This is a genomic window from Youhaiella tibetensis (assembly GCF_008000755.1).
In the GTDB taxonomy this organism is placed as follows: domain Bacteria; phylum Pseudomonadota; class Alphaproteobacteria; order Rhizobiales; family Devosiaceae; genus Paradevosia; species Paradevosia tibetensis.
Map to the genome: position 1 here is coordinate 1,805,093 of NZ_CP041690.1, position 219,306 is coordinate 2,024,398.

General features: G+C 63.4%; 242 protein-coding genes, 2 tRNA genes and 5 pseudogenes (2 of these 249 only partly in view). 151 read left to right on the forward strand and 98 right to left on the reverse strand.

Annotated elements, in window-relative coordinates:
- Positions 1–812, forward strand: partial view of a YeiH family protein gene (locus tag FNA67_RS08625; protein ID WP_147655760.1) — the 3' portion only. 184 nt of this gene lie to the left of the window's left edge; only the last 812 of its 996 coding nucleotides appear in the window; the start codon falls outside the window, past its left edge; its stop codon occupies positions 810–812.
- On the opposite strand, the gene FNA67_RS08630 is transcribed toward FNA67_RS08625, so the two are convergent.
- Genes FNA67_RS08630 through FNA67_RS08640 form a run of 3 tightly spaced genes read right to left on the reverse strand, consistent with a single transcriptional unit; the run spans position 813 to position 2,829 of the window.
- Positions 813–1,571, reverse strand: coding sequence for an ABC transporter permease (locus tag FNA67_RS08630; RefSeq protein ID WP_147655761.1), 759 nt, complete (start codon positions 1,569–1,571; stop codon positions 813–815). It lies immediately after the preceding gene.
- Complete coding sequence (locus tag FNA67_RS08635; protein WP_049704809.1) at positions 1,568–1,816, reverse strand: hypothetical protein; 249 nt, start codon at positions 1,814–1,816, stop codon at positions 1,568–1,570. Before FNA67_RS08635 ends, FNA67_RS08630 begins: the two co-directional genes overlap by 4 nt.
- A 38-nt stretch (positions 1,817–1,854) precedes the next feature.
- Entirely contained in the window at positions 1,855–2,829 is a 975-nt protein-coding gene (locus FNA67_RS08640) for an ATP-binding cassette domain-containing protein (RefSeq protein WP_210246447.1), read from the reverse strand.
- A gap of 72 nt (positions 2,830–2,901) precedes the next feature.
- Here FNA67_RS08640 and FNA67_RS08645 point away from each other — a divergent pair, with 72 nt between their 5' ends.
- Positions 2,902–3,474, forward strand: coding sequence for a MarR family winged helix-turn-helix transcriptional regulator (locus tag FNA67_RS08645; RefSeq protein WP_049704810.1), 573 nt, complete (start codon positions 2,902–2,904; stop codon positions 3,472–3,474).
- Here the strand turns inward: FNA67_RS08645 and FNA67_RS08650 are convergent, their stop codons facing one another.
- Positions 3,475–4,365 (reverse strand): LysR family transcriptional regulator, encoded by an 891-nt coding sequence (locus FNA67_RS08650; protein ID WP_049704811.1) that lies wholly within the window; start codon positions 4,363–4,365, stop codon positions 3,475–3,477.
- Between the two features lie 160 nt (positions 4,366–4,525).
- On the opposite strand from FNA67_RS08650, the gene FNA67_RS08655 reads away from it, so the two are divergent.
- The 4 genes from FNA67_RS08655 to arsC all read left to right on the forward strand — a co-directional run bounded on the left by FNA67_RS08655 (position 4,526) and on the right by arsC (position 6,772).
- Positions 4,526–4,798: a DUF1127 domain-containing protein gene (locus FNA67_RS08655; protein WP_147655762.1), complete on the forward strand. Its 273-nt coding sequence runs from the start codon at positions 4,526–4,528 to the stop codon at positions 4,796–4,798.
- Positions 4,799–4,945: 147 nt separating this feature from the next.
- Positions 4,946–5,299, forward strand: coding sequence for an ArsR/SmtB family transcription factor (locus tag FNA67_RS08660; protein WP_147655763.1), 354 nt, complete (start codon positions 4,946–4,948; stop codon positions 5,297–5,299).
- A 16-nt stretch (positions 5,300–5,315) separates the two neighbouring features.
- Positions 5,316–6,371 carry an ACR3 family arsenite efflux transporter gene (arsB, locus tag FNA67_RS08665; RefSeq protein ID WP_147655764.1) on the forward strand — a complete coding sequence of 352 codons (1,056 nt, stop codon included), beginning with the start codon at positions 5,316–5,318 and terminating at the stop codon, positions 6,369–6,371.
- Positions 6,368–6,772 (forward strand): arsenate reductase (glutaredoxin), encoded by a 405-nt coding sequence (gene arsC, locus FNA67_RS08670; RefSeq protein WP_147655765.1) that lies wholly within the window; start codon positions 6,368–6,370, stop codon positions 6,770–6,772. The genes arsB and arsC overlap by 4 nt, the downstream gene beginning before the upstream one ends.
- A 58-nt stretch (positions 6,773–6,830) precedes the next feature.
- Here the strand turns inward: arsC and rplI are convergent, their stop codons facing one another.
- From rplI to rpsF, 3 genes are all read right to left on the reverse strand, one after another.
- The gene (gene rplI / locus FNA67_RS08675) at positions 6,831–7,424 is read right to left on the reverse strand and encodes a 50S ribosomal protein L9 (protein WP_147655766.1); all 594 of its coding nucleotides are present in this window, start codon (positions 7,422–7,424) and stop codon (positions 6,831–6,833) included.
- Positions 7,425–7,512: 88 nt separating this feature from the next.
- Positions 7,513–7,767, reverse strand: coding sequence for a 30S ribosomal protein S18 (gene rpsR / locus FNA67_RS08680; protein WP_035034390.1), 255 nt, complete (start codon positions 7,765–7,767; stop codon positions 7,513–7,515).
- Positions 7,768–7,786: 19 nt separating this feature from the next.
- Positions 7,787–8,188, reverse strand: a complete 402-nt coding sequence (rpsF, locus tag FNA67_RS08685) for a 30S ribosomal protein S6 (protein ID WP_049704817.1) — start codon at positions 8,186–8,188, stop codon at positions 7,787–7,789.
- Between the two features lie 368 nt (positions 8,189–8,556).
- Here rpsF and FNA67_RS22075 point away from each other — a divergent pair, with 368 nt between their 5' ends.
- The 5 genes from FNA67_RS22075 (at position 8,557) to fabF (ending at position 12,563) form a co-directional block, all read left to right on the forward strand.
- Positions 8,557–8,946 carry a hypothetical protein gene (locus tag FNA67_RS22075; protein ID WP_188569609.1) on the forward strand — a complete coding sequence of 130 codons (390 nt, stop codon included), beginning with the start codon at positions 8,557–8,559 and terminating at the stop codon, positions 8,944–8,946.
- Positions 8,947–9,130: 184 nt separating this feature from the next.
- Complete coding sequence (fabD, locus tag FNA67_RS08695; RefSeq protein WP_280176983.1) at positions 9,131–10,081, forward strand: ACP S-malonyltransferase; 951 nt, start codon at positions 9,131–9,133, stop codon at positions 10,079–10,081.
- 17 nt (positions 10,082–10,098) lie between these two features.
- Positions 10,099–10,836 (forward strand): 3-oxoacyl-[acyl-carrier-protein] reductase, encoded by a 738-nt coding sequence (gene fabG, locus FNA67_RS08700; protein ID WP_049704818.1) that lies wholly within the window; start codon positions 10,099–10,101, stop codon positions 10,834–10,836.
- A gap of 198 nt (positions 10,837–11,034) precedes the next feature.
- Positions 11,035–11,271 (forward strand): acyl carrier protein, encoded by a 237-nt coding sequence (locus FNA67_RS08705; RefSeq protein ID WP_035034379.1) that lies wholly within the window; start codon positions 11,035–11,037, stop codon positions 11,269–11,271.
- 29 nt (positions 11,272–11,300) lie between these two features.
- On the forward strand, positions 11,301–12,563 hold the full coding sequence (gene fabF / locus FNA67_RS08710; protein WP_049707931.1) for a beta-ketoacyl-ACP synthase II: 1,263 nt from the start codon (positions 11,301–11,303) through the stop codon (positions 12,561–12,563).
- 2 nt (positions 12,564–12,565) lie between these two features.
- Here fabF and FNA67_RS08715 read toward each other — a convergent pair whose 3' ends face one another.
- Positions 12,566–13,456, reverse strand: a complete 891-nt coding sequence (locus FNA67_RS08715) for an AraC family transcriptional regulator (RefSeq protein ID WP_147655768.1) — start codon at positions 13,454–13,456, stop codon at positions 12,566–12,568.
- A 159-nt stretch (positions 13,457–13,615) separates the two neighbouring features.
- Here FNA67_RS08715 and FNA67_RS08720 point away from each other — a divergent pair, with 159 nt between their 5' ends.
- From FNA67_RS08720 to gmk, 4 genes are all read left to right on the forward strand, one after another.
- A complete protein-coding gene (locus FNA67_RS08720; RefSeq protein ID WP_174851673.1) occupies positions 13,616–14,389 on the forward strand; it encodes an SDR family NAD(P)-dependent oxidoreductase in 774 nt (257 codons plus the stop codon).
- A 194-nt stretch (positions 14,390–14,583) separates the two neighbouring features.
- A complete protein-coding gene (mltG, locus tag FNA67_RS08725; RefSeq protein WP_053167796.1) occupies positions 14,584–15,708 on the forward strand; it encodes an endolytic transglycosylase MltG in 1,125 nt (374 codons plus the stop codon).
- 17 nt (positions 15,709–15,725) lie between these two features.
- A complete protein-coding gene (locus FNA67_RS08730) occupies positions 15,726–16,619 on the forward strand; it encodes a YicC/YloC family endoribonuclease (RefSeq protein WP_147655770.1) in 894 nt (297 codons plus the stop codon).
- A 12-nt stretch (positions 16,620–16,631) separates the two neighbouring features.
- Entirely contained in the window at positions 16,632–17,270 is a 639-nt protein-coding gene (gmk, locus tag FNA67_RS08735; RefSeq protein ID WP_049704822.1) for a guanylate kinase, read from the forward strand.
- A 34-nt stretch (positions 17,271–17,304) separates the two neighbouring features.
- Here the strand turns inward: gmk and FNA67_RS08740 are convergent, their stop codons facing one another.
- Positions 17,305–17,688 carry a DUF6766 family protein gene (locus FNA67_RS08740; protein ID WP_049704823.1) on the reverse strand — a complete coding sequence of 128 codons (384 nt, stop codon included), beginning with the start codon at positions 17,686–17,688 and terminating at the stop codon, positions 17,305–17,307.
- Positions 17,689–17,788: 100 nt separating this feature from the next.
- On the opposite strand from FNA67_RS08740, the gene FNA67_RS08745 reads away from it, so the two are divergent.
- Entirely contained in the window at positions 17,789–18,076 is a 288-nt protein-coding gene (locus tag FNA67_RS08745) for a hypothetical protein (protein WP_147655771.1), read from the forward strand.
- 19 nt (positions 18,077–18,095) lie between these two features.
- On the opposite strand, the gene rsmA is transcribed toward FNA67_RS08745, so the two are convergent.
- The 6 genes from rsmA to FNA67_RS08775 all read right to left on the reverse strand — a co-directional run bounded on the left by rsmA (position 18,096) and on the right by FNA67_RS08775 (position 25,395).
- Positions 18,096–18,935 (reverse strand): 16S rRNA (adenine(1518)-N(6)/adenine(1519)-N(6))-dimethyltransferase RsmA, encoded by an 840-nt coding sequence (gene rsmA / locus FNA67_RS08750; protein ID WP_049704825.1) that lies wholly within the window; start codon positions 18,933–18,935, stop codon positions 18,096–18,098.
- A complete protein-coding gene (gene pdxA, locus FNA67_RS08755) occupies positions 18,932–19,927 on the reverse strand; it encodes a 4-hydroxythreonine-4-phosphate dehydrogenase PdxA (RefSeq protein WP_308499091.1) in 996 nt (331 codons plus the stop codon). Before pdxA ends, rsmA begins: the two co-directional genes overlap by 4 nt.
- A gap of 11 nt (positions 19,928–19,938) precedes the next feature.
- On the reverse strand, positions 19,939–20,811 hold the full coding sequence (locus FNA67_RS08760; RefSeq protein WP_170267258.1) for a peptidylprolyl isomerase: 873 nt from the start codon (positions 20,809–20,811) through the stop codon (positions 19,939–19,941).
- A 131-nt stretch (positions 20,812–20,942) separates the two neighbouring features.
- Positions 20,943–23,234, reverse strand: a complete 2,292-nt coding sequence (locus FNA67_RS08765) for an LPS-assembly protein LptD (RefSeq protein ID WP_147655772.1) — start codon at positions 23,232–23,234, stop codon at positions 20,943–20,945.
- A complete protein-coding gene (locus FNA67_RS08770) occupies positions 23,234–24,304 on the reverse strand; it encodes an LptF/LptG family permease (protein WP_147655773.1) in 1,071 nt (356 codons plus the stop codon). Before FNA67_RS08770 ends, FNA67_RS08765 begins: the two co-directional genes overlap by 1 nt.
- Complete coding sequence (locus FNA67_RS08775) at positions 24,301–25,395, reverse strand: LptF/LptG family permease (RefSeq protein ID WP_082201994.1); 1,095 nt, start codon at positions 25,393–25,395, stop codon at positions 24,301–24,303. The genes FNA67_RS08770 and FNA67_RS08775 overlap by 4 nt, the downstream gene beginning before the upstream one ends.
- A gap of 200 nt (positions 25,396–25,595) precedes the next feature.
- Between FNA67_RS08775 and FNA67_RS08780 the strand changes: the two genes are divergently transcribed.
- From FNA67_RS08780 to FNA67_RS08790, 3 genes are all read left to right on the forward strand, one after another.
- Positions 25,596–27,098 (forward strand): leucyl aminopeptidase, encoded by a 1,503-nt coding sequence (locus FNA67_RS08780; RefSeq protein ID WP_147655774.1) that lies wholly within the window; start codon positions 25,596–25,598, stop codon positions 27,096–27,098.
- Positions 27,099–27,172: 74 nt separating this feature from the next.
- Positions 27,173–27,625, forward strand: a complete 453-nt coding sequence (locus FNA67_RS08785) for a DNA polymerase III subunit chi (protein ID WP_147655775.1) — start codon at positions 27,173–27,175, stop codon at positions 27,623–27,625.
- Positions 27,583–28,248, forward strand: a complete 666-nt coding sequence (locus tag FNA67_RS08790) for a YitT family protein (RefSeq protein WP_244616556.1) — start codon at positions 27,583–27,585, stop codon at positions 28,246–28,248. Before FNA67_RS08785 ends, FNA67_RS08790 begins: the two co-directional genes overlap by 43 nt.
- Here the strand turns inward: FNA67_RS08790 and FNA67_RS08795 are convergent, their stop codons facing one another.
- The 4 genes from FNA67_RS08795 to FNA67_RS08810 form a co-directional block, all read right to left on the reverse strand.
- Positions 28,249–29,046 (reverse strand): DUF4344 domain-containing metallopeptidase, encoded by a 798-nt coding sequence (locus FNA67_RS08795; protein ID WP_170267259.1) that lies wholly within the window; start codon positions 29,044–29,046, stop codon positions 28,249–28,251. It abuts the gene before it with no gap.
- 76 nt (positions 29,047–29,122) lie between these two features.
- Positions 29,123–29,959, reverse strand: a complete 837-nt coding sequence (locus FNA67_RS08800) for a DUF4344 domain-containing metallopeptidase (RefSeq protein ID WP_170267260.1) — start codon at positions 29,957–29,959, stop codon at positions 29,123–29,125.
- Between the two features lie 95 nt (positions 29,960–30,054).
- Positions 30,055–30,507, reverse strand: coding sequence for a cupin domain-containing protein (locus FNA67_RS08805; protein WP_147655778.1), 453 nt, complete (start codon positions 30,505–30,507; stop codon positions 30,055–30,057).
- Positions 30,508–30,588: 81 nt separating this feature from the next.
- Positions 30,589–32,478: an ABC-F family ATP-binding cassette domain-containing protein gene (locus FNA67_RS08810; RefSeq protein ID WP_147655779.1), complete on the reverse strand. Its 1,890-nt coding sequence runs from the start codon at positions 32,476–32,478 to the stop codon at positions 30,589–30,591.
- 126 nt (positions 32,479–32,604) lie between these two features.
- Here FNA67_RS08810 and FNA67_RS08815 point away from each other — a divergent pair, with 126 nt between their 5' ends.
- The 3 genes and pseudogenes from FNA67_RS08815 (at position 32,605) to FNA67_RS08825 (ending at position 35,941) form a co-directional block, all read left to right on the forward strand.
- Positions 32,605–33,399: a class I SAM-dependent methyltransferase gene (locus tag FNA67_RS08815; protein ID WP_147655780.1), complete on the forward strand. Its 795-nt coding sequence runs from the start codon at positions 32,605–32,607 to the stop codon at positions 33,397–33,399.
- A gap of 126 nt (positions 33,400–33,525) precedes the next feature.
- Positions 33,526–33,947, forward strand: a pseudogene (gene ndk, locus FNA67_RS08820) (nucleoside-diphosphate kinase).
- A gap of 107 nt (positions 33,948–34,054) precedes the next feature.
- Complete coding sequence (locus tag FNA67_RS08825; protein WP_147655781.1) at positions 34,055–35,941, forward strand: DEAD/DEAH box helicase; 1,887 nt, start codon at positions 34,055–34,057, stop codon at positions 35,939–35,941.
- Here the strand turns inward: FNA67_RS08825 and FNA67_RS08830 are convergent.
- Positions 35,938–36,750, reverse strand: coding sequence for an ion channel (locus FNA67_RS08830; protein ID WP_147655782.1), 813 nt, complete (start codon positions 36,748–36,750; stop codon positions 35,938–35,940). The genes FNA67_RS08825 and FNA67_RS08830 overlap by 4 nt on opposite strands.
- A gap of 84 nt (positions 36,751–36,834) precedes the next feature.
- On the opposite strand from FNA67_RS08830, the pseudogene FNA67_RS08835 reads away from it, so the two are divergent.
- The 5 genes and pseudogenes from FNA67_RS08835 to FNA67_RS08855 form a co-directional block, all read left to right on the forward strand.
- Positions 36,835–37,290 (forward strand): annotated as a pseudogene (locus FNA67_RS08835) (cell wall hydrolase); the annotation flags it as partial.
- A 146-nt stretch (positions 37,291–37,436) separates the two neighbouring features.
- On the forward strand, positions 37,437–38,354 hold the full coding sequence (locus tag FNA67_RS08840) for an SMP-30/gluconolactonase/LRE family protein (RefSeq protein WP_049704841.1): 918 nt from the start codon (positions 37,437–37,439) through the stop codon (positions 38,352–38,354).
- A 191-nt stretch (positions 38,355–38,545) separates the two neighbouring features.
- Positions 38,546–38,860: a quaternary ammonium compound efflux SMR transporter SugE gene (gene sugE / locus FNA67_RS08845; protein ID WP_147655783.1), complete on the forward strand. Its 315-nt coding sequence runs from the start codon at positions 38,546–38,548 to the stop codon at positions 38,858–38,860.
- 254 nt (positions 38,861–39,114) lie between these two features.
- On the forward strand, positions 39,115–39,735 hold the full coding sequence (locus FNA67_RS08850) for a hypothetical protein (RefSeq protein WP_147655784.1): 621 nt from the start codon (positions 39,115–39,117) through the stop codon (positions 39,733–39,735).
- A 62-nt stretch (positions 39,736–39,797) separates the two neighbouring features.
- A complete protein-coding gene (locus tag FNA67_RS08855; RefSeq protein WP_147655785.1) occupies positions 39,798–41,900 on the forward strand; it encodes a molybdopterin-containing oxidoreductase family protein in 2,103 nt (700 codons plus the stop codon).
- Here FNA67_RS08855 and FNA67_RS08860 read toward each other — a convergent pair.
- Positions 41,888–42,655 carry a sulfite exporter TauE/SafE family protein gene (locus tag FNA67_RS08860; protein ID WP_147655786.1) on the reverse strand — a complete coding sequence of 256 codons (768 nt, stop codon included), beginning with the start codon at positions 42,653–42,655 and terminating at the stop codon, positions 41,888–41,890. The two genes, FNA67_RS08855 and FNA67_RS08860, sit on opposite strands and share 13 nt — an antisense overlap.
- A gap of 281 nt (positions 42,656–42,936) precedes the next feature.
- Here FNA67_RS08860 and FNA67_RS08865 point away from each other — a divergent pair, with 281 nt between their 5' ends.
- Positions 42,937–43,377 carry a glyoxalase superfamily protein gene (locus FNA67_RS08865; protein WP_147655787.1) on the forward strand — a complete coding sequence of 147 codons (441 nt, stop codon included), beginning with the start codon at positions 42,937–42,939 and terminating at the stop codon, positions 43,375–43,377.
- A 108-nt stretch (positions 43,378–43,485) separates the two neighbouring features.
- Entirely contained in the window at positions 43,486–44,187 is a 702-nt protein-coding gene (locus FNA67_RS08870; protein WP_147655788.1) for a glutathione S-transferase N-terminal domain-containing protein, read from the forward strand.
- A gap of 401 nt (positions 44,188–44,588) precedes the next feature.
- Here FNA67_RS08870 and FNA67_RS08875 read toward each other — a convergent pair.
- Positions 44,589–44,681, reverse strand: a tRNA-Ser gene (locus tag FNA67_RS08875).
- Positions 44,682–44,859: 178 nt separating this feature from the next.
- Between FNA67_RS08875 and FNA67_RS08880 the strand changes: the two genes are divergently transcribed.
- On the forward strand, positions 44,860–46,251 hold the full coding sequence (locus FNA67_RS08880; RefSeq protein ID WP_147655789.1) for an amidohydrolase: 1,392 nt from the start codon (positions 44,860–44,862) through the stop codon (positions 46,249–46,251).
- Between the two features lie 62 nt (positions 46,252–46,313).
- On the opposite strand, the gene FNA67_RS08885 is transcribed toward FNA67_RS08880, so the two are convergent.
- The 8 genes from FNA67_RS08885 to FNA67_RS08920 all read right to left on the reverse strand — a co-directional run bounded on the left by FNA67_RS08885 (position 46,314) and on the right by FNA67_RS08920 (position 55,055).
- Entirely contained in the window at positions 46,314–47,309 is a 996-nt protein-coding gene (locus tag FNA67_RS08885; protein WP_049704849.1) for a methyltransferase family protein, read from the reverse strand.
- A 47-nt stretch (positions 47,310–47,356) separates the two neighbouring features.
- On the reverse strand, positions 47,357–48,079 hold the full coding sequence (locus tag FNA67_RS08890; RefSeq protein WP_147655790.1) for an alpha/beta fold hydrolase: 723 nt from the start codon (positions 48,077–48,079) through the stop codon (positions 47,357–47,359).
- A gap of 65 nt (positions 48,080–48,144) precedes the next feature.
- Positions 48,145–48,756 carry a TetR/AcrR family transcriptional regulator gene (locus FNA67_RS08895; RefSeq protein WP_147655791.1) on the reverse strand — a complete coding sequence of 204 codons (612 nt, stop codon included), beginning with the start codon at positions 48,754–48,756 and terminating at the stop codon, positions 48,145–48,147.
- 78 nt (positions 48,757–48,834) lie between these two features.
- Positions 48,835–49,680: an ATP-binding cassette domain-containing protein gene (locus FNA67_RS08900; RefSeq protein ID WP_210246448.1), complete on the reverse strand. Its 846-nt coding sequence runs from the start codon at positions 49,678–49,680 to the stop codon at positions 48,835–48,837.
- 2 nt (positions 49,681–49,682) lie between these two features.
- Positions 49,683–51,452, reverse strand: a complete 1,770-nt coding sequence (locus FNA67_RS08905) for a dipeptide/oligopeptide/nickel ABC transporter permease/ATP-binding protein (RefSeq protein WP_147655793.1) — start codon at positions 51,450–51,452, stop codon at positions 49,683–49,685.
- Positions 51,449–52,390: an ABC transporter permease gene (locus FNA67_RS08910; RefSeq protein WP_147655794.1), complete on the reverse strand. Its 942-nt coding sequence runs from the start codon at positions 52,388–52,390 to the stop codon at positions 51,449–51,451. The genes FNA67_RS08905 and FNA67_RS08910 overlap by 4 nt, the downstream gene beginning before the upstream one ends.
- A gap of 63 nt (positions 52,391–52,453) precedes the next feature.
- Positions 52,454–53,950 (reverse strand): ABC transporter substrate-binding protein, encoded by a 1,497-nt coding sequence (locus FNA67_RS08915; RefSeq protein ID WP_147655795.1) that lies wholly within the window; start codon positions 53,948–53,950, stop codon positions 52,454–52,456.
- A 124-nt stretch (positions 53,951–54,074) separates the two neighbouring features.
- Positions 54,075–55,055, reverse strand: a complete 981-nt coding sequence (locus FNA67_RS08920) for an aldo/keto reductase (protein ID WP_147655796.1) — start codon at positions 55,053–55,055, stop codon at positions 54,075–54,077.
- Between the two features lie 124 nt (positions 55,056–55,179).
- Between FNA67_RS08920 and FNA67_RS08925 the strand changes: the two genes are divergently transcribed.
- Genes FNA67_RS08925 through FNA67_RS08940 form a run of 4 tightly spaced genes read left to right on the forward strand, consistent with a single transcriptional unit; the run spans position 55,180 to position 59,031 of the window.
- A complete protein-coding gene (locus tag FNA67_RS08925; RefSeq protein ID WP_147655797.1) occupies positions 55,180–55,914 on the forward strand; it encodes an SDR family NAD(P)-dependent oxidoreductase in 735 nt (244 codons plus the stop codon).
- A 14-nt stretch (positions 55,915–55,928) separates the two neighbouring features.
- Complete coding sequence (locus FNA67_RS08930) at positions 55,929–57,035, forward strand: zinc-binding dehydrogenase (protein ID WP_147655798.1); 1,107 nt, start codon at positions 55,929–55,931, stop codon at positions 57,033–57,035.
- A 17-nt stretch (positions 57,036–57,052) separates the two neighbouring features.
- The gene (locus FNA67_RS08935; RefSeq protein ID WP_147655799.1) at positions 57,053–58,021 is read left to right on the forward strand and encodes an aldo/keto reductase; all 969 of its coding nucleotides are present in this window, start codon (positions 57,053–57,055) and stop codon (positions 58,019–58,021) included.
- On the forward strand, positions 58,018–59,031 hold the full coding sequence (locus FNA67_RS08940) for an alpha/beta hydrolase (RefSeq protein ID WP_210246449.1): 1,014 nt from the start codon (positions 58,018–58,020) through the stop codon (positions 59,029–59,031). The genes FNA67_RS08935 and FNA67_RS08940 overlap by 4 nt, the downstream gene beginning before the upstream one ends.
- Here FNA67_RS08940 and FNA67_RS08945 read toward each other — a convergent pair.
- From FNA67_RS08945 to FNA67_RS08955, 3 genes are all read right to left on the reverse strand, one after another.
- The gene (locus FNA67_RS08945; protein WP_147655800.1) at positions 58,993–59,847 is read right to left on the reverse strand and encodes a DeoR/GlpR family DNA-binding transcription regulator; all 855 of its coding nucleotides are present in this window, start codon (positions 59,845–59,847) and stop codon (positions 58,993–58,995) included. The two genes, FNA67_RS08940 and FNA67_RS08945, sit on opposite strands and share 39 nt — an antisense overlap.
- Positions 59,844–60,863, reverse strand: a complete 1,020-nt coding sequence (locus tag FNA67_RS08950; protein ID WP_147655801.1) for a protein phosphatase 2C domain-containing protein — start codon at positions 60,861–60,863, stop codon at positions 59,844–59,846. Before FNA67_RS08950 ends, FNA67_RS08945 begins: the two co-directional genes overlap by 4 nt.
- Positions 60,864–60,944: 81 nt before the next feature.
- Positions 60,945–61,934 (reverse strand): extracellular solute-binding protein, encoded by a 990-nt coding sequence (locus FNA67_RS08955; protein ID WP_049704861.1) that lies wholly within the window; start codon positions 61,932–61,934, stop codon positions 60,945–60,947.
- A gap of 142 nt (positions 61,935–62,076) precedes the next feature.
- Between FNA67_RS08955 and FNA67_RS08960 the strand changes: the two genes are divergently transcribed.
- The 4 genes from FNA67_RS08960 (at position 62,077) to FNA67_RS08975 (ending at position 67,459) form a co-directional block, all read left to right on the forward strand.
- Positions 62,077–63,144 (forward strand): ABC transporter ATP-binding protein, encoded by a 1,068-nt coding sequence (locus tag FNA67_RS08960; protein ID WP_147655802.1) that lies wholly within the window; start codon positions 62,077–62,079, stop codon positions 63,142–63,144.
- A gap of 1 nt (position 63,145) precedes the next feature.
- A complete protein-coding gene (locus FNA67_RS08965) occupies positions 63,146–64,786 on the forward strand; it encodes an ABC transporter permease (RefSeq protein ID WP_049704862.1) in 1,641 nt (546 codons plus the stop codon).
- Positions 64,787–64,889: 103 nt separating this feature from the next.
- On the forward strand, positions 64,890–66,380 hold the full coding sequence (locus tag FNA67_RS08970; protein WP_147655803.1) for a M81 family metallopeptidase: 1,491 nt from the start codon (positions 64,890–64,892) through the stop codon (positions 66,378–66,380).
- Complete coding sequence (locus tag FNA67_RS08975; protein ID WP_147655804.1) at positions 66,380–67,459, forward strand: sialidase family protein; 1,080 nt, start codon at positions 66,380–66,382, stop codon at positions 67,457–67,459. Before FNA67_RS08970 ends, FNA67_RS08975 begins: the two co-directional genes overlap by 1 nt.
- Here the strand turns inward: FNA67_RS08975 and FNA67_RS08980 are convergent.
- The 3 genes from FNA67_RS08980 to FNA67_RS08990 are packed head-to-tail and all read right to left on the reverse strand — an operon-like array spanning position 67,456 to position 69,568.
- On the reverse strand, positions 67,456–67,941 hold the full coding sequence (locus FNA67_RS08980) for a hypothetical protein (protein WP_049704865.1): 486 nt from the start codon (positions 67,939–67,941) through the stop codon (positions 67,456–67,458). The two genes, FNA67_RS08975 and FNA67_RS08980, sit on opposite strands and share 4 nt — an antisense overlap.
- Positions 67,938–68,393, reverse strand: coding sequence for a hypothetical protein (locus FNA67_RS08985; RefSeq protein ID WP_049704866.1), 456 nt, complete (start codon positions 68,391–68,393; stop codon positions 67,938–67,940). The genes FNA67_RS08980 and FNA67_RS08985 overlap by 4 nt, the downstream gene beginning before the upstream one ends.
- Entirely contained in the window at positions 68,390–69,568 is a 1,179-nt protein-coding gene (locus FNA67_RS08990; RefSeq protein WP_147655805.1) for an N-acetylglucosamine-6-phosphate deacetylase, read from the reverse strand. Before FNA67_RS08990 ends, FNA67_RS08985 begins: the two co-directional genes overlap by 4 nt.
- Positions 69,569–69,652: 84 nt before the next feature.
- Here FNA67_RS08990 and FNA67_RS08995 point away from each other — a divergent pair, with 84 nt between their 5' ends.
- From FNA67_RS08995 to FNA67_RS09005, 3 genes are read left to right on the forward strand one after another with little or no spacing between them, the layout of a single operon-like run.
- Positions 69,653–70,393 carry an SDR family NAD(P)-dependent oxidoreductase gene (locus FNA67_RS08995; protein ID WP_244616561.1) on the forward strand — a complete coding sequence of 247 codons (741 nt, stop codon included), beginning with the start codon at positions 69,653–69,655 and terminating at the stop codon, positions 70,391–70,393.
- A gap of 2 nt (positions 70,394–70,395) precedes the next feature.
- A complete protein-coding gene (locus FNA67_RS09000; RefSeq protein WP_244616564.1) occupies positions 70,396–71,385 on the forward strand; it encodes a GntR family transcriptional regulator in 990 nt (329 codons plus the stop codon).
- 14 nt (positions 71,386–71,399) lie between these two features.
- Positions 71,400–71,795: a RidA family protein gene (locus tag FNA67_RS09005; RefSeq protein WP_147655807.1), complete on the forward strand. Its 396-nt coding sequence runs from the start codon at positions 71,400–71,402 to the stop codon at positions 71,793–71,795.
- Between the two features lie 615 nt (positions 71,796–72,410).
- Here the strand turns inward: FNA67_RS09005 and FNA67_RS09010 are convergent.
- The 6 genes from FNA67_RS09010 to FNA67_RS09035 are packed head-to-tail and all read right to left on the reverse strand — an operon-like array spanning position 72,411 to position 78,065.
- Positions 72,411–73,691, reverse strand: a complete 1,281-nt coding sequence (locus FNA67_RS09010; RefSeq protein ID WP_147655808.1) for an amino acid deaminase — start codon at positions 73,689–73,691, stop codon at positions 72,411–72,413.
- Positions 73,688–74,503, reverse strand: coding sequence for an HpcH/HpaI aldolase family protein (locus FNA67_RS09015; protein ID WP_210246450.1), 816 nt, complete (start codon positions 74,501–74,503; stop codon positions 73,688–73,690). The genes FNA67_RS09010 and FNA67_RS09015 overlap by 4 nt, the downstream gene beginning before the upstream one ends.
- A 22-nt stretch (positions 74,504–74,525) precedes the next feature.
- Positions 74,526–75,311 carry an SDR family oxidoreductase gene (locus tag FNA67_RS09020; RefSeq protein WP_049704873.1) on the reverse strand — a complete coding sequence of 262 codons (786 nt, stop codon included), beginning with the start codon at positions 75,309–75,311 and terminating at the stop codon, positions 74,526–74,528.
- Entirely contained in the window at positions 75,308–76,276 is a 969-nt protein-coding gene (locus tag FNA67_RS09025; protein ID WP_147655809.1) for a Gfo/Idh/MocA family oxidoreductase, read from the reverse strand. Before FNA67_RS09025 ends, FNA67_RS09020 begins: the two co-directional genes overlap by 4 nt.
- A gap of 5 nt (positions 76,277–76,281) precedes the next feature.
- Positions 76,282–77,052, reverse strand: a complete 771-nt coding sequence (locus tag FNA67_RS09030) for an SDR family NAD(P)-dependent oxidoreductase (RefSeq protein ID WP_147655810.1) — start codon at positions 77,050–77,052, stop codon at positions 76,282–76,284.
- Positions 77,053–77,057: 5 nt separating this feature from the next.
- Positions 77,058–78,065 (reverse strand): Gfo/Idh/MocA family protein, encoded by a 1,008-nt coding sequence (locus tag FNA67_RS09035; RefSeq protein WP_147655811.1) that lies wholly within the window; start codon positions 78,063–78,065, stop codon positions 77,058–77,060.
- Between the two features lie 345 nt (positions 78,066–78,410).
- Between FNA67_RS09035 and FNA67_RS09040 the strand changes: the two genes are divergently transcribed.
- From FNA67_RS09040 to FNA67_RS09085, 10 genes are all read left to right on the forward strand, one after another.
- The gene (locus FNA67_RS09040; protein ID WP_082202009.1) at positions 78,411–79,127 is read left to right on the forward strand and encodes an FCD domain-containing protein; all 717 of its coding nucleotides are present in this window, start codon (positions 78,411–78,413) and stop codon (positions 79,125–79,127) included.
- Between the two features lie 143 nt (positions 79,128–79,270).
- Entirely contained in the window at positions 79,271–80,893 is a 1,623-nt protein-coding gene (locus FNA67_RS09045) for an ABC transporter substrate-binding protein (protein ID WP_147655812.1), read from the forward strand.
- Between the two features lie 74 nt (positions 80,894–80,967).
- Positions 80,968–81,930, forward strand: coding sequence for an ABC transporter permease (locus FNA67_RS09050; protein ID WP_147655813.1), 963 nt, complete (start codon positions 80,968–80,970; stop codon positions 81,928–81,930).
- A gap of 9 nt (positions 81,931–81,939) precedes the next feature.
- Complete coding sequence (locus FNA67_RS09055; protein ID WP_147655814.1) at positions 81,940–82,878, forward strand: ABC transporter permease; 939 nt, start codon at positions 81,940–81,942, stop codon at positions 82,876–82,878.
- 5 nt (positions 82,879–82,883) lie between these two features.
- Positions 82,884–83,900 (forward strand): ABC transporter ATP-binding protein, encoded by a 1,017-nt coding sequence (locus FNA67_RS09060; RefSeq protein WP_147655815.1) that lies wholly within the window; start codon positions 82,884–82,886, stop codon positions 83,898–83,900.
- Positions 83,884–84,918 carry an ABC transporter ATP-binding protein gene (locus FNA67_RS09065; RefSeq protein ID WP_147655816.1) on the forward strand — a complete coding sequence of 345 codons (1,035 nt, stop codon included), beginning with the start codon at positions 83,884–83,886 and terminating at the stop codon, positions 84,916–84,918. The genes FNA67_RS09060 and FNA67_RS09065 overlap by 17 nt, the downstream gene beginning before the upstream one ends.
- Before the next feature lie 22 nt (positions 84,919–84,940).
- Positions 84,941–85,867 (forward strand): dihydrodipicolinate synthase family protein, encoded by a 927-nt coding sequence (locus tag FNA67_RS09070; RefSeq protein WP_049704882.1) that lies wholly within the window; start codon positions 84,941–84,943, stop codon positions 85,865–85,867.
- A 7-nt stretch (positions 85,868–85,874) separates the two neighbouring features.
- On the forward strand, positions 85,875–86,339 hold the full coding sequence (locus tag FNA67_RS09075) for an ureidoglycolate lyase (protein ID WP_049704883.1): 465 nt from the start codon (positions 85,875–85,877) through the stop codon (positions 86,337–86,339).
- 114 nt (positions 86,340–86,453) lie between these two features.
- Positions 86,454–86,666, forward strand: a complete 213-nt coding sequence (locus FNA67_RS09080) for a hypothetical protein (RefSeq protein WP_147655817.1) — start codon at positions 86,454–86,456, stop codon at positions 86,664–86,666.
- 108 nt (positions 86,667–86,774) lie between these two features.
- The gene (locus FNA67_RS09085) at positions 86,775–88,085 is read left to right on the forward strand and encodes an aspartate aminotransferase family protein (protein WP_244616566.1); all 1,311 of its coding nucleotides are present in this window, start codon (positions 86,775–86,777) and stop codon (positions 88,083–88,085) included.
- A gap of 9 nt (positions 88,086–88,094) precedes the next feature.
- On the opposite strand, the gene FNA67_RS09090 is transcribed toward FNA67_RS09085, so the two are convergent.
- The 3 genes from FNA67_RS09090 to cydD all read right to left on the reverse strand — a co-directional run bounded on the left by FNA67_RS09090 (position 88,095) and on the right by cydD (position 92,420).
- Positions 88,095–88,931 carry an IclR family transcriptional regulator gene (locus tag FNA67_RS09090; protein ID WP_147655818.1) on the reverse strand — a complete coding sequence of 279 codons (837 nt, stop codon included), beginning with the start codon at positions 88,929–88,931 and terminating at the stop codon, positions 88,095–88,097.
- A gap of 85 nt (positions 88,932–89,016) precedes the next feature.
- A complete protein-coding gene (gene cydC, locus FNA67_RS09095; protein ID WP_147655819.1) occupies positions 89,017–90,681 on the reverse strand; it encodes a thiol reductant ABC exporter subunit CydC in 1,665 nt (554 codons plus the stop codon).
- Positions 90,678–92,420, reverse strand: a complete 1,743-nt coding sequence (gene cydD, locus FNA67_RS09100) for a thiol reductant ABC exporter subunit CydD (protein ID WP_147655820.1) — start codon at positions 92,418–92,420, stop codon at positions 90,678–90,680. Before cydD ends, cydC begins: the two co-directional genes overlap by 4 nt.
- 142 nt (positions 92,421–92,562) lie before the next feature.
- Between cydD and FNA67_RS09105 the strand changes: the two genes are divergently transcribed.
- From FNA67_RS09105 to cydX, 3 genes are read left to right on the forward strand one after another with little or no spacing between them, the layout of a single operon-like run.
- The gene (locus FNA67_RS09105) at positions 92,563–94,146 is read left to right on the forward strand and encodes a cytochrome ubiquinol oxidase subunit I (protein WP_147655821.1); all 1,584 of its coding nucleotides are present in this window, start codon (positions 92,563–92,565) and stop codon (positions 94,144–94,146) included.
- A gap of 12 nt (positions 94,147–94,158) precedes the next feature.
- Positions 94,159–95,310 (forward strand): cytochrome d ubiquinol oxidase subunit II, encoded by a 1,152-nt coding sequence (gene cydB / locus FNA67_RS09110; protein ID WP_147655822.1) that lies wholly within the window; start codon positions 94,159–94,161, stop codon positions 95,308–95,310.
- A gap of 9 nt (positions 95,311–95,319) precedes the next feature.
- Positions 95,320–95,424, forward strand: a complete 105-nt coding sequence (cydX, locus tag FNA67_RS09115) for a cytochrome bd-I oxidase subunit CydX (RefSeq protein ID WP_049704890.1) — start codon at positions 95,320–95,322, stop codon at positions 95,422–95,424.
- 51 nt (positions 95,425–95,475) lie between these two features.
- Here cydX and FNA67_RS09120 read toward each other — a convergent pair whose 3' ends face one another.
- The 4 genes from FNA67_RS09120 to FNA67_RS09135 all read right to left on the reverse strand — a co-directional run bounded on the left by FNA67_RS09120 (position 95,476) and on the right by FNA67_RS09135 (position 100,164).
- Positions 95,476–96,768 carry a PQQ-dependent sugar dehydrogenase gene (locus FNA67_RS09120; RefSeq protein ID WP_371874378.1) on the reverse strand — a complete coding sequence of 431 codons (1,293 nt, stop codon included), beginning with the start codon at positions 96,766–96,768 and terminating at the stop codon, positions 95,476–95,478.
- Positions 96,769–96,913: 145 nt separating this feature from the next.
- A complete protein-coding gene (locus FNA67_RS09125) occupies positions 96,914–97,966 on the reverse strand; it encodes an HlyD family secretion protein (RefSeq protein WP_147655823.1) in 1,053 nt (350 codons plus the stop codon).
- A 21-nt stretch (positions 97,967–97,987) separates the two neighbouring features.
- The gene (locus tag FNA67_RS09130; RefSeq protein WP_244616568.1) at positions 97,988–99,682 is read right to left on the reverse strand and encodes an MFS transporter; all 1,695 of its coding nucleotides are present in this window, start codon (positions 99,680–99,682) and stop codon (positions 97,988–97,990) included.
- Positions 99,679–100,164, reverse strand: a complete 486-nt coding sequence (locus FNA67_RS09135) for a MarR family winged helix-turn-helix transcriptional regulator (protein WP_170267262.1) — start codon at positions 100,162–100,164, stop codon at positions 99,679–99,681. Before FNA67_RS09135 ends, FNA67_RS09130 begins: the two co-directional genes overlap by 4 nt.
- A 180-nt stretch (positions 100,165–100,344) precedes the next feature.
- Between FNA67_RS09135 and FNA67_RS09140 the strand changes: the two genes are divergently transcribed.
- Positions 100,345–101,016 carry a sugar transferase gene (locus FNA67_RS09140; protein ID WP_170267263.1) on the forward strand — a complete coding sequence of 224 codons (672 nt, stop codon included), beginning with the start codon at positions 100,345–100,347 and terminating at the stop codon, positions 101,014–101,016.
- 70 nt (positions 101,017–101,086) lie between these two features.
- On the opposite strand, the gene FNA67_RS09145 is transcribed toward FNA67_RS09140, so the two are convergent.
- On the reverse strand, positions 101,087–102,514 hold the full coding sequence (locus FNA67_RS09145) for a mannose-1-phosphate guanylyltransferase/mannose-6-phosphate isomerase (RefSeq protein WP_049704893.1): 1,428 nt from the start codon (positions 102,512–102,514) through the stop codon (positions 101,087–101,089).
- Between the two features lie 227 nt (positions 102,515–102,741).
- On the opposite strand from FNA67_RS09145, the gene FNA67_RS09150 reads away from it, so the two are divergent.
- The 3 genes from FNA67_RS09150 to FNA67_RS09160 all read left to right on the forward strand — a co-directional run bounded on the left by FNA67_RS09150 (position 102,742) and on the right by FNA67_RS09160 (position 104,999).
- A complete protein-coding gene (locus FNA67_RS09150) occupies positions 102,742–103,770 on the forward strand; it encodes a LacI family DNA-binding transcriptional regulator (RefSeq protein ID WP_147655826.1) in 1,029 nt (342 codons plus the stop codon).
- Positions 103,771–103,826: 56 nt separating this feature from the next.
- Positions 103,827–104,474, forward strand: a complete 648-nt coding sequence (gene msuE / locus FNA67_RS09155) for an FMN reductase (RefSeq protein WP_147655827.1) — start codon at positions 103,827–103,829, stop codon at positions 104,472–104,474.
- A gap of 93 nt (positions 104,475–104,567) precedes the next feature.
- Positions 104,568–104,999: a hypothetical protein gene (locus tag FNA67_RS09160; protein WP_147655828.1), complete on the forward strand. Its 432-nt coding sequence runs from the start codon at positions 104,568–104,570 to the stop codon at positions 104,997–104,999.
- A gap of 24 nt (positions 105,000–105,023) precedes the next feature.
- Here the strand turns inward: FNA67_RS09160 and FNA67_RS09165 are convergent, their stop codons facing one another.
- Positions 105,024–105,950: an N-acetylmuramic acid 6-phosphate etherase gene (locus tag FNA67_RS09165; protein ID WP_147655829.1), complete on the reverse strand. Its 927-nt coding sequence runs from the start codon at positions 105,948–105,950 to the stop codon at positions 105,024–105,026.
- Positions 105,951–106,272: 322 nt separating this feature from the next.
- On the opposite strand from FNA67_RS09165, the gene FNA67_RS09170 reads away from it, so the two are divergent.
- Genes FNA67_RS09170 through nagA form a run of 3 tightly spaced genes read left to right on the forward strand, consistent with a single transcriptional unit; the run spans position 106,273 to position 109,239 of the window.
- Positions 106,273–107,064, forward strand: coding sequence for a GntR family transcriptional regulator (locus tag FNA67_RS09170; protein ID WP_244616570.1), 792 nt, complete (start codon positions 106,273–106,275; stop codon positions 107,062–107,064).
- Positions 107,057–108,085, forward strand: a complete 1,029-nt coding sequence (locus FNA67_RS09175) for an SIS domain-containing protein (protein ID WP_147655831.1) — start codon at positions 107,057–107,059, stop codon at positions 108,083–108,085. Before FNA67_RS09170 ends, FNA67_RS09175 begins: the two co-directional genes overlap by 8 nt.
- The gene (nagA, locus tag FNA67_RS09180; protein WP_147655832.1) at positions 108,082–109,239 is read left to right on the forward strand and encodes an N-acetylglucosamine-6-phosphate deacetylase; all 1,158 of its coding nucleotides are present in this window, start codon (positions 108,082–108,084) and stop codon (positions 109,237–109,239) included. The genes FNA67_RS09175 and nagA overlap by 4 nt, the downstream gene beginning before the upstream one ends.
- 30 nt (positions 109,240–109,269) lie before the next feature.
- Here nagA and FNA67_RS09185 read toward each other — a convergent pair whose 3' ends face one another.
- On the reverse strand, positions 109,270–110,016 hold the full coding sequence (locus FNA67_RS09185) for an SDR family oxidoreductase (protein WP_147655833.1): 747 nt from the start codon (positions 110,014–110,016) through the stop codon (positions 109,270–109,272).
- 434 nt (positions 110,017–110,450) lie between these two features.
- Between FNA67_RS09185 and FNA67_RS09190 the strand changes: the two genes are divergently transcribed.
- The 3 genes from FNA67_RS09190 (at position 110,451) to FNA67_RS09200 (ending at position 114,178) form a co-directional block, all read left to right on the forward strand.
- Complete coding sequence (locus tag FNA67_RS09190; protein WP_049704900.1) at positions 110,451–111,803, forward strand: porin family protein; 1,353 nt, start codon at positions 110,451–110,453, stop codon at positions 111,801–111,803.
- A gap of 211 nt (positions 111,804–112,014) precedes the next feature.
- Positions 112,015–113,565 carry an OmpA family protein gene (locus tag FNA67_RS09195; RefSeq protein WP_170267264.1) on the forward strand — a complete coding sequence of 517 codons (1,551 nt, stop codon included), beginning with the start codon at positions 112,015–112,017 and terminating at the stop codon, positions 113,563–113,565.
- 124 nt (positions 113,566–113,689) lie between these two features.
- Complete coding sequence (locus FNA67_RS09200) at positions 113,690–114,178, forward strand: hypothetical protein (protein ID WP_147655835.1); 489 nt, start codon at positions 113,690–113,692, stop codon at positions 114,176–114,178.
- Here FNA67_RS09200 and FNA67_RS09205 read toward each other — a convergent pair.
- Together FNA67_RS09205 and FNA67_RS09210 are read right to left on the reverse strand one after the other, a co-directional pair.
- Complete coding sequence (locus FNA67_RS09205) at positions 114,175–115,020, reverse strand: alpha/beta fold hydrolase (RefSeq protein WP_170267265.1); 846 nt, start codon at positions 115,018–115,020, stop codon at positions 114,175–114,177. The two genes, FNA67_RS09200 and FNA67_RS09205, sit on opposite strands and share 4 nt — an antisense overlap.
- A gap of 139 nt (positions 115,021–115,159) precedes the next feature.
- Entirely contained in the window at positions 115,160–117,205 is a 2,046-nt protein-coding gene (locus tag FNA67_RS09210) for a lytic transglycosylase domain-containing protein (protein ID WP_147655837.1), read from the reverse strand.
- 258 nt (positions 117,206–117,463) lie between these two features.
- Here FNA67_RS09210 and dapA point away from each other — a divergent pair, with 258 nt between their 5' ends.
- Together dapA and smpB are read left to right on the forward strand one after the other, a co-directional pair.
- A complete protein-coding gene (dapA, locus tag FNA67_RS09215; RefSeq protein WP_049704905.1) occupies positions 117,464–118,339 on the forward strand; it encodes a 4-hydroxy-tetrahydrodipicolinate synthase in 876 nt (291 codons plus the stop codon).
- A gap of 9 nt (positions 118,340–118,348) precedes the next feature.
- The gene (smpB, locus tag FNA67_RS09220) at positions 118,349–118,840 is read left to right on the forward strand and encodes an SsrA-binding protein SmpB (protein ID WP_049704906.1); all 492 of its coding nucleotides are present in this window, start codon (positions 118,349–118,351) and stop codon (positions 118,838–118,840) included.
- Here smpB and FNA67_RS09225 read toward each other — a convergent pair whose 3' ends face one another.
- Positions 118,841–119,479, reverse strand: coding sequence for a uracil-DNA glycosylase (locus FNA67_RS09225; RefSeq protein ID WP_147655838.1), 639 nt, complete (start codon positions 119,477–119,479; stop codon positions 118,841–118,843).
- A gap of 15 nt (positions 119,480–119,494) precedes the next feature.
- A complete protein-coding gene (locus tag FNA67_RS09230) occupies positions 119,495–120,064 on the reverse strand; it encodes a LabA-like NYN domain-containing protein (protein ID WP_147655839.1) in 570 nt (189 codons plus the stop codon).
- A gap of 370 nt (positions 120,065–120,434) precedes the next feature.
- Between FNA67_RS09230 and rpoZ the strand changes: the two genes are divergently transcribed.
- From rpoZ to era, 7 genes are all read left to right on the forward strand, one after another.
- A complete protein-coding gene (gene rpoZ / locus FNA67_RS09235) occupies positions 120,435–120,803 on the forward strand; it encodes a DNA-directed RNA polymerase subunit omega (protein ID WP_049704909.1) in 369 nt (122 codons plus the stop codon).
- Positions 120,804–120,911: 108 nt separating this feature from the next.
- The gene (locus FNA67_RS09240; RefSeq protein ID WP_147655840.1) at positions 120,912–123,191 is read left to right on the forward strand and encodes a RelA/SpoT family protein; all 2,280 of its coding nucleotides are present in this window, start codon (positions 120,912–120,914) and stop codon (positions 123,189–123,191) included.
- On the forward strand, positions 123,188–123,772 hold the full coding sequence (pyrE, locus tag FNA67_RS09245; protein ID WP_049704911.1) for an orotate phosphoribosyltransferase: 585 nt from the start codon (positions 123,188–123,190) through the stop codon (positions 123,770–123,772). The genes FNA67_RS09240 and pyrE overlap by 4 nt, the downstream gene beginning before the upstream one ends.
- On the forward strand, positions 123,769–124,188 hold the full coding sequence (acpS, locus tag FNA67_RS09250; RefSeq protein WP_049704912.1) for a holo-ACP synthase: 420 nt from the start codon (positions 123,769–123,771) through the stop codon (positions 124,186–124,188). Before pyrE ends, acpS begins: the two co-directional genes overlap by 4 nt.
- 25 nt (positions 124,189–124,213) lie before the next feature.
- Positions 124,214–124,972, forward strand: coding sequence for a signal peptidase I (gene lepB / locus FNA67_RS09255; RefSeq protein ID WP_244616572.1), 759 nt, complete (start codon positions 124,214–124,216; stop codon positions 124,970–124,972).
- A complete protein-coding gene (gene rnc, locus FNA67_RS09260; RefSeq protein ID WP_049704914.1) occupies positions 124,969–125,676 on the forward strand; it encodes a ribonuclease III in 708 nt (235 codons plus the stop codon). Before lepB ends, rnc begins: the two co-directional genes overlap by 4 nt.
- Positions 125,673–126,587 carry a GTPase Era gene (gene era / locus FNA67_RS09265; protein ID WP_147655841.1) on the forward strand — a complete coding sequence of 305 codons (915 nt, stop codon included), beginning with the start codon at positions 125,673–125,675 and terminating at the stop codon, positions 126,585–126,587. The genes rnc and era overlap by 4 nt, the downstream gene beginning before the upstream one ends.
- A 38-nt stretch (positions 126,588–126,625) precedes the next feature.
- Here the strand turns inward: era and FNA67_RS09270 are convergent, their stop codons facing one another.
- Positions 126,626–127,333: an alpha/beta hydrolase gene (locus FNA67_RS09270; protein WP_147655842.1), complete on the reverse strand. Its 708-nt coding sequence runs from the start codon at positions 127,331–127,333 to the stop codon at positions 126,626–126,628.
- A 138-nt stretch (positions 127,334–127,471) separates the two neighbouring features.
- Between FNA67_RS09270 and recO the strand changes: the two genes are divergently transcribed.
- The 3 genes from recO to FNA67_RS09285 all read left to right on the forward strand — a co-directional run bounded on the left by recO (position 127,472) and on the right by FNA67_RS09285 (position 130,828).
- Positions 127,472–128,173, forward strand: coding sequence for a DNA repair protein RecO (gene recO / locus FNA67_RS09275; protein ID WP_049704917.1), 702 nt, complete (start codon positions 127,472–127,474; stop codon positions 128,171–128,173).
- A 91-nt stretch (positions 128,174–128,264) separates the two neighbouring features.
- Entirely contained in the window at positions 128,265–130,520 is a 2,256-nt protein-coding gene (gene parC / locus FNA67_RS09280) for a DNA topoisomerase IV subunit A (RefSeq protein WP_049704918.1), read from the forward strand.
- Positions 130,520–130,828: a Dabb family protein gene (locus FNA67_RS09285; protein WP_147655843.1), complete on the forward strand. Its 309-nt coding sequence runs from the start codon at positions 130,520–130,522 to the stop codon at positions 130,826–130,828. Before parC ends, FNA67_RS09285 begins: the two co-directional genes overlap by 1 nt.
- Here the strand turns inward: FNA67_RS09285 and FNA67_RS09290 are convergent.
- From FNA67_RS09290 to FNA67_RS09300, 3 genes are all read right to left on the reverse strand, one after another.
- Complete coding sequence (locus tag FNA67_RS09290; protein WP_147655844.1) at positions 130,825–131,838, reverse strand: endonuclease/exonuclease/phosphatase family protein; 1,014 nt, start codon at positions 131,836–131,838, stop codon at positions 130,825–130,827. The two genes, FNA67_RS09285 and FNA67_RS09290, sit on opposite strands and share 4 nt — an antisense overlap.
- Before the next feature lie 24 nt (positions 131,839–131,862).
- A complete protein-coding gene (locus FNA67_RS09295) occupies positions 131,863–132,591 on the reverse strand; it encodes an arginyltransferase (RefSeq protein WP_049704921.1) in 729 nt (242 codons plus the stop codon).
- Positions 132,592–132,666: 75 nt separating this feature from the next.
- Positions 132,667–133,167 carry an RDD family protein gene (locus FNA67_RS09300; protein WP_147655845.1) on the reverse strand — a complete coding sequence of 167 codons (501 nt, stop codon included), beginning with the start codon at positions 133,165–133,167 and terminating at the stop codon, positions 132,667–132,669.
- A gap of 190 nt (positions 133,168–133,357) precedes the next feature.
- On the opposite strand from FNA67_RS09300, the gene FNA67_RS09305 reads away from it, so the two are divergent.
- A complete protein-coding gene (locus FNA67_RS09305) occupies positions 133,358–134,425 on the forward strand; it encodes a sensor histidine kinase (protein ID WP_053167810.1) in 1,068 nt (355 codons plus the stop codon).
- Here the strand turns inward: FNA67_RS09305 and FNA67_RS09310 are convergent.
- Positions 134,422–134,643, reverse strand: coding sequence for a DUF1127 domain-containing protein (locus tag FNA67_RS09310; protein WP_147655846.1), 222 nt, complete (start codon positions 134,641–134,643; stop codon positions 134,422–134,424). The two genes, FNA67_RS09305 and FNA67_RS09310, sit on opposite strands and share 4 nt — an antisense overlap.
- A 135-nt stretch (positions 134,644–134,778) precedes the next feature.
- Between FNA67_RS09310 and FNA67_RS09315 the strand changes: the two genes are divergently transcribed.
- A complete protein-coding gene (locus FNA67_RS09315) occupies positions 134,779–135,834 on the forward strand; it encodes a LacI family DNA-binding transcriptional regulator (protein WP_147655847.1) in 1,056 nt (351 codons plus the stop codon).
- 185 nt (positions 135,835–136,019) lie between these two features.
- Here the strand turns inward: FNA67_RS09315 and hemB are convergent, their stop codons facing one another.
- Positions 136,020–137,033: a porphobilinogen synthase gene (gene hemB, locus FNA67_RS09320; RefSeq protein WP_082202028.1), complete on the reverse strand. Its 1,014-nt coding sequence runs from the start codon at positions 137,031–137,033 to the stop codon at positions 136,020–136,022.
- A gap of 106 nt (positions 137,034–137,139) precedes the next feature.
- On the opposite strand from hemB, the gene FNA67_RS09325 reads away from it, so the two are divergent.
- The 4 genes from FNA67_RS09325 to FNA67_RS09340 all read left to right on the forward strand — a co-directional run bounded on the left by FNA67_RS09325 (position 137,140) and on the right by FNA67_RS09340 (position 139,970).
- Positions 137,140–137,529, forward strand: a complete 390-nt coding sequence (locus FNA67_RS09325; RefSeq protein ID WP_049704925.1) for a hypothetical protein — start codon at positions 137,140–137,142, stop codon at positions 137,527–137,529.
- A gap of 191 nt (positions 137,530–137,720) precedes the next feature.
- On the forward strand, positions 137,721–138,230 hold the full coding sequence (gene ldtR, locus FNA67_RS09330; RefSeq protein WP_049704926.1) for a transcriptional regulator LdtR: 510 nt from the start codon (positions 137,721–137,723) through the stop codon (positions 138,228–138,230).
- A 259-nt stretch (positions 138,231–138,489) separates the two neighbouring features.
- Complete coding sequence (locus tag FNA67_RS09335) at positions 138,490–139,749, forward strand: L,D-transpeptidase family protein (protein WP_082202436.1); 1,260 nt, start codon at positions 138,490–138,492, stop codon at positions 139,747–139,749.
- A 5-nt stretch (positions 139,750–139,754) separates the two neighbouring features.
- Entirely contained in the window at positions 139,755–139,970 is a 216-nt protein-coding gene (locus tag FNA67_RS09340) for a DUF6898 family protein (RefSeq protein WP_049704927.1), read from the forward strand.
- 6 nt (positions 139,971–139,976) lie between these two features.
- Here the strand turns inward: FNA67_RS09340 and FNA67_RS09345 are convergent, their stop codons facing one another.
- On the reverse strand, positions 139,977–140,375 hold the full coding sequence (locus FNA67_RS09345) for a VOC family protein (RefSeq protein ID WP_147655848.1): 399 nt from the start codon (positions 140,373–140,375) through the stop codon (positions 139,977–139,979).
- A gap of 99 nt (positions 140,376–140,474) precedes the next feature.
- Here FNA67_RS09345 and FNA67_RS09350 point away from each other — a divergent pair, with 99 nt between their 5' ends.
- Positions 140,475–141,176 carry a helix-turn-helix transcriptional regulator gene (locus FNA67_RS09350; protein ID WP_049704929.1) on the forward strand — a complete coding sequence of 234 codons (702 nt, stop codon included), beginning with the start codon at positions 140,475–140,477 and terminating at the stop codon, positions 141,174–141,176.
- Between the two features lie 69 nt (positions 141,177–141,245).
- Here FNA67_RS09350 and FNA67_RS21885 read toward each other — a convergent pair whose 3' ends face one another.
- Positions 141,246–141,659, reverse strand: a complete 414-nt coding sequence (locus tag FNA67_RS21885) for a BA14K family protein (RefSeq protein ID WP_244616574.1) — start codon at positions 141,657–141,659, stop codon at positions 141,246–141,248.
- A gap of 175 nt (positions 141,660–141,834) precedes the next feature.
- Between FNA67_RS21885 and glyA the strand changes: the two genes are divergently transcribed.
- From glyA to nusB, 3 genes are all read left to right on the forward strand, one after another.
- Positions 141,835–143,136, forward strand: a complete 1,302-nt coding sequence (gene glyA, locus FNA67_RS09360; RefSeq protein WP_049704930.1) for a serine hydroxymethyltransferase — start codon at positions 141,835–141,837, stop codon at positions 143,134–143,136.
- Between the two features lie 3 nt (positions 143,137–143,139).
- Positions 143,140–143,625 (forward strand): transcriptional regulator NrdR, encoded by a 486-nt coding sequence (gene nrdR, locus FNA67_RS09365; protein WP_049704931.1) that lies wholly within the window; start codon positions 143,140–143,142, stop codon positions 143,623–143,625.
- Between the two features lie 117 nt (positions 143,626–143,742).
- Positions 143,743–144,231 (forward strand): transcription antitermination factor NusB, encoded by a 489-nt coding sequence (nusB, locus tag FNA67_RS09370; protein WP_049704932.1) that lies wholly within the window; start codon positions 143,743–143,745, stop codon positions 144,229–144,231.
- Between the two features lie 233 nt (positions 144,232–144,464).
- Here the strand turns inward: nusB and FNA67_RS09375 are convergent, their stop codons facing one another.
- The gene (locus FNA67_RS09375; protein ID WP_049704933.1) at positions 144,465–144,902 is read right to left on the reverse strand and encodes an outer membrane protein assembly factor BamE; all 438 of its coding nucleotides are present in this window, start codon (positions 144,900–144,902) and stop codon (positions 144,465–144,467) included.
- 210 nt (positions 144,903–145,112) lie between these two features.
- Here FNA67_RS09375 and FNA67_RS09380 point away from each other — a divergent pair, with 210 nt between their 5' ends.
- The 6 genes from FNA67_RS09380 to FNA67_RS09405 all read left to right on the forward strand — a co-directional run bounded on the left by FNA67_RS09380 (position 145,113) and on the right by FNA67_RS09405 (position 149,159).
- The gene (locus FNA67_RS09380; protein ID WP_170267266.1) at positions 145,113–145,577 is read left to right on the forward strand and encodes a ubiquinol-cytochrome C chaperone family protein; all 465 of its coding nucleotides are present in this window, start codon (positions 145,113–145,115) and stop codon (positions 145,575–145,577) included.
- Positions 145,574–146,119: a YceD family protein gene (locus FNA67_RS09385; RefSeq protein ID WP_147655850.1), complete on the forward strand. Its 546-nt coding sequence runs from the start codon at positions 145,574–145,576 to the stop codon at positions 146,117–146,119. The genes FNA67_RS09380 and FNA67_RS09385 overlap by 4 nt, the downstream gene beginning before the upstream one ends.
- Positions 146,120–146,204: 85 nt before the next feature.
- Positions 146,205–147,272 (forward strand): phosphate acyltransferase PlsX, encoded by a 1,068-nt coding sequence (plsX, locus tag FNA67_RS09390; protein WP_049704936.1) that lies wholly within the window; start codon positions 146,205–146,207, stop codon positions 147,270–147,272.
- Positions 147,269–148,240: a beta-ketoacyl-ACP synthase III gene (locus tag FNA67_RS09395; protein ID WP_147655851.1), complete on the forward strand. Its 972-nt coding sequence runs from the start codon at positions 147,269–147,271 to the stop codon at positions 148,238–148,240. The genes plsX and FNA67_RS09395 overlap by 4 nt, the downstream gene beginning before the upstream one ends.
- Positions 148,241–148,335: 95 nt before the next feature.
- Positions 148,336–148,647 (forward strand): integration host factor subunit alpha, encoded by a 312-nt coding sequence (locus FNA67_RS09400; protein WP_049704938.1) that lies wholly within the window; start codon positions 148,336–148,338, stop codon positions 148,645–148,647.
- A gap of 26 nt (positions 148,648–148,673) precedes the next feature.
- Positions 148,674–149,159, forward strand: a complete 486-nt coding sequence (locus tag FNA67_RS09405; protein WP_049704939.1) for a MerR family transcriptional regulator — start codon at positions 148,674–148,676, stop codon at positions 149,157–149,159.
- Positions 149,160–149,244: 85 nt separating this feature from the next.
- On the opposite strand, the gene FNA67_RS09410 is transcribed toward FNA67_RS09405, so the two are convergent.
- Positions 149,245–150,798: an MDR family MFS transporter gene (locus FNA67_RS09410; protein ID WP_147655852.1), complete on the reverse strand. Its 1,554-nt coding sequence runs from the start codon at positions 150,796–150,798 to the stop codon at positions 149,245–149,247.
- 120 nt (positions 150,799–150,918) lie between these two features.
- On the opposite strand from FNA67_RS09410, the gene FNA67_RS09415 reads away from it, so the two are divergent.
- Positions 150,919–151,533, forward strand: coding sequence for a MarR family winged helix-turn-helix transcriptional regulator (locus tag FNA67_RS09415; protein WP_147655853.1), 615 nt, complete (start codon positions 150,919–150,921; stop codon positions 151,531–151,533).
- Positions 151,534–151,707: 174 nt separating this feature from the next.
- Positions 151,708–153,054 (forward strand): MFS transporter, encoded by a 1,347-nt coding sequence (locus FNA67_RS09420; protein WP_147655854.1) that lies wholly within the window; start codon positions 151,708–151,710, stop codon positions 153,052–153,054.
- A 55-nt stretch (positions 153,055–153,109) separates the two neighbouring features.
- Here the strand turns inward: FNA67_RS09420 and FNA67_RS09425 are convergent, their stop codons facing one another.
- The 4 genes and pseudogenes from FNA67_RS09425 to FNA67_RS22480 all read right to left on the reverse strand — a co-directional run.
- Entirely contained in the window at positions 153,110–153,583 is a 474-nt protein-coding gene (locus tag FNA67_RS09425; RefSeq protein WP_049704942.1) for a hypothetical protein, read from the reverse strand.
- Between the two features lie 108 nt (positions 153,584–153,691).
- Positions 153,692–154,087 (reverse strand): GFA family protein, encoded by a 396-nt coding sequence (locus tag FNA67_RS09430; RefSeq protein WP_147655855.1) that lies wholly within the window; start codon positions 154,085–154,087, stop codon positions 153,692–153,694.
- A 201-nt stretch (positions 154,088–154,288) separates the two neighbouring features.
- Positions 154,289–155,422 carry a tyrosine-type recombinase/integrase gene (locus tag FNA67_RS09435; RefSeq protein ID WP_147655856.1) on the reverse strand — a complete coding sequence of 378 codons (1,134 nt, stop codon included), beginning with the start codon at positions 155,420–155,422 and terminating at the stop codon, positions 154,289–154,291.
- Positions 155,423–155,442: 20 nt separating this feature from the next.
- Positions 155,443–155,607, reverse strand: a pseudogene (locus FNA67_RS22480) (helix-turn-helix domain-containing protein); the annotation flags it as partial.
- Positions 155,608–155,711: 104 nt separating this feature from the next.
- Between FNA67_RS22480 and FNA67_RS21890 the strand changes: the two are divergent.
- Together FNA67_RS21890 and FNA67_RS21895 are read left to right on the forward strand one after the other, a co-directional pair.
- The gene (locus FNA67_RS21890; RefSeq protein WP_170267267.1) at positions 155,712–155,942 is read left to right on the forward strand and encodes a hypothetical protein; all 231 of its coding nucleotides are present in this window, start codon (positions 155,712–155,714) and stop codon (positions 155,940–155,942) included.
- Positions 155,943–155,993: 51 nt separating this feature from the next.
- Positions 155,994–156,161 (forward strand): hypothetical protein, encoded by a 168-nt coding sequence (locus FNA67_RS21895; RefSeq protein ID WP_170267268.1) that lies wholly within the window; start codon positions 155,994–155,996, stop codon positions 156,159–156,161.
- An 8-nt stretch (positions 156,162–156,169) separates the two neighbouring features.
- Here the strand turns inward: FNA67_RS21895 and FNA67_RS09445 are convergent, their stop codons facing one another.
- The 8 genes from FNA67_RS09445 to FNA67_RS09480 form a co-directional block, all read right to left on the reverse strand.
- Positions 156,170–156,409, reverse strand: coding sequence for a hypothetical protein (locus FNA67_RS09445; RefSeq protein ID WP_147655858.1), 240 nt, complete (start codon positions 156,407–156,409; stop codon positions 156,170–156,172).
- Positions 156,406–156,888, reverse strand: a complete 483-nt coding sequence (locus FNA67_RS09450; RefSeq protein ID WP_147655859.1) for a nuclease domain-containing protein — start codon at positions 156,886–156,888, stop codon at positions 156,406–156,408. The genes FNA67_RS09445 and FNA67_RS09450 overlap by 4 nt, the downstream gene beginning before the upstream one ends.
- Positions 156,885–157,319 (reverse strand): hypothetical protein, encoded by a 435-nt coding sequence (locus FNA67_RS09455; protein ID WP_147655860.1) that lies wholly within the window; start codon positions 157,317–157,319, stop codon positions 156,885–156,887. Before FNA67_RS09455 ends, FNA67_RS09450 begins: the two co-directional genes overlap by 4 nt.
- A 6-nt stretch (positions 157,320–157,325) precedes the next feature.
- Complete coding sequence (locus FNA67_RS09460) at positions 157,326–157,535, reverse strand: hypothetical protein (RefSeq protein WP_147655861.1); 210 nt, start codon at positions 157,533–157,535, stop codon at positions 157,326–157,328.
- Between the two features lie 66 nt (positions 157,536–157,601).
- Complete coding sequence (locus FNA67_RS09465; protein ID WP_244616577.1) at positions 157,602–158,615, reverse strand: recombinase family protein; 1,014 nt, start codon at positions 158,613–158,615, stop codon at positions 157,602–157,604.
- The gene (locus FNA67_RS09470) at positions 158,615–159,592 is read right to left on the reverse strand and encodes a hypothetical protein (RefSeq protein WP_147655862.1); all 978 of its coding nucleotides are present in this window, start codon (positions 159,590–159,592) and stop codon (positions 158,615–158,617) included. The genes FNA67_RS09465 and FNA67_RS09470 overlap by 1 nt, the downstream gene beginning before the upstream one ends.
- Complete coding sequence (locus tag FNA67_RS09475) at positions 159,589–159,774, reverse strand: hypothetical protein (protein ID WP_147655863.1); 186 nt, start codon at positions 159,772–159,774, stop codon at positions 159,589–159,591. Before FNA67_RS09475 ends, FNA67_RS09470 begins: the two co-directional genes overlap by 4 nt.
- Complete coding sequence (locus tag FNA67_RS09480; protein ID WP_147655864.1) at positions 159,771–160,103, reverse strand: hypothetical protein; 333 nt, start codon at positions 160,101–160,103, stop codon at positions 159,771–159,773. The genes FNA67_RS09475 and FNA67_RS09480 overlap by 4 nt, the downstream gene beginning before the upstream one ends.
- Before the next feature lie 241 nt (positions 160,104–160,344).
- Here FNA67_RS09480 and FNA67_RS09485 point away from each other — a divergent pair, with 241 nt between their 5' ends.
- A complete protein-coding gene (locus FNA67_RS09485) occupies positions 160,345–161,313 on the forward strand; it encodes a hypothetical protein (RefSeq protein ID WP_147655865.1) in 969 nt (322 codons plus the stop codon).
- 23 nt (positions 161,314–161,336) lie between these two features.
- Here the strand turns inward: FNA67_RS09485 and FNA67_RS09490 are convergent, their stop codons facing one another.
- A complete protein-coding gene (locus FNA67_RS09490) occupies positions 161,337–162,032 on the reverse strand; it encodes a LexA family transcriptional regulator (RefSeq protein WP_147655866.1) in 696 nt (231 codons plus the stop codon).
- A gap of 49 nt (positions 162,033–162,081) precedes the next feature.
- On the opposite strand from FNA67_RS09490, the gene FNA67_RS09495 reads away from it, so the two are divergent.
- The 10 genes and pseudogenes from FNA67_RS09495 (at position 162,082) to FNA67_RS09535 (ending at position 171,858) form a co-directional block, all read left to right on the forward strand.
- Positions 162,082–162,267: a helix-turn-helix domain-containing protein gene (locus FNA67_RS09495; protein ID WP_170267269.1), complete on the forward strand. Its 186-nt coding sequence runs from the start codon at positions 162,082–162,084 to the stop codon at positions 162,265–162,267.
- Positions 162,264–162,602, forward strand: coding sequence for a hypothetical protein (locus FNA67_RS09500; RefSeq protein ID WP_147655868.1), 339 nt, complete (start codon positions 162,264–162,266; stop codon positions 162,600–162,602). Before FNA67_RS09495 ends, FNA67_RS09500 begins: the two co-directional genes overlap by 4 nt.
- Positions 162,599–162,856, forward strand: a pseudogene (locus FNA67_RS22270) (DUF2312 domain-containing protein); the annotation flags it as partial. The gene FNA67_RS09500 and the pseudogene FNA67_RS22270, both read left to right, overlap by 4 nt.
- Positions 162,857–164,113: 1,257 nt before the next feature.
- Positions 164,114–164,506 carry a hypothetical protein gene (locus FNA67_RS09510; RefSeq protein ID WP_147655870.1) on the forward strand — a complete coding sequence of 131 codons (393 nt, stop codon included), beginning with the start codon at positions 164,114–164,116 and terminating at the stop codon, positions 164,504–164,506.
- 100 nt (positions 164,507–164,606) lie between these two features.
- A complete protein-coding gene (gene dnaN, locus FNA67_RS09515) occupies positions 164,607–165,797 on the forward strand; it encodes a DNA polymerase III subunit beta (protein ID WP_147655871.1) in 1,191 nt (396 codons plus the stop codon).
- A 2-nt stretch (positions 165,798–165,799) separates the two neighbouring features.
- Entirely contained in the window at positions 165,800–165,940 is a 141-nt protein-coding gene (locus tag FNA67_RS21900) for a hypothetical protein (protein ID WP_170267270.1), read from the forward strand.
- On the forward strand, positions 165,937–167,934 hold the full coding sequence (locus tag FNA67_RS09520; protein WP_147655872.1) for a DNA cytosine methyltransferase: 1,998 nt from the start codon (positions 165,937–165,939) through the stop codon (positions 167,932–167,934). Before FNA67_RS21900 ends, FNA67_RS09520 begins: the two co-directional genes overlap by 4 nt.
- Positions 167,931–170,576 (forward strand): DEAD/DEAH box helicase family protein, encoded by a 2,646-nt coding sequence (locus tag FNA67_RS09525; RefSeq protein ID WP_147655873.1) that lies wholly within the window; start codon positions 167,931–167,933, stop codon positions 170,574–170,576. Before FNA67_RS09520 ends, FNA67_RS09525 begins: the two co-directional genes overlap by 4 nt.
- A gap of 98 nt (positions 170,577–170,674) precedes the next feature.
- The gene (locus FNA67_RS09530; protein WP_147655874.1) at positions 170,675–171,115 is read left to right on the forward strand and encodes a hypothetical protein; all 441 of its coding nucleotides are present in this window, start codon (positions 170,675–170,677) and stop codon (positions 171,113–171,115) included.
- Positions 171,112–171,858 carry a YdaU family protein gene (locus tag FNA67_RS09535; RefSeq protein WP_147655875.1) on the forward strand — a complete coding sequence of 249 codons (747 nt, stop codon included), beginning with the start codon at positions 171,112–171,114 and terminating at the stop codon, positions 171,856–171,858. The genes FNA67_RS09530 and FNA67_RS09535 overlap by 4 nt, the downstream gene beginning before the upstream one ends.
- 169 nt (positions 171,859–172,027) lie before the next feature.
- Here the strand turns inward: FNA67_RS09535 and FNA67_RS09540 are convergent, their stop codons facing one another.
- Positions 172,028–172,603, reverse strand: a complete 576-nt coding sequence (locus FNA67_RS09540; protein WP_147655876.1) for a GNAT family N-acetyltransferase — start codon at positions 172,601–172,603, stop codon at positions 172,028–172,030.
- A 498-nt stretch (positions 172,604–173,101) separates the two neighbouring features.
- Between FNA67_RS09540 and nusG the strand changes: the two genes are divergently transcribed.
- Together nusG and FNA67_RS09550 are read left to right on the forward strand one after the other, a co-directional pair.
- The gene (gene nusG, locus FNA67_RS09545) at positions 173,102–173,650 is read left to right on the forward strand and encodes a transcription termination/antitermination protein NusG (protein WP_147655877.1); all 549 of its coding nucleotides are present in this window, start codon (positions 173,102–173,104) and stop codon (positions 173,648–173,650) included.
- A 100-nt stretch (positions 173,651–173,750) separates the two neighbouring features.
- The gene (locus tag FNA67_RS09550; RefSeq protein ID WP_147655878.1) at positions 173,751–174,053 is read left to right on the forward strand and encodes a hypothetical protein; all 303 of its coding nucleotides are present in this window, start codon (positions 173,751–173,753) and stop codon (positions 174,051–174,053) included.
- 200 nt (positions 174,054–174,253) lie between these two features.
- Here FNA67_RS09550 and FNA67_RS21905 read toward each other — a convergent pair whose 3' ends face one another.
- Entirely contained in the window at positions 174,254–174,670 is a 417-nt protein-coding gene (locus FNA67_RS21905; RefSeq protein ID WP_170267271.1) for a DUF2442 domain-containing protein, read from the reverse strand.
- A gap of 187 nt (positions 174,671–174,857) precedes the next feature.
- Positions 174,858–175,154 (reverse strand): hypothetical protein, encoded by a 297-nt coding sequence (locus FNA67_RS21910; protein ID WP_170267272.1) that lies wholly within the window; start codon positions 175,152–175,154, stop codon positions 174,858–174,860.
- A 51-nt stretch (positions 175,155–175,205) separates the two neighbouring features.
- On the opposite strand from FNA67_RS21910, the gene FNA67_RS09560 reads away from it, so the two are divergent.
- From FNA67_RS09560 to FNA67_RS09580, 5 genes are all read left to right on the forward strand, one after another.
- Positions 175,206–175,940, forward strand: a complete 735-nt coding sequence (locus tag FNA67_RS09560; RefSeq protein WP_244616579.1) for a putative metallopeptidase — start codon at positions 175,206–175,208, stop codon at positions 175,938–175,940.
- A gap of 246 nt (positions 175,941–176,186) precedes the next feature.
- On the forward strand, positions 176,187–176,651 hold the full coding sequence (locus FNA67_RS09565) for a DUF2280 domain-containing protein (RefSeq protein WP_147655880.1): 465 nt from the start codon (positions 176,187–176,189) through the stop codon (positions 176,649–176,651).
- Positions 176,638–178,035 (forward strand): phage terminase large subunit, encoded by a 1,398-nt coding sequence (terL, locus tag FNA67_RS09570; RefSeq protein WP_147655881.1) that lies wholly within the window; start codon positions 176,638–176,640, stop codon positions 178,033–178,035. The genes FNA67_RS09565 and terL overlap by 14 nt, the downstream gene beginning before the upstream one ends.
- A 6-nt stretch (positions 178,036–178,041) precedes the next feature.
- Positions 178,042–179,892, forward strand: a complete 1,851-nt coding sequence (locus tag FNA67_RS09575) for an anti-CBASS protein Acb1 family protein (protein WP_147655882.1) — start codon at positions 178,042–178,044, stop codon at positions 179,890–179,892.
- A complete protein-coding gene (locus tag FNA67_RS09580; RefSeq protein ID WP_147655883.1) occupies positions 179,889–180,116 on the forward strand; it encodes an Acb2/Tad1 domain-containing protein in 228 nt (75 codons plus the stop codon). The genes FNA67_RS09575 and FNA67_RS09580 overlap by 4 nt, the downstream gene beginning before the upstream one ends.
- A 5-nt stretch (positions 180,117–180,121) precedes the next feature.
- Here FNA67_RS09580 and FNA67_RS09585 read toward each other — a convergent pair whose 3' ends face one another.
- Positions 180,122–180,574, reverse strand: coding sequence for an NYN domain-containing protein (locus tag FNA67_RS09585; protein ID WP_210246451.1), 453 nt, complete (start codon positions 180,572–180,574; stop codon positions 180,122–180,124).
- Between the two features lie 167 nt (positions 180,575–180,741).
- Between FNA67_RS09585 and FNA67_RS09590 the strand changes: the two genes are divergently transcribed.
- Genes FNA67_RS09590 through FNA67_RS09615 form a run of 6 tightly spaced genes read left to right on the forward strand, consistent with a single transcriptional unit; the run spans position 180,742 to position 184,637 of the window.
- Positions 180,742–181,866 carry a DUF2213 domain-containing protein gene (locus tag FNA67_RS09590; RefSeq protein ID WP_147655884.1) on the forward strand — a complete coding sequence of 375 codons (1,125 nt, stop codon included), beginning with the start codon at positions 180,742–180,744 and terminating at the stop codon, positions 181,864–181,866.
- A gap of 3 nt (positions 181,867–181,869) precedes the next feature.
- Complete coding sequence (locus FNA67_RS09595) at positions 181,870–182,235, forward strand: head decoration protein (RefSeq protein ID WP_147655885.1); 366 nt, start codon at positions 181,870–181,872, stop codon at positions 182,233–182,235.
- Between the two features lie 13 nt (positions 182,236–182,248).
- Complete coding sequence (locus FNA67_RS09600) at positions 182,249–183,274, forward strand: major capsid protein (protein ID WP_147655886.1); 1,026 nt, start codon at positions 182,249–182,251, stop codon at positions 183,272–183,274.
- 2 nt (positions 183,275–183,276) lie between these two features.
- On the forward strand, positions 183,277–183,717 hold the full coding sequence (locus FNA67_RS09605) for a hypothetical protein (protein WP_147655887.1): 441 nt from the start codon (positions 183,277–183,279) through the stop codon (positions 183,715–183,717).
- 46 nt (positions 183,718–183,763) lie between these two features.
- Complete coding sequence (locus tag FNA67_RS22275; protein ID WP_147655888.1) at positions 183,764–184,252, forward strand: DnaT-like ssDNA-binding protein; 489 nt, start codon at positions 183,764–183,766, stop codon at positions 184,250–184,252.
- Between the two features lies 1 nt (position 184,253).
- A complete protein-coding gene (locus FNA67_RS09615) occupies positions 184,254–184,637 on the forward strand; it encodes a hypothetical protein (RefSeq protein WP_147655889.1) in 384 nt (127 codons plus the stop codon).
- Here FNA67_RS09615 and FNA67_RS22485 read toward each other — a convergent pair.
- On the reverse strand, positions 184,634–185,128 hold the full coding sequence (locus tag FNA67_RS22485; RefSeq protein ID WP_371874377.1) for an SH3 domain-containing protein: 495 nt from the start codon (positions 185,126–185,128) through the stop codon (positions 184,634–184,636). The two genes, FNA67_RS09615 and FNA67_RS22485, sit on opposite strands and share 4 nt — an antisense overlap.
- Positions 185,129–185,371: 243 nt before the next feature.
- Here FNA67_RS22485 and FNA67_RS09625 point away from each other — a divergent pair, with 243 nt between their 5' ends.
- Both FNA67_RS09625 and FNA67_RS09630 read left to right on the forward strand, forming a co-directional pair.
- Positions 185,372–186,379 carry a phage minor head protein gene (locus FNA67_RS09625; protein WP_244616581.1) on the forward strand — a complete coding sequence of 336 codons (1,008 nt, stop codon included), beginning with the start codon at positions 185,372–185,374 and terminating at the stop codon, positions 186,377–186,379.
- Entirely contained in the window at positions 186,379–186,816 is a 438-nt protein-coding gene (locus tag FNA67_RS09630; RefSeq protein ID WP_147655890.1) for an HK97 gp10 family phage protein, read from the forward strand. Before FNA67_RS09625 ends, FNA67_RS09630 begins: the two co-directional genes overlap by 1 nt.
- On the opposite strand, the gene FNA67_RS09635 is transcribed toward FNA67_RS09630, so the two are convergent.
- Entirely contained in the window at positions 186,785–186,994 is a 210-nt protein-coding gene (locus FNA67_RS09635; RefSeq protein WP_147655891.1) for a hypothetical protein, read from the reverse strand. The genes FNA67_RS09630 and FNA67_RS09635 overlap by 32 nt on opposite strands.
- A 16-nt stretch (positions 186,995–187,010) precedes the next feature.
- Between FNA67_RS09635 and FNA67_RS09640 the strand changes: the two genes are divergently transcribed.
- The 4 genes from FNA67_RS09640 to FNA67_RS22510 all read left to right on the forward strand — a co-directional run bounded on the left by FNA67_RS09640 (position 187,011) and on the right by FNA67_RS22510 (position 188,969).
- The gene (locus FNA67_RS09640; protein ID WP_147655892.1) at positions 187,011–187,436 is read left to right on the forward strand and encodes a DUF4128 domain-containing protein; all 426 of its coding nucleotides are present in this window, start codon (positions 187,011–187,013) and stop codon (positions 187,434–187,436) included.
- 73 nt (positions 187,437–187,509) lie between these two features.
- Positions 187,510–188,253, forward strand: a complete 744-nt coding sequence (locus tag FNA67_RS22280; protein ID WP_244616583.1) for a hypothetical protein — start codon at positions 187,510–187,512, stop codon at positions 188,251–188,253.
- 9 nt (positions 188,254–188,262) lie between these two features.
- Entirely contained in the window at positions 188,263–188,637 is a 375-nt protein-coding gene (locus FNA67_RS09650) for a hypothetical protein (protein ID WP_147655893.1), read from the forward strand.
- A gap of 116 nt (positions 188,638–188,753) precedes the next feature.
- Positions 188,754–188,969: a phage tail assembly chaperone gene (locus FNA67_RS22510; protein WP_459558683.1), complete on the forward strand. Its 216-nt coding sequence runs from the start codon at positions 188,754–188,756 to the stop codon at positions 188,967–188,969.
- On the opposite strand, the gene FNA67_RS21920 is transcribed toward FNA67_RS22510, so the two are convergent.
- Positions 188,953–189,270, reverse strand: a complete 318-nt coding sequence (locus FNA67_RS21920) for a hypothetical protein (protein WP_170267274.1) — start codon at positions 189,268–189,270, stop codon at positions 188,953–188,955. The genes FNA67_RS22510 and FNA67_RS21920 overlap by 17 nt on opposite strands.
- 51 nt (positions 189,271–189,321) lie before the next feature.
- On the opposite strand from FNA67_RS21920, the gene FNA67_RS09655 reads away from it, so the two are divergent.
- The 8 genes from FNA67_RS09655 to FNA67_RS09690 are packed head-to-tail and all read left to right on the forward strand — an operon-like array spanning position 189,322 to position 199,407.
- Positions 189,322–191,607, forward strand: coding sequence for a tape measure protein (locus FNA67_RS09655; RefSeq protein ID WP_170267275.1), 2,286 nt, complete (start codon positions 189,322–189,324; stop codon positions 191,605–191,607).
- Positions 191,607–192,257, forward strand: a complete 651-nt coding sequence (locus FNA67_RS09660) for a hypothetical protein (RefSeq protein ID WP_147655895.1) — start codon at positions 191,607–191,609, stop codon at positions 192,255–192,257. The genes FNA67_RS09655 and FNA67_RS09660 overlap by 1 nt, the downstream gene beginning before the upstream one ends.
- Before the next feature lie 2 nt (positions 192,258–192,259).
- A complete protein-coding gene (locus FNA67_RS09665) occupies positions 192,260–192,880 on the forward strand; it encodes a hypothetical protein (protein ID WP_147655896.1) in 621 nt (206 codons plus the stop codon).
- Positions 192,877–195,348 (forward strand): phage tail protein, encoded by a 2,472-nt coding sequence (locus FNA67_RS09670; RefSeq protein WP_147655897.1) that lies wholly within the window; start codon positions 192,877–192,879, stop codon positions 195,346–195,348. The genes FNA67_RS09665 and FNA67_RS09670 overlap by 4 nt, the downstream gene beginning before the upstream one ends.
- Positions 195,345–196,145, forward strand: a complete 801-nt coding sequence (locus tag FNA67_RS09675) for a hypothetical protein (RefSeq protein ID WP_147655898.1) — start codon at positions 195,345–195,347, stop codon at positions 196,143–196,145. Before FNA67_RS09670 ends, FNA67_RS09675 begins: the two co-directional genes overlap by 4 nt.
- Position 196,146: 1 nt before the next feature.
- Positions 196,147–196,953: a hypothetical protein gene (locus FNA67_RS09680; protein ID WP_147655899.1), complete on the forward strand. Its 807-nt coding sequence runs from the start codon at positions 196,147–196,149 to the stop codon at positions 196,951–196,953.
- Positions 196,954–196,964: 11 nt separating this feature from the next.
- Entirely contained in the window at positions 196,965–199,091 is a 2,127-nt protein-coding gene (locus FNA67_RS09685) for a hypothetical protein (protein WP_147655900.1), read from the forward strand.
- A gap of 4 nt (positions 199,092–199,095) precedes the next feature.
- Complete coding sequence (locus FNA67_RS09690) at positions 199,096–199,407, forward strand: hypothetical protein (RefSeq protein ID WP_147655901.1); 312 nt, start codon at positions 199,096–199,098, stop codon at positions 199,405–199,407.
- Between the two features lie 614 nt (positions 199,408–200,021).
- On the opposite strand, the gene FNA67_RS09695 is transcribed toward FNA67_RS09690, so the two are convergent.
- A complete protein-coding gene (locus FNA67_RS09695; RefSeq protein ID WP_244616586.1) occupies positions 200,022–200,258 on the reverse strand; it encodes a sunset domain-containing protein in 237 nt (78 codons plus the stop codon).
- A 100-nt stretch (positions 200,259–200,358) separates the two neighbouring features.
- Here FNA67_RS09695 and FNA67_RS09700 point away from each other — a divergent pair, with 100 nt between their 5' ends.
- From FNA67_RS09700 to FNA67_RS09720, 5 genes are all read left to right on the forward strand, one after another.
- Positions 200,359–201,105: a glycoside hydrolase family 108 protein gene (locus FNA67_RS09700; RefSeq protein ID WP_147655902.1), complete on the forward strand. Its 747-nt coding sequence runs from the start codon at positions 200,359–200,361 to the stop codon at positions 201,103–201,105.
- A gap of 3 nt (positions 201,106–201,108) precedes the next feature.
- A complete protein-coding gene (locus FNA67_RS09705; RefSeq protein WP_049706598.1) occupies positions 201,109–201,381 on the forward strand; it encodes a hypothetical protein in 273 nt (90 codons plus the stop codon).
- 2 nt (positions 201,382–201,383) lie between these two features.
- Entirely contained in the window at positions 201,384–201,785 is a 402-nt protein-coding gene (locus FNA67_RS09710) for a hypothetical protein (protein ID WP_244616588.1), read from the forward strand.
- Entirely contained in the window at positions 201,782–202,177 is a 396-nt protein-coding gene (locus tag FNA67_RS09715; protein WP_147655903.1) for a DUF1515 domain-containing protein, read from the forward strand. Before FNA67_RS09710 ends, FNA67_RS09715 begins: the two co-directional genes overlap by 4 nt.
- Positions 202,178–202,497: 320 nt before the next feature.
- Positions 202,498–203,013 carry a hypothetical protein gene (locus FNA67_RS09720; protein WP_147655904.1) on the forward strand — a complete coding sequence of 172 codons (516 nt, stop codon included), beginning with the start codon at positions 202,498–202,500 and terminating at the stop codon, positions 203,011–203,013.
- An 18-nt stretch (positions 203,014–203,031) separates the two neighbouring features.
- On the opposite strand, the gene FNA67_RS22035 is transcribed toward FNA67_RS09720, so the two are convergent.
- Entirely contained in the window at positions 203,032–203,670 is a 639-nt protein-coding gene (locus FNA67_RS22035) for a GIY-YIG nuclease family protein (protein WP_174851674.1), read from the reverse strand.
- A gap of 256 nt (positions 203,671–203,926) precedes the next feature.
- Here FNA67_RS22035 and FNA67_RS09730 point away from each other — a divergent pair, with 256 nt between their 5' ends.
- The 5 genes and pseudogenes from FNA67_RS09730 (at position 203,927) to FNA67_RS09750 (ending at position 205,905) form a co-directional block, all read left to right on the forward strand.
- Positions 203,927–204,529, forward strand: a complete 603-nt coding sequence (locus tag FNA67_RS09730; RefSeq protein ID WP_147655905.1) for a hypothetical protein — start codon at positions 203,927–203,929, stop codon at positions 204,527–204,529.
- Between the two features lie 107 nt (positions 204,530–204,636).
- Positions 204,637–204,972 carry a hypothetical protein gene (locus tag FNA67_RS09735; RefSeq protein ID WP_147655906.1) on the forward strand — a complete coding sequence of 112 codons (336 nt, stop codon included), beginning with the start codon at positions 204,637–204,639 and terminating at the stop codon, positions 204,970–204,972.
- A gap of 101 nt (positions 204,973–205,073) precedes the next feature.
- Entirely contained in the window at positions 205,074–205,280 is a 207-nt protein-coding gene (locus FNA67_RS09740) for a hypothetical protein (RefSeq protein WP_170267276.1), read from the forward strand.
- A 105-nt stretch (positions 205,281–205,385) separates the two neighbouring features.
- Positions 205,386–205,493 (forward strand): annotated as a pseudogene (locus FNA67_RS22285) (transcriptional regulator GcvA); the annotation flags it as partial.
- Positions 205,494–205,647: 154 nt separating this feature from the next.
- Positions 205,648–205,905 (forward strand): hypothetical protein, encoded by a 258-nt coding sequence (locus FNA67_RS09750; protein ID WP_147655908.1) that lies wholly within the window; start codon positions 205,648–205,650, stop codon positions 205,903–205,905.
- Between the two features lie 2 nt (positions 205,906–205,907).
- Here FNA67_RS09750 and FNA67_RS09755 read toward each other — a convergent pair whose 3' ends face one another.
- The 3 genes from FNA67_RS09755 to FNA67_RS09765 form a co-directional block, all read right to left on the reverse strand.
- Positions 205,908–206,135: a hypothetical protein gene (locus FNA67_RS09755; RefSeq protein ID WP_147655909.1), complete on the reverse strand. Its 228-nt coding sequence runs from the start codon at positions 206,133–206,135 to the stop codon at positions 205,908–205,910.
- Positions 206,136–206,286: 151 nt separating this feature from the next.
- Positions 206,287–206,919, reverse strand: coding sequence for a response regulator transcription factor (locus tag FNA67_RS09760; protein WP_147655910.1), 633 nt, complete (start codon positions 206,917–206,919; stop codon positions 206,287–206,289).
- Positions 206,920–207,136: 217 nt separating this feature from the next.
- A complete protein-coding gene (locus FNA67_RS09765; RefSeq protein WP_147655911.1) occupies positions 207,137–207,325 on the reverse strand; it encodes a hypothetical protein in 189 nt (62 codons plus the stop codon).
- 184 nt (positions 207,326–207,509) lie between these two features.
- Between FNA67_RS09765 and FNA67_RS09770 the strand changes: the two genes are divergently transcribed.
- The gene (locus FNA67_RS09770; RefSeq protein WP_147655912.1) at positions 207,510–208,010 is read left to right on the forward strand and encodes a hypothetical protein; all 501 of its coding nucleotides are present in this window, start codon (positions 207,510–207,512) and stop codon (positions 208,008–208,010) included.
- A gap of 154 nt (positions 208,011–208,164) precedes the next feature.
- Here the strand turns inward: FNA67_RS09770 and FNA67_RS09775 are convergent.
- The 3 genes from FNA67_RS09775 to rhaM all read right to left on the reverse strand — a co-directional run bounded on the left by FNA67_RS09775 (position 208,165) and on the right by rhaM (position 209,424).
- Positions 208,165–208,241, reverse strand: a tRNA-Pro gene (locus tag FNA67_RS09775).
- A gap of 72 nt (positions 208,242–208,313) precedes the next feature.
- Positions 208,314–209,060 carry an SDR family NAD(P)-dependent oxidoreductase gene (locus FNA67_RS09780; RefSeq protein ID WP_147655913.1) on the reverse strand — a complete coding sequence of 249 codons (747 nt, stop codon included), beginning with the start codon at positions 209,058–209,060 and terminating at the stop codon, positions 208,314–208,316.
- Between the two features lie 46 nt (positions 209,061–209,106).
- Positions 209,107–209,424 (reverse strand): L-rhamnose mutarotase, encoded by a 318-nt coding sequence (gene rhaM / locus FNA67_RS09785; RefSeq protein WP_280176984.1) that lies wholly within the window; start codon positions 209,422–209,424, stop codon positions 209,107–209,109.
- A gap of 78 nt (positions 209,425–209,502) precedes the next feature.
- Here rhaM and FNA67_RS09790 point away from each other — a divergent pair, with 78 nt between their 5' ends.
- Both FNA67_RS09790 and FNA67_RS09795 read left to right on the forward strand, forming a co-directional pair.
- Entirely contained in the window at positions 209,503–209,832 is a 330-nt protein-coding gene (locus FNA67_RS09790) for a cupin domain-containing protein (RefSeq protein WP_049704946.1), read from the forward strand.
- A gap of 89 nt (positions 209,833–209,921) precedes the next feature.
- A complete protein-coding gene (locus tag FNA67_RS09795) occupies positions 209,922–210,866 on the forward strand; it encodes a phosphotransferase enzyme family protein (protein WP_170267277.1) in 945 nt (314 codons plus the stop codon).
- Here FNA67_RS09795 and FNA67_RS09800 read toward each other — a convergent pair.
- The 3 genes from FNA67_RS09800 to FNA67_RS09810 all read right to left on the reverse strand — a co-directional run bounded on the left by FNA67_RS09800 (position 210,860) and on the right by FNA67_RS09810 (position 214,178).
- Positions 210,860–212,377, reverse strand: a complete 1,518-nt coding sequence (locus FNA67_RS09800; protein WP_147655915.1) for an undecaprenyl-phosphate glucose phosphotransferase — start codon at positions 212,375–212,377, stop codon at positions 210,860–210,862. The genes FNA67_RS09795 and FNA67_RS09800 overlap by 7 nt on opposite strands.
- Positions 212,378–212,455: 78 nt before the next feature.
- Entirely contained in the window at positions 212,456–213,583 is a 1,128-nt protein-coding gene (locus FNA67_RS09805) for a glycosyltransferase family 4 protein (protein ID WP_147655916.1), read from the reverse strand.
- 19 nt (positions 213,584–213,602) lie between these two features.
- A complete protein-coding gene (locus FNA67_RS09810; RefSeq protein ID WP_210246452.1) occupies positions 213,603–214,178 on the reverse strand; it encodes a polysaccharide biosynthesis/export family protein in 576 nt (191 codons plus the stop codon).
- 137 nt (positions 214,179–214,315) lie between these two features.
- On the opposite strand from FNA67_RS09810, the gene FNA67_RS09815 reads away from it, so the two are divergent.
- Together FNA67_RS09815 and FNA67_RS09820 are read left to right on the forward strand one after the other, a co-directional pair.
- A complete protein-coding gene (locus FNA67_RS09815; RefSeq protein WP_147655917.1) occupies positions 214,316–216,499 on the forward strand; it encodes a GumC family protein in 2,184 nt (727 codons plus the stop codon).
- On the forward strand, positions 216,499–217,539 hold the full coding sequence (locus tag FNA67_RS09820) for a polysaccharide deacetylase family protein (protein ID WP_147655918.1): 1,041 nt from the start codon (positions 216,499–216,501) through the stop codon (positions 217,537–217,539). Before FNA67_RS09815 ends, FNA67_RS09820 begins: the two co-directional genes overlap by 1 nt.
- A 3-nt stretch (positions 217,540–217,542) precedes the next feature.
- Here the strand turns inward: FNA67_RS09820 and FNA67_RS09825 are convergent, their stop codons facing one another.
- Positions 217,543–217,752 carry a DUF2842 domain-containing protein gene (locus tag FNA67_RS09825; RefSeq protein WP_147655919.1) on the reverse strand — a complete coding sequence of 70 codons (210 nt, stop codon included), beginning with the start codon at positions 217,750–217,752 and terminating at the stop codon, positions 217,543–217,545.
- 78 nt (positions 217,753–217,830) lie between these two features.
- Here FNA67_RS09825 and FNA67_RS09830 point away from each other — a divergent pair, with 78 nt between their 5' ends.
- Entirely contained in the window at positions 217,831–218,898 is a 1,068-nt protein-coding gene (locus FNA67_RS09830) for a COX15/CtaA family protein (RefSeq protein WP_147655920.1), read from the forward strand.
- A 148-nt stretch (positions 218,899–219,046) separates the two neighbouring features.
- Positions 219,047–219,306: the 5' portion of a 50S ribosomal protein L13 gene (rplM, locus tag FNA67_RS09835; RefSeq protein ID WP_049704954.1), read on the forward strand. Its footprint extends 205 nt past the window's final position; only the first 260 of its 465 coding nucleotides appear in the window; it begins with the start codon at positions 219,047–219,049; its stop codon lies off the right edge, out of view.

Below are 219,306 nucleotides of genomic sequence, written 5' to 3' on the forward strand. Positions count from 1 at the left end.
CAGGGCTGACATTTTCGGCCAAGACACTGCTCGAAATCGGGGTGGTGCTGCTGGGCGCCACGACGAGCGCGACGGCGATCTACGCGGCTGGCCTGCCTATGTTGCTGGCCATCGTTACGGTCGTGGCCATCAGCATTCCCGCGAGCTATGCCCTTGGCCGGCTCCTGGGCCTTGAGCCGAAGCTGGCCACGCTCATTGCCTGCGGCAATTCGATCTGCGGGAATTCCGCAATCGCCGCGGTGGCGCCGGTAATCGGTGCCAAGGGCGAGGACGTGGCGGCTTCGGTAGGGTTCACCGCGGTGCTGGGAATACTGACGGTGCTGCTGCTGCCGGTGCTGGCGGCGGCGATGGGCTTTTCCGACGCGCGCTTCGGCATCCTTGCGGGTTTGACCGTCTACGCCGTGCCGCAGGTCGTGGCCGCCACGTCGGCCGCGAGCCTGGTGGCGCTTCACACGGGCACCATCGTCAAGCTCACGCGCGTGCTCATGCTCGGGCCGGTCTGCGTGCTCGCGGCGCTGGTCAATCGGGGCGGTGCAGGCAAGGGGCCGAGGCTGGGCGAGATGGTGCCCTGGTTCATCGTCGGCTTCGTCGGCCTGATGGCGGCCCGCACTGCGGGTATCGTGCCCGACGGAGCCTCCGAGGCGAGCGCCGTGGGCGCGCATGCCCTCACGGCGGTCTCGATGGCGGCGCTGGGGCTCGGGGTGGACCTGCGGGCCCTGCGAAAGGCCGGCGGTCCGGCTAGCCTGGCAGCGGGAGGCTCGCTGCTGCTCCTCGCAGGCCTCGCGATCGTGGCCATACTCCTGGTCGGCTGACTACTTGGTTTGCGCCGCCAGGACGCGATTGCCGAACCAGGCGCCGATGATGACGAGCACCACGGCAAGGCCCAGGCCGATAAAGACGATGGGGCTGGTAAAATCACCCCGGAACACCGCACGCAACGCGTCCACGATGTGCTTGAACGGATTGAAATCCGAGAGCACCTGGAGCCAGCGCGGCGCCAGCGTCATCGGCAGGAGAATGCCCGAGAGCAGCAGGATGGGCAGCGCCAGCGCGTTGACCAGCGGCGCCAGCGCATCCTCGCTCTTGGTCGCCATGCCGATGGCATTGGAGATGAAACTGAAGGCTGCTCCGAGGAGGGCGATGAGCACGAGGCCGATCACCAGTGCCGCGGGCGGCACGCGCAGGCCGAAGAAATAGGCAGCGGCCACGAGGACGATGGCCTGCACGACGATCACCACGACATCGCGCAACGTGCGCCCGGCGATGAGGGCGGTGCGCGGAGCAGGCGTCACCATCTGCCGGTCGATCACGCCCGACCGCCACTCGGCGATGATCCCGAAGCCGACGAAGAGGCCGCCGAAGATCCCGAGCTGCACGAGCAGGCCGGGGACGAAGACCTGCCAGGCGTCGCCTTCAAAACCCGAATTCGCGGCGACGGTCTGCAGGAGCGGACCGAACAGGGTCAGGTAGAGGATGGGCTGCATCAGCCCGATCAGCACCCAGAGCGGCTGGCGTACGGACAGCAGCATGGCGCGCGAGAAGATGATCCAGGTGTCGCGAAGGAAAGTCATTGGTCCTGCCCCAGGTTCGCCAGTTCCTCGTCCGCAAGCGGCTCGAGTTCGGGATGTTCCTGGAAGATCGGCACGAGCACTTCGCAGGAGAGATTTTCGAGCGCCGCCGAAACCTTGCGCCCATACTCGGCGAAATCGGCGTCCGAGCACTTGCCCTTGAGTTCAAGCCAGGAGCGGTCGAGGTCGTTCATGACCTGGGCCATGGTGCGCACGATCGTCTGGCTTTGTTGTCGCGTGAGCGTCATTTCATCTTGTCCCGGTCGCGTGGCGACCTTCATTTCATCTAGTCGCGGAGCGACCTTCCGGTGAGGGTTAGGAACACATCGTCGAGCGTGGGCCGGTTAACCTCGACCCCGATGGCTTCGATGCCGGCCTTGACCAGGTCCGAGAGGACATGGGGCAGGGCGGAAGCGCCGTCCGGTACGTGAAAGCGCACCACATTGGCTTCGACCGAAGGCGTATCGGCGCCGTTCGCCCTGGCGGCAATGGCGGCGGACTGCGCCGCGTCTTCCTCTGTACGCAGCGTCAGGGTGATGGTGTCGCCCGAAACCCGCTTCTTGAGTTCGGCCGGCGTGCCTTCGGCAACGATCTGGCCCTGGTCGATGATCAGGATGCGGTCGGAAAGGGAATCAGCCTCGTCCATGTAGTGGGTGGTGAGGAAAACCGTGGTGCCCAGATCGTCGCGCAGTTTGCGGATGTGGGTCCACAGGTTCGCCCGGCTCTGCGGATCGAGACCGGTCGAGGGTTCGTCCAGGAACACCAGCACGGGCTGGTGGATCAGCCCCATCACGATGTCGAGCCGCCGCCGCTGCCCGCCGGAGAGGGATCCGCAATTGCGCTCCCAGATGTCGGCGAGGTCAAGAGCGGCGAGAAGTTCCTGGGCGCGCTGGCGCGAGACACTGGGCTCGATCCCGTAGAGGCGGGCGTGGGACACGATCTCCTCGCCGACGCGGGCCTCCGGCGAGGTCGAGCCGGCCTGGCTCACATAGCCGATCTTGCGGCGCACGCCGACAGGATCGGTGCGCAGGTCGCTGCCGGCAACCACGGCACTGCCGCCAGTCGGCTCGAGCAGGGTGGTCAGCATCTTGAGAGTCGTGGTCTTGCCGGCGCCGTTCGGGCCGAGGAACCCGACGATCTCGCCCTTGCGCACCGTCAGGTCCACGCCGCGCACCGCTTCGACCAGGGTCTTGCGTGCCTTGTAGGTGCGCTTGAGGCCCTTGGCTTCGATTATGGTCTCACCCGCAGCCGCGACAGTCATCTGGACCTCGTGAAAATCTTATTGTATAATTATCTTATGAATAAAGATATCAAAGAGTCAAGAGATATCCCGTTGTCCGCCTATGACCGGCTGGCCGGTGCAATGCGGGCCAACCAGGCGGCGGCGGACATTTTCGACGAGGCCCTGAGCCAGTTTTTGGGAATCAACAGAACCGACGGACGTTGCGTGGACATTATCGACCGGTTCGGCCGCATCACCGCCGGCCAGCTCGCCACCGAGAGCGGGCTGACCACCGGGGCGGTGACGGTGGTCATCGATCGCCTGGAAAATGCCGGCTACGTCCAGCGCTCACGCGACGGGGACGACCGGCGCAAGGTCTGGATCGAAACCACCGACGCCACCAAGGCCATAGTCGAGCGCATTTTCGGGCACTACGAGACGCTGGGCCCGCAGATGCTGGCCAATTTCGAGCCCGACCAGGTCGCTGCGATCGTGCGGTTCCTCGAGGCGGGGGCGCTGGTGCAGCGGCACATGGCCGATATCCTCAAGCAGCACATCGATCCGCGCGGCAACGACCTCAAGCACCGCCTCATCCAGGCGCGCGCCTTCGAGCGCGCCGCGCTGAGCAGCGCGGACGAGCTCGTCGAGGCAGTGGAGGGATTGCCGGGCTTGAGTGGCGAGTGACTACTCGGCCGCTTCGGCCTGCTGCTCGTGGCCTTCAAGGTTCCCCATCGCAGCCACGATATGCGTCGCCAGGGCGTCGTAGATGCCGCCATAGGCGTGGCTGGCGCGCATGATGGCGATCTGCGCATCCTGAAGACGGGGCAGGCCCTTCTCCTCGGAGATGACACGCATGCCCGGCTGCAGGGCGCTCTCGGGGAGGAAGCCCACCGCGAGGTCGGCCAGCACGGCGCTGGCGATGGCCGTGGCATTGGAGGACGTATAGGCGACCCGGTAGTCGCGATTGGCCCGGTTGAGCACATCGGTGGCATTGCCGCGCCAGCAGCACGAGGGGCCGCCGCACGCCAGGGGCAGGGGATCGGTCGCCAGGGCGCGCCCGCCATGGGAGGCGACCCAGAACATCCGCTCGGTGCGGAAGAGTTCGCCGAATTCCTGGTGCGTGCCCTGGGTGAAGACGATCAGGTCGTAGCGCCCGCGCGTCATGCCATCGAGAAGCTCCTCGGACGGCTGGCAGCTCACTTCCACCATGATGCGCGGATGGGTGCGCTGGAACCCTGACAGGATCACCGGCAGCAGCCGAACCGCATAGTCGTCCGGGACGCCGAAGCGGATAGACCCCGCCAGGTCCTCGTCCGAGAACAGATCGACGATCTCGGCATTGAGCCGCAGCATGCGGCGGGCCCGCGAATAGAGCGCTTCGCCCTCGTTGGTGAGGACCACCGTGCGCCCATCGCGCAGGAAGAGCTCCTGCCCAAGACGCTCCTCGAGCCGCTTTATCTGCATGGAAACGGCCGATTGCGTCTTGTGCACGCGCCGGGCCGCCTCGGTGAACGAGCCGCAGTCGGCAATGGCGCAAAACGTCTGGAGCTGGTCGAGATCGAGTGGTGAAGACATCTTCGGGTCCATCACTGGAATTGATGCGTGGGATGAAATGTATTTGTTGGACGAATGGAAGTCCAGAGCGTAATCCGGTCAGCATCGGTGGCGCAGAGCCGCCGCCGCCCCCCTCCCGCTCCTCCCCCTGCGGGACCTTTGAAAGATCTGGAGAAGTCCAATGGCCTACTTGCTGTCAGGCGAGCGGTCGTCCGCGACCGCAGTTATCAAGAGCCCGCTCGTGGGCCTCGTGCGCTGGTTTGAAAAAAGCCGCAAAGCGCGCGCACAAAAACTGGCGCTCGCGAGTCTTCTCGAGCTTGAAGATTTCCGTCTGGATGACCTGGGCATCTCCCGCCAGGACATTCTGGACGCAGTTGAAAATCCCGATCGCAATGTCGGCGCGCACCTCGCCGCGCGGCGTTCCCGTCGGGCACGCTCTTGGTTTCGGTACTAACGCGCCGGAACCAATCTCCCGGGTCGATTTTGCCGTCGGCCCAGTTTCCTGACCCTGCCGGGCTCTTTTCTCCTCCCGAGACAAAGACGCCCGGCTTTTTTTCGTCCCGCGTTGACGCCTGGCCTATATATCGATAGTTCTCGATATATGGAAACGCAGAACGCCGTAGAATCGCTCTCCGCCCTGGCCCAGCCCACACGCCTGGAGGTCTTTCGCCTTCTCGCGAGCAAAGGAGAGGAGGGGATAGCCGCCGGACAATTGGCCGATGCCCTCGGCGTGCCGCAGAACACCATGTCGTCCCACCTGGCTACGCTGGCGCGGGCAGGGCTGGTGAACGGCGAACGGCAGAGCCGCTCGATCATCTACCGCGCCGACCTCGCGGCCTTCCGTGAGCTGATGCTGTTCATGCTCAGCGACTGCTGCAACGGCCACCCGGAAGTCTGCGCGCCTGTGCTCGACCAGCTCAATGCCACCTGTCGCCCCGGCAGCGACTGCTGCTGACCAAGAGGAAGGGATAATGAACCGCTTCGAACGCTACCTGACCCTGTGGGTTGCCCTTTGCATCGTGGCCGGCGTCGCGCTGGGGCACGTCTTTCCGCAAGCTTTTGCGGCGTTAGCCGGCCTGGAGGTCGCCAACGTCAACATACCGGTGGCGGTCCTGATCTGGCTCATGATCGTTCCGATGCTGATGCGCATCGATTTCTCCGCCATGCGCAGTGTCGGCGCCCATTGGCGCGGCATCGGGGTGACGCTCTTCGTGAACTGGGCGGTCAAGCCGTTCTCGATGGCGTTCCTGGGCTGGCTGTTCCTTGCTGTGCTTTTTCGCCCGTGGCTGCCCGCGGACCAGATCGAATCCTATATCGCGGGCCTCATCATCCTCGCGGCAGCTCCGTGTACGGCCATGGTCTTCGTCTGGTCCAACCTCACGCGCGGCGAACCACACTTCACGCTCTCCCAGGTTGCCCTCAACGACGCCATCATGATCGTGGCCTTCGCCCCGATCGTCGGCATGCTGCTGGGCCTTTCCGCGATCACCGTGCCGTGGGACACCCTAGCGCTGTCGGTAGGGCTCTATATCGTCGTGCCGGTGCTGGTCGCCCAGGTCCTTCGCCGCCTGATCCTGTCGTCCGGCGGAGAGAAAGCGCTCGCGGGGACGCTGGCGCGTCTGCAGCCGGTCGGGCTGACCGCGCTGCTCCTCACCCTGGTGATGCTCTTCGGCTTCCAGGGTGAGCAGATCCTCGGCCAACCGCTGGTGATCGCTCTCATAGCCGTGCCGATCCTGATCCAGGTCTATTTCAATGCAGGCCTTGCCTATGTGCTCAACCGCGTCTCAGGCGAACAGCACTGCGTAGCAGCTCCCTCGGCGTTGATCGGGGCCAGCAACTTCTTCGAGCTGGCCGTGGCGGCCGCGATCAGCCTTTTCGGCATCAATTCCGGCGCGGCCCTGGCGACGGTGGTCGGCGTGCTCATCGAGGTGCCGGTCATGCTCTCGGTGGTCTGGATCGTCAACCGTTCCAAGGGCTGGTACGAGGCCGGCCTGCCGGCCCCCTCCAACAACGAGGCTAACCCATGACCATCACGATCTACCACAACCCCGCCTGCGGCACCTCGCGCAACACGCTGGCCATGATCCGCCAGAGCGGGGAGGAGTCGGAGGTCATCGAGTACCTCAAGACGCCACCCACGCGCGATCGGCTGGTCGAACTGCTCGCGGCGATGGGGATCACGGCGCGCGACCTGCTGCGCAAGAAGGACACGCCCTACGAGGCCCTGGGCCTGGGCGACGACCGCTGGAGCGAGGACGAACTCGTCGATTTCATGATGGACCACCCGATCCTCATCAATCGTCCCATCGTCGTTACCGACAAGGGTACGCGGCTCTGCCGGCCCTCCGAGGCGGTGCTCGAGATCCTGCCCAATCCCCATATCGGGCGCTTCGTCAAGGAAGACGGGGAAGTGATCGAGGCCCCCTAGAAACAACAAAGGCCGGGGCGATGCCCCGGCCTTCTCAAACTTTGCGGGAAAGCGAGCCTTAAGCCTGGTTGGCTTCGGCTTCTTCTTCGGCGGCTTCGTCGCCGGCGACTTCTTCCTGCTCTTCTTCGGCGGCAACTTCGTCGTCGTTGTCATCGCCGTAGTCGTAGACGGTCATGTCTTCGCCCTTGGCCTGGCGCTGGGCTTCGTCTTCCGAACGGGCCACGTTGACCGAGATGTTGACTTCCACTTCGGCGTGCAGGTGCAACGCCACGGTGTGCAGACCAACGGTCTTGATCGGGTTGGCCAGATCGACCTGCGAACGGGCAACCGTGAAGCCGTCGTTGTTGAGGGCGTCGGCGACGTCGCGCGAGGAGACCGAACCATAGAGCTGGCCGGTTTCGCCGGCCTGGCGGATGATGGTCACGACATGGCCGTTCAGGCCCGACGCGATGCCGGCAGCGGCTTCGCGACGCTCGGCATTGCGCTTTTCGATATTGGCGCGTTCCGAGGCGAACTTGGCGCGGTTGGCTTCCGTGGCGCGCAGGGCCTTGCCCTGGGGCAGCAGGAAGTTACGGGCGAAGCCGTCCTTGACGGTGACTTCGTCGCCGATGTGGCCGGTGCGGCCAACGCGCTCGAGGAGAATGACTTTCATGGAAGAATTCCTTTTGGCTGTCCCGCCTCAGAGGCGGTTAGGAGCCGCAGACCATCCGCGACCCCAGCGAGTGCCCTTTGCGTCCAGCTTACTGGACGGCGTAGGGCATGATGCCGATGAAGCGGGCGCGCTTGATGGCACGGGCCAGTTCGCGCTGCTTCTTGGCGGAAACCGCAGTGATGCGGCTCGGGACGATCTTGCCGCGCTCGGACACGTAGCGCGAGAGCAGGCGAACGTCCTTGTAGTCGATCTTGGGAGCGTTCGGGCCCGAGAACGGGCAGGTCTTGCGCCGACGCTGGAACGGACGACGGGCCTGGGTGGTGGTCAGATCACGAATTGCCATGGCTCAGAATCCTTTCCGATTAAGCACGACGGGGCGGGCGACGATCGCCCGAGGGGCCGCCGAAACGGTCGCCGCGGTCGCCACGATCAGAGCGCTCGTCGCGCTTCTGCATCATGGCCGACGGGCCTTCTTCGAGTTCATCGACGCGCACGGTCATGTAGCGCAGGATGTCTTCGTTGATGCTCATCTGGCGTTCCATCTCGGCAACGGCCGAGCTCGGAGCGTCGATGTTGAGCAGGGTGTAATGAGCCTTGCGGTTCTTCTTGATGCGGTACGAGAGCGACTTGAGGCCCCAGTACTCGTTCTTGGTGACCTTGCCGCCGCCGGCGGTGAGAACTTCCGTAAGGTTGTTCACCAGGTCTTCGACCTGCTGGGCGGACACGTCCTGCCGAGCAAGGAAAATGTGTTCATAGAGGGCCATGAGGCGCCTTTCTAAACTAGAGTTACAACTCGCATCGCTGGCGCGGAGCCCCTTTGAAGCCAATAGAAAGGCGTCAAAGCTGTCTTCTAAAGAGCGGGAACACGGGAGGCCGGGGCACGTGCCCCTATCGGAATAACCGACCCTCCGTTCAGCCCCCGGCCGAACGAATGCGTGCGCTAGATAGAGCGGAAGGGCCCGAAAGGCAAGGGATTTGTCGCCTCGCGCGTGCGCGGCGGGTTTTCCGATATACCAACCTGGTCGCCTGTCTGTGCATAGACGCATTCTCGCCCCAGGGCGAACACAACTTCGCCGCGTTGTCTGGTTCTACGCCAAATCCCCTTCTCATTGAAATTACGAGAGATTTTGCGGTGAATACCAAACTCCTCCTACCGGTTGCCCTCGTTTCTGCCCTGGCGCTCGCCGCCTGCGACAACAAGCCTGCCGCTCCCGCCGCCGAGACGGAGACCTCGACCCCGGCCGCAGCTCCTGCCGAGCCGGCCGCTCCTGCCGCCGAGACCGCGCCCGCCGCGGCGCCTGCGCAAACCCCGGCTGCCACCCCGATGACGCCCGAATCCGCCATGCAGGCCATCCAGCAGCAGGCCGCCAGCATGACGCCCGAGCAGAAGCAGCAGGCCGTCGCCGCCGCCCGCAAGGCCGCCGAGGATTCCGCGCGCGCCCAGGGGCTGACCGAAGACCAGATCAAGCAGGCCGGCGACATGGCCGAACAGGCGATCAAGCAGACGCTCGGCGTCCAGTAAGGGAAGTAGGGGCGTGCGGCGAGGGCCGCGCGCCCGCCGGTTTCGGCGGTGGACAAGCGCGTCCCCGCCAATCTTGCCTTGACTCTCAGGCATGTGGCAGGCAAAGGCCCCGCCCAACTTTCTTTACACTATCAGCGCCCGCGTCATAGTTTCTGGCTGGGTGGACCCAAGCGGGGAGGGCAGAGTGACCAAGCGCGCATTTACGTTTCCGGGGCAGGGCAGCCAGGCTGTCGGCATGGGCAAGGAGCTCGCCGACGCGTTTCCCGAGGCCCGCGCCGTCTTCGATGAAGTGGACGAGGCGCTGGGCCAGAAGCTCTCGACCCTGATGTTCGAGGGGCCCGACGACACGCTGCGCCTCACCGAGAACGCCCAGCCCGCGCTCATGGCGGTGAGCATGGCCGTCGTCCGCGTGCTCGAAAGCAAGGGCGTGACGCTCAAGGACGTGGCGGATTACGTCGCCGGTCACTCGCTGGGCGAATACTCCGCGCTTTGCGCCGCCGGCACATTCACGCTCGCCGATGCCGCCCAATTGCTGCGCACGCGCGGCCTTGCCATGCAGCAGGCCGTGCCTGTGGGACATGGCGCCATGGCGGCGCTGCTCGGACTCGACCTGGCAACGGCCCAGGAAGTCGCTGATGCCGCCGCCCAGGGCGAGGTCTGCGACCTGGCCAATGACAATGCGCCGGGCCAGGTGGTGATTTCGGGCGCCGTCGGCGCCATCGAGCGCGCCGTCGAGATTGCCAAGACCAAGGGCGCCAAGCGCGCCATGCTGCTGCCCGTCAGCGCGCCGTTCCATTGCTCGCTCATGGCGCCGGCGGCCTCGGTGATGGCCGAAGCGCTGGCTGCCGTCGACATGAAGGCGCCCGTCGTGCCCGTGGTTTCCAACGTCATAGCCCGCCCGCTCCTCGACCCGGCCGAAATCGCCGAGCGACTGGTCGAGCAGGTTACGGGCCGCGTGCGCTGGACCGAAAGCGTTGCCTGGCTCACAGGCGAAGGTGGCGTCACCCAGCTCTATGAACTGGGCACGGGCAAGGTGCTGACCGGCCTCGCCAAGCGCATCAACGCGGATGCGTCGGCCACCGCGCTCAACACGCCCGCCGATATCGACGCCTTCGTCGCTTCACTCAACGCCTGAACAAGAGGACCACACCGATGTTCGACCTTACCGGCAAGCGCGCCCTCGTTACCGGCGCCAGCGGCGGCATCGGCCGCGAAATCGCCAAGGCCCTGGCCAAGGCCGGCGCCACCGTGGCCCTGAGCGGCACGCGCGTCGAAGCGCTTGAGGCCGTGGCCGCCGAGATCGGCGCCGGCTCGCCGATCCTGCCCTGCAACCTTTCGGACCTTGCCGCCGTCGACCAGCTCGTGCCCCAGGCCGAGGCGGCCATGGGCGGGCTCGACATCCTCATCAACAATGCCGGCGTCACCCGCGACAACCTCTTCATGCGCATGAAGGATGAAGAGTGGGACCAGGTGATTGCGGTCAACCTCACCGCCGCCTTCCATCTCAATCGCGCCGTGCTGCGCGGGATGATGAAGCAGCGTTTCGGACGCATCATCGGCATTTCTTCGGTCGTCGGCGTGGTCGGCAACCCGGGGCAGGGCAACTACGCCGCCTCCAAGGCCGGCCTGATCGGCATGAACAAGGCGCTGGCCTACGAGGTCGCGTCGCGCAACATCACCGTCAATTCGATTGCACCCGGTTTCATCGCCTCGGCGATGACCGACGAGCTCAACGACAAGCAACGCGAGAGCATCCTTGCCAAGGTTCCCGCGGGGCGTCTGGGAACCGCCGAGGAAGTGGCCGCGAGCGCAGTATTCCTCGCCAGCGACGCTGCCGGGTACATCACCGGACACACCCTGAACGTGAACGGCGGCATGGTAATGCTTTAAGCCCGGGAAAAGCGCGGTTTCCGCTATTGGCCAAAGGTCGCAAAGTGTGTTAGGTCGCCGCTTGATTGCGCACTGGAAGCCCAGTTTTGGCGCTTTCATCTGAACGCAGTCCGCTTACACTGCGCCTTGCCCCGGTACGATCGGGTATAGCGCTGGCAGAATGAACGAAACCTTTTTTGGTAACTAAGGAAGTCAAGCATGAGCGATATCGCTGATCGCGTCCGCAAAATCGTCGTCGAGCACCTCAACGTCGATCCGGAGAAGGTCGTGGAAAAGGCCAGCTTCATCGACGATCTGGGCGCCGATTCGCTCGATCAGGTCGAGCTGGTGATGGCCTTCGAGGAAGAGTTCTCGGTCGAGATCCCGGATGACGCCGCCGAATCCATCCAGACGTTCGGCGATGCCGTTTCCTTCCTGACCAAGGCCGTCGGTTAATCCAGCCGAGCGGTCACAGTCTGATGGAATTGCGCCGCGTTGTTGTCACTGGAATGGGCATCGTCTCCCCGCTCGGCGTGGGTGTCGAAACCGTCTGGTCCAACATTCTTGCCTCAAAGAGTGGCGCAAAGCGCGTCGACGACTTCGATGTGGAGGACCTGGCCTGCCAGGTCGCCGGCCGCATTCCATTGGGCAGCTATTCCGAGGGCAAGTACAACCCGGATGACTGGCTGGAGGTGAAGGAGCAACGCAAGGTTGACCCCTTCATCGTCTACGGCATCGCCGCCTCGGACCAGGCGATCAAGGATTCCGGGATCGACCTCTCCACCACCGAAAAGCAGGAACGTTCCGGCGTCCTCATCGGTTCGGGCATCGGCGGCATCGGCGGCATCTACGAAGCCTCCATCACGCTGGCCGAAAAGGGCCCGCGCCGCATTAGCCCCTTCTTCATTCCCGGACGGCTCATCAACCTGGTCTCCGGCCAGGTGTCGATCCGTCATGGCCTGAAGGGGCCGAACCACTCGGTGGTCACCGCTTGCTCCACCGGCTCGCACGCAATCGGCGACGCCGCCCGTCTCATCGCCCTGGGCGATGCCGATGTGATGGTCGCCGGTGGCGCGGAATCCCCGGTCAACCGGCTCTCGTTTGCCGGCTTCTGCGCGGTTCGCGCCCTGACGACCGGCTTCAACGACGCCCCCGAAAAGGCCTCGCGCCCCTACGACAAGGATCGCGACGGGTTCCTGATGGGTGAGGGCGCAGGGATCGTCGTGCTCGAGGAATACGAGCAGGCCAAAGCCCGCGGCGCCAAGATCTACGGCGAAGTCGTCGGCTACGGTCTTTCCGGCGACGCGCACCACATCACGGCGCCCGCAGAGGACGGCAACGGCGGCTACCGCTCCATGCAGGCCGCGATCAAGCGCGCCGGCATCACCCCTTCCGAGATCGACTACATCAACGCCCACGGCACCTCGACGCCCCTGGGCGACGAGATCGAGCTCGGTGCGGTGACACGCCTTCTGGGCAACCACGCCGCAGATGTCCTGATGTCTTCGACCAAGTCCGCCGTCGGTCACCTGCTCGGTGCCGCCGGCGCGGTGGAAGCGATCTTCTCGCTTTTGGCCATGCGCGACAACGTGGCGCCGCCCACGCTCAACCTCGACAATCCATCCGTCGAGACCGAGATCAATCTCGTGCCGCACACCCCGGTCAAGAAAGAAATCAACGTCGCGCTTTCGAACTCCTTCGGGTTCGGCGGCACCAATGCCACGCTGGTCTTCCGCAAGCTCGCCTGACCTCAGTAGGCCGCACTCGGCTCGGACTGCGCGACGTCCCGCTTCGGCGGGGCGCCGAACATGCGGGCATATTCCCGGCTGAACTGGGACGCGCTTTCATACCCCACTTCATAGGCCGCGCCCGCCACGTTCGTGGCACTGCTCTGCATGAGCCGGCGCGCCTCGAGCAGGCGTAGCTGCTTCTGATACTGGAGCGGCGTCATCGCCGTCAGGTCCTTGAAGTGCTTGTGGAACGCCGAAGGGCTCATGCCCGCTGCCTCGGCCAGTTCTTCGACACGGACGGCGCGGGCAAAGTTCTGGCGCAAGAGGCGCAAGGCGTCGGTGATGCGTCGTGCGTGGCTGTCGCGCGCCGCCACCCGGGAAAGCTCCGCAGCGTGCGGACCGGTCATCAGCCAATAGGAAATCTCGCGCATGATGGCCGGGTAGAGGACGGGAATGGCCTTGGGATTGTCACCCAGGCGCAGGATCCGATCGATGCAACTCGCCAATTGTTCGTCCACGTCCTGGATGAAGATCGCCGACTGGTCGGAGGGTGTCGGCAAAGGCGGTTCCTCGAGCGCCGACATGACTTCGCGCATGATCCCGATATCGAATTCCAGAGTGAGCCCGAGGTAGGGCTCGTCGCGGCTCGCCTTGACGATGGCGCCCAGGGCAGGGACCTCCAGGGCCACCACCAGCGCCTGCATCGCGCCATAGTTGAGCGTGGTGTCGCCAAGGGTGATCGACTTTTCGCCCTGGAGCACCAGGCAAAGCGCGGGCCTGTAGATGCGATGGTTGGGCATGACGCGCTGGCTGGCCCGCGACAGGTGAAGGCCCGGAACGGCAGTGACGAAGGCACCGTCGCCGTCAGTCTCAATTAGCCGCAGAAAGTCGCTCTTGAGGGTCTCGAGCATGGCAGCTCTCCGTGTTTCGCGACTGCGAACATAGGCCCTCCGACTGACCGGGCCAAGCTTGGGTTTGGAGGAATAGGCAAGAAATCGGACGGTTCCGGCATTCAGCTTACGGGCAGTGGCGACCATATTCCGGGCCGAAACTGACTGTGGAGTATGACCATGCTGAACGAAGAAAACACCGGAAAACTGGCACTTGTCACGGGCGGAAGCCGCGGCCTTGGGCGCAACACCGTGATCGCGCTGGCGCGTGAAGGCGTGGATTCCATTTTCACCTATCACTCAAATAAGGCAGAGGCGGACGCGACGGTCTCGGCGGTCGAAGCCCTTGGGCGCAAGGCCGTGGCGCTGCAACTGGACGCCGGGGACACCGCGACGTTCGACGCCTTCGTCGAAACGGTACGCGGCGCTCTCGCCACCACCTGGGGACGGGAGACGTTCGACTTCCTCGTCAACAATGCCGGCACCGCGCACTATGCGCCGATCGCCCAGACCACCGAGGCCGACTTCGACCGGCTCTACAACATCCACTTCAAGGGCGTGTATTTCCTCACCCAGAAGATGTTGCCGCTGATCAGCGATGGCGGGCGGATCGTCAACATCTCCTCTGGCCTCACCCGCTTCGCCCTGGCGGGCAGCAGCGCCTATGCGGCAATGAAGGGAGCGGTCGAAGTACTGACGCGCTATCTTGCCAAGGAACTGGGCGCTCGCGGCATCGCGGTCAACACGGTTGCGCCGGGAGCTATCGCCACCGACTTCGGTGGAGGCCGTCTGCGTGACGACGCCAGCATGAACGCCTTCGTGGCCTCGGTGACGACCCTCGGCCGCGCCGGACTTCCGGACGATATCGGCCCCATGATCGCTTCGCTGCTTTCGAGTGGCAATCGCTGGGTGACCGGCCAGCGGATCGAGGCCTCCGGCGGCATGTTCCTCTAGGGAAAATCGCGCGGCCTGCTTAGCCGGGGAGATTTGGGTTTTCCCAAGTCTCCCCCTCTTGCTTTTGCCTAAATCCTGCAAACAATGGCCGCCACCTGGGGCAAGGGGGCGCAGCGGTGATTTGCCGATGCGATTTTTCACGAAACTAGACCGCGCCTGAACGGTGGCGCGGCCATCAGAGGATTGTGCTGAGCATGGCCGACCGCAAGAACAAGAGGGCAAAGCCCCGACGCCGTAACGGCCTGATCGACATTCTCAACGGCTTCCTGTCGCTGCTGGTGATCGCCATCATCCTGGTCGGCGGGCTGTTCTTCTTCGGCCTCAACCGTTTCTATTCCCCGGGGAACATTCCCGAGGACACGACCTTCCTCGTCGAATCCGGCTCGAGCCTGGGCGTGACCGCCGAGCGCCTCGAAACGCGCGGCCTCATCGACAACCGCATGATCTTCCAGGCTGCGGGCATCGCGCTCAAGAAGCAGGGCAAGCTCAAGGCCGGCGAGTTCAAGATCGCGGCCCATTCGAGCATGGCCGACATCCTCTCCGAACTGACCGAGGGCACCCCCGTGCTCTATGGCGTCACGGTTCCGGAAGGCTTCACCTCCTGGCAGGTCATCGAGCGCATCAACGCCGATTCCCACCTCATCGGCGAGATCACCTCGCTCCCGCCAGAAGGGTCGATCCTGCCCAATACCTATAGCTACATCCCCGGCGACACCCGCCAGTCCGTGCTCGACAAGATGCAGGCCGCCCACAAGAAGGCGCTTGAGGAAGTCTGGGCCAACCGCGACCCGGACCTGCCCATCAAGACACCCGAGGAACTGGTGACCCTTGCCTCCGTGGTCGAGAAGGAGACCGGCGTCGCCTCGGAGCGCCCGCAGGTGGCAGCGGTGTTCGTAAACCGCCTCAAGAAGGGCATGCGCCTCCAGTCCGACCCGACCATCATCTATGGCATCACCAAGGGCCAGTCGACGCTCGGGCGTGGGCTCAAGAAGTCCGAACTCGAGGCCAAGACGCCGTATAACACCTACCAGATCGACGGGCTTCCCGCCGGCCCGATCGCTAATCCGGGCATCGAATCCCTGCGTGCCGCGGCCAATCCGGCCAAGACCAACGACCTCTATTTCGTCGCCGCCGGTCCCGTGCCTTCCGACGGACACCTTTTCTCGGAAACCTACGCCCAGCACCGCAAGAACGTCGCCAAGTGGCGCGCCATCGAAAAGCAGATGGCGCTCGACGCCCAGGCCGACACCGAAGCGGCCAAGGATGCCATCGAGGCCGAACAGGCCAAGGAAACCGGCGACAGCACCACCGCCCAGTAACCAGGGACACCCGGACCATGACTCAGCCGCTTGCCAGCATGACGGGCTACGCCCGCGCCTCGGGGACGGCAGGAGCCGTCTCGTTCACCTGCGAGATGAAATCGGTCAACGGGCGTGGCCTCGACATGCGCATGCGCCTGGCGCCCGGGCTCGATCCCATCGAGGGCGAAATCCGACGGCGCGTCGGCGCCTTGGTAGCGCGCGGCTCGCTGACGGTGACCGTCAACATCGACCGTGAGGGCGCCGGGGGCGAGGTCGTGGTCAACCAGCAGGCTCTCAAGGCGGTGCTCAAGGCCATGGATGGCCTCGAGGGCAAGGTGGATGCGCGCCGCCCAAGCCTTGATGGCATCCTGGGGCTCAAGGGCGTGCTCGACCAGCACGAAAAGCCACTCGACCCGGAAGAGGAAGAGGCGCTGCACGCCGCGCTGCTCCAGTGCGTGGAGCGGTGCGTCGCGGGCCTGGTCGAGGCGCGCCGACGCGAAGGCGCCCAGATCGGCGCGGTACTGGCGCGGCATATCGATGAGATCGAGCGGCTGACGCGGCTTGCCGAGACCCATCCCTCGCGCGACCGGGCGGCTGTACTCGAACGCCTGCGCGGGCAGGTGGCTGACCTTGTCGCCGCCGGGGCAGGTGTTTCCGAGGAGCGCATGGCGCAGGAAGCGCTGTTGCTGGCGACGCGCGCCGATATCCGCGAGGAGCTGGATCGGCTGGTCGCCCACATCGCCAATGCCCGCCAACTGCTGGCTGCTGGCGGGCCGGTCGGCCGCAAGCTCGACTTCCTCTCCCAGGAATTCAATCGCGAGGCCAATACGCTCTGCTCCAAGAGCAATGCAGTGGACCTGACGGCCATCGGGCTTGACCTCAAAGCGGCGATCGATCAACTACGCGAGCAGGTTCAGAACATCGAATAACCGGAGACCGCGATGGACTTCCCACGTCGGGGCGTGATGCTGGTTCTCGCGTCCCCATCGGGCGCCGGAAAATCGTCGATCACACGCACGCTTTTTGGCCAGGACCCCAATATCGGCCTGTCGGTCTCCGTGACCACGCGCGCCCGGCGCACCGACGAGGTCGAGGGCAAGCACTACTACTTCGTCGACCTGCCCACCTTCCACCGCATGAAGGACAATGACGAACTGCTCGAGTGGGCCCAGGTCCACGACAACTTCTACGGCACCCCGCGCGCCAAGGTGGAAGAGCAGCTCTCGGCCGGCAACGACATCCTTTTCGATATCGACTACCAGGGCACGCTCCAGCTTTACGAGAAGTGCCGCAAGGACATGGTGACGGTCTTCATCCTGCCGCCGTCGATCAATGAACTGCGCGCCCGCCTCGAGCGCCGCGCCCAGGACAGCGCCGGCACCATCGAAAAGCGCCTGCGCAACGCGCGGCTGGAGATGGATCACTATGGCGAGTACGACTACGTGATCGTCAATGAAGACCTCGAGGACTCCACCCAGAAGGTGCGATCCATTCTCGCCGCTGCCCGCCTCAAGCGCGATCGCCTGTCGGGAATGGATAGCTTCGTCAAAGACTTGCAGGCGCAGATAGACTCTCTTTGAGAGCGCGTTGAATCGATCTGTGAAGCGGCGAGAGCTAGTCGCGCTCGCGTGCATATTCGCTATCGAGCCGCGCAATGGTTGTGGGCCCGGCCTGCGGGTCGACCTGCTTGAGGATCGCGTCGATCTTGGCCTCCATCCGCTCGTTGCCCTCCTTGGATTGGGACGAGCCGACGTGAAGGAGGAAGGCGAGCCCGGCCACGTTCCAGATGAGCTGGAGGAAGTCGGACTGCCAGTTCTCGAGCGTATCGCGCATCATGGTGACGAAGTAGCCGTCAAATGTCGGTTGCTGGCCGACCGCATGCGCTTCCTGCGCAAAGGCCAGCCATCCGAAAATCCAGTGGCCGGTGGCGGAAATGACGAAGAGGCACAGGGTAACCCAGGCAAAGCTGTATCGGGTCCAGATCGAACGGCCGGGCATCGGATCCTCCTTGATCGGATGCCCTAATCTGTCACTGCGCCAAAGCTTGGGGAACTGCCATCATCAGGCGACCGTTGTACCCACGAGCGAGGACAGTGCCATGCGCTACACGGTTTTGCTACGTTACCGGCCCGAGACGGGGCAGCGCCCCTTCGATCACCCCAGCAAGTCTGACCATCAGGTCGAAGGCGATCTGAGCCTGCTGCCCAATCTGGGCGATCACATTCACCTTGAAAGCATGGGCGGAGAGGATGAGCCGAGCTTCGACGGGATCGTCGCCGAACGCCATTTCCGCTATCGCGGTGGCGATAGCTGCGAGGTCGAGATCGTCGTTGGTCCGCTCCACGCGAGAGTGGAAGAAGTTCAAAGACTTGGACTTCACGCCTGAATCAAGATGAGAGGCGGCTCTAGCGGGCCGCGTAGACCTTCGCCATGGCCAGGAACGCCTCGACCGGCAGTTCTTCCGCCCGTTCGTCACCCTTGAGCCCAGCCGCTTCCAGCAGCTTCTCTACCGGCACTCCCGTAGCCTTGAGGCTCTGGCGCACCATCTTGCGGCGCTGCCCGAAGGCGGCCTTGGTTACGGCCTCCAGGTCGCGAACCCTGACGCTCTCATCGATCGGCTTGGGCACCAGATGCACCACGGCGGAGGTCACGTTGGGCGGCGGCGTGAAGGCCTGGCGGCCGACGTTGAACGCGATGCGCGCGTTGGTGCGCCAGCCAGCAAGCACCGCGAGGCGTCCATAGGCATCATCGCCCGGCCTGGCGCAGATGCGCTCGGCCACCTCGCGCTGGAACATCAGCGTCAGGCTCTCGTAATAGGGCGGCCAGGGATCTGCCGACAGCCAACCGGTGAGGAGCGGGGTGGCGATGTTGTAGGGCAGGTTGGCGATGATCCGGGTCGGCCCATTGGCCAGGGTCCGGTAGTCGATCTCGAGCGCATCCCCGGAGATGACGATCAGACGCCCGGGATAAGCCGCCTCGATCTCCTGGAGGGCAGGGAGGGCGCGCGGGTCGCGCTCGATGGCGATCACCTGCCGCGCGCCTTCGGCAAGAAGCGCGCGGGTGAGACCACCGGGCCCAGGGCCGACCTCGATGACCGTCGTCTCCTCGAGTGACCCGGCTACGCGTGCGATGCGCGCCGTGAGGTTGAGATCGAGCAGAAAGTTCTGGCCGAGTTCCTTCTTGGCGCGCAGGCCGTGCGCGGCGATCACTTCGCGGAGCGGCGGCAGGTCGTCGATCTGGCTCATGGGTGGCTGGTCATCCTGTCGGCGAGGCGGATGGCCGCCAGGAAACTCGACTGCGAGCCCTTGCCGGTCCCCGCAAGGTCGAATGCCGTGCCGTGGTCGGGCGAGGTGCGCACGATCGGCAGGCCCAGCGTGACGTTGACGGCTTCATCGAAAGCGACGGTCTTGATCGGGATCAGCGCCTGGTCGTGATACATCGCGATCACCGCATCGTACTCGCGCCAATGGGCGGGAAAGAACAGGGTGTCGGCCGGGAAGGGGCCCTCGGCCCTGATGCCCTCGTGGACGAGCGCGGCGACGGCCGGCGCAATGATCTCGACTTCCTGTCGTCCGATCGTCCCGCCTTCCCCGGCATGCGGGTTAAGGCCGGCAATGCCGATGCGGGGCTCGGCGATGCCGAAGCGCGCGCGCAGGTCGTGCGCCACGATCCGCGTGGTCTTGAGAATGAGATCCGTCGTCACCAGCCCCGGCACTTCGTGCAGCGGAACGTGGATGGTCAGCGGAACCGTCCGCAGTTCCTCGTGGGCCAGCATCATCACCGGCAGGCGAGGGGCGTTGCCGGGCGTGGCGCAAAGCGCAGCCAGGTACTCGGTGTGCCCAGGATACTTGAACCCGGCCGAATAGAGCACACCCTTGTGGATCGGCGCGGTGACGAGCCCCCTACAGGCGCCGCGCAGCGTGTCGGCCACGGCGGCGGAAATGGCTTCCATCACCACATGCCCGGAAAGCGGCGTCGGCGTGCCCGGATTGTCCGGTACCATCCCCTCGACATCGCGAACCGGCAGCGTCGTGGCGAAGTCGGCGTCAGTTCCACCTAGGGTAACAGCGATGCCCAAACGCACGGCCCTCGCCGCCAGGAACGCGGCGTTGCCATAGACCACAAAGGGCGGAAGCTTAAGCTCCGCCCTCTGAGAGTAAAGCTTCAGGATCAGGTCCGGCCCGATCCCGGAAGGTTCGCCCATGCTGATCGCAAGAGGCGCCAGAGCTCCGGCCAATCCCGCCTCGCTTAGTTGTAGGAGATGCGAGCCTTGGCCCGGAGATCCTTGAGGTACTTGTCGGCAGCCGACTTCAGCTGATCGTTGCCCGACTCCTGGCGGATGCTGTCCTTGATGAAGGTGAGGTCACGCGCCTCGGCCTTCGAGCAGACGGCGAGCATCGAGACGCCGTTGGAGACCACCCGCGGCTTGGTGATACCGCCGACATTGAGCCCGGCCAGTTCCTTGGCCAGCGCCTCGGGGAGCTGGGTGGCGTGGCGACGGCCGACATCGGTCACCGCAACGTCGGTATACTTGGTCGAAAGCTGCACGGCGCTGTCGCAGCCCTTGAAGGCGGCGCGATAGGCATTGGCCTGGCCCGAACGCCCGCCACCGCCGATGAACAGCACTTCCTTGAGGATGTAGTCATAGCTGTTGGCAGCGGTGACCTTGCTCGCGGCCTTGGCATCCAGCTCGGTCTCGGAAACCTGGACGTTCTGGTTGACGACCTGGCCGACCACCGCCTGCCAGGCGAGCGACGCCTTGAGACGATCGCGCAGCGTCTGCATGTTCACGCCCTGCTGGGAGAGCACCTTCTTGAGGTTCTCCTCGCTCATCTTGAGGTTACGCGCCACGGTAAGGAACGCCCCGTCGACCTGGCTGTCGGAGATGTTGACGCCGATGCGCTTGGCTTCATCGATCTGGATGACTTCGTTGATGAGCTGTTCGGTCGCGCCCTTGGTGCCGCCGCCGCCTTCCAGCGCCAGGAGCTTGACGCGCTGGGCAATCTGAACGTCGGTGATCGGGGTGCCGTTGACGGTCACCTTGACCGCTGCAAGGGCAGGGGCGGCCAGTCCGGCCAACATCACGAGCCCCAGAACCAGGGCGCCAATCTTACGAACCATCGTCATCATCCGTTCTATCGCCTCGCTGCGCGGTCACGCGCGGATCGAGGCTGTTTGGTGGAAGAATACGGCCAAAATCCGTTGCCGGACTAAAGCATTTTGCCCGCCAGGGGAAGCCGCGGCGGCACGGGCTAGAGCGCGAAATCGGCTCCATCGGGCCCACGCAGGCGGAAACTGAACAGGAATCGCGTGTCATTGGCGGTAGAAGCCGTCGGACCGGTCCTGGTCACATTTGCGCCATAGGACAGATATCCGTCATCGTAGTAGAGCCCGCCCTGCATTTCGAGCCACTGGTTTGTAGCCAGATCCCAGTAGAGCCCGGCGCGCACACGCCAGTAGTCGAGCCACGGCAGCGGCACCGGAGCGCCGACGACGGCCCCGATCTCGTGCTGGTCGTCATCGACGCCCAGCGCCGGGTTAGCGCGCAGGTAGACGTATTCGAGATCGGCGGTATAGCCGTAGTTCGAGAACCCGGCCGCAGCCGCCGCGCGCGTCAGCTGGCCCGCGCCCGGATCGAACTGCACCTTGGCGCCGGCGCGATAGATGTTCCAGAGGGAGCCGCGCACCCCCGCGACCATGTAGGACGCATCCGACCCCAGACCCGAACTGGCGGCGTTGCCGACCTGGCTGGCATCGGCTGTCGCAAAGGCATTGGTGCCCGCCAGATGGAAAGACTGCCCGGCCAGCAGCTCGACCCAGCTGTCATCGCCCAGATTGGCCTGGTAGCGCACGCCGACATTGGCTCGCAGGCCCGTCTCTTGGCGGTCGTAGCCAGAGAAGCGATTGAAGCTGAAGAGGTTGGAATCGTCGAAGACGAAGCTTTGCGCGTCATCATTGGTGATGCCGGCAAGGGTGGTGTTGGAGCCGCGGAACACCAGTTGCCCGATAGGCTCGACGATGTGCGACGTCGCTCCGGCAGTCGCCATCAGCGGCCAGCGGACATCGAGCGCAGCGATCGGCGTGATGCTGAAAAGCGTCTGATCGGGCGGGGCAGTGGGGTCGGCACTGGCGCTGTCGAACATCGCTGCGTCCCCGCGCAGGCCGACATAGGGGGTGAACAACAGGCCACCCGGCCCGACGACCTGCTTCTGCCAGGAGCCCTGAACAACCCCATGCACCTTGCGGCCGGCATAGCCGTAGACATAGGGCACCCCATTGGCGGAGTCGGTGTCGTCGGCATTGCGCTGCAGGCCGATGAGGCGGCTCGAGAGCGCCACCTGGCCCAGCCCGTTATCGAGATTGAGCACGCCCTCGTAACGCGCGTTGGGCAGGAGCAATGCCTGCTGGTCCTGCGAAGTCGAGGCAAGCAGGTTGAACTGCTGCACGCGGACATCGCCATACTGATGCTCGCTCAGATGGGTCGCGTAGACTTCGTTGACGCTGTTCTTGGATTCGACCAGAGCATAGTCGGTGAGGAAATAGGGGTCGGTGAAGGTGGTGTAATTCCAGCCCCAGGTCCATTCGCTCGTCGGGGTGAACCGGCCCGAAGTCTGGATGGCGCCGCGCCACTCGCGGTTACCGGGTTCGGTGCCGAAATCGCCCGGGTTCGCCTGCCGGATGACCTCGCCCTTGATCGAGACCTCGCCGTTGTCGAACCGGTGGATCCACTCGGCACCCGCCATCAGACCCTGCCGCGAGGTGATCGTGGGCAGGAAGAAGAGGTCCGTGTCGGCGTCCAGGGCGATCGAATAGGGAACCGTCAGCGCGAAGCCGAACTCTTCACCATAGGCGAACTTGGGTGTGCGGATGGCCTGCTTGGATGGCTGGGTCGGATCGTTGAGCGCCAGCCAGGGGATCCAGGCCATCGGAATGCCGAGCAACTCGAGGCGCGACTGCTCGAGGTAGATCTTCTTGTCGGCCTTGACGTAGGTGACCTTCTTGGAAAACACCTGCCAGCCGATCCGGCGCCCCTTGGAGTCGATGCAATCCCCGCACGGGGAGTATTTGGTGTCGAGCAGGATCGTCTGGAGCGCCTGGCCGTAGTCTACGCTGTCGGCGGTGACAAGCGTGCCCGCGGGGGTGCGCAGGGTCAGGCCGTCGAGGATGGCTTTCTTGAAGCCGCCGGTCATGTCGATGCGGTCGGTGGTGTAGACCACGCCCTGCGGATCGCGCATGCGCACGTTGCCGATGAACGTCATCATGCCCGTGCCCTGGTTGAAAACCAGGCTGTCGCCGGCCCCGTCATAGCCTTCGTAGTGGACGATCACGTTGCCCGACGCCGTGATCGTTCCGGTATTCCCATCGAACGAGAGGGTATCCGCCTCAATGCTGGCCGGCCGGTTCGGGCCGGATTCGGGGACATTATCGAAGAAGCCGGCCGGGAGCAGGGCGCTCTGTGCGAAGGCGGGGGACGCCAGAATCGCGATTGCGCCGGCGGCTGCCAGGCGCAGGAAATACGCGATACTCTTCCGGCGCAGAACCATTACGCGCGCCCGTCCTCTTTGTACAACAACACCGTGAGCCCGATGGTTATGGCGATAAGTGCGGGCCCAAGGGCTGCCACGATTGGTGCCAATACGCCCGACGATCCGGCGCGATCCGCCATCTCGGTCAAAACGAAAACCACCAAGCCCAACACGATACCATAGAGGATCGTCGCCCCATACTTATTGGTCCTTCGATAACCGGCGGTAAACGCAAATGCAATCAGCAGCGACCCGACAAGCAGGGCGGGCAGTGCAAAGAGCTTGTATAGCCGCGTGGCGGCTGCCGCCCGCACGCCCGGATCGCCGATCTGGGAGGCCAGCGCCTGCGCCAGTTCGTAGAGCGTGTAATCCTCGGGGGAGGTGAGCTTGAGGCTGATTTCGGCCGCCGTGCTTGCGGTGGGAACGTCCATCTCTGCGAGGTGATCGATGGGGGCGTCGCTGCGCAACTTCTGCACGCCTGTCAGGTGCCACGCGTCCGGCCGCAACTCGCCCTGTTCGGCCACGATACGCCCCGTCTCGGCATCGTCGCGGTAGAACACCACTACGTCGGTCAGCGACGTGCCTCGGTTATTGACCCCCCGCGCGGTGATCACATAGGGACGCCCCCCGTCCGATTGCTCCAGCCAGAGGCCGTTGCCGCCGACCACGCTGGTATCGCCCACCGGAACGGTCGGGTTCCAGATGCGGTTGGTTTCGACCACCAGGCCCTCGACGACGAAGCTTATTGCCAGCCCGGCCAACACCATGCCGATGATGGGCCCGCGCAGGACGCGCCAGATCGAGACGCCGGACGCCTTGATGATCAGCAGCTCGCGCGTGCGCTGCAATTCGACGAGCCCGATGATAGCGCCCAGCAGCACCGTCACCGGCAGCGTCTTGATGGTCCAGCGCAGGGCACTCACGGCATTGACGAAAACGGCGAGCGGCAGGCCACCGGCTTCCATCAGGTGGGAAAACCGCCAGGCATCGAGGGACTCGACCAGCGCGATCAGCCCGAAAAACACGAGGACGGTAATGCCGATGCGCCCGGCCAGCCGGAAAAGCAGAAGCCTGTCGATGCGGTTCACGGCAGGGTCTCCACGCGTTTAGGGATGCCAGCGAACCACTGATTGATGCGTAGCTTGTAGGCCAGGATGGCCAGCCCTACGAGGATCATGACGACGGCGCCCGCGTAGGGCGCGTAGAGGCCCGGCACGTAGGTGGTGACCAGCCGCTCGCCGAATGCTGCCGCCAGCACTGAGGCTTCGAGCGGCAAGACCAGCCGCAGGCGCTTGCCGGTCGGGAAGCAGGCGAGGCTCGCCACCAGCAGACAGATGCCGACGATGCGCAGCCCCTCCGCCGAGCGGTTGATCAGCATCCTGATCGCTCCTTCGCTCCACTGGCCGGTGGAAAACCCGTCGCGAAGGATGTCGAAGGTCGAGCTCTCGGCAAGCGGATCGCGGTTGACCACCGGATCGGTCAGCCGGTCGAGCGAGACGTCGTAGGAACTGAAGGTGATCTGGGAGAAGGCGAGCTTGTCCGTGGTGTATTGCAGGTAGCCATCGCGCAGGTTGAGGACGTAGCCGTTCTCGTCCTGCGAGACGTTGGCCGATTTGGCGATATAGGTGCGGCGCATCTTAGGGTCGCGGGAATCGTCGACGAAGAAGTCCGTGATCTCTCCCACACCCTGTCGGCCACCGATGACGATGACGACGCCGGGCGTCACCTCGGAAAACCGGTGCGGGCGGAGGGTGCGGCCGACGAGGTCGGCGGCGATGCTGGCCTGCCACTCGCTCAGGCGCCTCTGCGCCAGCGGCTCGACGACATTCGTTAGCAGGAGCAGCAACATCGTGCCCAGGGCAATGAACACGCCAACGGCGCCGAAAAGCGCGCCAAGCCGGCGGCTCGAATGGATGGCATGCAATTCCTGCGACATCTGCAGGTCGCGCAGCGCCCGGCCCATGCCGATGCCCAGGCACACATAGAGGAAGACTATCAGCAGCGGCGGCATGGTGAGCACCGCCTGGCCGATAAGGGTGAAGATGCTCTGGCCCTTCACGGACACGACGTCGAAGACGCGCAGGCACTGGATCAGCCAGATAAGCACGGACGCGACGCCCGCGAACAAAAGCGCGTTCGACCAGAAAAGTCCGACGAGATAACGGGTTAGTCGGGACATCTCGCTTTTGCTGAAAAGTTGAATCCGGGCGGCGGAACTGTGCGTGGCATGTCGCGTATTTGCAAGGCGAAGACCGGGGATTTTTCCCCCATCCGGGCCTTGCCTGCCGATTGTTGCAGGATTGACGCGCCGGGGGACTCCTTGATTGATAGATGCCAGAACAGCCAGAATCCTGGCGACCCACCGAAAGTTCGAGTTCAATGACCCAGCAACTTGTGATCAAGACCGCCGCCTTGCCGGCCAATGCCACCGGCACGCTCGTCGTCTATGCCTTCGAAGGCGCGGCCCCGGCCGGCGCAGCAGCGTCAGTATGGTCGGGCACCGGGCTCGACTGGGATAAGACGGCGGCAGCAGGGGGCTTCAAGGGCAAGCAGGGCCAGCAGCTCGATATCGTTGCGCCAAAGGGCGTCGATGCCCAGCGTCTCCTCGTCCTCGGCGCCGGCAAGGCCGACGCTGCGACCAACCTCACTGCCTGGACCGATCGCGGCGGCTCGCTCGCCGCCAAGATCGCCGCCACCCGCGCCGCTGACGCCGCCGTCATCCTCGATGGTGAAGCGGCGACGCCCCAGGCGATCGCCGAGCTGGCTGCCGGCCTCAAGCTCCGGCACTACAAGTTCGACAAGTACAAGTCTGCCAGGAAGGACGATTCGGAGAACGGCGACGCCAAGACGCTGACCGTCACCCTGCATGTCGCCGACCCGGCCGCCGTCGAAAAGGCCATTGCCGACCGCGGCGCGGTTGCCGACGGCACGATTCTGGCGCGCGATCTCGTCAACGAACCTGCCAATGTCCTGGGTACGCTCGAATTCGCCGAGCGCGCCGGCAAGCTCGCAGAACTGGGTGTGGAAGTCGAAGTGCTCGACGAGCCCGCCATGCGCAAGCTCGGCATGAACTCACTCCTGGCGGTGTCGCAGGGCTCCGCCCGCCCGCCGCGCCTGGTGATCATGCGCTGGAACGGCGGCAACCCCGGCGATGCTCCCGTTGCCTTCATCGGCAAGGGCGTGGTTTTCGATACGGGCGGCATCTCGATCAAGCCGGCGGCCAGCATGGAAGACATGAAGGGCGACATGGGTGGCGCCGCCGCGGTGACCGGCCTCATGCATGCCCTCGCCGCGCGAAAGGCCAAGGTCAACGCGGTGGGCGTCATCGGGCTCGTCGAAAACATGCCGTCGGGCACTGCCACGCGGCCCGGCGATATCGTCAAGGCCATGTCCGGCACGACCATCGAGATTATCAACACCGATGCCGAGGGCCGGCTCGTGCTCGCCGACGCGCTCTGGTACACCCAGGAACGGTTCAAGCCGCGGTTCATGATCAACCTGGCAACCCTCACCGGCGCCATCATAATTGCGCTCGGGCAGGACCATGCGGGCCTCTTCTCCAACAACGACGAACTCGCCGCGCGCCTTTATGCCGCCGGCATCGCCTCGAACGAAAAGGTCTGGCGCATGCCGCTCGGCCCGGCCTACGACAAGCTCATCGAGAGCCGCTTCGCCGACATCAAGAACACCGGCGGGCGCCCGGCCGGCTCGATCACCGCCGCCGCGTTCCTGCAGCGCTTCGTCAACGACGTGCCCTGGGCGCACCTCGACATCGCTGGGGCGGGGATGGGCGTTTCGCCCAGCGAGATCAATACGAGCTGGGGTCCGGGATTCGGCGTCACGCTGCTCGATCGCCTGGTCCGCGACTACTACGAAGGCTGAGGCCGCAACGCCGCCGCACGGGACCCGATTGCATCGGGTCTTGTGCGGGGCTCCGACATGGGCAACAAACGCGCATGCCCGACGTGCTCTTCTACCACCTTGAAAACCAGCCGCTCGAAAAGGTTCTTCCCCAGCTCCTGGAGAAGACTGTGGAGCGCGGCTGGCGCGCGGTGGTGGAAACCGGTAGCCGCGAACGCGCCGAGGCGCTCGATGCCACGCTCTGGACCTACCGGGACGACAGCTTCCTGCCGCATGGGCTGGCTGGAGACGAGATCGATCCCGACCAGCCCATCCTCATCGCCACGGGATCGGAGAACCCCAACGGCGCCAACGTGCGCTTCTTCGTCGATCGCGCCGTACCCCAGAGCGCAACCGGCTACGAGCGGATCGTCTTCATCTTCTCGGGCTACGATCCGGACGCCGTGGTCGAAGCACGAGGCGCCTGGCGCGCGCTTTCGGCGGACAAGGGAAACGCCGTGACCTATTGGCAGCAGGATCCCGGCGGGCGCTGGGTCAAGAAAGCCTGACCATCGTGATCGACACGCCCAACGCGCCCGTCCGCCACCGGTTCTATGAAGACGTCATCGCCATTCTTTTCGGAACCATGATGGTTTCGCTGGGGCTGACGCTCTACACCAAGGCAATGCTGATCTCGGGCAGCACCGCCGGCCTGGCGCTGATCATCCAGTATGCCTTCGGGCTTGGCTTCGGGCCGCTATTCTTCGTGATCAACCTGCCGTTCTTCGTGCTCGCCTGGCTGCGCATGGGCTGGCAGTTCACGCTCAAGTCCTTCATCTCGGTGGCGCTGGTTTCCCTGTTCACCACCTTCACCGCCGATTGGCTCGACCTGGGCGCCGTCAACCCGTTCTACGCGGCCATCGCGGGAGGGGCGATGCTCGGCATGGGCGTGCTGGCGCTTTTCCGCCACCGCGCCAGCGTCGGCGGCATCAACATCCTCGCACTCTACCTGCAAGATAATTTCGGCATCCGCGCCGGTTACTTCCAGCTCGCGGTCGACCTGTGCATCCTGGCCTCGGCGCTCTTCGTGTTGCCGCTCGACCGGGTGCTCATCTCGATGCTCGGCGCGGCCTGCCTCAACCTCTTCGTGGCCATCAATCACAAACCCGGCCGCTACGTGGGCTTCAGCTGATCACTCGGCCATGTCCGACAGGTACATGTCGTACATGGATTGAGCCAACTCGTAGCAATAGGTGATCTCGGCATCCTCGGCGCTGAAATAGGCGTTCGCCTCTTCGCACTCGGTGGCCCGGAAGGTGATCGGTCGGGGCAGCACGTACTTGCTTTCGATCTGCGCCGCCGCAGCCTCCAGGATGCCTCGCTTTTCGAGCTCATCGCGGAAGGCAGCGTAATCTTCGGTGTCGTCGTAGACGACGGTCACGCGCTCGCCCTCGGTGCCATCGGCGAGGTAGGGCTCGAGCATAGAAGCCCAGGCGATGGCCGCCTGTTCATAGACGCCGGCGCAATCCTCCTGGCGCTCCGCGTCCATGTCATAGGCGTCGGCCACTTCCCCGTACCAGTCCGGATCGGCGCCCACCATCATGCAGACCATGGCGTAGGCGCGCTGGATGTCGAGGCTGTGGTCGTCGAAATAGGAGAGGTCGTCGACCCCGCTCACCGTCGTCTTGACCGCGTTGAAGTACCAGCCATCGGCGGCGTCCACCAGAACGTCGCTGGCGTCTTCGGCGGCGTCCGGCCCGAGCAGTTCGACCGCCGCGAGGGCGTCGGCTGCATCCTCTTCCTTGCCGAGGACCGGCAACTCGAACTCTGAGACGAAGAGGTGCCCGATCTCGTGGTAGGTCGTGTAGACCGCATCGTGCATGGCAAAGTTCATGGCATCTTCATCCATGTCTTCGCCCAGAGCGGGCAGGGCGGAGCCCATCCCCATTGCGAAAGGCAGCAGAAAGGCAAGTGCGAAAGTGCGCTTCATGACGGACCCGGAATTGCAGTTTGGCACGCCGAGACCGGCTGCCCCCGCCTGACCCATACCGGAAATGTCTTGAAAATCAGGAAGCGGCAGACTGGGCCCGACCAAAGCCGGTCGCGGGCGGAGGCACGAGATCTTCCTCGGTGTCTTCCTCTGGCATGTCCTCCGAAATGAGCTGAACGAAATCGTCCATCAGCTCGTAGCAGAAGATCACTTCCACTGTGTCGGGCTCGTAGAAGGCATTGGCTTCCCCGCACCGCTTGGCGCGCAGGGTCACCTTGTTGCGGAGCCCGTAGTGAGACTTGATGTCTTCGGCCACCTGCTCGAAGACGCCGCTCTTCTTGAAGGCATCGGCTGCAGCGTTGAGCTTGCCGGAAGCGGAATGGTAGGTGATCGTCACCTCCGTCGGCCGGGCATTCTTGCCCATGAACGGACGCAAAACGCCATCCATGCTCGCTTCGAGCCGGTTCCAGTCATACTCGCACTCGTCCTGGCGATCGGAATCGATGTGGTAGTCGTCCGCGATCTTGCCGAAGGCCTGGCGATTGCTGCCCACCATCAGGCAGACGATCTGGAACGCGCGCTGCCGGTCGAGGCTGTGGGAGGCATAGTAGTCGCTGTCATCGGGCCTGGGCGTGTAAGCCTTGCCCGTGAGCAGCCAACCATAGGCCGCGTCGGCAATCGCCACATCGGCGGCATGGGTATGCTTCTTGAGAAGGGTGAAGCTGGCCATGTTGTCGGCAGCGTCCTCCTCGCGCCCCAGCACGGGCAGACCCAATTGGTCGACCAGCAGGTGGCCGACCTCGTGATAGAGGACGAACAAGGAATTGTTCGCGGCCCATTCGAGCGCTGCCTTGTGCTGCTTGGGCGTGAGGTTTTCCGCGCCCTGCGCCCCGGCCGCAAAGGCAAGAACCATCGAAACTGCAATTGCCAACCGGCTGGCCCAGGCGATCATCTTGTAAAACGGAGCTGGTTAGCGGGCGGCGAGCAAACGATCAATCGCGCCGCCTGTCAACTGGCCGGAAGGGGCGCAATCGGCATGCTCGCCTGATCGGCGATCTCGAAATTGGAATAGAGGAACCCCGGTGCAACCGTGCAGCCGACTAGGGTCCAGTCGCCCAGGCTGCGCGCTGTCTGCCAGTGGTCCTTGGGCACCACCACGTGCGGGCGTTCGCCCGCGAGGAAGTTATTGCCAAGCAGGTGGGTGCCGGCGGCGAGTCCATCGGACGACGTCGTCAGACGCATGGGGGCGCCGGCATACCAGTGCCATACCTCGCACGCATCGACCCGGTGCCACTTGGAAACCTCGCCGGCCTCCAGCAGGTAATAGATCAGCGTCGAGTGGGCCCGGCTGCCCTCGTCCACGCGGTCGATGAAGGTCTGCCGGAACCAGCCGCCTTCGGAATGCGGCTCCAGATTGAGGTTGTCGATAAGCCACTGCGCCGTGAGTTCGGACACTTGCATCTCCAAAACGTTTCGGCCTTTTAGCCGCCTGCGCTGAGGGGCCAAGCTCTGCCGCGCCGTAATGGTTAGCGTATGGCTAAATCACCCCTGGGTAAGCTGAGCTTGTTCGAGTTCGGCGCTGATCTCAAGCCAGTGTTCTTCGGTAGCCTCGATTTCCGACAGGAAACGCGCCTTGTCCTTGGAAAGAGCGATGATCCGATCCTTGTCGCCGGCGGCAATCTTGGGGTCGGCGAGCAGGCGCTCAGTCTTCTCGAGCTCGGTACGAAGCCGCCCGATCTTGGTCTCTGCGTCCTGGATGGCCTTGCGCAGCGGGGCGACGGCGGCGCGCCGGGCAGCGGCCTCCTGCTTTTCCTTTTTGCGGTCGTCCTTGGAGAGCGGGGCTCCGCTCGAGCCGCCACCGTTCTTCGGGTTTCCGCCGGTCAGCATGCGCTGGTAACCGTCCAGGTCGTCGCTGAACTCGTGAATGGTGCCGCCTTCGGCGATCCAGAGCTTATCCACCGTAGCTTCGACCAGGTGGCGGTCGTGGCTGATGATCAGCACGGCGCCTTCATAGTCGTTGAGGGCCTGCACCAGCGCGTCGCGGCTGTCGATGTCCAGATGGTTGGTGGGTTCGTCCAGGATCAGCATGCCCGGGCCGCCAAAGGTGATCAGGCCCATCAGCAGGCGCGCGCGTTCACCGCCCGAGAGGTTCTTGACCAGCGTATCCATGCGGCTGGTCGAAAGCCCCATCTGCGCCACGCGGCTGCGCCGCTTGGCCTCGCTGTCATAGGGCATGAGGTCGGTGACGTGCTCGAGAGGCGTCTCGTTAGGCCGCAGCTTGTCCATCTGGTGCTGGGCGAAATAGGCGATCTCCAGCCCCTTGCTCCTGCGCATCTCCCCGCCCATCGGCTTGAGGTCACCTGCCAGAAGCTTGGCGAATGTCGACTTGCCGTTGCCGTTGACGCCGATGAGCGCGATGCGGTCTTCCGGATCGATACGGTTGGTTATGCGCTTGAGCACGACCTTGTCGCCATAACCCACGGACACGTCCTCGAACGTGATCATCGGCGAAGCCGGTATCTTCTTGGGGTTCTCGAAGCTGAAAGGCGAGGAGTGCTCGTCGAACATCGCCGCCGGCGGCCTGAGCTTAGCGATCATCTTGACGCGCGCCTGGGCCTGTTTCGCCTTGGTGGCCTTGGCCTTGAAGCGGTCGACGAAGCTCTGCAGGTGCGCAATCTGCGCCAACGTCTTTTCGCGCGACTTGTTGTTGAGCTCCATCTGCATGCGGCGCGTGGTCTCGAACGTGTCGTAGTTGCCCTTGTAGAAGGTCAGCTTGCCGTGCTCGAGATGGATGATCGAGTTGACCGCCTTGTTGAGCAGGTCGCGATCGTGGCTGATCATGAAGACGGTGTAGGGATAGGTGGCCAGGTATTTTTCCAGCCACAGCGTGCCTTCAAGGTCGAGATAGTTGGTCGGCTCGTCGAGCAGCAGCAGGTCGGGCTGGCTGAACAGCACGCCGGCCAGCGCCACGCGCATGCGCCAGCCACCCGAGAGTTCGGAAGTGGGCGCGTGCTGGCGGTCGTACTCGAAGCCTAATCCCTTGAGGATCGTGGAGGCGCGCCCTTCGGCGGTGTGGGCGTCGATATCGGCGAGGCGCGTGTGGATTTCCGCGATCCGGTGGGCGTCGTGCGCCGTCTCGGCTTCCTTGAGAAGCGCCGCGCGCTCGGTGTCGGCCGCCATCACCGTCTCGAGCACGGAGAGACTCGTGGCCGGCGCCTCCTGGGCCACGCCCCCGATCCGCGCCTTCTTCTGTACCTCGACGCTGCCGGAGTCCGGCGCGATCTGGCCCTGGATCAGGTGGAACAGGGTCGTCTTGCCCGACCCGTTCTTGCCCACGAAACCGGTCTTTGACCCAGTCGGCAGCACGACCGATGCGTTGTCGAACAGCACGCGGCCCTGGATGCGATAGGTGAGATTGGTGATCGTAAGCATGATGAGGCACTTCCTTGGAAGGCCGTCAGATAAGGGCTGGGACCCGGATTGGCAACCGCGGATGCTCGGCGCAACCTTGACATGCCGATCCCGCCGATGCCCTCATCCCACAAATGGGGGGCTCCAATGTCATCGATCACCGCGACGGGCAGACAATACGCCGACAGCGAAAAGCTGGCGGCCCGGGCACGGCTGAACGGCAAACACACCATCGCCGAAATGGCCTGGTTCCCCTGGGTGCTGCAGCAATTGCCGCTACGCCTAGGCGATCGCGTGCTCGACATCGGTTGCGGGCCCGGCTGGTTCTGGCAGGAGATGAGCGACGCCTTGCCCCGGAACCTTGATCTGGTGCTGGCCGACGCCTCGGCGGGCATGGTCTCGGAAGCCGAGGAACGGACGCGGGGCCTGCCGGTCAACAGCGTGACCACGCGCCAGGCCGACGCCATGTCCATGCCGTTCGAGGACGCGAGCTTCGATGTGGTCCTGGCCATGCATATGCTCTACCACGTCCCGGATCAGGCCAAGGCGATCGCCGAGATGTTTCGGGTGCTTCGGCCCGGCGGCGTCCTTGCCGTAACCACCAATGGCCGGGAAAACATGCGCGAGCTTTATGCGCTGACGACGGTTCTGGGCAGCCCCGAACTCGATCCCTCCGGCGTTGCCTTCGGATTCGAGACGGCAGAGCGGCTGCTGGGTGATCAGTTTGGCAATGTCGAACTCCGCCGCTATCCGTCGCGCCTGCATGTGACCGATCCGGAGGACGTCTTCATGGCGCTGACCTCCTATCCGCCGGGTGACGGCGCCGACGAGCAGACGCTCGAGGCCTTTCGCCAGCGGATCGATGCCGCCTTCGAGAAGGGGGGCGGCGTCCTGGTCTCCGAGAAGGAAACGGGCGTCTTCATCAGCACCAGGCCGCGTTGATCGTACCGACGCCACCCTGGATCGGGCGCGTGTGACATAGCTGCACTGCGCCTGCCGTCTTGCGCCCGTCACGACCTGACGCTAAAAGGCGCGACCTTTTCCAAAAAATCCGTCAAGGACCAAGCAATGGCTCTCGAGCGCACCCTTTCGATCATCAAGCCCGATGCGACCCGCCGTAACCTGACCGGCAAGATCGTCGCCAAGTTCGAGGAAGCTGGCCTGCGCGTCGTCGCTTCCAAGCGCATCCACCTGTCCCCGCCCAGGCCGGCGCCTTCTACGCCGTCCACAAGGAACGTCCGTTCTACGGCGAGCTGGTTGCCCAGATGAGCGCCGAGCCGGTGGTCGTGCAGGTCCTGGAAGGCGAAGGCGCCATCCTCAAGAACCGTGAAGTCATGGGCGCCACCAACCCGGCCAACGCTGCCGAAGGCACCATCCGCAAGGAATTCGCCCTCTCGATCGGCGAGAACTCGGTCCACGGCTCGGACGCTCCCGAGACCGCTGCCCAGGAAATCAAGTTCTTCTTCTCCGATCTCGAGATCGTCGGCTGATTTCAGCCCCCGTACGAATTGCAGAAGGCCGCCTTCGGGCGGCCTTTTAGTTTGCCTATATGGCCCCCTAGGGCGCAATCTGGCGCCTCCCAAGTGAAAGACCTCTCGTGACCCTTCCAACTTCCATCGCTCCGGCACTGGCCGGCGCCTTGACCGCCCGCGGTTATGAAACGCTGACGCCCGTTCAGCTCGCGGTGCTGGCGCCCGAAGCGGAAGGCGCGGACCTGCTCGTTTCCGCCCAGACCGGCTCCGGCAAGACCGTGGCCTTCGGCATGGCCATCGCGCCCACGCTGCTGGAAGGGGGCGACCACCTTGGCGAGGCCCGCAAGCCGCTGGCGCTGGTGATCGCGCCGACGCGCGAACTGGCCCTGCAGGTGCAGCGCGAACTGGCCTGGCTCTATGCCGATGCCGGTGCGCGCATCGTCTCGAACGTGGGCGGTATGGATATCCGCACCGAGCGCCGCGCGCTCGCCAACGGCGCCCACATCGTCGTGGGTACGCCCGGACGCCTGCGCGACCACATCACCAAGGGTGCCCTCGATATCTCCGAGCTCAAGGCCGTCGTCCTCGACGAAGCCGACGAAATGCTCGATCTCGGTTTCCGTGAAGACCTCGAATTCATCCTCGCTGCTTCTCCAGAGGAACGCCGTACCCTGATGTTCTCGGCCACCGTGCCGAAGGCCATCGCCCAGCTCGCCACGACCTACCAGCGCGATGCGCTCCGCCTCAGCGTCGCCGGCGAGAAGGAGCAGCATGGCGATATCGAGTACAAGCTCGTGACCGTTCCCGCGCACGACCGCGAGAACGCCATCATCAACACGCTCCTCTATTTCGACGCTCCAAACGCCATCATCTTCTGTCACACCCGTGAGAGCGTGAAGCACCTGACGGCGCGGCTGCTCAACCGCGGCTTCGCCGTTGTGGCGCTCTCGGGCGAGCTGACGCAGGCCGAGCGCACCAACGCGCTCCAATCCATGCGCGACGGCCGTGCCCGCGTCTGCGTCGCCACCGACGTCGCCGCGCGCGGCATCGACATTCCCAATCTCGACCTGGTCATCCACGCCGATATTCCGGGCAATCCCGACACGCTTCTCCACCGCTCGGGACGTACCGGCCGGGCAGGGCGCAAGGGCACCTGCGTGCTGATCGTGCCGCAGCATCGTCGTGGCGCCGTCCAGCGCGTCCTCAAGCTGGCCCGTCTCGAAGCCTCCAACATGCAGGCGCCGACCAGCGCCCAGATCGAGGCCCGCTACCGCCAGTCGATCCTGGATGATGCCGCGCTTTCCGCTCCCGCCGACGAGGACATCGCCGCCTTCGCCACCGAACTGCTGGGCCGTTATACACCAGAGCAGATCGCCGCGGCCTACCTGCGCGTTCAACTTGCCGCCCGGCCGGTCCCCGAAGAGGTCGACGACATCCCCGTGCCGGCGCAATCCTTCAAGAAGGATCGTCCCGAGCGCGGTGCACCGTCCGAGCGCATGACCGGAGGCGTCTGGTTCAAGCTCTCGCTGGGCCGCAAGCAGCGCGCAGACCCGCGCTGGCTGTTGCCGATGATCTGCAAGGCGGGCGGCGTCGAGAAGGCCTCGGTGGGTTCGATCAAGATCCAGGATACCGAGACCCATTTCGAGATCGCCGCCAACAAGGCCGATGCCTATCTGGCCCACCTGGCCAGCCACGGCACGGGCGAACGCAATGTCACGATCCAGCCCTTGAGTGGTGGTCCGTCGTCTTCTGCCCCGAAATGGGAGAAGCGCAAGAAGCCGCGTGGCGACAGGTTCGAGCCGATGGCGGCTTTCGCCCCCGCGCCCGAGGAACTGCCGGCTCCCGCGGCCAAGAAGCCGAAAGCCAAGTCCAAGCCCTTCAACAAGGACAAGGGCAAGCCGGACTTCAAGGCCAAGAAGGCTCGTGCCGCCGCAGCGGCCGCAGGTCAGGACGTGGGCGAGCGCCCCTTCAAGCCCAAGCGCAAGAAGCCGGGCTTCGACCCCGCGGCCTAGTTCCGTCCCTCGTCGGGAATGTTGAGGATGTGCCCGCACGCCTTGCAATGCACGGCGTCGGGCTCATGACGCTGCAAACCGCATTGCGGGCAGGGGAACTGCACCTTGAACGGCCGGAATACCTGCTGGGCCAGTCGTACGAAGAGCGATATGCCGATGATCATCACCACGATCGACGTCACGCGGCCCAGGGGGCCGGGCAGCGTGATGTCGCCGAACCCTGTGGTGGTGATGGTGGTCACGGTGAAGTAGAGCGCGTCCAGGTACCCGTCGATACCGGAGCCGGGCTTGTAGAAGAACGTGTAGATAAACCCGGCGACCACGAAGAGGAACGTCACCAAGTTCGTGACGGCCTTGCCGGTATCCTCGTAGCGCTCGAGCCCGTGTCGCTTGAGCGGCTTCCAGATGACCCGGCTCTGCGAGAGCGTCCACAGGCGCAGGACGCGCAGGAACCCGAAATTGCCCAGTGAGGGCACGAGCAGGGTCGCCAGGATCACGAAATCAACCCAGTTTGACGGTTGCCGGAACCAGCGGGGCACGTCCGTCGAGGCGAGCGCACGCGCCACGAGGTCGGCCAGCATCAGGGCCGCCACCGAATAGTCGATGTAGAGGAACCAGGGCGTGTCCTTGATCAGCGGCGTGGCGATGAAGAAGGCCAGGATCGCCACATCCACGATGAGCACCGAAAACTGGAAGCGGATCGCGACCCGCGAACTGCCGTGATAGAGCAGCCGCAGCTTGTCGCGCAGGTTTTGGAACTCGCCTTGTGCGGGTTCACGGGACTTGGCTTCCTTGCCGCCTCGGGCCATTCGGCACCTCCTCTAGAGTGAACCCGATGTTAACGGCGCCCGGTTAATTTGGCGCTTCCCTCATCTCCCAAGGGGAAGTCCGACATGTGGCCGAAACTCGTTTCGCTTACGGCAACCATGATCGCGGCATCGGCCCTTTCCGGCTGCAGCATGTTCTCCATGTTCGGCAGCTGGGGCTATACCGCCACCAATCCGCGTGAATGCCTGATGCGCGCCATGTATTTCGAATCCAACCGCTCCAGCGCCGAAGGCATGCTGGCGGTGGGAACCGTGGTGATGAACCGGCTCAATTCGCCACAATACCCCAAGACGATCTGCGGCGTGGTCGGCCAGAAGAACCAGTTCGCCGAGGGTGTACTGAACCGGCCCATGAGTGACGCCTCGGTTGCCCTGGTCGCCGAGATGGCCGACCGGGTGATGGCAGGCGAGCGCCATCCGGGCGTGGGTAACGCACAGTTCTTTCACACGGCCGGGCTGACGTTCCCCTACAACAACATGCACTACGTGCTCGTTGCCGGTGGAAACGCGTTCTACGAGAAATATTGACTTTTCAGCAGCTTGTGGCGGATTGGTCGACGCTCGTCCGCTATCGTTCCGCTAACGTGGATGGTATTCCCAATCCTCAATATGCGGAACGGCAATTCCCAACGCTGGCAACATGGGCTCGTTAACGCGAGGGGATTCCCATGTCTGCCAAAACCATTGCGCTTTATGCCTTTACCGCCGTCCTGGCTGCTCCAGGCGCCGCCTATGCGGTCGATCAGGTCCAGATAGGGGACCAGAAGGTTTTTCCGGAGAGCATTACCTCGACTGCCGACGGCACCCTTTACGCCGGCAGTATGCCGCTCGGCCAGGTTTTCAAGGCTGCGCCCGGCGCCGAAACGACCGAACTGCTGATCGATAGGCCAACCGAAGGGCCGGCCGCCGTGCTCGGCGTCTATGCCGACGAGGCCGCCAAGACGCTGTGGGTCTGCTATTCGGACCCCGCAGCCTTCAGCGGCAGCCCCGATGCCGCCCCGGCCCAAGTCAAGGCCTATGATCTCGGTACGGCCGATCTCAAGGCCAGCTACAACCTTGAGAAGGGCAGCTTCTGCAACGACATCGCTACGACCGCCGATGGAGCCGCCTATGTGGCGGACACCACGAACGGCAGCGTGATGCGGCTCAAGCCGGGCGCTGACGCACTCGACGTCTGGGTGAAAGATGCCGCGCTCGCAGGTGTCGATGGCCTCTCCTTCGGCCCGGATGGCGCGCTCTACGTCAACAGCGTGACCACCGGCAAGCTCTTCCGCATCACCATGGGCGCCGATGGCGCGGCGGGCGCCATCACCGAGCTGACGCTTTCCGAGCCCCTCAAGGGCCCCGACGGCATGCGCTTCGGCGATGATGGCAAGCTCTATGTCGCACAGAACGGGGCAGGGCGCGTCGATGCCGTGACCATCGATGGCGACACCGCTACCGTGAGCAAGCTCAAGGATGGCTTCGACATGCCCACCGCGGTCACCAAGGTTGGCGATACCCTCTGGGTGCTGGAAGCCAAGTTCAGCAAGATGCAGGAAGCCGATCCGGGGCTGTTCTACGCCTACGCCGTCAAGCTCCAGTAATTGCGCTCGGGGCGCCGCCCGCGGCGCCCCCTTGCCACCTGCACTTCGTCAGCCTAGATAGGCGGCACAGGGACGACCCTGGGCGCGTCGCGCTTTCCCCTGCTGGGACGACCCAGCTTCATGGGTCATTTTCGGGTTGCTGGCCAAGGCCTCTCCAACCGAAGTGACCTCCCGAAGCTAAGGAGTCCTTCATGGCCTGGATCTATCTCTTCGTCGCCGGCCTGCTCGAAATCGGCTGGGCGATCGGCCTCAAGTACACAGACGGCTTTACGCGCATCGTGCCCACGACACTGACCATCGCCTCGATGGTTGCCAGCGTCCTGCTGCTTGGGCTGGCGCTTCGCGAACTTCCTGTCGGTACCGGCTACGCCGTCTGGACTGGAATTGGAACGGTCGGCACCGCAATTCTGGGCATCGCGCTTTTCGGCGAACCGGCTACCGCGGCGCGCCTCGCCTGCATTGCCCTCATTGTTTCGGGGATTGCCGGCCTCAAATTCCTGGCGTGAAAGCGATTCAATTCCAGAGACTTACGCGCGCCGCCGGAATCGAATCCTCAGCGCGTTGATTCTCCTCCTGAGGTAAACCTGGGGTGTTGCACAAACTCCCGGGTTCCCTCGATTGTGGCGGAATCGCGAAAAAGTTAGGTGCGCGATCTCCTGTCTCCTGTATTCCTTGTTTGTTCGCGGCCGTTTGGGGGCGTCGAACGCACATAACTTTTCGCCGGTATGCGTCACCCGGTCTTTGGATCAGGAGATAATTCGTGCCTATCAAATGGCAGGAAGTGGCAGTTGTGCTGTCCATCGTTTTCGCGCTTGTCGTCGGCAAGTATTTGCCCTTCGTGAACCAGCTTCCGCTGGCGCGCGTGACCGGCATCGTGTGCTTTTCCTATGCGATCTTCCTTTCCCTCCGGCTGCTCCAGGCCGACGACGCGGTGCGTCTGGGCGAATGGACCGAGCTGCGTCCCTCGCTGCTCGAGAAGTCGGGGGCGCTCTTCATGGCGGTCTTTTCGGCAATGATCGTCTACGCGATGCTGTTCGTCGATCGCGGCCACACCGCCTCACAGCAGATGTTGTTCTACGTCACCCTCGCCGTCATCTTCGGGGCAGGGGCGCTGGCGGTGCTTGCCAGCTCGATCTTCACCAAAGTCCGCTGGAACCAGCACCACATCGAGCATCGCTCGAGCTTCGGCAAGCGCACAACCATCGCCTGGCATGATGTCGCCGGTGTCACCACGGAGTGGCGCGGGATCACCATCCACACCGCCCAGGGCGCCAAGGTGCGGTTTTCGCCGTTCCAGGCAGGAGCCACGCAACTGGCTCGGCGCGCAGAGCATACCGCACGCAGGAACGCGGCGGCCGCGTCGGTCGATAGGGCTTCATAAGCACTGGTCACGCCGGGTGCCGAGGCTTAGTTTGGGGGCGGATTCAACCGCTCCCGACTCTGATGAACGATATCGCTCCCATTCGCATTGCGCGGTCCGTGTGCCCGCATGACTGCCCTTCCACTTGTGCCCTCGATGTCGAAATCGTCGATGAGCGCACGATCGGGCGCGTTCGCGGCGCCAAGGACGATCCCTACACGGCCGGCGTGATCTGCGAAAAGGTCGCCCGCTACGCCGAGCGCATCCACCACCCCGACCGGCTGCTTTTCCCGCAGCGCCGGGTGGGCGCCAGGGGCGAGGGGCGTTGGCAGCGCATCACCTGGGGCGAAGCCTTCGACGAGATCGTCGAGCGGTTTGGCGCCATCGAGGCCGAGTTCGGACCGCAGGCGATCTGGCCCTATTACTATGCCGGAACCATGGGCCATGTGCATCGCGACGGCATCGACCGTCTGCGGCACGCTCGCGGGTATTCCCAGCAATACGACACCATCTGCACCGGCACCGCCTGGCCCGGCTACATCGCCGGGACCGGTTGGCTGACCGGTACTCATACCGAGCAGATTCTCGAAAGTGACTGCCTGGTGATCTGGGGCACCAACCCGGTCAACACCCAGGTCAACCTGATGACCCACGCTATGCGCGCCCGCAAGGAGCGCGGCACGAAGATCGTCGTAGTTGACATCTATCGCACCGCGACCATGGAGCAGGCGGACGTCGGCCTGATGATCCGCCCCGGCTCGGACGGGGCGCTGGCCACGGCCGTCATGCACGTGCTGCTGCGCGACAATCTCGCCGACCGGGCCTATATGGCCCGTTACACCGATTTCGGCCCCGAATTCGAGGCGCACCTGGCTACGCGCACGCCGGAATGGGCGGCGAGGACAACCGGGCTGTCCGTCGCCGAGATCGAGGCGTTTGCGCGCCTCGTCGGCACGACCCCACGCACCTTCTTCCGCCTCGGCTATGGCTTCACCCGGCAGCGCAACGGCGCCACCAACATGCACGCGGCGCTTTCCATCCCTGCCATGACCGGCGCCTGGCAGCATCGGGGAGGGGGCGCGTTCCACTCCCATGGTGGCGCCTGGGCACTCGACAAGTCCCTGATCACCGCCAGCGAACTGGCCGATCCGCAGGTGCGCTGGCTCGATATGTCGGAGATCGGTCCGATCCTCACCGGCGACACGCATGCCCTCAAGGGCGGCGGACCGGTCAAGGCGTTGCTCATCCAGAACACCAACCCGATGAACGTGGCACCAAACCAGGCCCTGGTGCGCGAAGGCTTCGCCCGAGAGGATCTGTTCATAGTCGTTCATGAGCAGTTCATGACGGACACCGCAGAGATGGCCGACATCGTGCTGCCGGCGACCATGTTCCTGGAGCACAACGATTATTACACACGCTCCGGCCACAGCCGCGTCCTCTTCGGCCCCCGCCTCATAGAGGCGCCCGGCGAGGCGAAATCCAATTTCGAGGTTATCAACACGCTGGCCCGACGGCTCGGTGTCGAGCACGAAAGCCTGGAACTTTCCGACCGGCAGATGGTAGCCGAAACGCTCAGGCGCTCCAATTACGGCGAACTCGACGAGATCGAAAAGACGGGTTTCGTGGAGCGCAAGCTACCCGACGAAACCTCCCGGTTTGCCAATGGCTTCGCCTGGCCGGACGGCCGCTATCGCTTTGCCCCCAACTGGCAGGGTACAGCCGACAAGAAGGGCTACCTCTGGGTGTGCGATCCCCAGGTCATGCCGGCCTTCGCCGACTACTGGGACGTCAACGAACCGACAGACGGGGCGCACCCGTTCCGTCTGGCGACAAGCCCCGCCCGGGCCTTCCTCAACTCGAGCTTCTCCGAGACAGCCGGATCACGCAAACGACACCCCGAGCCGGTGGTGTTTCTACGCCCCGACGATGCCGCCCGCCTCGGCATCGCCGATGGCGCCCCGGTCACGCTCGGCAATCGCCGCGGCGAAGTGGAACTGACCGCGCGATTCTTCGATGGCCTGCAGAACGGGGTACTCATCGCCGAAGGCATACACGCCAACCGCTCGCATCGCGGCGGCGCGGGCATCAACACCTTGATCGGCGCCGATCCGGCCCCGCCCTTCGGTGGCGCGGCCTTCCACGACTGCGCGGTCTGGATCCGTCCCAGCACTCAGGCGAAATAGGTCTGCCAGAAAAAATAGGCGGTAAGGCCGGCGCCGTAGATGATGATGGCGTTGCGCAGCAACACCGTCGGCACCCGATGGGAGACGCGCGCCGCGATATATGCGCCCGTCGTTACGCCCACCAGCGCGATAGTGCCGTGGTACCAGTCGATCGAGCCGGTGACTGCGAAGCGCCACACGGCGATGACGGACACGAGCGATGAAATCCAGAGCTTGAGCCCGTTCATCGCGTGAATGTCGGTGAACCCGGCCATAGCGAGGAACGCGAGCAGCAGGATGCCGAGGCCAGCATTGAAGAACCCGCCATAGACCGAGACCAGTGCCAGCACCACGAGCAGCAATGCCGCCCCGATCCGGGCCAGGTGCTGGCGCCCACGCCCCCGCGCCGCGAGCCAGCCATTGATCCGCCCACCAAGCGCGAAGAGGATCACAGCGAACAGCATGAGCCACGGAATGACGCTCGAGAACTGCTCGTCCGAAACGCGCAGCAAGAGTTCGGCACCGGCGTAGCCGCCAAGGAGAGCGACGATCGAATAAGGCAACAGCCGCTGCTTGTGGGCAGCTATGTGCCGCCACAGCCCCGCCGCGCCGCTGACATAGCCTGGCAGGGCGGCATAGGTGTTGGACGCATTGGCCAGCACGGGCGGCACTCCTGCCGCCAGCAGGGCCGGAAAGACGATGAACGAGCCACCTCCCGCCAGGGTGTTGAGGGATCCGCCCAGAAAACCGGCGAGCAGCAGCAGAATCTCGGTCACGTCGCTATCCTTTGTTGGCCGGCACACTAACCAATCCGGTCCGCTTTGCCAGCCTTGCAATGCCCGCATACCCTGCACGCAGGTGCCTCTCTGTTGACAATCGGGCGTCCTGCCGCCATATCGCCAGCAAGGTTGCTGGCACCTGCCGCTCGCCGGGATCATCCCGAAGGTGAAGCCAGCCGCGCCGCAAGGCGTCGTTTCAGGATCGCTCCCTCAATTCGAGGCGGTTCATGGCAAGGCGAGCCCCATGGGACAATCCGCTTCGCATTTGTGAGGACGACATGTCTTTTTCTCTCGATCCCATCAGCGCCATCAGCCTCAAGGCCGAGGCCAAGGTGCTGCGCGACGAGCGCGCCCGCGCCGGCGCCCCCATCACGCACAGTGCCGCGTTGGAACTGGTCGCCAGGGCCCACGGCTTTCGCGACTGGAACACGGCCCGTGCCGCCTTGCCGGAACGTGTCGCCACGCCTGTCCAGGTCGGTGAGCGCGTCAAGGGCACCTATCTTGGCCAGCCCTTCGAAGGCATCGTCATCGGCGTCAACCTGATGACGGATATGCAGCACTACCAGGTCACCGTGAAGTTCGACGATCCCGTCGACGTTGTGACCTCCGAGCTGTTCTCGGCCTTCCGCCAGCGCGTCACGTCCACGGTCGACGTCTACGGCGTCTCGCCCGCCCGCACGGGCAACGGCGAGCCCCAGATGCGCCTGTCGCGAGCATGAAGCCACGGGCGGGCAGCCCCCGCCCGTGTTGCTATCCATCGTAAGATGCCGATATAAGGAGAGTCCCGCTCCTCACGCGCACCCGCGTCCAAACTTCTGGATCCACTGATGACCAAGCAGACAGCGCCCATCGACCTGTTCTTCTTCCCTACGCCCAATGGCTACAAGATCTCGATCATGCTCGAGGAACTGGGCGTGCCCTACAAGGTCCACACCATTCACATCGGCAAGGGTGACCAGTTCCGTCCGGAATTCCTCGAGATCTCGCCCAATAACAAGATTCCCGCCATCGTGGACCCCGAGGGGCCGGGCGGCCATCCCATCTCGATCTTCGAGTCCGGCGCCATCCTCAAATACCTCGCGCAGAAGTTCGGCGAACTTTACCCCACCGACCCGCGCGAGCAGGTCAAGGTTGACGAGTGGCTGTTCTGGCAGGTCGGTGGCTTCGGGCCGATGCTCGGCCAGAACCATCACTTCGCGCTCTACGCGCCCGAGAAAATCGACTACGCCATCAAGCGCTACCGCGACGAGACGCATCGCCTCTATCGCGTCCTCGATACTCAGTTGCGCGGCAAGGACTACATTGTCGGCAGCTTCTCGATCGCTGATATCGCCACCATCGGCTGGGCGAACGGCTACGAGCGCCAGGGCATCGATCTTGCCGAATTCCCCAACGTCGCGGCCTGGCTAAAGCGCGTGAACGATCGTCCCGCCGTCCAGCGCGGACTTGCCGTCAAAGCCGCCGACGAACAAAAGGTCGATCTGACCCAGGACGACGACGCCAAGAAGGTGCTCTTCAATCAGCGCTAGAGCTGCCCGACCGAGGTCCTTGACCTGCCACTCGACGTTCGGTTGCTGGCAAATGACGCTGGCATGGCCGCCGAGTCGCTGTTCGTAGGCTGCTGCCCGATCGGTGGCGAAGGGCACCCGCGCCCGATGTGAGCAAGGTCTACCACATGTCAGGAGCTGGCGGCCTCCGCCGGCTCGTACAACCGTGGCGGCACGCATTTCCCGATTGATGGGCTTTGAAGTCCACGACGTGCGGCCATCCCGGGGCCTGCCCGCGCCAGCAGCAAAGCGGTCACGCTCCGAATCCCAAGTATCGCTTCTTGGCGCAGGCCACAGGGGCAGACAGCGACTGCACGCCGTAGCGGCACTCATGCGCACCCTGTTCCGGGCAAAATCACAGGCTTGTTGGATGGGAAGGGCAGTGGCGGAGAGGAAGGGATTCGAACCCTCGAGACAGTTCATCACCATCTGCGCCCTTAGCAGGGGCGTGCCTTCGACCACTCGGCCACCTCTCCGGCACGGGTCGGTATAAGGGATATCGCTTGGAGTGCAAGGGGGTTTGTAGCGCGCCGACTGAAATTGCCGTGGACGGCAGCGACGTGAGCCTCGTTTTGCTCATGCTGCACAAAGGGTATCGCATCACATGTTTTTCGTCTACGATGGTGGAATATTAGACCTCCATTGAGATTCTCCATGTCCGCCACCATCGTGCCCCTGCCTTCCGCCGCCTCCAGCGTCGAGGAGGGGAAATTCGCGGACCTTGCGCTTCGGGGCGGGCGCGTGCATTGCCTCGACCTAGACGCCACTGTTTTCGAGGCGATTGCGGTAAGGGCTGGTCGCATCGTGGCCACGGGGAGTGATGCAGATATCGCCGCCTTCTTGGGGCCTGCGACCGAAGTCGTTGAGCTTGCGGGCAGGGCGGTCTTGCCCGGCATAAACGATGCGCATCTCCATGCCGTCTGGATGGGCGCGCGCTGGCCGAAGACGCTGTTCGAGGAAGGCGGTGGGGAAGGGGCACACGGCAAGCTTCTCTCGAACGCCGAGGAGCGGAAGCAAGCGATTCTCAAGGCCTGGAGCGTGATGGCATCGTTGGGAATCACGAGTTACACCGAGCCCGGCATCGGGCCCGGTGAGGACGATGGCGAAACTGGCTGTTTCGGTACCCCGGTCCTCGAAACTTATCTCGAACTCGCCGGCACCGCGGCGCAGACGGCGCGGGTCACCCTGCTACGCCTTTTCGGGATCCTCGACGGCCCGAGCGACTTTGCGAGTATGCGGCGCAGCATCGACGTTGAGGTACGTGCAGCCGATCCGAACTGGCTGGCGATCCCCGGCGTCAAGATCTTCGCCGATGGCATCCCGCCGATGCGCAACGCCTGGCTTCGCGATCCTTATCCTGGAGGCGGGCACGGAGGGCTGATGACGGGAAGTGGGGACGACGCGGAGCGTCTTGCCGATTTCACCGCCATGGTCGAGTTGGCCCACGCGCGCCGGCTCCAGGTGGCGGTCCATGCCACCGGCGACCGCACGATCGAGGAGTTCATCGCCATTGTCGAACGCCTGGGAGGCGCGGATGGGCTGCGCCACTACGTCATCCACGGCGACCTGGTGACGCCGGAGCAACTCGCGCGCATGAAGCAAGCCGGCATGGGCCTGGCGTTGCAACCCCTTATCGCAGATCTCACGAGGGACTGGATGGCGCAGGCCGTCGGGCCCGCGACTGCGGCCCGAGCCTGGCCGCTGCATCTCATGCTGGCCAAGGGCATGAGGGTAGTGCTCAGTTCGGATGCGCCGGTGACGAGCCCCGATTGGCGCCGGTCCATTGCTTCGGCTGCGAGCCAACTCGAGGCGCAGGGTGTCGCGGTGGGGGGTGAAATCCTGACCGAGCTGCTGCGCATGTACACTGCAATCCCCGCGGATCAGGATGGAGCGCTCGACTGGAAGGGGACGATCGAGGTGGGAAAGGTGGCCGACCTGTGCGTTCTTGACCGGGACCCCTACATGACGGGCGCCCGCAACTTTTCCGACATCGAGGTCGACCTGACCATCGTGGATGGTCGAACTGTCTTCGATCGTCTCGCCTGAGCGGCGATCCAGCGACTGACAGCCGGTGAGACCCGCCCTTGGGCGGGTCTTTTGTTTTGCGGCTAGATCGCTTCTGCCAGCAGCACGCGCGGGCTGCCGGGCAACGCAACGGTTTCCAATGGTTTCCATCCGGCTTCGACGAGCCATGAACGAACCTCGGCCTCCGGGAAGACCACCGTGCCGTCGATCACGAGGTATTCGCCGGCATGAAGGGCATCGATCGGGCGCTGCTGGGCGTCATCGTCCAGATAGAAGTCCAGCACGGCAAGGCGAGCGCCCGCTGAGGCAGCCGCACGGGCGTGCTTGAAGATGGCGCGGTTCTCTTCGACCGAGAAACGGTGGATGACGTGGTTGACGAACACCAGGTCGAAAGGCCCTTTCGGCTCAGCGGTCGCGGTATCGACCGCCTCGACAACGGACCTGTCGGCAAGTCCCGCCTCGGCCAACTGCTGATTGACCGCCTCGGTGAAGTCCGGCGCGTAGACGAAGGTGGTCTTGAGGTCGGGATTGGCCTGCATGGCGCGAATGGCGAAGTAAGGGGCCAAGCCGCCCAGGTCGAGTGCGTTAGTGTGTCCGCTGAAGTCGAGAGCGCCAGCAAACATGTCGGCATGGAGTTGGTTGTAGGTCATCACGCCGGCTAGAAACGTCTTCCAGCGTTCATCGGTCATTCCGAGGTCACCCGGCTGGTCGGTGTCGACGGTCCGGGGGAACTGGAGCCAGTGGGGGTAGCTGATTTCAGCAAGGAAAGTCAGGAACGGCGACAGGTCGAGTTGTGCGCGGCCTCCGGTGAGATAGGCCTGTGAAGTCTCGGTCAGCGTGTAGCGGCCGTCCTCGCGGGTCAGCAGGCCCAGGCCCGCCATGGCGTCGGCAAGGATGCGGCTCATGCGCTCGCTTACGCCCGTGGTCCTTGCGATCTGCGCGACCGTGCGACCGCCTTCGGCGAGTGCCGTGAATAGGCCGATGCGGCTTGCCGCAAACAGTTGCTGGGCGCCCATATAGCCCGTCGCGATGTCGAGGATACGGCTTGGATCGGCCGTGACCGGGTTGGAAGAAGTCATTACTACCCCTCTCTTGAACTGGATTGTCTGGATGGTTGGGAGGCCGCTCAGGCCGTGAGTCCAAGAAAGCCGAAGGCTTCCCGTCGGAACTCGGGCGAGGCGAGGGCCCCCATATGGTCGCCCGGAACGCGTACTGTTCTCGATCCCGGCACGTGGGCCTCGAGCACGGCAATTCCGCCGGCCATCGGGTCGTTAGTTCCGGCCGCGAAAAGTGTCGGCGCCCGCGGGGATTCCGCAGCAGGGGCAAACGGCTCAGCAGCCAAGCCCTCGGCCAGGTTGAACATCGAGTGCGGATCGGGCGTCGCCTGAGCCACCATTTGAGCGATGAACGCAGTCATCGGATCGGCCGGGACGGCGCCCGCATCGAGGAAGCGACGGGCCGCCGCGAAATCGAGCGCCGCAAACGGGTCCATCGGGCTTAACCCGCCCAGCACCAGCTTCGAGACGAGGGGTGGATGCTGGGACGCCAGTGCCCAGGCCAGGCGCGCGCCCAGAGAATAGCCGATCACGTCGAAGGGTGCGCCGGTTTCCTCCAGCGCCCTGGCAAGATGCGTTACGAGTTTTGCCGTGCGGACATCCTCGGCCCTCTCGACACGCGCTGCCTCCCCATGCCCGGGCAGGTCGACCGTTACCACGGTACGCCCCTGATCGAGCATCGGCTCGATCCAGCGCTCGCGTGGCCAGTCGATATCGGCGCGCGACATGAACCCGTGCACCAGCAGCACCGGATTGCCACGCGGACTGCGCGGGCGCTCGTGTCGGACAGCCATGAAAGGGTGGGCTTGAGGCAAAGGAGGGTCCTCCGTCTTTTGGGGCGTCGCGCCGTGGGGTGCGCCTATGGCGCCCGCCTGGTGACGCGCTCTATGAAGCTTTCGAGATATGTGCGGTACACGTTGAGGAACCGGCCGTCGGGGTGCATGAGGTTGACGACGTTCGCGCCGATGGTGACTGACAGGAGCTCGAGCGCGAGGGTGTCGTACTCGTCCTCGCTCACCGCGTCCCTGCCACCGCTGGCATCGCGTAGGAGGCCAATCGTCACCTCGCGCCAGCGCGAGAAGAACTGGCGGTAAGTCTCTGCCAACTCAGGGTTTGAGGCCGCGTGCTCCCAGAGCACGAGCAGCACGCGCCCGGCATTGATTTCCCGTTCCGTGAACGGCACCGACATCGTGATGCGTTCGCGTAGCCGCTCGACGGGATCCTGACCGGATGGCGCGTCATCCTCGTTGAGAAAGCCTTGCGGGTCCATTTCCGAGAGCACGCTCTGAAACGTCGCGGCGATGATGCTTTCCTTGCCCGGGAAATAGTGCTTGAGGGCGCCATTGGCGAAGCCGGCTTCCGCAGCGATGCTGCGCATGGTCGCTGCCTCGAAGCCGCCTTGCAGGATAAGCCGCTTGGCGACCTCGATGATATCCCTGCGGCGCTGGTCGTGGTCGATGATCTTGGGCATCAGCTACTTTCGAAGCTACGGCGGAGGGCAGGGACGCGGCTTTTGCGGCCGCTATCCTGCCCCGCGCGATTGGCGGGGTTACCGGGCCGGGGTCGCAACGTCCGACTCCCGCAACTGCAGCCAGGCGGCGCGCCGCTGGGCCTGGGCTATGGGGTCGGCAACCGGCGAGGCGAGGAGCAGACGCGCGCTATAGGGATGAACGGGCGAGCGCGTAACCTGCTCGCCGTCACCAAACTCGACGACCTCGCCCCGCTTCATCACAGCAACCCGGTGGCAGATGCGCCGCACCACCCCGAGGTCATGCGACACGAAGAGATATGACACGCCCGTATCGCGCTGCAACTCGATGAAGAGGTCGATGACCGCCGCCTGGGTCGTCAGGTCAAGCGCGCTGACCGGTTCGTCGCACACGACCAGCCGCGGCTTGCGAACCAGTGCCCGCGCGATGGCAATGCGCTGGCGCTGCCCACCCGAGAACTCGCTCGGATAGCGATCGATGGCTGCCTGTGGCAGGCGGACGCGCTCGATCATCTCCCCAACGGCGGAGCGTGCCGCCCGGCGCCCCTTGCCCGCAGCCTCGAGCGGCTCGGCCAGTATGTCGCCCACTGTCATGGTCGGATCGAGAGAACCGTAGGGGTCCTGGAAAACCACCTGAACGCTGCTGGCCAGCCGACGTCGGGCGGCTCCCTTGAGCTGGGTGATGTCCTCTCCGTCAAAGACGATGCGTCCGCTCGTCACCGGCGCGAGCCCGAGGATGGCTTTGCCGAGGGTGGATTTGCCCGAGCCGCTTTCGCCCACGACACCAACGCACTCGCCCTTGCCGACGTCGATCGAAACCCCGCTAAGGGCCTTGAACCCAGAACCGGGCGTGCCGTACTCGACCACAAGGTTTTCAACGCTGAGCAGGGGATTGAAGCGGTCCATGCTCATGCCTCCCGGCTAGCCGCAGCGTGGATCGCGTCCAACTCGCGGCGGGTTTCGGAATTGTCGAGGGAAGCGGAGATGAGCTCGCGGGTGTAGCCTTGCTGTGGCGCCGAAAAGACGGAGCGCACGTCGTTCACCTCAACGATCGCGCCGTTGCGCATCACGACGACCCGGTCGCAGATATCGGCGACCACGCCGAAATTGTGGGTTACGAGCACCAGCGCCATGCCTAACTCGCTTTGCAGCTCGCGCAAGAGCTCGAGCACTTCGGCCTGCACCGTCACGTCCAGAGCCGTTGTCGGTTCGTCCGCGATGAGCAGGGAGGGGCGCCCGGCAATGGCGCCGGCAATCAGAACGCGTTGCGCCATGCCGCCCGAAATCTGATGCGGGTAAGCCCGCATCACGCGGTCGACATCGGCAATGCCGACCCGCGCCAGCATCGCGCGCGCGATTGACCGCGCTTCGGTGCGGGACTTGCGATGCACCGAGCGCAGCGGCTCCACGAGCTGGTGGCCGATCGTATAGGAGGGGTCCAGGTTCGACATCGGCTCCTGCGGGATGTAGCCGATCTGCGTCCCGAGCAGGCGCGCGCGCTCGCGGCGCGTCATGCCGTGGATCGGCTTGCCGCCGATCCAGAGGCCGTCGAACGTGCACGCCCCACCGGCCGGCAGCAGGTCAAGGATGGAAAACACCGTCTGCGACTTGCCGGATCCGGATTCGCCGACGATTCCCAGCACCTCGCCGGGCGCCACCTCGAGCGACACGCCGTGCACCACTTCGATATCGCCCGTCTCAGCACCGTAGCTGACCTTGAGGTTGTCGATGCGTACGGCGGAGGAATACTCAAGCGCCGCAGCGCTCGCCGTGGCAGCATTAGCCTGGGCGACCGTCCGCCTTGGCGCGACTGTGCGAACCCGAACGAGGTCGGCGAGAGTGGAGCCCATCACCGCCAGCGCCGCGATGGTCACGCCCAGCACCAGCGAGGGCCAGAGCAGCAGGAGCGGGGAGGCGAGCATGTAGCGGAAACCTTCCGCCATCATCGCGCCCCAACTCGGCACATTGGCGACGCCGATACCAAGGAATTGCAAACCGGCCTGGATACCCATGGCAATGCCGGCCGCCAGCGCCGTCTGGATGATGATCGGCGCATAGACGCCCGGCAGGACGTGCCGAACGATGATGCGCGGATGGGTAAGTCCGGATACCCAGGCCGCGTCGATAAAGGGTTCGTTCCGGATGGTCAGGGCCGTCGAACGCGCGATGCGGAAGTAACCTGGCGCAAGCAGGATGCCGACCGTAGCCATGATCAGGCCGAAGTTGGAGCGGGTTCCCGAGGCCACCACAAGCAGGATGATCATGCCCGGCACGGCTTGCAGCGCATCGCTGACCCACGAGGAGCCCCGATCGAGCCGCCCGCCGAAGTACCCGGATGCAACTCCCGCGGGGACACCGACGGCGAGGGCGGTAACGATCGTTACCAGCGCGCCCACCAGTGTCGTCCGCGCACCCCAGATCAGCCGGCTCAGGATGTCCCGTCCACTGGTGTCGCCACCAAGCAGGTGGGCGGCACTCGGCGGTGCCTTGGTGTTGGCGAGGTCGACAAAATTGGGGTCATACGGGGCCAGCCATGGCGCCAGGACTGCGACGAACACGATGGCTACGACGATGGCCAGGGAAACCAGACCGCTGGGTGTCCGGACGAACCGACGGAAGATCGAGGCCCGCCGCGTCTCCCGCGGCTCCGTTTCGACCGACAGCGCTGCCGCACTCATTTGACGCGCACCTTGGGGTTGATCCAGCCGAGGGCGATGTCGAGCAGGAAATTGACGATGACCACGAATACGACCGACACCACCGTGATGCCGAGCAGCACCGGGATGTCGCCGATCTGGGAGGAGGAGTTGGTGAGCTGGCCGATGCCGGGGAGGCTGAATATAGCCTCCACCACGATGGCGCCGCTCAGGAGGCTGACGAACATCACTGCAAGCACGGTCAGCGCGGCTGGTGAAGCATTGCGCAGGATGTGCACGTTGACCTGCCAGGACGAGAGGCCCCGGCTGCGCAGCGTCCGCACGAAATCCTGCTTGTTGACCGCGATGACTTCATTGCGCAACTGCTCGGCCACTACCACGATTGCGCCCAGCGCCAGCGAAACGGCGGGCAGGGTGATCGAGCGCAGCCAGCCACCAAGCGACTGGTTGGGCGTGACGTATCCCACGGCCGGAAACCACTTGAGCTGGATGGCAAACCAGACCACGAGCACGAGGCTCACCCAGAAACCGGGCAATGCGAACAGTACGACCGAGATTGCCTTGATGGCGCGATCGAAGGCGCTGTTGGGATGCAACCCGGCGACCATGCCGAAAATTGTCCCGACGAGCGCGGTGATGATCGTGGCGAAGGTCACGACCGAAAGCGTCACCGGCAGCTTGATGGCGATGAGCTTGCCAACCGGCTGGAAATTGCGCCACGAAACGCCGAAGTCGCCGACGATCGCATGTCGCGCCCAATCCCAGAATTGCTCTACCAGCGGTCGGTCTAGCCCGAGCTTGAGCGCCAGGGCCTCGCGCTGCGCGGGCGTGGCCGTGGTGCCCAGCAGGCTCACGGTCGGGTCACTGATGGCGGCGTGCGCCAGGAAGAAAGTCCCGACCGACACCGCCACGAGCAGTATCAGACCGGCCGCCAGTCGTTTGGCGATAAACGCAATCATGGCTCGAACGCCTTATGCCAGAGGTCGTGCCGGGGGCAGGGATGCTGCCCCCGGGGATTTCGTCTAGTTCGGCTGGATGAACCGCAGGGTCGGGAACATCATGCCCGTTACCGGGGTCACGGCAATATCGGGCGTCGAGAAGTAGGTGTTGTTGGCCTGGTACCAGACCGACCACCAAGCCATCTCGGTCAGAGCCTTGTTGGCTGCCGCGATCTTGGCGATCTGGTCGTCTCCCACCGCAGACTGAGCTGCCTCGACGAGCGACTTGAGCTCGGGCACCGTGGCGTACTGGGGCGTGGGGTTGTACCACTGCACCGTCTCGACCTGCCGCGCGAGCGTGGCTGCCGGGTCGTTGTCCATTGCGATCAGCGTGATGAACATCGGGTACTTGGGCGCATTGATCTGGTAGTCCGGCATCTGCATGTCGTCCCACGTCACCCGGATGCCGAGTTCTTTGAAGGTCTGGTCCGCGACGGGCTGCCATTGCGCGAAGATGGGCGACATCGGCATGGTGACGTCGAACCCGTCGGCATAGCCAGCCTCGGCCAGCAGGGCCTTGGCCTTGTCCATGTTGTAGGCGTAGAGCGCATTCAGCGACGGATCGTTCCCCTGCCTGCCTGCGGGAAACACCTGGTTGGTCACCACGCCGTCGCCCGCGCCGATCGAATTGAGGATGGCGGCGCCATCGAAGGCGTAATTGAGCGCCTGGCGCACGCGCACGTCGCCAAGGGGCTTGAGGTGCTCGCCAGTATGGTCGACGAACTGCAGCCCGACCCAGGCTGAAACGGCCGAGTTGATGTTCCAGCCCATCTGCTTGGCCTGCTCGATATTGAGAGGGTCGGCGAAGTTGACGTTGATCTGGCCCGAGAGCATCGCATTGTGCCGCGCCGTCGCGTCCAGGATCGGATAGACGGCGATGTTCTGGAAGGGATAGGTCGCGCTGTCCCAGTGGTCGGCCACTTTGGTGAAGTGATATTCCGAGCCGGGGATCGACATGCCGTCATCGAGCACATAGGGACCCGAACCCGCTGGTGTCGTCGTCAGCGTGCCTGCCTTGATCGCGGCCGGCGATGCCATGTAGCTGCGACCCAGGCCCATAAGGTAGAGCATGGAGTCGTCGCGCTTGGTGAGGTCGATCTCGATCGTGTCCTCGTCGACGGCCTTGAAGGCGGCAACGTTGACATAGGCCTCGCCCGAACGTGCGCCCGCCTTGAGGTGTTCGAGGTTCTCGACCGCCGCCTGGGCGTTGAACGCCTCTCCGTCGCTAAACTTGACGTCCGCCCGAAGATCCATCGTCAGCTTGAGCAGGTCGTCCGAATAGGTCCACGTCGTGGCGAGTGCCGGCAGGATCTTGCCATCGGCGTCCAGCGCCACCAGCGGATCGTAGACGGCCGACATGTAAGGGCCGTCGAACCCGATATCGGCCAGGCTCGGATCCCACGAGGTCACGTCGAGGAAGTTGCCGATATTGAGGTCGGTCGGGCTTTGCGCTCCGGCGGGACCCGCCAGGCTGAGAGCGAAGGTCACCGCCGCTACGGCTGCGACCTTCGTGATCGTCATTTGCATGCTTGTCTCCCTTTGATTCGAGCGGCGGTCCCCACCGCCTTTCGGTTCCTTTGGTTGGCTCCGAGACGCTCGCGTTGCGTTTTATTCTACATACGTTGACAACAAAGGCAAGGCGCGCTCAGCCGGCTTTCGGGCCGGGCCAGACGCCTTCCGGCGACACGTGCCGGTCGAGCCAGAGATGGGGCAGGGCCTCGCGAATGCTGCCTTTGGTGCGCTCCGCCAATACCAGCGCGCCGAGGTTTTCCTCCAGTTGCTGGAGGCGAGACGCCCCGAACAGCACGTTGGCGGTAGCCGGGTTCTCGAGGCAGAACGCCAGTGCCAATTGCACAGGCGTGGCGTCGAACTCCCTGGCGATGCGCGCGAGTTCGGGAGCAGCTGCGTAGATCTGCTCGCGAATGGTGCCCACATCCGCGCCGATCTTGCGGTTGGGCACGCCGCGTCCGGAGAGAATTCCGCCTTCTAGGCAGTCGGAGGCCTGCAATCCCAGCGCCCCAGAGGCGAAGAGGCGGCCATAACCTTCTCCCTCGGCCATCGCCCTGCGCACGACGCTGTATTTGAGCTGGGCGAAACTCGGCGGTACCAGGCCTTCGGCATAAGCGAGGGCCAGTGCCTCCTCGGTGTGCGCCAACTGCCAGTTGTTGATGCCCCATGACCCGATCAGCCCTTCGTCGATCAGCAGGTTCACCTCGCTGACGACCCGCTTCATGTCGGGCGTGGCGAAATAGTCACCCACCACGACCGTGTCGAAACGGTCCAGGCCCGACCGTTCGAGGCTGGTGTGGATCTGCTCGCGGAACTGCAGTTCTGGATAGTTCCAGAGCCAGAGCTTGCCGCAGACCATGAAGTCGTCGCGCCTGTGACCGGATGCCCGAATCGCCTCGCCGAACAGAATGTCCGTTCGCGAATGCTCCTCATGGGGCCCCATGTTGTAGTAGGCGATATCGAAGAACGCCGCGCCGGTCTCGACGGCGCGATCGATGATCGCCACGGCTTCTTCGCCGGTCATCCGGTCCCAGGTGTTCCAGGAACCCAGCGCGAAAACCGGGACCGTTGGTCCGTTCGCGCCAAGTCTGCGCCGCGGCACTTTGATTTCTTCCATGGGTCTCCCTCTCACCGACATTCCGGTTTTCCTCCGGATGTAGACTTTATTTTCTACATACGTATAATATAAGCGCAAGAGGCCGATGAAGGTCCGTGCAACTTATTGATTAGGGGGAGGGAATATGGCTGCTGGCCGAATTGTGCTGGTCACTGGGGCTGCCCAAGGGTTGGGAAGGGGAATCGCACAGGCGTTTGCCGGCAAGGGCGATTTCGCCATCGTGGCTGATCGCGATGCAGCTGGTGCCGAGCGCACAGCTGCCGAACTGTCGGGCCAGGCGCTCCCCCTCGATATCTCCGACGCCGCGGCAGTTTCCGCCGCCATCGCCGCCGTCCTCGCCGAGCACGGTCGCATAGACGTTCTGGTCAATAATGCTGGGGTCGTCGGGGGAGGCGGGTTGCTCGCCGATCTCGACGTCGCGGTGCTCGACGCAGCACTCGCGGTCAACGTGCGAGGTACATTCCTCATGACCCAGGCGGTTGCGCGGCCCATGATGGCGGCGCGCTCGGGCGTCATCGTCAATGTCAGCTCGATCGGCGCGCGCCAGCCGACACCGGGCATGGGCCACTACGAGGCCACCAAGGCCGCCGTGGACGCCATAACCCGCACCACGGCCATCGAGCTGGCGCCCTATGGCATCCGTGCCAATGCCGTGGCCCCCGGTCCCGTCATCACCCCGCTCACGGCCGGCCTCGCCGAGAACCCCGAGGCGCGCGCCGCCTGGGAGCGTCGCATTCCGCTCGGCACCATTGCCGAGGTCGCGCAGATCGCGCCGGCGGCGTTGTTCCTCGCCAGCCCCGAGGCCTCCCACATCACCGGCGTGAGCCTGGCGCTCGATGGCGGCCAACTGCTCGCATGATCAAAGGACATCCGATGCTTCCGACTTCTACCCGTGCCGCCGTGCTGACCGGCCATGGCCAGCCGCTGGAGCTGACCGATCTGCCCTTGCCCGAGACCCTGGAACCGGGTGCGGCCCTGGTGCGCATCGTCTGCGCCACGCTTTGCGGTACCGACATCGAGCTCTGGTCCGGCAAGATGACATTCCCCGGCATGCTGCCGATGGTTCTCGGACACGAAATGGTTGGTGAGATCGTGGCCCTGGGTGGCCATGTCCACGATGCTCTCGGCGCCGAACTCCAAGTCGGCGACCGCATCGGCTGGTCCGAATCGACCTGCGGCGAATGCTATGGCTGCGTGATCCTGCGCGAGCCGGTCGCCTGTGAACGGCGCGGGTACGGCTTCCTTCAGCGGTCCGACGTTCCACCGTTCTCGACGGCGGGTCTGGCCGAGTTCAGCTATGTCTCGCCGCGATCCGCCAAGTTGCGCATCCCCGGAAACGTCAAGGATACCTGGGCCTCGATGGCTGGTTGCGCCGCCAAGACCGTATTGCGGGCGATCGACCGTGCCGGCGGCATCCGGGCGGGCGCGCGTGTCGTGGTTCAAGGCTCGGGCGCACTCGGTATCTTCGCCACCGCCGCTGCACGGATATCCGGCGCGGCCCAGGTAATAACTGTCGGTGCGCCGGCTTCACGCCTGCAAATGGCCCGCAGCTTCGGCGCTGACGAGGTCATCGACATCGCACTCGGATCGGACAGCGTCATCGCCAATGTGCTCGAACTCACGAGCGGGCGTGGTGCCGACTATGTCTTCGATTTCGCAGGGGCGCCTTCGGTGGGACACGAAGCCGTCGGCATGGCTGCGCAGCGCGGCAAGGTCGTTGTCGTGGGGAGCACCTCCCGGGACGAGACCCCGATTTCTCTCGGTACCGTCATGGGCAAGGAACTAACCGTTGTCGGATCGCTCAACGGCGACATCTCCGACTACGCCCGGGCCATCGATTTCTTCAGCACCTTCGCCAATCGCATGCCCTGGGACGATCTCTTCAGCGCCCCCGTCGGGCTTTCCGAGGCGTCGGCCTGCGTCGATGCCATGTGCCACCACCACGCGATCAAGGCTGTCATCGACCCGCGACTGCCGTGACCATTCCGGAGACCACAATGAGCGCCACCACAATCGTTCCCCGCAATCCACTCGGTCAAACGGGTCTATCACCCTCGATCCTGTCACTTGGATCCTGGCATACCTACGATCGCATGGACTTCCACGCCGCCGCGGCCCTGCTTCGCAAGGCAGTCAACGCGGGCATCAACCTTTTTGACGTCGGCGTCTACGGCACTGCCGACACTCAGCCGCCCCCGATAACCGATATCCTGTTCTCGGCAATGGTGCGGGCCGCAGGCCTGCGCCGTGAGGATTACCTCCTCTCTTCCAAGCTTTGGCTCGACTTCAACGATGAGCGCGGCTTTCGTCCGCAACTCGAGCGCGCGCTCTATCGTGTGGGCGTTGATTACGCCGATCTCGTCATTCTCGGAGATCTGCGCCGCAACGATCTGAGCCTGCGCGACTTGGTGCTGGACCTCGCCGGGTTGCGCAAGGCGGGCCTCATCCGCGCATGGGGCGTCAACAACTGGTCGGCGGGCAGCATTCGTTCGCTTATCGACATCTCTGCCGCCGAAGGCGTCGAGGGCCCGCAACTCGCCCAGCTCAAATACAGTGTCGCCCGTCGGTCCATCCCCGATGGCGAACCGTTTGCCGCCCTTTTTGCCGATGGCTTCGCCATGCAGTCCTCGGACGTGATGGAGGGCGGCATCCTCGCGGGCAGGACGAGCCCCGCGCGCGAGGTGGGGCGCGACCCCGGCGGCATCCGCGAGCGCATTGTCGCCACCGCCGAGCCGCTGGCACGGCTGGCGGCGTCCTACGGCGCCAGCGCCGCCCAGATCTGCATCGCTTTCGCACTCAGCCACCCCAACAATGTCAGCACGCTTTTTGGCGCCACCCGGCTCGAACAGCTCGATCAGGCCATCGCGGCGCTCGGCCTGCTCGAGCGCATTGGGGCCGAAGAACTGCGCGCTGCCGTAGAACCCTTCTGGTGCGATCGGGGCATTGTTGACCCCGAAGGCCCATGATCGACCTCGAACAGGAAACCTCGATGACCGACACTTCTCTTCGTTCCGTCCCCGTCGATCCGGAGCTGGTGCCCATCCACCGCGCCGTTGCTGGGCCGGACGTACCGGTGCTCACCGCGCAGACCATCGCGTCTTCACGTGCCGCGATGATCGAAACCTGGCCCAGCGTCGCCGAGATGCTCGGCGATCTGCCGATTGACGTCAGCGAGCACCTTGCCCCCGGACCCGCCGGGGCCCCTGACATTGCCATTACCGTCCTGCGCCCCCGAAACCAGGCGGCATCGCCGGTTCCAGGCTTCCTCAACATCCATGGAGGCGGCATGATGGTGGGGCATCGCACGATGGATGTCCCGCGCCTCGCCGACCTGGTGATGGAACTCGGCGCCGTCGCGGCAACTGTGGAGTACCGCCTGGCGCCGGAGCATCCCCATCCCGCTCCAGTCGAGGATTGTCATGCGGCGCTCGTGTGGTTCGCTGCCAACGCCTCGGCGTTCGGCATCGATCCGGCGCGCATCGTGGTGATGGGAGGAAGCGCGGGAGGCGGGCTGAGCGCAGGCGTGGCTCTGATGGCCCGCGACCGAAAGAGCGTCGATCTCGCCGGCCAGCTGTTGCTCTGCCCGATGATCGACGATCGCAATGTCACAGTCTCGAGTCACCAGTTCGTGTCCGAAACCACCTGGACGCGCGGAACCAACGAGCTGGGCTGGTCGAGCCTGCTCGGTGCCGCCAAGGGCACCGACGCGGCCTCGCCCTACGCTGCTCCAACACGCGCCTCAGACCTGAGCGGGCTGGCCCCGGCATACATCGAGGCCGGGAGTGCCGAAGTGTTCCGTGACGAGAACGTCGATTATGCCACGCGCATCTGGGCAGTCGGCGGCGAGGCCGAACTGCACATCTGGTCCGGTGGCTTTCATGGCTTCGACATTTACGCGCCGCAGACCGAGCTGACCCGGGCCGCGCTGGCCGCACGCTTATCCTGGCTGCGACGCATCCTCGGCAAGCGCGCCTGACGGCTCGCTCAGCACCACCCGGACACCCCTCAAGATATCGGGGTTGCGCAGGCCGGGGGCCGGGTCCTTGTTGGTGACCAGTACGTCGACATCGGCGAGGCTGGTCACCACGTGCGGTGCCCGCTGACCAAACTTGCCGTCATGGGCCACCAGGACCACCTTACGCGATTGCGTGAGCACGTCTCTCACCAGCCCGACCTCGAGTGGATCGTATTCAAGCACCGTGCCTTCGTCGTCGATCGCGCTGGCGCCGATCAGCGCCACGTCGAACTTGAAGCGCTTGCGCGCCTCGTCGTTCGCCATTGTAAGGATCGCTGAATCGTTGTTTCGGACGTACCCGCCATAAATGTAGACGGTTGCGTCCGTCTGCAGCGCGCAACTGCTCGCCACCGAGAGGTTGGGCGTAGCGATGAGCAGGCCCGGATGGCTCGCCACAACTTCGTAAAGCGTGTCGAACGTCGTGCCCAGCCCGACGAAAACCGTTGCCCCCGGCGTCAGGAATTCACCGAGCGTCCGCACCAGTTGCCGTTTGACGCCAGCAAGCGTGCCGCGGCGCAGGTCGTGTCCGAACTGGGCCACACCCGGAGCGGCAAAAGCCGCGCCAAAGCCCTTCTGTAGCAGCCCGGCTTCTTCGAGTTCACGCAGGTCGCGCCGGATCGTCTGGTGCGTCACCGAAAAGCGCGACGCGAGGTCGGCGACCGATGCCGCGCCCTGTTGCCGAACTGTTTCGATGATTGCGGCCCGGCGGCCCTTGGCGTTCGTTCCGGACGCCTCGTTCTTGCCGTTTGCCGGCCGCCGCTCCACGCTACCCGTCATCTCAGGGCGATCCCCACATAGGTTCTGTCGTCGGTGAGGGCGGTATCAGTCGTACCCTTGGTGCTCAGATAAGGCCCGATCTTGTGTGGGTCAATCGCTTCCACCTCGCGGAACGCCGCCTCCCAGGCAGCCACGCCAAACCCCTCGGCAATCTTGAAATATCCGTCCGAGAAGAGCTCGAGCGTTTCGATATCGGCCATGCGGTAGGTGCGGGCGTCGATGTACTTGTCCAGCACGGGAAACCCGTCGAGGCCACCGTAGCCAAGCGCCCGTTCGCCTGCGTTCTGAAAATTTCCCTGGCCGTGCATGATGCCATGTTCGATCAGTTCGATGAACTCGGCCTCCGGCACATCGGGGAGGTGCGCATGGCATGCGGCCAACGCACGTTTCTCGATTTCGACCAGCAGCGCCGGATCTGCCGTCGGCGCGCCCGGCTCCTGGTTCTTGGTCCCACGCCAGGTAATCGCTGCCGCCTGCATGTCGCAGAAGTCCGGCGCGTATCCCGCCGCCTTGAAGAGATTCCAGGTCTCACGTCGCAGCAGGCCCGTCACGTCGTCGAGCGGCTTGAGCACCTGCAGCACGTCGTTGCCGTTGACCCGGATGCCGCTGTCGCCGACTGCCACCACCTCGAGCTTGTCGCCCACCTGGAGCGCCGCCATCACCGTGCAGCCACCGCGTACCTTCCAGTCGTCGCGGGCGGCCTCGTATGCGCCTTCATCCACATAGGCCTGCCGCAGCACATCGGTGAGATAGCGAACGAAGCTGGCCGGCCCGGCATAGCGCATTGCCTCGGGCGCCTTGGGGTCCGTCTGCGCAAGGATGTAGAGTTCGGTTGCCCGCTTGACGGTTCGCGAGGCGAATTGTCCCGAAAGCATGCCGCCATAGCGGGTGCCGTTGCGATCCGTGACCCCGTCGATCACCGCATAGCCGGCATCGGGAATGACCACGAAGCTGTCCTCGTTGAGCTCTGGATGGCCGAATTTCTTGCCCATCGAGAAGGCTTCGAGATGCTTCATTGCGCTCACCAATCGTATGCGGAGGTTACTCAAGAAGAAGGCGCGGCTGCTTGAGCCGCGCCCGATATTAAGCCCGGCAGATTACTCGCCGATGGCAGTGCGCCACTTAGCCAGAACTTCGTCCACGCCACCGAAATCGGCGAGCGGCTTGACCTTGATCAGGGGCAGGTCGGCAAGCGCCGGGGTGCCGGCCGGGCCGGCGACGTCGGTGCGAACCGAGCGGCGACCGATATCCATGGCCAGCTTTTCCTGGGTTGCCTTGGACATGGCCCAATCGATGAACTTCTTGCCGCCCTCCGGATTGGGGCCGCCCTTGACGAGGGCGACGCCATCGGGCGTGGCAGCAGTGCCGTCCGCCAGATGGATGATGGCCATCGGGGCCCCGCCCTGAACGTATTCGAGTGCATTGTCTTCGAGCGTCAGGCCCATGCTGGCCTCGCCATCCGCCACGAAGCGCGGCACGGCGCCCGAGGAATCGGAGAACACGAAATTGGCGGCAAGCTGCTTGTACTTGTCCCAGCCTTCGTCACCGAAAACCGTCAGCACGGTCTGCAGCTGCTGCATGGCCGAACCCGAACCGTCGGCGCGCGCCGAGGCGATCTGGCCCTTCCACTTCGGATCGACGAGTTCTGCCCAGGTCTTGGGCGCCTGGTCGAGCGGCAGGGCGTCGGTGTTGACGGCCAGGACGTAGACGACGGCCGTATAGGGCGTCCAGGACGGATCGACCACGAACTGCTGGTCGACCTTGTCGAAGTCAGCCGGCTGGTAGGCTTCGAGCAGGTCCTTGTTCTCGGTGAGCTGGCTACCCGTCACGCTCCAGATGACGTCGGCGGCCGGTGCGCCGGCTTCTGCGCGTGCGCGCTTAAACACGTCCGACGAACCCAGCTTGACGACTTCGGCCTTGAGGCCGGTTTCCTGCTCGAACAGCGGCAGCAGCGTATCGACGATCGAAGCCTTGTGGGCCGTGTAGATCACGACCGAACCATCCTGGGCGAAGGCGCCATGCGAAAGCGCGGTCGTTGCCATCAGGCCGATGGCCATGCCCAAAAATGAGCGTTTGCGAATATTCATCCGAATCCTCCCGTTCGTTTTGGATCAATCTCTGTCCAAAACGATACTGAATGGGCTGATCAAATGTTGCAATACGAAAATTGATGGGTAGTGTGAAACCAGTCGCGTGGCGTTGTTGAGCCACGCGGGGGGAGGGATGCATATGGCCTATTTGACTGTCGCCAACGCGACGAAGCGCTTTGGTGAGACATTCACCGCACTCAAGGACGTTTCGATCTCGGTCGAACGCGGCGAGTTCTTCACGCTGCTTGGACCGAGCGGTTGCGGCAAGACCACGCTCCTGCGTTCCATCGCCGGGTTCAATCAGCTCACCTCAGGTAGTATCCTGATCGAGGGCAGGGACCTGGGCAGCGTTCCGCCCCACAAGCGCGACATCGGCATGGTTTTCCAGGACTACGCCGTGTTCCCGCACCTGACCGTTTTCGACAACGTCGCTTTCGGCCTCAAGGCCCGCAAGGTCGCCAAGGACGAGATCGCCCGCCGCGTCCCCCAAGCGCTCGATGCGGTTCGTCTCGGTGCGCTTGCCGACCGTCTGCCCGCTGCCATGTCAGGCGGCCAGCAGCAGCGCATTGGCCTGGCGCGCGCCATGGTCATCAATCCTCAGTTGCTGCTCATGGACGAGCCGCTGTCCAATCTCGATGCCAAGCTGCGCGTCGAGCTGCGCGAGGAAATCCGCGACATCCAGAAGCAGATCGGCATCGCCGCTATCTACGTCACCCACGACCAGGAAGAGGCGCTCGCCATCTCCGACCGCATCTGCGTGATGAGTAACGGTCACGTCGAGCAACTCGGCACCCCCCAGCAGATCTACGGCAACCCGCAGACACTTTTCGTCGCCAGCTTCGTGGGCACGATCAACGCCCTGCAGCCGGGGGCGGCGCTCGATGGCCTCCTTACAACGCTGGGCCTCGCGGAACTCGCGGCGGTCCATGCCAATTCCAAGTGGGTCGTCCGCCCCGAGAACCTCGTCATCGCCAAGGTCGCCGCCGCGTCCGGCGAGCCGCAGGCGACCATTTCGGGCAGGATTGCGAAATACACCTATCTCGGCCGCGAGGCCCATCTGCAGATTCGCACGGACCTGGGCGACCTGGTGGTTCATGTCGCCAATCCGGATCGCACATCTGTTCAACTCGAAGGTGAGGTGACCGTTGCCGTCGCCAGGAGCGCTGTCCTCGGCTTCGATGCCGATGGCAAGCGTATCGGTGGCTGAAATGCCAAGGATCGGCTTTTGGACGATCGTCCTGATCTTCACCTGGCTGTTGCTATTTGCGCTGCTTTTCATTCCCGTCGGCTCAGTGCTGGTCTCAAGCCTTTACGACAATGCCGGCGACTTCACTCTGGGCAACTACATCAAGGCGATTGGGGATGAACGCATCCAGCGCGCATTCTTCAATACGCTGCTTGTTGGCTTCGGCGGGCTGGCCGGCGCCCTGATCCTGGGGTCGATCATGGCCTTCTGCGTGTCGCGCTTCGAGATTGCAGGTGGCCGGTTCGTGTCGCTCCTCGCCATCATGGCGCTGGTTTCGCCGCCCTTTATCGGCGCCTATTCGTGGATCGTACTCTTCGGTTCGGCCGGCATCGCCCGCACGGCGCTCAAATCCATCGGCATCAATATCCCGACCATCTACGGTCTGAGCGGCATCCTCATCGTCTTCTCGCTCAAGTTCTATCCCTATGTGTACTTGATGGTTTCGGGCGCGCTGTCCAACGTCAACCGGTCTCTCGAGGAGGCGGCCGAGGGCCTGGGGCTCACCCCGTTCCAACGGGCCATGAAGATCTCGTTCCCGCTTGTGCTGCCGGCCCTGTCGGCGGGCGGTCTCCTGGCACTGATCCATGCCATCGCCGATTTCGGTACGCCGCGTCTTATCGGCCGCGGCTTTAACGTCCTGGCCACCGAGGCCTTCACGCTCTATTCGGCCGAGATCGGCAGCAACATGTCGATGGCGACCACCATCAGCGTCATCCTCGTCTTGATGTCGATGGTCTTCGTGCTCATGCAGCGCTACATGTCGCGCCGCAACGTCTACCACGGCAACATGATCAACAAGCCGCACAAGATCCGCCTGCGTGGCTGGAAGAACGTGCTGGCTCATTTCGCCGTCTATGCCATCGGCCTTGCCGGCGCCATTCCGGTCATCGTTGCCGTCATCTACTCCTTCCGCAAGACCAGCGGCCCCGTGTTCCAGTCCGGCTTTGCCCTCCAGAGTTACGAGCGGATCGTCTTTGGCCTGGGTGACGTCATAACCAACTCACTGACCTTCTCCGTGGCTTCGGTGGTCCTGATCGTGCTCATCGGCACGTTGATCGGATGCCTCGTGGCGCGGCGCACCACCCTCAACACCAGTCTCCTAGATGGCGCCCTGATGGTCCCCTACGTCATGCCGGGTATCGTCATCGGCATTGCCTTCATCGCGGCCTTCAATACCGGCCCGGTGGTCCTCACTGGCACGGCGGCGATCATCATCCTTTCCATCTTCATTCGCCGGCTGCCCTACACCGTGCGCACCACCTCGTCGGCGCTCCGACAGATCGGCCCCAACATGGAAGAGGCGGCCATATCGCTCGGCTACAGTCCCTTCCGGGCCTTCCTCAAGGTTACCGTGCCGCTCATCGTGCCCGGCATCATCGCCGGTGCCATGCTCAGCTTCGTGACCGCCATCAACGAGCTGTCTTCGTCCCTGGTCCTCTATGTCGGCCGCACCATGACGATGCCGGTTCGCATCTACCTGCTGATCCTGGACGGAGACTTCGGCACGGCTGCCGCTCTGTCGACCATCCTCCTGCTCCTGAGCGGCACCGCCGTCTACATAGCCTTCCGCTTCCTGGGCCGAAACGAACAGGCCTTGCTTTGACAACTCCACCGGCCCGCAGTTTGTGGGCCGGCTCTCCCCCGACGAATTTACAGGCTAATGGAATGCTGATACGCCTATCATAATATCATGATAGGTTGCGCAGTTGAAAACCGTTCTCTTCGCCGGGCTGTATCACGAGACCCATTCCTTCCTTTCTGATCCCACAGGGCTCGCAGCCTTCAAGGCGACGGCTTTCAACGTCGGCGAAGCGGCCATTGCGAACAATCTGGGAAACGGATCGCCGTCCGACGGCTTTCTTTCGACTGCCCTTTCGAGGGGGTGGACGGTGTTGCCGACCATCCAGATGGCCGCCATGCCCAGCGGGCCGGTTGAAGACGAAGCGATCCGCGTTTTCGAGGGAACGTTCTTTGAGGCCCTCGAGCGCGAAGCCGAACGGATCGACGGTATTTTCCTGATCTTGCATGGTGCCATGGTCAGCGAAACTTCCGACGACGTCGAAGGACAAGTTCTGGCACGGATTCGCGCAGTTCTTGAGCGGAAAGGGCTTGTGGTTCCTGTCGTCGGCGTCCTCGACCTTCATGCCAACGTCTCGCAGGCGATGGTCGACAACTCGACCTTGCTTTGCGCTTACCGCGAGAACCCGCATACCGACGCTCGCGAGACGGCCGTGCGCGCTGCCATCCATCTCGATGAGCTAATGTCCGGCACGGATGTGGTCCAGGTCCATCGGCCCACTCGCTACGTTCTTCCGCCAACCGGTGTTGGCTCCATGAACGAGCCCATGCGCAGCGTTCTGGCAGCGGCGCGGCGCATCGAAGCTGCAGACCCGGACATAGCCGGCATCAACGTCATGGCAGGCTACGCCTACTCGGATATTGCCGATTGCGGGTTCAGCTTCAATTGCTCGACGCGCGGGCCCGTTGCCATTGCCTCCGCATATCTTGATGAACTTGTCGAGGTTCTCGAGGCAAATCTGGCGGCGGGGTACCCGCAGGAGAACACCCTCGATGAAGCGTTGCGACAGGCGGATGCCCTTCCAGATGGTGCGGGGCCAATACTTCTGATCGAGCCGGCAGACAATATCGGGGGCGGAACGCCCGGCGATGCCACGGACTTGCTGGGGCCGCTACTGGCCACCGGCCGCAGCGGCATTGTTGCGGCTCTCAACGATCCCGAGGCTGTGGAGGAATGCCGGGCAGCGGGCATTGGCTCGGAAATAACACTCCGTATCGGCGCCAAGGTCGACCGACATCACGGTGCGCCGATCACATTCTCCGGTCGGGTGAAGAACACCACGGACGGGCGTTTCGAACTCGAACTCAAAAACTCCCACCTCGCCTCGATGATCGGAACGTCTGCGGACATGGGGGCTTCGGCAGTGGTCGAGAACGAACAGGCCGTCATCCTTCTGACAAGCAAGAAGATGCCGCCGATGGATCTCGGACAATTGCACTCCCAGGGTGTGAGGCCGGAGGAAGCCCGCTACGTCGTGGTCAAGGCTGCCGTCTCGCACAAGGATGCCTACGACCCGATCGCGCGTGCCAGTTTTTACGTTGACACCGCAGGGTTGTGTACCAGCAATCTAGTCCGTCTTCCCTATCGCAAGCTTACGGGCAAACGGTTGTCTCTCTGATGCGTCTGGTCGATACGCTCACCATCTATGCCAATCCCAATCCGCTCCTCGTGAGCCGGCAGGCGGTCTTTCCGGGGCTCGTGCAAATGCCTGATGGCGACATCGTCGCCGTGTTTTCGATCGGGCAGGCCTTCGACTCCGCCGACCAGAGGGCCGTGGTCAGCCGAAGCTGCGACAACGGCCGGACATGGTCGGATCCGGAACGGCTCTGCTCACATGAATGTCAACCTGAGGAATCTGAAAGCTACAAACCTCTGCTGCTCGCGGACGGTCGGCTTGTCGCTACCGGCTACACGTTCATCCGGCCTGGACCGCTGGTCCCGATTGTTGATCCCGAGACGTTCGAAGTGCTCCCGATGCGAAACAAGGTTGCCTTCTCGCATGACGGCGGCCGAACCTGGACGAACCCTGCTGCCTTCTCCGTGGATGGGGCTCAGCTCGAGCTATCGGGGCCATGCATCCAGCTATCCTCCGGACGATTGCTTGGGGCGGCTGCGCCGTTCCACCTGAGCAAAACCGGACACGCGGGCTGGATTATTGCAAGTGATGATCAGGGAGCCAACTGGTTCAAGCTTAGCGAGTTCTTCCGAGCCGAAAATGGTGCCATCTCGCCATGGGAGTGCCGCCTTTGCGAAACTGTAGCCGGCGAGGTGGGCGTAATTTTCTGGGCCTATGACAATGCGGGCGGGACCAACCTTAACAACCACATCGCGTTGTCGTGCGATGGTGGTGAAACGTTTGGCCCTGCCGTCGACACTGGAATCCGCGGTCAGGCATCAAACTTGATCTCTCTGGGCCCCGATCGACTTTTGACTATTCACGCCCACCGCGAAGCGCCTGTCGGTCTCGTGGTTCGAAAGCTCGAAGTCCGCGAGGGCAGGGTAGTGATCGAACAGGAGTTCGATCTTTTCGCCGACGATCGAATGGGCAGCGACAGCGCGGACATCTCTCGGCAATTCGGTTCGCTCAAGTTCGGGCAACCCTCGCTGCTGAGGTTGCTCGATGGGCAAATCCTTGCCACTTGCTGGCGCCTGGAAAACAGCCAGCACGTCATCAAGGGTTACATCCTAGCCGACTAATCCCTGCGCCCCGGCCAGCCCATCAGCAGCTTCGCGTCCGGCTCGGCGGCCTTGGCGGCCGCGGCGTCTTTGAACACCTTCATCGTGCATTGGGGCCTGGTGCGGTCGATGACGTCGTAGACGAGGTGATAGCCCACCTTGTCCATGATCGGCCCGATCCAGCCGGCGCAATGGTCGCAATAGCGCGACATGGGCGTGGCGTCGTTGTCCATGACCTTGGAGAGGCTCGGGCACTTGTGCATGTGCAGTTCGAGCCGGTCCTCATGGAGCTCGATGTCGAGATCGCAGTTTTCCTCGATGCGGATGTGCTCCCAGTATTCGTACATGCCCTGCAGTCCCTTGGTCTGGAACAGCTCGAGCGTGTGACGCTCCTGGTTCTTGCTGATCTCCAGCCAGTATTGCTCGAGAACCTCCTGGCCCTGGGCTTCTAGGAACTTGAAGACCTCGTTGTAGAAGCGCGGGAAATGGTCGCTGGGGATCATGCAACCCTCCTGATGATCTGGCGGCACGAGCCGGGGCCGGTGATTTCGGTGGTGATGGCGAAGGGCGTGCCCTCTGCCATGGCCTCGTTGGTCTTGCTGGTCTGGTCGCAGAAATGCGCGGAGACGCTGGGCGCGATCTTCTTGACGTGGTGCCAGGCCGTGCAGCGGCGGACCGTTAGCACGATCTCCTCGCCTTCCACGTGGATGTCGTACTCGGCCTCCTCGCGATCGAAGAAGTGCCGCCAGTGGCGCACCAGCTCATCGGCGTCGCCCGCCGCCAAGTGGTCACGGAGGTCCTTGTAGACGTCGCGGCCGACACGGGCGAGGATTTCGTGGAGGGCGTCGACGCCGAACTTGCGCACGATGAAATCGATCGTGGTGTTGGTGGCGCCGTGAAAATCGAGGTGCACGTTGGCGTCCTCGTTGTAGCGCAGGGGCTTTTCGGCACTCATGCCGCTTCTCCATAAAGGCGCTGCCCGCCGACAATGGTCTGGCGGACGGTGAGCGCGTCGGGATCGAGAACGACGAAGTCGGCAAGCTTGCCGGCCTCGATACTGCCCAGCTCGCGCTCGCGCCCGATGACGCGCGCCGGCACGAGGCTGGCGGCCCGGGCGGCGCGGACCAGGCCCTTGCCGCTGAACGTGACGAAGTTGCGCATGGCCTCGTCCGAGGTCAGCGAGGAGCCGCAGAGCCCGCCATTGCGGTCGCGCACGGCGTTGCCGCGCTGGCTGCGCACCCAATAGCCCGGATAGAACTCGAACTCGTTGTCCTCGCCGCCCGCATACTTGTTGGCATCCGTCTCCAGGAAGACGCGGTCGGCGGGGAGTTGCGCCAGCAGCCGGATCAGCTGCGGATGCACGTGGATACCGTCGCAGATGACGCCCAGCGCCACGCCCGGCTCAGCCAGCAGCGCATCGGTCAGCGACATCACATGGACTCCTGAGGCATCCGCGGGAAGCGTAGGCATGACGTTATACATATGCGTAACGGCATCGATGCCCCAGGAGACGTAGCGGGGCACATCCTGCGGCAGGGCGCGGCTGTGTCCCAGATGAATCGAGACCCCGGCCTGCTTCATCGTTTTGATGAAGTCCTCGGCGCCGGGAAGCTCGGGAGCGATGGTGACGGCGGCGAGCGTGCCATCGGTGGCGGCAAGCATGCGCTCGGCGAGCGCGCGCGAGGGCTGCTGGATATTGGCGAGGTTATGGGCGCCGGGCAGTCCGAAGCAGGGGCCCTCGCTGTGAACGCCTATGGCCCGCGCGCCGCGCGCCGTGGCGCATTCGGCGGTGAGGCGCGCCAGGACGCCTTCCAGATCGCCGGGCGGCAGGCACGGAATCGAGGGGAGAAACCCGGTTACGCCACGCGCCAGCAGCAGATCGGAGTTGGCAGCGATGGCGCCCGCGTTAGTGTCGCAATAGAGATGAACGTCAAAGCCGTGCTGAAGCAGGTCGAGCATGCCGGGGAAGAGGATCGCTCCCTTGCCATCGACTGCCTGCCAGTCGGCACCGGTCGCCTCATCGCGCGAAACCAGGCCGGCAAAGCGGTCGCCCTCGATCAAAAGGTCTTTTTGTTCAATGGCCTCCGGCGTAACGACGGCAACGCTGGTCCACCTTTGCTTGACTTGCATCTCGTGACTCATGTTAACATGTTATCATATTAACGGAGTAAGTTGGCTGTGCAAGAGAGAAGTGCTCAGGGACGATGCGTCTGCGTGACCGGATCGACGCATGGCATCGGCTACGCGATGGCGGAGGCATTCGCCAGGGCCGGCGCCCGCCTCGTCATCAATTCGCACCTTCCCGATAATGGCGCCCTCGAAAAACTGAGCGCGCTCACCGAATGCCACTTCATTCAGGCTGACCTTTCCACCGTCGAGGGGGCCCGGGGCCTGGTCGCGGAGGCAGCGGGCCGCCTGGGTTGCCTCGATACCCTGGTCAACAATGCCGGCACCTTCCGCGATGTCGACTTCGAGGACCTGGAGTCCGAGAACTTCGAACGCACCTTCGACCTGAACGTTCGCGGCTATCTCTTTGCCTCCCAGGCTTTCGTCAAGGCGCTCGGGCCGGACCAGGACAATCCGAGCATCATCTGCGTCGGCTCGACCAATTCGCTGGCGGCCGAGAAGAACAGCGTCATCTACGACACCTCAAAGGGTGCGGTGCTGATGATGATCCGCTCCATGGCAGTGACGCTGGCGCGGCGCGGCGTGCGCGTCAACGGCATCGGCCCGGGGATCGTGGAGACGCCGCTGACCCGGAAAGGTCTCGACAGCGGCGATACGCGACGCATCCTCAAGGCCCAGATTCCCATGGGCCGCATCGGCGAACCCGACGATATAGGGGAGGCCGCTGTTTTCCTTGCTTCTTCCGGCGCGCGGTATATCACGGGGCAGATGCTGTATATCGACGGCGGCATCCTGGCCAACCAGATGTCTTGGGAAGAACAACAGTGAACATGGACCTCTCTCCCCGCCACTTGCAGCTTCGCGAGATGCTGTTCCGGCGGTGGAAGACAAATGGCGCCAAAGTCGGTGACAAGATCGAATCCCAGAACGAGATCATCAAGTTCTGCGATTTCTCCCTCATCACGGTCATCAAGACCCTCAAGGACCTGGAGGCGGAGGGCGTTATTCGCCGGCAGGTCGGCAAGGGCTCGTTCCTCGTCAAGACGCCGTGGACGGAAGCCCATCACCGCATCGGTTTCTTCTATAACCGCGACATCGTGGGCGGAGGCATCTTCAACAACGAGTTCTATACCAAGCTCGTCGTCACCTTCGAGAAACGCGTGGTCTCGGACGGCCACGAATTCATCATGGGCTCGTTCACCAACGAGACGATGCCGGTGGAGATGTGGGACCGGCTGGACGGCGTGGTGCTGACCGGTCTGACCACCGACACCCGGCTCGACGACCTGGAGCGCACCTCAAGCCAGATCGCCGTCATCGACATGACGCTCAAGGGCCTCAACTACAACACCTACCGGCTCGACTTCGCCCCGGCCTTCGCCGAGATGTTCGACCGTTTCGGCAACGAGCCCAGGCGCTACCTCTACCTCAACTCCACGATTGCTTCGAGCGAGCAGGTGGCGCGCCTGGAAGCCTTCAAGGCCGCCTGCGCGGCGGCGCCGGTTCCGCAGGAACTCAAGGTCATCTCGGTGAACCAGGAAACCGGCGCCGAGGATACCAGGGCGCTCCATGACGCCATCGAGCAGTTCAAGCCGGACTTCGTGTGCGGCTACATGCATTTGAGCTGGCACGCGCGCATCCAGCAATGGAGCGACAAGCCGGTCAAGGTCTATCCCTTCGGGCTGGACGTCGACCGTGCAGGCTTCGTCGTCAATTCCGGCGACTGGATGGGTGAGGCGCTGACCTCGCTCTATGCCCACCTCGACGACCGGCAATTGCCGCCGCAGGTCTACAATTTCCCGGCCACTTTCCGGCCCTAACCACTGGTAGAAACATGCTCAAGCTCGTGAACGAGGGGGCCAGGTCGAGCCTGCCCTTCAGCCCTGGATTCATCGCGGGAGACATCATGTTCGTCTCCGGCCAGGCCTCGGTCGACCCCGAGACCGGCAAGATCATCCCCGGCACTTTCGAGGAGGAAATGCGCCGCTCGATCGCCAACCTCCAGGCGATCCTCGAAGCAGGCGGGCTCAGCCTCGACCACGTGGTGAACGTGCGCTCCTACGTCGCCGACGAGAACGACCTGGCGCTCTACAACCAGATCTACCCCGAATACTTCGCCCAGCCGGCCCCCACCCGCAGCACCATCGTGGGCGTGCTGGGCACGAAGCTCAAGTTCGAACTGGATTGCTTCGCCTATGCCAGGGCCACGCGGCAGGAGGCGGTGCGGTAGGCGGGCTAGGGGTGCGCTGAGGACTCAGCGTCTGCCGCTACCCCTCATTCGGCCCTTCGGGCCACCTTCTCCCGAGGGGGCGAAGGTTCGCGGTGGCGCGATCGCGCCAGTAACTCTACCACCTCGCCCCGTCGGGGAGAGGTCGCCGCGCAGCGGCGGGTGAGGGGAGCCACGGGCTCGTTCTCGGGGGAGTGGGTTGCTATTCCCACCCCAGCCACGGAACTTCCCCGGCCGAAGAGCCGGGGCCCACTGGGCGCTCCACTCGCGTGGCGGGGTGCAATAGGCCCCGGATCAAGTCCGGGGAAGTTCAGTGGGGGAGGATCGTTCGGCGCGGCGGTTTCTGGCGGCTCGGGGCCGACTTGGCGGGCCCAGTGTCTGCGGCTACCCCTCATCCGGCCCTTCGGGCCACCTTCTCCCCGAGGGGGCGAAGGTTCGCGGTGGCACGATCGCGCCGGTATCCCCACCTCGCCCCGTCGGGGAGAGGTCGCCGCGCAGCGCGGGTGAGGGGGAGCCACGGGCTTTGTTCTTGCGGCTCGCCTTTGCTGCCCCGTGGGAGTGGCCGGTCCGTGCCGTCGCCGCCAGCTCTGATCACAGCGGATGCCCCGCCCTCCACCCTCAGAAGAACGTCAGCACGCCATCGATGACGTTGTAGGCGTCGTCCACCACCGGCAGGAACCGCCATTTGTCGAAGGCGGTGCAGGGGTGGGAGATGCCGGAGGCGATCATGTCGCCGACGCGCCAGTCGGTGGTGGGGCCGAGGCGGACATAGGCGTGCTGGTCGTTGGTGGCGAAGACCTCGGCCTCGCCCACGTCAAGGAAGCCGGTGCCGGGACGGTAGAGCTTGAAAGGCCTGGGCAGTCCGGCATCATAGGGCACGTCGCGCTTGCCGATGGTGAGGAAGGCGAGGCCCGGCTCGGGCACGGACTGCACATAGGACCAGGCTTCCAGCGCCGGCTTGAGCTCGCTCTTCCAGTGCCGCCGCGGGTCGGCGTTGGCGGCGTCCTGGGCGGCCTTGTAGGAACCGGAATCGTTGGTGACGTAGCACCCCGAGCGCAGCAGGACACGGACAGGGATGTCGAGCGCCAGTGTCGAGAACTTGTCGGCGATGATGTCGAAATAGGAAGAGCCGCCGCCGCTGAGCACGAACTCTTCGAGACCGGCATAGTGCGCCCCGGGCAAGGCGCGCACGATGTCGAGGATGGTGTCGGCAAGCTCGGCGACCGGCTCTGTGCTCCTGTCGAGACCGGGCGCCACGCCCTCGAAGGTGGCGACGCCGGCGAAGCGGAACTTGCCGGGATCGGCGGTGGCGATGGCCGCCGAAAGCGCCAGCGCCTCGGCGGGGTTGCGCACCCCGGTGCGGCCACCCTTGACGCCGATCTCGATCAGCAGGCGGATCGGATGGTCGAGCCGGATATCGGCGAGGTGCCGCGCCATGGTTTCCAGCTGCGCAACCGAATCCACAAAGCACAGGAAATCGAAGCCCGGATCGGCATTGATCTCGCGGGCGATGGCAAGGACGTTGGTGCGTCCGACCAGCTGGTTGGCGAGGATGATGCGCGGCACGCCATAGGCCCGCATCACCTGCACCTGGCTGGCGGTGGCGGCTGTGATGGCCCAGCCGCCATTGGCCAGTTGTTCGGCAAAGATCTGCGGCGCCATCGTCGTCTTGCCGTGGGGAGCGAGGGACAGATGGTTGGTCGACAGATACTGACCGAACACCGCCGCATTGTGATCGAGCGCCGAGCGCCTGATCACCATCAGCGGCAGCGGCAGGTCCTCCCGCAGGACGTTCCAGCCCTGGCGGGCGATGTCGGAAAGGGCGAAGGGCTCGGTGCCCCCCGGAATGCCCTTGGTGCGATCGTCGAGGATCGTCTGGCGGATGGATTCGATGTTCACCGGATGTCCTCGAAGGCTGCCATCAGGTCGTCTGCATATTGGGCGAGAGCGACGACGTCCGCGCCGACACTGAGGAAGTTATACCCCAGGTCGGCATAGTCCTTGATCTGCGCCTTGCCGCAGACGGTGGCGGCGATCTTGCCGTGCCTGCGGGCAACCTCGGCGACGCGCTGGCGCGCAGCCTTGACCTCGGGCGCCTGCAACTCGCCCGGCATGCCGAGCGCCACCGAGAAGTCACCGGGGCCGAAGAACAGGCAATCCACGCCGTCGAGTTCGGCGATGGCCTCCAGGTGGTCGAGGGCCTCCGGGTCCTCGATCTGGTGGCAGACGAAGCGTTCGGTGTTGGCGGTCTTGAGGTAATCGAGGAACGAGACGCGGGTGAACTGCGCGTCATTGTTGCCGCCATCGACGGCGCGGCGACCGAGGGGCGCGAACTTGGTCATGTCGCGCACGCGCCGGGCGTCATCGATGTTGAGCACATGCGGCACCATCAGGCCGGTGGCATCGGCCTCGAGCGGGCGCGCATAGTCGCTGTAACTGCCGCGCGGCACGCGGACCAGCGTGTCGACATCGTAGAGCTTGGCGGCGCGGATCTGGTTCTCGATCTGCTCGTGGGTGGCGCTGGTGTGCTCCATACACAGCCAGAGCGCATCCGGCTGCGCGGCGGCGAAGATCTCCGCGATCTTGGCGTCCGCTATGTTGAGCTTGAGCATGCGGGCGACGCGGCCCTCGCGCACGGCGCGCAGGACCCGGCTGGGGCGCATGCGGAAGGCGGAGGCGGGGACGGCGGAATATTGCTGCTTGTCGGTCACGATCTGTGCTCGCGAAAAGGGGTTACTTGGCGGTGTAGCCGCCATCGACCGGGATATTTGCCCCGGTGATGTAGGCGGAGGCATCGGAGGCCAGGAAGACGATGGCGCCCTTGAGGTCGGTATCGTTGGCCATGCGGCCGAGCTGGGTGCGGGCGCTGTAGGCCTTGACGAACGGCTCCGGCTGGCCGCTGAGGAAACCGCCCGGCGAGAGGCAGTTCACGCGCACATTGTCCGCGCCCAGTATGCTCGCGGCCCAGCGCGTGAAGTTGAGCATGCCGCCCTTTTCGTAGAAGTAGATCGGGGAGGGATCGACGTTCATGTCGGTGCCGGCGTAGTTCGCCATCTCGACCCCGACCATGCCCATCATCGAGCCGATATTGATCACCGAGCCGGTCTTGTGCTGCCGCATGGTCTGGCCGAAGAGGTATGTGATCTTGAAGAGCGCAGAGGCGTTGACCCGCAGGCTCCTGTCGTATTCGGCAAGGTCGTGGCCCCAGCCGGATGTGGCCGAACGCGTCACCGCATTGTTGACGAGCACGTCGCAGCGGCCGTTCTCCTCGATGATCTCCCGGTGCAGGGCCTCGATCGAGGCGTCCTCGGAAAGATCGAGCGACTTGGCGATCACCTGGTTGCCGCGGGCACACTCCTCCTCGGCCACCGCCTCCAGCTTGGAGCGGTCGCGGGCGGCGATATAGGTCCTGGCGCCCGCCTCGGCGAGCGCGGCCACGATCTGCCGTCCATAGAGCCCGGCGCCGCCGGTGACGAGGGCGGTTTTGCCCTTGAGCGAAAATGCATCCATGACCGTCATGCGGCCGACTCCAGTTCGGTGAGGAGGACTTTGCGGCCGCCCTGCCGGCGGCTTTCGATGCCGGCGATGACCAGCTGCATCAGCTCGCGCGTCTCGGCCCAGGGCACGGGCGCCTGGCCGGTGCGAAGATAGGAGATGAAGGATTCGAGCTGCGTCTTGAACGAGTAGTAATTGTCGAAGAACTTGATCTGCGCGCTGGCCTTGCTCCCGGCCAGCGTCATCAGCCCGAAGCCGCCATAGAGGTCCGAGATCACCGAGAGCACGACATTTGTGCCCGACTTGTGGTTGAGGTGGACGATGTTGGAGCCCGGCTCGCCGATGGTCTGCACCGAGAGGAAGCCGGGCCCGAGGATCGGGTACATGGCTTCGAGCGCATGGATGCCGTAGGCCTCCCAGCTCTTGGCCATGGTGACGGTGAGGAGGCGCAGGTCGCCGAATTCGTAGGTCGAGCCGTGATAGGGCTGGAATTCCTTGCAGAAGCGCATGGCCGACGACGAGATGATCGGTTTGCCCTCCGCGATCCAGCGATCGAAGGTGGCCAGGTCCTCGCGGCCGATGCAGAGCGGCTTGTCCACGAAGATCGGAATGCCTGCCTCCACGAACGGCCGGCAGCGCTCGACATGCTCCTCGCCCTTGTCGGTAGCCACGAAGACGGCGTCGACATGACCGATGACGTCCTCGGGACGCGCGACGACATTCTCGATGCCCGCCACCTGCGCCACCATCGGCGCTTCCTCGGGCTTGTCGGTCCACACATGGGTGACCTCGGCGCCGGGAATGCCGAGCGTCGAGACCGGCTGCTTGCCGATATAGTCGCGGATGGCCGGGTAGGGGCAGCGCGACAGGGCGTCGGCGTCGTAGCGCCCGTTGATGATGATGCTCCAGGAATAGGGATGGCCATTGCCCTCCACCATTCCCAGCATGGCAAGGCGCAGCGGCTTGTCGCCGAAGGGTTTGAGGCTCATCGCGGTCACCATGCCGTCCAGCCGCCATCGACAGGCAGGACCTGGCCGGTGACGTAGCTGGCGGCTTCAGAGAGAAGGAACATCGTGGGCCCGGCGGTCTCCGCCTGCCGGCCGATGCGGCCGAGCATCGTGGAGGCGGCGAGCGTCTCGGTGAAGGCCGGCGCGTCGGCGACGGTCTTGTCGTGCGGGAAGGGGCCGGGGGCTACAGCGTTGACGCGGATGCCGCGCGGGCCGAAATGGCTGGCCATGTAACGCACAATCTGCACGAGGCCGGCCTTGCCCGCGCCGTACTCGATGGGGTTGGGCGCCATCGGGTGCGGGTAATTGGCCGGCTTGGGCGCCACCAGGCCGTACATCGAGGCGAACATCACCATGGCACCGCCATCGGGCATGTGCCGCGCCGCTTCCCGCGCGAGGATGAAGGAGCCGGTGAGGTTGAGCCTGTTGGCGCGGTCGAAATCGGCGGCCGTCAGGTCGTCGAACCGCTTTCCGGTCGAGCCGAACGTGGCGTTGACGACACCCCAGAGCGGACCGCGCTCGGCGCAGGCCTGCACGCAGCGCAGGGTCGAGATTTCGTCTCCAATGTCGATCGGATGGCTCCAGACATCGGCGCCGGTCGCGGAGGAGATTTCCGCCACCGCCTGCTCCATGCGCTGGGCGTTGATGTCGGCTATGCAGACCCGCGCGCCCGAACGCGCCGCCAGTTCGCAGATCGGCGCGCCGAGATAGCCGGCGCCCCCGGCCACCAGGATAGTCTTGTCCTTGAGATCGAACATGGGTCTTACCTCGCGATCGCAACGATGCGCTTTTCCAGCCAGGATTCCTTGGCCGCCAGCGCGATGAGAAGGTTGAGCCGCGCGTCTTCGAGCGTGGCGAGATCGCACGGCTTGCCCTCGAGGGCGTCGAGCAGGGCATTGGCCTGCATGGCGAACCGTTCCTGGTGCGCCTCGACCGGCACCAGTCCGGCCATGAAATCGTGCTCCTCGGACCACTTTCCGCTGTCGTCGTCGGTGAACCTGAGCACCGAATGATCGATCAGGAGGTTGCCGTCGGTGCCGATGAACTCGAAGGTTGCCGCGTTGCGCTTCTGGAACTGGTTGATGGTGACGTTGGCCATCGCGCCGCTCTCGAAGCGGATGGTGACCAGGCAGGTGTCTTCCGTGTCGGTGCCTTCGAGCACCATGCGGTCGTACATGCAGGTCACGTCGGTCGGCCGCCCCATCAGCCAGATCAGGAGGTCGAAGAGGTGGCTCGCCGCATCGAGGATGGCGCCGCCGCCCATCTCCGGGCGGGCATAATAGGTGCGCTGGAAGTCCGGACGGTATTTCGGGAATTCCTGCGAGGTATTGAGATAGGCGAGCTTGAGCACGCCGATCTTGCCGCCAGCGATCTGGTCGTGAAGCGTGCGGAACTCGTTGGCGACGCGGCGGATATAGCCGACTCGGGCAAACAGGCCCTTTTCTTCGACCAGCGCGCAGACCTCGTCCACGCCTTCCATGGTCACCGATAGCGGCTTCTCCACGAGGAACGGCAGGTCGGCCTCGGCGCAAACCCGCATGATGGCCACATGCGTATGCGCGGGTGAGCAGATCACTGCCAGATCGAAGCTCGACAGGTCCGCGTCATTGAGGCGGTCGTAGGATTCGGTGATACCGAACTCGTCGCTGACGCCCTGTCGGCGGCCTGCATCCGGCTCGATGATGGCGAGCGCCGCGCGTCCCGTCTTGAGGAATCCCTTGATGTGTCGACGGCCGATCCCTCCCGAGCCGACGATCAGAACCCTGCGCATGCACTTCCCTCGCAATCCACGCCGTGCAGCCCAAGGTGGTTTACCGATTGCTGCTTGACTCGGCAAAAGAACATGTTGTTATGTTAATGATATAGCTTGCGGTGTCAACGACGGTTCAGCGTCTCAGGTCTGGGTTAGGGGGTTACGGAATAACGCTGACAAAACAATGCATTGATAAGATCTTGCGACGACCTTTCGGCGCAATTCATCCAAGGACACTCTGGCGCGATACGCTTTGTTTGTCGACCGATATACGCAGTATGGTCGACCAAAATTCGACAACTAGACACCAAAATGAATATGTGGTTGCGTGAAAGGCGTGGGGAAACATCATGAGGGCTATCGGTGACGACAGTTCTGACCGCGTCAGATATCGCGAAGGCATTGGCCGCCGACGTTCACGAGGGGGAGTTGAGGGCAGGGGACATGTTCCAGTCGGAACGTGAGCTCTGCATGCGGTTCGGCGTGGGGCGAACCGTGGTTCGCGAGGCCATGACCATCCTGCAGGGGATGAAACTAGTCGATCACTCCAAGGGCAAGCGCCCGCGGGTGGTGTCGCCGACACTGACTCAGGTCATGGATTCCGCCAGCGAGGCGGCGCAGTTCTTCTTCCTCGATAATGAAGGCAAAGCGCACCTGGAGCAGGCCCGCCTGTTCCTGGAAACCAGCATGGTTCGCTATGCGGTGGTGCACGCCACCAACGCGCAGATCGCCAAGATGGTGAGTGCCATAGAGGAGGCGGATGCGGTGCTGGCCGACGGTGAGGCCTTCCGCGACGCGGATTCGCGCTTCCATCGCGCCCTGACCGAAGTGCCCGGCAATCCGATCTTCGTGGCTCTGCACGACACGTTCGTCGAGCGCCTGATGAAGAACCGTCCGGTCAAGGATGACGTGGAGTCGCACAACCGGCGCTCCAACAACGAACACAAGGAGGTCGTGTCGGCGATCCTGAGCAAGGACAGCGACAAGGCCGTCGAAGTCATGACCCGTCACCTGACGCGCAACTACGGCGTCTATTTCCAGCAGGCGCTGGGTCGGGTCGGCGCACTCAAGGCGAACTGAGACAGAAAGGGGCAGGGCAGCAAGCACAAGGAGGGCCACATGGGCGGCGCGCAGGGAAGCGGCCGTCACTCCGCCGGTGCCGAGGGGCAGGACGCGGGGTCGCCCGATCAAGACACGTCAAACAGACTACAAAGGGATAGGGAATGAAGAAGAAGATTCTTGCGGCGGCAGCCGCAATCCTGTTGCAGACCGCATCCATCATGCCGGTTCTTGCGCAGGCAACCAACAGCAACCCGCTGTCCGACGTACGCGTGCGTCAGGCCATCGCCTACGCCATCGACATGGACACGATCGTCGACACGCTGCTCGAGGGCAAGGCCATTGCCGCCGTCGGCCTGCTGCCGAACGGCCCCTACAAGCCGAACGATCTGAACCCCTATAAATACGATCCGGAAAAGGCCAAGGAGCTTCTCAAGGAAGCCGGCTGGGATTCCAACCGTGAACTCGACCTCGTCTATTACTACAAGGACCAGGTTACCGCTGACATGATGGCCGCCTTCCAGGCGTACCTCGCCGATGTCGGCATCAAGATGAACTATCGCCTGCTCGAAGGCGACGTGCCGGCCCAGCTGAGCACCGTACCCAAGGACCCCGTGAACGGCCCGTCGGCCGTCAAGTGGGACCTGGCCTATGGCGCGCTCGCCGCCCTGGCTCTCCAGGAATACTACAACCGCTACGAGACCGGTAAGTCCGCCTACCTCCCGGGCACCCCGGAGATGGATAAGCTGATCGTCGACATCAATGCGAGCGCCGATCCGGCCGTGCAGATGCCGGCGTTCCACGCCATCGAGAAGTTCGAGAACGAACGCGTCGATCTCGTGCCGCTCTACTACCAGCAGCTCTTCATCTACCAGAGCGACCGCGTGGATCGGAATGGCGGCGCCTACGGCAACGAGCAGTACAGCTACGACTGGGGCATCACCAACTGGACGGTGAAGCCCGACGCCGAAGGCAAGAAGACGCTCTACACCAATACCGGCCCGGCCCAGTTCTTCGAGCAGCCCTGGCTGAACCTTGGCAAGTTCATCCATAACAAGATCGTCTTCGACAAGCTGATCTCCGCCGACGGCAACCTGACCCCGAAGGCCGGCCAGCTCGCCGAGACCTACAACGTGAGCGAGGACGGCAAGACCGTCTCCTTCACGCTGCGCGACGGCATCACCTGGCATGACGGCGAGCCGATCACGGTCAACGACGTGGCCTGGAGCATCGAGACTGCGGTAAAGATCCCCAACATCCACCCGGTGGTGTCGGCGACGTTCCTGGCCATCGAGGGCGCCAAGGACTTCGTCGACGGCAAGGCCCAGCACATCTCGGGCATAAAGGCCGACGGCAAGACCATCACGCTCAGCTTCGCCAAGGCCGACCCGAACGTGCTGCTGACCTTCAGCCAGTTCGCGCCGCTCCCGGCCAAGTACTTCGAAGGCGTCGACCCGCTGCAGATCCAGCAGTCGCAGTTCTGGCAGAAGCCGATCGGCTCCGGCCCGTTCAAGGTAGAGGAAGTCAAGATGAACGACTTCGTGACCTTCGTTCCCTACGACAAGTATTACGGCGGCGTCGCCCAGATCGACCAGATCGTGGCTCTCCCGAGCGACGACAACGATCCGAACCTGGTCAAGAACGCCTCCGCCCACCGCCTCGACTTCGGCTACACCAAGAATACCGGTGACGTGGCCGCCCTCGAAGGCATGGACTTCATGAAGGTAACGCCTGCGGACATCCCCTATACCCGCATGCTCTGGATCAACCAGTACCCGAAGGAATAGCCGGCTCCTGACCCCGGCCGGTGCCGCGGTAACTCCCGCCGCGGCACCTTCTTCCAAGAGGCGAGGCTTCCATATTGCTCAGCTACATCCTACGGCGCGTGCTGCTGCTCATACCGATGGCCCTGGTGATCAGTTTCCTGGTCTATCTCGGCCTCGAGATCACTCCCGGCGACCCGGTTTCCTACATGATCCCTCCGGACATGTACGGAAGCATGGACCCCGAGCGGCTCCAGGCGCTGCGTGAATCACTGGGACTAGGCCAACCCTTTATCGTGCGCTACGGCATCTGGCTGTGGGGCGTGCTGCACGGCAATTTCGGTTACTCGATGTCGGGTGGCGTTCCGATCTCCACCATCGTCGCCGACCGCCTTCCGGCAACGATCGAGCTCTCAGGCATCGCCCTCGTGCTCTCCACAATCGTCGGCTGCGTGCTCGGCACCATCAGCGCGCTCCGTCGCGGCTCCGGCACCGACAACAGCCTGACCGTGGTGGGCATGCTCGGCGTCTCTATCCCCGAATTCTTCTTCGGCCTCGTCGCCATCCTCATCTTCGCGCTCAACTTGCAATGGCTGCCGGTAGGCGGCCGCACGCTGCCTGGCTACGTCACCTTCTGGGATCGACTGCCGCATCTGGTGATGCCGGCGCTGGTCCTCTCGGTGACCATGACCGCCGGCGTCATGCGATATGCGCGCTCCTCGATGCTGGATTCGCTCAACAAGGAATTCATCCGCACCGCCCGCTCCAAGGGCCTGCCCGAATGGCGCGTCAACCTGCTGCACGGCTTTCGCGTGGCGCTGACCCCGGTGATCGTCCTCATCGGCTTCCGCCTGCCGGTACTGATCGGCGGCTCGGTGGTCATCGAGCAGGTGTTCCAGTGGCCCGGCATCGGCAACGAATTCGTCGCCGCCGTGCGCTCGCAGGACTATCCGCTGGTGATGATGATCGCGCTGCTCTCGGTGGTCGCCGTGCTGCTCGCCAGCCTCATCGTCGACGTCCTGACCGCGCTGATCGATCCGCGCGTCCGCCTGGGCCGGTGAGGAATATCCATGACTGACAACACCATCACCCAACGCCGCCGCACCCGTCTCGACCGGCAGTTCGACCAGATCCGCGCCCGCGAGGAAGCGGGGCTCAACAGCCACGCCAGGGGCTCGCGCTTCGTGCGCAAGTTCATGAACAACAAGCTGGCCGTGTTCGGGCTCGTCGTCTTCGCCATCATCGTCCTGGCCTCGATCCTGGCGCCGATCCTGACGCCCTGGGATCCCCAGAAGATCAACCTGCGCGCCATCCTCAAGCCGCCTTCCTGGGAGCACTGGTTCGGCACCGACAAGACCGGCCGCGACGTCTTCGCGCGCGTGCTCTACGGCGGCCAGATCTCGATCCTGGTCGGCCTGGGCAGCGCGGTGGCCTCGGCGATCATCGGGGTCGTCATCGGCTGCTACACGGCCTATGTGGGCGGCTGGCTCGACACCATCGCCATGCGCGTCTCCGAGATCTTCATGTCGTTCCCGCAGATCATCCTGGTGCTGCTGCTGGTGGCCATTGCCGGCCAGTCGCTGGCTAACCTGATGATCATCTTCATCCTGACCGGCTGGGGCGGCATCTATCGGCTCGCGCGCGCCCGCATGCTGTCGCTGCGCGAGGAAGAATACGTGCAGGCGCTACGCAGCTTCGGGCTATCGACCCCGCTCATCGCCTTCAAGCACATCCTGCCCAACGCGCTCGGGCCGATCATGGTCAACGTGACGCTGAGCACGGCGGCCTTCATCCTTCAGGAAGCCGGCCTGAGTTTCCTTGGCCTGGGCGTGCCGATGGGTACTCCGACCTGGGGCAACACCCTCAACGTCGCGCAGGACCTTCGCGTGCTGCAGAACAATTGGTGGATGTGGCTGCCGGTGGGCGCGGTGATCTCGCTCTTCGTGCTCTCGGTCAACTTCATCGGCGACGGCCTGCGCGACGCCACCGACCCGACCCAGCAGGGATAACGCTCATGGCTCAGAACCACGACGTCGCCCTGACGGTAAACGGGCTGAAAACCTTCATGTACACCAACAAGCGCTGCAACAAGGCGGTGAACGGTGTCTCGTTCCAGATCAAGAAGGGCAAGACCCTGTGCATCGTGGGCGAAAGCGGCTGCGGCAAGAGCGTCACTGCCTCGGCGGTAATGCAGCTCCTGCCCACGCTCTCGCGCATCGAGGAAGGCGAGATCATCTATCACGCCGATCGCGGTGACATCCGCATCGACCAGCTCCCCCGCAACGGCCGCCAGATGCGCGCCATTCGCGGGGCCGAGATGGCCATGATCTTCCAGGATCCGATGACGGCGCTGAACCCGGTCTACACGGTCGGCTTCCAGATCATCGAGAACCTCAAGTACCACACGGCGCTCAAGGGCCGGCTGCTCAGGGACAAGGCCATCGACCTGCTGCGCTCGATGGGCATTCCGCTGCCGGAGCGGCGCGTCGACGAATTCCCGCACCGCTATTCGGGCGGCATGCGCCAGCGCGCCATGATCGCCATGGCCATGGCCTGCAACCCCAAGATCCTGATCGCCGACGAGCCGACCACGGCCCTCGATGTCACCATCCAGGCGCAGATCTTCGAACTCATGGACCGTCTCAAGAAAGAGCACGGCACCGCCATCATGCTGATCACCCACGACATGGGCGCGGTGGCCGAACTGGCTGACGACGTGGCCGTGATGTACATGGGCAATATCGTGGAAGCGGGCAATGTCGACGAGGTGCTGCGCAATCCCGTCCATCCCTATACGCGCGCCCTCCTGGCCTCGATCCCCGTGCTCGGCCGCGGCAGGAACCAGGACATCCAGGCCATTCCCGGCTCGACGCCCGACCCGTTCGACCGCCCGACCGGCTGCCAGTTCGCGCCTCGCTGCGCCTTTGCCAGCGATGTCTGCGCCGCCATGCCGGACGAGACCTTCGTCACCGATACCCACCGCGTCATGTGCTGGCGCTACGAGGAGTTCGCCCATGCAGCAGCACAATGAAGACGACGTGATCCTGCGCCTGCGGGACGTTAAAGTGCATTTCCCGCTCAAGGGCGGCTTCATGCAGAAGACCACCGCGCACGTGAAGGCGATCGACGGCGTCAATCTCGACGTCTATCGCGGCGAGGTGCTGGGGCTGGTGGGAGAGAGCGGCTGCGGCAAGACCACGCTCGGCAAGACCATCCTCCAGCTCATCCACGCCACCGACGGCGAGATCACCTATCGCTCGACCGACGACCAGGAAACCGACCTCACCAAGCTCAAGGACCACGAGCTTTTCCCGTATCGCAAGCGCCTGCAGATCGTCTTCCAGGACCCCCATTCCTCGCTGAACCCGGCTTTCACCATCTTCGGTTCGCTCGAGGACCCTCTCAAGAAATACGGCATCAAGTCGCGCGAGGAGCGCCGCAAGATCATCGGCGACCTGCTCGAGGCGGTGAACATGCGGCGCGAATACATGGACCGCTTCCCGCATGAGTTCTCGGGCGGCCAGCGCCAGCGCATCGGCATTGCCCGCGCGCTTTCCATCGAGCCGGAACTGATCATCTGCGATGAGGCGGTGAGCGCGCTCGACGTCTCGATCCAGGCGCAGGTCCTGCAACTGCTGATGAAGCTCAAGCAGGAAAAGAACCTCACCTACATCTTCATCACGCACGACCTGTCGGTCACCGAATATATCTGCGACCGCATCGCGGTGATGTATCTGGGCCGGATCGTGGAACTTTGCGCGTCCGAGGATCTCTACGCCCGGCGCCTCCATCCCTACACGCAGGCGCTGCTCTCGGCCATTCCGGTGGCGGATCTCGATAAGCAGACCAAGCGCATCGTGCTCGAGGGCGACGTGCCGAGCCCCGTCAATCCGCCCAGCGGCTGCCCGTTCCACCCGCGCTGCCAGTTCCGCAAGGACGTGTGCTCGCAGGTCGAGCCGAAGCTCAAGCGCTACCGGATCGACGGCCGCGACCATTACGCCGCCTGCCACCTTATAGACCTTCCCGAGGCTACGCCCGACGCGGCGTGAGCCTCCATTCCTGGAGCCATTGATGCCTGCCTTCGCTATCAAGAACATCACCGGTGTGATCCCGGCGATGGTGACCACGTTCGATGAGAACGAGAACTTCGACGAGGCGCGCATGCGCGCCGCGGTGCGCTTCCTCATCGACAGGAAGGTGCACGGCCTCTACCTCACCGGCAGCACCGGCGAGAGCTTCATGATGTCGCCCGAGGAGCGCAAGCGCGTCGTCGAAGTCGTGGTCGACGAGACCGCCGGCCGCATCCCGCTCATGGCCCATGTCGGCGCCATCAGCACCAAGCTGACCGTAGAACTGGCCCAGCATGCAGAGGAAGCCGGCATCGACGCCATTTCCTCGGTGCCGCCCTTCTACTGGGGCTTCTCGCAGGACCAGGTCTACAATTACTACAGCGACGTTACCGGCTCCACGAGCCTGCCGATGATCGCCTACAACGTGCCGCTGGCCGGTCTCTTCGGCTTCGACATGATCAAGCGCCTCTCGACCATCAAGGGGCTGGCCGGCATCAAGTACACCGCCACCACCCATTTCGAGATCATGCGGATCAAGGAAGAAATCTCGAAGGACTTCATCGTCTATTCGGGCGCTGACGAAATGGCGATGTCGGGCTTGAGCTTCGGCGCCGACGGCATCATCGGCTCGTTCTACAACCTCATTCCGGAAGTCTTCATCGCGCTCGACGCGGCCGTGAAGGCTGGCGACATGGAAGCGGCCAGGCAGTTCCAGGAAACTGCCAATGCCATCATTTTCTTTTCGCTGCCGCGCAACCCGATCGCCGCCATCAAGCGCGGCATGGCCTGGATGGGCGCCGATGCCGGCCTCTGCCGCAGCCCCTTCGGCAATTTCGACAAAGCGGGCGAAGAGGAACTCAAGGCCGGGTTCCGCAAGCTTAAGGCCGAACGCAAGCTCGAAGGCGTCGCCTTCCTCGACGCGATCTGAGGCGGCGATGAAACTCGTTCCGCTGACGCCCGGCGCCGCCGAACCCTTCGCCTATTCTGTCCGAGCCATCGGAGGGAAGGCTACAGAGGCGCCACTGGTTGCAGAGGTTGGAGACGTGCCCGGTCGGCACGTCTTTACGGTGCTTGCACCACAACCTGTGCCGCCCGATGCGATCGAACTCACCTTTCTCGAGCGACACCCTCATTCCACCCAGACGTTCCTGCCGATCAAGGTTGGGCGCTGGTTGGTCGTCGTTGCCCCGAAATTGCCCACCGGCGCGCCCGACCTAGATGGTGTGGAGGCTTACCTCGCTGGGCCGGGCGATGCCATCTGCATAGCCCGGGACGCCTGGCACGCCGGGCTGACCGTGCTCGACGAACCGGCAGAGGTCGGAATGCTGATGTGGCGCTCTGACAAGGGCGACGACGGCGTCGTCTTCAATCTCGACAAGCCTATCCGGCTTAAGATCTGAGAGACGGGAGCGCTTTTAAGTCGCTTTATAAACGGCGTTTTTCTTCTGGCGGTACCTTGCATCCGTGATGAACTCCCGAAATATGCGCGGGTCTATTCTTGCTTGGATATCGAAGTGACCGATTCTACGACTAAGCGGGTTGCCAGCAACTCGTACGAAAAGAAAGCCCGCGCGACACTGCTCCTGGCGCTTGTTGCCTCGGCCGCCGGGGGCGGGTGCACGACCCTGGGCACAGGGACCTCTACGTCGCCGCTTCTGGAGGATAACATGCCTTCCTCGCTCATCGAGCGCAGCGACACTCCCAAGCCGGTACAGATTTACGTCTAATTCGACGAACCGACGCCGCTAGTGTTTCGTATTGCGAGACGCGCGTTCCTTTACAGGAAATGCGCGTTTTGCTTCCCTTCAGGCGACATTGCGATGGAGGGTTCGCCGATGGGCGAGAAACTGAATTTCGATAGATCGGCCAAGGTTATTGCGGAGAACTCCAGGTTCGTGGCGGGCGGGGTTAACTCCAACTTCCGTCTCGGAATGCAGCCGGGGCCGCTCGTCTTCGAACGCGGGGAGGGGCCCTACCTCTTCGACGTCGATGGCAACCGCCTGATCGACTACTATTGTGGAATGGGCGCAATGGTCCTCGGCCACAATCCCCTGGGCGTGCGCCAGGCGGTCAAAGATCAGGTCGATCGAGGCATTCTCTTTGCGGGGCAGGCGCCCATCGAGTTCGAAGCCGCCCGCATCATCTGCGAGCGCATCCCTTCGGCCGAGCGCATTCGCTTCGGCTCATCTGGCTCGGAGGTAGCGCAGGCAGCGATGCGCCTTGCACGGGCCGCCACCGGCCGTCGAACGATCGTCAAGTTCGAAGGCCATTACCACGGTTGGTTCGACAATATCCTCTGGTCCACCGCGCCCGCACTCGATGTGGCAGGGCCGGAAGGGGCACCCACGGCCGTTGGTGGGAGCAAGGGGCAGGATCCGTCCGAAGCGGCTGGCCTTTCGATCCTGGGCTGGAACGATTTGGCTGCCGTGGAGGCCCGCCTCGCCAAGGGTGACGTGGCTGCAGTTTTCATGGAAGCGGCAATGTGCAATCAGGGCGCAATCTCCCCGGCACCGGGATATCTCGAGGGCGTCCAGGCGGCTTGTCGCAAGCACGGTACGCTTCTGATCTTCGATGAGGTAATCACCGGCTTCCGCCTAGGGCAGGGCGGTGCCCAGAAGCTCTTCGGCGTGACGCCCGATATCTCCATCTTCGCCAAGGCTATTGCCAACGGTTTTCCGGTTGCCGCGATCGCCGGTCGCGCCGACCTGATCGACATGTTCGCCACCGGCGGCGTTTTGCATGGTGGAACGTTCAACGCGCAGCCCGTCGCGATGGCAGCGATGATCGGAACCCAACAGGGCCTCACGGGCGAGCACCACGAGCGCACTTCCGTTTTCGGTGATCGTCTCCAGGCTGGCATCCGCGATATCCTCAAGGAGGCAGGTATCAAGGCCCAGGTTACCGGCTTCCCTTTGATGTTCCATGTTGCCTTCGGCTTGGAGGCTCCGGCCCGTAACTATCGTGAGATGGCCCGGTCCGACAAGAAAGGCTACAGCCTCTTCGCGCTCGCGTTGCTCCAAAGAGGCGTGCGCGTGCTTGAACGCGGTGCCTGGTTCGTCTCCTCCGAACATAAAGATGACGTGGTCGACGCCACCCTTGAAGTCGTCCGCGATGCTGCCCGTGAGGTCGCCCCCAAAATCGGCTGATCGGAAGGCTCAGATCCGGCGGTTCCCTGCCGCCGGATCTTCATGCGCGGCAATTGCACCGTTGCCGCGCTTTCCGGCATTGGTCTTGAAGTTGAAGTCTACTTCAATGAGTGCCTGCTTGATTTCCTCACCCAGCGCCGGGGTATAGCGGGTAGCAGGTACGGACACACTCACGGCCGCCACGACGCGTCCGTCGATGAAGACCGGTACGCCGATGCACACCACGCCATCATCGTTTTCCTCGAGGTCAAACGCCACTCGCTCGTGCCGAACCTCTTCAATCAGCGCAGCCAAGGTTTCCCGCGTTATCCCTGATCTGGTGGTCGTGCGCGACTTGAGATTGGCGCGATGAACCAGTGCTTCGCGGTGGGGGGCGGTCAACTGCGCGACGATGGCCCGACCGAGCGCCGTCGAATGAAAGGTGTCCCGCGTACCAGCCGGCACGCGCCATGCCAGCGGCCGCTGCGCTTCCAATACCGCGACGTAGTAGACGAACTGTCCTTCGAGCACGCCAAGGTTGATCGTTTCGTTGAATTTGGAATGCAGCGCCTTCATCAACGGCAGAGTCAGCATCTTGATGTCTTCCTGGCGCGCGTTGCGGCTGAGGTAGGCCATCTGGCTGGTCAGGTAATAGTCGCTGCTATCGGTCAACTGGTTCACGTATCCAAGGCCCACCAGCGTCTGGAGAATGCGGAACAGCGTCCCCTTGGGAAGGGCCGTCTCTTTGGCGATCTGTCGCAAGGGGGCCGGCTCGGCCATGTCAGCCATGATCTCGAGCACATGGAACGCCTTCACGAGCACGCCGATCGCGCTATCCTCGCGTTCCTTGCCTTCTGACTGGCCCAAGTTTGCCTCCCGACTGGTGAATGCTGGGAAGGTTGCGCGATCTTAGGGAAGGCGTCAACGGGTTTCGCTAAGCGATCCAGCCATCTCACATGGCAGAACGATCCGCCGATACACGTCCAGCCTGAACGTTGATTACCCGGTCGTAGTTTGCCGGAACCTGGGCGTGGGTGATGACGATTGTGGTCTTGCCGGCCGTGATCCGGGGGAGGTCGGCAAGGAAAGCGGATTCCGTTTCTGCGTCGAGGCCGCTGGTAGGTTCATCGAGCACGATGACCGAGGCGTTCGAGAGCAGGGTGCGGGCAAGGCACATCCGGCGGGCCTGGCCGGACGAAAGCGTCTTGCCGGCTTCGCCCAGCATAGTGTCGAGCGCACGGGGCAGGGAGCGGACGAAGTCGCCCAGGTGCACCGCATCCAGAGCCTGCCAGAGCGCTTCGTCGCTGGCATCGTTCCGGCCGATGAGCAGGTTGGCGCGGATAGTGTCGTGGAAGACTGGGGCGTCCTGGGTCATTAGCGCCACGCGCCGACGCAGGTCGGCCAACGCCACCGTACGGATGTCCACGCCGTTAAGGCGCACCCGACCGGCCTGGGGATCCACCAGCCGCAGCAGCAATTGCGCGATCGTCGACTTGCCAGAACCGCTCGGTCCACGGATCGCCACGCAACTGCCATCGGCGATGCCGAGGTTCACCCGCGACAGCACCCGTCGCCCCGGCCCATAGCCGAAGCTAACCCCTTCGAGGCTCATTGCGCCGCCGTCAGGGATGGGGCGGGGGGCGCCGGGATCGGTCACAGCGGGTTCCATCGTGGCAAGCTCCTGCAGGCGCTCAGCTGCGGCCGCCGCGCTTGCGAGACGTGCCGCGCTGCGCACGAGCATCGCGCAGGCTTCAAAACTGGCGATCACCGCCAGCAGTAGGCCTGCCATCAACGGTCCGCCGATACTGCCGGCTTCCAGGGCGGCGAGCCCCGCCACGAGCGTACCAATGGTCGCAATCGCCATCGAGCCTTGTACTGCGCCGGCAGCGAGCGTGCCGTGAAAGCCCAGCCTGCGGCGCGCCCGCGCGAGATCCCCTGCCGCCGCCTCGATCTGGTCGCGGGCACTTTGGGTTTCGCCGAAGATCACGAGGTCCTGCTGTCCCTCGATGCTATCGAGCGCGACACCGCGCAGGCGCCCACTCGCGGCCACGACCTCGGCGCCGGTGCGCCGCGAGGCTGCCACCAGAAGCACCGGCACCCCGATTGCTGCGCCAGCAAAAGCGAGCGCGTAGACCAGCGCTGCCCCGGGCAGCAGGAAAGCCAGCAGCGTCGTCATTGCGACTCCCGCGAGCACTGCCGTGCTGATGGGGCCCAGCGCCACCAGGAACACCGTGTCGAGCGCCTCGACGTCACCCAGCAGGCGGCTCACCAGGTCGCCGCGTCCAAGCCGCCGGCCAAGAGGGGCCAAGGGGAAGAGTCTGGCGAATAGCCACTGGCGCAGGTCGGAAAGCAGCTTGAGCGTGGCGTCGTGGCCCGAGAGCTTCTCTCCGTAGCGCGAAAGGATGCGGATGAAGGACAGGCCACGCACGCCAGCCGAGGGCGCAAAAAGATTGAATGCGGCGCCTGCCGTGCTCAGCGCGGCTGCCGTCAGGAACCAGCCCGATAGGCCGAGCAGCGCCGTGCCGGCTGCAAGCGTTACGAGCGAGAGCACGAGGGTCAGCGTCAGCGGCCCTTTCAGGCGCACGAAGAGCGGCAGGAATGCGAAAATGGCCCTCATGCTGCACCCCTTCCGTCTGTTCGGACCCGCGCCGGTCGGATCGTCGGCAGCAGCTTGCCGCCCGCCAGCCGAAAGACTTTGTCCATGCGTGCCGCCACGAACCGCGAGTGCGTGGCCACGACCAGCGTGCGGCCCTGCGCGAAGTCGAGCAGACCGTCGAGGACCAGCGCCTCCGTCTCGGGGTCGAGATGGGCCGTCGGTTCATCCAGAAGCATGAGGCCGGGGTCGCGCAGGTAGAGCCGGGCGAGGGCCACGCGCTGGATTTCCCCGCCGGACAGTCCCAGACCATCCTCGCCCAGGCGCGTCTCCAGTCCCTCAGGCAGCAGTCGGGCGAAGTCGGTTACCCGCGCGCGCTGGGCCGCCAGGGTTACGGCCGTGTCGCAGGCGCCGCGCCGGCCCAGCCGGATGTTGTCCGCAAGGCTGCCGGCGAAAATGCGTGGCCGCTGGTTCAGCATGGCCATCCGCTGCCGCAATCGGCCTTCGCCGATGTCGTTGAGCGGGGCGCCATCGATGGCGATCTCGCCCGTCGCGGCGCGTAGCCGGCCGATCGCTTCAAGGAGAGTGGATTTGCCGATCCCGCTTTCGCCCAGGATCGCGATCCGCGTCCCAGGAGCGACGTCAAGCGCAAGGCCTTCGATGACCGTTCGTCCCTGTGGCGTTTTGACCGTCAGCCCCTCGATCGCAAGCTTGGCCGCGCCTTCGTGGCGCAGCGGCGGGTTGTGGTACAGGGCAACGAGTGGAGTTGCATCGGGAAATCCCTCGGCCTGATTGGCAATTTCGGCGGCCGCGGCCTTGGCGGCGGCACGGTCGTGATAGTGGGCGGCCATCAGGCGCAGCGGCTGGTAGACCTCCGGTGCCAACAGCAGGCAGAAGAGGCCGGCCTGAAGCGTCAGTTCGGTGCCCCGCAACGTCACCAGATCAAGGAACGTGAGCCCGATATAAAGAGCCACGCCCGCCACTCCGAGTGCGGCGAAGAATTCGAGCACTGCCGAGCTGAGAAAGGCGATCCGCATCACTCGCATCGTACGCACGCGCAATTCTTCCGAAGCCGCCCGCGCTCCCGCCACCTCGGCGTCCTCTCGCCCGAAGAGCTTGAGGGTAACGAGCCCGCGCAGCCGGTCGGCGAAGCGGCCACCCAACCTGTTGAGGGCCTGCGCCTGGGCTTTGCTCGCCGCCTCGGCGCCCCACCCCGCCAGCGCCATGAAAACGGGGATGAGGGGCGCCGTCACGAGCAGCAGCAACCCCACGATCCAGTCGACAGGCATGACCACCACGGCGAAAGCCAGAGGCAGCATGGCGGCCTGCACGGCAGCCGGCAGGTAACGCACGAAGTAGCCTTCGAGCGCGTCCACCTGGTCGACCACCGTCCCAGACAGGGCACCGGAACTGCGCCCGGCGAACCAAATGGGCTCGCGCATGAGCATCTGTGCTGCAAGCCCGCCGCGTATCTTGAGCTTGATGGCTTCCCCTGAGTTGACGGCCAGCATCTCGCCGGCCATCGCCAGGGCGATGCGAGCGGTGAGCAGAGCGCCGAAAATGGCGATATCCATGCCCAGCAAAGCCAGTGGTCGGTGATCGATGATGGCGCCATGAAGCACACCGGCGAGCACATAGCATTGCGCCACCAACAGGGCTCCACTGAGCAGGGGCAGAGCGATGGCCACCCGCAAGCCTGCGCCGCCATCCGCCACGCACTTGCCTAGCCAGCGCGACGCCGCCCGTTCGGTAGATTCGACCATTGTGGTGCCCTTCGGAGTACAGGCGCACCTAGACTCATTATTTCGGCCTCCGCCTTGATCTGGATCAAGGAAACGGGCCTTGCCCTCGGCTAGCCGAGTGGGGCCGGCGCATTGTCGGCACAACGCGAGGCTGAGTCCCCCCATGGTCGATCCGATCGTCGTCGATCTGTCCCGTCTGCAATTTGCGGCGACAGCGATGTACCACTTCCTGTTCGTGCCGCTGACCTTAGGGTTGGCATTCCTGCTTGCCATCATGGAAAGCGTCTACGTCATGACCGGCCGCCCTATCTGGCGATCGATGACGCTGTTCTGGGGCGTGCTGTTCGGCATCAACTTCGCCATGGGCGTGGCCACCGGCATTGTCATGGAGTTCCAGTTCGGCATGAACTGGAGCTACTACAGCCACTACGTGGGCGACGTTTTCGGTGCGCCGCTGGCAATCGAAGGCCTCATGGCGTTCTTCCTGGAAGCCACTTTCATCGGGCTCTTCTTCTTTGGCTGGGACAGGCTCAAGCCTGTTACCCACCTTGCCGTCACCTGGTTGATGGCGCTCGGCGCCAATTTCTCGGCGCTCTGGATCCTCATCGCCAACGGCTGGATGCAGAACCCGGTTGGCGCCCAGTTCAACCCTGACACCATGCGCATGGAAGTCACCAACTTCATCGAGGTGATCTTCAATCCCGTTGCGCAGGCCAAGTTCGTTCACACCGTCAGCGCTGGCTATGTGACCGGCTCAGTCTTCGTGCTCGCCATCAGCGCGCTCTTCCTGCTGCAGGAGCGGCATCGCGATTTTGCCAAGCGCTCGATGGTCGTAGCCGCTAGCTTCGGCCTTGCCTCGGCGCTCTCCGTCGTCGTCCTGGGTGACGAAAGCGGCTACGTCGCTACCGAGCACCAGAAGATGAAGATCGCCGCCATGGAGGCGATGTACGAGACCGAGCCGGCGCCCGCCGCCCTCACGCTTTTCGCCATCCCCGGCGCCGATGGCCGTCCGGCCTTCCAGGTGCAGTTCCCCTGGGTCCTCGGCCTTATCACCACCCGCTCCATTGACCGCGACCTGCCCGGTATCACCGAACTGGTCGAACATGCCGCCTTGCGCATCGCCAATGGCCTGAAAGCCTATGTAGCCCTTCAGGACATTCGCGCCGGTGGTGGGGAAGAGGCCCGCGCCGCCTTCGATGCCTCCAAGGCCGACCTCGGTTATGCTCTGCTCCTCAAGCAGTACCGGCCGGATATCGAGAACGCCACCGGTGAGGAAATTACCAAGGCGGCGCTCGATACGGTGCCCGATGTCTGGCCGCTCTTCTGGAGCTTCCGCATCATGGTGGGCGTGGGCTTCTTCTTCATCGCCTTCTTTGCTTTCTGGTTCTGGAAAGCCTCGCGCCACACCCTCGAATCCCATCGCTGGCTGCTGCGTGTCGCCGTAATTGCGCTGCCGCTCCCCTGGCTCGCCATCGAAGCAGGTTGGCTCGTCGCCGAATATGGCCGCCAGCCCTGGGTCGTGGAGGGCGTGCTGCCAACGTTCTACGCCGCCTCGGGCCTGCACTTCTGGGATCTGGTGATCTCGCTGACCTTCTTCGTCACCGTCTATACCGTCCTTGCCATCGTGATGGTCTGGCTCATGGCCCGCGTCATCAAGGCCGGCCCCTCCGAGAAGTCCACCCTGGACGTACCCGCCGAACCGCTCCCGGTCGAACCCGTTCCCGCCGAACCTGTCCCCGCCAACTAAGGACGCCAGAACATGACCGCCATTCCACTCGACTATGAAGTTCTGCGTCTCATCTGGTGGGCGCTTCTTGGGATCCTGCTGATCGGCTTCGCCATCCTGGGCGGCATGGACCTGGGCGTAGGGGCGTTGCTGCCCTTCGCCGCCCGCACGGACGAGGAGCGCCGCGTGCTCCTCAATCTCTCCGGACCCACCTGGGAAGGCAACCAGGTCTGGCTGGTCCTCGGCGGCGGAGCCATCTTCGCCGCCTGGCCGCCGCTATATGCGGTGAGTTTCTCGGGGTTCTACCTGGCCATGATCGCCGTGCTCCTGGCGCTGATCCTGCGCCCGGTCGGCTTCAAGTTCCGCTCCAAGGTGCCGAGCGAAGGCTGGCGCAATGTCTGGGATTGGGCCCTGTTCGTCGGCGGTTTCGTGCCGGCGCTGATCTTCGGGGTGGCCGTGGGCAACCTCTTCCTCGGAGCTCCCTTCCGGCTCGACGACACGCTGCGTGCCACCTACGAGGGCAACTTCTTCGGCTTGCTCACGCCGTTCGCGCTCCTTGCGGGCCTCGTCAGTGTCGCCATGCTGCTCACGCAGGGCGCCACGATCATCGCCGCGCGCACCAGCGGGTCCGTTGCCGAACGTGCCCGCCAGTATGGGCAGTGGGCGGCCCTCGCGACTATCGTGCTCTTTGTCCTGGGTGGCGTCGTCGCGCTCTGGATGCTCAACGGCTATACCGTCACCAGTGTCCAGGACCCGCTCGGTCCGTCCAACCCGCTCGGCAAGACCGTGGTCGTGGCCCCTGGCGCGTGGCGCGCCAACTACACCAACTATCCTTGGATGATGCTGGCGCCTATCCTCGCCATCGTCGGCAGCCTTGCTGCCTGGCTCGGGCTGCGGGCGCGGGCAGGGCTCTGGGCATTTGCCGGCTCGAGCCTTGCGATCGCCGGCGTCATCGCCACTGCCGGCCTGACGCTCTTTCCCTTCTTCATGCCGTCTTCGGCCGATCCAGGAGTGAGCCTGACCGTCTGGGATGCCTCATCGAGCCATCTGACGCTCTTCATCATGCTGGTGGTGACGGTGGTCTTCCTGCCGATCGTGCTGGCCTACACCGCGTGGGTCTATCGCGTCATGCGCGGCCCGGTCACGGTCGGCACCACTCTCAAGCGCAACCCGAACGCCTACTAGGAGACGGCAATGTGGTATTTTTCTTGGATCCTGGGCGTAAGCCTGGCCTGCAGCTTCAGCATTCTCAACGCCATGTGGTTTGAGCTGCGCGAAGACAAGAAGAACGGCAGGTAACGCTTGCGGCGATCGGGGCAGGGCTCCGATCGCCGTCTATTTTCAGGACACTCAGGCCGACGTCACGCGCCAGATCGTGTCGCCCGCATCGTCCGCCACCAGCAGGCTGCCATCGGCGGCCATCGCCACGCCCACAGGGCGTCCATAGGCCGAACGCTCGTCCGCCGTCAGGAACCCCGAGAGAATCTCGCGCGGCATGCCCGCCGGACGTCCTTCCGCAAATGCCACGAACACCACCTTGTAGCCGCTGAGCTTGGAGCGGTTCCACGAACCGTGCTGGCCGATCACCATGCCTGCGCCGAACCCATTGAGTGTACCGTCCGGCAACCAGGCGAGGCCGAGCGAGGCGGTGTGCCCGCCCAGGGCGTAATCCGGCGTGATGGAGCTTGCGACGAGCGCCGGATTTGCCGGCTGCACGCGGTCGTCAACAATCTGGTCCCAATAGCTGTAGGGCCAGCCATAGAAGCCGCCATCCTTGACCGAGGTCAGGTAGTCCGGCGGCGTCTCGTCGCCCAACCCGTCCCGCTCGTTGACCACCGTCCAGAGGGCGCCGGTCGTCGGCTCGAATGCCATGCCCACCGCATTGCGGAGCCCCGAGGCGAAGATGCGGCTCTTGCCGGTGGCAAGGTCGAGCTCGTGGATGGCCGCGCGGTCGACCTCGGCCTCGAACCCCTGCTCGGCAATGTTGCTGAGCGAACCAACGCCCACATAGAGCTTGGTCTGGTCGTGGCTGACGAAGAGGTTGCGCGTCCAATGTCCGCCCGGCTTCATATCCATCAGCTTGCGGCCGGCGCCGGTAATCCGCGTTGCGCCCTCGACATAGGGGTAGGCCACCACGCTGTCGGTATTGCCCACGTAGAAGGTGTCGCCAACCAGTGCCATGCCGAACGGCTGGTTGAGCCCGCTCAGGAAGACTTCGCGGATTTCGGGCACGCCGTCTCCGTCCGCATCGCGCAGCAGGATGATCCTGTTAGCGCTCTTGCGGATGGCGCCGACCCGTCGCATGACGAAATTACGCGCCAGATCCATCAACTGGGTAATGCGGCCGGGGAGGGACGCCGATTCAGCGACCAGCACGTCCCCATTTGGCAGCACGTATATCCAGCGCGGATGTTCCATGCCGCGCGCGAACGCAGTTACCTTGAGGCCAGCTGCCACGTCCGGAGTCTGGTTGTCCGCCCAGCCCTTGATATTGGGGGTCTTGAGCGTGGGCCGGTTGCCCTGCGAAATCGCCTCTGGAATGGACGGTGCCGTTCCGAATACGGGCGCCATATTGCCGCCTTTGCCGCGGCCGGCGTTTGAGCGAAGGACAAAAAACGCGATAGCAGCGAGAACGACGACAATTATCAGCGCAAGAACGGCACTTGCAGTCACGGCATATCTCCGGGCGGGGTGGGCCGGCCGAACGGCGGCCCGAAAGGGAAAGACACTTTCTGCTGGAATTAGCCAGCGCGTGCAACACCCAAGCGCCCTTTTGCCCGCCTCTCGGCTAGGACTTGGTCGTCCCCGTCTCGATCGAGACTTCCACTGACATGCCTGGCAGCAATTGCGGTGCCAGCGCCTGGTCGGGATCGATCTCGATGCGCACCGGAATGCGTTGGGCGACCTTCGTGAAGTTGCCCGTGGCATTATCCGGCTTGAGGACGCTGAACTCGGACCCCGCGGCGGGCGAAATCTCCGAGATGTGCCCGGTGAGCCTCCCTGCCGAGAGGGCATCGACGGTGAAGCTTGCCTCCTGGCCGACCTTGAGACCTGCCATCTGCGTTTCCTTGAAGTTGGCGATGACCCAGGTCCGCGGCGGCGTCACCGACGTTAGCTGCGTGCCGACCGACACGTATTGCCCCACCCGCGCTGTCACCTCGCCCAGCCGTCCGTCCACGGGGGCGACGACACGGGTGTTGCTCAGGTTGATCTGAGCAAGTTGCACGGCCGCTTCCGCGCCCTTGACGGCAGCCTCGAGACCGGGCTTCCCTGCCTCGACGAGCGCTAGGTTCTGCTCGGCGATGGCGACGGAAGCCTTCGCCTGCTCAACACCCGCCTCAGCCTGGGCCAAGGCGGCCGTCGCTTGGTCGGCGCTCGATTGCGCCGCGATGCCGGACTTGAGGAGCGAGGAATTACGCCCCGCGTCTCGTTGCGCCTTTTCGAGCGAGGCCTCGGCGGCTACCAGTTGCGCTTCGGCAAGTTCGACGCTCGACTTTTTGGAGGCGTGGTTGGCGTCATAGTTGGCCAACGCACTTTGCTGCTGCCCGAGCGTAGCCTGTGCCTGCGCCAGTTGCTGGCTATAGATGCGGTCATCGAGCTGGACCAGCAGGTCGCCCTTCTTGACCGTCAGGTAGTCGGTCACCGGTACCTGGACCACATAGCCCGCCAGTTGCGGAGCCAGGATTGTCACCTGCCCCTTCACATAGGCGTTGTTGGTCGATTGCACGCTGGAGGTGAATGGCGGGAGCTGCCAGGCGTAGAGCACCACCAGGATACCGGCGATCCCGGCGAGCAATGCCGGAACGGTGGCCTTTGAGAATACGAGTTCCTTGAAACGCATCGAAGTTACTTTCTGGTCGGATCAGGCGGGTTGCGCCTTGGGCTGGGCGGCGGTCTTCTTGACCGCCCCCAGCGCGAGATGAATGAGCAGAACGGCGATGGTGGCGAGGGTGGCCACGAAAATCACCATGAAAAGATCGTTGTAGGCCAATACGTTGGCCTGCTGCGTTGCCGACTGACCCAGCAGCGCCAGCCCTTTGGCGTCGCGAAGCGCTGGGTCGGTCAGCACCTTGGCGTAGGCGCCGCCATAGGCCTGGATGCGTTGCGCCACCATCGGATCGAGCAGGGTAATGCCCTGGGCCATGACATTGGAATGAAACTGCTCGCGCAGGGCCACGAACGTGGTCATCGTCGCCGACCCCAGCAGGCCGCCGAGAGTCTGCGTGGTCAGAAACACAGTCAGGAACGACAGGATGTATTGCGGCCCCTTTGCCATCGCCCTGGCGAAGCCATGAAGCATCGCGGGCGGCAGGAAGATGGCCGCCGCAAAGCTCATGATCGCCTGGCTGACATAGAACTGTTCCGGGCGGCTAAGCACCGAGCTGTGTGCGTCCATCCACGCCGCGACAGCCACCATCACCAGCGCCAGCAGGTGGAGGTAGGGCGTGCGCTGCGGCTTGATCACGCTCGTCAGCCAGAAGGTCGCCGCGACGGTCACCACCGTGATGATGCCGAAGAGTGGCAACAATTGGTCACTGCCCATCCCCAGCACCGTAAACAGCCCGATCGCTCCCACCGATTGCTCGGAGAGCAGGATGCGGACCGCGATGAGGGCGCCGGCAAAAGTGAGCATGTCGGGCGTAAAGAGCCAGCGGAGATCGATCATGGGCTGCTTGCGGTGCAGTTCCACGAGCGCCAGCAACACCAGTGAGCCGATCCCCGTTGCTCCTAGCACGCCCAGCCACGGCGCTTCGAACCACCAGTAGGCCCGCCCCATCGACAGCACCACGGCAAGCGAGCCGAACCCGGTTGCCAGTAGCGGAAAGCTGATGAGGTCGTCCCTGTCGAAGGACTTTTGCCGAGGCGGATGCGTGATCGGTACGAGGAAGATCACTGCCAGCGCCACCAGCGCCAGCCCCACTTCCATCAGGTAGAGCCCATGCCATTCCCCGTTCTGAAGAAGCTGCGGCGACATCACGCGCGCCAGCGGCAGCGCCAGGCTGTTGCCGATCATTCCGAAACAGATGCCGATGGTCATCTTCCTGGCAGGCGGCAGCCACTCGAGCATGTAGAAGAAGGCGAGAGTCGAAAGCGGGGCGGCCGCCACACCCATCATTGCGCGTACGATCAGAGCCGAGCGCAGATCGTTGCTGAACATGTGGGCCACAACCAGCAGCACATAGACGATAATGCCGATTTCGGCGAACCGGCGCATGCCGAACTGGTTGCGGATTTTGAACATAAGCAAGGTGCCGGTCATGTTGGTGGCGAAATACGCCGCCGGCAGCCAACTCACTTCCTGCTGCGTTGCGCCGAAATAGGCCTGCAGGTTCGTCAGGTTCGCCGTAATGAGGTTTAGCCCAAGCCCCTGGGTCAGCCCAAGCACCACCGAGGAAGCAGCGTAGATCGCCGCCTTCCACATGGGGAACGGCACGAAGGGCGGCGGCGCTGGCCGGGCAGGGGGCTGGGGTTCCGGTATGGTGGACGCGTTCTCGGTCACCGTCTCGGCCGCAGCCTGTGCGCTTTCGCGCTCAACTGTGTAGACGCGCTCGCTCAAAGCACCGACTCGCGATCGGCGTGTGCCCAGCGACGCGCTGGCCCCATGGCATTGACGTTTCTGAGTACGGTGTCGAGCACACGCTTTGTCGTGGCCAGATCCTCATCCGAGATGTCATCGAGCACGTTCCGGTAGAGCATGCGCGACTCGTGCACCACTTCCTCCGCGATAGGGCGCCCCGCTTCTGTCAGCTCGATGATCTTGGCGCGCCGATCCGTCTCGGAGGGGCGGCGGCGGATATGGCCGAGGGTCTCGAGGCCATCGAGAATGCGCACGGCTGTCGGGTTTTCCACGCGTAGGTAGTCGGTCACGTCCGATTGGGTGGCGCCTTGCGGCAGCTTCTTGGCCAAGAACCACAGCACACGGCCACGCGCTGCCGTTATCCCCATTTCGCGCAACTGCGCGTCAAAAAGGGTCTGGAGGGCTCGGGCTGTTCCGACGAGAGCGGCAATGAGGCTCTGTTTGCTGGGTAGGTCTGACATTGTTAGGAATCCATTATGTAGGGAGCTACATATATGTGTGCTTAGATATAAAGCCATGCGGCGTGTTGTCCAGTGCACTGGAAGCGTGGCTGTCATGCACGCGGCATGGCTTGGCATCGTGATTTCTTACGAGTGACGCGCATCGATTTGCGGCGGAAACTCCCTGGCGTGGGGGTTCTGATGACGTTGGTCGGGCAGGCAACCGTTACGCGAGAGGAAAGTCCTGCGAGGGCCGTTGGCCTGCGTTCACGGGCCTTCGTCAAGCGCCTGCTCGACCTCGTGCTCGCCATCCTGGGCCTGATCGCTCTGAGCCCGTTGCTGGTAGTCATCTCGGTCGCGATCCGGCTCGATACGCCCGGTCCGGCCTTCTTCCGGCAGGTCCGCGTCGGAAGGAATGGGCAGCCGTTCCTGATCATCAAGTTCCGCACGCTGCGGATCGAGGGTGCCGATCCGACGGGCCTCGCTCTTGTCGCCGAAGGCGATGGGCGTCTTACCGGCCTCGGCCACTTCCTCCGGCGCACCAGCCTTGACGAACTACCTCAGTTGCTCAACGTCGTGATGGGCGACATGGCGCTGGTGGGGCCGCGCCCCCATGTTCCCGGGATGCTGGTTTGCGGCGAGCCCTATGAGGTGGTAGTGCCAGACTACACCCGCCGCCATGCCGTCCGCCCCGGTCTCACGGGGTGGGCTCAGATCGCCGGTCTGCGCGGCCCGGTTACCGATGTCGCCCACGCCCGCGCGCGCACCGAGCATGACCTCGCCTATATCCGCAGCCAATCCCTGGCGCTCGACCTCAAGATCATCGGCCTCACCGTCTGGCGAGAGGTGATCCTGCGGATAGTCCGCCGCTAACAACGTCGTCGCTTCGACATCGATTCGGCCCTATCGTTCGTTCGCTTCGCCGAGGCGGCGGAGTAGGGCGCTAGCCGCGCCCGAAATCGTCTTCGATGCGGATGATGTCGTCCTCGCCGAGGTACGAACCCGTCTGTACTTCGATGAGCTCGAGCAGGATCTTGCCGGGGTTCGCCAGCCGGTGCGTGCATCCGAGCGGCAGGTAGATGGATTCGTTTTCGGTAAGCATGGCGATCTTGCCGTCCACGGTCACCTCGGCCGTTCCGCGGACCACCACCCAATGTTCGGAGCGATGGTGGTGACGCTGCAGCGAGAGTTTCTTGCCCGGTTTGACGAAGAGCCGCTTCACCTGGAACCGATCCCCGTTGAGGATTGAGGAGTATCCGCCCCAGGGCCTGTAGGAGGTACGGTGGGTCTCGGTGAGTTCGCGCGTCTGCACGCTGTTGCGCAGAACCTTGACCATCGGTCCGACCTTCTGGGCCTCCGAAAGCCTGCCGACATAAATGGCGTCTTCGCTGGCGATGACAGCCACGTCGTCAAGGCCTTCGATGGCAACATGAGCCTTCTCGGTAACGACCAGCGAGCGCGAGGTGTTGCTGATGGTCACCGGCCCGTTGGCGACGTTCTGCGCGGCGTCCTTCTCGCTCACCTTCCAGACCGCGTCCCAGCTCCCCAGGTCCGACCAGGCGAAGGACACCGGCAACACCGCTGCCCGATCCGTTTTTTCGAAGATCGCATAGTCCACCGAGATGTCGGGTGCCTTCGCAAAGGTCTCCGCGTCGATGCGGACGAAGTCGAGATCGCTCATGGCCCTCTCGACGCTGGCTTCCACAGCCTCGATCGTCGCCGGAGCGAGACGCCGGCACTCCTCGATGAAGGTGCCGGCACCCAGCATGAACATCCCGGAGTTCCAGTAGAACCCGCCTGCGGCCAGCATCTCTTCGGCGCGCGGACGCAAGGGTTTCTCCACGAAGCGTGCGACGGCCCGAACCTCGCCTGAAATCGGCGCGCCACCTTCGATGTACCCATACCCGGTCTCAGGCGCGGTCGGCATGATGCCGAAAGTTACCAGCCGGCCGGCGCGCGCGGCGTCGGCGGCCTCGTCGACTGCCGCCCAATAGCCCCCGTCTGCTTCCACGGCATGGTCCGACGGCAGCACATGCAGGATCACATCGGGCCCGAAGTGCTTCGCGCCGTAGACCGCCGCCGCCGCGATCGCCGCCGCCGTATTGCGGGCCACCGGTTCGAGCAGCATCGCCGTCAGCGATACGCCCACTTCCTGGGCCTGCTCGGCCACGAGGAAGCGATAGTCGGCATTGGTCAGGACCAGGGGCGGCAGGTACCGCGTGGTATCGGCCACCCGCTGCAGCGTCGCCTGGAACAGGCTCGTCGCGCCTGTGAGCGGCAGGAATTGCTTGGGCCGCGTCGATCGCGACATCGGCCAGAGCCTTGTTCCCTGGCCGCCCGCCAACACCACGGGCAAGATGAGTGCCGCCATGTAGTTTGCCTCCGTTTAGCCCTGTCGATCCGAGGTGTTTGCAGGAATTCCCCGTCGAAGGCCAGTCGATCTTAAAGAGTATCCGCACCCGGCACATCCCGAAGGCACCTGCAATTGGGATTTATAACGATACCAGAGGGAACCGGTCCGCCGTATGGCTCGCTTCTAGATAGTATTTTCTGATTTTGAGTATCCGCCTCCGGCGGGTGTTTGCCAGGAAGCATTGCATGGCCTTTGAGGGAAAGGACGAGAGGGCGCGCAACGTCCGCGTCGAGGATGTGGCACGGGAGGCTGGAGTGTCCCCGATCACCGTGTCGCGCGCGCTGAGCACCCCCGAGATCGTCAAGCCCGAAACGCGCGAACGCGTGCTGCGCGCCGTGGAAAAGACCGGCTACGTGGTCAATACGCTTGCGTCCAGCCTACGGTCCGGACGCTCCTCGTTCATCGCCATGTTCGTTTCCAACATCGAGAACCCGCACTTTGCGCGCGCCACGCGCGGCTGCGCCGATGCCCTGGAGAACAGCGGCTTCCATCTCATGATGGCCCAGACCAACTATTCGGCCCGCCTCGAGGCCGATTTCGTTGGCTCTGTGTTGCCGCTACGTCCCGCCGCCCTGATCTTCACCGGGGTCGTGCAGGCGCCGACCACCAAGACCCTCATTCGCTCGCGCGGCATGGCGGTGATGGAGATGTGGGACCATGTGGAAGATCCGCTCGACATGCTGGTTGGCTTCTCCAATCTGGATGGCGGTCGTCTCATGGGCGAACATTTCGGACGTGCCGGGTTCAGGAACATAGCCTATGTCGGTCGTACACAGGATCGGGGTGCCCAGCGTCTTGCCGGGTTCAGGGAAGGGCTTGCCGCAACCGGGGCGGAACTCGGCCACGTTGCCCCGCTCGATGGCCATCCTCCTGTGATCGCCGATGGCGCCCAGGCTCTCCGAACGGTGATGCAGCGATATCCGCAGGTCGACGCCATCTTTTTCTCGTCCGATGTCCTTGCGGTAGGCGCTTCGCTCGAAGCCGCCCGTGACGATGCCACCAGCCACGTCGCCTTTGCCGGCTACGGCGATTCCGGTCTCGCCGAGGCGCTGCCCGTGCCGCTCACGACGGTCCATGTCTCCAGTTACGAAATGGGCTTCCGTGCCGGCAAGATGCTGCTTCGTCGCCTCGCGGGAGAATCTGTGAGGGAGCGGAGCATCGTTCTCCCAAACGAGTTGCGCATTCGCCAGAGCACCGCGCGCTTCATCAATTAAACAAGGTTTCCCTTTTTCTATTCCAAATCGCGTCGGTAAGCGTTATCTAGAACGCCATGACCACCACGCCTGACGCCCCAATCGACCTTGTTGCCTTCAGTGGCAACGCCCACCGCCCGTCGCGCTCGCGCGCCCTGACCGAATTGATCTCGAATCGCATCGGACAGCAGGTCAGGGCCCGTATCCGCCAATTCGATATCGTCGACGCCAATCCGGGACTGGGCGCGGCTCTCTCGCGCGAACAATTATCTCCCGAGGCGCTGGCTATCGTCGAAGCCGTCGAGAACGCCGATGTGCTCGTCGTTTCCTCGCCGGTCTACAAGGGCTCTTACACGGGGCTGTTCAAGCATTTCTTCGATTTCGTCGATCCAACCGCCTTGATCGGTAAGCCCGTCGTCATTGCCGCCACTGGCGGCGGACCGCGGCATTCGCTGGTCGTCGAGCACCAGCTTCGCCCGCTGTTCGGGTTCTTCTCCGCACTCACTATTCCCACCTCGATCTACGCCGAGGACAAGAGCTTCGAGGACTTCCGCCAGGTCGATCCCGGCATCCTCGCACGCATCGACCTGGCCGCGAGCCAGACGGCGCTCATCGTCTCGGCCCAGCGCCAGAACCGATTGCCAAAGCCGTCGGAAACGCCCGAGGATCCAGAGTCGGGCGCCACCACCGATTGCATCGACACTGATCGCGAGTTCAACGACTGAAGCGAAATCCGCTCGGCCCCGTCCCTCCATCTGGACAGGCCGTGAAATTCGAGCGAGCGTTATCGTCCCGCATCTGTTGAGGAATCGCCACCCATGCGTTTCATCGCGCCTTTTGCGCTGGCCTTGCTGCTTGTCACGCCCGCCGTCGCCGAAGATTGCGCGCCCCTGGCCGAGCGGGTGATCCAGTTTCAGGATACGGCCACCAACCTGGTCAATCTCGTCCAGGCGCGTCCGGTGGATTGGAGGTCTGTCAATCCGCCGGCCGATAAGCGCCAGGATTATGCCAACCTGCGCAAGGCAACCGACGCAATGCTGCCAGCGCTTCAGCGGTTCGTGGCGACGGGCAAACCCGCCACCCAGGCCATCGAGGATTGCAAGCGCTATCGCGCGGGTCTGCCGGCAGGGCAGGTGGCGATACTTCGTTCCGCGCTCATTGCGTCAGATGCACTGGTTCCGCTGTTGGTGCGCTATCTCGTGGCCTACGACGCGGCCACGGGTGGGCCTGCGTCTATAGAAACTCGCTGACGATAGCCCGCAGTTGGTAGCCAGCTATCTGGACGTATCCCTCTCTGCGCTGAGCGAGGCCAATGCCAAGCGCACGTTCCCTTCGCTGCCTTGGAGCAATCGTTCCGCCGCAGCCAGGTCTGACGCTCCCGCGGCGATCAGGATGGCGGGCTTGACCTCGCCATCGGTCTTCCCGAGGGCTTCTCCGGCTACCGCGAGGTCTACCCCGGTAATCCGCCCGACGATGCGCTCGGCCCGGCGACGCAGCTTGTCGTTGTCGGCCTTGACGTTGACCATCATGCCGTCATGCACATGCCCTAGGCGCATGCACATAAGCGTAGAAAGCATGTTTAGCGCCGCCTTCTGGGCCGTGCCCGCGCCCATGCGGGTGGACCCCGATATGACTTCGCCGCCGGTCGCCAGCAACACCGGCACCTCGGCAGCCGCAAGCAACGGCGCACCTGCGTTCCCCGCAATGCCGATAGTTCCGGCGCCCTGGGCTCGAGCTGCCTTGAGTCCCGCGACGGTATACGGCGTGGTCCCGCTGGCGGAAGTCGCGATGATGCAATCCTCCGGCCCGACGCCGATTTTCGCGAGGTCGGCGAGCGCCTGGTCCTCGCTGTCTTCGTCAACGCCGGTTAGGTTCTGCGTGATCGCCGGCCCTCCGGCAAAGACCAAAACCAGCCGCTCACGCGGTATTCCATAGGTCCCCGGCAGTTCCAGGGCGTCACTTAGCGAGATCAGGGCGGGGCTTCCCGCTGCCAGGTAGATCAACCTGCCGCCCGACCGTACCCTGCCCACGGCGAGTTCTGCCGCCCGCGCCAGCGATGGTATGGCGGCGTTCACCGCCTCGATGGCTCGGCGCTGTCCGTCGAGCAGGGCCGCAAGCACCTCGGTATCCTGCCACGTGTCGATACCGACATAGCGATTGTCTATGGTCTCGGTCGCAGCGACATTTACAGCGGCGCTCATGCAAGTTTCCCTGAAGTCCAACCTGAAGGTCGTGCGGAACGCCGGCGCAGAAAGCTCGACCTTCACGCGAAGAAACGTGACGTTTCGAGGCTCCGCAAGGCAGCGAGCAACGCACCTCTCCCTGCTTGCATTAATGCCAATAAAATACCATTTGTCCAGTTGTCGCCCATTCCAACTGCCACCCACGCCGACCATTTGCGAATCGCATGTGCCGCGACAAGTTGTGAGTCAGAGTGGTCGAGACCACTTTTTCCTTGGTCAATGGTATTTTATTGGTATCATGAGGCAAAGCTCGAGTGAGCCAGGAGCATCAGGAGGAACAGTGAGCGGAGAGTCTGACAGCATTTTCGGCGCCAATCCGGTGGTACTGCCGCAGGGAGGACCGCTTTATCTGCAGCTCAAGCGCTGGATCGAAGATGCCATTCACCGCGGGGCGATCAAGGCCGGCGACGCACTACCTTCCGAGCGCGACCTGGCCCTGAAGGCTGACGTATCGCGCGTCACCGTCCGCAAGGCGGTCCAGCATCTGGTGCAGGAGGGTGTGCTCATCCAGCGCCACGGATCGGGGACCTTCGTGGCACCGCAAAGCCAGCGTGTGGAGCAGTCGCTCTCGCACCTGACGTCCTTCACCGAGGACATGGCGCGCCGAGGCATGTCCGTCCGCTCCGAATGGCTCGACAAGGGTATCTACGTGCCATCGCCGGAAGAAACCGTCGCCCTCGGCCTTTCCTCGGGCGATCTCGTTGCGCGTCTCGGCCGCTTGCGTCTTTCCAACGACGTTCCGATGGCCATCGAGCGCGCCGCGCTTTCCGCACGCATTCTGCCTGATCCGCAGTCCGTCCAGGCATCCCTTTACACCCAGCTCGACAAGAGTGGCTTTCGGCCAGTTCGCGCCATCCAACGCATTCGGGCCGCCAATCTGGGAGAAAAGGATGCAAAGCTGCTCGACGTCCCCGCCGGCTCTGCGAGCCTGAACATCGAGCGTATCTCTTACCTCGCTTCCGGCCGCGTCATAGAATTCACGCGTTCGATCTATCGGGGTGATACCTACGACTTCGTCGCCGAACTTCGGCTCGGCGAGACTTTACGCCAGACTGGAAACGCCAATGAATGAAAAGACCTACATGCGGCGCGAGATCGAGGAGATCCCGCAGGCCGTCGAACGCCTCCTTTCAGGGAGCCGCGAGAGCTTCATCGCCGCTGGCGCCGCCCTTCGGGAAAAGGATCCGTCAATGGTCGCTACCATTGCGCGTGGCTCTTCCGATCATGCCTCGGCGTTCCTGAAATACGCCATCGAACTGACGGCAGGACTTCCGGTCGCTTCGATCGGCCCCTCGGTCATGTCGATCTATGGCAAGGAGCTCAAGCTCCAGCGCGCCGCTGCCATCGCCATCTCACAGTCTGGCAAGAGCCCTGACATTGTGGCCATGGCCAAATCCGCTCACGAGAGCGGCGCCCTGACCATTGCCGTTACCAACACGGCCGGATCGCCGCTTACCGTCGCCTCCGACTTCACTATCGATCTCTTCTCCGGCACCGAAAAGAGCGTCGCGGCCACCAAGACCTTCGTGTCCTCCGTGATTGCCGGGTTGGGCGTGCTGGGGCACTGGGTGGACGACAAGGCCCTCCTTGCCTCGATCGACAGCCTGCCGGAAGTCTTCGCCAAGGCCATCGAATGCGACTGGAGCGCGTTCGCCGAGGCCCTGGGCGGGCACCAGTCGCTCTATGTGCTCGGGCGGGGTCCGTCCCTGGCAATCGCCAGCGAGGCCGCACTCAAATTCAAGGAAACCTGTGGCATTCACGCTGAAGCCTATAGCTCGGCCGAAGTGATGCACGGGCCGGTTCGCATCGTGGAAGAAGGCTACGCCATTCTTGCGCTCGCGGCTCGCGATGCGGCTGAAAAGTCGACCGCCGAGATGGCCCACAAGCTCGCCGGGCAGGGGGCGCTCTCGTACCTCACCTCGGACATCCCCGGTGCTGCAACCCGTCTGCCCTTCGCGGCCACCGGCCACCCGATCACCGATGCACTCTCGCTCATCGTTTCCTTCTACGGTTTCGTCGAGGCCCTGTCGCGCCGTCGCGGGTTCAACCCCGATGTCCCGCCCAACCTCAAGAAAGTGACGGAAACGATATGACCCGCACGGCTTTTCTCGGCGCCCGCATTTTTGACGGCGAAGAGTGGATCGACGGCGGCGCGCTGCTCGTCAACGATGGGGTCGTTGAAGGCGTGGTTGCGGCCGCCGACGTGCCGTTCGGCGTCGCCCGCCACGAACTCGATGGCGGCGTGCTGGTGCCCGGTTTCATCGACCTGCAGGTCAATGGCGGCGGCGGCGTACTGCTCAACGACGATCGTTCCCTTTCGGGCCTGCGCACGATCTGTGGCGCGCACTACCAGTTCGGCACCACTGCGCTGCTCCCCACCCTCATCACCGACACCCCCGAGATCACCGCCGAAACGGTTGAAGCGGGGAAGGCGGCACTTGCCGAACAGGTTCCAGGCTTCATCGGTCTGCACCTGGAGGGCCCCCACCTCTCTATCGCGCGCAAGGGCGCTCACGACCCGGCGCTGATCCGCCCGATGAACGAGGAGGATCTCGCCAACCTCGTCGCGGCGCGGCAGGCGCTGCCGCATCTTCTCTCCACGGTTGCGGCCGAAACGGTGACGCCCGAACAGATTGCCCGGCTTGCCGAAGCGGGCGTGGTCGTCAGCATCGGCCATTCGGATGCCTCCCTGGCCCAGGTGGCGGCTGCGGCCGAGGCCGGGGCGAGCATGGCGACGCACCTCTTCAATGCAATGAGCCAGATCGGGAATCGCGAGCCGGGAGTCGCCGGCGCAGTGCTGGCGCTGGGGAAGCTCAGCGCCGGTCTCATTGCCGATGGCATCCACGTCCATCCCGAGACCATCGGCATCGCGCTGCGCGCCAAGACCGGACCGGCAAACATCTTCCTCGTGACCGACGCCATGGCGCTGACCGGAAGTGAACTCCAGAGTTTTACGCTCAACGGTCGTGTCATCCACCGTGCCGACGGCGCACTGCGCCTCGAGGACGGTACGCTGGCAGGCGCCGATCTCACAATGATCGACGCCATCAAATACATGCGCGACGTCGTGGGCATCTCGCTCGAGGAAGCCCTGCGCATGGCTACGCTCTATCCCGCCAGGGCGATTGGCGCTGGCCATCGTCACGGTTTCCTGGGGCAGGGGGCCGTGGCGAGCTTCGTGCACCTCTCCGATGAACTTGGCGTCCGCTCGACCTGGATCGATGGGGCGAGCGTCTTCGTCGCGTGATCAAGAGCGCCGGGCCGTTTGCGGCCCGGCCTAGCCGCGCCCGATATAGGGCATGTTGGTCGCCATCACCGTCATGAACTGGACGTTCGTGTCGAGCGGCAGGTTCGCCATATAGACGATCGCATCAACGACATGCCTGACATCGAAGGTCGGCTCCGGCATGATCGTTCCATTGGCCTGTAGCACGCCCGACCCCATCGAGGCCGTCATGTCGCTGGCGGTGTTGCCGATATCGATCTGCCCGCAGGCGATGTTGAAAGCGCGACCATCCAGCGAGATCGCCTTGGTCAGTCCCGTGATCGCGTGCTTGGTGACGGTGTAGGGCGCTGCGCCCGGACGCGGTGCATAGGCCGAGATCGAGCCGTTGTTGACGATCCGCCCACCTTGCGGGTTCTGGTCCCGCATGGTCCTGAACGCTTCGCGTGCCACGAAGAACGCGCCGTTGAGATTGGTGTCGACCACATCGGTCCAGGTCGAGATGTCGGTGTCGCCGAACGACGCAGCCGGGCTGAAGCGCCCGGCATTGTTGAAGACGAAGTCGACTCGTCCGAACTGATCCCTGACGCGCGCGAAAAACCGATTCACGTCGCCGGGATCGGTCACGTCGCATGGTGCCGCTAGGGCCGCCCCCGCCTCCTGTTCGGCCGCGGCCAGCCTGTCCCGCCTTCGGCCACAAATCGCAACGCTGTAGCCCGCGCGCGAAAGCCCGATCGCACTGGCCAGGCCTATCCCTGAAGTTGCCCCCGTAACGACCGCTACCTTGCTGTCGCCGTTCATTCCTGATCCCCCTAAGGCCTGTATCGGACGCGTGAAACAACCATGGAACACGTGACCAAAATAGGGCCGCCGACATCGGCCAGCGGCTGCCCCGCCACAATCTAGCGGCCTGCAATGGGCCGTGTCAGCCCAGTCATTCGGGTGCTTCCGAGGTCTCGTTAACGCAGCGTTTAGGGCGGTTAATCAAGCGTTTCTAACGGTGTGCTGAATCTGCAACAACCACTCTCCAACCATGTTGCCGCTGCCCAAAAGTGGCTTTTCTGCGATTGCGCGGGCCCCGCCCATGCGTAGAGTGCGTATTGCGAATCCATGCATGGGATCGTTTGTCGGTCGCAACGCGACGGCAACACACTGCACCACAACAAGAGTGTGGTCGCGTTTCGACAAGCCGCCGGTTCTCCGGCACAAAAAATGACTGACTTTGGAGGTCAACAATGAAAATCAGGAGCCTTCTGCTAGGTTCTATCGCTGCGGCCGGCCTCGCATCGGGTGCTCAGGCAGCTGACCTGGGTGTTCTGACGTCGCTCGACGTTTGCGATTCCCTCGGCCTGTCGGGTCTGACGATCTCGTCCGACACCAACTGCCTGCAGATCACCGGCGAGATCAAGTACGAGTTCAACTGGGGCGACTACAAGGTCGGCACCGGTAACCGTCCTCTCGTCGTGACTCCGAATGACACTTTCGGTATTGCCGACAACGACGGCATCAACGATTGGTCGTCTAAGGTTGAAGCTTGGATCAAGTTCGTGGCCACTGCCGACAGCGACTTCGGTCCTGCGAAGGCCGTGATCAAGATCAAGGACGAGCAGTACACCAAGACCTTTGGTGGCGTTCAGTCGCTCGACGGTGACGATACCGGCGGCGCTGTCTTCGACGAAGCTTACGTCTCTGTTGGCGACTCGACCGTGATCATGGCCGGTAAGAAGGGCTCGATCATCAACAAGGGTGACGACGAGCCGTTCAACTTCCTCGGCCTCTTCAACTCGGAAAACGTTGACGTTGGCGTTGGTTACAATGACGGCCTCGCTGATGCCGATCAGATCAAGGACGGCGGTCACGTCATCCAGATCGTTTCGGACCTCGGCAACGGCGTTTCCGTTGGCGCCGGCCTTGAAGCTCTCAACCAGGCGGTTGTCGGCCAGGCCGGTACTGCGGTCGGTGTGATCAGCTATGCTGGTGACAACCTCACGGCTCACGCTACTGTTATGGCTGGCGGTATCCTCGATGGAACGGTCAATGCCTATGCGATCCACGCTGGCCTGACCGGTACCTTCGACAACTTCAAGATCCGTGGCGCCTTCGCCGCGAACCACGACGTTGCCAACGACCGTACCAACTGGGAAGGTCTTGCTTCGGCTCAGGCCACCTTCGACATGTTCACGCTTGCCGTCTCCGGCGAAGCTGCCAACGTGTGGAACGCTGCTGCGGGTGCCCAGCTTCCGAGCTACGGCATCGGCGCTTCGGCTGGATTCGCTGTCACCGACGGTATCACCATCAACATCGGTGGCCGCTACTTCGACAGCGACACCAACACCGCCGATACCGAGGGTTACCAGATCGCTGCTCAGCTCGTTGCAGCTGTCACCGAGACCCTCAAGCTGACCGGCGAAGTCGGTGTGTATGGCGAGAACCGCTATGCAAATCCGGGCACCTACGAGAACGTGTTCTACGGCGCTGCCGAAGTGGCATGGGCTCCGGGTGGCGATTTCACCACCTCCCTCAAGGGCCAGGCTTTCTCGGACGGCGGCTACAAGGCCACCTTCAAGGCTGCCAAGACCTTCCAGTAAGCGTTTCGCTTCTGCTGAAAACGGAAAGGCCCGGCTCTGCCGGGCCTTTCTGCTTTTGTGGCCGTTGCGTCACGGATAGCGGTGATCCTGTTGGTCGGGACCGGGCCTGTCGGTTTGCCGGTTCCAATCGGGCGATTCGCAGATTAGCTTCCGGCCCTGAAACAACGAGCCTTTGGAGACTAGTATGCGGCGGACCGGATCTCGCGTCTTGATGGCGCTCTTGCTTGCAAGCACCGCCGGCACAGTCCTGGGCGACCAGGCCTGGGCGCAGGATGTCACGGTGCCTTCCACTTCTGCCGGGTCGATCGTTACGCTGCCGGCCGCGAAGGTAGCTGACTTCTGGTTGACGGGCGAAGTGAAGTCCGGTGGGCAAGGACCTGAATTCCATGGTTTTGTGCCCGACGATGCAACCCTGAAGAGGCTCGCGGGCCTGGCCGGTGCCAACGCCACCAGTTTGACGGTGGCCGAAGGCTCCCCCGCCGCGTTCAGCGACGGGCTCGATTTCGCTATCGAGGCGCTTGGCCACCTCTCGCAAGGCCGTATCGCGCTTCGCAGCAACGTCCTCACCATTAAGGGTACCGCCAGGTCCAAGGCAGATCAGGCAGCGCTTGATGTGTTGACGAAGGCCGGTGCTCCCGCAGGTGTGGTGCTGGCCCTGACTGAGATCGCTCCGGCCGCAGACGAGGGGCAGGACGCAACGAGTTCCGAGACTGACGAATCTGCCCCTGCAACGGCAGGCGCCGCTGCGGCCGCGACGACTGAAACGACCACCGCTGAGCCGGCCGCTGCTGCTGCGGTTCCTGACGGTGACACCGATGCAGAAGCAGCCGAGGCGCCCCCTGCAAGCACGGAGGCTGCGCCCGCCGCCGCGGATGCAGCAGCGGCCGCTGAGCCCACGTCCGAGACCGCAGAGTCTGAAATGGACACCGCTGCGCCCGAGACGGCGACAGAGACGCCTCCAGCGAGCGAGACGGCTGCTCCGGTTGAACCTGCCGAAACGACGGCCCCCGTAGAACAAGCCCAGCAGTCCACACCCGCGGTCGATCCGGCCTACGCGTTCTCCGCCACTCGACAGGCGGGCGGGCCCGTCAGTCTGGAAGGCGCCGTGCCGGCCGATGCGGCGGCGCGCTATTTCGGGGTCGTCGCTGGAGGCGCTTCGACGTCGGGGCTAACTGTGGCGCAAGGCGCCCCGGACTCGTTCATCATGAGCGCCGTCGCGGGCCTGCGTGGTCTCACGAAGCTCGAGAATGGCTCGTTGTCCTTCAAGGACGGCAAGTGGACTCTGACTGGCAAGGCGGCGAGCGAGGAGGCCTTGGCGTCTGCTAAAGCGGAACTCTCCGCGGCTCCCGAAGCGGGTTGGACTGTGGACCTGGTTGGTCCGTCGGCAACCGAAATCTGTCGCACCAAAGTTGCCGAGTTCTCCCAGACCCATACCATCCTTTTCCAGTCCGGCAGCGCCAGGATGACTGACGAGTCTCGCAGCGCGATCAAGGACCTGGCGTCGATCCTGGGAACATGCCCGGATACCACCGTGCATGTCGAAGGTCACACCGATAGCGATGGCGACGAGCGCGCGAACCTCGCCCTCTCCGTCGCACGTGCGGAGGCGGTGACAGCCGCGCTGGTGGAAGAAGGCGTCAGCGACACCCGGCTTTATGCCATCGGCTATGGCGAGACGATGCCGATTGCCAGCAACGATACGCCGCAAGGCAAGCAGCAGAACCGACGCATCGTCTTCTCGGTGCTCGATGAGCACAAGTAGGAGTGCGCTCGATGATCGCCTGGCTTGGGGATTTCGTCGGCACGTTCTGGCCCTATCTCCTGGTGGCCCTCGCCCTCGGGCTCGTCACTGGCTGGCTGCGCGCCGGTCGCGAGGCGAGGGACCAATGATGGATCAGGTGATTGCGCTCTCGCTCGCCTTGCTCGTCGTCTTTCTTGTCGGTTGCCTCGCCGGCTACGGGTTGCGTCGCCTCATGCCGTCGAACCGGCGAGCGGAGATGCCCGTCGTCGAAGCCGCGCCCTTTATTGTCGAAACGGCGATGCCGTCGCAGCCCCGTCCTGCCAATGTTTCATTGCCGATTACTCAGCCCGACGATGCGAGCCAGGTTCGGGTGCTACCGTTCGCTCTGGCCCAGCCGCGCGGCGGGAAGGCAGACAATCTCAAGCAGATCAATGGTATCGGCGCCAAGCTTGAATCAAGACTTCACGAGGCTGGCATTTTCCACTTCGATCAGCTTGCCGGTTTGACCAAGAAGACGGCCGACGAGTTGGATGCGCATCTGAGCCTCGCCGGGCGCGTGCAACGCGAAGAGTGGATCAAGCAGGCAAAGCAGCTCGCAAAGCGGCCAGCGCGTTCGACGCGTAAGCCCGCCTAGGCGGCGATCCGACCCGCCATCGGCAGTTTCTCGACAAACTCGACGATCGCGCCCACCTCGTCGGGGTGGTTGAGCAGGGCCGGGGATCCCTCGGCGCTGATAACCAGGGCCGGCGCTTCCGGCCGCCGCCGCGTCATCGCCTCGAAGGTCTCCCGGCGCAACTGATCGGTCAACTGGCTGCGGAACAGCATAATAGGGACGTGCGCCAGGGCGTCGAATAGCGGCCACTGCGCAACGAGCACGTCATCGGCCTCAAAGTTTTCGAGCATCTTGGCTAGATGAGGATCGAACAACCCCTGCGCCCGGCCGCGTCGGTCGATGTAGTGCGTGCGCATCGCGAGCGCATCCAATTGGGTGTCGACCGTTCCGGGGTAGTCGTTGGCGAGCACCTGGCGCATGCCGGTTCGTACGGCTTCGCCGCGCCACCCGGCGATGTGCTCGAGGTTGATGCGCAGCCGCACTAGTCCGCGAGAGTCGCTGAGAGGTCCGGAGTCAACAAGAACGGCGCCTGCGACAAGGTTCGGCCTCTGGGCGGCCACCGTCATGGCGACCTGGCCGCCATACCCTTGCCCGAGCCATACGGCCCTTTCGATGCCGAGGGCATCCGCCAGTTCGGTCAGGTCTGCTGCGTCGCGCGGGGAGGCATAAAGTGACTTGTCCTGCCGGTCGCTCGAGCGGCCACGGCCGAAGAGATCGACCAGGACAATGGGCCAGGTCTCGCCGGCCAGGCGGCCGAAGTACCGCACGAAGTCAGTGAAGTCCGTCATGTTCCGGTTGTAGCCGGGGACGCAGATCACCGGTGTGCGCCGCCCACCCAGTCGACCGGCGATGTGAACGGCCATCTGGTCACCGCCCGAGCCGATCGTGATGGATCGAACGGGCAGGGCGCCGAAAGGTGGATGATCTACGGGGTACTTCCGAGACTTGACCATGCAAGCGTCTTAGCAGACGCTTGCATGCAGGCAATGGGCTTGGTGTCCGTCAGCCCGGAATCTTGCGGAGGGCGTCCATGATCGTCATGCCGTCATCGCCCAGCCGCGTACGGTAGACCAGGTAGTTGCCCAACACGCGCTGCACATATTTGCGCGTCTCCTGGAACGGGATCAGTTCTACCCAGACGACAGGGTCAACGCGATCCGAACGCGGGTCGCCATAGGCCGCAATCCACTTGTTGGCGTTGCCCGCCCCGGCATTGTAGGCAGCCGCGGCCAGCACCAGCGAACCGTTATACTTGCTGAGCTGCGCCGCCAGGTATGTGGAGCCGAGCAGGGCGTTGTAGGCGCCGTCGGTGACGAGGCGATTGGCCGAGTAGTCGACACCAACCTTGGCAGCCGTTTCCTTGGCGGTCCCGGGCATCAGTTGCATCAGCCCGCGAGCGCCGGCGCTCGAAACCGCGTCGACCTGGAAACGGCTTTCCTGGCGGGTAATCGCATAGACGGCGGCCTTGTCGATTGCCGCCAGCGCGGCGTTCTGGGGCAGTCCGTCCTTGGGAAAGCTGAAAAGATCCATCGGAGCGCCGCGCATCTCGGCGGTCTCCGCGATGCTGATCGCCACCTGGTGGGCGCCGATCGATTGGGCGAGGCGGGCGGCCAGTACCATCTCGCCGGTATCGGTCAGCCGACCGGCGAAGGTACGCATCAGGGGCAGCGCCATGGCCTGTTGGCCATTGGCGGCCAGTAGACGGATCGCCTGAACCGGCTCGCGGGAGTCGAAGATCGACTGGCTGTGCTGCCAGGCGGGCATTCCCCGGATTTCGGCACCCTTGAGCCCGAGCTCGGCGCGAGCCAGCAGGCCGTAATAGACCGTGCCGTACTTGGCCGCGGCCTCCAGAGCCGACTTGGCGCCAGCATTGTCGCCCAGTTGGCGCAAGGTGCGGGCAAGCCAGTAATTGGCCTGGCTGACCGAGTCCGGCAGGGTAGAGAGCCCGCGCATTTTCTCGAAATGCGCCTTTGCTGAACTGGGATCGTTGAGGAAGGAAGCCGCGATCCAGCCCGCATGAAAGCGCGCTTCGACCAGGCGGCCCTCCGGGCCCTCGCGATAGGTGTCCGCTGCCTTGTAGGCGAGCTTGGCGTTGCCGTTCGCCAGGAGCTCGCGGATCAGCGCCCGGCGCTCGTACCACCACTCGGCGGCGTCGGGCAGGTCGCCCTTGGCCTTGTTCAGCCAATCGAGTGCGCTCTCGTAGAGGTCCGCCTGCCGGGCCCGTTGCGCGCGCGAGTAGATAAAGACGGGATTGCTCTGGTAGGCCGGATCGACGGCATCGAGCAGCGCCTTGGCGTTCTTGGCTTTTCGCGAGACGGCGATACGGGCCACGGCCAGCGACTTCTGGCCCGAAGACAGATAGGGGAGCAGGCGTTCGACGCCCGCGGCGCGGTCGTTCATCATCAGGTGGATGGCGCGCGCCCAGTGGGCATCACGGTCGAGCAGGGCACCGAGCTTGGCCTTGACCTGCTCCTCGGTAGCCTGGTCGAGGTAGTTGTCGACCCAGATCGAGCGGGCGATACGGGCCGCGCGATCTTTCTGGCCGTCCTGCAGATAGGCGACGGCAAGCGCAATCTGCGCCGGAATTGTGTTGGGCATGGCCCCGCCGAGCAGGCGGATGACGTCCGGGCCGGCGGCATTGGCCTTGACCAGGGACTGCTCAAGCCGGGTGCGATAGAGGGCCGCGGTCGCATAGTCGGGCGCATCGGCCGTGAAGCGGGCGATCGACTCGTAGTCGATGTCAGGGCCGCCGTAGTAAATCGAAGCCCATTGGATCGTGCGGCGTTCGACCGGGTTGTCCATGCCGCGCGCCGCTGCATAGGCGTCGGCGTACTTGCCGGCCTTTACCAGATCCAGCGTGCGTCTGAACGTCGCCGACCCCTGCGGCAGAGCCGCTACCGTCTGCGCCGGATTGATCGCTGCCGTCGTCGTGTTGTCGATCCCGTCATTCGCATTGGCGGGAAGCGGGGCGGTGCCGGCCTGCAGAAACATCGTTGCTGCGAGCAGGCCAGCAACAAGGCGAACTCGCCCCTGTTGCACTTTGAGCATGGTACCGTCCTGTTGGTCCTCGATACAAAACCCAACAAGGTGCCCCCATCCTTGCGGTTAACCCAACGTTACCCAGCGATGGTGAACATTTGGTTGCCTCAAGACCTTGTGCCGGTGTGCGCCGATTGCCCTGACAGTCAACTTGTCGCGACGCACAACAAAAAGTATGGTGCCCAACTCTGAACGCCGCCATACGAGCGGCACCATCACACCAAGCCACGGCGCAACTGTGGCAGAACACCAAGGAATACTCGCAAAATGCTGAGAGGATCGATCACGGCGCTCATCACCCCCTTTGCCAATGGGGCGGTCGATGAGAAAGCCTTCTCGGCATTTGTGGATTGGCAGATTACCGAGGGCTCGCACGGCCTGGTTCCCGTAGGGACCACCGGTGAAAGCCCGACGGTCAGCCACGAAGAGCATCGCCGCATTATCGAGATCTGCGTCGAGGTCACCAACAAGCGCGTTCCGGTCGTTGCCGGCGCCGGTGCCAATTCGACCGCCGAAGCGGTGGCGCTCGCGCGTTATGCCGAAGATGTCGGCGCCGACGCGGTGCTCTCGGTCGTGCCCTATTACAATAAGCCCAACCAGGAAGGGCTCTTCCAGCACTTCTCGGCGGTCGCCCGTGCCACTGCGCTCCCGATCATCCTCTACTCGGTTCCTGGCCGCACCGTGGTCGACCTGACGGTCGACACCATCGCGCGCCTACGGGAGGCGCATGACAACATCATCGGCGTCAAGGACGCGACGGCCGACATGGGGCGCGCTACCGCCCAGCGTGCCAAGCTCGGCGCCGATTTCATCCTGCTCTCCGGCGAGGACATGACGGCTCTCGGCTTTAACGCCCATGGCGGCACCGGCTGCATCTCGGTGACGTCCAACATCGCGCCCAAGCTTTGCGCCGAGTTCCAGAATGCCTGCCAGCAGGGCAACTATGCCCGGGCGCTCGAACTGCAGGACAAGCTTGCGCCGCTGCACCGCACGCTCTTCCTCGAACCCAATCCGACCGGCGTCAAATATGCCGCCAAGCGCCTGGGCCTCGCCGAGAACGAACTGCGCCTGCCGCTCGTGCCGGTCACCCCCGCCACCCAGGAAGCCATCGATGGCGCCCTGGCCCATGCGGGGCTGATCTAAGGCGCGCCCATGGCCCCCAAGAAGGAAGGCAAGGGCCTCATCAGCCACGGGCAGGTCGCCGAGAACCGCCGCGCGCGTTTCGACTACGAAATCGTCGATACGCTCGAGGCGGGCATCGTCCTGACCGGGACCGAGGTCAAATCGCTGCGTTCGGGGCATGCCCAGATCACGGAGAGCTACGCCTCTCCGGAGCGCGGTGAGCTGTGGCTGATCAATGCCCATATTCCCGAGTATCTGCAGGCCAACCGCTTCAACCACGAGGAGCGGCGCCCGCGCAAACTGCTCGTGTCCAAAAAGCAGCTCGCTCATCTTTCCCAGGAGGTTGAGCGCGCCGGCAACACCATCGTGCCGCTAAAGCTCTATTTCAACGACCACGGCAAGGCCAAGGTGCTGATTGGGCTGGGCAAGGGCAAGAAGTCCTACGACAAGCGCGAGACCGAGAAGAATCGGGACTGGAACCGGGAAAAATCGCGGATCATGAAAGAGGGCGGGCGGGGCTAGTCAGCCTCTGACGAAGGCCGCCGCCCGGCCGATTACATCCTCGAACATCTCCGGCGTCAGGACGCCGGTATTCGTGTTGTAACGCGAGCAATGGTAGCTGTCGAAGAGCCGCCGGCCGCTGGACAACTCGTGCTCGGTGCCATGCGCGAACGGAAAGGCCGCGCGTCGTTCATGCAGCGTCGTCAGCAGCGTGTCATGCGCGATCCGGCCCAAGGCAACATAGGCGACGCTGGTTTCGTAGTGATCGAGCGTTGCCGAGAGGAACCGCCGGCAATTGGCGATCTCGGGGCCGGTCGGCTTGTTCTGCGGCGGAACGCAACGCACTCCGTTGACGATCAGCACCTGTTCGAGCCTGAGGCTGTCATCGGCACGCGCTTCGAATTCCCCGCTCGCAAGGCCGACCTTCTTCAAGGTGGCGTAGAGCAGGTCACCGGCATAGTCGCCCGTGAAAGGCCGTCCGGTCTTGTTGGCGCCCTTGAGGCCCGGGGCCAGCCCGACGATGATCAGCCGCGGGCGCTCGTCGCCCCAGTTCGGCACCGGCGCGTTGAAGAAATCAGGGTAAAGCGCCCGGTTCGCATGCCGGAATTCGGCGAGGCGCGGGCAGAGCTGGCAATCGTGCGGGGGATTGGTTTCAGGCAATCGATGGTCTCGGAATCACTCCGAGTCATCCTCGACAACAGGAGGAGTCCGGTCAACCGGCGTGCGCCCGACCGTCTTGGCGAGTTCGGCGACATCGAGGAAGAAGTCCGCCTGGCGGCGCAGGTCGTCCGAAATCATCGGGGTCGAGGTGGTTAGAGTAGAGGCCACGGTGACGCGCTTGCCCTTGCGCTGGAGCGCGGCAACCAGCGCGGTGAAGTCGCCATCGCCCGAGAACAACACCATGTGATCGTAGTGGGCGGACATTTCGAGCGCGTCGACCGTCAGCTCGATATCCATGTTTCCCTTGATCTTGCGGCGCCCGGTGGCGTCGGTGAATTCCTTGGCCGGCTTGGTGACGACTGTGAAGCCATTATAGTCCAACCAGTCGATCAGGGGGCGGATGGAGGAGTATTCTTGGTCCTCGATAAGTGCGGTATAGTAGTAGGCGCGCAGGAGATAGGCTTTACTCTGGAACTCCTTGAGCAGTCGGCGATAGTCAATATCCACGCCAATTGCCTTGGAAGTGGCGTAGAGGTTTGCGCCGTCTATGAAGAGAACTATCTTTTCGCGCGGATCGAGGGACATGGGCATTCTCCTGACCGGGTCGGCCGGCCTCTCAGGCTGCCCAGCATATAACTTGCGCCTGCGCGCCTATGAGTGAATAGCGTGGATTTATCATCGACGCTTTGATTACGATAGCGCTCATCGCATCACCAATATGGCTTTCCAAAGGCAATTATTGTTGGCTTGAAACGTCAACAATTCCCCGTCCCATACTGTTCCCATACTAAGACGCGGAATTCCATCAACAAAAAGGGACTAGTCCTTGGGCGCGCCAATTTGTGGACAGCGGAGAGGGTTCGAACCGCTGGGCGCCGATGCGCCCATGCCGCTTGTCATAGCCGGCGCGCTCGTGTAAGAGCGGCGTTCATCCCACAACTCCCTGGAGACGTCAGTGGCCCGCGTCACAGTTGAAGACTGCATCGAAAAGATCGAGAACCGCTTCGATCTGGTGCTCATGGCGGCTCATCGCGCTCGCATGATTTCGTCCGGTTCCCAGATCACGGTGGACCGCGACAACGACAAGAACCCGGTCGTCGCCCTGCGCGAGATCGGCGATGGCGCGATTTCGCCCGAGGATCTGCGCGAAGACCTGATCCATTCCATGCAGAAGTACGTCGAAGTCGACGAACCCGAAATGCATGCTGCCCCTCTGATCGAGAGCGGCAACGACGACGACAACATGACCTTCGACACCATGAGCGAAGACGAATTGCTGCGCGGCATCGAGAGCCTGGCGCCGCCGGAGCGTCGCGACGATTGATCGCTTCGCGACTCTGACTATATGGAAGGCGTCGAACGTTCGTTCGGCGCCTTTTTCATTTAACGAATTGATCGCTAAGATCATGCCGCAAGGAGTGCGGCACCAGCCATGATGCGTCAATACGAGCTTGTCGAACGGGTTCAGGCCTACAACCCCAATACCGACGAGTCGCTGCTCAACAAGGCTTACGTTTACGCCATGCAGAAGCATGGTTCGCAAAAACGCGCATCCGGCGATCCGTATTTCGCTCATCCTCTCGAGGTCGCGGCCATCCTGACCGACCTCAAGCTGGATGATGCCACCATTGCCGTGGGCCTCCTCCACGACACCATCGAGGATACCGACGCCACCCGGTCCGAGATCGACCAGCTTTTCGGCTCGGAGATCGGCGCGATCGTTGATGGCCTCACCAAGATCGAACGGCTCAACCTGGTCTCGCGCGAGGAGGCGCAGGCCGAGAACCTGCGCAAGCTCCTGCTGGCGATCTCCGAGGACGTGCGCGTGCTCCTCGTCAAGCTCGCCGATCGCCTGCACAACATGCGCACGCTCGAATACATGCCCGCCGAAAAGCGGACGCGCATTGCCCAGGAGACGCTCGACATCTATGCGCCGCTGGCCGGGCGCATGGGTATGCAGGGCATTCGCTCCGAACTCGAGGATCTTTCCTTCAAGGTTCTTCAGCCCGAGCAGTACGAGGCCATCACCAGCCGCCTGCGCGAGATGCAGGCCGACCATCACGACACCATCGAGCGGATCACGAGCGAACTGAGCGACGAGCTCAAGGCCGAGGGCATCGATGCCAAGGTCAGCGCCCGGGTTAAGTCGCCATTCTCGATCTTCAACAAGATCGAACGCAAGTCGATCGCGCTCGAGCAGCTCTCGGACATGATCGGCTTCCGGGTGATCGTCGAGAGCGTTGAGGATTGCTACCGTACGCTCGGCATCGTCCACACCAACTGGAAAGTCGTGCCGGGTCGATTCAAGGACTACATTTCGGTCCCCAAGCACAACGACTACCGCTCCATCCACACCACCATCGTCGGACCGGGCCGCCAGCGCGTCGAGCTGCAGATTCGTACGATGGCCATGCACCAGGTCGCCGAACTCGGCATCGCCGCTCACGCGCTTTACAAGGATGGCGCCTCTGCAGACCTGTCGCGGCTCGAAAAGGAGAGCAGGGCCTTCGTCTGGCTGCGCCAGACCATCCAGCACCTGACGGCCGGCAATACCGGCGAGGATTTCCTCGAATACACCAAGCTCGAGCTCTTCCAGGACCAGGTGTTCTGCTTCACCCCGCGCGGGCGCCTCATCGCCCTGCCGCGGGGCGCCACGCCCATCGACTTCGCCTACGCCCTCCACACCGAGATCGGTGACACCTGCGTGGGGGCCAAGATCAACGGCGCCATCATGCCACTGGTGACCCAGCTGCGCTCGGGCGACGAAGTGGAGATCATCCGCGACCAGAACCACCTGCCGCCTTCCAATTGGGAGGGCATCGCCGCCACCGGCAAGGCCCGCGCCGCCATCCGCCGCGCCGTGCGCCTGGCAGCCCAGCAGCGCGCCTTTGCGCTGGGCGAGCACGTGCTCAAGATGCTGCTAGAACGCGAAAGCGTTGCGGCTGACGACGCCGAGATGAAGGCAGTCGCTGAGGCGATCGGCCATCCTTCCAAGCGCGAACTGCTCATCGCCGTCGGTGAGGGGAAGGTCTCGACCGAAGTCATTGCCGACGAAATCGCCAAGGTCAAAGGCTTCCGTCGCCACCGCAGCCGGCGCATAGACCTGCCGGTCGCCGACAAGGCCGATGGCTGGTTCGCGCTCCGGCACACCAACCTCCTGCGCTTCCGCGTTCCGGGCTCTACCTCGCGCGGACCCAGGGCCGCCGAAGCGCTCGAGGAGCTCAACTTCAATACCCCCGTCGAACTCTCCGCCGAAGGCGTGGTTCCCGGCGACCGCCTGGTCGGCATCCTCGAGCCTAGACAGCCGATCAAGGTCTATCCCATCCATTCGGATGCCCTTGCCGACCTCTACGATTCCGATGTCGCCTGGATCGACGTGCGCTGGGACGTCGTCGGCAGCCAGGAGCGGGAGTACAAGGTCGTCATCTCGATGGAATCGATCAACAAGCCCGGCTCGCTCGCCCAGGTCTCCTCGGCCATCGCGACCTGCGACGCCAATATCAACAACCTGGTCATGCGCATGATCTCGCCCGATTTCCACCAATTGGTGTTCGAAATCGAAGTGCGTAACCTGGCGCAATTGACGGATGTGCTGGCAACGCTCAAACGTAGCCCGGGACTGCACAACGTTCAGCGCGCGACGGTCGCCGAAGCCGGCACCATCGCCACGCTCGAATGGAACGGAAAAATCGAACAGGCGGAGCAAGCGTGACCACCGAAGAAGTACTGGCCATTTTCAAGGAATGCGGCGCGATCCTGGAGGGACACTTCATCCTCTCGTCGGGGCTGCGTTCGCCGGTCTTCCTCCAGAAGGCGCGCGTGTTCATGTACCCGGAAAAGTCCGCGATCCTGTGCAGCGCGCTTGCCGACAAGATTCGCGCCGAAGGGTTCGGTGACGTCTCCAAGGTCGTTTCGCCTGCCATCGGCGGGATCATCCCGGGCTACGAGACCGCCCGTCACCTCAAGCTGCCCGCGCTCTATACCGAGCGCGTCAACGGCGTGTTCGAGCTGCGCCGCGGCTTCGAGATCGAAAAGAACGAGAAAGTGATCGTGGTCGAGGACATCGTCTCGACCGGCCTCTCGATCCGCGAATGCATCGAGACGCTGCGCAATATCGGCGCCGATGTCGTGGCGGCCGCCTGCCTCATCGACCGGTCGGGCGGAGAAGCCGACGTCGGGGTGCCGCTGGTATCGCTGACCCGCTACAAGGTGCCGGCCTATCCGGCCGATGCGCTGCCGCCCGAACTGGCCGCCATTCCGGCGGTCAAGCCGGGGAGCAGGGGCCTGCAGTGATCATCGGGATCGGCAACGACCTGTGCGATATCCGTCGCGTCGAGAAGACTCTCGAGCGCTACGGCGAACGCTTCACGCAGCGTTGCTTCACCGAGATCGAGCGGCGCAAGTCGGACCGCCGCGCCCAGCGCGCGGCCTCCTACGCCAAGCGTTTCGCGGCCAAGGAGGCCTGCTCCAAGGCGCTGGGAACCGGTCTTAATTTCGGCGTTTATTGGCGCGACATGGGCGTCGTCAACCTGCCGTCCGGCAAGCCGACCATGAAACTGACCAACGGGGCCGCAAAAATACTGGCTTCCCTTGTGCCCAAGGGGCACGAGCCGCATATCCACCTGACCATCACCGACGACGGCGGAATGGCGCAGGCCTTCGTCATCATCGAAGCGCTGCCGGTTGACCAGACGGCGACGCTCCCGTAATCCCTGCCTTACCGAGGGGCAACAGATGAGCCAATCCATGTCGAATGCCGAAAAGAAGGCAGGCCGCAATGAGGTCCGCGATACCATCGTTGTGGTCATCGAGGCGCTGCTCATCGCGATCCTGTTCAGGACGTTCCTCTTCCAGCCCTTCTCGATCCCCACGGCATCGATGCAGAACACGCTCATGATTGGTGACTACTTCGTCGCCAACAAGTTCGTCTGGGGCTACGGGCCGTATTCGTTCCCGTTCCCGGTGCCGTTTAATGGCAGGATCATGGGGCGTGAGCCCAATCGCGGCGATATCGCGGTCTTCCACAACATCACCAACGAAGACTACATCAAGCGTGTGATCGGCCTGCCGGGCGACCGCATCCAGATGAAGGAAGGGCGCCTCTACATCAACGGCACGATGGTTGAGCGCGAGGAAATCGGCAAGGCGCAGGATACCGACAGCAACATGCAGACGGTGCCCGTCACGCTCTATCGCGAGACCCTGCCGAACGGGGTGACCCACGTCATCCAGGAAATCTCGGACGACCAGCCGCTCGACAACACCGCCGAGTACGTCGTTCCGGCCGGGCACTATTTCATGATGGGCGACAACCGCGACCGCTCCGCAGACAGCCGCGTCCTGAGCCAGGTCGGTTACGTCCCCTCCAGCGCCCTGATCGGCAAGGCCGAGGCCCGGTTCTTCTCGATCAAGGACAATATTCCGCCCTGGCAGATCTGGCAGTGGCCGGCCAACGTGCGGTGGGACCGCATGTTCCAGTCCGTCAACCAATGAGCATGAAGGTTCGGGGTCATCAAAAGCTGGAGGCCCGTCTGGGTTACCGCTTCGCTGACCCGGACCTGCTCGATCGTGCGCTGACCCATTCGAGTGCCGTCTCGCCGGGCAAGCGTATCGAGCGGTCCTACCAGCGCCTTGAATTCCTGGGCGACCGCGTGCTCGGGCTCGTTGTCGCGGACATGCTCTATCGCCGCCTCCCCAAGGCGAACGAGGGAGAGCTGTCGAGGACGCTCAATACGCTGGTTCGCAAGGAAACCTGCGCCGCCATCGCCCGCGAACTCGATCTCGGCCCCGAGCTCAACCTGGGCGAGAGCGAAGCGCGGACCGGTGGCGCCGAGAAGGAAGCGATCCTTGCCGACGTCGCCGAGGCCGTGATCGGCGCCATCTATTGCGACGGCGGGCTGGGCAAGGCCTTCGAATTCATCGAACGCATGTTCGGAGACCGGATTGGCGTGCTTCATGCCGACCGTGCAGACGCCAAGACGACGTTGCAGGAATGGGCCCAGGGCCGGGGATTGGAGCCGCCGACTTATGTCCTGGCGGCCCGGACCGGCCCCGACCACGCCCCCGAGTTCACCATTTCGGTGCAGGTGGGTAAGTTCGAACCGCTGACCGCCACTGGCGCCAGCAAGAAGATTGCCGAGCACAAGGCGGCCGAGAAATTCCTCGTGCGCGAGAAAGTCTGGAAGGAAACTCTTTGAACGACGACATCAATCAGCACTGCGGTTTCGTTGCCCTGGTGGGAGCCCCCAATGCCGGCAAGTCAACGCTGCTGAATTCTCTCGTCGGAACAAAGGTTTCGATCGTCACGCACAAGGCGCAGACCACGCGCGCCCAGATTCGGGGCGTGGTGACCGAAGGCGACACCCAGATCGTCTTCATGGACACTCCCGGCATTTTCGCGCCCAAGCGTCGGCTCGACAAGGCCATGGTCCAGGCGGCCTGGTCCGGTGCCGGCGACGCCGACGTGGTGGCGTTTATCGTCGATGCCATCAAGGGGATAACGCCCGAACTTGAATCTCTGATGGAAGGCCTCACCAACGTGCGGCACCCCAAGGTGCTCGTGTTGAATAAGGTCGACGCGGTCAGACCCGAAAGCCTGCTCGAGCTCTCCGCCAAGCTCAACGAATCGATAAAATTTGAATCAACTTTCATGATCTCCGCGCTCAAGGGGAGCGGCGTGGCCGATTTCCTGGACTGGTGTATCAAGCATATGCCGCTCGGCCCCTGGCACTTCCCCGAGGACCAGCTGACCGACCTGACGCTGGCGATAACCGCGGCCGAAGTGACGCGCGAAAAGCTCTTCCTGCGCATCCACGACGAGATCCCCTACAACGCCACCGTCGAGACCGAACGCTTCCAGATCGAGAAGGACGGTTCCTATCGCATCGACCAGGTCGTCTACGTCACGCGCGACACCCACAAGAAGATCGTGCTGGGCGCCGGCGGGCAGACCATCAAGGCGATCGGCGCCGAGGCGCGCAAGGAACTGATGGAGATCTTCGAGGTGCCGGTGCACCTCTTCCTCTTCGTCAAGGTGCGCGAGAAATGGGGCGACGACCCCGAACGCTACCGGGAGATGGGCCTGGAATTCCCCCACGGGAAGCCCTGAGGCCAGCCGCTACCTTGCAGTAGACCTCCCGGCGCCCTCTATTCCTCCTGGAGCAGGAAGTTCGTGGTCTCCTCGCGCAGCGTTCGTTGGAATGCAGCGCGCGCCGGGTGGGGCTCCGGAATGTTCGGGGGCGGCTCGTCCATGAAGGTGAAGTGGCCCGCATTCTCGACGATGCGGACGTCGACGCAGGTGCGCTGGCCCACTGCTGCGACGAGCAAGTCGGCCTGCGCCGGAGGCGCGATGGTGTCGGCTTCGCCAACCCAGGCCTGGAGGGGCGCGGCGACGCCGTCCAGCGCGCCAGGCCCACGAAAGAAGTCAGTCGGCGGGGCCAGGAGGACCAGGCGGTCGAACTGACGCTCGGCGCGGAACGCAACCGGCTCCCCCGCCATGGTCTGCGCCGTGGCTCCCGCCAGCACGAGCAGGCAGACCGTACCGAGCGAATGCCCCATGCCGGCAACTCCGAGCTCCGGGGGACAGTAGCGAGCGGCTACAGAAGCGAGCCGATGGGTGCGCTCCAGAAGTTCGGCGCCGCTTGGCACGGGCGAGGCGACAGGCCCCAGATGCGGCGCTGCCACATGGATCCCCTGATCGGCCAGATGCCGCAGCAGCTCCATGTGGCGCGCCGGATTGCCCCCGCGTCCAGCGGCAAAGACGAGGGCGCCCCTGGGGGATGGAGGCTTCAGAAGCGTGACTTCGAAAGGTCCGCCCGGGCTGGGGGCCGGGCAGGTGACGGTTTCAATCTGCACGTCTTCGTCCTCCAACGTCGCCGTGAGGGAAATAGCGCGCCAAAATGCTTCGTGCCCCGGCTATTCTGATGGGATCACGGAGTGGCGTTGCGGGCCTCGCGGACATATGTTGCAGCCCGAAGCGGGAGTAGACGCATCTTGGAATGGACTGGCGAAGGGCTGTTGATCGGCGTGCGGCGGCACGGGGAGACCAGCGTCATCGCCGAGGCCATGGTACTGGGGAAGGGGCGCTACCTGGGGCTGGTGAGGGGCGGGCGCTCGCGCAAGCAGGCGGCGACCCTCCAGCCGGGCAACAGCGTGCAACTGGTCTGGCGCGCGCGCATCGAGGACCATCTCGGGACCTTCGCGGTCGAACTGCTGCAGGCGCGCGCCGCCGGATTGATCGTTGACCGCACGCGACTCTATGCCAGCCAGCTCCTGACAGAACATTTGCGGCTCCTGCCGGAGCGCGATCCCCATGACCGGCTGCTGATGGAGACGGTGAGGCTGCTGGATTCGCCGGCCGACGGCATGGCACTGGCGCGGTTCGAACTCCTGCTGCTCGAGGAACTCGGGTTCGGCCTCGACCTGTCGAGCTGCGCGGTGACGGGTTCGAGCGAGGACCTGACCCACGTTTCGCCCCGCTCCGGCCGGGCGGTGAGCCGGGAGGCCGCCGAGCCCTACAAGGACAGGCTGCTGCGCCTGCCGGCGTTTCTGCTGGGGCAGGGACCGGCAACCCCGCAGGAGGTTGCCGACGCCTTCGCGCTGACCGGATACTTCCTGGACATGCACGTCTGGCACGCCCGCCAGATCGACCCGCCGCCCATGCGCGAGACGCTGATCGAAATTCTCACGCGCTGAACCGCTTTTTACCCGGGAAAACGCGCGCAAGCCTCCGTTTTCCGCCGCTTTGGCTATACTCGCAAAATGATTCGCATGATCGAGAACATCAATGGACGACGCTGACCTCCCCAAGCCGGAGGATGGCGGCGAAACCCGTATCGTGGACCTGCGCGAGGCGCTCGAGGAGCGCTATCTCTCCTATGCGCTTTCCACCATCACCCAGCGCGCGCTGCCCGACGCGCGGGACGGCCTCAAGCCGGTGCACCGCCGCATCCTGCACGCCATGCGCCTGCTGCGCCTGGACCCCGACCAAGGCTACAAGAAGTCTGCCCGCATCGTCGGTGATGTGATCGGTAAGTTCCACCCGCACGGAGACCAGTCGATCTACGACGCCCTCGTGCGCATGGCGCAGGACTTCGCCCAGCGCTATCCCCTGGTCGATGGCCAGGGCAATTTCGGCAATATCGACGGCGATAGCCCGGCGGCCATGCGCTATACCGAAAGCCGCATGACCGACGTCGCGAGCCGGCTGCTCGAGGGCATCACCGAGGATGCCATCGACTTCAAGGCGACCTATGACGGCGAGGACGAGGAGCCGATCGTCCTGCCCTCCAACTTCCCGAACCTGCTGGCCAATGGTTCGACGGGTATCGCGGTGGGCATGGCGACCTCCATCCCACCCCACAATGTGGGCGAGCTGTGCGATGCCGCGCTCCACCTCATCCAGGTGAACCCCAACGCCGATGCGCGCGAGCTGGTGCAGTTCGTCAAGGGACCGGACTTCCCGACCGGCGGCGTGCTGGTCGAGCCGGTGGATTCGATCGTCAACGCCTACGAGACCGGCCGCGGCTCGTTCCGCCTGCGCGCCAAGTGGGAGCGCGAGGAAAAGGGCCGCGGCGTCTACCAGATCGTAGTCACCGAGATCCCCTATGGCGTGCAGAAGTCACGGCTGATCGAAAAGGTCGCCGAGCTGCTGATGGCCAAGAAGCTGCCGCTGCTCAAGGACATCCGGGACGAAAGCGCCGACGATGTGCGCGTGGTGCTCGAGCCGCGCGCCGGCACGGTGGACGCGACAATCCTCATGGAACAGCTCTTCAAGGTATCCGACCTCGAAGTGCGCTTCCCGCTCAACATGAACGTGCTCGACAAGGGCACGGTGCCCAAGGTCATGGGCCTGCCCGAAGCGCTGCGCGCCTGGCTCGACCATCGCAAAGTCGTGCTCATCCGCCGCAGCCAGCACCGGCTGGACCAGATCGCCAAGCGCGTCGAAGTGCTCGAAGGCTATATCGTCGCCTTCCTCAACCTGGATGAAGTGATCCGCATCATCCGCGAGGAAGACGACCCCAAGGCCCAGTTGATGGCCACGTTCAACCTGACCGAGAACCAGGCAGAAGCCATTCTCAACATGCGCCTGCGCTCGCTGCGCAAGCTCGAGGAAATGGAGCTACGCACCGAACACGGGGCGTTGCTCACCGAACGCGGCCACCTGGAGACGCTGCTCGGCTCGGAGCGCCGCCAATGGGGCGAAATCGCGCGGCAGGTCAGCGACCTCAAGGCCGCCTACGGCGAAGACAACCCGCTCGGCCCGCGCCGCACGGCGCTGAGCGAAGCGCCCGACGCCGATCATGCCGAGATCGAGACTGCCTTCATCGAGCGCGAGCCGATCACGGTCATCCTTTCCGAAAAGGGCTGGATCAGGGCGCTCAAGGGTCACACGGACGATGTGGACGAAAAGGGTTTCAAGGCGGGTGACCGCCTCAAGCTTTCCGTCAAGGCCGAGACCACCGACAAGCTGCTGATGCTCACCACGGGGGGCAAGGTCTATACGCTGGGCGGCGACAAGCTTCCCGGCGGACGCGGGCAGGGCGAGCCGGTGCGCATCATGGTCGATATCGAGGAGGGACACGACATCGTCGATCTCTTCGTCTACCGCCCCGGCACCAAGCGCATCGTCGCCTCGAGCGGCGGCAACGGCTTCGTGGTGGGCGAAGACGACCTCATCGCCAACACCCGCAAGGGCAAGCAGGTGCTCAACGTCTCGGGCGCCGAGGAAGCGCGCCTGCTGGTGCCCGTGGCTGGCGACATGGTCGCGGTCATCGGCCAGAACCGCAAGCTCCTGGTCTTCCCGATCCAGCAATTGCCGGAAATGACCCGCGGCAAGGGCGTGCGCCTGCAGAAGTACAAGGACGGCGGCATCTCCGACCTCAAGACCTTCAAGTCCGAGGACGGCCTTGTGTGGACGGACAGTTCCGGCCGCACCTTCACCCGTCCGCTGGGCGAGTTGACCGAATGGCTCGGCGATCGCGCCCAGGCCGGCCGCCAGCCGCCCAACGGCTTCCCGCGCAACAACAGGTTCACCGGCTGATGATCCGTCACTGCGTCTGGATAAAATTCAGGGCGGATGTCGACGCCGCCGAACGCGCGGCCATCTATGCCGAGCTGGAGGCACTGGTCGACCGGATCGATGGCCTCGAACGGGCCTCGTTCGGCGCCAATGTCAGCCCAGAGGGGCTGGGGCAGGGTTTTGCCGACGGCTTCATGATGGACTTCGCCGACGCCACGGCACGCGACGCCTATCTCGTCGATCCGGACCACAAGGCGGCGGGCGCACGGCTCGTCGCGGCAGCCGAGGGCGGCGTGGCCGGCATCCTCGTCTTCGACATGGACGTCTAGTCCGGGCTCCCTTGGTCCACGGTGAAGGTGAAGACCACCGGTAGGTGGTCGCTGCCTGTCATGCCTGCCGTATGCAGGTCATGAACGGCGACGCCGCGCGTAAACACGTGATCGAGCGGCAGGAACGGCAGCGTTTCGCGCCAGCCGCCCAGGTAATAGAAGAGCGCCGGGTAGGTGAGCAGCCCATGGTCCTGCCGCGTCAGGCCCGTGCTGCGCCCGAAGCCGCGCAGCGCGTAGGACCAGGAGGTCGAGTTAAAGTCGCCAACCACCACCAGCGGCCCCTCGACCTCGGCGACGGCGGCCTGAAGCTCGGCGAATTCCTCGCGCTGGCGCGCCATCTTGGGCGCAGGCCAGTCCAGGTGCGTGGTCATCAGCGAGAAGTGCGAACCGTCGGGCAGCTCGAAAAGTCCCAGAATGTGCCCGGTGCGTTGCGCGCCATAGGCATCGTCCGGGCAGGCCGCGCCTTGCTCCTGCGTGAACGGAAGCTTGGAGAAGAGCCCCAGATTGGCGCGCTTGCCGCCGCGGCAGAAGACCGAATAGGGGTAGGTTTCCTTGAGCAGCGGCCCCAGTTCGGACCGTTGTTCGCCAAAGAATTCCTGCAGCGCGATGATGTCGGGCTGCTCGCGCTTGATGACGTCGAGCACGCGCAGCATGTCGTAGTTCATGCCGAAGAGGTTGTGCGTCATCACCTTGACCACCGTCTGCCCGCTGGCGGGCACCGGCGGGCGCGGCTGGAGCGAGGCGGTGAACTCGGGCACGACCGTGATGGCCGATGCGAAGAACCCCGTGGCCGTGGCCGCCAGCACGAAGCGCCGCCACACGCCGCGCCCCAGCAGGGCCGGCGCGAATAACAGAGACAGCAGCGTGCCGATGAACAGCAGCGCCTGCAGGTGGTTGAGCAGGTCGAAATAGGGAACGGCAAAGCCGAGCACGGCCAGCACCGCAAGCGCAGATACGCCGAGGGCTCCGATGCTCAGGAGAATGCGCAGGGCGCGGATGAGAAGGCGCATGAAGCGTCCGGGTTCAAGGTGGCGTCAATCGAGCGGGCGCCAGCCAAGAGGACCTTTTTGAACCTCCAGCGGACGGAAAGCCGCCTTGTAGGCCATTTTGGGCGAATCTTTGACCCAATAGCCAAGATAGACGTATTGGAGCCCCGCCTGCTTCACCTGGTCTATGTGATCGAGGATGAGAAGGTTGCCGAACCCGCGCTTGGCCATGTCCGGATCATAGAAGCTGTAGACCATCGAAAGCCCGTCCGGCATCACGTCGGTGAGGGCCACGGCGACCAGCGGGTTTCCGGGTACGGACGTAAGGCGATACTCGACCAGCACCGACTGCACCGGCGTATCCTCGACCATGTACTCGTAGTCGATGAAATTCATCTGCGTCATGCCCCCGCCCGCATGGCGGGCGTTGAGGTAGCGCTTGAAGAGCGCGAACTGCTCGGTGGTGGCGCGCGGCTCGCACACCGTCACGCTGATATCGGCGTTCTTCCTGAGGATGCGGCGGAAACGGTCGGAAGGCGCGAACTGCCGCGCCACGATCCGCACCGACTGGCAGGCGGAGCAGCCTTCGCAGGCCGGGCGGTAGATCAGGTTCTGGCTGCGGCGGAAACCGTTGTCGCTGAGCAACTGGTGGAGCGCCGCCGCACGCCTCCCGGTCAGGTGCGTGAACAACTTTCGCTCCTGCCGGCCCGGCAGGTAGGGGCACGGCATCGCTGCCGTGAGGAACAGTTGGGTGTTATCGGGAGTATGATCCGTCATCTATCGTCCAGGTCGCGACCCAGACGATAGAATATTGCGGACTGCGCCCCCGTGCAACGGGGAGAAATCCCAAGCTCAGGCGGGGCGTCCGGCGGTGCGCTGGTAGTCGGCCCAGTGCCGGGTCATGGGCGAACGACGCACCATGAGCGTGCCCACGATAAGGTCGTGCACCATCTGCCGGCGGGGCGTGAAAAGGGCAATGGCCAGCGAAATCGGCCAGGAAATCCAGACGCTTATCCAGAATACCAGTGCATGGGCCACGGCCATCACGCCATCGAGCGGAGCGCCGCGCGTGGGCGTGAGCACGATATCCATCATCTGCATGCCCACCGTCGCGCGCCGGATCGAGCCGAGCGTGGCGGCGTAATAAAGCACGATGGAGAGCGGCAGCAGCACCACCAGCGCCAGCCAGGCGAGTCCAAATGTCAGGAAGCCGGCAATGCCGCCGACGATGGCCAGCGCCGTCACCATCACCGAGATGATCACCATGTCGATGAAGAAGGCCACGATACGCCGCGTCAGCACGCCTTCGAAGAGCTCTGGGGCGGTTTCGGGGTCGGGCAGGGCTGCGGTCATCGGGGTGCCTTTCTGGCAAGCATCTTACGGCATGCCTATTTGGGGGCTTTGACGGAGCGTGCAAGAGACTCGGTTACAAAATTGATCCCGGAGCCTTTCGCTTGCGGTGGCGGGCCTAGTCGCCGTTCGTGCCATTTGCTACCCAGAACTATTCACGGCTGCAATCTCGCGGCCAGAGGCCAGACGATTCGTGGCAGACCCACTGTACTTCCTGCGCGGCGAGAGCCTGGCAGCCGCTCAGATACTGGCCTTCGACTGGTCGCAAACCGACCTCGGCCCCCCGGAAAAATGGCCCAGCGCGCTCAAGACCGCGGTCAGCATAATGCTGGCGTCCCACTTCCCCAAGGCAATCGTCTGGGGACCGGGGATGCTCACCATCCATAATGATGCGTTCCGGCCCATCCTCGGGCGCAAGCCGCTCGCGATCGGGCGCTCCTTCCGCGACGTGTGGGCGGAAACCTGGGATGGCATCAGCGACATCGTTGCGCGCGCCTTCAATGGCGAGGCGACCTTCATCGAGAATTTCCCGCTCGTCATCAACCGGCATGGTTATGACGAAGAGGCCCACTTCACCTTCTGCTACAGCCCGATCCGGGATGAGAACGGCGACGTTGCCGGGATGATGGACACTGTCATCGAGGTCTCCCAGACGGTGGCGACCCAGCGCCGCATGGCCGTCGTCAATGGCGAGCTGGCCCATCGCATGAAGAACATGGTCACCGTCATCGGGGCCATCGCCAGCCAGACCCTGCGCAACGCCAACGACCTTTCCGAGGCGCAACTGGCGCTCCAGCAACGGCTGACGGCCCTCGGCCACGCCCAGCAGCTGCTCACCAACTCCAATGTCGGCACCGTCAAGGTGCGCGATATCTCGAGCTTCGCCCTCGAGGCAGTGAGCGTGGACCCGGACCAGATCGACATCGACGGGCCCGACATGTGGCTGGCCGAGAAGCAGGCGCTGTCTCTCGCCCTGGTCATAAACGAGCTGGCCACCAACTCCTTCAAATACGGGGCGCTGTCGCTGCGCTCGGGCAAGGTCTCCATTGCCTGGGAAGTTTCAGGCGTCGATGAGGAATTCAGCTTCCTCTGGAAGGAAAGCGGCGGACCGCCCGCCGAGCCCCCGGCGCGAAAGGGATTTGGCACGACGCTCCTCGAACGCGTCGCTCCGCTCGATTTCCACGGAACCGCGGACCTGTTCTATGGGGCCGAGGGGTTCCGCTACGACCTGCGCACCAGCAGGAAGGCGCTGGCAGGCTAGCGCCGTTCGTTCTCGGGCACGACCCGGCGGATTTCGCCAAGCAGACTGTCGTTTTCAAAGCCAGCATCGGCCAGCAGGTGCGGGTCCATGCGCGCCAGGGCCTGCCTGGCGATCCGTTCGGCATGGCGCCGCCGGATGGACGAGGCGAGTGCGGCCAGCCATTGGCGGCGCGGACGGCGGTCGAGAACGACAACGGTATCGTATTCCAGGATAGCCATTTCCCGGTTCCTTTCGACAATACGTGGGTGACGGTTCAATCGCTTAATCGTTGAACCGATTCAAATTTGAACCGGTTCAATTCCGTTGTCAACGGATATTTTGAAACGGTTCAAGAAATATGGTAGAGCGCATCCATGAGCGAAAAGACCGCCAAGCTTGCCGATGTCGCCAAGGCCGCCGGAGTGTCCCAGGGCACCGCGTCCAACGTCTTCAACCGCCCCGAAGTGGTGCGCGAGGAGGTGCGCGAGAGGGTGTTGGCGGCCGCCAGGAAGATCGGCTACGGTGGTCCCGACCCCAAGGGGCGGCTGCTGCGGGCGGGCAAGGTCAATGCCATCGGCATCGGCGCGGCCGAGCCGCTTTCCTACTTCTTCGACGATCCGTTTGCCCGCACCGTGATGGCGTCCATCGCGCAGGAGTGCGATTCCCGTGGAGCCGGCATCGCGCTGATCTCGGCGCTGAACAACGAGTCGGTGGCCTGGAATATCCAGAGCGCCCTGGTCGACGGGCTGATCCTGTTCTGCGCCGAGGGCGCCGACAAGCTCATCGAGCTTGCCCGCGATCGCCAGATCCCGTTCGTGGCCATCGAGTCGCCCGAAAAACTCGGCGACCTGGCCACGATCACCATCGACAACTTCGCCGGCGGCAGGCTGGCCGCAGAGCACCTGGTCGCCCTCGGGCACCGGCGCTTTGGCATCCTGGCGCTGCCGTTCAACGAAACGGGCAGCGGCCCACGCACCACCGATGAGGTGCGCGCCGCGCTCTACGACAATATCCGCGACCGGGCCCTGGGCTATTTCAGCGTTCTGGCCGATCAGGGCATTGCCGAGGCCGATGTGCCGCTCTTCGAGACGCGCGACCGCGAGACGGTGTTTGCGGCGCTCGATACCTTCTACGCCGCCGCCGAGCCGCCGACGGCGCTGCTATGCATGTCCGACGTCATCGCGCTCGATGCCCTGGCCTGGCTGCGGAGCAGGGGACACAAGGTACCCGAGGACGTCTCCGTGGTCGGTTTTGATGGCGTGCCCGAAGCCGCGCTATCCGATCCACCGCTGACCACCATCGAGCAGCCGCTCGCCGAGATGGGCCGCATGGCGGTCCAGATCGTAATGGCTCCCACCCGCCAGACCGGCAACACCACCGCCGATCTGCAGTTGGTCGAGAGGGGATCGACAGGTCCTGCGAAGGGATAGCGGGAGCGTGGGGGCTGGGCGTTGTCTTGCGCTGGGCACGCCGATCGCCTTTTCGATCGCTGAACGCCTCTCAACCCACGAACTCTTCCCCGGGTCTTCGCCCGGGGAGGAGCGTGGTGGGATGGAGAACTACGAAGGGGTGAGAACTCCCGTGGAGCTTCTGCCAGCGCGCTCCCCCAAATCCCTTACGCGTTGAGCTTGCGCGCCATTTCGAGGGCGTAATACGTCAGGATCCCGCTCGCGCCGGCGCGCTTGAAGGCATAGAGGCTCTCGAGGATGGAAGCCTCGCGGTTGATGGCGCCAGCGGCGGCTGCGAATTCGATCATCGCGTACTCGCCCGACACCTGGTAGACGAACACCGGCACGTTGAACTCGGTGCGGACGCGCCGCACGATGTCGAGATAGGGCATGCCCGGCTTGACCATCACCGTATCGGCGCCTTCCTCGAGGTCCTGCGCCACCTCGCGAAGAGCCTCGTCGGAATTGGCGTAATCCATCTGGTAGGTGCGCTTGTCGCCCTTGAGGCGCGTGCCCGAACCCACCGCCTCGCGGAACGGACCGTAATAAGCCGACGCGTACTTGGCGGCATAGGACATGATCTGCCTGTCCTCGAAGCCTTCGGCGTCGAGCACGGCGCGAATGGCGCCGACGCGGCCGTCCATCATGTCGGAGGGCGCGATGATGTCGGCGCCCGCCGCCGCCTGGACGAGCGCGGAGCGGATCATGACATGGACGGTCTCGTCGTTGAGAATCTGCCCGTCACGCACCAGCCCGTCCTGGCCGTCGCTGGAATACTCGTCGAGCGCCACGTCGGCGATGAGGCCGATCTCGGGCACGGCTTCCTTGATGGCCGAGAGCGCGCGGCACATCAGGTTGTCGGGGTTGTAGGCCTCCTCGGCATTCTCGCTGCGGCGCTCGTCCTGGGTATTGGGAAAGAGCGCCAGGGCAGGGATGCCCTCGGCTGCGGCCTGCCGCGCCGCTTCCACCGCCAGGTCCACGCTCAGGCGCTCGACGCCCGGCATGGTCTTGATCTGGGTGCGCTCGTTCTGCCCGTCGATGATGAAGAGCGGCCAGATGAGATCGGCGGGGGTCAACACGGTCTCACGCACGAGGCTGCGACTCCAGGCCGATGCGCGCGTGCGGCGCAGCCTGCGTCCGGCGAGGAACTCCATGTCGTGTTTGGGCCAGTAGTCGGACATGCGAGGTCTCCAATTTGCCGTGATGCGGTTCTCTATCAGCCCCTCCGCCTTGCCCGCAACCGGTGCGCGCGCTAGACCCATTGCCAACCCGAGGAGCTTTTCGCCCATGCAAGTGCCGTCCGAGTGGATCGCGATCACCCTGCGCGCCATCGCGCTCGTGACCCTGTTCCTGGGCCTGACCGATGCGGCGCGCCTGCTCGGGGTCTCCATGGGCTCGGTCAACCCGATCGAGCAGATGGGGATGACCGCCTTCGTCTATCTCGGGATCTTCACCATCGCCCACCTTTTTGCGGCGGTAGGCATCTGGATCCGCGCCAACTGGGGCAACGTGCTGCTGGTAGCGGTCACGTTCGTGGAGCTGGCGCTCTACCTTTCGGGCAATCCGAACGTGCAGATGAGCGTCGTCGGCTTCATCATCCGGCTGCTGATCCTGTGCGCTATGGTGCTGTTTTTCCTGATCGCTTTCCGCACGCGCCGGGCTGCGATCCACGACTGACAGAAGCCGTTCAGACTTCGTTCAGGTTACAATTTTCTTGCACGATGTAACCTTTGATTCAGCCAAATTCTCGAACATTTCCAGTAAGATGCCATTAAGTGTGCGGCTTAAGGCGATCTTATTCGGGCCCCTGTAATTTGGCCCTACTGAGACGCGAACAAATCGCGCAAAATTTTGCAGAGAGGCCAACAATGGTAACCAAGTCGAACGCCGCTGAGGCACTAGAATCCGGCAAGGCAGAAAGCCTGAAGCCCCTCTACCTCGAAGCCGTGTCGCGGGTCGAACGCCTGCACCGCCGCTTGCTCGACCTGATCAAGGACGAGTTCGATCGTATGGGCTGGGACGACATCAACCCCGTCCAGGCGCTGCTGATGTTCAACATCGGCGATGCCGAGATGACCGCCGGCGAGTTGCGCTCCCGCGGCTACTACCTGGGCTCGAACGTTTCTTACAATCTCAAGAAGCTCGTCGAGACCGGCTACATCTTCCAGGAGCGCTCCCGCGCCGACCGCCGCTCGGTCCGCATCCGCCTCACCCCCAAGGGCGAGGAAGTGGCCGAAGTGATCGACGAGCTCTACGACCGGCACCTGAAGTCGATCGAAAAGGTCGGCGGCTTGGGCGACGGCGAGTTCGACGGTCTCAACAAGGCTCTTGCACGCCTCGAGCGCTTCTGGGTCGACCAGATCCTCTACAAGCTCTAAGGGGCTGTGGCATTCATGCCACACAAGTGAACAAACGCCGGTGCCACGCTCCGGCGTTTCTTATTTGCGCCTCAAATTCCCGTATCAAGCTGCGTTACACGCAAAGTTCGCAAAGCATCTGCCGCCCGCCTGCGTATCGGCTCGGACGTGGTTCACAGCTCTTTGAGCGCTGTTGTTTGCCCCGGGGCCCGAATGGTAAGGCGATGGTAAATGCTTCGTGCTTTGCTCCAGTAACCCTCGACTAGATGCAGGTGAATTGATGCGGCTTTCTCGGCGTACACTTCTTCGCTCCATGGCGGCAGCGGGCGCAGTCGCCGCTCTTCCGGCAGTAGCGCGGGCCCAGGAAGGCGACTCCATCTGGGACATGTTCAGCCGTAACCGCGTCCTGCGCAGCACGGATCGCAACAGCAACACTGCCGCAGCGAACGCCACGATCGAGACCATCGAGCCGATCCTGTCGGTGGATACCGCCTACAACCTCCAGCTTGCCATCGGCCAGTACGAACCCTTCGTGGCCGCTGGCGGCTGGGAGCAGGTGCCCAAGGAAGTCTTCGGCCTCACGCTCGGCAACGGGCGCCGTTCGGTCGTCGCCCTCAAGCGCCGCCTGATGTCGTCCGGCGACCTGCCGCCCGCCGAGCGCGTTGACGAGATGTTCGACGCCGCCACCGACCTTGCCGTGCGCAACTTCCAGGCTCGCCATGGCCTGATCGTGAACGGGCAGGTGGACGAGCCGACCTTCTACGCCATGGCCGTGCCAGCCGAGGTGCGCCTCAACCAGCTCCGCCTGAACCTGATCCGCGTCCAGAACATCAGCCAGACGCTGAGCGATCGCTACCTGGTGGTGAACGTGCCGGCCGCGTCGGCCGAAGCCATCGAGAACAGCGCCGTCGTCCAGCGCCACGTCGCCGTGGTCGGCCGCATCGACCGGCAGACCCCGATCCTGCATTCGAAGGTCCACCAGATCAACTTCAACCCGTACTGGCACGTGCCCAAGTCCATCATCCAGAAGGACTTGATCAAGTACATGAACGAAGATCCGGAATACCTGACCAAGTTCCGCATCCACATCTACGACGGCAAGGGCAACGAGCTGGCGCCGACCGATATCGACTGGTCGACCAACGAGGCGGTCAACTACATGTTCCGCCAGGAGCCGGGCGCCGAGAACTCGATGGGCCACGTGAAGATCAACTTCCCGAACCCCTACGACGTCTACATGCACGACACGCCCACCAAGTCGCTGTTCGGCGAGAATGCGCGCTTCCACTCCTCGGGCTGCATGCGCATCAACGAAGTGGATTCGCTGGTGAACTGGCTGCTGGCCAGCAATGGCGACTGGGACCTGGGCCGCGTCCAGCAGACCTTCGCCTCCAACGAACGCCTGGACGTGAAGGTCAAGAACCCGACCCCGGTCCACACCACCTACATCACCGCCTGGGCCAACCGCCAGGGCACGGTCAGCTTCCGCGACGACGTGTACAACTTCGACGCCGAAGGCCGGACCACGTTCGACGCCTAGCCGCCATGGGGGAAAGCGAAGTCCTCTTCGAGTTCACCCAGGTCGGCCAGCAAATGCGGGTATCCGCGATCGACGCGGGTACCCTGACCGAAGTCATTGTGATCGCGCCCGCCAGCGCCACGCGCTACCAGATGCAATCGCTCGCCATGGCCAAGCTCAAGCGCAAGCTGGCCGAAGGCGATGCGCAGGGCAGGGCGGCTCCTCCGCAACGCCTGTTCTAGACGCGCTCAGCGCCCCGAGAAGCGCTGCCTGGCGGCCTCGGTGAAGGGCGTATAAAGGCTCACCAAAGTCCCTTCCGGGTCGCGGAACTGGGCGGCGCGATTGCCCCAGGGCATGACCTTGGGCGCCATGACCGCCTCGAGCTCGTTCTTAAGCCGTTCGTATTCAGCGTCGACATCCTCGACCTGGAATTCGATGATGGCGCTGCGATTGGCGGCGGGCTCGGCACTGCCCTCCTTGAAGAGAGCGACGGTGTCGGCGGTGCCGAAAGCCAGAGCGGCGCTGGGCGTGACGATTTCGGCAAAAACTGGAGCGAGCCATTCGGCCTCCTTGCCGGTGAGCGTTTCGTAAAAGGCGACCAGCGCCTTGATGTCGGCGGCGACGAGCCGGACGGAAGCCAGTTTCATGAAGATATCCTTGTTGTCGGGGCGCCGGATCGGCGGCCCGCTGACGCCCCTTGTGAGCCATCCCTGCTGCCACCATAATGTCAGCAGGAGTCAGTAGCGATGCGTCGAGCCGACAGACTGTTTCAGATCATCCAGGTGCTGCGCCGCTCGACACGGCCGGTGACGGCTGCCGCGCTGGCCGAGGAGCTGGAGGTTTCAAAGCGCACCGTCTATCGCGATGTGGCCGACCTCATCGGGCAAAGGGTGCCGATAGCGGGAGAAGCTGGCTTCGGCTACGTGCTCGATGCGGGCTACGACATGCCGCCGCTGATGCTCAACGCCGACGAGGTCGAAGCGATCGTGCTGGGCGTACAATGGGTTGCGGACCGATCCGACAAGGCGCTCTCAACTGCGGCGCGTGATGTCCTGGCCAAGATCGCGGCCGTCATCCCCGAACATCTCCGGCCCGTCATCGAGGTGCCGAGCGTTGGCGTGAAGCCCACGGAAAGCCGGGGGGAGCGCTTCGATACCACGCCCATCCGGATGGCGATCCGCAATGGGAACAAGCTGCGCTTGCGGTACCTCGATGCGACCGAGAAGGTAAGCGAACGCACAGTGTGGCCGGTCGTGCTGGGCTATGCCGAGGCGAGCAGCCTCCTGGTTGCGTGGTGTGAACTGCGTCAGGATTTTCGGCACTTTCGCACCGATCGGGTGCTGGTGATGGAAGTGCTGGACGAGCAGCACGGATGGAGCCATGCGCGCCTGCGGCGTCGCTGGGAGACCTGGCGCGCGAAGGTCGACAGGGCGCTTCCGGGCGCCTGATCTCGCTCCGGCAAAAGCGAAGGGAGCCGCCTGGTCGGGCAGCTCCCCCATCGTCACCTGCAGCCCGTCCTAAAGGTTACAGGTATGGCGGTGTCCGTCGTAGCCGAGATAGGTATCGCTGCGAGGGTCGTAGGATTTGAAGCGCGCCTCGCACCGCTGTACGTGCCCGCTGGCCGGATAGCGCGGCGAGGAGTTAAGGGCGCCGTTGATCATGGCGCCCGCGACAAGGCCGAAGATCCCGGCGATTGCGGCATCGGCGCCATTATAATGCGAATAGTACCACTGGTTGTAGCGCCGATCGTCCCAGCGCGAGCCGTGCCGTCCGAAATCGTAGCAGTCCCGATCGTTGGGGTGCCGCTGGCAATAGGTCTCCACATAGCGATAGCGCTGCGAATAACCCTGCGCGGCGGCGGGCGATACGGTCATGAGTGACATGGAGGCCGTAGCGGCCAGCGTGACGAGGCTTGCGATGACTCTTTTCATCGGTCTCTCCTGGGCAAGCGATTGGTGTGGAAGCGAAACGAGCCAGTGTGCCCAGGGTTGCGTCACAATTGCCGATCCCAGATTTAGGCGCACGCTTGGAATCGTGACCCCCTATGTGGTAAACGACGCGCGTCAGCGACAAACCGACACCTTTCAACCTTCCCGGGGAACGCCAATGAGCGCTGCCACGTCACTTCCGCTCTTTCCGCATTTCTTCTCTGACACGCTGGCCCAGACCGATCCCGAGATCGCACAGGCCATCAATCAGGAGCTCGGTCGTCAGCAGAACGAGATCGAGCTGATCGCGTCCGAGAACATCGTTTCTAAGGCCGTGCTCGAAGCCCAGGGCTCGATCATGACCAACAAATACGCGGAAGGTTATCCGGGTAAGCGCTACTACGGCGGTTGTGAGTTCGTCGACATCGCCGAGAACCTGGCGATCTCGCGCGCCAAGGACCTGTTCGGGGTCGAATTCGTCAACGTGCAGCCCAATTCCGGCTCGCAGGCCAACCAGGGCGTCTACCAGGCGCTGCTGCAGCCGGGCGATACCATCCTGGGCATGTCGCTCGATGGCGGCGGTCACCTGACCCACGGCGCCAAGCCGAACCAGTCCGGCAAGTGGTTCAATGCCATCCAGTACGGCGTGCGCAAGCAGGACGGCCGCGTCGACATGGACGAGATGCGCGCCCTGGCGCTCCAGCACCGTCCCAAGCTGATCGTGGCCGGTTTCTCCGCCTATTCGCGCGTCATGGACTGGGCGGCGTTCCGCGCCGTTGCCGACGAGATCGGCGCCTACCTCATGGTCGACATGGCGCACGTGGCGGGCCTCGTTGCCGGCGGCGTCTATCCGAGCCCGTTCCCTCACGCCCATATCGCCACCACCACCACGCACAAGACGCTGCGCGGTCCCCGTGGCGGCATGATCATGACCAATGACGAGGACATCGCCAAGAAGATCAACTCGGCGATCTTCCCGGGCATCCAGGGCGGCCCGCTGATGCACGTCATCGCAGCCAAGGCCGTGGCCTTCAAGGAAGCGCAGTCGGGCGAGTTCAAGCTCTATGCGCGCCAGGTCGTGGCCAATGCCAAGGTGCTGGCCGAGACGCTGGTTCGCGGCGGCCTCGACATCGTCACCGGCGGCACCGACAACCACCTGATGCTGGTGGACCTGCGCCCCAAGAAGCTCACCGGCAAGGCAGCCGAAAAGGCCCTCGAGCGCGCCCACATCACCTGCAACAAGAACGCGGTGCCGTTCGATCCGGAAAAGCCGGCGATCACCTCGGGTATCCGCGTGGGTACGCCGGCAGCGACCTCGCGCGGTTTCCGCGAGCCGGAATTCCAGCTCGTCGGCGAACTGATGGTCGAAGTGCTCGATGGCCTGGCTACCAATGGCGAGGACAACAACGGCAGCGTCGAGGCCACCGTCCGCGACAAGGTCAAGAAGCTCACCGACGCCTTCCCGATCTACGGGCAGTAAGCCATGCGCTGTCCTTACTGCGGAAACGAAGACACACAGGTCAAGGACAGCCGGCCGACCGAGGATTCGAGCGCAATCCGCCGCCGGCGTATCTGCAGCGCCTGCGGCGGGCGTTTCACCACCTTCGAGCGCGTGCAGCTACGCGACCTCGTTGTGGTCAAGAAATCGGGGCGCAAGGTGCCGTTCGACCGCGAGAAGCTCTCGCGGTCGGTCTATACGGCCCTGCGCAAGCGCGCCGTCGAGCCTGAGCGCATCGAACGCATGATCTCAGGGATCGTACGACAGCTCGAAAGCCTGGGCGAGGGCGAGGTGACGTCCGACCAGATCGGCGAATATGTGATGGACGGGCTCAAGGGCCTGGACGATGTCGCGTTCGTCCGCTTCGCCTCGGTCTACAAGAACTTCTCCGCCGCCGACGACTTCCGCTCGTTCCTGACGGAACTGGGTAACGGCAAGAGCGCCAGGCACGAGGCCGGCGACGACGACTGATTTGCATAGCTGCTGCCGGTCCTACGAATGTTGACCGGCGGGCAGGGGATGGATGATAACCTCCCCAAACGATGGCGGCCCGCGGGCCGCGCTTCCCCTCTCTAAGGACTACGACTCGTGGCGCAACCTTCCAAACGCGGCGAAAACGGCGAACGCCCTGCCAACCAGCGCGGGGCTGCGCGCCTTGCCGCCGTGCAGGCTCTCTATCAGATGGATGTCGGCCGCCAGACCCTGGAAGATACGCTCGATCAGTTCAACGCCCAGCACCTGGGTGGCCGCGAGATCGAGGGCGAGCAATACCTGCCGGCCGACGCGGACTTCTTCCGCCAGATCCTGCGCGGCGTGATCAAGTTCCAGCGCGAGCTCGATCCAGCGATCGACAACGCACTGACCGACGAATGGCCGGTGACGCGCGTCGATGCCACGCTGCGCGCCATCCTGCGTGCCGCCGCCTGGGAATTGCTGCGTCGCCAGGATATCCCGGCCCGAGTGGTGATCAGCGAATACGTCGATATCGCCAAGGCCTTCTACGAGGACGATGCGACGGGGCTGGTGAACGGCGTGCTCGACAAGATCATCCGGGAAAGCGGGCATCCGAACGCTTGAGGTCGGGGGGCTAGACGCCCATCCCAGCGGGGCGTTCAGTTCGCCCAATCCTCGATTATTTCTTCGCCGGGGAAGAGAGATTGAGTTTGAGGCGCTTGGCCGACTAACCAAACATCAGACCTCCGCGATTCTCTTCGTAGAGATCGCGCCCGGAAGCCCCCATGTAGACAAAGAAAAGACGCTCTCCCATGAGGGAGAGCGTCCCGAAATCTCGTAGTGCGCGCTGTTGGGATTTACAGCGACGACAGGATCGACTCGATGAAGGTCTTGTCTTCGCCGAACGACGGGGTGCGGCGCGACTCGATGGTGACGGACTTGCCGTCCTTGGCGCCGTAGAGCGCCTTGTCCTTCACCTTCTTGTTCTTGTCGAAATAGATGGCCAGCACGCGCCGTTCCTTGATGGAGTTGATCCCCATCGCGGTCGTCGCAAGCTTGGTCTCGACGTAGTAGTAAGCCGTTTCGCCACCGAACGTGCTGGTGGTCTGGGGCGAGCCGAGAACGGTGGTCACCAGTTCCATGCTCTGGCCCGGACGGATCTGCACAAGCGCGTCGTCCGAAATCTCGTAGCCTTCGGTCTTGTTGACGATCAGGCCGCCCGCAGTCGAGCAGGCGGCAAGGCTGACACCCAAGACCAGGGCAGCGGCGAGCGGAGCTAGGCGTTTCAACGGCATGAATTTGACTTTCCCGATGGCACTCGACTATAGGCTCGCGACGGGGCTTGATAAGCCCAGACAAGGCCGCCGGAATGTTTAGCCGCCAATGCCCCGCACTGCAAGCTGGCTCTCCGCCGACCGATCAAGACGCCGAGCGTAGCCATGATCCTGTCCCTTTTCAAAAAATCTTCTGATTCTGCGCCAGTTTACGCGGTCTATAACGCCATTGTGGCGCAATCCCGACAGCCGGTTTTCTACGCCGAGTGGGGCGTGCCGGACACCGTGACGGGCCGTTTCGACATGATCAGCCTGCATATGGCGCTCGTCTTCCGCCGTCTGCGATCGGACGATCAGGCCATCAAGGACTTCTCCCAGGCCGTGTTCGATCTCTTCTTCAAGGACATGGATCGCTCCCTGCGCGAGATGGGCGTAGGCGATCTCTCCATCTCCAAGCGCATCCAGAAGATGGGCAACCTCTTCTTCGGCCTCCTGGCCGCCGTGAACGCCGCAATGGACAGCCGGAACATGCAGGCGCTCGATGACGTTCTCTCCCGCAATGTCTATGCGGAGATCGAGAATCCGCCGGTGCGCAAGCTCTCCCAGTACATGGTCGAGCAGTCCGAGTTCCTGGGCGGTCAAACGATCGACGCCATCATGGCCGGCAACCTGAGCATGGAAATCCAGACCTCATGACCAAGCGTCAAGACGAATCCGCACTCGATGCCTCCATCCGCATCGACCACCTGCCGCCCGAAGGGCGCGACCTCAAGCTTTCGGCCAATGCCGAACAGCGCGCCGCGCTCGCCGAGCGGCTGACGATCACGTCCGTCGAAAAGCTCGACGTGACCCTCAACGCCGCTCCTTTCCGTGGCGGTATCCGTGTCCTCGGCCGGCTGATCGCAACCATCGTGCAGCCTTGCGTGGTGACCTTCGCTCCGGTGACCCAGGACATCGATGAACCCATCGACCGGGTATTCCTCCCCGGGCGCGAAAAGCAGCATACGCCAGGCGCCGAAGTCTTCATCGACATAGAAGAGGAAGATGCCCCCGACTATTTCGAGGGTCCTGAGGTCGATCTCACCGAATTGATCGTGGAAACGCTTTCGCTGGCCATCGATCCCTATCCGCGGGCGCCCGGCGCCAGTCTGGCTGATATCCCCCGGGAACCTGCCGACGAGCCGGAATCGCCATTCTCCAGCCTCAAATCTCTTCGAGACAAAGGCGATAAGAGCTAAAGTGCTCCTCATCTGCGGGACTTGCGCCGACTCCCTGATTGGATATCTTGGCGCCACGCCGCCGTAGGCCGCACAAAAGGGCGATATGAACGACAGAATCAGAATCTCCGTGGACGCCATGGGCGGCGACATTGGTCCGCGCGTGGCCATACATGGAGCTGCTCTTGCCCTGAAGGAGCGCAAGAACACCAGCTTCATCTTCCACGGCCGCAAGGAAGAGATCGAGCCGCTGCTCGACGAATTCCCAGCGCTCAAGCCGGTTTCCGAAGTCCGTCACTGCGACAATGTCATTGCGATGGACGAGAAGCCCAGCCAGGCCCTGCGCAAGGGCCGCAACAATTCCTCGATGTGGGCCGCGCTCCAATCGGTCAAGGACGGGGAGGCGGACGTTGCCATCTCCGGCGGCAATACCGGCGCACTGATGGCCATGGCCACCTTCTGCCTGCGTCCGATGGAAGGCATCTCGCGCCCGGCGATCGCCGCCATCTGGCCGACGCTGCGCTCAGACATCGTCGTGCTCGACGTTGGCGCCACCGTAGGCGGTGACGCCAAGCAACTTGTGGATTTCTCGGTCCTAGGCGCCGCGCTGGCGCGCGCCCTGTTCGACCAGGACCTGCCCACCGTCGGGCTGCTCAATGTGGGCAGTGAAGAGGTCAAGGGACTCGAAACCGTCAAGGAAGCCGGGCGCATGCTCGGCCATGCCAGCGGGGCCGGGTTCCTCTACCACGGCTTCGTCGAGGGCGACGACATCGGCAAAGGCACGGTCGACGTGGTCGTGACCGAAGGCTTTACCGGCAATATCGTGCTCAAGACCGCCGAAGGCACGGCGCGCCAGGTGGCGGGGTACCTGCGCAGTGCGCTGACCGCCAATTTCATGTCCAAGGTCGGTGCGTTCTTCGCCCGGCAGGCCCTGACGGCGCTGCGCCGCAAGATGGATCCGCGCACCGTCAACGGCGGCGTGTTCCTGGGTCTTAACGGTATCGTCATTAAGAGCCATGGCGGTACCGATGAAATCGGCTACAAGAGCGCTCTTGGCCTCGCCTACGAAATGGCGCGTAGCCATTTGATCGACAAGATTTCCGAGGGTCTGTCGCGGTTCCCACCCATCGTGGAGAGCCAGCCGGAACTCGAAGCTGAGGGAAAACCTGCGTGAGTGAGTTGCGATCGATAGTCCGTGGCGTTGGCGGTTACCTGCCCGAGCGGGTGATGACCAACGACGAAATGTCCAAGATCGTGGACACCTCGGACGAGTGGATTCAGCAGCGTACCGGTATCAAGCAGCGCCATATCGCGGCGGAAGGCGAACTGACGTCCGACCTGGCAGTTGCAGCGGCCCGCAAGGCGCTCGACGCGGCGGGCCTGGGCATTGAAGGCATCGACCTGGTGATCGTTGCCACTACCACCCCGGACATGACGTTCCCAGCCACCGCCGCCATCGTGCAGCAGAAGCTGGGCATGCACCACGGGGCCGCATTCGACCTCCAGGCGGTGTGCTCGGGCTTCGTCTACGCAGTGGCAACCGCCGATAGCCAGCTCAAGAACGGCCTTGGCAAGCGTGCCCTCGTGATTGGCGCCGAGACGTCCTCGCGCATCCTCGACTGGACGGATCGCACCACCTGCGTGCTCTTTGGCGACGGCGCCGGCGCCATGGTGCTCGAACTGGCCGAAAAGGACGCGGAAGATCGCGGCATCCTGGCCTCGAGCCTGCGCTCTGACGGCCATCACTGGAACAAGCTCTATACCGACGGCGGCCCATCCTCGACGATGAGCATCGGCCACATCCGCATGGAAGGCAAAGAGGTCTTCAAGCACGCGGTGGGCAACATCACCGATGTCGTGCGCGACGTGTTCGAGAAGACGGGCACCACTGTCGATGACCTCGACTGGTTCGTGCCGCACCAGGCCAACAAGCGCATCATCGACGGCGCCGGGGTCAAACTCGGAATACCGCCTGAAAAGGTCGTGCTGACCGTTGATCGTCATGCCAACACGTCTGCGGCGTCCGTGCCGCTGGCGTTGAGTGTGGCCGTCGAAGACGGACGGATCAAGAAGGGCGACCTGGTGATGCTCGAAGCCATGGGTGGCGGGTTCACCTGGGGCGCATCGTTGATCCGCTGGTAAAAGGCGCGTTGACCGCCCATGCCGCTGAGCGCTAGTCTAAAAGTGCCGGGGGCGGAGGGGCTTAACCGGAACCATAGAGGCGGAGCGGGGTGCGAATGGCACAAAAAACTGTGACGCGAGCGGATTTGGCAGAGGCAGTCTACGAAGCTGTCGGCCTTTCCAGGACCGAGTCGGCAGAACTCGTGGAAAGAGTTCTAGGCCTTATCGGTGACGCCCTTGTGAAGGGCGAGCATGTCAAACTTTCGTCGTTCGGCTCGTTTCAGGTTCGTTCCAAGAACGAACGGATCGGGCGGAACCCGAAGACAGGCGAGGAAGTACCCATTCTCCCCCGTCAGGTTCTGGTGTTCAAACCGAGCAACGTGTTGAAATCCAAGATCAACAAATCTATGGTTCGTGCTGGAAAATAAAGCGTTCTTCGTAAGGAGGCCGTGAGGTGGAAAAATCACCGGACGCCTTCCGCACCATTTCGGAAGCCGCAGAGGAGCTCGATCTCCCCCAGCACGTGCTGCGCTTCTGGGAGACGCGCTTCTCGACCATCAAGCCGCTCAAGCGCGGCGGTGGCCGACGGTACTATCGTCCCGAAGATGTGTTGTTGCTCAAGGGCATACGGCATCTGCTGTATGATCAGGGCTTCACCATCAAGGGTGTGCAGCGCATCCTCAAGGATCAGGGCAGCCGCTATGTCATCGCGATCGCCGATGGCACTCCGCTGGAAAATCTGGTTCCGCTTCCCGCCGACTCGGATGACGACTCGGAGGAGTACGAGGCGCTGCCGAGCCCCGGCCAGGAACACATTCCGGCCGTAATCCCCGAGCCGAGAGCGCGTGCGCTGGACAGCGCCGATCGCGAAAAGCTCGAGGGGGTGCTCAGGGAACTGCTCGACTGCAAGCGACTCCTAGAGCGCGCGCGAGAGACCTGAAGCGGTCAGGGTGCAATGAACAAAAAAAGGTCCTCCGGCATATCCTGCCGGAGGACCTTGTTCTTTGGGGCGGAAGAGGTGGTGGCTATTCAGCCACCACGGGCACGGCATCGGGCTCGGCTTCGGCCTTCTTGCCCTGGATCGGCAGACGAACGTCCTTGAGCAGCAGGGCGAGAACGAAGCCGGCGGCGAAGAGCCCCGAGCCGAAATAGAGCACGTGCGAGAACGCCCACGCGAACGCCTCGACCATCCGGGCGCCGAGCTCGGGCGGCAATTCCTGTACTGCCTTGGGCGTCAGGTCCGGCAGGGGCACGGGAAGCTGGGCCGCGATGTCGGCGGGCAGGGCCTCCTGGGCACGCTGCAGGGCGCCATGGAGGAGCCCGCCATTGGCGGCCAGCCCGAGGGAAGCGCCGATCATGCGCGACAGCGTCAGCGCGCCGGTCGCGGCGCCGACATCGGCCCTGGGCGCGGACGACTGCACCGCCACCATCAGCGTCTGCATCTGCAGGCCCATGCAGATCGAGAAAAAGAACATCAGGATGCCGATGGCCCAGAATGGCGTGGTCGCGCTGATGTGGGTAAAGCCGTAGAGCACGAAGGCCCCCAGGGCCATGCCGATGACCGGGAAGATCTTGTAACGCCCGGTCCGTGCCGTGATGTTACCCGAGACGATTGCGGCCAGCAGGGAGCCGATGGAGGCAGGAAGAAACAGGAGGCCGGCCATCGCGGGCGGTAGCCCGGTGATCATCTGCATGGCCAGCGCGAAGTAGTTGAGCATCCCCAGCGTCGCGACGCCCATCAGGATCGACATGGCGAGCGTGAGCGAAATCTGCCGGTTGCGCAGCAGCCCCAGGGGCAGGATGGGTTCGACCGCGCGCCGCTCGACCAGCACGAACGCGGTAAGGGCCACCACGACAACGGCAGGCAGGACGTAGATCAGCGGGCCCGAATAGCTTCCGCCAAGCGCCTCCTCGGCCCAGAACACCAGCCCCGTGACCGACGCCGCCAGCAGCAGGCCGCCAAGATAGTCGATCGAATGGCTGCGCTTCGGGCTGAACGAGGGCATGGCGAAGGCGATCACGCCGATGACGATGACGCCGAGCGGCAGGTTGATGAGGAAGATGTATTCCCATCCGAAGGTCTGGGCGATAAACCCGCCGGCGACCGGGCCGATGAGGCCGGAGAGGGTGAAGACCGCCGAGCTATAGCCCTGGTACTTGGCGCGCTCGCGCGGTTCGAAAAGGTCGGCGATGATGGCGAAGGCAGAGGTCATGAGGCCACCTCCGCCCAAGCCCTGCAAGACGCGCGCCGCAATGAGGCTCTGCATCGACCACGCCATGCCGCAGGCGAGCGAACCGATGGTGAAAAGCCCAATGGCAACCATGAAGACGCGCTTGCGCCCGAAAAGGTCGCCGAGCTTGCCGTAGAATGGAGTGACGGCAGCCGTTGCCAGGAGATACCCGGCACCGACCCAGCCGAAGAGCTCGAGATCGCCGAGCGATTCCGCAATGGTCGGCAAAGCCGTTGCGATGATCTGCATGTCCAGCGAGGCCATGAACATGCCCGCCAGAACCGCGATGTAGATGACGATCTTGCGTTGCTGCGATAGCGGCGGCGCGGAGGCGGCTTGATATGTCATGGGCGAAAATCCTTCAAAAGCCGGCGACTTATCTGCCTTAGTCAATTATATGTCAAGGGCACATAAATGATAGATGCATGCGATTGCTGCGCGCATGCGTTTGTGCTATAGGCGGGCTCCATGAGCGACAAGACCACCAGCCCCTCCGACCAGATCGGTTGCCATTTCCAGGCCGAAGATGCCCAACTCGAAGTCTTCGAACGCGAGGGCCTGAGCCGCCAGGCCGCCCAGGCCATTGCCGAGATCGACGTTACGATGCAGCGCATCCGTCGCGGCATCAGCAAGCGCGAATTCGCCACCGCTCTCGTCGCCTCGCTGGGAGCCGGCGCCGAACTGCAGCACCTGGATGCCATGGGCGCCATTGCCAACTGGGGGCACCAGTCCGCCGAAACCGAGGTCACCGTAGGCCTTGTAGCCGAACGCCTCAATATCGATCCGTCGCGGGCCAGCCGGCTGGTTGCCGAGATCGTCGACAAGGGTTTCGCGCGTCGCGTCGCGTCCCAGGGTGATGCGCGGCGCATTTGCCTCGAGTTGACCGAGGCCGGTCATGAGTTCACCCGCACGTTCCGTGAGCGCAAGTGGCGCATGCTGGCACGCTCCATGAGCACCTGGAATGAGGACGAAATCGTCACGTTCGCACGCCTGCTGGAGCGCTTCAGCCATTGGGGCAGGGACGGGCTCTCGGTCGTCGCCGAGTTCGAGGACGCCGACCAGGAAATGGCCGAAGTCAAATAGCCGAACCGCGTGCGACGATTTGTGCGGGCGGTGCTCGCTTAATGGATCGTTTACATTTGCGGAACGGAGCGTAAATAGACGCGACCCGTGACAAGCGGGATTTCTTGCAGTACCGCGCCTCACGGTCCTCGTAACGGTTCGAGGCGCCTTTTCCGTTTCCGGAGCACTTCCTCAATGTCTTCCATAGCCGCTTCGCCGGCTGCCGTTCCGGCCAATTCGCGCACTCGCGTGCTGCTGGCCAGCCTCATCGGCACCACTATCGAGTTTTACGACTTCTACGTCTATGCGACTGCGGCCGTCCTCGTATTTCCCCATCTCTTCTTCCCCGCCGGCAACGAAACCACCGCGCTGCTGTCCTCGTTCGCCGTCTTCGGCGCGGCCATGGTGGCCCGTCCGCTCGGCGCCATCTTCTTCGGACACCTGGGCGATCGGCGCGGCCGCAAGGTGACATTGGTGGGCGCGTTGCTCACCATGGGTATCGCGACCTTCCTCATCGGCGCACTGCCCACCTATGCCATGGTCGGCTGGTTCGCTCCGGCCCTGCTGGTGATCCTGCGCCTCGCGCAAGGCTTCGCGCTGGGCGGGGAGTGGAGCGGCGCCGCGCTGGTGGCAACCGAGAACGCTCCCAAGGGCAAGCGCGCCGTTTTCGGCACCTTCCCGCAACTGGGGGCGCCGATCGGCTTCATCATCGCCAACGGCCTGTTCCTCATCATCGCGGCAGTGCTGCCGTCCGACGATCCGTCGCGCCCGTCGCTGGCGTTCCTCGATTGGGGCTGGCGCATCCCCTTCCTGTTCTCGATCGTGATGGTGGCCGTGGGCCTCTGGGTGCGGCTGAGCCTGGTCGAGAGCGCCGCGTTCGAAAAAACTGTCAGGACAGGCCAGGTGCAGCGCCTGCCGCTCGCCGCCGTGTTCAAGGCGCACTGGAAGGAGCTCATCCTGGGCACCTTCTACATGCTGGCCACCTACGTGCTCTTCTACCTGATGACGACTTTCTCGCTCAGCTACGGGCGCGCCGCGACCGATGCCGCCGTGCCGGGCCTGGGCTTTGGCTACAACACCTTCGTGCTCATGATGATCGTGGGCGTGGTGTTCTTCGGGGTGTTCACGCTGGTTTCCGGCCCCTGGGCCGACCGCTGGGGCCGCCGGCGCACGCTGATCTGGGTCACCATCGCCATCGCGCTCTTCGGCCTGGTGTGGGTGCCCATGCTTGCCGGCGGCACGTTCGGCGTGATGGCCTGGCTGATCCTCGGATTTTCGCTGATGGGCATGACCTTCGGGCCGATGGGCGCGCTGCTCCCCGAACTCTTTCCAGCCAACGTCCGCTATACCGGCTCGGGCATTTCCTACAACGTCTCCTCGATCCTTGGCGCGGCCGTGGCCCCGTTCATCGCCGTCGCGCTCTGGAGCTACGGCGCGGGGAGCCCGTTCTGGGTAGGCATCTACCTCACCTCCATGTCGGTGCTGACGCTGATCGCGTTGCTGCTCGGCAAGGAGACCAAGGACGTCGATATCGACGCCTGATGGACGATAAAGCGCCCGTTCCGGATGGAGCGGGCGCTTTGAATTTGTCGGCAGCCTACTCCGCCGGCGCGTGGGCGCCGAACCCGGGGGCAGGGGTGGCGGCAACCGCCGCGCGATGCTCCACCTGCCAGACGCGGTGCAGATAATAGGCCTGCACGAGCAGCAGCCCGAGTTCGCAAACCCAGAGCACCCCGACCAGCCCCGGCACGCCGTTCATGATGGCGTTGAGCATGGCGATCGAGAACAGCGTGCGCACCGCAACGTCGGTAAGCCCGTTCGCCCAGCTCGGATTGATGAGCCGCAACACCGCCCAGATGGAAATCAACGACCCGAGGAAGTTGATGAACATCATCGCGAGCGGTGACAGCTCACCTACCGCGCCGCCAAGGCCGATAGCCCCATTCACCGTATCGAGAACGCTCAGATAGACACCCGCGACGCCCGGAAGCGCCAAGGGCAGGCAGGTAACCAGATCATAGATCGCGCTGGTCCTGACGGCCCGCGCGAGTTTGACGTTGAGTGTCGCCATGACATCCCCCAGTACTGACCCGGTGGGAATGCTTACATATTTACGAAATGTTTACCATAAGCCGCCGGCAAGATGCTTAACCGCGACGGGAGCGCGGGGCGGCATGGGCTATTTCGCCAGCCAATGATGGCAATGGTGCTCGTAGACCATCTGCTCGGGCGCGGGGAAGGCAGGATCGGCGAAACTCCCCACCGCCACCGCCACAAACCCCGCCTTGCGCGCGGGATACCAATAGACGGTGCTGCCGCAATGCGGGCAGAAGTGGTGAGTGACCGCAAAGCCGCTATCCCCGATCCGCTCATAGATGCTCGACGCGCCGGCGGGTGAGGTGTTCTCGATCCGGTAGAAGGCGGCGATCCCGAAGACAGACCCCGTGCGCCGCTGGCACTCCAGGCAATGACAGGCCGAGACCTTCTCGGGATCGCCCTTGCAGGCGACCACGAGCTGGCCGCAGGCGCATTGCGCCGTTCGAGTAGCTTTCGCACCCAATGGGTCATCGTTCATCGACGGGGATCCAGACTGCACGAGGGCTGCCAGCCTTCCACATCTGAGCGGAAAGACAAAGTCGGTGACGAATGGCGGGAGATGTTTCTCTGCCGGGGCTCGGCGGCTAATGCCTGCCAAAGCCCCGGGAGAAGAGATGGTCGGAGTGGCCGGATTTGAACCGACGACCCTTTGTCCCCCAGACAGAAACACCAATATTGGCTATCCCTTTCGCTTTGCGGCTTTCCGCGGATCGGCCGCCCCCTTCGTGGGATTTTTCGTGGGACTTGCTGCGTTGAGCGCTGCACGCACGTCTTCCGCCAGGGCATGAGCATACTTCTCCGTGGTGGTGATGCGCTCGTGGCCGAGCAAGTTCTGCACCACCTTCATGTTCGACTTTCTCAGTACCCGCGTGGCAGCGGTATGCCTCGTGTCGTGGAACCGAAGGTTTTCGACGCCAGCCTTTCTGATCGCGCGCCTGCTCGCCTCTCTCAGCCCCGCTTCGGTAATGGGGTAGCGCTTTCCCCGGACCAACTTCTTCCGGCTGTCCGTGCGGCGCGCCACGTAGGTGAAGACAGCCGTTTCGTGCCGTCCTCGCTCTTCCCACAAGAGTTGGAAGGTCTCATCGCTCATCGGGATGACCCGGGACTTCCTGCCCTTGCCGATCACGGTGAACTGGCGGCCAAAAAAGTCGACCCGTGGCCACTCCAGGCCAACTACCTCCATGCGCCGGCAGCCGTTGAGGAACGCGAAGCGCATGGCGACATCGTAGCCGGCAGAGAGTTGTCCCAGAACGGCAGCCTCCTCGCCTATGCTGGCTTCGCGAATGCGCTCTTTGGGCTCCGTGAGAAAGTGTTCGTTCCAAAGGATCGGAACCACCGGCACCTTCCATACCCTCGCCGCGCGCGTCATGACCTTGCGCAATGGTTCGGTCATGGTGCGGTTGACGGTTGCGGGGCCAACTAGCTTTTTGGGCGTGTTCTTGTTGCCGACGCGGCGGTGCTCTGCGCGGCGCTTGGCAACCAGCCTGGCAACGAGATCGTCCGTTACAGCGGATATGGGTGTCGCCTTGCCTATGGCGGCCTCCAGCCACTCCATTGACGCCAGCGTGGTCAGGGCATTCTTGTGGTGCTGGCCCACTTCCACCATGTACCTCGCCGCAGCTTCACCGAAGCCGATGTCCCTGCCGGCGAAGGGGCGCGACTTTGCTGAGGCCTTGGCCTCAGATCGAACTACCTCTTGGTGTTCGAGCGCCTTGCGTTTTGAAGTTGCGCCCGTATCGCCGCTAAATCGGTGACCATTGAGCTGGAAGTCGTACGAATACGTTTTGGAGCCGGGGCGCTTATAGACCGACATTCAACCTGTCTCCGAGAAGCTTTAAAGGCCTCGATGTCGTCTGGCTCATAGCGGCGGCTCATTCGAGACGCACCACGACCCACGTTGATGAACGGGATCGTGCCGTCTGCCGTCAAGTCCCTAAGTTGCCGGTTGGATATTCCGAGCGCGTCGGCGGCCTCGGCCGGTGTAAGGAGGCCGCTCACACTCCGTCCCTCGCTGGTTTGAGGGCGGCGCAGTTGGCGTCCGTTCCCGATGATCGTGAAATCTCCCAATTGACGGAATCGGGCGCGGCCGAGACCTTCCGGCGATGACCCGTGACGAAGCCAACGACCGAATGATCCTCTCGCGCCGCGTGCTCGCCGGCTGGGAGCGGGCGCTCCCGGTCGGAAGCCCCGAGGATCTGCTGCGACTGATTGGTGAAGAGATCGCCGCGCTCGAGCGCATCCTGGTCGCTCATCCGCAGAAGGCCGCCGCGGTGTCCGGCGTAATCGAGCGCTACCGAACCTTGGGCGATCGTGTGAAGGCAAAGGCCAACTAATCCCGGAACCCTGCCGAGGCGAGCCCATTGCCCTTCTGGAAGGAGAAAGTGATGGGAAGCGACAAACTCGCGACGGGTATCGCAATCGGCATCGCTATCGGTGCCGGCATTGGCTCTGCCATGGACAATATTGCCATGGGCATCGGGATCGGCGTTGCCATTGGCGCCGCGCTGGGCGGCGCTTGGCAGCACTGGGAAGGTCGGGGGAAGGGTGATTGACACTTGGACTAGCCGTTCGACTTGGGCAGATAGATACGCGCCGGTGCCGGCCCAGACACATCGATCGTATAGCCACCCCCGCGCCCGGTGCCGCGGCCAACCTTAACCCGGATGCCCGGGAACGGCTTACCGTCGGGCCCAATGCCGCCAATCTGATCCAGCACCTCGTGCGCCATACGCTCACGGATTTCGTCTTCCGTCACTGTGGCGCGGAAGCTGATGGTTTCGGGCGTAATGAGCTTCGTCATGGGGTCGGCTCCTTGTGCCGCATGGGCCGGGTAGGAATCTTGCGTCCTTGCGGCCACGTGTTTTGCGATGTCGGGATGCGCTGTCGCTCCTCGCGGGGCTTGCGCGGCTTAACGGGGCGGGCGCTGGCGGGCGTGTCGATAGTGATCGGCATCACCAGCACGCCACGGCGGATGCGGTTCTCTAGCGTGCGCTCCAGGCCGCGCAGCATCGTCTCGAGGACGATGGTGTAGCTGACCTTGCCGCTCCAGCCCTCGTCGAGGAAGCGATGGCAATTGGCGCAGGCGTCGGCGCCGTCGAAGTCGTGGGCCTTCTGGGCCATGCCCTTGCCGTGCCGGAAATGGGCGAACACCGTGGTTTCGTGGCCCAGGCCGGAGGGGTCGAGGCAGATGCCGACAAAACGAAGCTGGCAGGGTTGGCCCTTGGCGGCCGAGAGGTACTTGTTGGAGCGGATGGGCTCGAGGCGCTGGCGTAAGGTCATGCTGCGCGCTCCTCAAGGAAGGCGAGCACGTCATATCCAACGGCGTCGCAGAGTTTCTCGGTCGCTCGGTCGAAGAAGCGACGAAATTCGACCTGGTCCATAGCTTCAAAGCCGATGCTATCGACCACTATGGCGACCTCGCCGGTTTCCATGTCGACCACCTGCCGGCGAAAGCCGCAGATGAGCTTCAACTCATCGTGCAGGTGCTCGGCCGAGGGCCACCGGCCGGTAGCGTCTACGACCCGGTGCAGCACCATCCAGTAGGTGCGCAGCAGGGGGAGGGTGCGCTTGTTGCGCCGCACCAGGTCGTACTCTGTGCCGGGCGGATCGCCGTCCAGCAGTTCGAGGTCGAAGGGCGTCAGAGCCGAAACGCGGCCGCGCGCATCCTTCACCGCAATGGGGGCCGGAGCCTTATCTCGTTTCGCGGTCATGATCGATCACCCTGCCAGCAACGGGAAGGTGTGGCTCATTGCCCGCTCGCGGCCTTCTTGGGCGAGGCGCTCGATACGAGCGGCATAAGGGTCCGGCAGCACGAGATACTGTTCGCCATGGGCGTATGTGTCGTGCCAGCGGTCGTAGTCATCGGCCGAGCGGATAGCGCTCAGCGCCTGCTCTGCGGCCTTCACGTGGTCCTCAAACGGGTTCATCGAATTACTCGGCGGTTGGCTCTTAACCACCTCGGCCTTTCAGCCTCGGCCCGCCGCCCTTGCGGGTTAGGGATTGGGTTTGTCGCCAGGAAACATGTTCGCCTGGTTCTCGGCCGAGGGAGGCGTGAGCGGCAGCGCCGTCGAGACGCGTGCCAAGTGCCGAGCCTTCACCTTGTCCGCGATCTCACGGTTTTCGTCGTCGTCGGCCAGAACGCTTTCGACATCGAACTCCACCCAGACAGCCTCAAGGTCATCGACGGAGTGCGCGCCGGCCATCGCGGTGTCGAGGTCCTCGAAGAACCGGGCAGCATCGAAGTCCTGCTCGCCGGTAGCGGCCTCACGGCTTTCATCGACAATGGGGGCGTCCGGTTCGAAAGTCGGCGGGGATGGCGGAGACGGTGGCGACACGACGACGGACGGCGTGACGTCGCGCATGCCATCGGCTTCCGCGATCTCGCGCGCCTCGAACTCATCCCGAATGCCGCCCAGCACATCGCCGAACAACTCACGCAAGCAGTATCCGGCGGCTCGCCATGCCAACATGCGCTGGGGGAAGCGATACCAGGGGCTATCGTTGTCAACCTCGTAGCTGCCGCCATCCTTGCGAAACCGCTTCACGCGCGGCTGGTCCGACCAGAGCTTGGCTCGGATTGCGTCGTCCTGGCTGAACTCCACTCGCTTGTCTTCGCCGGTGTCGTTGCGCTTTGCCTCGCAGAAGCCAACCATGCGGCCATCGCGCTCTTCGCAACCAGTCCGGAGATACGCGACCCGGCCAGACTGACGAACGACATTGATTAGGCCATCGCCATAGAGCGCAGGCTTGCCGTTGATGACAGTGAAGCTGCGAAGCGCAACCATGGGCTTAAGGCCAAGCTCGGCGCCGGACATGATCGCGACAGCAACCGCACTCACAGCGTCATCGCCCTCTTTGCCGCTAACGAGAGCCGCAGGGGCCAGGCCGCCAACAAGGACGGCGCGGGCAATACGCCAGGTCTCTTCGAAGGTCTGAGGCACGATAGCCATGACCTGACCGCCACCCACAAGCGCGGCTTGACGCTGAATAGTCTGGACTTCGCCCATTATGCTGCCCTCTGTTCGCTGGCGATCGTCATGCCCGGAAGCTCGACGCCGGACTTGGCTGCGCGATTGGCGAGGCTTTCGACGCACTCGCGGATTTCAGGACGATCCTTCAGCGCCAAGAGCAGCGCATCGAAATCAGTGATGTTGGCCGAGACGAACGTGCGGAGCGCGACGCGGGCGCCGGTTCTGCCAGCGGAGGCATTGCGCGCCTCGGCTTCCTTCGTCTTGGCGGCGGCTTCGTGTTCCAGCCGTTCGGCCTCGGCGCGCGCGGCATCATCGTTCGCGGCGGCGGCCTGCCGGGCGGCTTCCTCGGCTTTGCGGCGGACACGATCGGCTTCCTCCTGCGCCTTGCGGCGACGCTCGTTCTCCAGGCGCTGCTGTTCCTGCAGATAGGCGTCGAGGTGGCGCTTGAGCTTCTTGCTCAACGTGTCGGGCTCTTCCTTGAGGTCGCGCCACTTGTCGTCGACCTTCCGGCCGCCGTCGAGGAACGGCTGTTTCTCGACCTTATGCAGGTCGGTGGCGCGGCTCTTGAGGCCAGATAAGCGCTTGGTCAGCACTGCGATCTGATTGGCCTGATCCTGCGTCGTTACCGGCGCCTTGAGGTATTCGGCGGCGATCTCATGCTCGGCTGCAAGCTCGATCTTGAGCGCTTCGAACGGATCGGTCGGCATGTTGCTCAGTGCAGGTGCCGGCGGCTCGTCGTGCCAGCGCTCGCCGGCGACAACGGCCCGGTATTGCGCCTCTGTGATCGGCTTGTCGCAAACCCAGGTCCAGATATCTGCTGCGTCGGCCGCCCTCTGGTCTACCAGAGCGACGAGCTTCCCGTCCTCGCCGCGCCAGATCGCGACGGGCACGAAGGGACCATCTTTGTAGAGGCGACGGCGATAGAAGCCGCATTGGGCATCGCCGTCATGGACCGGACCGAAGGTACCTTCGAGGGCAGCGGCCCAATAGGCGTAGTCGGGGTGAACCGTCATTTGGCGAGTTCCTCCAGTTGCCGCGCGAGGCGGTTGATTTCGTCTTGGTTGGTGGGCAGTGGGGCAGGATGATCGTGGAAGCCGCTGTCGTCTCTGGTGAGGATGAAGGGCCGGTATTCCCATGCGCCCGTGGCCGGGTTGATCGTCGGCTTGATCGTGGTGAGGGTGATGGAGAGGGTCATGCCAGAGCCGGCATAGCGGCAATGGCGCCGTCGAGCGTGACGAGCCCAGCCTCAGCATCCAGCCGAGCGCGATTGAACGCTGCGAAGTTCAGCGCGTCGGGATCGGTAAGGCGGAAATCTCCCGGCGCCACAAAGGTCTCGATAGCGCCGACGATCACTTCGGTGGCGTCGATGCCGCAATCGCCTTTGATGAAGTTCACCGCCCAGACGCAGTCGCCGACATCACAGATCAGCTCGCTTCCGTCAGGCAGTTCGACGAAGAGCATGAGGTCGCGGGTCTTGCCGCTACGGTCGTGTCCAACTCGTGCAGTGATCTCGGCGGCGCTCATGTCGGTCTCCATCGGTGATCTGATGGAGGAAGTATGAAAAACTCATAATTCGATGTCAACGGAAATTATGAGAAAATCATAAATTGGGATGCGCGCAGGTAGCGCCGAAGGAATCAGCCTGCTACAACTGACCGTCAGCTCGTAGGGCCGGAGGCAGACAAATTAAGCAAGAGACTGGGGGAGCGCGTGACATTCCATCTGGGACGTTTATTGTCTCGTCCGATATTGCTGGGGGGTGCTTGTGGCAGATGCAACCACGTTGGAGAGGTTATTCTTCGATCTACTTGAGGGTAGAAGGGCAAGCCTTAGCCAAGAAGATTTCGCCGCTGCTGTTGCAGGCGCCACGCAACTGCGAATTTATATCCCAAACCCGCCCATCAATTCGTCCATTTCCACTTCATTTATGCGGGCCTTTATTGAGTTGCAGGCCCAACTCAACACGCTTGCAGCTAAGGCACGCGGAAAGCCTAACGCCACAGGCCTCACGCGGGCTCTCAAAGAGGACCTTGAGCTCAATGTTGTCGTTGAGGACGGCAGCGCTCAGTACCTGCTTGATTTCGTCAACTCGATGCAAAAGGCGATTGGCAAGATGAACGGCAAGCAGGCTCAGCAGACCATTATAGCCGTTGCGCTTCTTCTTGGCGTAGGGTGGGGTGCCACCACCTGGATGGAGGTGCAGAGGCAGGTCCAGCTTGAACAACTGCGGACCCAAGAGCATATCCATGCGCTCGATGCTCTCAAGTTCGCTACGAGTGCTGAGGTTGATAGCCGAAATCGTCTGGTAGAGGCTCTGGTTGATCAAGTCGAACTTGGGAAAGACGTGGTGGAGCTAGCAGACAGCACCATGCGCGCGGTTATGAAGGCAACAGCGACCGGCGGCGCGGCGGAGATCAATGGTCAGCCAGTTTCATCCGAGGTTGCGGATCTGCTTACCATCAGCCCGCGAAGCGAGCTCGTAAAAGTTCAGGAAAACGTGCTTGCTCGCGTCATCGACATCAATACTGAGGACGTGTTGCGGCCTGTTATTGAGATGCAGGAGGCTGACGCCGGTAAGCGATTCCGCTTTCGTGTGGAGGATGACCTATTCGCCGCGGACCAGCGGGCGGCGCTGTTCGACGCCCTGGAAACTGGAGCGCTAATTCAGGTCCGCGTTGAACTGACAAAGTTTGGTGACGATGTGCGCTCTGTAGAATTCGTGACACTGCCGTAGAATGCGGCTTTGCCATCATTCCATCATCGGCTCACCACAATATCAGCGATGGGAATATTAGGATGGCGACGAATATATCGCTTTGCGGCGGCGCGGGTCTTAATGTCCGTGATTAGGGCCATTGCGTCGACTGGCACATCTCGCATCGTTGGGGCATTGACGCTTTCGAGATGGAACAGCCCTGGGTCACGTGTGGGCTGCGGAATCTTCACAAGAATGCGACCGTCCGAAAGCCAGCAAACACACGGCTCGCCCATATGCTCGGCCGCTGGCGCTGTCTTGTCATCGTAAAAGAGCAGCCAGCCGTCGTTCGCCAAGCCGTGCATGGAGTTCCCCTTTACCTCCAAGGCCTCCGTTGTATCGGGGGCATCTATCGGGGCAATCGTCTCTCCAAAATTCCCGTCCCCTTCGGCATACAGCACCGATCCATCCGGGCCGGCGCCAGCGTAGCCAACAATTGGGACAGTCCGCTCGCCATCAGGAACCATGGGGCCGCGGCCAGTCATAAGCCAATCGAAATTGACCTTGAACTTGCGGGCGTAAACTTCGCCGGTTGGCGCCTTAAAACCCGACGTCCCGTTCTCGTGCCCGGCATAGGTAGGATACTTCACCCCAAGGGCATCGACAGCCTCTTGGGCGGTTAGAAACCCTGCATGAATACGCGCCTTAATCAGGCGATCTGACAGATCACTCATGGCTATGAGCTTGCCATAAATCATTATGAGAAACTCATTGACATGGTATTATGAGTTTCCCATAATCACGACCATGGCCGAGATTGATGTCAAAGCTCTTCGCGAGCATCTAAATGAAACGCAGGCTGAATTTGCGGCCCGCTTTGGCGTTGACCAGGGCACGGTCTCAAACTGGGAAACGCGCAAAACGCGACCCTCGGCGCCTGCTCGAAAGCTCATGGAGATGTTGAGCCCTCCCAAGGTCGAGGCCGCGGCATGACCCGCGCTCCTCGCAAGGGCTGGTGGTATCGCGCCAGCATCGAACAGCGCCTGGCGCAGATCGATGGCGGCATTGAGTGCGGCTTGACCGCGCGGCAGGTCGCCATGGTGAGTGGTGTCGACATGGATCGTCACCCGGCCCAGGTCGTCGCCAACTTCGCGATCAACCACGGGCGCCATTTTCCCAACGGCAGGTTCTCGGGAGTTCAAAAGACCGGGCTCCGCATCGGTGGCATCAAGCGCGACCGTTCCCAGTATTTGCGTGGCAACAACGTCGACTTCTGGAACGGCGATGCTCATCGCGACCCTGCCGAGGTCGAGGAGGTCAGCTTCTGATGTCCGCCGACAGTGTCGCCCAGGATCAGCTCCGCGCCTTTGTCGAGCGCATCGAACGCCTCGACGAAGAGCTCAAAGCCATCAACGAGGATAAGCGCGAGATCTATGCCGAAGCGAAGGGCAATGGCTTTGACGTGCCTGCGCTCAAGCAGGTTCTCAAGCTGCGCCGCATGGACCACAACGAGCGCATGGAGCGCGACGCGATTGTCGATCTCTACATGTCCGCGCTTGGCATGGCGACGTACCCCACCGAGTTCGAGGAAGATGCCGCTCTCGCGCGTGCAGGTGCACGTGCGCCCGCACGTACGCGAGGCGGCGTCACCGAACCGCGGACGGCAGCGATGGCACAGCCGCAGGCGCAGCTTGACCAGTCGGTTGCGCCCGTGACCGCAGAGGGTCAGGCCGACGGCATCGCAGCGTCCGACATCATTCCCACCGGCACACCCCCCCAGAGCACGCCGGTAGGTGAGGGGAGCGGCGAAGGGCATCCCGTTGCTCCTCTCGGCAATTCCGCCGCGCAGACGGCGTCCCTCAGCCCCAATGGCGCCAACGGGGCCAACGCAGGAGGAGAAAATGTAATCGCATCCGACGACGCACGCACTGACATAGAACCTGAGAATACCTTGAACTCGCGAGCCGACGCGGAAGGTTTCGGCAGCGCCGTGGAAATCGGCGCACGCTCGCCAGGTGACACATGGCTTGAGCGCTGCCCGTTCGCGCCGGTGCGCTGGCACGAGTTCTCCCGCTGCTTCCCTGAACTGTGGGGCCCGGGGCGCGCCGAGCTGTCCGACGACATTCGCGCCAATGGCGTAACCCACCCCATCGTCAAGATCGGGGATGAAGTGCTGGATGGTCGGGCACGCTACACGATCGCCCGCGAGCTGGGCATGGAATACCCGGTCACGGAATACGCCGGCGCCGATCCGCTGGCCGACGTCATCCGCTGGAACCTGGCAAGCCGGCAGCTCTCGACGAACGAACGCAAGGCCATCGCGACCAAGCTGATGAAGCTGCCCAACGTCGCGCATCGCGCCTCCGAAATTGCCCAATTGTTCGGGCTCGAGACGGAGGAGGCCGCGTGATGAGCGACGTTGCCTTCGTCTCGGCCTGCATTATCGGCGTCCTTATGGTCGCCGCCATCACTCTGCTGCTGCAAAGCCTGGGAGGTCTGCTTTGATCTCACTCACGTCCACTCGGCTACAGGCGTCCGGACACGGCCGCGCCGGGGTCGGGCGCGTGGGGTCTAGCCGTGTCCAGGCGGCTGCAGCTTTCGCTTCGGTCGGTGCTTCGTCCCTTGGCGCTGACTGGCTGCGGACGCGATTGATCCTCCTCCCCAATCGCGTCCGCTCTTTTCTCGATCTCGTCTGCAAGCGCTCGGAGTACTCCCGGCAAGGTGGCTCCAAGCGGCTTCATGACCATGTGCGTCTCTCCAGTTCCTCAAGCGACGGATCAACGTCTATCGCGAAGGAATTGTCGTGGAACGCAAAGACCTTTTGCACTTGGAGCAAAAAGTGACCGACCTGTCCGCCGTAGATGAAGCGGCTGCATGGGCTGACCGGCTTATCGGGCGCGAGTTTCGCGGCCCGGGCGACACGATCGATGCCGCCCGATACCGGACGGCCAGGAAGCACGGCGTACCGGAGAGCTCCCTTTGGGCTCTTCGGTACAGGAGACCAAAAGACATCGCGGGCAGCGTCTACCGCGCACTTCAACGCGCCTACGAGGCGGAATGCGAGCGCCAGGAGGCCCGGCTGCGCCATGAACTTGAGATCACGAAGACCCTTCAGGCGACCCAGGCTCGCAGTTCTCTGGTGGCAGAGACTGAAGCTGTTCTGGGACCGGCGGAGGGCGAGGCGATCGGAACGGCTTCCGAACGAGCCGTCCCCGACGCGGAGAGTTTCTGACGACTGACGAAATGCGGCGATAGCCGCGTGGGGCCGGGGCAGGTCGGACTAAGGAACCTCTGCCCGTCCCGGTCCTCCCAAACCTGAAAGGACCAGACCGATGAACGTTGCCTTCGCAACGAACGATGTTGCTCGCTCTGAATTACGGGAAGCTGCCAAGCCCTTCGTGACTGTCGAGGGCAGGGCGCTCGCCAAGGCGCTCCAGGTGGTGAACTACGTCATTGAGAGGCGAAACACCTATCCCATCCTTGCCTGCGCCAGGCTGGAACTGCGCGGATCGACCCTGCGCGCGACCGGTACCGATCTCGACATCGAAGTGACGGTCGAGGTGGACGTGAACGACGCCACGGGAGCGTTCGTGACTTGTCTCGACGGACGAGCCCTGGCCGGCATCGCCCGCGTTGCGGGCACAGCCCTGTTGCGGATCGAACCGATCTCGAAGGATCTCGTTGGTATCGTCGTAGGAGACCGCGAGGCGGCCTACGAGGTAATCGCGCAACATCCGGACTCATTCCCCCTCACGTCGAGCAAGCGAGGGCGCCTTATTGAGCGGTTCCCCGATGGCGCCTTGGCGGCGGGCCTGGCCAGGGTTTCGCACTACATCTCGACCGAAGAGACGCGATACTACCTGAATGGCGTTGCGTGGCAGCTTGGGACCACCGGAGCGCGTTTCGTTGCCACCGACGGGCACCGGCTCGCGAGCTACCACTATTCCGGCCCGGCACTAGGCGGCAACGTCAAGTGCCGGATCATCCCGCGCAAGACAGTGGTCCTGCTCGAGCGTTTCGGGATCGGCCAGGACGCGTCGATGCACGTGGTGGAGGGTGCCGAGGACGAGGCCCTCGAAATCGTGCAGCCAGGTCTCGTTGTCCGCACGAAGCTCATCGTTGGCACCTATCCCGATACCGACAGGGTCACGCCGAAGCCGGAGCGGCCCAAGCACGCGATTTCGCTGAGGAGAGCCGAGGCCGTCGCGGCCATCAAGCGCGCCGCGGTGATGTCACAGTCGAACCCGAACTCGGTCTATCGCGCCGCTATCAGGTTTTTCGATCTGGATGGCAAAGTCGCGATCGGCGCGAAACACCCCGACCACGGCGAGGCAATAGCGCCGATGAGCTGTCCATGGCCGGTTGGGGCGTCCGAATTCGGCATGAACAGTGCCTACCTGCTCAGCATCCTCGACCAATGCCAGGGCGACGTCACGCTCGAGGTCTCCGGGTCGCGCGACCCGCTCATGATCCTTGATGAAGACCGGTCCATGACCCGCGTCCTCATGCCAATGAGGGTCTAGCCATGGACCCGCATTGCCGCATCGGCCGGGTCAAGATCAAGCGCAGGTCGCGCTACCGGTCGCCCGACGCCTTCAACCTCAAGATCAACGAATTGCGCGCTGCCCTCAAGCGGAAGCGCCTGCTCGGGAGCGTCCGCGCATGAACGCCCTTCTGAATTTTAGCCTCGACGACATCGATGGTGACGAGCTCATCGTGGACAGCTTTGCAGGTGGCGGAGGCGCGTCCACCGGCATCGAAATGGCACTCGGCCGTTCGCCCGACTATGCCATCAACCACGATCCGGAGGCCTTGGCGCTCCACACTGCCAACCATCCGGAAACGGTCCACCTCTCCCAGAACATCTACAAGGTTGACCCCATGGATGTCGTGGGGCGGCGCAAGGTCGGGCTGCTCTGGGCCTCCCCGGACTGTAAGCACTTCTCGAAGGCCAAGGGCGGCAAGCCGGTCAAGCGAGAGATCCGCGATCTCGCATGGACCGTAGTCCTCTGGGCCGAGCGGGTGCAGCCTCGCGTCATCATCCTCGAGAACGTCGAGGAGTTCCAGACCTGGGGGCCGCTGGTCGAGACAGACAAGGGCGTGATGCCGGACCCGGAGCGGCGAGGCGAGACCTTTGCTGAGTGGGTCGGAGCCCTCAAGAAGCAGGGCTACAAGGTCGAGTGGCGCGAGCTGCGCGCCTGCGACTACGGCGCACCCACGACCCGCAAGCGTCTGTTCGTCATCATGCGTCGCGACGGCAAGAAGATCGTTTGGCCGCAGCCGACCCACGGCGCACCCGGCGATCCTGACGTCATCGCTGGCAAGAAGCGCCCATGGCGCACCGCTGCCGAGATCATTGACTGGTCCGAGCCTTGCCCGTCGATCTTCGACACATCTGAAGAGATCATGACGAAGCTCGGCATCAGGGCCGTGCGGCCGCTGGCCGAGAACACACTCGCACGCATCGCCAAGGGTATAGACCGATATGTGCTGAAGTCGACGAAGCCATTCATCGTGCAGTTCGGCAGGCGGTATGAGAACGCCGACGATACGCTAACAACGCCGTTCAACATCAAGTTCCAGACTGGCGCCGTCGGCTCCGACGTTGTTGATCCTCTGCCGACCGTCACAGCAAACAGTTTCATCAAACGTCCCGGTGGCGCGGCGCCTATCGGCGTTGTTGCCCCCGTGCTCGCCGGTGTTGGCGGTCGGGCAGGGCAGAGCCGGCCGCGTTCGGCGAATGAACCGACCGCGACCTCGACCACCAAGGCCGACACCGTTCTGGTCGCCCCGGTACTGTCTTCGGCGCAGCACGGCGGATCGCTCCGCTCGGCCGATGAGCCTCACCGCACCGTCTCGGCGAGCGACAAGGATCAGAACCAGGTCGTTGCCGCGCACCTCATGACAATGCGGAATGCAGGCAAGCCCTTCAATGAGGCCAACAAGCCGACCCATACGGTCACAGCGGGTGGCGCAGGGCTCTCGCTGGTCGCCGCGTCCATGGTCCAGACCGGCTACGGCGAGCGCGAAGGGCAGGAGCCTCGCGTGCTCGATCCCGAGGCTCCGCTCGGCACCGTCGTGGCGGGTGGCGTGAAGCACGCAGCCGTCGCTGCCTTCCTTGCCCAGCACAACACGGACATGGTTGGACACCATTCCGCCGAGCCGGTGAGCACCATCGTCCAGAAGGGGTGCACGCAAGCGGTCGTCTCTGCAGGCCTGATGAACATGAAAGGCAGCGACCGGCGCATGACCAGCGTCGAGGAGCCGAACCCGACCGTCACCGCCGACGGCACGCATCAGGCCGAGGTTCGCGCCTTCCTCATGAAATACTATGGCGTCGACCAAGATCCTCGCATCGAGGAACCATTGTCGACCGTCACCACCCGCGATCGCTTCGGCATCGTCACAGTGGAAGGCGTTGACTACCAGATCGTCGACATCGGCATGCGGATGCTCACGCCGCGCGAGCTGTTCAAGGCGCAGGGCTTCCCCGACGACTACGAGATCGAGACCGGTATCTTCGATGACGGGCAGCGCCGGGCGCTAACCAAGACTGCCCAAGTGCGCATGTGCGGCAATAGTGTTTGCCCGCCCATCGCGGCGGCTCTTGTCCGTGCGAACTGCGCCGACCTGATCAAGGTGCGGGAGGCGGCGGAATGAACCTCCCGCTCTCCTACAAGGACTTCCTGCGAGCCAAGATCATCATGGCGCCTGTCGGCGGCTTCGAGATCGAAGACAGCGACATCAACCCGCTGCTCAAGCCTCACCAGCGCGCTATCGTCAAATGGGCGATCCTGGGCGGCCGGCGCGCGATCTTTGCCGCCTTCGGCCTTGGCAAGACCATCATTCAGCTCGAAATCCTCCGCATCGTCCGGAACCGGTTCGGGGGCAAGGCGCTGATCTGCGCTCCGTTGGGCGTGCGCCGCGAATTCTTCCGTGATGCGCATGTGCTCGAAACCGGGGACGATGACGCGATCACGGACGCGCAACGAGCTGAGCTGCGGGCTTGGCTCGAAGGACATCCCGAATGCCTTCCGCGCCTCAAGTTCATCCGCTCGATCGACGAGGCCGAGGACGGCTGGACCCACATCACCAACTACGAGACGGTGCGGGACGGCAAGCTTGACCCGCGCCAGTTCGATGCGGCCAGCCTCGATGAGGCGTCCTGCCTGCGCGGGTTCGGCGGCACCAAGACCTTCCGCGAGTTCATGCGGCTCTTCGACGGCATCCGCTTCAAGTTCGTGGCCACGGCGACGCCGAGCCCGAACGAATACATCGAGATGCTGGCCTACTCTGCATTCCTCGAGGTGATGGACGTCGGGCAGGCCAAGACCCGGTTCTTCCGGCGAAACAGCGAGAAGGCCGACCAACTCACCATTCATGCCCACAAGCAGCAGGAATTCTGGTTGTGGGTCGCGAGCTGGGGCCTCTTCGTCCAGAGGCCATCCGATCTCGGGTTCTCCGATGAGGGATATGAACTCCCGGGTCTCGACGTGCACTGGCACGAGATCCTGGCCGACCACGAAAATGCCGGCGTCGAGAAGAGCGGGCAGGGACGCTTACTGCGCAACGCAGCCGCGTCGCTCTCCGAGGCAGCGCGCGAAAAGCGGGATAGTCTCGCCGGCCGCGTTGCCAAGATGCTGGAGCTTCGCGCCATCGATCCCGGCGCCCATCGCGTCATATGGCATGATCTCGAGGCCGAGCGTCACGCTATCGAGACGGCCATCAAGGGTGTCGCCACGGTCTATGGGAGCCAGGACCTCGAGGAGCGCGAAACGCTTCTCGCCGACTTTGCTGAGGGCCGCTCGGCCGAGCTTGCCGGCAAGCCTTCGATGCTCGGCTCTGGCAGCAATTTCCAGCGGCACTGCCACTGGGAAATCTTCCTGGGCATCGGCTTCAAGTTCAACGATTTCATTCAAGCAGTGCACCGCTGCTACCGCTTCCTCCAAAAGCACACGGTCAGGGTTGACCTGATCTACACCGAGGCCGAGCGCCCGGTGCGCGACGTGCTGGAAGCCAAGTGGCGCCGCCATGACGAGCAGGTAGCCATCATGACAGACATCATCCGGAAGTACGGTCTTTCCTCGGCCGCGATGGCCCAGACGCTTCAACGTGCCATGGGCGTCGAGCGCGTCGAGGTTTCGGGCGAGGGGTATCGCCTGGTCAACAACGATTGCGTCCAGGAGTGCCAGGCCATGGAGGCCAACTCCGTCGACCTGATCGTCACGTCGATTCCGTTCTCCACCCAATACGAATACAGCCCGAACTATGCCGACTTCGGTCATACCGATGACAACGAGCACTTCTGGCGGCAGATGGATTTCCTGATCCCCGAGCTGTTCCGCGTGCTCAAGCCCGGGCGCGTCGCGGCGATCCACGTCAAGGACAGGATCGTGCCGGGCGGCATGAACGGGCTCGGCTTCCAGACTGTCTACCCCTTTGCCGACGACTGCACGGTCCACTTCCGCAACTCAGGCTTCGCCTTCCTCTCCCGCAAGACCATCACCACCGATGTGGTGCGGGAAAACAACCAGACATATCGCCTGGGCTGGACCGAGCAGTGCAAGGACGGTTCGCGTATGGGCAACGGCCTGCCCGAATACCTGCTCATCTTCCGCAAGCCGCCATCGGACAATTCAAACGGCTACGCCGACGATCCAGTGGTGAAGGCCAAGAAGGAGTGGAGCGGCGATCGCTGGTCGGTCCAGCAGGCGCCTGGCGATGCCTATTCGCGCGCCCGGTGGCAGCTTGATGCCCATGGCTATACCCGCTCCAGCGGGGAAAGGCTGCTGGCGCCGGAAGAGCTGCATGCACTCGACGCCAACGTGATTTTTAAGCTCTGGAAGAAGTTCGGCCTCTCTACGGTTTACGATTTCGAGCACCATGTCCGCATCGCGGAAAGCCTCGAGGAGGTCGGCGCTCTGCCGTCGACGTTCATGCTGCTGCCTCCGCATTCGCCCCACGACGACGTCTGGACCGACATCGCGCGAATGCTCAGCATGAACACGCTGCAGGCGCAGGCCGGCCGCGAAATGCACCTGTGTCCGCTGCAGTTCGATATCGTCGACAGGGCGATCACCCAGTACAGCGAGCCGGGCGAACTGGTGTTCGATCCTTTCGGCGGGCTGATGACGGTTCCCTATCGCGCCATCAAACTCAAGCGCCGCGGCGCTGCCGTGGAGCTCAATCCGACCTACTTCCTGGACGGGTGCGAGTATGTCGCCTCGATGGCCCGGGAAATGGCGATGCCGAGCCTCTTCGACCTGATGGAGAGCGAGGCGCCAGGGATTGCAGCAGAATGACTAGCTATCCCGTTCTTATCGCTCAACACACCGTCTGGAAGGCTGCCCATGAGCGCCTAATGGGCACTCGGCCGAGGCACCTGCCTAGTCGAGCGGCTTTGCCCCCGCCCAAGGACGAAGAGCCGGTTGCAGAGACATGCACCCCGGAGCTGACGCCTCTTTGGCGAGCGATCGTTGAAGAGGTCTGCGCGGTCCACAAGGTGCCAGCCGCGGCGCTGCTCGACGGGTCCCGCCATAAAGAGATCAAGGCCGCCCGCGACGCCATCTGCTTTGAGCTCTCGACCAGAACGGCGATGACACTTCCTGAAATGGCCTTGCGACTGCGCGTGTCTGTTGGGTCGGTGCAGCGGGCACTTCGCCGGCAGCGCCGGCGCGAGAACATCGCCTCTGGCGTCATCCATCACAGGAATACCCAGATCCTCGAATTGCGCGCCGCGGGCCTCAGCTACAGCCAGGTTGCGCTACGAGTGGGCGTAACCCGAAGTGTGGTGTCGGCGGTGATCCGAAGCCGCCGCATACGGGACGAGGCTAACAAATGAACTCTCGTCCCTGGTATAAGCGATACGGCTCCGACTTCATCTCCGGCACGCTTGGGATGACCCTGGAAGAGAAGGGTGCCTACAGCATCCTCCTCGACCTCATCTACGATCGGGGCGGGCCAATTCCCGATGACGCTCGGTACATCGCTGGTGTGTGTGGTTGCTCGGTCCGCAAATGGAACACGATCCGCGATCGGCTCATTGCACTTGGAAAAATCGCAGTCTTCGACGGTGTGATCTCCAACTCTAGGGCAGATAAAGAGCTCGAAATCTCCGCGAAATCTGCCGATGAACGCGCTGAAAGCGGAAGAAAAGGTGGAGAAAAGTCGGCGCAAAAGCGAGGTCAACCTAGCAGAAACAATGAGTTAGACCAAGCTGAGCTCGACCATACGCGCGCGGTCCAGATACCAGAAACCAGAAACCAGAGAAATACCCCCCTAACCCCCCAGTCGGGGGAGAGGGTATCGATCTGTTCGACGAGGTCTGGGAGGTGTTCCCTCGGAACCCCAACAGCCTCAAAGCCCAGGCGAGACGCGAATTCGACGCCCTCGACCCCGAGGCGCAATCGGCATGTCTGGCAGGTGCAAGGGCCTACGCTGCCGGGTTCGCCGAGCAGTGTAAGGCCAGCGGCGTCTCGGCTGATCATCAGCGGCGGTTCGTCAAGAAGCTGTCGACCTGGATCACAAATCGGGGGTGGGAGGGGAGCGCTCAGCACGAGGGCCGCGCTCCTGTCGCAATGGTGAAGCTCGATCGGGACAGGGATCGGCAGCTCTGGGAAGCCTGCGAAGCCGTCATGGGAAAAAAGGCGCCTACTTCCGACATGCAATGGTCCTTCCGGGCCGATGTCGTGGAGGAAGCCAGGAAGGCGGGAGTTGATGCCGGCGCGGAGCTAGCAAATCCCAAGGTGAGGTGCTAGCCAGTGCCTGTTGGTGGCGGTGCCTCAAAAAGATCCTGAAGAGTCCAAATTGGAACCACCATTAACGGACATTGGCCATCGTCTTTGATTTCGCCAAAGCCGTGGTCTTTGTAGAATTTGGTCGTTCGCTCGTTCAGGGATCGAAGCGCAACACCATACACAGCAACGTTTTTGGATACTGAATGCGCACGTTTTAGCGCATCGATAAGCAGCATCCTCCCTATGCCCTGCCGTTGGTAGGGTGACCTTACGCCGATTGCGTCGATGTAGATTAGAGGCGCACCAAAATCGTATGCCTGTGCTTGCGGCGTTGCAATCTTTCGTTTGTCTTCCACCATTATGGAAAGAGAGTAGAAGCCAAGCCCCCATACGGCTTCGCCTTCGTGCGCGGTAAATATCCGAGCACGATTTCGTTCCATCCATTTATGGGCCTTCGAAGCCAAACTATTGATGTCGCCGTCGCCGCAATCAAAGCGTTCTAAGCAGGCTTTACTTGCGAGCGGAATAACCCGCAGGAGCCCTAGGTCCAGCGGTTGGTTCGCAGTCGTCGACTTGCTTTTGATAAAACTCATAAGTCCGGCGCAATTCGGGAGTCACTCCGCCAGTCTTCTTATAGAGATTTCTCAGAAAATCATAGGCTTCACGCTCAGACTTGAAAGCTGGCTTAGCTTTTTTGTCACCGCCGTGGAACCAACGGAGCGCGTCTGCGAGGCTAAATGCCATTTTGCCCTCCTTTCGATCTTGACAACGTCAGAATCTATATCACCCAAACAGTGCAAGCCGCAACGCGACGAACGGGAAAATAGTTGCGTCGTGATGTCGCGCAAAGGGTTGTCAAGCCTTTTTGATTGAGTGGCGTCATGATTCGAAACCTAGAATTTGTCAACAGCACGCCGTGCTTTCCCTGTTCGGCTTAGGAGATGTTCTCGCATATGTTGTGGTTGTAGTTCCCCGCGGAGCAACTCCTCCGCATTGACCTTGACTACCGCGACGAAGCAGCAGAACTTCATCTCGTTCCTTAGTTCGACCAGCCCCGGCCCCAAAGGTTTCAAGCCGATGGGGTCTTTGGCATGTCTGACTACTGGTTCGTTCTCCGCACCAATCCGCAATGCGAGCGAAAGGCCGCCGGCGAACTTCGCCGCCGTGGCATCCGCGTCTACATCCCAAAGCAGGCGCGCGAGGTGCGCAATCGGCGGTGCGGACAGGTCACGGTGAAAACGCGGCCGCTGCTGGTCGGATACGTCTTCATCCGCTTCACCGGCCCCCAGGATTGGTTCCACGTCCGCCAGTGCCAGGGCGTGAAGGGTGTTCTCTATCTCGATGGTGAGCCTGGTCGTATCCCAGCTGCCGCTGTCGCCGAGTTTATGCGCCGGCAACGCAGGCGTGAGTTCGGGCGGCCGGACGCGGAGAGCGACGAAAAGCGGATGCGCCGATTGCAGACGATGTTCGCGCCAGGTCGGCGGGTGAGGGTGGCCGACGGGCCGTTTTCCTCTTTTCTCGCCACGATCGAACAGATCAAGAAAGATGGCTCGATCAAGGCCTTGGTCGAGATCTTCGGGCGCCCGGCCGTGGTCACATTCGAGGACCCGGACCGCTGCTTGACGTCACAGTCAGCGTAGGTCTTGACGGTGACCTATACCCTCACCAATTCATTTGGGCCAGCCAAGGGCTGGCACTGATCCACCTAGCGTTTTGACGTTTCGAGAATCGGTGAACCAAATGGCACTTCAGAACACCAACTCCATGTCGTCGGCAGACCAGTTCGTACCGCTGTTCGATTGGAGGCCGGACCTGGCAAGGTTCGAGCGGGAAGTCGAAATTGCTTCTCGTGCTGGCGTCGGCGACGCCCTGACCTTGGGCGAAATGCAATGCTCGCTCGACCTTATCGATGCTGAGCTGTTGGCCTTACGCAGCGAAGACCACCGAAGCGATAGCCGGCAGACAAAGATTCAAGAGTGGCTATCGATGCGTGGTCGCCTTGCGAGGCTGATCTCCAAAATGGAGCCGCTTGTCCACGACTAGTCCAAAGAGGGCGCCTCCGATGAAACCACTCGGGGGTGCCACATGTCCAATGTTCCTCTTGCGTTCCCGTGCGAACGGGAGTAGGTGGCAGATCAGGACGACTTCCTGTGCCCTTTGACGGCGTTACTTAGTGGCTATGCCCGGGGAAGCCCAGCCATCCATTTCAGATCGGCGCGAAGCTTTTGCATGAGCGTTTTTCGCTAACCTCGCGTCATCGTTTGCTCCAAATGCCGCATTGCTAAAGCGATGTGAGCGGGTATCACCTTCGCTGCTTGTCGGTACACGGTGATCAGTCGACGCGAAACGCCAAGTACTTTGGACAGCGCTTCGACCGATAGCCCTGCCTCCTCGCTGATGCGGATAAAATCGCTCGACGTCATCACGTTGTTCGGAGACCCCAGGATGGTCACCGCGGAGATCGTGTAATTGGGCGGCCAGGAGATCGAGCGGCCATCCGTGCCGACTTTTACCTCTCGAAATAGTCGCTCGTTCTCACGCAGGGGAACGAGGCTGCGGCGGTTGTAAAGTATGGGCGTCAGGTCGTGAGTGCTGTGGGAACCGTCATTCCAGCCTATTTTGACGGTTCTGGTTGCCACCGCAGTAACTTGTTTGATCATTGATACTCCGACCATCAGAAGCCTCCTGTGCACCTGGTGGACAAAACTCAGCACGTCGCGCGGATTTAAGGGAGTCAGCGAAAATACGTACTTTCCCGCCGGATACAGTGCTCGAGTGGACGACGCGGTGCCAAGCCCAGGGGGAAGCGTCGTATGGACGGACCGACGCCGGCAATGCGGGATCTGGCTAGCGAGGATATTCCTCTTCCCACCATGCCATATAGACGGCGTGGACCAGATCGAGCTCGTTGGTGACGGCCGGACCTGCGCTCCGGTAGTATCGTTCGTCCCGCCGCACATCACAGTATTTGCGGTAGAGAGTGTGCCGTCGATCCTGCTTAACGGCCAGCTGAAGATTTTCCTCCAGGCTAAGGGCGTCGGCGCGATTCATCCTGTCGGCCAATAGCACGAGATACTGATAGCCGTGGACGGCCCCGTACTGCGATCGGCGCATCTTCAGCGGTTGTGCGGTGAACCCAATCATGAACTGATGCACGTATGGAGACGCCGCTATCGCCCATGCGGTGTTTAGGCAGTGATCGACCTCTTTGCTTGTCAGCAATTGGCGCGCCCCTCTGAAACAAACCAAGGAAAACAAATGGCGCGCGGCGGCACAAGAGGTGTTCCCGGCCCTGCGCAGCGCGAGGACCGTATGAACAGGCCCATGCCGCCCCATGAAACGCTCGGGAACTCCGCCGAACCGGTATTTGCTCCGGCACCCGAACTGATCGCGTGGGCGCGGGAGACCTTCATCGACGAAGGCGCGCCGCTACTCAACGAAGACCATCGTCACCTCCGTTGGGCGAACATCGGCGCGCTGTGGACCAACGTCCCCAATGGTCACGCAGGTCGCCGAATAGTCGGTCAGTGCGAAATGGGCCTTCCGCCAACGGGTAAATGGGGTAGGGCTCGCATCGAGCGCCAGCTACTCGACTGGTTCGGCGAGGTGCCGACCTTCCTGCTGACGTTCGACGCCGAATACGCATCGAGTTGCAGCGATGCCCAGTTCATGGCCCTGGTCGAGCACGAGCTCTATCACGCCGGCCAGGAGCGCGACGCCTTTGGCGCCCCGCGGTTCAGCAAGAAGACCGGGAAGCCGATTTACGGCATTCGTGGCCATGACGTTGAGGAGTTCGTGGGCGTCGTTCGTCGATATGGCGCTTCGGCAGCGCACATCGAAGAACTGGTGGCGGCCGCCAATGCCGATCCCGAGATCGCCCGGGTCGAAATCGCCCGCGCCTGCGGCACGTGTCAACTGCGGGCGGCTTAGCCTCGTAGAACCTTCTTCAGGTCCGCAACGATTGCATTCCGGAGCGCCGTAGGGTCCACCTCTACCGCGAGGATAGTGGAACAACTGGGGCAGACGTAGCTAGCTCCCGTCCAAACCGTGGAAAATCCCTCCTTCAGGTCGATCTGTTCGATCGTAACATTTGTTAGTCGGGTCCCGCACTTGGGACATTTCCCGGTGTTTAGCATGAAGTATTACTCCCAAACCTGACCGGAGCCTGACACAGCCATGGCAAAAGGCAATATGCCGGTCGCGGTCCAGACGTTCATCGTCCAGAGCCTCGCTTGCTTCGACAGCCCGTCCGTCGTAGTCGCCGCAGTCAGGAAGGAGTACGGCGAGACGATCACGCGCCAATCTGTCGAGGGGTATGACCCGACCAAGAAGGCAGGAGAACGGCTCGCTAAGCGGTGGCGGATGCTCTTCGATGAGACACGAAAGGCCTTCCTCGAGAACACCGCTGGCATCGCCATCAGCCATCGTGCGGTCCGGCTCCGTGCATTGCAACGCATGGCGGAGAAGGCCGAGGACCAGGGCAATATGGGTCTTGCCAAGGACCTGCTGAAGCAGGCGGCGGAGGAAGTCGGCAATGTCTACTCCAACCGCCGCGAGCTCACCGGCAAAGACGGCAAGGACCTGCCGGCGCCTGCTGCTCCGGTGACGTTCTTCGAATTGCCCAGCAATGGGAGAGATTGAGCAAGGGCAGGGCGCCCCGAAAGTCATCCGGCCCCAGCCGGGACCGCAAACGCAGTTCCTTAGCTCGGCGGCCGATATTGCGATCTACGGCGGCGCGGCCGGCGGGGGCAAGACCTGGGCCTTGCTCATGGAGCCGCTGCGGCACATCGCCAATCCCGGCTTCGGCGCGGTGTTCTTCCGCCGCAACCTTACCCAGGTGCGCAACGAGGGCGGCCTTTGGGACGAAAGTGAGAAGCTCTACCCGCTACTGCAGGCTGATCCGCGCAGCGCCCCCGATATGTCGTGGACCTTCCCCTCGGGCGCATCGGTTAGCTTCGCTCATCTCGAGCATGAGAAGACCGTGCTCAACTGGCAGGGTTCGCAGATCCCGCTGGAGTGCTTCGACGAGCTGACGCATTTCACGGCCAAGCAGTTCTGGTACATGGTCAGCCGCAACCGCTCCATGTGCGGGGTGCGGCCCTACATAAGAGCTACCTGCAATCCCGATGCGGATAGCTGGGTCGCCGAGTTCATCGCCTGGTGGATCGATCAGGACACGGGCCTGCCGATCTTGGAGCGAGCCGGCGTGCTTCGCTTCTTCATCCGCATCGGCGACAAGATCATCTGGGGCAGCAGCCCCGAGGAACTGACCAGCTACACGGCGCCGGATGAAAGCGGCGTCGAGCGGCCTATCCCGCCCAAATCGGTTACCTTCATTCCGGCGCGCCTCAGCGACAACAAGGCGCTCATGGCGGCCGATCCGGGTTACCTGGCAAACCTCATGTCGCTCCCCACCGTGGAGCGTGAACGACTCCTCGGCGGCAACTGGAAGATCCGACCCGCCGCAGGGCTGCTGTTCCAGCGCGGCTGGTGCCAAATCGTGGACGCGGTTCCGGCCGGTGTGCGCTGGATGCGGGGCTGGGACCTAGCGGCAACGCCAAAGACTGAAGGCAACGATCCGGACGGAACTGCCGGGACCAAGATCGGCAAGCTGCCAGATGGCCGCTACATCGTCGGTCATCACGTCAAATCGTTCCTCTCGCCCAACGGCGTCGAGACGCTGATCAAGAACACCGCGGAGCAGGACGGGCGCGAAACGGAAATCTCGCTACCTCAGGATCCAGGACAGGCGGGAAAATCGCAGGTGACCAACCTCATCAAGTTGCTCAGCGGGTATGTGGCGCGAGCCACTTTGGAAAGCGGCGACAAGGTCACGCGGTTCTCTCCCTTCTCTGCGCAAGCCGAGGCCGGCAACGTCTTGGTGCTCCGCGGCCCGTGGAACGATGACTGGTTCACTGCCTTGGAGGGCTTCCCCGAGGCGACACACGATGACGACGCTGACAGCACAAGCCGTGCGTTCAACGCTCTAATGACCCAGGCGATGATGAACCTGGACAACCTCTGAGGACAGATGAACAACATTCTGACGTTTGTCCGAGACGGACTGGCGAGCGCGATCGCTGGCCTCGGTACAGAGAGGGACAAGGCAGCATCGGTCTACTACACCGAGCCGACCATCGACACTCAGCAACTTATCGCTGCCTACCGTGGCTCCTGGCTCCCGAGGAAGATCATCGACATTCCCGCGCTCGACTCCTGCCGTGCATGGCGCTCATGGCAGGCCAAGAACCCGCAGATCGAGAAGATCGAGGCGGAGGAAAAGCGGCTTGGCGTGCAGGCCAAGGTGCTGGAGGCTCGCAAAAAGGCCCGTCTATTCGGCGGCGCGGCGATCTACATTGACCTGGGCGATGACGCTTCGCAGGAATTGCGGCCTGATGCCGTCAGAGTAGGGGGCGTTCGCTTCCTCACCGTCCTATCGCCCACTCAGTTGCAGCCCGGCGAGATCGAAACCGACCCACTGTCGCCGCTCTATGGCCGGCCGAAGGACTACTCCATCGTCGCGGGCACCACGGCACAGGTGAAGGTTCACCCCTCACGCCTGGCAATCTTCATCGGCAATGAAATGCCTGACCGGGACATGACCAGCGGCGCCACCTTCGCCTGGGGCGATAGCGTCCTGACCTCTGTCATGGAGGCGGTGAAGCAAGCTGACGCTACGTCAGCCAACATTGCCAGCCTCATCTTTGAGGCCAACGTAGACGTCGTGACGATGGAAGGCCTGATGGCCTACGTTGGTACGCCCGACGGTGAGCGGAAGGTGACGGAGCGGTATCGTATCGCCGCCGCGGGCAAGAGCATCAACCGGATGCTGATACTCGACGGGAACGAAAAGTATGAGAGAAAGTCGGCATCGTTCGCCACACTGCCGGATCTGATGGACCGCTTCTTTCAAAACGTGAGCGGCGCCGCCGATATTCCAATGACGCGCCTTTTCGGTATGTCGCCGGGTGGCCTTAACGCTTCAGGCGAAAGCGACCTGCGCAACTACTACGACCGCATCGCGTCGGCACAAACGCTGGAAATGCAACCTGCCATGGCCATTATGGACGAATGCCTGATCCGCTCCGCGCTCGGGCAGCGTGATCCTGATGTCCACTATGTCTGGAACCCACTTTGGCAGCTCAGCGAGAAGGAAAAGGCCGAGATCTTTAAGGCCAAGTCCGATGCCGCTCGGACCATTGCTGGCAGCGGCGGGACGTCCGAGCCGCTCATGCCGATCGATGCTCTTTCCGATGCGCTGGTCAATGAGTTGGTCGAAGACGGAGCGCTGGCCGGTCTGGAGGCAGCCATCGATAAGTATGGCTCGCTGGCTGACCAGGAAGAGGACGACGACGACGACGAGGCTGCCGCGCTTGGTGCGCCGACCGATGCCAACGCGCAACGGCGCCAGCGGCTGGCCGCCAAAGACGCTGTTCCGCGCTCGCTATACATCAGCCGCAAGGTGAAGAACGCAGCCGCCATCATTGCCTGGGCGAAATCGCAGGGCTTTGAAACGACGCTTCCGGCTGGCGATCTGCACGTCACCATCGCCTTCAGCCGAACGCCGGTCGACTGGATGAAAGTGGGCGAGAGCTGGGCTCCGGAGCTGAAGGTGGGCCCAGGCGGCCCGCGCCTGATGGAGCGGTTCGGCGAAGCGACGGTTCTGCTGTTCACCGCCAACGAGCTTCGCTGGCGCAATGAGGCTGTGATCGAGGCTGGCGGGTCTTGGGATCATCCCGAGTATCAGCCTCACGTCACGATCAGCTACGGCTTCAAGGGTGATCTCTCGAAGGTCCAGCCCTACCAGGGCGATATCGTCCTGGGCCCAGAGCTGTTCGCAGAGGTCAATGAAGACTGGAAATCGGGAGTGACCGAGAAATGACAACCGTCGACGGTGCATCCGATGAGCGCACTGCCAACAATGCTGTGCGCCATACCTATCGCGTCCTATCTGATGCCGAGAAGGCGCAGATAGTCGCCATCAAAGACAAGGGCGCCGAACTGCTGTCGCTGATCGAAAGTCTTGGGGGCAGCCGCGAGCTGAGCATCGCCAAGACCAAGACGGAAGAAGCCGTGATGTGGGCAGTGAAGCACATCACGGCATGAGTTGTTCATTTCATCAGTCTGATTTGGTCCTCGTGTATCGTCCTAAACTCGTGAGCGTATTTCTCCAAAGCTGAGGAGACACCTCGGCCAGTCGTGAAAACCTCAACACGCCATCCTTCCTCAACGGCGAACTCTAGTGGGGGGCCGTAGTCCGCGTCGCCAGCAATCAAGACGATCGTGGAGGGGCCCTCTGCTCTGCATATGGTTTTTGTCATATCTCGAATGAGAAACGCGTCATCTTGCTTTGACCGGTTTCCGTTGCCAAGGAAGCCTCGGTTCACCACAAAGTTGTGCTGCTTCCAGATTTCCCAGAAGTAGTCGTCATCCGGAATTACGCCTGCCACATAAGCACTTGAGATGAACCGGGGATGGCCTGCCGAGTCTTTGCATGCGGCGAGCGTGAGCAGGCCGATATCAAGTCGGAAGCCTTTGCCGCCGGTCGAATTGACGATCCCCAAAACAGGTTCTGGTCGTCCACGAACACGTGGACATTGTTGTTCGCAAGTTCTTTGTGAGCTGGTGCGCGTGCGGTGCGCTCAATGATCTTGCCCTGTTTTGGCGGTAGTGCCTGAGCTTTCTTCTTTGTCATCTAATTCGACGCCCTCCATAAATAGAAGGCATCCTAATGCAATTCACCGACGCTGTAACCGTCGCGGGTAAGCCGCGTCGGATCGCCGACGGCTACCTTGTCGCAACCGCAAAGTGCGTCCGCGTCGGTATCCAACTCTACACCGGCGACGAACTCGGCAAGCCCGAGTTGCCCATCGTGCGGGTCTACCGCCCGGCCGAGGAAGTGTTCGCCAGGGACAGCCTGCAGAGCTTCAGCCACGCGCCCATCACCATCGACCATCCCAAAGAGCCGGTGACGACCGACAACTGGAAGGAATTGTCGGTGGGAGAAGTCAGCACGGCCGCCAGGCAGGTCGATGACTGGGTAGAGCTGCCCCTGATCTTCAAGGACGCCGCCGCCATCGCCCAGATCGAAGGCGGGAAGCGCGAGCTGTCCGCCGGCTATGTCGCGGACTTCGATTTTACCCCCGGCACGACACCGTCTGGCGAGCCCTACGACGCCGTTCAGCGGTCCATCCGCATCAATCACCTCGCGCTGGTCGATGAGGCCCGTGCCGGGTCTCAAGCTCGTGTTGGCGACAGCGCGAAAACCTGGGGCGCAGCCCCGATCACCCTCCCCAAAGCAGACGAAAGGAAATCCGACATGTCGGACAATCTGCGCACGGTGGTTGTGGACGGTCTCTCGGTGATGACCACCGATCAGGGCGCCCTAGCCATCGACAAACTTCAGAAGGCCGTCGCGGACGCCCAGACGAAGCTCACCAATGCCGAAACGGCCCACAAGACCGCGCTCGACGCCAAGGACACTGAGATCGGCGCCCTAAAGGCCGACCTGAAGAAGGCCCAGGACGCGGCCGGTGTGGACGTGTCCAAGCTGGTTGCCGATCGCGTCGCCCTCGAGGCTCAGGTGCGTGCCATCGACTCCGGCATCGATCCGGTTGGCAAGTCTGACGACGACCTTCGCAAGGCGACCGTCGCGGCCAAGCTCGGTGACGAGATGGTCAAGGACGCAGCGCCGGCCGAAATCGCCGGCATGTTCAAGGCCCTGACCAAGGACGCCAAGCCGAACGACGCTGTTCGCGATGCACTCCGCACTCAGGACCATTCAATCCTCACCAACGATGCCTGGGGTGACAACGTGTTCGCCAACGCCGGCGTCGGCATGAAGAAGGGGGCATAAGCTATGACCCAGCTCAACGAAACCCGCGGCACGGCCAACTTTCTCGTGTCGGAGGCAAACGGCATGTACCGGAGCCGCGATGTCGGCACTGTTGCCGCAGGCTCATCTCCTGGCCTTCTGGCTGGCACTATCCTTGGCAAGCTTACGTCGGGCGGCAACTTCGTCGCCTATGACCCTGCCGCCGAAACTGGAGCGGAGGACATTGCCGGCATTCTGTTCGAGGCAGCTGTCGGTACGGTCAAGAAAACCATCGTCGTTCGCGACTGCGAAGTGAACGGTGCCCATCTCATCTATCAGTCCGGCGCCAATGACGCTGCGAAGGCTACGGCCAACGCCGCGCTTCAGGCGCTCGGGATCATCGTTCGATAAGGAGGCCGAAACCATGGCATCTATGGACATCTTCAATTCGTCGGCCTTTTCGATGACCTCGCTCACTGGCGCGGTGCAGAAGATCGGCTATAAGCCTCAGCTGCTCGGGCAGCTTGGCATCTTCGAGCCTATGCCGGTGCGTACCCGGTCGCTATTCGTGGACCGCCGCGAAAACGCGCTGACTCTGATCCCCACCAGCCCTACCGGCGCGCCACCCAAGGAACTTGAGGTCGATCCGCGCAACGCCGTTCCGCTCAAGACCACCCGACTGGCCAAGGGGTTCACGCTCTATGCCGAGGAAATCCAGGGCATCCGCGCCTTCGGATCCGAATCCGAGCTGGCCCAAGTGCAGGCCGAATACCTGCGGCGAATGTCATCGGTTCGCGACGACATGGATCTGACGCACGAGTACCACCGTCTCGGCGCCCTTCAGGGCCTGCTACTCGACGCCGATGGCACGACGGTCATCTACAACTACTTCACCGAGTTCGGCGTGGCGGAAGCAGCTGCCATCGACTTCGATCTGGACAATGCCAGCCCGGCCACTGGAGCAGTCCGGAAGAAGTGCGCCGCCGTGATCCGCGCCATGGCCCGGTCGGCGGGCGGGGCCTTCACGCCCGGCACGACAGTGCACTCCCTGGCCGGCGACGCCTTCTACGACGATCTCATCAGCCATCCCGAGGTGGAAAAGACCTACCTCAACTGGGCCGCTGCTGCCGATCTTCGCTCCGACAAGACCTGGCAGGCGTTCACCTACGGCGGGATCACTTGGCACAACTATCGTGGCACCGACGACAACTCGACGGTGGCAATCGATTCGGACGAGGCCAAGTTCTTCCCTGTTGGCGCTCGCGACGTGTTCAAGAAGGCGATGGCGCCGGCCGAGTTCGGCCCTTACGTCAACACGCTGGGGCAGGACACCTACGCCATGAACATTCCCGATCGCGACCGGCAGGCATTCACGCGCGGCGAGCTCTACAGCTACCCGCTGTATTTCTGCCAGCGTCCGGACGTTCTGCGCAAGGCAGTGAGGACCTGAACATGGCCCAGTACCATGTGAAGAACGGTAGCTTCTTGGGCAAGGCGTTCAAGGTGTGGGGTGGCCACCAGGTCGTACCCGCTGGCTGCGAGGCCGAGGTCCCGGATGCCAAGGAGCTTTCCGAGGCTCAGATCGAGGCCTTGGCTCAGGAAGGCGTCAAGGTCACTTCCACGGGCGCCGAGGTGAAGGCGAAGCCCCAGAAGGGCGATCCGCCCGTTTCTGCCCTCGACGCGCTCGCCGCAGCGGACGGCAACTTCATGGCGTTCAAGTCCAGCGCCAAGGATGTTCTCGGCGATGCCACACCGAGCAAGAAGGACGAGATCGTCGCTGCGCTGATCGCCAAGCTCACCGACACCGAACTCAAAACCTTCCTAGGTGCCAGGGGCGTCGAGGTGAAGGACGAGACGCGCGACCAGCTCGAGGAACTGGCGAAGGCAGCCTAACGCGGGGCGCGGTTAGCCGCGCTCCATTTTTTTTTCGGAGGCGCAGATGGCTGGATATGGTGACGATGCTGGCTTCAACGCTTGGGTCTCCGCCAACGGATACACTCTCCCAGAAAGCGCTCCCGCAGCGGCGGTTCTGCGCGAGCGCGGGTCAGCCTATATCGACGGGGCCTATGGCATGCGGTTCGCGGGCGCGCCGACTGGCGGTTTCGAGCAGGAGCGGGCTTGGCCTCGGACAGGAGCTTCAGCGTATGGGCAGGCCATAGGCGATGCGGTTGTTCCCTCGTTGGTAGTTGCCGCCAGCTATGTGGCGGCATGGCAGGAGGCGTCCACGCCAGGCTCCTTGTCAGCTTTCGGCTCTCCCGCAACTGCCGTGAAGCGTGAGAAGGTGGAAGGCGCTGTCGAGGTTGAATATCAAGGCAATTCCGGAGTGTGGTCGGCCGTAAACCTTGCGCCAGTCCTTACGGCCGTTGAGGGACTGCTAGCGCCGTTCCTGATGCCCGTTGGCGGCATCCCGACTGCCATGGTGGTGTGACTTGGCTGGCTTCAATTACGGCCGTATGGCCGGCACGGCTGCCCGCCTCCTCGATCGGTTCAATCAGGGTGTAATCACGCTGACGCGCTCAGGTGCCGCGACGCCCGGCCAGAACCCATGGGACCCGCCGACCCGCGATGACGATCAGATATTCGTTCTGACCGCCACTGTCGCGGCGGTCACGGTCGATCAAGCCAATGCCAAGTACATCGACGGCACTTTGATTACGACGGCCGATTTGGTTGTCACCTGCGCCGCTCCGCCTATTGAGCCGGCCATGACTGACATCTTGGTAGTCGGCGGCCAGGCGCGCACCATCAAGAAGGTCGCACAATTGCCATCGGCAGGCGTTGCCGTGGCGTTCAAGCTCTTCATTCAAGGCTAGTGTTTGGAAAGATATCGCTCGATCATCTGAGGCGTGACCTGCTCCGCAAAGCAAATGGGAGAAGCGCCACCGGGGCGGGAATACGCGCTACGCCCCCCGCATCGGCGACCACGCCGGTCGACATTGTAGGGGCAGGGGCAGTTCCCACCGGTGGAGGCGATGCTCTCGGCGATAATGGCCTGTACGACTTCGTTTCTGCTATAGGCTGGCGCCTTCGGAGGCGCGACGACAGAGGGCGGAGTGACGGTAGTTGGTGGCGAACTCGAGATGTAGCGTGCGCTTACCCAACCGGTAGAGCCGTCGGTTAACCGAACTCCATACCAGCCGTCCTGCTCTGCGATTGGCTCGACCTTTGTCCCTCGCTTAATGGCGAGAAGCACTTTCGAACCTGAGCTCGGCTGAGCGCGTACATTGAGCGAAGTGGCATTCACATACCCGGAACTGAATTTTGGCCTCGGGCTCGCAGATGGCGACGTGTTTGGGGGTCTCATCAACGGCGTGGGCGTGGACGGGCGCTGAATATTCTCGCTGGTCGCGGGCAAGTTCGTCCTTTGCCCATTGTTGAGGGTTCCATAGATCCCCGCACCAATGACCAAAACAAATAGCCATCCAATGCTCAGTTTGCGTCGCTTGGCCAATCGACCCCCCGTGGAACGATAGCCGAATTATTCGCGAAGTCGAGAAGTGGATAACCGGTGAGCCGACAAGCCCAATTTCGCCGAATACTAAGGGCCTTGCTTGACCAGCAAAATGCGCTGATCCGAGACGCCTTCATACTCAGCATCGTTGAAATCAAGTCGGAGATAACGCTCAAGATCCTGGTCGAGCGACTGGCGAAGGGCGACATTGGCGGCGCGATAGAAGCGCTCAACCTTGAGCGCGCTGCCTTCTCCCGCCTCGACAACGCCATTGCGACGGCTTTCAACGCCGGTGGCACCGCAATGACCGGACACATGCCGATGCTGCGGGATGCCTCGGGGCATCGTATCGTGGTTCGCTTCGACGTACGCAACCTACGCGCCGAGGAGTGGCTGCGGGAACATAGTGCGACGGCGGTCACTCGGATCATCGAGGACCAGCGTGCGGGGCTCCGGGCGGCGCTCGAAAAAGGCATGGCCGCTGGTCGCAATCCGAACAGCGTAGCTCTTGATATCGCTGGGCGCCTCAACCGTGCTTCAGGGCGGCGGGAAGGCGGTCTGGTGGGCCTGACCACCCAGCAGACGGACTACGTCGCCAGTGCCCGCGATGAGCTCTTGTCTGGCGATGCGGCATTGATGCGGAACTACCTGGCGCGCGGTCGGCGAGACAAGCGCTTTGACCGATCGGTGACCAGGGCCATCAATGAGGGCAGGGCGCTCGATGCATCCACGGTCTCACAGATCGTCGGCCGGTATTCGGATCGGCTGCTACAGCTCCGCGGCGAAATGATCGGCCGGACTGAAGCGCTAACCAGCCTTCACGCCGGCAAGTATGAGGGCTTCCTTCAGGGGCTCGACAAGACGAACTATCCGCCTGAGGCAGTGACGCGCACCTGGCGCTCGGCTGGCGACCACAAGGTCAGGCATACCCACGCGGCCATGAATGGTCAGGTGGTGCAGGGGCTCTCTGCGCCTTTCGTCTCCCCATCGGGGGCGATGCTACGATATCCCGGCGACACCGCGCTGGGCGCGGGGGCGGACGAAGTGGTCCACTGCCGGTGCGATACTGACATGGAAATCGACTTCAGCTGGGGTGTGACCTAATGGCGAGCTTCTCGGCGCAGGTGAGCGCCTGGGCGGCCCAATCCGAGCAGCGGATCACGGCCGTGTTCAGGCAGTCGGCACAGGGCGTCGCGCGCGAAGTCAAGAAGCCCGTGGCGGCTGGCGGCAACATGAGGGTGAAGACCGGGTTCCTGCGGGCTTCACTGATGGCGTCGACAAGCCAGATGCCGCGTATCAATCCGGAGGCGAAACCCGCCACCGGCGCAGCCGACAACAGCTACAGCGAAGACCAGAACGTCACGCTGGTCATTGCCGGGGCCGATATCGGTCAGACCATCTATCTGGGGTTCACTGCGTCCTATGCGCGGCCGCGTGAATACGAGGATGGGTTCGTGAGGCTCGCGGCCCAAAGATGGCCCCAAATCGTTGAGGAATGCGCGCGCCTGATCAAGTCGCGGGTGGAAGCTCGGGCTCGGTAGCCCTGTCGCCTTCCTTGAGGATGATCAGTGCCCGCTGAAGCAGTTCCATCTGGCGGATGGCCGTGGCCAACACCGCCTGCCCGTCCTTGGTCGCCACCGTGCGATGGCTGAAGCTCAGCAGCGCAGCGTGTAGGAGATCATAGACGTCGTCGTCGGTCAGGGCCGGATCGTCACTCATTGGGGAGTTGTATCGCATGCCGGCCATTGAAACCAGCATTTGGCTCGCGCTTCGCGGCAGGGTGGAGACACTGGCGCTCAACCCGGCCCATCCCGTCGCCTGGCCTAACGAGGCGTTCACCGCGCCGGCCGGAGCCTATCTCAGGGTCACGCACCTGCCGAACCGCACCGAGCGCCTTTTCCTCAAGGGCACCGATCCGCACTGGTACCGCGGCATCCTGCAGATCTCGGCGATGTATCCGCTCGCTGTGCTCAACGGCGAGACGGTTGCGAGAGAGATCGCGGGGCAGGCGGCCGCGCATTTCCCGGCCGGGCTATCCCTGACGTACGCCGGAGTCCGCGTGGACATCACCGCGCGCCCGACCGTGGCGCAGGGCTTTCGAGACGATGCCAGCGCTCGATGGATGACGCCGGTGAGCGTGCCCTACGAGTGCTTTGCCTAACCCATCCCGGCCATCCGGGTTACAGCGCCGCCTCCGGGCGGCTTTTTCATGCCATTGAGAAGGAGAACCAGCGATGGCCAGAACCAACAAGGACCGCCGCGCCTACATCTGCACTACCCCGCAGCCGAACGTCCTCAATCAGGCCGCCTTTGAGGCTCTGGCCTGGGTTGAGATCGGCAATGTCGGCGCGATCGGCGAGAGCGGCACCCAGACCAACGTCGTTTCCTATGACGAGCTGGCCACTGACGTGACGCAGAAGGGTAAGGGTATCTCGAACGCTGGCGATCCGACGATCGAATGTGCCCGTAACCCAACTGACCCCGGCCAGGTCGCTCTGCGCGCGGCGGCCAAGACCAATTTCAACTACGCGTTCAAGTTCGAGGACAAGGACGCACCGGATGCGGATCACACCAATTCGATCTACTACAATCGGGGCCTCGTGACCGGTCCGACGCGGCCGAACGGCAGGAACGAGGACTTCATTCTCGAGGTCTTCACCCTGGCGCTCAATCAGCGCGAAATCGTCGTGGACCCCGTAGCGACGGTTGCCCCGACCAACACCCTGCTGCCCGCCATCGCCGGCATCGCCCAGGTCGGCCAGGTGCTCACCGCTCTGCCCGGCGAGTGGACCGGGGAGCCGTTCTTTGCCTACCAGTGGAAGCTGTCGGGCTCTGACATCCCTGGAGCGACTGGGAAGACTTACACGCCGGTCGTCGGCGACATCGGTTCGGACCTCGCGGTCGCAGTCACGGCCTCCAACCCGGCCGGGAACGTCACCAAGACCAGCGGCGCGACTGCTGACGTCATCGCTGCATAAGGAGCTCTCATGGACATCTCGACCATCAAGCCCGATACCATCGACGTTCCGATCATCCATCCCGGCACCGGGTTGCCGATCGGGCTCATCATCAAGGCCGTGTCGCTGCAGGATGAGCGCGTGGCGGCCGTTCGGCGCCGGCTCCAGAACAAGGCTCTGCGCGCCCGCAACAAGACCACCACGGCCGAGACCATCGAGGAGAACGGCAACGAGCTCCTGATGGCCGCCGTCGTTGGCTGGGAATGGGGCGGCGATTCCGACTGGAAGGGCAAAAAGCTCGAGTTCACGTCGGGCAACCTCAAGATCGTGCTGACCGAGGCGCCCTGGCTCGCCCAGCAGATCGACACTGTCCTCGCGGATGAAGCCGCTTTTTTTCAGAAATAGGGGAAGACCTGGCCGAGGCCGTCCGCATCCTCGTCCGTTACGACTTCCCCGATAACGAAGGTGAAACGCGCAGGGAACGGAACGCGCGTTTCGGCCAAGACAGCCCGGCTGTGGAAGTGCCGCCGGTCGCGCAGTACCTCTGGGATTGGTTCTGGGATATTCGTCGGTCTCAGCCGGCTGGGTTCAATGGGCCAACGCCGATCACCAATTCAGAGCTAATGGCGTGGGTCAGTCGGACCGGGCACGTAGTCCGGCCCGAAGAGGCGGCGATCCTCATCGATATGGATGGGGAATTTGTTGGGGCAGGCCACCCTACTATTTCGCCTGCTTAAAGCACACCAGTTCCCATTTGTTGCGGTAGTCATCGACAGCGCTCGCACGGTTCCTATCCGTCTGAAAGCGAGGGCTGTCGTACGCATCCACAACCATTTGTCCCATCACCGGATCATCGGCTCCGTTTACGTCCTTCGCGATATCCATAAGCACGGACATCGCCACTCCTTGTTGGCGAAGACTCATCACCTTCTCTGCCAACTCTCCGATTTTGCGACATGCATCATTCCTGGTTTCAGCCAGAGCTGGCTGGATCGAGAAAAGCACGGCAACGCCAGCAAACAGAATTTTGTATCGCACTTTGAACCCCCACTTTTTGCGACGCTAGCTTACGGGAAAGCAGAGCACAACATGACCGACATTGCCTCGCTTGGTATCGAGATATCCACCAAGGGACACTCCCAGGCCATCGGCGCCATGGGTGCAATCGAAACGGGTGCGAAGAAAGCTGAAACCGCTACGGGAAAGATGGCGGCTACGATCGAGCGCAACACGCGTCGCGTTGAGCAGGCTCTCGGCTTCCTGAAGGTCGCGGCTTCCGCCGCCTTCGCCGCGTTTTCCGTTCAGGCATTGATCTCATACACTGACCGGTGGACTGACCTCAATTCGCGGGTGGTTCAAGCAACCGGATCCATCGCGGCGGGTGCCATTGTCATGGAGAGGTTATCCGACATGGCAAGGCGCACCTATTCGAGCCTGGATCAAACCGCCGAGGGATTTCTGCTCAATGCGAATTCCTTCAAGGAGCTCGGCTACTCGACGCAAGTGACGCTCGATTTCGTTGAGGCACTTAACAACGGGCTCGTCGTCAGCGGCGCGAAGGGAGAGCGGGCGGCCTCGGTCATGAATGCCCTTTCCAAAGCACTTGCGGCGGGAAAGCTGAGCGGCGACAACCTTAATACGGTCCTTGAGACTGGCGGTCGCGTTACTCAGGCGATAGCTGCCGGTCTCGGCGTTACGACGCTTGAGCTGCGTAGGATGGGCGCGGAAGGCAAACTGACCACCTCGAAAGTCATCGACGCCCTTGTATCGCAGCTTCAAGAGCTTCGCGACGAGGCTGACGCGATGCCGGCGACCATCTCCGATGCACTGGGACAACTGGGAAACTCGGTGCTCAAAACAGTCGGGCTTTTCGATCAGTTGGCGGGCGGATCATCGCGAGTTGCGGAGGCGATCCTGTTCCTCGCGGATAACATGCACATAGTCGTCGGCGCGGTGGCAGGGCTGGCGACGGCGATCACGACACTGATGTTGCCTGCGTTAGGCGCAATGGCGCTCGCACTGGCCACCAACCCCTTTTTCCTGGCAGCCGCTGCCGTGGGGGTGCTCGCAGGTGCCATCGCGCAGTTCGCTGCCGCTTCGTGGGAGGCGGAACGAAAGGCCCATCAGTTTAATGGATCGATTCGATCTAACGCCGACGCGCTAGAAAAGGCAGCTACTGCATCGGGGATATTTCGCACCAACCTTCGTGCTCAGATTGAGATGCAGAAGATCGCGGCGGACGCCGCGTTGGCGGAAGCCGATGCCCAGCTGAAGGCTTCAAAGGCAAAACTTACCGCGCTCAGGGCCGAGGCGGAGGGCAGGCCGTTCTTCAACGCGTTCGGTATTGCATTGGCCCAGCGTGAGGTTGATCAGAATCTCGCTACGAGCCTCGGACTGGACAGCGCCGCGTCCACGCTGGAGCTTCAGCTGGCTAAGATCGAAGAACTTGAGAAGCGTCTTGGCGGAGGAAAGACCGACGTTCCTTCCCTGCCGGACAAGGCCTCTGAGAAGGTCGCAAGAAAGTACGATGACCTGATCCGTTCCAGCCAGCAGTTCATCGCGCAGCAGCAGCTAGAGGCATCCGCGCTCGGCATGACCGAGCAGGAAGCCAACCGCCTTCGGTACACCCAGGAGCTGCTGAACAAGGCGGCGAACGATAACATCAAGCTGACGCCTCAGATGCGGACTGAGCTTGAGGGCTATGCCGCCGCAATGGCAGCGGCCGAGGAGCAGACGCGCCGCCTGACCGAGATCTACAATTTCGGCAAGGACACGTTCAAAGGCTTCTTCTCTGACCTCAAGTCAGGCCTAAAGGAAGGGCAGGGCTTCTGGGAGAGCTTCGGCAACGCCGCGGCGAACGCGCTCGACAAGATTGCCGACAAGTTCCTCGACATGGCGCTCGACGGTATCTGGGACACGCTCTTTGGCGCCTTCTCTGGAAAGGGCGGCGGCTCGTCCGCTGGGGGCATCGGCGGCATCCTTGGCGGCCTGTTCGGCTGGCTCTTCCCGAATGCCAAGGGCGGCGTCTACGCCAGCAAGAGCCTGTCGGCCTATTCCGGTCAGGTGGTGAACACCCCCACGGTCTTCGCTTTCGCGCAGGGCGCCGGCCTTATGGGTGAGGCGGGACCAGAGGCGATCATGCCGCTCAAGCGCACGGCGTCGGGCGCGCTGGGTGTGCAGGTGGCCAACCAGAATCAGGGCAACGATGTTCGCGGATACGGTGACATCAACATCACCAACCACATTAGCGTTCCGCCCGGCACTTCGCCCGAGACAGCGCCCGCGATCGCCCGCGAAGTTACCAAGGAGCTGAAGCGGCAGCTTCCGGATGCCATAAAGGACTACAACCGCAATCCCTACCGGAGGGCTGGCTGATGGCGCTTGCCAACCCCCTTCTGCAGGCGAGCTTCGCAGATGTCATCCGGGTGCAGGACGTGCAGTTCGTACAAGGGTGGCAGCAGCAAAGCTCGATCACAGGCGGAGGAGAGGCCCGGTACGCCGATCGCGCTCCGTCGCTGTGGCAGGCCGAACTGACCACAATCCCCATGCTCAACGCGGACGCCGTGGGCATCATGGCGCTGATCAACACCCGCGCGGGCGGCCTCAAGACGCTTCTCCTGCACGACTATCGCCTGCCGTATCCGTCGAGTGACCCGGACGGTTCGATCATCGGCGACACTGTGCCGACCATCAACGCAATCGTGGATCGGCTGCACCTCTCGTTCTCGGGCTTTCCGCCCGGCTACGTCATTCCGTTCGGGACCTATTTCGGCGTCGTCTTCGATATGACGCGCTACTACCTTGGTCAGTTCGCCGAGACGCGGACCGCTAATCCAATCACGGGGGCGGTCGCGGCCGTCGAGGTGTGGCCGCCATTGCCCGCATCTGTCATCGCCGGCGCCGCGGTGACCGTTAAGAAGCCACCGGCCAAGTTCCGTATCGATCCCGGCAGCGCATACCCCTCGTCGGAGGGCGGATTGCACGCCACCATCAAGCTCAGCGCCAAGCAGACCTACAGCGCCTAGCCATGACCTACGATCCTGAAACCACCACCGCTCTAGCGAGCGGCGCCTTGGTCCTGCGCGATTTCCTGACCGTTCAGGGGAAGACCCTGGGCGGCGGCGCGGCAACCTTCGCCTACTGGACCGGAGAGGACAACATCGCGGTCAACGTGGTGCCGGCTGGCGGCGAGACGCCCCAAAGCCGCAACTTCGTTGGTGGCGGCACCCTTCTGAGTGTTCCAGACGTCATCGACGCGATCGGGCTCGAGGCGCGCGGCGTCACCTTTGGCCTCGATCAGACCAGCACTGTCGTTGGCTCGCCCATGGACATGGTGTTCGGGAACAACGTGCGCGTCGCGCGTGTCGAGCTGCATCGCGGCGTTTTCGATCCTGCGACCTGGAATTTGGTGGCAGCGCCGCATCTGCTCTTCGCGGGGCGCGTCGACGGCGCCGAGCTCAACGACGCCGAGGCTGGCGGGGAGGGCAGCTTGTCGCTCACAGCGCAGGCGAGCGCGATCGACCTGACCAAGACCAACCCGGCAATGGAAAGCGACGAGCAGCAGCAGTTGAGATCAGGAGATCGCTTCCGGCGATACGGTGACACAGCCGGTCAAGTCGAAACCTGGTGGGGACAGGCCCGGTCATGAACTTTATCATCCAGCTCATCGTCGGCGTCGTCCTCGGCTTGGCCTCGACCCTGCTCAAGCAGGCCTTTTCTAGGCCTCAGGAGCAGCAGAAGACCGCGACGGGCACCCGTGGCTCAACCCAGCTTGGCGGGAAGGTCCCGCAGTCGTTCCTCATTGGCACGGTCGGTGATGCCGGAAAGCTCGAGTATAGAAACTCGTGGGGGCAGAGCGGGGAGGTGCCCAACGCCTATGAGACCGACGTCTATTCGTTCGGCGATCTTCCGCTCTCTGCGCTGACCGGCCTCTACGTCAATGGCACGCGGATGACGCTCTCGACGAGCGGCGGGGTGACCCAGGGATATCCTGTCGCCGAGTACAACAATGGCGCCAATCACTTCTGGTGGCGGTTCTTCGATGGCACGCAAACCAGCGCGGACAGCTTCCTGAGGAACAGGTTCGGGACCGATGCTGATCGTCCCTGGCTCGCCGACATGATCGGCCGAGGCGTTCCCTACCTCACCACGACAGCGCTCTGGAGCGAAACGCTCTGGACCGGCTTTCCGACCATTCTGGGCGAATTCCAGGGCATCAAGCTCTACGATCCTCGCAAGGATAGCACCGCCGGCGGCTCAGGTTCGCAGCGCTGGTCGGATCAATCGACCTGGGCGTTCTCGGACAACAGCGCCGTCATCATCTACAACATCGAGCGCGGCATCTACTTCAACGGAGCCCACATCTGGGGCGGTCGCGCCACTGCAGCGCAAATGCCCTACGACGTCTGGTCGGCAGCCATGGATGCGTGCGACGAGAGTGTCGCACTTGCGAGCGGCGGGTCAGAGAAGCGTTTTCGCGCCGGTCGCAAGGTCAGCCTCAACGAGCGCCCCTCGGACGTCATCACGGACTTCCTGATCGGCTGCAACGGTCGCATCAGCCATGCCAGCGACGGCACGATCTACATCCTCATCGGTGTGCCCGATACCGCCGACGGCGCCTTCACCGATGCCGACGTTCTTGCCACCGAGCCGTTGGGCTCGATCCCATTCCCTAACCTGGACGAGATCATCAACGGCGCCACGGCGACTTACCGGGAACCCTCTCAGGCCTGGGAGGACAAGGAAACGGCGCCCTACTATCGCGCCGACCTCGAAACCGAGGACGACGGACGTCGGCAGGCGGAAGGCCTCGACCTCCGCACCACGTTCTCGGGAACCCAAGCGCAGCGCGTCCAGAAGGCAGTCATTGAGGAAGGGCGCAGGTTCCGCCGCCATGTCGTGGCGTTGCCGCCTGAGTTCGCCCAGTATCGGCCGCTTCAGGTGCTGGCGTGGACATCTGACCGCTTCGGATACGTCGCCAAGTTCTTCCTCGTCACGGCGCGCACGCGCGCGCCCTGGGGCCAGGTCGTCCTCGGCCTCCAGGAAGTCGATCCTGCCGATCACGGATGGACCCCAGGCACTGACGAGCGCCCCTTGAGCTTCGCGCCGGTCGTGACGAACCGGCCGCCACCACAGCCCGTCGTAGGCTTTTCCCTCGCCCCAGTTGTTGAGGTGGACAGCAACGGCAATGATCGACGAGCCGGCTACGATGCGTTCTGGTCGGCCGCTTCCGTCGCAGTGGACGTCGAGTTCGTTCGCATCTCGCACCGGCTCGTCGGCGATACGTTGCCCCGCTGGGTGGGTCTGATCCCGCTCCCGAACCTGTTGCTTGGCTCGGGGCGCGTAACGGACGGGACGATCCCCGGCACCATCCATGAGGTCGAGATACAGTATCTCGCCGCGTCTGGTCGCGAAACGCTATCGTCGGGGTGGCTGCAAGTCGCCGTTCCGTCGTTACCGGAGGCGGTCGACATTCAAGTGTCGCAGCTCGGCGAGTACCTGGCCGGCGCGGTAGGCTTTCTGACCGGCAACACGCCCGGGACGGTGCAGGACCAGATCAACGAGCTGCGCGAGCAGTTCGGCGACTTGGCGAACGCGGTAATCACCGGCGACGACACCAGCCGGCGGCGCATCAGCACCTTGTTTGCCCAGAGCGGGGCGGCGACCGCCGGGATTATCCGCAATGAGACGGCGATCGTCGAAGAGGGGCGCGCGCGGGCCGAGGCGATAGACGAGGTGGTCGCCAGCCTGGGCGATATCCTGGCCCAGGGCTTCCTGAAGTTCGAGGCTGAAGTCGATGAGGAAGGCGCCAAGGCCCAGATCACAGCGAAGGTCAAGGCAACCTTCGGCTCCACATTCTCCCAGGCGGCATGGGCGCTGCGAGCCGAGGCGGATGGCGACGGAGGTTCGATTGGTCAGTTCGGGGTGGTCGGTTCCTTTTACGTCTTCCCGGACACCGAGAGCCCCGGACTACCCGCCCTTTCTGCGACATCGGATGGGATTCGCTTCGAGAGTGGCCAATTTCGGCGACTGGAAAGTATTGCGACCGCCGATGGCAGCCCAATCATCGTGATCGACGGCGACACTGGCTTCTTCAGCTTCGGGGTGGCGACATGATCGCGGTCCGAGGCTTCCCCAATGGTGTGGTGGCCTGCTTTGTCGAGGCGCCGGGCGGCGGTAACATTCGGGACTTCGACGCGCCACGCAACCGGCCGGCTAAGGATCCTGTCTCCTGGCCGGAGAACGTCATCTGGCATAGCGATTTCTTCCAGTACGAGCTGGCGATGCCGCTCCAGACCAGGACGATCACTCACGCCACACTGGCGGGCTACTCCCAGATCTACCGGTTGACGCCCACGATCGCCGCCGTCGCCTCGCCTCCTACGGACGGCATCTATTTCACGCGCATCACCCAAACCCGGGCCACCGATATTACGCTGGTGACGCACAACCTGGGCTATGTGCCCCTGTTCTTCGTATCGCTCGGAGGGCGCGTGATCACCAACGGCACGGTGGTGCAGGTGGCAGGCAACGGCCTTACCCGGTGGGTGAGCCCGTTTGCCACGTCGAGCATCATCGGGCTGCGCGAGATTGCGGCATCGCGGACCTCGGCGCTTCCAGCCGTGGATTGTACCTATCAGGCCCTCATCTTCCGCAACACGGAAACGACGCCGGGCCGGACGATCTGCGGCCTCGAGGGGGATAACCTGGTCCTCGGCGGGGGCAGGGTTGATACCTCCCAGCAATACCTGCGGTCGGCGCTGGCCGGCGAAACCGACTTCGACTTCGACCTGGGCGAGACCATCGACATCGCCAACGGTCGGTGCCGCCACGTGTCCGGGGGCGTGACCACGACGGAAGCCGACTATTCCGGCAGCTTCACCGGTTCCGGCTTCATTCCGGTGGGAGTGTAAGATGGGGCGCTTCTACCCGACGCCGGAGGGTCACATCAGGTTCGACGACACCGACGGCCGCCGGGTCTGGTCGAGTGACGGGCGCCCGGTGAACCTGCTGCCTGAGGACTATTGGCAGACACTTCTCGTCACGGTCAGCTTTCCCGACTTCATCAAGGGGAACGCCTATGGCTTCTCCAAGGTGGAGATCGAGGGCGGGTTTCCTGTCGGCGGCACATTCGCCGATGTAGCGGTGATTACGACCATCCTTCCGCAGGAATGGGGACCCGCTATCGGAGGGGCGCGGAACCTTCCCGACCAGGTGCTGGGGACCGTGCCCGGCGAGTGCGACTACATCGACGTGCGGGCCACGCTGAGCCGGACAAAGGCACCCAGCGGCTATACCGACATGACCCAGGCCGGCATCGGCGGCGCCGATGTGCCCAACATGGTGCCGACGCAACAAAGCCTCCTGCGCGGTGGCTCCTGTCTTTGCGAATTGACCGCTATCTGGCGGCGACTGTTCGCGGTGCGGCTGTCGGCGGGCCAGATCATCCTGAGGCGCAAGCAATCGGTCTGGGGCGGTTCCAACGGCGTCACCTGGGCGCCTGGCAACAGCCCCACCTATCAGGGAGGCTGGACCTATGGCGGACCATCCGGCGCCGAGGATGCCCACTTCGCCTACTTCGAGCGCAGCCGGCGGTCCGCCTGGACGCTGCCCGAACCTTGGCGCGGCGGCGCAAACGGCCTCTCGCTCACGGATACCTCCGACTATTCCGCCACCTGGACCGGCTCTTTGTTGATCCGCCCCGGCTTCATCGCATCCTAGGGATATCCTGAATGACCCGCATTCTTTCCGGCACCGCCACTGTCGTGGCTGGTGATCGCACCGTTGCATTCTCCGGCCCTCCCTTGAGCGATGCCAACTGCCCAGTTGACGGCAGCGTCGTTCTGGCCGGCGCCGCCTACTTCATCGCCTCGCGGACCGACACCAGCCACTTCGAGCTGACCCGCGACTATGAGGGCACGGACGGCACGGTTTCGTGCGAGATCGACCCGCTCAACGCCAATGCCATCAACCTGGTGAAGGTGGCGCGGCAGATCACCGAGTACAACGCCAAGCTGGCCCTGGCCGACGCCTACGGCAAAGGGCTCTTTTACGAGTGCATCGGTTTCACCGGTGCCAACGACCCGGGGCCGGGTAAACTCGCCCGCAATGCCGCCGCATGGTCGGACACGACCGAGATCTACATGGACGTGCTCGATGCCGGAGGGCACGAGCAGGGCGCGCTGATCGACCTCGCCAGGGCAGGCACGGCCTACATCGTGCGCGCGATCGACACCGGCGCCTATGCCGCCTTCATCCTCTCTGCGGCGCCGGTAAACATGGGGCCGGACGAATGGCGCAAGATCAGCCTCGAGTATGTCGACGGCGACGGCATCATTGCCGATGGCGAGCTGGTGGCGGTGGAGTGGAACCGCAAGGGTGAGCAGGGCGACAGCTTCGCCGCCGATGCCGAAGTCGACACCTTGGCGGAGCGGGATGCGTTTGAGGACGAGGCGGCAGGCTTCGTCCTCAAGGTCAATGACGTCGGCGACGGTCGGGCCGCCTTCTACACCATGGGGACTGGCGGCGCTGCCGATTGGGGCACCCCCGCGTACCTGACTGGATCGAAGGGCGACCAGGGCGATCCTGGTGACAAGGGCTGGTCGCCCAAGCTCGTCGGGGTGAGCGACGGCGAACGGCGAGTACTCATGCTCGACAGCTATGTCGGCGGCGCCGGCGTCCCCCCGACCGCCAACGTGGGCGAATACCTCAAGGCGGACGGCACGTTCACCGCCGACATTGCCGAGGCCGAGAACTACCGTGGCCCTCCGGGAACGGGGAACGGCACGGTGATCGGTCCGCCGTCATCGGTCGCCGGACACCTGGCGGTCTTCTCGGACGCGACCGGCGAGCTGATCGAGGACAGCGGCAAGACCGTCGCGGACCTGGTTCCTGCCGGATACGACGATCTTCTGATCTCGGTCTCGCTCTTGGCGCTCCAGGTGGCAGACAACAGCAATGCGGCCCTGTTCCTGGGGGCCACTGGCAACCGGGTCGCCGATAGCTTCGACGCCTTGACCTATGTCGATGTGGCTGGGGCAACGGACCTGGACACGTCGGTAGCCGGCGTGCTCAAGCCTTCGCGCGCCGCCGGAACGATCACCTATAACGGAGGAAATCCGCCGGCGGCCACTCCTGTAAATGGCTGGAATGGAGTCACCTTCATTCAGCTGGTTGCGGCGCTAACGAATGGAGCGACATACGCCTCCCTCGGCGCTTTCCTCACGAACTCGGCAACCGTCCAAGTCAAGATCGTCAAGAGAACCAGCGCAGGCAACTTCGATGTCGTGGCGGACACGGGAGCAGTATCGCATCCGGGCGGTGGTTGGGCAGATTTTCCCATCACTCCATTCATCATTCCAGGAACAGGCGCCTACTATGTCGGCACCTATTTCCAGACCGACTCCACCACTGCTTTCGATACTGGGGTCAACAGAATTCGGTACTCAGGCAATCCAACTGGAACCGGAAACAGTGGCGCTGAGGCCTCCGGGTCCTCGCCCGCTGCTCGTGCCACCACATTGGGCGCAATCCAGAACCTCACCGTGAGATCGTCAGCCTTTGTCGCCGCGGTCGCTCCGACCAAGATGACGGCGCTGCTTTGCGTCAAGGAGGTCGACGCTGCCGTCGCCGGCACCGACTACACCCTGGAATGCAGCAGAGATGGCGGCACGACCTGGGCCGCGATGGCCCTCACTGAGCTGTTCACCTCATCTTCGCCAACCGCCAGCGTTCGCGTGGTGGAAGCTGACGAAACCGACGTCTCAGGGCAGCCCTCGGGCACGGCGCCGCGTTGGCGCTTCAAGACCCTGAACACCAAGGCCGTCGAACTGCATGCTGCCTGCCTCTACTGGAGCTGAAGCCATGATCTATCTGCGCGATCCCAATACCATCGTGGTGCCCCGCCTTCCCAACCTCGAGCCGGACCGGTTCTGGATGGCGCTCCGGTTCTTCGGCTACGAGCAGTCGCTGCGGGACTGGGTCAGCGGCTTACAGCCCCTCGATCCAGAAAGTCCCACCTACGCCCAGGACCTTGCTTTCTGGTCGGCTGTCTCCGCCAAGCTCGAATGGGCCAAGTATTTCGAGCGGGATCACCCCATGATCGAGGGCGCGCGCCAAGCGCTCGGCATCACCGAACAGCAGCTCGACGACATGTGGACGTGGGGGTTGAGTTGAAGCAAGCGGCGCACCGCCAGGTAGTGGGGGCTCGGTATTGGGGGTGCGCCGCAGGGCCTTTGGAGGCCAGCCATAACGTGCCGACCGGCGCGATGGTTGCGCGATCAGGCTTGTTCCGTAGCCCTGAGGTGGTGAGCCTTGCCTCGCGCGGTCGGGTGGGCCCGCTCGGGCTTCCCCATGGCGAAGTCCAGGGCGCATAGCTCCTCAAAAGCGGCAGGACTGATTGCCGCGCCTGGCTTTTCGCAAAGCGTCTTGAGTGCGTCGGTGGCGGCTGGGGATAGGGCGGGCGCGGTCATGCGCTCGATATAGCGCCATTCGGAGATTCGGGCCGAGCAAAGAAAGAGCCGCGTTGCGACCACGCGGCTCAAGGGGCATTTGACTAAAGTGGATGTCAGGGCGGCTTGACCAACAACCCGATTTGGTCCCGCCGCCCACAATAACCCCTCGGCCGGTTAAAGGTTCCAGGCGGCGAAGGCCCGTGGGGGCACCGGCCCTCGCCGCCTTTGGAGGAGCCCTTTGGGCAGGGCTTCTTAGGCTAACGCTGGCAGGTTTCGCCTCGCCATTGGGATAAATAACGATCCTGGCCTCGCTGGCGTTGCTTCCGCGTCCGCACGTCACACCTTTGACCTTCGCCAGCCAGCCGCGCGGGCTTCCTCCTCGGAACAAAACCAGCGCTCCCCGTGGGAGGACTGGATGACGGTGTCGTTGTAATATTTCTGGCCGGGCACATGGTAGATGCGCTCGCCTTTGGTGCTGACGTTGCCCTTGATGTTGCATTCGCGCGCCGCAGCCAAGTCGGCGCTGCCAATTGCAGCTCCTACGGCGGCCACGACCCAAAGTAATTTTCGCATTTAGAGCCCTCCCGCCTCCAAGGCAGCATCATTTTGCGGCCCTGGCAACGTTCGGCCGACGTCAGCGGCCTTTTCTTTCCAACATCGATAGGAGGCCGATATGGCCAAAGGTAATCTGCCAGCGGTGCTGGCGGAAACGCTCGCCTATGAGGGCGGATGGTCCGATCATCCGTCCGATCCGGGCGGCGCGACGATGAAGGGCATCACCCTTGCGGTGTTCCGGCGGTATCGACCCGGGGCGAGCAAGGAGCAGCTGCGCGCCATTTCGGCGGACGACGTCGAGCGCATCTACCGCGACGGCTACTGGGGTCCCGTGCGTGGCGACGACCTCCCCGAGGGTGTCGATCTCACCGTCTTCGACTACGGCGTCAATAGCGGCCCGTCTCGGTCGGCAAAGGACCTGCAGCGCGTCGTTGGCGCGACCGTCGACGGCAAGATCGGGCCGGCCACCATTGCGCTTGTGAAAGCATCCGCGCCGCGCGCCGTGATCAAGGCTCATTGCGCACGGCGCCTGGGCTTCGTCCAGTCGCTCGCGATCTGGAACACCTTCGGGAAGGGTTGGGCGCGTCGTATCGCGGGCATCGAGGCCACCTCGCTCTCCTGGGTGTCAACCAAGGCCCAGCTCGAGGCTGATGCCAAGCAGGCCAGGAGCACGGCGGCCGCACAGATCGGCAGCGCCGCTGGCACTGGTGTCGTCGGCACGGTCGATCAGACCAATCATCTCTCCGGCCTCCCGATTGTCCTCGTCGTGGCGGCCTTCGTGATCGTGGCCGGCATCCTCGCAATCCGCATCGTCATCAACAACCAGCGGGCCGGCGCGCTCGCCAACGCGGCCAAGGAGGCCTGATCTATGCACTACCTCTGGGATTTCATCGTTCGCTGGCGCACCTGGCTCGTGAACGTGCTCGCCGGCCTGCTGCTCGTTCTGCCGGACATTCTCACCGCACTGCTCGGCTTCGACTGGAGCCTGATCGTGCCGAAGGCCTACATGCCCTACGTCACGCTGGCGATCATCATCATCAACATCCTGATGCGTCCCCGGCCGGCGGTCCGCGCTGACGACCCCGAGGCGGAAGTCACGCGCCTGCGCAAGCACGGCGTCGACTTCACGGGGGAGTTGTGACGGTGCTGCAGGCGATCATCAACTGGCTCGGAGGAGGCGTGATTCGACAGTTCACGGGCCCGCTGCTCGATGCCTACAAAGCCAAACTCGCGGCGCAGAATGACGAGCAGAGGCTCGCGGCCGAGATGGATATCGCCCGGATCGAGGCGGCGCGTGACATCGCCGTCGCCGAGGCGGGGCGCGCCTGGTCGGCGACCGCGGTCGGCCGCTGGCTCATCGTGGTGCCGTTCGGCATCTGGTGGGCGGCGATCTACCTAGTGCAGCTGATCAATCCGTGGTTCGGGCTTCACCTCGTCGTTATCGCCGTGCCGCCCGACATCATGGAGATGGCCAACATCCTCGTGCCGGCCATCGTCATTGCCGATGCCGGCGCGCTTGTCGGTCGCCGGATCGCTGCTCGATGACCCAGGGTGAAGCCTATCGTCTCCTGCTGACGATGATGCAGGATCTCAAGGACGACGTTGCGGCGGAGCGCGAGGCCTCGCGGCAGAGCAGGGGAGCAATCCGCGACCGGGTCGAGGACGTCGTCGAGCGACTAGGAAAGCTCGAGACGACGATGGCGGTCGCCGGACAGGTAGACGCCCAGGTCCGCGATGAAATTGATGCGCTGCGCGCCAGCATCGAGGAGAACCGGGCGGCCGTTCAGCCGACGGTAGATGAGTGGCGGCGGATCAAGACGATCGGCATTGGGCTTGTCGGTTTGCTCGCCCTGGGTGGGCTCTCGGTTGGTGCTGCGCTCGCCTGGGCGGGCGAAGGGGCCGTGAACGCCGTGCGGGCGTGGCTGAGGATATCGTAGCTAGCTGCTCGGCCGCCTCGGCGGTGGCCGCAGCCGCCGGTTTACGCCGTCCAGCCACACGCAGGTGCAGCGACCGCGTCGGCACATGGCTAAGCTCATGCGCCGTTCTACAACACCTGTCTTCGACGAAGTCGGCGCCCCAACCCGCCCGAGCGCGCCCGTGGCGGAAACTCATATGATATCACTCGATCCTTGGGCCTCGGTTCCGGCCAACCAATGCCTCACGGTTCCTCGGTTCCCTAAAGTGCCAAATAGATTTAACATACTTGTTGCATAGTTGTTAGATACAAGGTATGAGTGATGTATAGAAACATAAGGAGATGATCGATATGACAACGTCCGCGCTCGCTATCTTCACTGGCAAGGCTACGCCCGTCGTTCTGGAGGTTGGGGGCTCCCAGTCATGGGTTTTGGATCAGCGCAAAGCCCGCAGCAATAAGTATGCAGTCCTTTATTTCAACGAGCATGCCCCGTGGTCCACGAAGGGGTATACCGCCCACCGTGCCGCATTTTTCGTTGGGCGCATCTCCGACGTGGTGCAATCCGAAGAAGCCCCGGACCGCTTCACTGTGATGTTCGACCAATACGCCGAGCTCAAAAACGCTGGTGAGTGGGGTGGTTGGCGCAATCCGATCCGATACACGACACTCGAAGATTTGGGCATCGACGAGAGCAAACTCGAGTTCAAGCCTATGCCGGAACCGACTGCCACTCCGTCGCCAGAGGCCCTATCACCGCCGACACCTCAAGGATTGACGATCGCTGCGGCCAAGGCCGGTCTTGCCGCTACCTTCGGCGTCAGCCCAGACGCGATCGAGATCATCATTAAAGGCTGAGAACCGACAGCTCGGGGCCTATCTTCCTTCGACGCTTTTGGTACCGCCGGTCGACGCGACGCCCATCTTATTCCATGGAGGCTGGATCATCTCGATCAGGCCGGCCTCCAGCCCTGCCGAAGAGTGGATAGGGAGACCGTTCCATTCCAGGGGCGGCGGGATTGCGACATAGACCTCGACGACCCTACCGGCGGCAACGTGGTCGGCGATGGTCTGATTGATGCGGATGCTCGTGCTCTGCGTCGCGCCGGGACGCTGGTAGTTGTACATCCGCCGGTGGAAGCTCGACTTCGTAAGCCCGATGTATTTCACTACGCCGTCGACCACGAAGGCATAGACACCGGGATCGTGTGGCGCCGGCGTACTGAGGCCGATGCCGGCGTCCGAGGCGATCCACGTGCCCAGCAGGGTGAATCCGGCATCGACCAGGACATCGATGGCAACGTCCTTTGTGACCTTCGGCGCGGGCTTGGACTTGGGCACGACGACGATGCCGCGCTGCAGGCCGTCCTCGATCCCTGCCGCCACGGCCACGCCGCGGACATGCTGGTACCGGACGCCGAGAAAACGTGCGATGTCGGCCCGCAGATACCCCTCCTGCAGGAGCGCGCGGATCTTGTCTGCGGTCAGGGTTATGCCTTCGACCACGGCAGACATCGGCCTCGCGTTCATCCCGCTCCATCCTCGAACATTTTCACGCCACCTACGAGCTAAATGGCATGAAAATGTCCCCGCCTCTACAAATAAGTCTGAAGATAATCCACTCGTTTCCGCGTCGTTTCGGAGGCTAAAGCGCGTTAGCTTTGCTTTTCATGTCCGGTTAGCCGGACCCTGAAATCAGCACGTCACGCAGAGCCTGCCTTGACCGACGACGCAGATGCCAGTCATCTTGCCTGGAAACGGGGGGCACCGCATGTTCGGTGGCGGCAAGATCCAGCGGGAATACAAGGACGTCATCGCGGCGATCGAGAAGGGCAGCCGCCGTGACCCGCAGCACAACCCGGCGGCCTCGATCGAGAAAGACGGCGCCGCGCTTCTGCGACCAGAGCATCGCATCGTCTGGTCGGATTTCGGGCGGTTCGGCGAGATCATCAATGTCGCGATGCATCATGGGCCATGGTCGTTCGAGGAGACCGATCGGGTCACCTTCGGATTCGACGGCCCGGACTACGGTCGCCACTATCGAGTGTGGTACAACGACATGCCGGCAGGCAGCCTGCAGATCGGTGTCGCGCACTTGATGATGGCCACCGAAGGCCATGGTGCCATGGCCGAGCTGGATTTGGATTTCCCTCAGCTGGTTCCCGAGCCCGAGCTCCGGGACATGCTTCGGACGATGTCGTTCATGTTCATGCGGAAGGACGACGGCGTCGCGATGCGCGCACAGGCGGACCTCGAGGTCCTGCAGATCATGACACGCCATCTCTGGGAGGTGCAGCGTCGCCCGGACCTGGTGCTAGGCATGCACTGGCGCTTCGAGGGCCCCTATGAGCATTATTCGGAATACCTGAAATAGAGGGGACGCGGGATGGCAGTTGAAGAACCCGAAGTCGGGACAGTCTGGACGCTCTGGTCCTGTGTCAGGTCGCTGAATCATGGCTGAAGCGCGTCAGTTACAACATTATGGATCCGTTCACGAAGACCGGCATCGAACCGGTGCTCGACAGCGATCTGGACGAGACATTCTTCGGCACCTTCGACTGGTTGCGCAACGAAGGCTTCGTCCGCTTCCAGCACAACATGCTCGGCGATTGGTGGGTAGAGGACGTGCAGATCACGGCTAAGGCTATGGACGCCATCGACCACGCCCTGCCGACAGACCAGGGCAAGGTCGGGAAACAGTTGAAGAGCATCGCTGCAGGTGCCGGAACTCCCGCCGGCCAAGCTGCGATTTCGGAGACCGTGGGTTTGGTCGTCCGCATCGCGGCACGGGCGTTTCTGGGAGGGGGCGGCGCATGATGCACCTTCCGAGCGACTACTACCGGACGAAAGCCGCGGCCGAACTGGCCGGGCGGGGCTTCTATCCAAAGCAAGGCGTCTTACACGGATTGATGTATCCGATGTGCTTCGCCGCCGGCATGGCTATCGGCACAGAGCTTGTCGGCGTCCCGACATGGGCGACCGTGACGCTGAGCATTGTAGTGCTCGCCGGCGGGTGGTTCTGGGGCGCCAGCGTGGACTACCGCTACAATGCCGTAGTGGCCGAGCGTGCCGGCGAGATGGAGCGGGAGGCCGCCGACGCCAGGCCGGCTAGAGCCGAGGCGTAGGTTTCGACTCGCCGACCTCGATCACGAGCTCCGGATCAAACCCGGGCGCGGACTTTGGATTGCACGCGACCCTCGTGCCACCGATCTCGTAGTCGAACGCGTGCTGTGCGCAGCCCGGAGTTATTGCAGGGCGAGCATCCGCTGCGCACGCCGGCTGACTTGCGGTTGCACACGCTGATCCATAACGGCTTCCCGATCGATTGGGCGACGTGGCATGGCGGCTGCGCCGTCTGGGCCGGGGCGGCGATACTCAGTGCAGTCTCTAGGACTTCTAGGACCAAATCTACATTCGGGGCATGGTTGCGGCCCGTGTAGGGGAAACTACGAATAGGCAGCCCCCAAATGCGGAGCCTACCGTCGAGGAACAATGATTCCAGCGCGCCAGTACATGATGCTCTGCTTTGACTGGACTTCGCCCTCAGGGCTTGAGGTTCTCAAGGAGTTGCGAGCCGCGCAGAAACTGGGATCGACGGTCGAGATTGCGGGGATCAAGTGCCTAGTCGATGCCATCGAGACTGGAGCGTTCCCCAACATCTATCAGGTGCTGCTCTTGCCGGATGGCGATCATGCCGGCGTCTGCGTCGATGGGCCCGATCCCGGGTTGTTTGCCCAAGCCAGGGTTTAGCCCTAGGAGGGGTTGATCATGCCACGACGCCGCATCTCTCTTTCGATCAATGGGAGCCACCGATCATCCAGGAACTTGGGATGGTGCAGGACGCGATGGATGTTTCGCAACTCGTCGTTGGTCATACCTTCGATCTGATTTGCACGCAAAAACAAATCAGTACGAGCCATTAGCTCGCGTAACTCTCTCGGCGAGTCCTCGTCGTCGTCGGGCGGTATTTGTTCGTTCATAGTCAAGTTTCCGAGTCGCGCGATGCTAATTGTTAGCATCATAGCGGACAGCGTAACTTATTGGGGACTCGAAACTTAAAATTGCGAGGCAACAAACAAATTTGGCTAATTGCCTCGCAATGTTTTTGTGCGCTTTCCTGTTAAGCCTTTGTCATTGCACGAGAACAAGGCGCAAAAGGTCCGCGGTGTTTCTCGCCCCAAGCTTTTCCATCACCCGGGAGCGATGCACCTCGACTGTGCGAGAGGATATCCCGAGCGCGCGCCCGGTTTCCTTGTTCGTCAAGCCGTTGATCAGTTGGTCAAGCACCTCCCGCTCTCGCGGGGTCAGCCGGCCGATCGTCCGGGCATATAGGGGCTTCGTGCCCCGCATCCCGTTCACCAGCATCACCCTGCTGCCCAACGATTCAAGGACGCTTTTCACGATCGCTGTTACGTTGAAGGGTTGAGCGAACACATCGTACGCTCCCGCCTTCATCGCCTCGACTGTGAGGCGCGTCGTGTCGCCGTCCTGCAAGATGATCACTGCAGTTCCTGACTTTTCGCTAGCTATCGTGCGTAGGAGCTCGATACCTCCCTCGTTATCGAACCCGGCATTCATGAGCACCACGTCTGGCGCGCGTTGTGCGGTGGCCTCCAGGTACTGGGTTACTGTTTGCGCGCTTTCCACCTGAAAGCCTTCGAGCTTGAACACCGCGCGCAGGTATTCGCGGCTCTTTGGATCATCATCCAGGATATAGACCACCCTCTCGGCGATCTGTGCCCACCTAGTATTGCCTCTTGCCATTCTGTTCCCTCTTTTCTCGACCGAGGTAAGGTTAGGGAATTGGCCCGTTGTAATCTGGCCAACCTCGACCGACTCAACGAGTAAATCATAATCTCTTCTGGCTAAGTAGGAATACAAATAGTCGTAAGAACTAACGCTTATATAGGCATTTTTATGAGCATGCGGTTGCAGTCAACAAAAGTTGTTGCGTGTAGGCGTGATAATAATATTTCTATATTTATTTAGCAGGGGTCGCGGTGCATCGCTTCCGCTGGCATAGCTCGCGCTCAATTTCCTTAAGTGCGGCTTCGTCTTTTGGCGAGCGACGGCCGTACTCTGCCGCCAAAGCGAGCGCTTCGGTGTGATAGTTCCGCCAGGCGTTCAGCTTTTCGGCTGGCAGTCGTGTCAGGGCCGTCTTGCGGTTCATAATTCCACCTCCGCTGTTTTCGCCATCCAAGCGGGTGAGGGCGGGTCGGTCCATTGGGATTTATGCCGATGGCCCGGTACGGCGCCGCAGGGGAGTCAACGTCGTTTGGGCGTCGGTGGTCTCGATTTGATAGTTGTTCTGTGTTTGTTCTTGTCTTATGGCGGACGGAAACAGGGATCTCGCCATGCCCGCCAAGCCCGAGCCCGGCAACAGACTGTCCGCTTATCCATGGCGCGAAATCGTCATCAACTGCCATGTCTGTAATAGGCATGCGCAGGTGGCCAAGGAGCGGCTACTCAAGACCTATGGCGACTTAGCCTTGGCCGACCTTGCCCTTCGGATCGCAGCCGATCGATCCTGCCCCAGGGCTAAGGCCGAAGGGTATTGCGGCGCCCGGATGCTGACCGCGGGTGTTGAGACGTGGGCATGCCTCGAGGAGGCGATGCATGGGGGATGGATCGCCATGCTGCACTGCAATCGGCACATCGAGGCGTTGAAGCGCGGCAGCGCTTGCAGGAAGCCGTTCGAGCTCTACGTGCCGACGCTGGTCGCTCTGCTCGGGTGGGACTTCCCTCTGGCTCGCCTGCCTTACAAGGTGACCTGTCCGGGGTGTGGGTCGAGGTCGTTCTTCATCGAGTGGCATGTCCCCGAGAGGGGCGCGGGAGCACTCGCAGGTCCACGTTAGGGAAGGTGATGGCGGAACGAGTGGAGAACATCCGTGGGGATTCTCGTGGGACTTTTTGTTCCAGACGCCCCACAACGCGCCGTTTGTTCTCTTTTGTTCTCGACCAGGGTCCGACGGTCAAGCCGCCGAAACCCCAGGAGAAGTAAGGAATTTTTGGTCGGAGTGGCCGGATTTGAACCGACGACCCTTTGTCCCCCAGACAAATGCGCTACCAGGCTGCGCTACACCCCGACTGCGCGAACCCCTACCCAAACCGCTCCTGCGATGCAAGGCCTGATTTCGGGTTGAGGTGCGACTTCCTCGTCAATATGTGGTGCGGCCGCCCGAAAGATCAAAGACTGAGGCGGTGGTGAAGCTGTTTTCCTTGCTGACCAGCCAGGCGACCATGGCTGCCGCTTCTTCGACCTCGAGGAACCGGCCGCGCGGGATGCGGACCAGCATGTAATCGATGAACTCGGGGGTGAGTGTGTCGAGGATTCGCGTCTTGGCGGTCGCCGGGGTAATCGCGTTGACGGCGATATCGTACTTGGCCAGTTCCTTGCCCAGCGACTTGACCAGCCCGATGACGCCCGCCTTGGCGGCGGAATAGGCCGAAAGATTGGGATTGCCCTCCTTGCCGGCCACCGAGGCGATGTTGACGATCCGCCCGTAGTTGCGGGCCTTCATGGAAGGGACGCAGACCTTGTTGACGTAAAAGGTGCCGTTGAGATTGATCTCCACGATCCTGCGCCACTCGTCGGGGTCGTATTCCTCGAGCGGCGCGTTCGAACCGGCAATGCCAGCCGAATTGACGAGAATCGACACCGGTCCGATTGCACTCTCCACGCGCTCGTGGGCGGCCTGGAGGCCGGGCAGGTCGGTGATGTCGACCGTCTCGGCCGAGGCAGCCGGGCCGAGGGCTGCGATTGCCTGCTCGAGCACGGCGGCGTTGATGTCCCAAAGACTGACTTTGGCGCCCGATTCGATGAGGCGCCGAGCCATGGCAAAGCCCAGGCCCTGGGCCCCTCCGGTGACGACGGCGACCTGGCCGTTCAAATCGATCTGGTTCATGTAATCGCTCTATCGAAAGGAATTGCGTTGAAGTCGCCGCCTCGCCTCACGGCAGGTGGAACATGGGCAAGAGGTCCACCTGCACCGGCACGTTGTCGGGGTGGGTCTCCATCACGTCCGCCATGAAGGCCCACCAGCGCTTGACGATCTCGAGGTCGGGCAGGGCGTCCATGGTATGGTCGTCTGTACGCACCAGGGTGGCGAAGAGGTGGTTGGTCTCTGGATCGAGCCAGATCGTATAGTCGGAGACCCCTGCATCCTTCAGGGCCTTGGCGAGTTCTGGGAAGATCTCATCATGCCGCTTCCGGTAGGCAGCCGCCTGACCGGGATTGAGGTTCATGCGGAACGCTATGCGCTCGGACACCGTCGACTCCTTGGCGAAGTTAATGCACTGTGATCGCTACCATACCAGCATGCCTGGCCCAACCGGCAAGGAGAGCCGATGAGTGAGGTTTTCAAGTTTCCCGAGAACGTCGTGTGGACGGACCTCGGGGGCGGCAACATGCGTGCCGTGCTTTCCGAGCGTCCCGAACTGATGATGGTCGCCTTCGCCTTCCCAAAGGATGGCGTTGGCGCGCTTCATTCCCATCCTCACGTCCAGGCGAGCTTCGTGGCCGAGGGGCGGTTCGAAGTGACCATCGACGGGCAAACCGAGATCGTGGACCGCGGCGGCAGCTTCATCGTTCCTCCCGGCGCCCTGCACGGCGTCAAGGCGCTCGAGAAGGGGATGCTCATCGATGCGTTCACACCGCGCCGCGACGACTTCCTTTAGACGCAAGCCTTGCGTAAAAGCCTGCTCGTCAAATCAACACGATAGGGTCGGCCGCGGAATCAGTTCGTGAACCGGCCCGGAGCCCGGGCTTGATCGAACGCGCCATAACTTCCTGTCTCCCGCTCTGGCCGCAGCTTGCGGACGGGCGGGCCACGCTGATCAACCTGTCCGAGAACCACACCTTTCGGATCGACGGCCCCGAGGGCCAGCGGCATATCCTGCGGCTGCACCGGCCCGGCTACCACACGCGTGACGCGATCCGAAGCGAGCTCGACTGGCTCCAGGCCCTGCGCGCCGAAGGCGGCATGCCCGTACCCCGCCCGCTCCCTGGCAACGATGGCCAATTCATCCAGCAGGTGAGCGCGTCGGGAATCTCCGAACGCTTCGCGGTGCTCTTCGCCTTCGAGGAAGGTTCCGAGCCACAGGTTCATGACCGACTCGAGCCGCTCTTTGAAACCCTGGGTGGCTATGCGGCGCGCAATCATCTGCACGCGGCCGGTTACGAGAGTGCTGACGTCGTGCGTCCCCGATGGGACGAAAGCGTGCTCGATCCGGACGGTATCTGGGGCGATTGGCGCAAGGCGCCCGGAGCCGATGCAGTTCGCGACGTTCTCGATCGGCTCGACACCAGGCTGCGCAGCGACCTGGCGGCCTACGGCAAGGGGCGCGAGCGCTTCGGGCTCATCCACGCGGATATGCGGCTGGCCAACCTGCTTGTCGACGGCGAGAGGGTTGCACTCATTGATTTCGATGATTGCGGCTTCGGCTGGTTCGCCTACGATTTCGCCGCCGCCGTGTCCTTCATCGACGATCAGGATGTCCTGCCGGGGCTCAAGGCCGCTTGGCTGCGCGGCTACGCACGCCACCGGGCTCTTGCACCCGAGGACATCGCCGCCATGGATACGCTCGTGCTCATGCGGCGCATGCTGCTGCTGGCCTGGACCGGAACGCACGCCGAAACCGACCTGGCCCGGTCCCAGGCGCACCTGGCGCAACTGACGGCGGAATTGGGCGAGGCCTACCTCAATCAGTAGGCGTTCTTGCGGGCCGAAAACAGCGAGACCGGTGTCATCGCCACGATGTAGAGGTCGAGAAAAAGCGACCAGTTTTCAATGTAGTGGAGGTCGTGATTGACTCGCTGCATGATCTTGTCGATCGTATCGGTCTCTCCACGCCAGCCATTGATCTGAGCCCAGCCGGTCATGCCGGGCTTGACGCGGTGCCGCGCGAAATAGCCGTCCACCGCCTCGTAATAGAGCTTGTTGTCGGCCTTGGCCTGCAGGGCGTGGGGACGAGGGCCGACAATGGAGAGGTCGCCCTTGAGCACGTTGAGAAGCTGCGGCAACTCGTCGATCGAGGTCTTGCGGATAAAGCGCCCCACGCGGGTGACCCGCGGGTCGTCCTTGGTGACCAGCCTGGATGCGGTGGCGTCGGTCATGTCGGTGTACATCGAGCGGAATTTGTACATCTCGATGAGCTGGTTGTTGAAGCCGTGGCGCTTCTGCTTGAAGAAGATCGGCCCCTTGCTCTCGAGCCGGATGGCGATGGCCGTCGCCAGCATGATGGGCGAGAGCAGGATGAGGGCGGTCAGCGCCACCACCTTGTCGAACACCCATTTGAAGACCAGGTTCCAATCCGAGATCGGGCGATCGGCCATATCGAAGACCGGAAGTTCGCCGACATAGGAATAGGCCTTGGACGTGAACCGGAGCTGGCTCATGTGCGCCGAGAGGCGAATATCGACCGGCAGCACCCAGAGCGTGCGCAGCATGTCGAGAACGCGGTTCTCTGCCGAAAGCGGCATGGAGACGATGACGAGGTCCACAGGCGTGCGGCGCGAGAACTCCACGAGATCGGCGACCTTGCCCAGCTTGGAGTAGCCGGCCACCACGTCCGGTGAGCGTTCATCAATGCGGTCGTCGAAAAGACCGAGCAGGTTGATGTCGTTGGCGGCGCCTGCCCGAATGGTCTCGATCAGCGCCTCCGCATCCTTGCCGCCACCGATGATCACCGTGCGGCGCTTCAGGCGTCCCTGGTTGGTCCAGCGCAGGACCAGAGCCCGCAGGGCCAGCCGATAGGCGACGAGCAATGCACCGCCGGCCAGGAACCAGCCCGCGAGCCAGACGCGCGAAACCATGTCCGAGACCTTGAAGACATAGGCCGCGACCATAAGCGTGATGAAGACCAGGGACCAGGCGGCGAGGACGCGCCCGATCTGGACGACGCCCATGCGATAGGCCGAGACCTTGTGCATTCGGGCCGCGTTGATCAGCACGTTGGCGAAGAGCGTCGCGCCAAGGATGACCGGGATGTAGAAAATCGGCGTGGCATCGACATAGATCTTGAAGATCGCGTAGCCGAGAACCGCCAGCAGTGCCGCCTCGATAGCCTGGGCGACGCCGACGATGACGGCTGCCGACATGGTCTTTTCGACCGGCGCGGTCGCGATGCGTTCAGCCTGCGCGGTCAACCTGCCGGACTGGTCCTGCGCGCTGCCATTGGCAACGTGGTTGAGAACAGCCTGCTTGGGGTCGATGTGGAACATGTCTTTTCGGCCGATGAGACGGAAACTTATCGCGCCAATATCGAGCCTGAGGAGTGAACACCCAGTGAAATGGGATCGTTAACGTGTAGCAATCGCCTGATGGTAAAGGCTTTCTATGGCTTCGGTCATGGCGTCGAGCGAGAAGCGAGGGGCGATGAATTCGAGGCGCTCGCGCGCTTCTGCCCGGGCTTCGGCGGGGCGATCGAGAAAGGCCTGCATTGCGGCCTGTAGCGCGCTTACGTCCGACGCCGGCACGAGGGAGCTCGAGGTCGGCCCGAAGATTTCCTTGACCCCGCCCACATCGGTGGCGATGACCGGCAGGCCTGCCGCGGCTGCCTCGAGCACGATATAGGGCAGGGATTCCGCCAGGGATGGCACGACCATGCATTGGCCCCTGGGAAAGGTGGTTCGCGCCACCTGAGCCCCGGGAATGGTCACGCGCTCGGCGAGCGAAAGGGCGCTGACCATTTCCGCATAGCGGCTCCGATCCGGGCCGTCTCCGACCAGGAGCAGCGTCGGAAGCGAGCCGTCGGGCCTGCGCAGGCGGGAAAACGCCTCGAGCAGGATGTGGACGCCCTTGAGGTCGCGCAATTCGCCGACGAACAGGAAATCGGCCGCGTCGGCGTCGGGAGTGACGGGCTCGAATTCCGGCGACGCGAGGCCATTGTGGACCACCGGGTCGGGGCATCTGGGCTGCGCAATGGTCGAGCGGTAGGCGCCGCGCGCGAAGGCGCTTTCGAAAATCACTGCATCGGTCAACGGCAGCAGGGCGCGTTCGATCGAGCGGAAAACCTTGCCCGACATCGAGCCGGGGCCGAAATGCAGCGTGCCGCCATGCGGGGTATAGAGCGCGGCGCGCTTCGAGGCCAGGCGGCCGAGCCGGGCGTTCACTCCACCCTTGGCGCCGTGCCCGTGCAGCACATCGATGCGTAAATTGGTGGCTAGTGAGCGAATTCTGAACGGCGTCGTAACGTCTCCGGCACCGGCCACCCGGGGCATCGGCAGCCGATGGATGCCGAGCGTTGCCAGTTCGGCGATAGGAGCAAGCTTGCGCTCGGTCAGGGCGTCGGCGCTCAGCGAGTCGACGACGATGCCGATTTCATGGCCGCGCGCGGCAAGACCTGTCGTCAGGTCGAGGACGTGCCGGAACAGGCCGCCCACAGGGGCTCGCAATACCTGGAGTATGCGCAGTTTCTGCTCGGGCATGGCATTTCCGGAAAAGCTCCTAGAACCAGCGTTCTAGAACGACAATCGTATCCCCCGGGTAAATCGGGAAATCGAGGTCGACCTTTGCCTTGACCATTTCCGTGCCCTGGCGCCGATAAACGATTGCCGAGCCGCGATCCGCCGTTTCCTTGAAGCCGCCGGCAGTCGCGATCGCGGACCGCACGGTCATGCCGAAGACATAGGGAAACTGCCCGCTATTGCCGACTTCGCCCTGGATGAAGAACGGACGGTACTCGGCGACTTCCACCGCGACATTGGGATTGCGCATGTAGCCGCGCGTCAAAGCCTGGGCGATGCGCGAGGCGGCGACCTTGGTCGTGGTGCCCCGAACGGGCACGGGGCCGACCAGGGGCAGGGCGACGGCGCCGCTGTCATCGACCTTGTAGGTCGTGGAAAGCTGTTCCTCTCCATAGACAGTAACCCGGAGCGTGTCGCCGGTATCGAGGGCATAGGGGCCCTTGGTGTCGACGGCATAGGTCGCGGGCTGCGTGTTGATGGCGCAGCCGGCAACGGGCACGATCAGGGCGAGGAGTAAAAGGCGCAGCCAGCGCATATGGATTCTCACGCTTTTCATTGCGCGCAATCCTTGCGGACTATGGTTAACAATCCCCTTAAAAGCCGCCCCGTCGATATGCGAATTGCGACAGTCTTAACGGATTGCTTACCACGTGGCCCCGATAAACTCGGGCAGATGAACGTGGGGGGCAGGAGATGGCTTTCGAGTCGCATGACGAACGCGATCTAAGCATGGACATCCGCGCCATGCTGGCTGCGATCTGGGCGCGCAAGGTGCGTATCGTCCTGGTGACGGTGCTGTTCCTGGCCGCGACCTATGCGATTCTGCTCTTCGTCCCCAAGATGTACGAGTCCGAGGCCGGCATCCTCGTGGCGCCGCGCGACAATGTCTATACGCGCGCAACCGGCGATACGGGGCCGAGCGCGACCGAATCCACGGCCGACTCCGCCATTTCGAGCCAGATCGAACTCATCAAGTCACGCGACACGCTGCAAAGCGTCATCGAGTCCGAGGGGCTGCGCGACGTCAAGGAATTCACCGATCCCGGCACGTCCATCGTGGGGATGATTTCCTCGCTGCTGGGGCGCAAGCCGGCGGCGCGCGACATCGACGAGACCATCCTCGCCAATCTCTCGGAGCGCCTTTCGGTCAAGCGAGCGCGCGACTCGCTCGTGATCGGCGTTGGCGTACGCTCTGAGGATCCCAGCCTTGCCGCGCGGCTCGCCAATGCCATCGCCAATGCCCACGTCCAGCGCCGCGCCGCTCTTTCCCTCTCGGACACCGCCGAGGCCTCGGTGTGGCTCGAGCAGCAGATCGAGACGCTGCGCACCAAGGTCGCCGACGCCGAGGCCAAGGTTGCCGCGTTCAAGGTGGACAACGACCTGCTCACGAGCGGTTCGAGCAATTCCTCGGTGGTCGACCAGCAGATCTCCAGCGTCGCCAGCCAGATCTCGGCGGCCCAGGAGCGCATGAACACCGCGCTGTCGCGCGCTACTCTCATCGACGGGTTGCTCAAGGACGGGCAGCCGGTGGAAGGCGTCGCGGACATCCGCGACTCCGCCACCATCCAGCAACTGACCCAGCAGAAGGCCCAGCTCCAGGGCGAAAAGGCCCAGAAGCTGGCGACGCTCCTGCCGAACCATCCCGACGTCCAGGCCATCGTTGCCCAGATCGCCGAGATCGATAAGCAGATCGGCATCGAAGGCCAGCGTGCTGCGGCCGCGCTCAAGTCGGAAGCCAAGATCGAAAGCGGGCTTATCGCCTCGCTGCAATTCGAACTGGATCGCCTGAAATCCTCCGCCGGCACGGCCACGCGCCAGACGGTGACGCTGGATGGCCTGCAGCGCGAGGCCAAGGCCCAGCGGGACCTGCTCGAGAACTACCTCATCCGCTACCGCGACGCGGCGTCCCGCACGGACATCAACGCTTCGCTGCCCGACGTTCGCGTGGTGACCCTGGCGGCCGCCTCGGTCTCGCCCGCCTCGCCCAAGACCACGTTCATCCTGGCCGCCGTCGGCATCGTGTCGGTTGTCCTCCAGGTCGGCATGATCCTCTTCAGCGAGCTGATGTCCGGCCGCGCCCTTGTCATTCGGCGCCCGGAAAAGCTCGAGCCTGCGCAGGAGTCCCAGCATGCTTCCATCGAGCCGGACGTGGTGGCCGTTCCTCAGACGGTGACCGAGGACCAGTTCATCGTTTCCCCAGCCGCCGATATCGCCGAGATAGACGAGGTGGCGGAGATGCCCCCTGAACCCGCCCCGGCCGAAGATGCAGCCAACGACGATGAGGAAGAGGCCGTCGAGCCCGTGGTCCAGGTCCAGGAGCCGGCGCGTCCGAGCCTGAGCGAGCTAACCAAGCTCTCGGCCGATATCGGTCTGGGCAGGGCGCGGGTGGTGGTGCTCGCCGCTGTCGGCTCGCAGGCCGAATGCGCCGCGGTGGCCGAAAGCCTAACCGGCGACGCACTGCGCCGCGGTCTTTCTGTCGCCCGCGTCGATGCCGCCTCCGGCGTCTCGTCGGACGAACCCGGACTTACCGACCTCGCCGCCGATCTCGCCAGCTTCGGCGACGTCGTCCAGAAGTCGGTGCGCGAAGGCCTTTCCGAAGTACCGTGGGGGCAACTGCCGTCGATCAATCGCCGCTCCATGAAGCCGGTCACGCTGGTGGAGGCACTGACGGACATCTATGAGGTCGTGCTCGTTTCCACCGGCCGCGTTGGCGTCGCGTCTTCGCTTCCCGTGTTCGCCGGCCTCGACTGCCGGCTGGTGCTCGTCACCAACCAGGATATCGACGCCGAAACCCTCGAAGCTGCCGAACTTGACGCCGAGTCCCTTGGTTATCATCCCGTACAGGTGGTGCCGGTTCCGGCGCGGCGAGCCGCGTAATGTCGGCAAAGTACGCAATCATTCGTGCCGCATTCGAGCTGCTGGCCCTCAGCCAGGCTCCCGCGGTGATCCGGAAGTTCTCGAGGAGCCGGGGCGTCATCTTTACGCTTCATCGCGTGCTGCCCGACAAGCCCCCGGCGTTCTCACCCAACGCCATTCTCCAGGTCACCCCCGACTTCCTCGACTACACGATCAAGCGCGTCCGTGAACTGGGCTTCGATGTCGTCACCATGGACGAGGCGATCGAACGGATCGAGGCGCCGGAGAAGGGACGGCCCTTCGTCGTCTTCACCTTCGACGATGCCTACAGGGACAACCTGCAATTCGGGCTCGACGTGATGCGCGCCAACGCCGCGCCGTTCACGCTTTTCGTGGCCACCGCCTTCATCGATGGGGTCGGTGAGGTTTGGTGGCAGGCGATCGAGGACATCATCGCCAGCCGGGAGGCCATCGCGATCCCCGGAGCGGGCGGCAACGACTATCTCCCCACCGCGACGCTGGCCGAGAAGCAGGCCACCTACGACACGCTCTACGCCAAGATGCGCAAGATGCCCGAAGCCGAGCGCGTCGCCCTGATGCGCGGGCTGGGCGAAGCCTACGGCCTCGATCTCGATGAGCACTGCCGGCGCCTGATCATGAACTGGGACGAGCTGCAGACCTTCGTCGCCGAGCCGCTCTGCACGATCGGCGCCCATACGGTGCACCACTACGAACTAGCCAAGCTGAGTGCCGCGGAGCTGCGCTCGGAGATGGAAGGCGCCGTCCGGATTCTGGCCGAGCGGCTGGGCGTGACGCCCGCGCACTTCTCCTACCCCATAGGAGGAAAGGCCAGCGCCGGGGCACGCGAATACGCCATGGCCAGGGAATTGGGGTTCCGGTCCGCCGTCACCACGCTCCCGGGCGGCCTGTTCCAGGCTGACAAGGACCATCTGTGGTCGTTGCCGCGGGTGTCGCTGAACGGGCTCTTCCAGTCACGTCGCTACGTGGACGTGTTCGCCACGGGCGGGCTGTTTTCGATGTTGGGACGCGCCGACGAGTAGGCGTCAGGCCTTGTCCGGCTTGCTCATCCAGCGAATGATAACCATTGCCGGGAAGCACCAGGCGAGCCCGGCCACCACGAAGAAAGCCAGCAGTGCAAGCTGGGGCAGGCCGGTCAGGAACCAGTCGTAGATGACCATCACGATGAGGGCGTAGCCGACGAGCACCCCCAGAGTGAGCAGTACGCCGATCAATTTTCTGGTACTTTGCGTCATGCGACCTTACGCCCGTTGCCAAAAGGACGGGGAGGGGCTTACCACTCGCGCCGAAAAACCGATACCCCGGAAAGTGCCGTGGCCAGCATCGATACGACGACCTCCATCTCCAATTCCAAGCCCGCCGACCGCATGCGGCCGGTGCGCACCTGGCTCTATTGCATCGCCCTGCTGGTGCTGATCATGGTGGCCGTCGGCGGCATCACGCGCCTCACCGGGTCGGGACTTTCCATCACTTCCTGGAAGCCCATTTCCGGCATCATTCCGCCGCTGACCGACGCCGATTGGCAGGCCGAATACGAGGGTTACCGGCAGATCCCGCAGTTCCAGGTGAACAATCACTGGATGAGCGTGGAGGACTTCAAGTCCATCTTCTGGTGGGAATGGATCCATCGCTTCCTCGGTCGCATGATCGGCTTCGCCTTCGCGATTCCCTTCGTCGTATTCCTGGTGCAGAAGCGCTTCTCCTGGAACCTGGCAGGCCCGCTGGCGGCGCTTTTCGTGCTCGGTGGACTGCAGGGCGCGCTCGGCTGGTGGATGGTTTCCTCGGGCCTGAGCGAATTGACCTCGGTCTCCCAGTATCGCCTCGCCGCGCACCTGAGCGCCGCGGCGCTGCTCTTCATGGCCCTCGTGTCGGTGGCGCGCAGCCTCGAACCGGAGGCGCCCAAAACCCCTGTGCGCAGCGTCGAGTGGTGGGGCACCGTCGCCTTGCTCGTGCTGATCTTTGTTCAGTTGATCGCTGGGGCCTTCGTGGCCGGGCTCGACGCGGGCTTTGGCTACAATACCTGGCCCCTGATGGGCGACAGCTTCGTGCCCCCCGGCATGGCATCGCTCGATCCCTTCTGGAAGAACATCTTCGAGAACACCACCACCGTGCAGTTCATCCATCGCTGCATCGCCTACCTCATCGTGATCTATCTCGGCTTCCGGCTCTGGCAGCAGAGCAGGGCCGGGGGATTCGGCGGCGTGCACCAGTGGCTGCCGCGCCTGGCGGGCCTGATCCTCTTCCAGGTGGCGCTCGGCATCACCACGCTGCTGATGGTGATTCCCATCGAGCTGGCGGTGGCTCACCAGGTAACGGCGTTCATCCTGCTCGGCACGACGATCGCCTACCTGACCGATATGCGCCGCGCGCCAAGGGTTTAGGTTGCGGTATTATTATACCGCAGCCGCAAGTGATTGAAATTACATCACTTTATCTTTGCGCTTGACGGGTGCCTTTCTCCCTAGTAAATCCGCGCCACGAAACCGGCGGTGCCCTTGGCGCCGCCTTCCGATTTTAGGGAAATTCACCATGAGCACTTACTCGGCAAAACCGAGCGAGATCGAGAAGAAGTGGATCTTGATCGACGCCGAAGGTCTGGTGGTCGGTCGTCTTGCTTCGATCATCGCCTACCGTCTGCGCGGCAAGCACAAGGCCACGTTCACCCCCCACATGGACATGGGCGACAACATCGTCGTCATCAATGCGGGCAAGGTGAAGCTGACCGGTCGCAAGCTCGACCAGCACCGCTTCTACTGGCACACCGGCTACCCCGGCGGCATCAAGGATCG

Bases quoted from the DNA above. Each gene is read 5' to 3' on its own strand.
- FNA67_RS08630 (WP_147655761.1), bottom strand. From the start codon at position 1,571: ATGACTTTCCTTCGCGACACCTGGATCATCTTCTCGCGCGCCATGCTG.
- FNA67_RS08635 (WP_049704809.1), bottom strand. From the start codon at position 1,816: ATGACGCTCACGCGACAACAAAGCCAGACGATCGTGCGCACCATGGCC.
- FNA67_RS08640 (WP_210246447.1), bottom strand. From the start codon at position 2,829: ATGACTGTCGCGGCTGCGGGTGAGACCATAATCGAAGCCAAGGGCCTC.
- FNA67_RS08650 (WP_049704811.1), bottom strand. From the start codon at position 4,365: ATGTCTTCACCACTCGATCTCGACCAGCTCCAGACGTTTTGCGCCATT.
- FNA67_RS08655 (WP_147655762.1), top strand. From the start codon at position 4,526: ATGGCCTACTTGCTGTCAGGCGAGCGGTCGTCCGCGACCGCAGTTATC.
- FNA67_RS08660 (WP_147655763.1), top strand. From the start codon at position 4,946: ATGGAAACGCAGAACGCCGTAGAATCGCTCTCCGCCCTGGCCCAGCCC.
- arsB (WP_147655764.1), top strand. From the start codon at position 5,316: ATGAACCGCTTCGAACGCTACCTGACCCTGTGGGTTGCCCTTTGCATC.
- arsC (WP_147655765.1), top strand. From the start codon at position 6,368: ATGACCATCACGATCTACCACAACCCCGCCTGCGGCACCTCGCGCAAC.
- rplI (WP_147655766.1), bottom strand. From the start codon at position 7,424: ATGAAAGTCATTCTCCTCGAGCGCGTTGGCCGCACCGGCCACATCGGC.
- rpsR (WP_035034390.1), bottom strand. From the start codon at position 7,767: ATGGCAATTCGTGATCTGACCACCACCCAGGCCCGTCGTCCGTTCCAG.
- rpsF (WP_049704817.1), bottom strand. From the start codon at position 8,188: ATGGCCCTCTATGAACACATTTTCCTTGCTCGGCAGGACGTGTCCGCC.
- fabG (WP_049704818.1), top strand. From the start codon at position 10,099: ATGTTCGACCTTACCGGCAAGCGCGCCCTCGTTACCGGCGCCAGCGGC.
- FNA67_RS08705 (WP_035034379.1), top strand. From the start codon at position 11,035: ATGAGCGATATCGCTGATCGCGTCCGCAAAATCGTCGTCGAGCACCTC.
- FNA67_RS08715 (WP_147655768.1), bottom strand. From the start codon at position 13,456: ATGCTCGAGACCCTCAAGAGCGACTTTCTGCGGCTAATTGAGACTGAC.
- FNA67_RS08720 (WP_174851673.1), top strand. From the start codon at position 13,616: ATGCTGAACGAAGAAAACACCGGAAAACTGGCACTTGTCACGGGCGGA.
- mltG (WP_053167796.1), top strand. From the start codon at position 14,584: ATGGCCGACCGCAAGAACAAGAGGGCAAAGCCCCGACGCCGTAACGGC.
- FNA67_RS08730 (WP_147655770.1), top strand. From the start codon at position 15,726: ATGACTCAGCCGCTTGCCAGCATGACGGGCTACGCCCGCGCCTCGGGG.
- gmk (WP_049704822.1), top strand. From the start codon at position 16,632: ATGGACTTCCCACGTCGGGGCGTGATGCTGGTTCTCGCGTCCCCATCG.
- FNA67_RS08740 (WP_049704823.1), bottom strand. From the start codon at position 17,688: ATGCCCGGCCGTTCGATCTGGACCCGATACAGCTTTGCCTGGGTTACC.
- FNA67_RS08745 (WP_147655771.1), top strand. From the start codon at position 17,789: ATGCGCTACACGGTTTTGCTACGTTACCGGCCCGAGACGGGGCAGCGC.
- rsmA (WP_049704825.1), bottom strand. From the start codon at position 18,935: ATGAGCCAGATCGACGACCTGCCGCCGCTCCGCGAAGTGATCGCCGCG.
- FNA67_RS08760 (WP_170267258.1), bottom strand. From the start codon at position 20,811: ATGGTTCGTAAGATTGGCGCCCTGGTTCTGGGGCTCGTGATGTTGGCC.
- FNA67_RS08765 (WP_147655772.1), bottom strand. From the start codon at position 23,234: ATGGTTCTGCGCCGGAAGAGTATCGCGTATTTCCTGCGCCTGGCAGCC.
- FNA67_RS08775 (WP_082201994.1), bottom strand. From the start codon at position 25,395: ATGTCCCGACTAACCCGTTATCTCGTCGGACTTTTCTGGTCGAACGCG.
- FNA67_RS08780 (WP_147655774.1), top strand. From the start codon at position 25,596: ATGACCCAGCAACTTGTGATCAAGACCGCCGCCTTGCCGGCCAATGCC.
- FNA67_RS08785 (WP_147655775.1), top strand. From the start codon at position 27,173: ATGCCCGACGTGCTCTTCTACCACCTTGAAAACCAGCCGCTCGAAAAG.
- FNA67_RS08795 (WP_170267259.1), bottom strand. From the start codon at position 29,046: ATGAAGCGCACTTTCGCACTTGCCTTTCTGCTGCCTTTCGCAATGGGG.
- FNA67_RS08800 (WP_170267260.1), bottom strand. From the start codon at position 29,959: ATGGTTCTTGCCTTTGCGGCCGGGGCGCAGGGCGCGGAAAACCTCACG.
- FNA67_RS08805 (WP_147655778.1), bottom strand. From the start codon at position 30,507: ATGCAAGTGTCCGAACTCACGGCGCAGTGGCTTATCGACAACCTCAAT.
- FNA67_RS08810 (WP_147655779.1), bottom strand. From the start codon at position 32,478: ATGCTTACGATCACCAATCTCACCTATCGCATCCAGGGCCGCGTGCTG.
- FNA67_RS08815 (WP_147655780.1), top strand. From the start codon at position 32,605: ATGTCATCGATCACCGCGACGGGCAGACAATACGCCGACAGCGAAAAG.
- FNA67_RS08830 (WP_147655782.1), bottom strand. From the start codon at position 36,750: ATGGCCCGAGGCGGCAAGGAAGCCAAGTCCCGTGAACCCGCACAAGGC.
- FNA67_RS08840 (WP_049704841.1), top strand. From the start codon at position 37,437: ATGTCTGCCAAAACCATTGCGCTTTATGCCTTTACCGCCGTCCTGGCT.
- sugE (WP_147655783.1), top strand. From the start codon at position 38,546: ATGGCCTGGATCTATCTCTTCGTCGCCGGCCTGCTCGAAATCGGCTGG.
- FNA67_RS08855 (WP_147655785.1), top strand. From the start codon at position 39,798: ATGAACGATATCGCTCCCATTCGCATTGCGCGGTCCGTGTGCCCGCAT.
- FNA67_RS08865 (WP_147655787.1), top strand. From the start codon at position 42,937: ATGTCTTTTTCTCTCGATCCCATCAGCGCCATCAGCCTCAAGGCCGAG.
- FNA67_RS08870 (WP_147655788.1), top strand. From the start codon at position 43,486: ATGACCAAGCAGACAGCGCCCATCGACCTGTTCTTCTTCCCTACGCCC.
- FNA67_RS08880 (WP_147655789.1), top strand. From the start codon at position 44,860: ATGTCCGCCACCATCGTGCCCCTGCCTTCCGCCGCCTCCAGCGTCGAG.
- FNA67_RS08885 (WP_049704849.1), bottom strand. From the start codon at position 47,309: ATGACTTCTTCCAACCCGGTCACGGCCGATCCAAGCCGTATCCTCGAC.
- FNA67_RS08890 (WP_147655790.1), bottom strand. From the start codon at position 48,079: ATGGCTGTCCGACACGAGCGCCCGCGCAGTCCGCGTGGCAATCCGGTG.
- FNA67_RS08895 (WP_147655791.1), bottom strand. From the start codon at position 48,756: ATGCCCAAGATCATCGACCACGACCAGCGCCGCAGGGATATCATCGAG.
- FNA67_RS08900 (WP_210246448.1), bottom strand. From the start codon at position 49,680: ATGGACCGCTTCAATCCCCTGCTCAGCGTTGAAAACCTTGTGGTCGAG.
- FNA67_RS08905 (WP_147655793.1), bottom strand. From the start codon at position 51,452: ATGAGTGCGGCAGCGCTGTCGGTCGAAACGGAGCCGCGGGAGACGCGG.
- FNA67_RS08910 (WP_147655794.1), bottom strand. From the start codon at position 52,390: ATGATTGCGTTTATCGCCAAACGACTGGCGGCCGGTCTGATACTGCTC.
- FNA67_RS08915 (WP_147655795.1), bottom strand. From the start codon at position 53,950: ATGACGATCACGAAGGTCGCAGCCGTAGCGGCGGTGACCTTCGCTCTC.
- FNA67_RS08920 (WP_147655796.1), bottom strand. From the start codon at position 55,055: ATGGAAGAAATCAAAGTGCCGCGGCGCAGACTTGGCGCGAACGGACCA.
- FNA67_RS08925 (WP_147655797.1), top strand. From the start codon at position 55,180: ATGGCTGCTGGCCGAATTGTGCTGGTCACTGGGGCTGCCCAAGGGTTG.
- FNA67_RS08930 (WP_147655798.1), top strand. From the start codon at position 55,929: ATGCTTCCGACTTCTACCCGTGCCGCCGTGCTGACCGGCCATGGCCAG.
- FNA67_RS08935 (WP_147655799.1), top strand. From the start codon at position 57,053: ATGAGCGCCACCACAATCGTTCCCCGCAATCCACTCGGTCAAACGGGT.
- FNA67_RS08940 (WP_210246449.1), top strand. From the start codon at position 58,018: ATGATCGACCTCGAACAGGAAACCTCGATGACCGACACTTCTCTTCGT.
- FNA67_RS08945 (WP_147655800.1), bottom strand. From the start codon at position 59,847: ATGACGGGTAGCGTGGAGCGGCGGCCGGCAAACGGCAAGAACGAGGCG.
- FNA67_RS08950 (WP_147655801.1), bottom strand. From the start codon at position 60,863: ATGAAGCATCTCGAAGCCTTCTCGATGGGCAAGAAATTCGGCCATCCA.
- FNA67_RS08955 (WP_049704861.1), bottom strand. From the start codon at position 61,934: ATGAATATTCGCAAACGCTCATTTTTGGGCATGGCCATCGGCCTGATG.
- FNA67_RS08960 (WP_147655802.1), top strand. From the start codon at position 62,077: ATGGCCTATTTGACTGTCGCCAACGCGACGAAGCGCTTTGGTGAGACA.
- FNA67_RS08965 (WP_049704862.1), top strand. From the start codon at position 63,146: ATGCCAAGGATCGGCTTTTGGACGATCGTCCTGATCTTCACCTGGCTG.
- FNA67_RS08975 (WP_147655804.1), top strand. From the start codon at position 66,380: ATGCGTCTGGTCGATACGCTCACCATCTATGCCAATCCCAATCCGCTC.
- FNA67_RS08980 (WP_049704865.1), bottom strand. From the start codon at position 67,941: ATGATCCCCAGCGACCATTTCCCGCGCTTCTACAACGAGGTCTTCAAG.
- FNA67_RS08985 (WP_049704866.1), bottom strand. From the start codon at position 68,393: ATGAGTGCCGAAAAGCCCCTGCGCTACAACGAGGACGCCAACGTGCAC.
- FNA67_RS08990 (WP_147655805.1), bottom strand. From the start codon at position 69,568: ATGCAAGTCAAGCAAAGGTGGACCAGCGTTGCCGTCGTTACGCCGGAG.
- FNA67_RS09000 (WP_244616564.1), top strand. From the start codon at position 70,396: ATGGACCTCTCTCCCCGCCACTTGCAGCTTCGCGAGATGCTGTTCCGG.
- FNA67_RS09005 (WP_147655807.1), top strand. From the start codon at position 71,400: ATGCTCAAGCTCGTGAACGAGGGGGCCAGGTCGAGCCTGCCCTTCAGC.
- FNA67_RS09020 (WP_049704873.1), bottom strand. From the start codon at position 75,311: ATGACGGTCATGGATGCATTTTCGCTCAAGGGCAAAACCGCCCTCGTC.
- FNA67_RS09025 (WP_147655809.1), bottom strand. From the start codon at position 76,276: ATGAGCCTCAAACCCTTCGGCGACAAGCCGCTGCGCCTTGCCATGCTG.
- FNA67_RS09030 (WP_147655810.1), bottom strand. From the start codon at position 77,052: ATGTTCGATCTCAAGGACAAGACTATCCTGGTGGCCGGGGGCGCCGGC.
- FNA67_RS09035 (WP_147655811.1), bottom strand. From the start codon at position 78,065: ATGCGCAGGGTTCTGATCGTCGGCTCGGGAGGGATCGGCCGTCGACAC.
- FNA67_RS09045 (WP_147655812.1), top strand. From the start codon at position 79,271: ATGAAGAAGAAGATTCTTGCGGCGGCAGCCGCAATCCTGTTGCAGACC.
- FNA67_RS09055 (WP_147655814.1), top strand. From the start codon at position 81,940: ATGACTGACAACACCATCACCCAACGCCGCCGCACCCGTCTCGACCGG.
- FNA67_RS09060 (WP_147655815.1), top strand. From the start codon at position 82,884: ATGGCTCAGAACCACGACGTCGCCCTGACGGTAAACGGGCTGAAAACC.
- FNA67_RS09065 (WP_147655816.1), top strand. From the start codon at position 83,884: ATGCAGCAGCACAATGAAGACGACGTGATCCTGCGCCTGCGGGACGTT.
- FNA67_RS09070 (WP_049704882.1), top strand. From the start codon at position 84,941: ATGCCTGCCTTCGCTATCAAGAACATCACCGGTGTGATCCCGGCGATG.
- FNA67_RS09075 (WP_049704883.1), top strand. From the start codon at position 85,875: ATGAAACTCGTTCCGCTGACGCCCGGCGCCGCCGAACCCTTCGCCTAT.
- FNA67_RS09085 (WP_244616566.1), top strand. From the start codon at position 86,775: ATGGGCGAGAAACTGAATTTCGATAGATCGGCCAAGGTTATTGCGGAG.
- cydC (WP_147655819.1), bottom strand. From the start codon at position 90,681: ATGAGGGCCATTTTCGCATTCCTGCCGCTCTTCGTGCGCCTGAAAGGG.
- cydD (WP_147655820.1), bottom strand. From the start codon at position 92,420: ATGGTCGAATCTACCGAACGGGCGGCGTCGCGCTGGCTAGGCAAGTGC.
- FNA67_RS09105 (WP_147655821.1), top strand. From the start codon at position 92,563: ATGGTCGATCCGATCGTCGTCGATCTGTCCCGTCTGCAATTTGCGGCG.
- cydB (WP_147655822.1), top strand. From the start codon at position 94,159: ATGACCGCCATTCCACTCGACTATGAAGTTCTGCGTCTCATCTGGTGG.
- cydX (WP_049704890.1), top strand. From the start codon at position 95,320: ATGTGGTATTTTTCTTGGATCCTGGGCGTAAGCCTGGCCTGCAGCTTC.
- FNA67_RS09125 (WP_147655823.1), bottom strand. From the start codon at position 97,966: ATGCGTTTCAAGGAACTCGTATTCTCAAAGGCCACCGTTCCGGCATTG.
- FNA67_RS09135 (WP_170267262.1), bottom strand. From the start codon at position 100,164: ATGTCAGACCTACCCAGCAAACAGAGCCTCATTGCCGCTCTCGTCGGA.
- FNA67_RS09140 (WP_170267263.1), top strand. From the start codon at position 100,345: ATGACGTTGGTCGGGCAGGCAACCGTTACGCGAGAGGAAAGTCCTGCG.
- FNA67_RS09145 (WP_049704893.1), bottom strand. From the start codon at position 102,514: ATGGCGGCACTCATCTTGCCCGTGGTGTTGGCGGGCGGCCAGGGAACA.
- FNA67_RS09150 (WP_147655826.1), top strand. From the start codon at position 102,742: ATGGCCTTTGAGGGAAAGGACGAGAGGGCGCGCAACGTCCGCGTCGAG.
- msuE (WP_147655827.1), top strand. From the start codon at position 103,827: ATGACCACCACGCCTGACGCCCCAATCGACCTTGTTGCCTTCAGTGGC.
- FNA67_RS09160 (WP_147655828.1), top strand. From the start codon at position 104,568: ATGCGTTTCATCGCGCCTTTTGCGCTGGCCTTGCTGCTTGTCACGCCC.
- FNA67_RS09165 (WP_147655829.1), bottom strand. From the start codon at position 105,950: ATGAGCGCCGCTGTAAATGTCGCTGCGACCGAGACCATAGACAATCGC.
- FNA67_RS09175 (WP_147655831.1), top strand. From the start codon at position 107,057: ATGAATGAAAAGACCTACATGCGGCGCGAGATCGAGGAGATCCCGCAG.
- nagA (WP_147655832.1), top strand. From the start codon at position 108,082: ATGACCCGCACGGCTTTTCTCGGCGCCCGCATTTTTGACGGCGAAGAG.
- FNA67_RS09185 (WP_147655833.1), bottom strand. From the start codon at position 110,016: ATGAACGGCGACAGCAAGGTAGCGGTCGTTACGGGGGCAACTTCAGGG.
- FNA67_RS09190 (WP_049704900.1), top strand. From the start codon at position 110,451: ATGAAAATCAGGAGCCTTCTGCTAGGTTCTATCGCTGCGGCCGGCCTC.
- FNA67_RS09195 (WP_170267264.1), top strand. From the start codon at position 112,015: ATGGCGCTCTTGCTTGCAAGCACCGCCGGCACAGTCCTGGGCGACCAG.
- FNA67_RS09200 (WP_147655835.1), top strand. From the start codon at position 113,690: ATGATGGATCAGGTGATTGCGCTCTCGCTCGCCTTGCTCGTCGTCTTT.
- FNA67_RS09205 (WP_170267265.1), bottom strand. From the start codon at position 115,020: ATGGCCGTTCACATCGCCGGTCGACTGGGTGGGCGGCGCACACCGGTG.
- FNA67_RS09210 (WP_147655837.1), bottom strand. From the start codon at position 117,205: ATGCTCAAAGTGCAACAGGGGCGAGTTCGCCTTGTTGCTGGCCTGCTC.
- dapA (WP_049704905.1), top strand. From the start codon at position 117,464: ATGCTGAGAGGATCGATCACGGCGCTCATCACCCCCTTTGCCAATGGG.
- smpB (WP_049704906.1), top strand. From the start codon at position 118,349: ATGGCCCCCAAGAAGGAAGGCAAGGGCCTCATCAGCCACGGGCAGGTC.
- FNA67_RS09230 (WP_147655839.1), bottom strand. From the start codon at position 120,064: ATGTCCCTCGATCCGCGCGAAAAGATAGTTCTCTTCATAGACGGCGCA.
- FNA67_RS09240 (WP_147655840.1), top strand. From the start codon at position 120,912: ATGATGCGTCAATACGAGCTTGTCGAACGGGTTCAGGCCTACAACCCC.
- lepB (WP_244616572.1), top strand. From the start codon at position 124,214: ATGAGCCAATCCATGTCGAATGCCGAAAAGAAGGCAGGCCGCAATGAG.
- rnc (WP_049704914.1), top strand. From the start codon at position 124,969: ATGAGCATGAAGGTTCGGGGTCATCAAAAGCTGGAGGCCCGTCTGGGT.
- parC (WP_049704918.1), top strand. From the start codon at position 128,265: ATGGACGACGCTGACCTCCCCAAGCCGGAGGATGGCGGCGAAACCCGT.
- FNA67_RS09285 (WP_147655843.1), top strand. From the start codon at position 130,520: ATGATCCGTCACTGCGTCTGGATAAAATTCAGGGCGGATGTCGACGCC.
- FNA67_RS09290 (WP_147655844.1), bottom strand. From the start codon at position 131,838: ATGCGCCTTCTCATCCGCGCCCTGCGCATTCTCCTGAGCATCGGAGCC.
- FNA67_RS09295 (WP_049704921.1), bottom strand. From the start codon at position 132,591: ATGACGGATCATACTCCCGATAACACCCAACTGTTCCTCACGGCAGCG.
- FNA67_RS09300 (WP_147655845.1), bottom strand. From the start codon at position 133,167: ATGACCGCAGCCCTGCCCGACCCCGAAACCGCCCCAGAGCTCTTCGAA.
- FNA67_RS09310 (WP_147655846.1), bottom strand. From the start codon at position 134,643: ATGGCTATCCTGGAATACGATACCGTTGTCGTTCTCGACCGCCGTCCG.
- FNA67_RS09315 (WP_147655847.1), top strand. From the start codon at position 134,779: ATGAGCGAAAAGACCGCCAAGCTTGCCGATGTCGCCAAGGCCGCCGGA.
- hemB (WP_082202028.1), bottom strand. From the start codon at position 137,033: ATGTCCGACTACTGGCCCAAACACGACATGGAGTTCCTCGCCGGACGC.
- FNA67_RS09325 (WP_049704925.1), top strand. From the start codon at position 137,140: ATGCAAGTGCCGTCCGAGTGGATCGCGATCACCCTGCGCGCCATCGCG.
- ldtR (WP_049704926.1), top strand. From the start codon at position 137,721: ATGGTAACCAAGTCGAACGCCGCTGAGGCACTAGAATCCGGCAAGGCA.
- FNA67_RS09335 (WP_082202436.1), top strand. From the start codon at position 138,490: ATGCGGCTTTCTCGGCGTACACTTCTTCGCTCCATGGCGGCAGCGGGC.
- FNA67_RS09340 (WP_049704927.1), top strand. From the start codon at position 139,755: ATGGGGGAAAGCGAAGTCCTCTTCGAGTTCACCCAGGTCGGCCAGCAA.
- FNA67_RS09345 (WP_147655848.1), bottom strand. From the start codon at position 140,375: ATGAAACTGGCTTCCGTCCGGCTCGTCGCCGCCGACATCAAGGCGCTG.
- FNA67_RS09350 (WP_049704929.1), top strand. From the start codon at position 140,475: ATGCGTCGAGCCGACAGACTGTTTCAGATCATCCAGGTGCTGCGCCGC.
- FNA67_RS21885 (WP_244616574.1), bottom strand. From the start codon at position 141,659: ATGAAAAGAGTCATCGCAAGCCTCGTCACGCTGGCCGCTACGGCCTCC.
- glyA (WP_049704930.1), top strand. From the start codon at position 141,835: ATGAGCGCTGCCACGTCACTTCCGCTCTTTCCGCATTTCTTCTCTGAC.
- nrdR (WP_049704931.1), top strand. From the start codon at position 143,140: ATGCGCTGTCCTTACTGCGGAAACGAAGACACACAGGTCAAGGACAGC.
- FNA67_RS09375 (WP_049704933.1), bottom strand. From the start codon at position 144,902: ATGCCGTTGAAACGCCTAGCTCCGCTCGCCGCTGCCCTGGTCTTGGGT.
- FNA67_RS09385 (WP_147655850.1), top strand. From the start codon at position 145,574: ATGACCAAGCGTCAAGACGAATCCGCACTCGATGCCTCCATCCGCATC.
- plsX (WP_049704936.1), top strand. From the start codon at position 146,205: ATGAACGACAGAATCAGAATCTCCGTGGACGCCATGGGCGGCGACATT.
- FNA67_RS09400 (WP_049704938.1), top strand. From the start codon at position 148,336: ATGGCACAAAAAACTGTGACGCGAGCGGATTTGGCAGAGGCAGTCTAC.
- FNA67_RS09410 (WP_147655852.1), bottom strand. From the start codon at position 150,798: ATGACATATCAAGCCGCCTCCGCGCCGCCGCTATCGCAGCAACGCAAG.
- FNA67_RS09415 (WP_147655853.1), top strand. From the start codon at position 150,919: ATGAGCGACAAGACCACCAGCCCCTCCGACCAGATCGGTTGCCATTTC.
- FNA67_RS09420 (WP_147655854.1), top strand. From the start codon at position 151,708: ATGTCTTCCATAGCCGCTTCGCCGGCTGCCGTTCCGGCCAATTCGCGC.
- FNA67_RS09425 (WP_049704942.1), bottom strand. From the start codon at position 153,583: ATGGCGACACTCAACGTCAAACTCGCGCGGGCCGTCAGGACCAGCGCG.
- FNA67_RS09430 (WP_147655855.1), bottom strand. From the start codon at position 154,087: ATGAACGATGACCCATTGGGTGCGAAAGCTACTCGAACGGCGCAATGC.
- FNA67_RS09435 (WP_147655856.1), bottom strand. From the start codon at position 155,422: ATGTCGGTCTATAAGCGCCCCGGCTCCAAAACGTATTCGTACGACTTC.
- FNA67_RS21890 (WP_170267267.1), top strand. From the start codon at position 155,712: ATGACCCGTGACGAAGCCAACGACCGAATGATCCTCTCGCGCCGCGTG.
- FNA67_RS21895 (WP_170267268.1), top strand. From the start codon at position 155,994: ATGGGAAGCGACAAACTCGCGACGGGTATCGCAATCGGCATCGCTATC.
- FNA67_RS09445 (WP_147655858.1), bottom strand. From the start codon at position 156,409: ATGACGAAGCTCATTACGCCCGAAACCATCAGCTTCCGCGCCACAGTG.
- FNA67_RS09450 (WP_147655859.1), bottom strand. From the start codon at position 156,888: ATGACCTTACGCCAGCGCCTCGAGCCCATCCGCTCCAACAAGTACCTC.
- FNA67_RS09455 (WP_147655860.1), bottom strand. From the start codon at position 157,319: ATGACCGCGAAACGAGATAAGGCTCCGGCCCCCATTGCGGTGAAGGAT.
- FNA67_RS09460 (WP_147655861.1), bottom strand. From the start codon at position 157,535: ATGAACCCGTTTGAGGACCACGTGAAGGCCGCAGAGCAGGCGCTGAGC.
- FNA67_RS09465 (WP_244616577.1), bottom strand. From the start codon at position 158,615: ATGGGCGAAGTCCAGACTATTCAGCGTCAAGCCGCGCTTGTGGGTGGC.
- FNA67_RS09470 (WP_147655862.1), bottom strand. From the start codon at position 159,592: ATGACGGTTCACCCCGACTACGCCTATTGGGCCGCTGCCCTCGAAGGT.
- FNA67_RS09475 (WP_147655863.1), bottom strand. From the start codon at position 159,774: ATGACCCTCTCCATCACCCTCACCACGATCAAGCCGACGATCAACCCG.
- FNA67_RS09480 (WP_147655864.1), bottom strand. From the start codon at position 160,103: ATGAGCGCCGCCGAGATCACTGCACGAGTTGGACACGACCGTAGCGGC.
- FNA67_RS09490 (WP_147655866.1), bottom strand. From the start codon at position 162,032: ATGATTTATGGCAAGCTCATAGCCATGAGTGATCTGTCAGATCGCCTG.
- FNA67_RS09495 (WP_170267269.1), top strand. From the start codon at position 162,082: ATGGCCGAGATTGATGTCAAAGCTCTTCGCGAGCATCTAAATGAAACG.
- FNA67_RS09500 (WP_147655868.1), top strand. From the start codon at position 162,264: ATGACCCGCGCTCCTCGCAAGGGCTGGTGGTATCGCGCCAGCATCGAA.
- dnaN (WP_147655871.1), top strand. From the start codon at position 164,607: ATGAACGTTGCCTTCGCAACGAACGATGTTGCTCGCTCTGAATTACGG.
- FNA67_RS21900 (WP_170267270.1), top strand. From the start codon at position 165,800: ATGGACCCGCATTGCCGCATCGGCCGGGTCAAGATCAAGCGCAGGTCG.
- FNA67_RS09520 (WP_147655872.1), top strand. From the start codon at position 165,937: ATGAACGCCCTTCTGAATTTTAGCCTCGACGACATCGATGGTGACGAG.
- FNA67_RS09525 (WP_147655873.1), top strand. From the start codon at position 167,931: ATGAACCTCCCGCTCTCCTACAAGGACTTCCTGCGAGCCAAGATCATC.
- FNA67_RS09535 (WP_147655875.1), top strand. From the start codon at position 171,112: ATGAACTCTCGTCCCTGGTATAAGCGATACGGCTCCGACTTCATCTCC.
- FNA67_RS09540 (WP_147655876.1), bottom strand. From the start codon at position 172,603: ATGAGTTTTATCAAAAGCAAGTCGACGACTGCGAACCAACCGCTGGAC.
- nusG (WP_147655877.1), top strand. From the start codon at position 173,102: ATGTCTGACTACTGGTTCGTTCTCCGCACCAATCCGCAATGCGAGCGA.
- FNA67_RS09550 (WP_147655878.1), top strand. From the start codon at position 173,751: ATGGCACTTCAGAACACCAACTCCATGTCGTCGGCAGACCAGTTCGTA.
- FNA67_RS21905 (WP_170267271.1), bottom strand. From the start codon at position 174,670: ATGATCAAACAAGTTACTGCGGTGGCAACCAGAACCGTCAAAATAGGC.
- FNA67_RS21910 (WP_170267272.1), bottom strand. From the start codon at position 175,154: ATGATTGGGTTCACCGCACAACCGCTGAAGATGCGCCGATCGCAGTAC.
- FNA67_RS09565 (WP_147655880.1), top strand. From the start codon at position 176,187: ATGGCAAAAGGCAATATGCCGGTCGCGGTCCAGACGTTCATCGTCCAG.
- terL (WP_147655881.1), top strand. From the start codon at position 176,638: ATGGGAGAGATTGAGCAAGGGCAGGGCGCCCCGAAAGTCATCCGGCCC.
- FNA67_RS09575 (WP_147655882.1), top strand. From the start codon at position 178,042: ATGAACAACATTCTGACGTTTGTCCGAGACGGACTGGCGAGCGCGATC.
- FNA67_RS09580 (WP_147655883.1), top strand. From the start codon at position 179,889: ATGACAACCGTCGACGGTGCATCCGATGAGCGCACTGCCAACAATGCT.
- FNA67_RS09590 (WP_147655884.1), top strand. From the start codon at position 180,742: ATGCAATTCACCGACGCTGTAACCGTCGCGGGTAAGCCGCGTCGGATC.
- FNA67_RS09595 (WP_147655885.1), top strand. From the start codon at position 181,870: ATGACCCAGCTCAACGAAACCCGCGGCACGGCCAACTTTCTCGTGTCG.
- FNA67_RS09600 (WP_147655886.1), top strand. From the start codon at position 182,249: ATGGCATCTATGGACATCTTCAATTCGTCGGCCTTTTCGATGACCTCG.
- FNA67_RS09605 (WP_147655887.1), top strand. From the start codon at position 183,277: ATGGCCCAGTACCATGTGAAGAACGGTAGCTTCTTGGGCAAGGCGTTC.
- FNA67_RS22275 (WP_147655888.1), top strand. From the start codon at position 183,764: ATGGCTGGATATGGTGACGATGCTGGCTTCAACGCTTGGGTCTCCGCC.
- FNA67_RS22485 (WP_371874377.1), bottom strand. From the start codon at position 185,128: ATGAGACCCCCAAACACGTCGCCATCTGCGAGCCCGAGGCCAAAATTC.
- FNA67_RS09630 (WP_147655890.1), top strand. From the start codon at position 186,379: ATGGCGAGCTTCTCGGCGCAGGTGAGCGCCTGGGCGGCCCAATCCGAG.
- FNA67_RS09635 (WP_147655891.1), bottom strand. From the start codon at position 186,994: ATGAGTGACGATCCGGCCCTGACCGACGACGACGTCTATGATCTCCTA.
- FNA67_RS09640 (WP_147655892.1), top strand. From the start codon at position 187,011: ATGCCGGCCATTGAAACCAGCATTTGGCTCGCGCTTCGCGGCAGGGTG.
- FNA67_RS22280 (WP_244616583.1), top strand. From the start codon at position 187,510: ATGGCCAGAACCAACAAGGACCGCCGCGCCTACATCTGCACTACCCCG.
- FNA67_RS09650 (WP_147655893.1), top strand. From the start codon at position 188,263: ATGGACATCTCGACCATCAAGCCCGATACCATCGACGTTCCGATCATC.
- FNA67_RS09655 (WP_170267275.1), top strand. From the start codon at position 189,322: ATGACCGACATTGCCTCGCTTGGTATCGAGATATCCACCAAGGGACAC.
- FNA67_RS09660 (WP_147655895.1), top strand. From the start codon at position 191,607: ATGGCGCTTGCCAACCCCCTTCTGCAGGCGAGCTTCGCAGATGTCATC.
- FNA67_RS09665 (WP_147655896.1), top strand. From the start codon at position 192,260: ATGACCTACGATCCTGAAACCACCACCGCTCTAGCGAGCGGCGCCTTG.
- FNA67_RS09670 (WP_147655897.1), top strand. From the start codon at position 192,877: ATGAACTTTATCATCCAGCTCATCGTCGGCGTCGTCCTCGGCTTGGCC.
- FNA67_RS09675 (WP_147655898.1), top strand. From the start codon at position 195,345: ATGATCGCGGTCCGAGGCTTCCCCAATGGTGTGGTGGCCTGCTTTGTC.
- FNA67_RS09680 (WP_147655899.1), top strand. From the start codon at position 196,147: ATGGGGCGCTTCTACCCGACGCCGGAGGGTCACATCAGGTTCGACGAC.
- FNA67_RS09685 (WP_147655900.1), top strand. From the start codon at position 196,965: ATGACCCGCATTCTTTCCGGCACCGCCACTGTCGTGGCTGGTGATCGC.
- FNA67_RS09690 (WP_147655901.1), top strand. From the start codon at position 199,096: ATGATCTATCTGCGCGATCCCAATACCATCGTGGTGCCCCGCCTTCCC.
- FNA67_RS09695 (WP_244616586.1), bottom strand. From the start codon at position 200,258: ATGCGAAAATTACTTTGGGTCGTGGCCGCCGTAGGAGCTGCAATTGGC.
- FNA67_RS09700 (WP_147655902.1), top strand. From the start codon at position 200,359: ATGGCCAAAGGTAATCTGCCAGCGGTGCTGGCGGAAACGCTCGCCTAT.
- FNA67_RS09705 (WP_049706598.1), top strand. From the start codon at position 201,109: ATGCACTACCTCTGGGATTTCATCGTTCGCTGGCGCACCTGGCTCGTG.
- FNA67_RS09715 (WP_147655903.1), top strand. From the start codon at position 201,782: ATGACCCAGGGTGAAGCCTATCGTCTCCTGCTGACGATGATGCAGGAT.
- FNA67_RS09720 (WP_147655904.1), top strand. From the start codon at position 202,498: ATGATCGATATGACAACGTCCGCGCTCGCTATCTTCACTGGCAAGGCT.
- FNA67_RS22035 (WP_174851674.1), bottom strand. From the start codon at position 203,670: ATGTCTGCCGTGGTCGAAGGCATAACCCTGACCGCAGACAAGATCCGC.
- FNA67_RS09730 (WP_147655905.1), top strand. From the start codon at position 203,927: ATGTTCGGTGGCGGCAAGATCCAGCGGGAATACAAGGACGTCATCGCG.
- FNA67_RS09735 (WP_147655906.1), top strand. From the start codon at position 204,637: ATGGATCCGTTCACGAAGACCGGCATCGAACCGGTGCTCGACAGCGAT.
- FNA67_RS09740 (WP_170267276.1), top strand. From the start codon at position 205,074: ATGTGCTTCGCCGCCGGCATGGCTATCGGCACAGAGCTTGTCGGCGTC.
- FNA67_RS09750 (WP_147655908.1), top strand. From the start codon at position 205,648: ATGATTCCAGCGCGCCAGTACATGATGCTCTGCTTTGACTGGACTTCG.
- FNA67_RS09755 (WP_147655909.1), bottom strand. From the start codon at position 206,135: ATGAACGAACAAATACCGCCCGACGACGACGAGGACTCGCCGAGAGAG.
- FNA67_RS09760 (WP_147655910.1), bottom strand. From the start codon at position 206,919: ATGGCAAGAGGCAATACTAGGTGGGCACAGATCGCCGAGAGGGTGGTC.
- FNA67_RS09765 (WP_147655911.1), bottom strand. From the start codon at position 207,325: ATGAACCGCAAGACGGCCCTGACACGACTGCCAGCCGAAAAGCTGAAC.
- FNA67_RS09770 (WP_147655912.1), top strand. From the start codon at position 207,510: ATGCCCGCCAAGCCCGAGCCCGGCAACAGACTGTCCGCTTATCCATGG.
- FNA67_RS09780 (WP_147655913.1), bottom strand. From the start codon at position 209,060: ATGAACCAGATCGATTTGAACGGCCAGGTCGCCGTCGTCACCGGAGGG.
- FNA67_RS09790 (WP_049704946.1), top strand. From the start codon at position 209,503: ATGAGTGAGGTTTTCAAGTTTCCCGAGAACGTCGTGTGGACGGACCTC.
- FNA67_RS09800 (WP_147655915.1), bottom strand. From the start codon at position 212,377: ATGTTCCACATCGACCCCAAGCAGGCTGTTCTCAACCACGTTGCCAAT.
- FNA67_RS09805 (WP_147655916.1), bottom strand. From the start codon at position 213,583: ATGCCCGAGCAGAAACTGCGCATACTCCAGGTATTGCGAGCCCCTGTG.
- FNA67_RS09810 (WP_210246452.1), bottom strand. From the start codon at position 214,178: ATGAAAAGCGTGAGAATCCATATGCGCTGGCTGCGCCTTTTACTCCTC.
- FNA67_RS09815 (WP_147655917.1), top strand. From the start codon at position 214,316: ATGGCTTTCGAGTCGCATGACGAACGCGATCTAAGCATGGACATCCGC.
- FNA67_RS09820 (WP_147655918.1), top strand. From the start codon at position 216,499: ATGTCGGCAAAGTACGCAATCATTCGTGCCGCATTCGAGCTGCTGGCC.
- FNA67_RS09825 (WP_147655919.1), bottom strand. From the start codon at position 217,752: ATGACGCAAAGTACCAGAAAATTGATCGGCGTACTGCTCACTCTGGGG.